At 61.9% G+C, this 230,686-nt stretch carries 207 protein-coding genes, 1 pseudogene and 1 riboswitch (1 of these 209 cut by a window edge); of the genes and pseudogenes, 91 read left to right on the top strand and 117 right to left on the bottom strand.

All coding sequences use genetic code 11. The annotated features are described in order from the left end of the window. Positions 1-1,197 carry the 5' portion of a formaldehyde dehydrogenase, glutathione-independent gene (fdhA, locus tag H6F58_RS01020; RefSeq protein WP_146276823.1) on the bottom strand. Its footprint begins 18 nt before the window's first position, so only the first 1,197 of its 1,215 coding nucleotides appear in the window; the start codon lies at positions 1,195-1,197; its stop codon lies off the left edge, out of view. A gap of 129 nt (positions 1,198-1,326) precedes the next feature. Next, positions 1,327-2,262: a LysR family transcriptional regulator gene (locus H6F58_RS01015; RefSeq protein ID WP_060702970.1), complete on the bottom strand. Its 936-nt coding sequence runs from the start codon at positions 2,260-2,262 to the stop codon at positions 1,327-1,329. 156 nt (positions 2,263-2,418) lie between these two features. Between H6F58_RS01015 and H6F58_RS01010 the strand changes: the two genes are divergently transcribed. From H6F58_RS01010 to H6F58_RS00995, 4 genes are all read left to right on the top strand, one after another. Beyond that, a complete protein-coding gene (locus tag H6F58_RS01010; RefSeq protein WP_060702971.1) occupies positions 2,419-3,723 on the top strand; it encodes an aromatic ring-hydroxylating dioxygenase subunit alpha in 1,305 nt (434 codons plus the stop codon). After that, positions 3,720-5,108, top strand: a complete 1,389-nt coding sequence (locus H6F58_RS01005; RefSeq protein ID WP_060702972.1) for an iron-sulfur cluster-binding domain-containing protein — start codon at positions 3,720-3,722, stop codon at positions 5,106-5,108. The genes H6F58_RS01010 and H6F58_RS01005 overlap by 4 nt, the downstream gene beginning before the upstream one ends. Positions 5,109-5,156: 48 nt before the next feature. Continuing rightward, the gene (locus H6F58_RS01000; RefSeq protein ID WP_195180875.1) at positions 5,157-7,676 is read left to right on the top strand and encodes an FAD-dependent oxidoreductase; all 2,520 of its coding nucleotides are present in this window, start codon (positions 5,157-5,159) and stop codon (positions 7,674-7,676) included. Between the two features lie 406 nt (positions 7,677-8,082). Beyond that, positions 8,083-8,343: a GlsB/YeaQ/YmgE family stress response membrane protein gene (locus H6F58_RS00995; RefSeq protein ID WP_060702974.1), complete on the top strand. Its 261-nt coding sequence runs from the start codon at positions 8,083-8,085 to the stop codon at positions 8,341-8,343. A gap of 87 nt (positions 8,344-8,430) precedes the next feature. Here the strand turns inward: H6F58_RS00995 and H6F58_RS00990 are convergent, their stop codons facing one another. Beyond that, positions 8,431-8,718, bottom strand: coding sequence for a hypothetical protein (locus H6F58_RS00990; protein WP_060702975.1), 288 nt, complete (start codon positions 8,716-8,718; stop codon positions 8,431-8,433). Positions 8,719-8,948: 230 nt separating this feature from the next. Next, on the bottom strand, positions 8,949-9,509 hold the full coding sequence (locus H6F58_RS00985; RefSeq protein ID WP_146276835.1) for a MarR family transcriptional regulator: 561 nt from the start codon (positions 9,507-9,509) through the stop codon (positions 8,949-8,951). A gap of 238 nt (positions 9,510-9,747) precedes the next feature. Here H6F58_RS00985 and H6F58_RS00980 point away from each other — a divergent pair, with 238 nt between their 5' ends. Together H6F58_RS00980 and H6F58_RS00975 are read left to right on the top strand one after the other, a co-directional pair. Beyond that, entirely contained in the window at positions 9,748-10,140 is a 393-nt protein-coding gene (locus H6F58_RS00980) for a hypothetical protein (protein WP_195180874.1), read from the top strand. A 167-nt stretch (positions 10,141-10,307) separates the two neighbouring features. Then, positions 10,308-10,748 (top strand): hypothetical protein, encoded by a 441-nt coding sequence (locus tag H6F58_RS00975; protein ID WP_244652217.1) that lies wholly within the window; start codon positions 10,308-10,310, stop codon positions 10,746-10,748. Between the two features lie 154 nt (positions 10,749-10,902). On the opposite strand, the gene H6F58_RS00970 is transcribed toward H6F58_RS00975, so the two are convergent. Beyond that, entirely contained in the window at positions 10,903-11,499 is a 597-nt protein-coding gene (locus H6F58_RS00970) for a hypothetical protein (protein WP_195180873.1), read from the bottom strand. A 1,290-nt stretch (positions 11,500-12,789) separates the two neighbouring features. Here H6F58_RS00970 and H6F58_RS00965 point away from each other — a divergent pair. Then, positions 12,790-13,512 carry a GNAT family N-acetyltransferase gene (locus H6F58_RS00965; protein ID WP_195180872.1) on the top strand — a complete coding sequence of 241 codons (723 nt, stop codon included), beginning with the start codon at positions 12,790-12,792 and terminating at the stop codon, positions 13,510-13,512. 204 nt (positions 13,513-13,716) lie between these two features. On the opposite strand, the gene H6F58_RS00960 is transcribed toward H6F58_RS00965, so the two are convergent. Both H6F58_RS00960 and H6F58_RS17890 read right to left on the bottom strand, forming a co-directional pair. Next, positions 13,717-14,289 carry a hypothetical protein gene (locus H6F58_RS00960; RefSeq protein ID WP_195180871.1) on the bottom strand — a complete coding sequence of 191 codons (573 nt, stop codon included), beginning with the start codon at positions 14,287-14,289 and terminating at the stop codon, positions 13,717-13,719. A gap of 193 nt (positions 14,290-14,482) precedes the next feature. Continuing rightward, complete coding sequence (locus tag H6F58_RS17890) at positions 14,483-15,007, bottom strand: hypothetical protein (RefSeq protein WP_206693375.1); 525 nt, start codon at positions 15,005-15,007, stop codon at positions 14,483-14,485. A 1,384-nt stretch (positions 15,008-16,391) separates the two neighbouring features. On the opposite strand from H6F58_RS17890, the gene H6F58_RS00950 reads away from it, so the two are divergent. Then, positions 16,392-16,763, top strand: coding sequence for a hypothetical protein (locus H6F58_RS00950; RefSeq protein WP_195180870.1), 372 nt, complete (start codon positions 16,392-16,394; stop codon positions 16,761-16,763). A 568-nt stretch (positions 16,764-17,331) separates the two neighbouring features. Here H6F58_RS00950 and H6F58_RS00945 read toward each other — a convergent pair. Then, on the bottom strand, positions 17,332-18,027 hold the full coding sequence (locus H6F58_RS00945; protein WP_060702982.1) for a fasciclin domain-containing protein: 696 nt from the start codon (positions 18,025-18,027) through the stop codon (positions 17,332-17,334). A gap of 449 nt (positions 18,028-18,476) precedes the next feature. Here H6F58_RS00945 and glyA point away from each other — a divergent pair, with 449 nt between their 5' ends. The 3 genes from glyA (at position 18,477) to H6F58_RS00930 (ending at position 22,065) form a co-directional block, all read left to right on the top strand. Beyond that, positions 18,477-19,793 carry a serine hydroxymethyltransferase gene (gene glyA, locus H6F58_RS00940; protein WP_280521004.1) on the top strand — a complete coding sequence of 439 codons (1,317 nt, stop codon included), beginning with the start codon at positions 18,477-18,479 and terminating at the stop codon, positions 19,791-19,793. 116 nt (positions 19,794-19,909) lie between these two features. Then, positions 19,910-21,106, top strand: coding sequence for an aminotransferase class I/II-fold pyridoxal phosphate-dependent enzyme (locus tag H6F58_RS00935; protein WP_146276852.1), 1,197 nt, complete (start codon positions 19,910-19,912; stop codon positions 21,104-21,106). Then, entirely contained in the window at positions 21,106-22,065 is a 960-nt protein-coding gene (locus H6F58_RS00930) for a D-glycerate dehydrogenase (protein ID WP_195180869.1), read from the top strand. Before H6F58_RS00935 ends, H6F58_RS00930 begins: the two co-directional genes overlap by 1 nt. Here H6F58_RS00930 and H6F58_RS00925 read toward each other — a convergent pair. After that, positions 22,062-22,208: a hypothetical protein gene (locus H6F58_RS00925; protein ID WP_195180868.1), complete on the bottom strand. Its 147-nt coding sequence runs from the start codon at positions 22,206-22,208 to the stop codon at positions 22,062-22,064. The two genes, H6F58_RS00930 and H6F58_RS00925, sit on opposite strands and share 4 nt — an antisense overlap. A gap of 13 nt (positions 22,209-22,221) precedes the next feature. Between H6F58_RS00925 and H6F58_RS00920 the strand changes: the two genes are divergently transcribed. Then, the gene (locus tag H6F58_RS00920; RefSeq protein ID WP_195180867.1) at positions 22,222-23,646 is read left to right on the top strand and encodes a deoxyribodipyrimidine photo-lyase; all 1,425 of its coding nucleotides are present in this window, start codon (positions 22,222-22,224) and stop codon (positions 23,644-23,646) included. Here H6F58_RS00920 and H6F58_RS00915 read toward each other — a convergent pair whose 3' ends face one another. The 4 genes from H6F58_RS00915 to H6F58_RS00900 form a co-directional block, all read right to left on the bottom strand. Next, the gene (locus tag H6F58_RS00915; RefSeq protein WP_195180866.1) at positions 23,647-23,820 is read right to left on the bottom strand and encodes a hypothetical protein; all 174 of its coding nucleotides are present in this window, start codon (positions 23,818-23,820) and stop codon (positions 23,647-23,649) included. A 75-nt stretch (positions 23,821-23,895) separates the two neighbouring features. After that, positions 23,896-24,783, bottom strand: a complete 888-nt coding sequence (locus H6F58_RS00910) for a tetrahydrofolate dehydrogenase/cyclohydrolase catalytic domain-containing protein (protein ID WP_146276857.1) — start codon at positions 24,781-24,783, stop codon at positions 23,896-23,898. Continuing rightward, positions 24,780-25,403 carry a cyclodeaminase/cyclohydrolase family protein gene (locus H6F58_RS00905; protein ID WP_195180865.1) on the bottom strand — a complete coding sequence of 208 codons (624 nt, stop codon included), beginning with the start codon at positions 25,401-25,403 and terminating at the stop codon, positions 24,780-24,782. The genes H6F58_RS00910 and H6F58_RS00905 overlap by 4 nt, the downstream gene beginning before the upstream one ends. Positions 25,404-25,675: 272 nt before the next feature. After that, positions 25,676-26,581 (bottom strand): LysR family transcriptional regulator, encoded by a 906-nt coding sequence (locus H6F58_RS00900; protein WP_195180864.1) that lies wholly within the window; start codon positions 26,579-26,581, stop codon positions 25,676-25,678. A 278-nt stretch (positions 26,582-26,859) separates the two neighbouring features. Between H6F58_RS00900 and H6F58_RS18055 the strand changes: the two genes are divergently transcribed. The 5 genes from H6F58_RS18055 to H6F58_RS00875 all read left to right on the top strand — a co-directional run bounded on the left by H6F58_RS18055 (position 26,860) and on the right by H6F58_RS00875 (position 33,742). Continuing rightward, positions 26,860-29,139 carry a PrpF domain-containing protein gene (locus H6F58_RS18055; RefSeq protein WP_280521003.1) on the top strand — a complete coding sequence of 760 codons (2,280 nt, stop codon included), beginning with the start codon at positions 26,860-26,862 and terminating at the stop codon, positions 29,137-29,139. Positions 29,140-29,151: 12 nt separating this feature from the next. Next, a complete protein-coding gene (locus H6F58_RS00890) occupies positions 29,152-31,326 on the top strand; it encodes a tripartite tricarboxylate transporter permease (RefSeq protein ID WP_146276863.1) in 2,175 nt (724 codons plus the stop codon). Between the two features lie 25 nt (positions 31,327-31,351). Then, a complete protein-coding gene (locus tag H6F58_RS00885; protein WP_060702991.1) occupies positions 31,352-31,729 on the top strand; it encodes a universal stress protein in 378 nt (125 codons plus the stop codon). Positions 31,730-31,895: 166 nt separating this feature from the next. After that, on the top strand, positions 31,896-32,327 hold the full coding sequence (locus H6F58_RS00880; RefSeq protein ID WP_146276865.1) for a MarR family transcriptional regulator: 432 nt from the start codon (positions 31,896-31,898) through the stop codon (positions 32,325-32,327). Beyond that, positions 32,327-33,742 carry an MFS transporter gene (locus tag H6F58_RS00875; RefSeq protein ID WP_146276867.1) on the top strand — a complete coding sequence of 472 codons (1,416 nt, stop codon included), beginning with the start codon at positions 32,327-32,329 and terminating at the stop codon, positions 33,740-33,742. Before H6F58_RS00880 ends, H6F58_RS00875 begins: the two co-directional genes overlap by 1 nt. Before the next feature lie 78 nt (positions 33,743-33,820). On the opposite strand, the gene H6F58_RS00870 is transcribed toward H6F58_RS00875, so the two are convergent. From H6F58_RS00870 to H6F58_RS00845, 6 genes are all read right to left on the bottom strand, one after another. Further along, positions 33,821-34,117 carry an antibiotic biosynthesis monooxygenase gene (locus H6F58_RS00870; protein WP_060702994.1) on the bottom strand — a complete coding sequence of 99 codons (297 nt, stop codon included), beginning with the start codon at positions 34,115-34,117 and terminating at the stop codon, positions 33,821-33,823. Between the two features lie 119 nt (positions 34,118-34,236). Next, a complete protein-coding gene (locus H6F58_RS00865) occupies positions 34,237-34,767 on the bottom strand; it encodes an ASCH domain-containing protein (RefSeq protein WP_146276869.1) in 531 nt (176 codons plus the stop codon). An 82-nt stretch (positions 34,768-34,849) separates the two neighbouring features. Continuing rightward, complete coding sequence (locus H6F58_RS00860; protein ID WP_060702996.1) at positions 34,850-35,170, bottom strand: hypothetical protein; 321 nt, start codon at positions 35,168-35,170, stop codon at positions 34,850-34,852. A 463-nt stretch (positions 35,171-35,633) separates the two neighbouring features. Further along, positions 35,634-37,427 carry a glyoxylate carboligase gene (gene gcl, locus H6F58_RS00855; protein ID WP_060702997.1) on the bottom strand — a complete coding sequence of 598 codons (1,794 nt, stop codon included), beginning with the start codon at positions 37,425-37,427 and terminating at the stop codon, positions 35,634-35,636. 289 nt (positions 37,428-37,716) lie between these two features. After that, complete coding sequence (locus H6F58_RS00850) at positions 37,717-38,616, bottom strand: 2-hydroxy-3-oxopropionate reductase (RefSeq protein ID WP_195180863.1); 900 nt, start codon at positions 38,614-38,616, stop codon at positions 37,717-37,719. Between the two features lie 33 nt (positions 38,617-38,649). Further along, positions 38,650-39,447 carry a TIM barrel protein gene (locus tag H6F58_RS00845; protein WP_195180862.1) on the bottom strand — a complete coding sequence of 266 codons (798 nt, stop codon included), beginning with the start codon at positions 39,445-39,447 and terminating at the stop codon, positions 38,650-38,652. A gap of 379 nt (positions 39,448-39,826) precedes the next feature. Here H6F58_RS00845 and H6F58_RS18270 point away from each other — a divergent pair, with 379 nt between their 5' ends. The 3 genes from H6F58_RS18270 to H6F58_RS00835 all read left to right on the top strand — a co-directional run bounded on the left by H6F58_RS18270 (position 39,827) and on the right by H6F58_RS00835 (position 42,388). Further along, positions 39,827-39,952 (top strand): hypothetical protein, encoded by a 126-nt coding sequence (locus tag H6F58_RS18270; RefSeq protein WP_257720415.1) that lies wholly within the window; start codon positions 39,827-39,829, stop codon positions 39,950-39,952. A 162-nt stretch (positions 39,953-40,114) separates the two neighbouring features. Further along, entirely contained in the window at positions 40,115-41,644 is a 1,530-nt protein-coding gene (locus tag H6F58_RS00840) for an NCS1 family nucleobase:cation symporter-1 (protein WP_195180861.1), read from the top strand. A 6-nt stretch (positions 41,645-41,650) separates the two neighbouring features. Beyond that, complete coding sequence (locus H6F58_RS00835) at positions 41,651-42,388, top strand: aspartate/glutamate racemase family protein (RefSeq protein WP_171918469.1); 738 nt, start codon at positions 41,651-41,653, stop codon at positions 42,386-42,388. Between the two features lie 479 nt (positions 42,389-42,867). Here H6F58_RS00835 and puuE read toward each other — a convergent pair whose 3' ends face one another. Then, positions 42,868-43,806 carry an allantoinase PuuE gene (gene puuE, locus H6F58_RS00830; protein WP_171918470.1) on the bottom strand — a complete coding sequence of 313 codons (939 nt, stop codon included), beginning with the start codon at positions 43,804-43,806 and terminating at the stop codon, positions 42,868-42,870. A 373-nt stretch (positions 43,807-44,179) separates the two neighbouring features. Here puuE and H6F58_RS00825 point away from each other — a divergent pair, with 373 nt between their 5' ends. Together H6F58_RS00825 and H6F58_RS00820 are read left to right on the top strand one after the other, a co-directional pair. After that, positions 44,180-45,127, top strand: coding sequence for an NAD(P)-dependent oxidoreductase (locus tag H6F58_RS00825; protein WP_348536350.1), 948 nt, complete (start codon positions 44,180-44,182; stop codon positions 45,125-45,127). A gap of 35 nt (positions 45,128-45,162) precedes the next feature. Beyond that, the gene (locus tag H6F58_RS00820) at positions 45,163-46,242 is read left to right on the top strand and encodes a tartrate dehydrogenase (protein WP_195180860.1); all 1,080 of its coding nucleotides are present in this window, start codon (positions 45,163-45,165) and stop codon (positions 46,240-46,242) included. A 131-nt stretch (positions 46,243-46,373) separates the two neighbouring features. Here H6F58_RS00820 and H6F58_RS00815 read toward each other — a convergent pair whose 3' ends face one another. Then, positions 46,374-47,093, bottom strand: coding sequence for a YoaK family protein (locus tag H6F58_RS00815; protein WP_060703003.1), 720 nt, complete (start codon positions 47,091-47,093; stop codon positions 46,374-46,376). A 181-nt stretch (positions 47,094-47,274) separates the two neighbouring features. Next, complete coding sequence (locus tag H6F58_RS00810; protein WP_195180859.1) at positions 47,275-47,961, bottom strand: SDR family oxidoreductase; 687 nt, start codon at positions 47,959-47,961, stop codon at positions 47,275-47,277. 185 nt (positions 47,962-48,146) lie between these two features. Between H6F58_RS00810 and H6F58_RS00805 the strand changes: the two genes are divergently transcribed. After that, the gene (locus H6F58_RS00805) at positions 48,147-48,356 is read left to right on the top strand and encodes a hypothetical protein (RefSeq protein ID WP_060703005.1); all 210 of its coding nucleotides are present in this window, start codon (positions 48,147-48,149) and stop codon (positions 48,354-48,356) included. On the opposite strand, the gene H6F58_RS00800 is transcribed toward H6F58_RS00805, so the two are convergent. Continuing rightward, positions 48,353-48,943 carry a GNAT family N-acetyltransferase gene (locus H6F58_RS00800; RefSeq protein ID WP_060703006.1) on the bottom strand — a complete coding sequence of 197 codons (591 nt, stop codon included), beginning with the start codon at positions 48,941-48,943 and terminating at the stop codon, positions 48,353-48,355. The two genes, H6F58_RS00805 and H6F58_RS00800, sit on opposite strands and share 4 nt — an antisense overlap. Before the next feature lie 299 nt (positions 48,944-49,242). On the opposite strand from H6F58_RS00800, the gene H6F58_RS00795 reads away from it, so the two are divergent. From H6F58_RS00795 to H6F58_RS00780, 4 genes are all read left to right on the top strand, one after another. After that, positions 49,243-50,229 carry an ABC transporter substrate-binding protein gene (locus H6F58_RS00795; protein WP_098945522.1) on the top strand — a complete coding sequence of 329 codons (987 nt, stop codon included), beginning with the start codon at positions 49,243-49,245 and terminating at the stop codon, positions 50,227-50,229. Positions 50,230-50,322: 93 nt separating this feature from the next. Continuing rightward, entirely contained in the window at positions 50,323-51,303 is a 981-nt protein-coding gene (locus H6F58_RS00790) for an iron chelate uptake ABC transporter family permease subunit (RefSeq protein ID WP_060703007.1), read from the top strand. Between the two features lie 4 nt (positions 51,304-51,307). Then, entirely contained in the window at positions 51,308-52,342 is a 1,035-nt protein-coding gene (locus tag H6F58_RS00785; protein ID WP_171918475.1) for an iron chelate uptake ABC transporter family permease subunit, read from the top strand. Beyond that, the gene (locus tag H6F58_RS00780) at positions 52,339-53,094 is read left to right on the top strand and encodes an ATP-binding cassette domain-containing protein (RefSeq protein WP_060703009.1); all 756 of its coding nucleotides are present in this window, start codon (positions 52,339-52,341) and stop codon (positions 53,092-53,094) included. Before H6F58_RS00785 ends, H6F58_RS00780 begins: the two co-directional genes overlap by 4 nt. Positions 53,095-53,341: 247 nt before the next feature. On the opposite strand, the gene H6F58_RS00775 is transcribed toward H6F58_RS00780, so the two are convergent. Further along, a complete protein-coding gene (locus H6F58_RS00775; RefSeq protein WP_171918476.1) occupies positions 53,342-53,812 on the bottom strand; it encodes a MarR family winged helix-turn-helix transcriptional regulator in 471 nt (156 codons plus the stop codon). 62 nt (positions 53,813-53,874) lie between these two features. Between H6F58_RS00775 and H6F58_RS00770 the strand changes: the two genes are divergently transcribed. Both H6F58_RS00770 and H6F58_RS00765 read left to right on the top strand, forming a co-directional pair. Then, positions 53,875-54,678 (top strand): alpha/beta hydrolase, encoded by an 804-nt coding sequence (locus tag H6F58_RS00770; protein WP_171918477.1) that lies wholly within the window; start codon positions 53,875-53,877, stop codon positions 54,676-54,678. A 7-nt stretch (positions 54,679-54,685) separates the two neighbouring features. Beyond that, entirely contained in the window at positions 54,686-55,645 is a 960-nt protein-coding gene (locus H6F58_RS00765; protein ID WP_171918478.1) for a COX15/CtaA family protein, read from the top strand. Between the two features lie 6 nt (positions 55,646-55,651). Here H6F58_RS00765 and H6F58_RS00760 read toward each other — a convergent pair whose 3' ends face one another. The 15 genes from H6F58_RS00760 to H6F58_RS00690 form a co-directional block, all read right to left on the bottom strand. Then, entirely contained in the window at positions 55,652-57,043 is a 1,392-nt protein-coding gene (locus tag H6F58_RS00760) for a copper amine oxidase (protein WP_171918479.1), read from the bottom strand. Between the two features lie 141 nt (positions 57,044-57,184). After that, on the bottom strand, positions 57,185-64,309 hold the full coding sequence (locus H6F58_RS00755; RefSeq protein ID WP_195180857.1) for an SdrD B-like domain-containing protein: 7,125 nt from the start codon (positions 64,307-64,309) through the stop codon (positions 57,185-57,187). A 1,152-nt stretch (positions 64,310-65,461) separates the two neighbouring features. Then, on the bottom strand, positions 65,462-66,886 hold the full coding sequence (locus H6F58_RS00750) for a PepSY-associated TM helix domain-containing protein (RefSeq protein WP_195180856.1): 1,425 nt from the start codon (positions 66,884-66,886) through the stop codon (positions 65,462-65,464). A gap of 34 nt (positions 66,887-66,920) precedes the next feature. Next, a complete protein-coding gene (locus tag H6F58_RS00745; RefSeq protein ID WP_146276899.1) occupies positions 66,921-68,123 on the bottom strand; it encodes a Dyp-type peroxidase in 1,203 nt (400 codons plus the stop codon). Continuing rightward, positions 68,123-68,650, bottom strand: a complete 528-nt coding sequence (locus H6F58_RS00740; protein WP_244652215.1) for a copper chaperone PCu(A)C — start codon at positions 68,648-68,650, stop codon at positions 68,123-68,125. Before H6F58_RS00740 ends, H6F58_RS00745 begins: the two co-directional genes overlap by 1 nt. Positions 68,651-69,018: 368 nt before the next feature. Beyond that, complete coding sequence (locus H6F58_RS00735; RefSeq protein WP_195180855.1) at positions 69,019-69,600, bottom strand: hypothetical protein; 582 nt, start codon at positions 69,598-69,600, stop codon at positions 69,019-69,021. Between the two features lie 115 nt (positions 69,601-69,715). Continuing rightward, positions 69,716-70,396, bottom strand: coding sequence for an SDR family oxidoreductase (locus tag H6F58_RS00730; RefSeq protein ID WP_171919647.1), 681 nt, complete (start codon positions 70,394-70,396; stop codon positions 69,716-69,718). Continuing rightward, the gene (locus H6F58_RS00725; RefSeq protein WP_171919648.1) at positions 70,389-71,624 is read right to left on the bottom strand and encodes an exo-alpha-sialidase; all 1,236 of its coding nucleotides are present in this window, start codon (positions 71,622-71,624) and stop codon (positions 70,389-70,391) included. Before H6F58_RS00725 ends, H6F58_RS00730 begins: the two co-directional genes overlap by 8 nt. A 28-nt stretch (positions 71,625-71,652) precedes the next feature. After that, complete coding sequence (locus H6F58_RS00720) at positions 71,653-72,423, bottom strand: aldolase/citrate lyase family protein (protein ID WP_060703022.1); 771 nt, start codon at positions 72,421-72,423, stop codon at positions 71,653-71,655. A 21-nt stretch (positions 72,424-72,444) separates the two neighbouring features. Beyond that, positions 72,445-73,401 (bottom strand): aldo/keto reductase, encoded by a 957-nt coding sequence (locus tag H6F58_RS00715; RefSeq protein ID WP_195180854.1) that lies wholly within the window; start codon positions 73,399-73,401, stop codon positions 72,445-72,447. A gap of 32 nt (positions 73,402-73,433) precedes the next feature. Continuing rightward, positions 73,434-74,258: an ATP-binding cassette domain-containing protein gene (locus tag H6F58_RS00710; protein WP_195180853.1), complete on the bottom strand. Its 825-nt coding sequence runs from the start codon at positions 74,256-74,258 to the stop codon at positions 73,434-73,436. Next, on the bottom strand, positions 74,255-75,094 hold the full coding sequence (locus tag H6F58_RS00705; RefSeq protein WP_060703025.1) for an ABC transporter ATP-binding protein: 840 nt from the start codon (positions 75,092-75,094) through the stop codon (positions 74,255-74,257). The genes H6F58_RS00710 and H6F58_RS00705 overlap by 4 nt, the downstream gene beginning before the upstream one ends. Beyond that, on the bottom strand, positions 75,094-76,020 hold the full coding sequence (locus tag H6F58_RS00700) for an ABC transporter permease (RefSeq protein WP_146276909.1): 927 nt from the start codon (positions 76,018-76,020) through the stop codon (positions 75,094-75,096). Before H6F58_RS00700 ends, H6F58_RS00705 begins: the two co-directional genes overlap by 1 nt. After that, positions 76,017-76,952, bottom strand: a complete 936-nt coding sequence (locus H6F58_RS00695; RefSeq protein WP_195180852.1) for an ABC transporter permease — start codon at positions 76,950-76,952, stop codon at positions 76,017-76,019. Before H6F58_RS00695 ends, H6F58_RS00700 begins: the two co-directional genes overlap by 4 nt. 3 nt (positions 76,953-76,955) lie before the next feature. Further along, positions 76,956-78,530: an ABC transporter substrate-binding protein gene (locus tag H6F58_RS00690; RefSeq protein WP_195180851.1), complete on the bottom strand. Its 1,575-nt coding sequence runs from the start codon at positions 78,528-78,530 to the stop codon at positions 76,956-76,958. Between the two features lie 216 nt (positions 78,531-78,746). On the opposite strand from H6F58_RS00690, the gene pdxA reads away from it, so the two are divergent. The 4 genes from pdxA to H6F58_RS00670 all read left to right on the top strand — a co-directional run bounded on the left by pdxA (position 78,747) and on the right by H6F58_RS00670 (position 84,872). Further along, entirely contained in the window at positions 78,747-80,978 is a 2,232-nt protein-coding gene (gene pdxA, locus H6F58_RS00685; RefSeq protein WP_244652214.1) for a 4-hydroxythreonine-4-phosphate dehydrogenase PdxA, read from the top strand. Between the two features lie 67 nt (positions 80,979-81,045). Further along, complete coding sequence (locus H6F58_RS00680; RefSeq protein ID WP_060703029.1) at positions 81,046-81,813, top strand: DeoR/GlpR family DNA-binding transcription regulator; 768 nt, start codon at positions 81,046-81,048, stop codon at positions 81,811-81,813. Positions 81,814-82,290: 477 nt separating this feature from the next. Beyond that, positions 82,291-83,403 (top strand): PrpF domain-containing protein, encoded by a 1,113-nt coding sequence (locus tag H6F58_RS00675; protein ID WP_195180850.1) that lies wholly within the window; start codon positions 82,291-82,293, stop codon positions 83,401-83,403. Positions 83,404-83,414: 11 nt separating this feature from the next. After that, positions 83,415-84,872, top strand: coding sequence for an SLC13 family permease (locus tag H6F58_RS00670; protein ID WP_195180849.1), 1,458 nt, complete (start codon positions 83,415-83,417; stop codon positions 84,870-84,872). 60 nt (positions 84,873-84,932) lie between these two features. Here the strand turns inward: H6F58_RS00670 and H6F58_RS00665 are convergent, their stop codons facing one another. From H6F58_RS00665 to H6F58_RS00640, 6 genes are all read right to left on the bottom strand, one after another. Then, complete coding sequence (locus tag H6F58_RS00665) at positions 84,933-85,193, bottom strand: GlsB/YeaQ/YmgE family stress response membrane protein (RefSeq protein WP_060703033.1); 261 nt, start codon at positions 85,191-85,193, stop codon at positions 84,933-84,935. A gap of 74 nt (positions 85,194-85,267) precedes the next feature. Further along, on the bottom strand, positions 85,268-85,852 hold the full coding sequence (locus tag H6F58_RS00660) for a hypothetical protein (RefSeq protein ID WP_195180848.1): 585 nt from the start codon (positions 85,850-85,852) through the stop codon (positions 85,268-85,270). A 1-nt stretch (position 85,853) separates the two neighbouring features. Further along, positions 85,854-86,405: a DUF6286 domain-containing protein gene (locus tag H6F58_RS00655; RefSeq protein ID WP_195180847.1), complete on the bottom strand. Its 552-nt coding sequence runs from the start codon at positions 86,403-86,405 to the stop codon at positions 85,854-85,856. Beyond that, positions 86,402-86,782 carry an Asp23/Gls24 family envelope stress response protein gene (locus H6F58_RS00650; RefSeq protein ID WP_146276923.1) on the bottom strand — a complete coding sequence of 127 codons (381 nt, stop codon included), beginning with the start codon at positions 86,780-86,782 and terminating at the stop codon, positions 86,402-86,404. Before H6F58_RS00650 ends, H6F58_RS00655 begins: the two co-directional genes overlap by 4 nt. Continuing rightward, positions 86,779-86,955 (bottom strand): hypothetical protein, encoded by a 177-nt coding sequence (locus H6F58_RS00645; RefSeq protein WP_098945523.1) that lies wholly within the window; start codon positions 86,953-86,955, stop codon positions 86,779-86,781. The genes H6F58_RS00650 and H6F58_RS00645 overlap by 4 nt, the downstream gene beginning before the upstream one ends. A 24-nt stretch (positions 86,956-86,979) precedes the next feature. Continuing rightward, positions 86,980-87,510: an Asp23/Gls24 family envelope stress response protein gene (locus H6F58_RS00640; RefSeq protein WP_236995216.1), complete on the bottom strand. Its 531-nt coding sequence runs from the start codon at positions 87,508-87,510 to the stop codon at positions 86,980-86,982. A 96-nt stretch (positions 87,511-87,606) separates the two neighbouring features. Here H6F58_RS00640 and H6F58_RS00635 point away from each other — a divergent pair, with 96 nt between their 5' ends. Together H6F58_RS00635 and H6F58_RS00630 are read left to right on the top strand one after the other, a co-directional pair. Beyond that, on the top strand, positions 87,607-88,149 hold the full coding sequence (locus H6F58_RS00635) for an RNA polymerase sigma factor (protein WP_146276925.1): 543 nt from the start codon (positions 87,607-87,609) through the stop codon (positions 88,147-88,149). Beyond that, positions 88,146-88,721, top strand: a complete 576-nt coding sequence (locus H6F58_RS00630; RefSeq protein WP_195180846.1) for a hypothetical protein — start codon at positions 88,146-88,148, stop codon at positions 88,719-88,721. The genes H6F58_RS00635 and H6F58_RS00630 overlap by 4 nt, the downstream gene beginning before the upstream one ends. 201 nt (positions 88,722-88,922) lie before the next feature. Here the strand turns inward: H6F58_RS00630 and H6F58_RS00625 are convergent, their stop codons facing one another. Then, entirely contained in the window at positions 88,923-89,687 is a 765-nt protein-coding gene (locus tag H6F58_RS00625) for a carbonic anhydrase (RefSeq protein ID WP_195180845.1), read from the bottom strand. Positions 89,688-89,925: 238 nt separating this feature from the next. Here H6F58_RS00625 and H6F58_RS00620 point away from each other — a divergent pair, with 238 nt between their 5' ends. The 11 genes from H6F58_RS00620 to H6F58_RS00570 all read left to right on the top strand — a co-directional run bounded on the left by H6F58_RS00620 (position 89,926) and on the right by H6F58_RS00570 (position 102,534). Further along, positions 89,926-90,561 (top strand): TetR/AcrR family transcriptional regulator, encoded by a 636-nt coding sequence (locus H6F58_RS00620; protein ID WP_171919536.1) that lies wholly within the window; start codon positions 89,926-89,928, stop codon positions 90,559-90,561. Between the two features lie 3 nt (positions 90,562-90,564). Next, positions 90,565-92,169 carry a carboxyl transferase domain-containing protein gene (locus tag H6F58_RS00615; RefSeq protein WP_195180844.1) on the top strand — a complete coding sequence of 535 codons (1,605 nt, stop codon included), beginning with the start codon at positions 90,565-90,567 and terminating at the stop codon, positions 92,167-92,169. Positions 92,170-92,180: 11 nt separating this feature from the next. Next, complete coding sequence (locus tag H6F58_RS00610) at positions 92,181-94,220, top strand: biotin carboxylase N-terminal domain-containing protein (protein ID WP_195180843.1); 2,040 nt, start codon at positions 92,181-92,183, stop codon at positions 94,218-94,220. After that, on the top strand, positions 94,217-94,723 hold the full coding sequence (locus H6F58_RS00605) for a MaoC family dehydratase (protein ID WP_146276937.1): 507 nt from the start codon (positions 94,217-94,219) through the stop codon (positions 94,721-94,723). Before H6F58_RS00610 ends, H6F58_RS00605 begins: the two co-directional genes overlap by 4 nt. Then, the gene (locus tag H6F58_RS00600; RefSeq protein WP_195180842.1) at positions 94,716-95,531 is read left to right on the top strand and encodes a CoA ester lyase; all 816 of its coding nucleotides are present in this window, start codon (positions 94,716-94,718) and stop codon (positions 95,529-95,531) included. Before H6F58_RS00605 ends, H6F58_RS00600 begins: the two co-directional genes overlap by 8 nt. A gap of 222 nt (positions 95,532-95,753) precedes the next feature. Continuing rightward, positions 95,754-96,239, top strand: a complete 486-nt coding sequence (locus tag H6F58_RS00595; RefSeq protein ID WP_195180841.1) for a GNAT family N-acetyltransferase — start codon at positions 95,754-95,756, stop codon at positions 96,237-96,239. Positions 96,240-96,293: 54 nt separating this feature from the next. Continuing rightward, the gene (locus H6F58_RS00590; RefSeq protein WP_195180840.1) at positions 96,294-97,127 is read left to right on the top strand and encodes an AraC family transcriptional regulator; all 834 of its coding nucleotides are present in this window, start codon (positions 96,294-96,296) and stop codon (positions 97,125-97,127) included. 129 nt (positions 97,128-97,256) lie between these two features. Further along, entirely contained in the window at positions 97,257-98,075 is an 819-nt protein-coding gene (locus tag H6F58_RS00585) for an ABC transporter ATP-binding protein (RefSeq protein ID WP_206693373.1), read from the top strand. A 44-nt stretch (positions 98,076-98,119) separates the two neighbouring features. Beyond that, positions 98,120-99,187 (top strand): iron-siderophore ABC transporter substrate-binding protein, encoded by a 1,068-nt coding sequence (locus tag H6F58_RS00580; RefSeq protein ID WP_195180838.1) that lies wholly within the window; start codon positions 98,120-98,122, stop codon positions 99,185-99,187. A 12-nt stretch (positions 99,188-99,199) separates the two neighbouring features. Then, positions 99,200-101,341 carry an iron ABC transporter permease gene (locus H6F58_RS00575; RefSeq protein WP_195180837.1) on the top strand — a complete coding sequence of 714 codons (2,142 nt, stop codon included), beginning with the start codon at positions 99,200-99,202 and terminating at the stop codon, positions 101,339-101,341. A gap of 50 nt (positions 101,342-101,391) precedes the next feature. After that, complete coding sequence (locus H6F58_RS00570; protein ID WP_195180836.1) at positions 101,392-102,534, top strand: peptidase C39 family protein; 1,143 nt, start codon at positions 101,392-101,394, stop codon at positions 102,532-102,534. Between the two features lie 118 nt (positions 102,535-102,652). Here H6F58_RS00570 and H6F58_RS00565 read toward each other — a convergent pair whose 3' ends face one another. Next, on the bottom strand, positions 102,653-103,846 hold the full coding sequence (locus H6F58_RS00565) for an ROK family protein (RefSeq protein ID WP_348536349.1): 1,194 nt from the start codon (positions 103,844-103,846) through the stop codon (positions 102,653-102,655). Between the two features lie 87 nt (positions 103,847-103,933). Here H6F58_RS00565 and H6F58_RS00560 point away from each other — a divergent pair, with 87 nt between their 5' ends. From H6F58_RS00560 to H6F58_RS00545, 4 genes are all read left to right on the top strand, one after another. After that, positions 103,934-105,208, top strand: coding sequence for an ABC transporter substrate-binding protein (locus H6F58_RS00560; protein WP_195180835.1), 1,275 nt, complete (start codon positions 103,934-103,936; stop codon positions 105,206-105,208). Positions 105,209-105,228: 20 nt separating this feature from the next. Then, positions 105,229-106,155 carry a sugar ABC transporter permease gene (locus H6F58_RS00555; RefSeq protein WP_195180834.1) on the top strand — a complete coding sequence of 309 codons (927 nt, stop codon included), beginning with the start codon at positions 105,229-105,231 and terminating at the stop codon, positions 106,153-106,155. Next, positions 106,152-107,027, top strand: coding sequence for a carbohydrate ABC transporter permease (locus H6F58_RS00550; RefSeq protein ID WP_060703053.1), 876 nt, complete (start codon positions 106,152-106,154; stop codon positions 107,025-107,027). The genes H6F58_RS00555 and H6F58_RS00550 overlap by 4 nt, the downstream gene beginning before the upstream one ends. 62 nt (positions 107,028-107,089) lie before the next feature. Beyond that, a complete protein-coding gene (locus H6F58_RS00545) occupies positions 107,090-108,751 on the top strand; it encodes a glycoside hydrolase family 13 protein (protein ID WP_195180833.1) in 1,662 nt (553 codons plus the stop codon). 73 nt (positions 108,752-108,824) lie between these two features. Here H6F58_RS00545 and H6F58_RS00540 read toward each other — a convergent pair whose 3' ends face one another. Together H6F58_RS00540 and H6F58_RS00535 are read right to left on the bottom strand one after the other, a co-directional pair. Next, positions 108,825-109,262 carry a DUF6069 family protein gene (locus H6F58_RS00540; protein WP_195180832.1) on the bottom strand — a complete coding sequence of 146 codons (438 nt, stop codon included), beginning with the start codon at positions 109,260-109,262 and terminating at the stop codon, positions 108,825-108,827. Between the two features lie 513 nt (positions 109,263-109,775). After that, positions 109,776-110,171, bottom strand: a complete 396-nt coding sequence (locus tag H6F58_RS00535; RefSeq protein ID WP_195180831.1) for a hypothetical protein — start codon at positions 110,169-110,171, stop codon at positions 109,776-109,778. On the opposite strand from H6F58_RS00535, the gene H6F58_RS00530 reads away from it, so the two are divergent. Beyond that, entirely contained in the window at positions 110,170-110,634 is a 465-nt protein-coding gene (locus tag H6F58_RS00530; RefSeq protein ID WP_195180830.1) for a hypothetical protein, read from the top strand. The genes H6F58_RS00535 and H6F58_RS00530 overlap by 2 nt on opposite strands. Positions 110,635-110,688: 54 nt before the next feature. On the opposite strand, the gene H6F58_RS00525 is transcribed toward H6F58_RS00530, so the two are convergent. From H6F58_RS00525 to H6F58_RS00485, 9 genes are all read right to left on the bottom strand, one after another. Next, positions 110,689-111,918, bottom strand: a complete 1,230-nt coding sequence (locus H6F58_RS00525; protein ID WP_195180829.1) for an acyl-CoA dehydrogenase family protein — start codon at positions 111,916-111,918, stop codon at positions 110,689-110,691. Positions 111,919-111,943: 25 nt separating this feature from the next. Beyond that, positions 111,944-113,170 carry an acyl-CoA dehydrogenase family protein gene (locus H6F58_RS00520; protein WP_206693372.1) on the bottom strand — a complete coding sequence of 409 codons (1,227 nt, stop codon included), beginning with the start codon at positions 113,168-113,170 and terminating at the stop codon, positions 111,944-111,946. A 235-nt stretch (positions 113,171-113,405) separates the two neighbouring features. After that, positions 113,406-114,842, bottom strand: coding sequence for an LLM class flavin-dependent oxidoreductase (locus tag H6F58_RS00515; RefSeq protein ID WP_195180828.1), 1,437 nt, complete (start codon positions 114,840-114,842; stop codon positions 113,406-113,408). Further along, positions 114,839-115,945, bottom strand: coding sequence for an ABC transporter permease (locus tag H6F58_RS00510; RefSeq protein WP_195180827.1), 1,107 nt, complete (start codon positions 115,943-115,945; stop codon positions 114,839-114,841). Before H6F58_RS00510 ends, H6F58_RS00515 begins: the two co-directional genes overlap by 4 nt. After that, positions 115,942-116,943: an ABC transporter permease gene (locus tag H6F58_RS00505; protein WP_060703064.1), complete on the bottom strand. Its 1,002-nt coding sequence runs from the start codon at positions 116,941-116,943 to the stop codon at positions 115,942-115,944. The genes H6F58_RS00510 and H6F58_RS00505 overlap by 4 nt, the downstream gene beginning before the upstream one ends. Continuing rightward, a complete protein-coding gene (locus H6F58_RS00500) occupies positions 116,940-118,478 on the bottom strand; it encodes a sugar ABC transporter ATP-binding protein (RefSeq protein ID WP_195180826.1) in 1,539 nt (512 codons plus the stop codon). The genes H6F58_RS00505 and H6F58_RS00500 overlap by 4 nt, the downstream gene beginning before the upstream one ends. Beyond that, on the bottom strand, positions 118,462-119,502 hold the full coding sequence (locus H6F58_RS00495; RefSeq protein ID WP_195180825.1) for a substrate-binding domain-containing protein: 1,041 nt from the start codon (positions 119,500-119,502) through the stop codon (positions 118,462-118,464). Before H6F58_RS00495 ends, H6F58_RS00500 begins: the two co-directional genes overlap by 17 nt. A 68-nt stretch (positions 119,503-119,570) precedes the next feature. Beyond that, positions 119,571-119,661, bottom strand: a riboswitch (SAM riboswitch). Between the two features lie 318 nt (positions 119,662-119,979). Beyond that, positions 119,980-121,341: a GntP family permease gene (locus H6F58_RS00490; protein ID WP_060703068.1), complete on the bottom strand. Its 1,362-nt coding sequence runs from the start codon at positions 121,339-121,341 to the stop codon at positions 119,980-119,982. A gap of 257 nt (positions 121,342-121,598) precedes the next feature. Then, positions 121,599-122,660: a sugar diacid recognition domain-containing protein gene (locus tag H6F58_RS00485; protein ID WP_195180824.1), complete on the bottom strand. Its 1,062-nt coding sequence runs from the start codon at positions 122,658-122,660 to the stop codon at positions 121,599-121,601. Positions 122,661-122,751: 91 nt separating this feature from the next. Between H6F58_RS00485 and H6F58_RS00480 the strand changes: the two genes are divergently transcribed. After that, the gene (locus H6F58_RS00480; protein WP_195180823.1) at positions 122,752-122,946 is read left to right on the top strand and encodes a hypothetical protein; all 195 of its coding nucleotides are present in this window, start codon (positions 122,752-122,754) and stop codon (positions 122,944-122,946) included. Here the strand turns inward: H6F58_RS00480 and H6F58_RS00475 are convergent. Both H6F58_RS00475 and H6F58_RS00470 read right to left on the bottom strand, forming a co-directional pair. Further along, positions 122,943-123,479, bottom strand: coding sequence for a hypothetical protein (locus H6F58_RS00475; protein ID WP_060703545.1), 537 nt, complete (start codon positions 123,477-123,479; stop codon positions 122,943-122,945). The genes H6F58_RS00480 and H6F58_RS00475 overlap by 4 nt on opposite strands. Before the next feature lie 68 nt (positions 123,480-123,547). After that, on the bottom strand, positions 123,548-124,744 hold the full coding sequence (locus H6F58_RS00470; RefSeq protein ID WP_060703071.1) for a glycerate kinase: 1,197 nt from the start codon (positions 124,742-124,744) through the stop codon (positions 123,548-123,550). A gap of 703 nt (positions 124,745-125,447) precedes the next feature. Between H6F58_RS00470 and H6F58_RS00465 the strand changes: the two genes are divergently transcribed. Then, positions 125,448-126,908 carry a SulP family inorganic anion transporter gene (locus H6F58_RS00465; RefSeq protein ID WP_146278228.1) on the top strand — a complete coding sequence of 487 codons (1,461 nt, stop codon included), beginning with the start codon at positions 125,448-125,450 and terminating at the stop codon, positions 126,906-126,908. Here the strand turns inward: H6F58_RS00465 and H6F58_RS00460 are convergent. Both H6F58_RS00460 and H6F58_RS00455 read right to left on the bottom strand, forming a co-directional pair. Then, the gene (locus H6F58_RS00460) at positions 126,900-127,364 is read right to left on the bottom strand and encodes a GNAT family N-acetyltransferase (protein WP_146276973.1); all 465 of its coding nucleotides are present in this window, start codon (positions 127,362-127,364) and stop codon (positions 126,900-126,902) included. The genes H6F58_RS00465 and H6F58_RS00460 overlap by 9 nt on opposite strands. A 20-nt stretch (positions 127,365-127,384) precedes the next feature. Next, positions 127,385-128,446, bottom strand: a complete 1,062-nt coding sequence (locus H6F58_RS00455) for a GGDEF domain-containing protein (RefSeq protein WP_146276975.1) — start codon at positions 128,444-128,446, stop codon at positions 127,385-127,387. Positions 128,447-128,528: 82 nt separating this feature from the next. Here H6F58_RS00455 and H6F58_RS00450 point away from each other — a divergent pair, with 82 nt between their 5' ends. Beyond that, positions 128,529-129,227 carry an EAL domain-containing protein gene (locus tag H6F58_RS00450; protein WP_146276977.1) on the top strand — a complete coding sequence of 233 codons (699 nt, stop codon included), beginning with the start codon at positions 128,529-128,531 and terminating at the stop codon, positions 129,225-129,227. On the opposite strand, the gene H6F58_RS00445 is transcribed toward H6F58_RS00450, so the two are convergent. The 3 genes from H6F58_RS00445 to H6F58_RS00435 all read right to left on the bottom strand — a co-directional run bounded on the left by H6F58_RS00445 (position 129,189) and on the right by H6F58_RS00435 (position 132,620). Beyond that, complete coding sequence (locus H6F58_RS00445; RefSeq protein WP_098945525.1) at positions 129,189-129,410, bottom strand: hypothetical protein; 222 nt, start codon at positions 129,408-129,410, stop codon at positions 129,189-129,191. The genes H6F58_RS00450 and H6F58_RS00445 overlap by 39 nt on opposite strands. After that, on the bottom strand, positions 129,410-130,846 hold the full coding sequence (locus H6F58_RS00440) for a glycosyltransferase (protein ID WP_309245066.1): 1,437 nt from the start codon (positions 130,844-130,846) through the stop codon (positions 129,410-129,412). Before H6F58_RS00440 ends, H6F58_RS00445 begins: the two co-directional genes overlap by 1 nt. Before the next feature lie 160 nt (positions 130,847-131,006). Beyond that, complete coding sequence (locus H6F58_RS00435; protein ID WP_146276979.1) at positions 131,007-132,620, bottom strand: AMP-binding protein; 1,614 nt, start codon at positions 132,618-132,620, stop codon at positions 131,007-131,009. 108 nt (positions 132,621-132,728) lie between these two features. Between H6F58_RS00435 and H6F58_RS00430 the strand changes: the two genes are divergently transcribed. Beyond that, entirely contained in the window at positions 132,729-133,229 is a 501-nt protein-coding gene (locus H6F58_RS00430; protein WP_060703076.1) for a hypothetical protein, read from the top strand. A 4-nt stretch (positions 133,230-133,233) separates the two neighbouring features. Here the strand turns inward: H6F58_RS00430 and H6F58_RS00425 are convergent, their stop codons facing one another. Beyond that, entirely contained in the window at positions 133,234-133,575 is a 342-nt protein-coding gene (locus tag H6F58_RS00425; RefSeq protein ID WP_075972530.1) for a DUF1801 domain-containing protein, read from the bottom strand. A gap of 172 nt (positions 133,576-133,747) precedes the next feature. Here H6F58_RS00425 and H6F58_RS00420 point away from each other — a divergent pair, with 172 nt between their 5' ends. From H6F58_RS00420 to H6F58_RS00410, 3 genes are all read left to right on the top strand, one after another. Next, positions 133,748-135,394, top strand: a complete 1,647-nt coding sequence (locus H6F58_RS00420; protein ID WP_060703077.1) for an HNH endonuclease signature motif containing protein — start codon at positions 133,748-133,750, stop codon at positions 135,392-135,394. A gap of 308 nt (positions 135,395-135,702) precedes the next feature. Then, positions 135,703-137,127, top strand: a complete 1,425-nt coding sequence (locus H6F58_RS00415) for an MFS transporter (RefSeq protein WP_195180822.1) — start codon at positions 135,703-135,705, stop codon at positions 137,125-137,127. Continuing rightward, on the top strand, positions 137,090-137,515 hold the full coding sequence (locus H6F58_RS00410) for a DUF1801 domain-containing protein (RefSeq protein WP_146276981.1): 426 nt from the start codon (positions 137,090-137,092) through the stop codon (positions 137,513-137,515). Before H6F58_RS00415 ends, H6F58_RS00410 begins: the two co-directional genes overlap by 38 nt. Before the next feature lie 21 nt (positions 137,516-137,536). On the opposite strand, the gene H6F58_RS00405 is transcribed toward H6F58_RS00410, so the two are convergent. Next, positions 137,537-138,646, bottom strand: coding sequence for a hypothetical protein (locus H6F58_RS00405; RefSeq protein WP_146276983.1), 1,110 nt, complete (start codon positions 138,644-138,646; stop codon positions 137,537-137,539). Positions 138,647-138,793: 147 nt separating this feature from the next. Between H6F58_RS00405 and H6F58_RS00400 the strand changes: the two genes are divergently transcribed. The 4 genes from H6F58_RS00400 (at position 138,794) to H6F58_RS00385 (ending at position 142,923) form a co-directional block, all read left to right on the top strand. Next, on the top strand, positions 138,794-139,570 hold the full coding sequence (locus tag H6F58_RS00400; RefSeq protein WP_195180821.1) for an electron transfer flavoprotein subunit beta/FixA family protein: 777 nt from the start codon (positions 138,794-138,796) through the stop codon (positions 139,568-139,570). 14 nt (positions 139,571-139,584) lie between these two features. Beyond that, the gene (locus H6F58_RS00395) at positions 139,585-140,568 is read left to right on the top strand and encodes an electron transfer flavoprotein subunit alpha/FixB family protein (protein ID WP_195181101.1); all 984 of its coding nucleotides are present in this window, start codon (positions 139,585-139,587) and stop codon (positions 140,566-140,568) included. Positions 140,569-140,570: 2 nt separating this feature from the next. Continuing rightward, positions 140,571-142,166, top strand: coding sequence for a cytochrome b/b6 domain-containing protein (locus H6F58_RS00390; RefSeq protein ID WP_195180820.1), 1,596 nt, complete (start codon positions 140,571-140,573; stop codon positions 142,164-142,166). Between the two features lie 103 nt (positions 142,167-142,269). Continuing rightward, on the top strand, positions 142,270-142,923 hold the full coding sequence (locus H6F58_RS00385; protein ID WP_195180819.1) for a class I SAM-dependent methyltransferase: 654 nt from the start codon (positions 142,270-142,272) through the stop codon (positions 142,921-142,923). Positions 142,924-142,987: 64 nt separating this feature from the next. Here H6F58_RS00385 and H6F58_RS00380 read toward each other — a convergent pair whose 3' ends face one another. Genes H6F58_RS00380 through H6F58_RS00360 form a run of 5 tightly spaced genes read right to left on the bottom strand, consistent with a single transcriptional unit; the run spans position 142,988 to position 149,425 of the window. Then, entirely contained in the window at positions 142,988-144,472 is a 1,485-nt protein-coding gene (locus H6F58_RS00380; RefSeq protein WP_195180818.1) for a rhamnulokinase family protein, read from the bottom strand. After that, positions 144,469-146,526 (bottom strand): bifunctional aldolase/short-chain dehydrogenase, encoded by a 2,058-nt coding sequence (locus H6F58_RS00375; RefSeq protein ID WP_195180817.1) that lies wholly within the window; start codon positions 146,524-146,526, stop codon positions 144,469-144,471. The genes H6F58_RS00380 and H6F58_RS00375 overlap by 4 nt, the downstream gene beginning before the upstream one ends. Positions 146,527-146,566: 40 nt before the next feature. After that, positions 146,567-147,874 carry an MFS transporter gene (locus H6F58_RS00370; protein ID WP_195180816.1) on the bottom strand — a complete coding sequence of 436 codons (1,308 nt, stop codon included), beginning with the start codon at positions 147,872-147,874 and terminating at the stop codon, positions 146,567-146,569. Next, complete coding sequence (rhaI, locus tag H6F58_RS00365; protein WP_146276997.1) at positions 147,875-149,047, bottom strand: L-rhamnose isomerase; 1,173 nt, start codon at positions 149,045-149,047, stop codon at positions 147,875-147,877. It lies immediately after the preceding gene. Positions 149,048-149,077: 30 nt separating this feature from the next. Beyond that, on the bottom strand, positions 149,078-149,425 hold the full coding sequence (locus H6F58_RS00360; RefSeq protein ID WP_195180815.1) for an L-rhamnose mutarotase: 348 nt from the start codon (positions 149,423-149,425) through the stop codon (positions 149,078-149,080). A gap of 246 nt (positions 149,426-149,671) precedes the next feature. Here H6F58_RS00360 and H6F58_RS00355 point away from each other — a divergent pair, with 246 nt between their 5' ends. From H6F58_RS00355 to H6F58_RS00340, 4 genes are all read left to right on the top strand, one after another. Further along, positions 149,672-150,694 (top strand): LacI family DNA-binding transcriptional regulator, encoded by a 1,023-nt coding sequence (locus H6F58_RS00355; protein WP_195180814.1) that lies wholly within the window; start codon positions 149,672-149,674, stop codon positions 150,692-150,694. A gap of 99 nt (positions 150,695-150,793) precedes the next feature. After that, positions 150,794-150,952, top strand: a complete 159-nt coding sequence (locus tag H6F58_RS00350) for a hypothetical protein (RefSeq protein WP_171918759.1) — start codon at positions 150,794-150,796, stop codon at positions 150,950-150,952. Between the two features lie 112 nt (positions 150,953-151,064). Beyond that, the gene (locus H6F58_RS00345) at positions 151,065-151,952 is read left to right on the top strand and encodes a LysR family transcriptional regulator (RefSeq protein WP_060703091.1); all 888 of its coding nucleotides are present in this window, start codon (positions 151,065-151,067) and stop codon (positions 151,950-151,952) included. Positions 151,953-152,116: 164 nt separating this feature from the next. After that, a complete protein-coding gene (locus H6F58_RS00340; RefSeq protein WP_195180813.1) occupies positions 152,117-153,481 on the top strand; it encodes an LCP family protein in 1,365 nt (454 codons plus the stop codon). A 10-nt stretch (positions 153,482-153,491) separates the two neighbouring features. Here H6F58_RS00340 and H6F58_RS18355 read toward each other — a convergent pair whose 3' ends face one another. Continuing rightward, entirely contained in the window at positions 153,492-155,258 is a 1,767-nt protein-coding gene (locus tag H6F58_RS18355) for a plasmid pRiA4b ORF-3 family protein (RefSeq protein ID WP_195180812.1), read from the bottom strand. A gap of 193 nt (positions 155,259-155,451) precedes the next feature. Then, positions 155,452-156,402, bottom strand: coding sequence for a LysR family transcriptional regulator (locus H6F58_RS00330; RefSeq protein WP_195180811.1), 951 nt, complete (start codon positions 156,400-156,402; stop codon positions 155,452-155,454). A 71-nt stretch (positions 156,403-156,473) separates the two neighbouring features. Here H6F58_RS00330 and H6F58_RS00325 point away from each other — a divergent pair, with 71 nt between their 5' ends. The 4 genes from H6F58_RS00325 (at position 156,474) to H6F58_RS17885 (ending at position 160,603) form a co-directional block, all read left to right on the top strand. Then, positions 156,474-157,331: a DMT family transporter gene (locus tag H6F58_RS00325; RefSeq protein ID WP_195180810.1), complete on the top strand. Its 858-nt coding sequence runs from the start codon at positions 156,474-156,476 to the stop codon at positions 157,329-157,331. A 183-nt stretch (positions 157,332-157,514) separates the two neighbouring features. Beyond that, the gene (locus tag H6F58_RS00320; RefSeq protein WP_195180809.1) at positions 157,515-158,213 is read left to right on the top strand and encodes a maleylpyruvate isomerase family mycothiol-dependent enzyme; all 699 of its coding nucleotides are present in this window, start codon (positions 157,515-157,517) and stop codon (positions 158,211-158,213) included. 91 nt (positions 158,214-158,304) lie between these two features. Then, positions 158,305-159,348 carry a GTP-binding protein gene (locus H6F58_RS00315; RefSeq protein ID WP_195180808.1) on the top strand — a complete coding sequence of 348 codons (1,044 nt, stop codon included), beginning with the start codon at positions 158,305-158,307 and terminating at the stop codon, positions 159,346-159,348. A 1,072-nt stretch (positions 159,349-160,420) separates the two neighbouring features. Further along, a complete protein-coding gene (locus H6F58_RS17885; RefSeq protein WP_206693371.1) occupies positions 160,421-160,603 on the top strand; it encodes a hypothetical protein in 183 nt (60 codons plus the stop codon). A gap of 22 nt (positions 160,604-160,625) precedes the next feature. Here H6F58_RS17885 and H6F58_RS18045 read toward each other — a convergent pair. Continuing rightward, positions 160,626-160,705, bottom strand: a pseudogene (locus H6F58_RS18045) (hypothetical protein); the annotation flags it as partial. A 133-nt stretch (positions 160,706-160,838) separates the two neighbouring features. Between H6F58_RS18045 and H6F58_RS00310 the strand changes: the two are divergent. The 4 genes from H6F58_RS00310 to H6F58_RS00295 all read left to right on the top strand — a co-directional run bounded on the left by H6F58_RS00310 (position 160,839) and on the right by H6F58_RS00295 (position 162,901). Further along, a complete protein-coding gene (locus tag H6F58_RS00310) occupies positions 160,839-161,090 on the top strand; it encodes a type II toxin-antitoxin system prevent-host-death family antitoxin (protein ID WP_195180807.1) in 252 nt (83 codons plus the stop codon). Further along, positions 161,091-161,345: a Txe/YoeB family addiction module toxin gene (locus H6F58_RS00305; protein ID WP_195180806.1), complete on the top strand. Its 255-nt coding sequence runs from the start codon at positions 161,091-161,093 to the stop codon at positions 161,343-161,345. A 250-nt stretch (positions 161,346-161,595) separates the two neighbouring features. Continuing rightward, positions 161,596-162,102 carry a DUF3375 family protein gene (locus H6F58_RS00300; protein WP_348536348.1) on the top strand — a complete coding sequence of 169 codons (507 nt, stop codon included), beginning with the start codon at positions 161,596-161,598 and terminating at the stop codon, positions 162,100-162,102. Next, a complete protein-coding gene (locus H6F58_RS00295; protein ID WP_348536364.1) occupies positions 161,996-162,901 on the top strand; it encodes a Wadjet anti-phage system protein JetD domain-containing protein in 906 nt (301 codons plus the stop codon). Before H6F58_RS00300 ends, H6F58_RS00295 begins: the two co-directional genes overlap by 107 nt. Positions 162,902-162,998: 97 nt before the next feature. Here the strand turns inward: H6F58_RS00295 and H6F58_RS00290 are convergent, their stop codons facing one another. From H6F58_RS00290 to aceB, 4 genes are all read right to left on the bottom strand, one after another. Beyond that, the gene (locus H6F58_RS00290) at positions 162,999-163,256 is read right to left on the bottom strand and encodes a hypothetical protein (RefSeq protein WP_195180804.1); all 258 of its coding nucleotides are present in this window, start codon (positions 163,254-163,256) and stop codon (positions 162,999-163,001) included. A gap of 177 nt (positions 163,257-163,433) precedes the next feature. After that, the gene (locus H6F58_RS00285) at positions 163,434-164,270 is read right to left on the bottom strand and encodes a bifunctional allantoicase/(S)-ureidoglycine aminohydrolase (protein WP_195180803.1); all 837 of its coding nucleotides are present in this window, start codon (positions 164,268-164,270) and stop codon (positions 163,434-163,436) included. Positions 164,271-164,280: 10 nt separating this feature from the next. After that, positions 164,281-165,534 (bottom strand): aldolase/citrate lyase family protein, encoded by a 1,254-nt coding sequence (locus tag H6F58_RS00280; RefSeq protein ID WP_195180802.1) that lies wholly within the window; start codon positions 165,532-165,534, stop codon positions 164,281-164,283. After that, positions 165,531-167,162 carry a malate synthase A gene (aceB, locus tag H6F58_RS00275; RefSeq protein ID WP_195180801.1) on the bottom strand — a complete coding sequence of 544 codons (1,632 nt, stop codon included), beginning with the start codon at positions 167,160-167,162 and terminating at the stop codon, positions 165,531-165,533. Before aceB ends, H6F58_RS00280 begins: the two co-directional genes overlap by 4 nt. 343 nt (positions 167,163-167,505) lie before the next feature. Here aceB and H6F58_RS00270 point away from each other — a divergent pair, with 343 nt between their 5' ends. Beyond that, positions 167,506-168,279, top strand: a complete 774-nt coding sequence (locus H6F58_RS00270; RefSeq protein ID WP_195180800.1) for an IclR family transcriptional regulator — start codon at positions 167,506-167,508, stop codon at positions 168,277-168,279. Positions 168,280-168,475: 196 nt separating this feature from the next. Here the strand turns inward: H6F58_RS00270 and H6F58_RS00265 are convergent, their stop codons facing one another. The 4 genes from H6F58_RS00265 to H6F58_RS00250 form a co-directional block, all read right to left on the bottom strand. Further along, positions 168,476-168,901 (bottom strand): hypothetical protein, encoded by a 426-nt coding sequence (locus tag H6F58_RS00265; protein WP_195180799.1) that lies wholly within the window; start codon positions 168,899-168,901, stop codon positions 168,476-168,478. Positions 168,902-168,926: 25 nt separating this feature from the next. Then, positions 168,927-169,427, bottom strand: coding sequence for a hypothetical protein (locus H6F58_RS00260; protein ID WP_195181126.1), 501 nt, complete (start codon positions 169,425-169,427; stop codon positions 168,927-168,929). 236 nt (positions 169,428-169,663) lie between these two features. Further along, positions 169,664-170,914, bottom strand: a complete 1,251-nt coding sequence (locus tag H6F58_RS00255; RefSeq protein WP_195180798.1) for an MFS transporter — start codon at positions 170,912-170,914, stop codon at positions 169,664-169,666. Positions 170,915-171,001: 87 nt separating this feature from the next. Continuing rightward, entirely contained in the window at positions 171,002-172,858 is a 1,857-nt protein-coding gene (locus tag H6F58_RS00250; protein WP_195180797.1) for an ABC transporter ATP-binding protein, read from the bottom strand. Between the two features lie 318 nt (positions 172,859-173,176). Here H6F58_RS00250 and H6F58_RS00245 point away from each other — a divergent pair, with 318 nt between their 5' ends. Beyond that, positions 173,177-174,688, top strand: a complete 1,512-nt coding sequence (locus tag H6F58_RS00245; RefSeq protein WP_195180796.1) for a cation:dicarboxylase symporter family transporter — start codon at positions 173,177-173,179, stop codon at positions 174,686-174,688. A gap of 146 nt (positions 174,689-174,834) precedes the next feature. On the opposite strand, the gene H6F58_RS00240 is transcribed toward H6F58_RS00245, so the two are convergent. Beyond that, complete coding sequence (locus H6F58_RS00240) at positions 174,835-175,611, bottom strand: SDR family NAD(P)-dependent oxidoreductase (protein ID WP_195180795.1); 777 nt, start codon at positions 175,609-175,611, stop codon at positions 174,835-174,837. 81 nt (positions 175,612-175,692) lie between these two features. On the opposite strand from H6F58_RS00240, the gene H6F58_RS00235 reads away from it, so the two are divergent. Continuing rightward, positions 175,693-176,292, top strand: a complete 600-nt coding sequence (locus H6F58_RS00235) for a TetR family transcriptional regulator (RefSeq protein ID WP_146277013.1) — start codon at positions 175,693-175,695, stop codon at positions 176,290-176,292. Here H6F58_RS00235 and H6F58_RS00230 read toward each other — a convergent pair. After that, positions 176,289-176,888 carry a TetR family transcriptional regulator gene (locus H6F58_RS00230; RefSeq protein ID WP_146277015.1) on the bottom strand — a complete coding sequence of 200 codons (600 nt, stop codon included), beginning with the start codon at positions 176,886-176,888 and terminating at the stop codon, positions 176,289-176,291. The two genes, H6F58_RS00235 and H6F58_RS00230, sit on opposite strands and share 4 nt — an antisense overlap. Before the next feature lie 194 nt (positions 176,889-177,082). Here H6F58_RS00230 and H6F58_RS00225 point away from each other — a divergent pair, with 194 nt between their 5' ends. Further along, positions 177,083-178,126, top strand: coding sequence for an aldo/keto reductase (locus H6F58_RS00225; RefSeq protein ID WP_146277017.1), 1,044 nt, complete (start codon positions 177,083-177,085; stop codon positions 178,124-178,126). Next, positions 178,123-178,917 (top strand): carbon-nitrogen hydrolase family protein, encoded by a 795-nt coding sequence (locus H6F58_RS00220; RefSeq protein ID WP_146277019.1) that lies wholly within the window; start codon positions 178,123-178,125, stop codon positions 178,915-178,917. Before H6F58_RS00225 ends, H6F58_RS00220 begins: the two co-directional genes overlap by 4 nt. Positions 178,918-178,941: 24 nt before the next feature. Here the strand turns inward: H6F58_RS00220 and H6F58_RS00215 are convergent, their stop codons facing one another. Beyond that, a complete protein-coding gene (locus H6F58_RS00215) occupies positions 178,942-179,814 on the bottom strand; it encodes a DMT family transporter (protein ID WP_244652213.1) in 873 nt (290 codons plus the stop codon). Positions 179,815-179,900: 86 nt separating this feature from the next. Here H6F58_RS00215 and H6F58_RS00210 point away from each other — a divergent pair, with 86 nt between their 5' ends. Both H6F58_RS00210 and H6F58_RS00205 read left to right on the top strand, forming a co-directional pair. Further along, positions 179,901-180,455, top strand: a complete 555-nt coding sequence (locus H6F58_RS00210; protein ID WP_146277023.1) for an XRE family transcriptional regulator — start codon at positions 179,901-179,903, stop codon at positions 180,453-180,455. Positions 180,456-180,888: 433 nt separating this feature from the next. After that, a complete protein-coding gene (locus H6F58_RS00205) occupies positions 180,889-181,917 on the top strand; it encodes a Gfo/Idh/MocA family oxidoreductase (protein ID WP_171918756.1) in 1,029 nt (342 codons plus the stop codon). Here the strand turns inward: H6F58_RS00205 and H6F58_RS00200 are convergent. After that, positions 181,914-182,720: an alpha/beta hydrolase gene (locus H6F58_RS00200; RefSeq protein ID WP_146277027.1), complete on the bottom strand. Its 807-nt coding sequence runs from the start codon at positions 182,718-182,720 to the stop codon at positions 181,914-181,916. The genes H6F58_RS00205 and H6F58_RS00200 overlap by 4 nt on opposite strands. Positions 182,721-182,770: 50 nt before the next feature. Between H6F58_RS00200 and H6F58_RS00195 the strand changes: the two genes are divergently transcribed. Continuing rightward, positions 182,771-184,537: a GNAT family N-acetyltransferase gene (locus tag H6F58_RS00195; protein WP_146277029.1), complete on the top strand. Its 1,767-nt coding sequence runs from the start codon at positions 182,771-182,773 to the stop codon at positions 184,535-184,537. Positions 184,538-184,562: 25 nt separating this feature from the next. On the opposite strand, the gene galK is transcribed toward H6F58_RS00195, so the two are convergent. The 11 genes from galK to H6F58_RS00140 form a co-directional block, all read right to left on the bottom strand. Next, positions 184,563-185,759, bottom strand: coding sequence for a galactokinase (gene galK / locus H6F58_RS00190; protein ID WP_146277031.1), 1,197 nt, complete (start codon positions 185,757-185,759; stop codon positions 184,563-184,565). Continuing rightward, positions 185,756-186,865: a galactose-1-phosphate uridylyltransferase gene (gene galT / locus H6F58_RS00185; protein WP_171918755.1), complete on the bottom strand. Its 1,110-nt coding sequence runs from the start codon at positions 186,863-186,865 to the stop codon at positions 185,756-185,758. The genes galK and galT overlap by 4 nt, the downstream gene beginning before the upstream one ends. A 54-nt stretch (positions 186,866-186,919) precedes the next feature. Then, positions 186,920-187,855, bottom strand: a complete 936-nt coding sequence (locus H6F58_RS00180; protein WP_171918754.1) for an aldose 1-epimerase family protein — start codon at positions 187,853-187,855, stop codon at positions 186,920-186,922. Between the two features lie 114 nt (positions 187,856-187,969). Continuing rightward, complete coding sequence (gene mmsB, locus H6F58_RS00175) at positions 187,970-189,151, bottom strand: multiple monosaccharide ABC transporter permease (protein WP_060703123.1); 1,182 nt, start codon at positions 189,149-189,151, stop codon at positions 187,970-187,972. Then, positions 189,148-190,686: a multiple monosaccharide ABC transporter ATP-binding protein gene (mmsA, locus tag H6F58_RS00170; RefSeq protein WP_146277037.1), complete on the bottom strand. Its 1,539-nt coding sequence runs from the start codon at positions 190,684-190,686 to the stop codon at positions 189,148-189,150. The genes mmsB and mmsA overlap by 4 nt, the downstream gene beginning before the upstream one ends. 90 nt (positions 190,687-190,776) lie before the next feature. Further along, positions 190,777-191,946, bottom strand: a complete 1,170-nt coding sequence (chvE, locus tag H6F58_RS00165; RefSeq protein ID WP_060703125.1) for a multiple monosaccharide ABC transporter substrate-binding protein — start codon at positions 191,944-191,946, stop codon at positions 190,777-190,779. 184 nt (positions 191,947-192,130) lie between these two features. Further along, entirely contained in the window at positions 192,131-193,642 is a 1,512-nt protein-coding gene (gene araA / locus H6F58_RS00160; protein ID WP_146277039.1) for an L-arabinose isomerase, read from the bottom strand. Positions 193,643-193,649: 7 nt separating this feature from the next. After that, complete coding sequence (locus tag H6F58_RS00155) at positions 193,650-194,366, bottom strand: L-ribulose-5-phosphate 4-epimerase (RefSeq protein WP_084793333.1); 717 nt, start codon at positions 194,364-194,366, stop codon at positions 193,650-193,652. A 33-nt stretch (positions 194,367-194,399) separates the two neighbouring features. Next, positions 194,400-196,013 (bottom strand): FGGY-family carbohydrate kinase, encoded by a 1,614-nt coding sequence (locus tag H6F58_RS00150; RefSeq protein WP_146277041.1) that lies wholly within the window; start codon positions 196,011-196,013, stop codon positions 194,400-194,402. A gap of 161 nt (positions 196,014-196,174) precedes the next feature. Continuing rightward, the gene (locus H6F58_RS00145; protein WP_075972533.1) at positions 196,175-197,236 is read right to left on the bottom strand and encodes a substrate-binding domain-containing protein; all 1,062 of its coding nucleotides are present in this window, start codon (positions 197,234-197,236) and stop codon (positions 196,175-196,177) included. A gap of 553 nt (positions 197,237-197,789) precedes the next feature. Beyond that, positions 197,790-199,286, bottom strand: coding sequence for a sugar porter family MFS transporter (locus H6F58_RS00140; protein ID WP_171920319.1), 1,497 nt, complete (start codon positions 199,284-199,286; stop codon positions 197,790-197,792). Positions 199,287-199,708: 422 nt separating this feature from the next. On the opposite strand from H6F58_RS00140, the gene H6F58_RS00135 reads away from it, so the two are divergent. Then, positions 199,709-200,593, top strand: a complete 885-nt coding sequence (locus H6F58_RS00135; RefSeq protein WP_348536347.1) for a sugar phosphate isomerase/epimerase family protein — start codon at positions 199,709-199,711, stop codon at positions 200,591-200,593. Positions 200,594-200,621: 28 nt separating this feature from the next. Further along, positions 200,622-201,623, top strand: a complete 1,002-nt coding sequence (locus H6F58_RS00130) for a Gfo/Idh/MocA family oxidoreductase (RefSeq protein WP_195180794.1) — start codon at positions 200,622-200,624, stop codon at positions 201,621-201,623. Between the two features lie 82 nt (positions 201,624-201,705). Here H6F58_RS00130 and H6F58_RS00125 read toward each other — a convergent pair whose 3' ends face one another. The 5 genes from H6F58_RS00125 to H6F58_RS00105 all read right to left on the bottom strand — a co-directional run bounded on the left by H6F58_RS00125 (position 201,706) and on the right by H6F58_RS00105 (position 207,177). Then, positions 201,706-202,590, bottom strand: coding sequence for an ATP-binding cassette domain-containing protein (locus H6F58_RS00125; protein WP_060703552.1), 885 nt, complete (start codon positions 202,588-202,590; stop codon positions 201,706-201,708). Positions 202,591-202,608: 18 nt separating this feature from the next. Beyond that, positions 202,609-203,673, bottom strand: coding sequence for an ABC transporter permease (locus H6F58_RS00120; RefSeq protein WP_195180793.1), 1,065 nt, complete (start codon positions 203,671-203,673; stop codon positions 202,609-202,611). 72 nt (positions 203,674-203,745) lie between these two features. After that, positions 203,746-204,741, bottom strand: a complete 996-nt coding sequence (locus H6F58_RS00115; RefSeq protein WP_060703134.1) for a substrate-binding domain-containing protein — start codon at positions 204,739-204,741, stop codon at positions 203,746-203,748. 199 nt (positions 204,742-204,940) lie between these two features. Continuing rightward, entirely contained in the window at positions 204,941-205,963 is a 1,023-nt protein-coding gene (locus tag H6F58_RS00110) for a LacI family DNA-binding transcriptional regulator (RefSeq protein WP_146277047.1), read from the bottom strand. Between the two features lie 5 nt (positions 205,964-205,968). Then, positions 205,969-207,177 carry a Gfo/Idh/MocA family oxidoreductase gene (locus H6F58_RS00105; protein ID WP_146277049.1) on the bottom strand — a complete coding sequence of 403 codons (1,209 nt, stop codon included), beginning with the start codon at positions 207,175-207,177 and terminating at the stop codon, positions 205,969-205,971. Positions 207,178-207,538: 361 nt separating this feature from the next. Here H6F58_RS00105 and H6F58_RS00100 point away from each other — a divergent pair, with 361 nt between their 5' ends. Both H6F58_RS00100 and iolB read left to right on the top strand, forming a co-directional pair. Then, complete coding sequence (locus tag H6F58_RS00100) at positions 207,539-208,279, top strand: GntR family transcriptional regulator (RefSeq protein WP_060703137.1); 741 nt, start codon at positions 207,539-207,541, stop codon at positions 208,277-208,279. Between the two features lie 32 nt (positions 208,280-208,311). Next, positions 208,312-209,214 carry a 5-deoxy-glucuronate isomerase gene (iolB, locus tag H6F58_RS00095; protein WP_146277051.1) on the top strand — a complete coding sequence of 301 codons (903 nt, stop codon included), beginning with the start codon at positions 208,312-208,314 and terminating at the stop codon, positions 209,212-209,214. Between the two features lie 68 nt (positions 209,215-209,282). Here the strand turns inward: iolB and H6F58_RS00090 are convergent, their stop codons facing one another. Together H6F58_RS00090 and H6F58_RS00085 are read right to left on the bottom strand one after the other, a co-directional pair. Beyond that, positions 209,283-210,074, bottom strand: a complete 792-nt coding sequence (locus H6F58_RS00090) for a TIM barrel protein (RefSeq protein WP_195180790.1) — start codon at positions 210,072-210,074, stop codon at positions 209,283-209,285. Next, the gene (locus tag H6F58_RS00085) at positions 210,071-211,162 is read right to left on the bottom strand and encodes a Gfo/Idh/MocA family oxidoreductase (protein WP_195180789.1); all 1,092 of its coding nucleotides are present in this window, start codon (positions 211,160-211,162) and stop codon (positions 210,071-210,073) included. Before H6F58_RS00085 ends, H6F58_RS00090 begins: the two co-directional genes overlap by 4 nt. Before the next feature lie 96 nt (positions 211,163-211,258). Between H6F58_RS00085 and H6F58_RS00080 the strand changes: the two genes are divergently transcribed. Next, the gene (locus H6F58_RS00080) at positions 211,259-212,260 is read left to right on the top strand and encodes a LacI family DNA-binding transcriptional regulator (protein ID WP_195180788.1); all 1,002 of its coding nucleotides are present in this window, start codon (positions 211,259-211,261) and stop codon (positions 212,258-212,260) included. Between the two features lie 60 nt (positions 212,261-212,320). Here H6F58_RS00080 and H6F58_RS00075 read toward each other — a convergent pair whose 3' ends face one another. The 10 genes from H6F58_RS00075 to iolC form a co-directional block, all read right to left on the bottom strand. Beyond that, positions 212,321-213,811, bottom strand: a complete 1,491-nt coding sequence (locus tag H6F58_RS00075) for a sugar porter family MFS transporter (protein WP_060703142.1) — start codon at positions 213,809-213,811, stop codon at positions 212,321-212,323. 401 nt (positions 213,812-214,212) lie between these two features. After that, positions 214,213-214,752 carry a sugar phosphate isomerase/epimerase family protein gene (locus H6F58_RS18040; RefSeq protein ID WP_348536346.1) on the bottom strand — a complete coding sequence of 180 codons (540 nt, stop codon included), beginning with the start codon at positions 214,750-214,752 and terminating at the stop codon, positions 214,213-214,215. Then, entirely contained in the window at positions 214,685-215,179 is a 495-nt protein-coding gene (locus tag H6F58_RS18035) for a sugar phosphate isomerase/epimerase (protein ID WP_244652211.1), read from the bottom strand. The genes H6F58_RS18040 and H6F58_RS18035 overlap by 68 nt, the downstream gene beginning before the upstream one ends. A gap of 65 nt (positions 215,180-215,244) precedes the next feature. Then, positions 215,245-216,129 carry a sugar phosphate isomerase/epimerase family protein gene (locus tag H6F58_RS00065; protein WP_195180787.1) on the bottom strand — a complete coding sequence of 295 codons (885 nt, stop codon included), beginning with the start codon at positions 216,127-216,129 and terminating at the stop codon, positions 215,245-215,247. 7 nt (positions 216,130-216,136) lie between these two features. Then, complete coding sequence (locus H6F58_RS00060) at positions 216,137-217,150, bottom strand: Gfo/Idh/MocA family oxidoreductase (RefSeq protein ID WP_195180786.1); 1,014 nt, start codon at positions 217,148-217,150, stop codon at positions 216,137-216,139. Between the two features lie 41 nt (positions 217,151-217,191). Then, the gene (locus tag H6F58_RS00055; RefSeq protein WP_060703146.1) at positions 217,192-218,112 is read right to left on the bottom strand and encodes a sugar phosphate isomerase/epimerase; all 921 of its coding nucleotides are present in this window, start codon (positions 218,110-218,112) and stop codon (positions 217,192-217,194) included. Positions 218,113-218,141: 29 nt separating this feature from the next. After that, positions 218,142-219,656, bottom strand: a complete 1,515-nt coding sequence (locus tag H6F58_RS00050; protein WP_195180785.1) for a CoA-acylating methylmalonate-semialdehyde dehydrogenase — start codon at positions 219,654-219,656, stop codon at positions 218,142-218,144. 43 nt (positions 219,657-219,699) lie between these two features. Continuing rightward, positions 219,700-221,631, bottom strand: coding sequence for a 3D-(3,5/4)-trihydroxycyclohexane-1,2-dione acylhydrolase (decyclizing) (iolD, locus tag H6F58_RS00045; protein WP_195181099.1), 1,932 nt, complete (start codon positions 221,629-221,631; stop codon positions 219,700-219,702). Positions 221,632-221,661: 30 nt separating this feature from the next. After that, positions 221,662-222,591 carry a hypothetical protein gene (locus H6F58_RS00040; RefSeq protein ID WP_060703149.1) on the bottom strand — a complete coding sequence of 310 codons (930 nt, stop codon included), beginning with the start codon at positions 222,589-222,591 and terminating at the stop codon, positions 221,662-221,664. A gap of 2 nt (positions 222,592-222,593) precedes the next feature. Continuing rightward, positions 222,594-223,586 carry a 5-dehydro-2-deoxygluconokinase gene (iolC, locus tag H6F58_RS00035; RefSeq protein WP_195180784.1) on the bottom strand — a complete coding sequence of 331 codons (993 nt, stop codon included), beginning with the start codon at positions 223,584-223,586 and terminating at the stop codon, positions 222,594-222,596. 341 nt (positions 223,587-223,927) lie between these two features. Between iolC and H6F58_RS00030 the strand changes: the two genes are divergently transcribed. From H6F58_RS00030 to H6F58_RS00020, 3 genes are all read left to right on the top strand, one after another. Further along, positions 223,928-224,935: a LacI family DNA-binding transcriptional regulator gene (locus tag H6F58_RS00030; protein ID WP_195180783.1), complete on the top strand. Its 1,008-nt coding sequence runs from the start codon at positions 223,928-223,930 to the stop codon at positions 224,933-224,935. Between the two features lie 117 nt (positions 224,936-225,052). Next, positions 225,053-226,225 (top strand): Gfo/Idh/MocA family oxidoreductase, encoded by a 1,173-nt coding sequence (locus tag H6F58_RS00025; RefSeq protein ID WP_195180782.1) that lies wholly within the window; start codon positions 225,053-225,055, stop codon positions 226,223-226,225. Further along, positions 226,222-227,235 carry a sugar phosphate isomerase/epimerase gene (locus tag H6F58_RS00020; RefSeq protein WP_195180781.1) on the top strand — a complete coding sequence of 338 codons (1,014 nt, stop codon included), beginning with the start codon at positions 226,222-226,224 and terminating at the stop codon, positions 227,233-227,235. Before H6F58_RS00025 ends, H6F58_RS00020 begins: the two co-directional genes overlap by 4 nt. A gap of 90 nt (positions 227,236-227,325) precedes the next feature. Here the strand turns inward: H6F58_RS00020 and H6F58_RS00015 are convergent, their stop codons facing one another. Together H6F58_RS00015 and H6F58_RS00010 are read right to left on the bottom strand one after the other, a co-directional pair. After that, entirely contained in the window at positions 227,326-227,931 is a 606-nt protein-coding gene (locus H6F58_RS00015; RefSeq protein WP_171918924.1) for a malonic semialdehyde reductase, read from the bottom strand. Between the two features lie 188 nt (positions 227,932-228,119). Continuing rightward, on the bottom strand, positions 228,120-229,331 hold the full coding sequence (locus tag H6F58_RS00010; RefSeq protein WP_206693370.1) for an MFS transporter: 1,212 nt from the start codon (positions 229,329-229,331) through the stop codon (positions 228,120-228,122). 268 nt (positions 229,332-229,599) lie between these two features. Here H6F58_RS00010 and H6F58_RS00005 point away from each other — a divergent pair. Further along, positions 229,600-230,686, top strand: a 1,087-nt coding sequence (locus tag H6F58_RS00005) for a glycosyl hydrolase (RefSeq protein ID WP_206693369.1), incomplete at its 3' end; no start/stop codon positions are given.

The following is a 230,686-nucleotide window of genomic DNA, read 5'->3' as shown; positions in this document are numbered from 1 at the left end:
GTGCGGGTCCAGCACGAACTTCTTTGCTACGCCGCTGTCGAACTCGGCGTAGCCCTTCGGAGCGTCCTTCAGCGAGATCGCCGTGGCGTTCACGTTCTTGGCGATCGAGACCTTGTCGTTCAAGATCGCATTCATCAGGCCGCGGTGATACTTCATTACAGGGCATTGGCCGGTCACGAAGGTGTGGGACTTGGCCCAGCCCAGGCCGAAGCGCATGGACAGCGAACCGACCTTGGCGGCCTCGTCGACTGCGCCCGGGTCTCCGGTGACGTACAGGCCCGGGATGCCCAGGGAGCCGCCGGCGCGGGTGATCTCCATGATGGAGTTCAGCACGGTGGCAGGCTGTTCGGTGGCTGCGCCGTGGCCGTGGCCGCGGGCTTCGAAGCCCACTGCGTCAATGGCGCAGTCGACCTCTGGAACGCCGAGGATCTGCTCGATCTGATCGGCAGGATCGCCCAGCGCAACGTTGACGGTTTCGCAGCCCATGGCGCGAGCCTGGGCCAAGCGGTCTTCGTTCAGGTCGCCGACGATGACTACTGCGGCGCCCAGCAGCTGCGCCGAGGTGGCGGCGGCGATGCCCACCGGACCGGCACCTGCCACGTAGACGGTGGAGCCGACGGTGACGCCGGCGCCCACTGCGCCATGGAAGCCGGTAGGGAAGATGTCCGAGAGCATGGTCAGGTCCAGGATCTTCTCCATGGCCTGGTCGCGGTCCGGGAACTTCAGCGCGTTCCAGTCCGCGTAGGGGACCAGCACGTACTCGGCCTGGCCGCCGACCCAGCCGCCCATGTCCACGTAGCCGTAGGCGGAGCCCGGGCGGTCCGGGTTCACGTTCAGGCAGATGCCGGTCTGCCCGGTCTTGCAGTTCCGGCAGCGTCCGCAGGAGATGTTGAAGGGCACCGAAACCACGTCGCCGACCTTGAGGAATTCGACGTCGCGGCCGACTTCCACAACCTCGCCGGTGATCTCGTGGCCGAGTACCAGGCCTTCCGGTGCGGTGGTGCGGCCGCGGACCATGTGCTGGTCAGAGCCGCAAATGTTGGTGGCGATGGTCTTGAGGATGACGCCGTGGTGGACTTGGCGCCCGATGTTGGCCGGGTGGACTCCCGGGCCATCCTTCAATTCGAATTCCGGGTACGGGGTGTCGATCAGCTCGACTTTGCCCGCTCCTGCATAACTTACTGCTAGGTTGCCCATGCCAGACCTTTCGCATGAAATATCAGTTGGATACTAATCGGATGTAGGAAAGTCTCCTCATGTGTGTGATCCATGTCAATAGCGTTGCGTAGCAATCAGCGTCGGATGCCGTGGTTCCTGCCCGGCAAATCAGTCCAGTTCTTCGGCTGACCGCTGGGAAATAATTTCCTTGGCCGTGTCCTGCAGAATTTTCAAGGATTCCTCGATCATCGGAGAACCCAGGGATCCCTTGCGGGTGACCGCGACAATGCGGCGCGAGGGCTTGGCCACACCGGTAATGCGACGGCGCACCACATTATCGACGCTGCCCAAGGTGGCCAGCCGCGGCAGCAAGCCGACCCCCAGCCCGGCCCCGATGAACGCAATCATGGTTTCCCACTCCACTGCCTCATGGGCAATGTGCGGGGTGACGCCCAGCGAGGTGAAGGCGGCGACAAAAAGCGCCCGGTACACCGAGTGCTCGGCTTCGGTAATCCACGGATCATCAGCCAGCTGCTCCAGGGACACCGACTTGTTCATTGCCAGCCGATGGTCGGCAGGCAGCACCACATCCAGCGGGTCATCAAGCAGGACCGTCTGCTCGAACCGGGCCTGCACTAGAGTGCCGGTCTGCGACTGGCTGGCCACGATCACCGCCAGGTCGATGCGCTCGGAGAGCAGCAGGTCCAGGCAGCGCTGGGGCTGGGCCTCGACCAGCCGCACTTCCATCTCCGGCCGGCTGGTGCGCAGCTTGGCTGCCAGCGGGGCGAGCAGCTCGGCAGCCGCGGTGGAAAATCCGCCAAGGCCAAAGCTCGCCTGCAGCTGCCCCGAGGCGGTGCGCGAGGAGGCCATCAGCAGCTCCCACTGCGTCACAATCGAGTCCAGGCCCGCCACAAAGTGCCGCCCGGCAGCGGTCAGCCGCACCCCCCGCCCGTCCTTGATCAGCAGCTGGATCCCCAGGCCGCGCTGCAGCTCGCGCAGCTGCGCCGAGACCGCCGAGGGCGAGTATCCGGTCAGTTCCGCAGTCCGTGCCACATTGCCGGTGGAAGAGAAGACCCGGAGGGTGCTCAAGCGTGGATCAATCATGCACTAATTGTGCATGATTTCATTCGAAATCTTGCGCTTTTCATGGACACTAATTATTCCTAGTCTCGATTCATGCGGTTGATCATTTCCGTGATCCAGCTCACCGCACCACCACACCCCAAGGGCGCTCAGGCGCTGTGTTTCTAGGAGTAACAGATGACCGCTTCGGTAAGTGCCGCGCGCAGCACGCGTGGCAAGCTCGCTTCGACTGTGGAGACTCAACAGCTCGCCGAAATTACCGAACTCTTCCAGAACCGGCGCAAGGGCTTTTCCCTTGAAGCCCCGTTCTACACCGACCCAGCGATCTTCAAGGTCGAGATGGAAGCCATCTTCGGCACCCACTGGCTCTTTGCCGCCAGCGTGGCCGAAGTGCCAGAGCCAGGCGACTACGTCACCCTGGACTACGGTCCGCATTCGCTGATCGTGCTGCGCACCGATGATGGCGGGGTCAACGTCCTGCACAACGTCTGCCGCCACCGCGGCGCCCGGGTCCTGACCGAGTCCGCCGGCAGCACCGGCAACCTGGTCTGCGGCTACCACTCCTGGACCTACTCGCCCGAAGGCGACCTGATCCACGCCTCCTCCCCTGGCGAAATCGACTTCGACAAGAACTGCTTCGCTCTCAAGCGCGCCCACGGCCGCATCCACGCGGGCCTGATCTTCGTCTCCATCGCCGCCGAGCCGCCAACCGACTTCGACGAGGTCTCCGCGATCTTCGAGCCCTACCTGGCACCGCACGACCTGGGCAGCGCCAAGGTCGCCTACCAGCAGGACATCATCGAAGAAGGCAACTGGAAGCTGGTGATGGAAAACAACCGCGAGTGCTACCACTGCGATGGGCACCCGGAACTGGCCTGCTCGCTGTTCCCGACCTGGGGCCTGACCGATGAACTGGTCCCGCCGCACCTGGAAGAGGTCTGGGAGCGCAACAAGGCTGCCAAGGAGGCGCTGGAAGAACGCTGCCGCCGCTACGGGCTGCCCTATGAGGTCGTCGAGGAGCTCGACACCCGCATCGCCGGCATCCGCATCTCCCGCGAATCCCTGGATGGCGAGGGCGAGTCCTTCTCCCCTGACGGCCGCCGCCTGTCCAAGAAGCTGCTGGGCGATCTGCGCGACTTCCGCCTGGGCCGCTGCTCCATGCACCTGCAGCCCAACTCCTGGTTCCACTTCCAGTCCGACCACGTGATCACCTTCGGCGCCTATCCGATCAACGAGCACCAGACCCTGGTGCGCACCACCTGGCTGGTGGCCGATGACGCCGTGGAAGGCGTCGACTACGACCTGGAGAAGCTGACCCACACCTGGAAGCAGACCAACATCCAGGACAAGGCCTTCGTGGAACTGTGCCAGACCGGCGCAGGCAGCCCCGCCTACCAGCAGGGCCCGTACATGAAGAGCGAATACCAGGTCGAGGCCTTCATCAACTGGTACACCCAGCGCGTGCTGGAGCACCTGGCATGAGCGAAGGCGCAACCATAGTGGGAACCTCCACCGCGCAGCGCATCCGCGGATTGGAAATGCCATGGAACCGGGTGCTCAGCACCCAGGACCAGGCAGCCAGCGCCGCCAAGGCGCTGGGCCCCTGGCACCCGCAGGAGTTCCTGGCCGAATGCGTGCAGAACATCGAGGAAGCCGGCGGGCTGATGACCTTCGTCTTCCGCCGCCTCGATGGCGCGCCGCTGGCCTTCCGCGCCGGCCAGTACCTGAACATCGCCTTCCCAGTTTATGGCGACGGCGAAGACACGGTGGACCGCAGCTACTCCATTTCCAGCGCGCCCACCGTTCCGTGGACCTTTAATGTCAGCATCAAGCGCGACCCCAAGGGCCTGGTCTCCTCGTGGGCGCACGAGAACCTGCGCCCGGGCATGGTGCTGGATATGCTCGGACCGGTCGGGGCCTTCCACCTGGGCGACTCGGACCGCCGGGCCCGCTACCTGTTCTTGTCCGCCGGTGCCGGGATCACCCCGATCATGTCCATGGTGCGCACCATCCACTCCCTGCCCGGCCAGGCCGATGTGATCGTGCTCTGCCACGGAACCGTGCCCGGGGACTTCGCCTTCTGGCAGGAGCTGGAATACATTTCCAAGGTCGACACCCGCATCAAGGTGTTCTACTCCCTGGGCGACCGCGACAAGCCCAAGAGCTGGAAGGGCTTCTCCGGCCGGCTCTCGGCGAAGATGATCAACGAGGTCGCCCCGGATGCCAACGGCCGCAAGGTATTCGCCTGCGGACCCGAAGGCTACCTGAACTCGGCCACGCAGCTGCTGCGCGAGGTCGGGGTGGATGACACCTCGGTCTTCATGGAGTTCTTCTCGGGCGACCGCAAGACCCTGCTGGAATACCAGAAGGAAATCGTGCTCGCCGAGTCCATCGCCGAGGAAGTGGCCGAGTCGGTGGAGGAGTTCTACGAGAGCCAGCCGCCGGAGCTGGGCATGTACGAGCCCGACTACGACGAAACCGGCACCATCGAGGCCAGCGGCCAGGAGCTGATCGCCGTTGCTGCCGACGCCCCGGTGCCGGCCGCCGAACCGGTCGATGAGCAGCTTCCGCCAGATACCTCGGGCTTCGAGACCGTGGGCGAAGGCACCATCACCATGAGCTTCGTGCGCTCGGGGATCAACGTCAAGATCAACCCCGAGGAAAAGATCCTGGGCCCGGCCCAGCGCGCCGGGGTGCGCATCGGCGCCAACTGCCAGGAGGGCATGTGCGGCTCGTGCAAGGTCGTCAAGCTTTCCGGCGAGGTGACCATGAACCACCAGGGCGGCATCCGTGCCCGGGAGATCTCCGCCGGCAAATTCCTCCCGTGCTGTTCCACCGCTACCTCGGATCTGGTCATCGACGCCTAGTCGCCAGTTCCGCCACACACTTAGCCAACCAGTTTTAAAGGAGTCACCATGTCCCCTGTTTCCCCTCGGGTCATCATCATCGGCGCCGGCATTGTCGGCGCCAACCTGGCCGACGAGCTGGCCCTGCTGGGCCACACCAACACCCTGGTCATCGAGCAGGGTCCGCTGAGCATTCCCGGCGGCTCCACCTCGCATGCTCCGGGGCTGGTGTACTCCTCCAACCCGTCCAAGTCCATGACGGAGTTCGCCCAGTACACCATCAAGAAGCTCAGCTCCCTGATCGGCCCCGACGGCACCAGCTCCTTCCTCCCGGTGGGCGGCCTGGAGATCGCGACCAATGAAGAGCGCCTGGCCGACCTGCACCGCCGCGCCGGCTGGAACCGCTCCTACGGGGTCGAGGCCGAGGTCATCGACGCCGACGAGTGCCTGAAGAAGTTCCCGATGCTGGCCGAAGGCAAGGTGCTGGGCGGCCTGTTCACCCCGGGCGACGGCCTGGCCCTGGCCGCCAAGGGTACCGCGCTGGTCATGGAACGCGCCAAGGCCGCGGGCGTGGAATTCCGCGATCGCACCATCGTCACCGACATCGAGGTCTCCGGCGGCAAGGTCACCGCGGTGATCTGCGGCGAGGACCGCTTCGAGGCCGACATCGTCGTCTCCTGCGCCGGCTTCTGGGGCCCGAAGATCGGGGAGATGGTTGGCACCTCGATCCCGCTGCTGCCGCTGGGCCACCAGTTCGTCTGGACCACCCCGGCTCCATCGCTGGCCGGCGTCAACGAGCTGCCCAACGGCGCCAGCCGCCCGATCCTGCGCTACCAGGACCGCGACCTCTACTACCGCGAATGGGGCGACCGGATCGGCATCGGCTCCTACGCCCACCGCCCGATGCCGGTGGACCTCGATACCCTCAAGTCCTACCGCCCGGAGGAGATCACCCACGAGCGCATGCCTTCCTCGCTGGACTTCACCCCCGAGGACTTCGCCGCCGAGTGGGAAGCCACCCAGGAACTGCTGCCGGATCTGCGCAACACCCAGATCCAGCGCGGCTTCAACGGCATCTTCTCCTTCACCCCGGACGGCGGCTCGCTGGTCGGCCAGTCCAAGGAAGTCGAGGGCTTCTACGCGGCCGAGGCCGTCTGGGTCACCCACGCTCCGGGCATCGCCAAGGCCGTGGCTGAATTGATCGCCACCGGCACCTCGAGCACCGATTTGAGCGACTGCGACCTGAACCGCTTCGAGGACATGCAGACCACCAAGGAGTATGTCAGCGAGACCTCGCAGCAGAACTTCGTGGAAATCTACGACGTCCGCCACCCGCTGGAGCCGCGCACCAAGCCGCGCGCCGTGCGCACCTCCCCGTTCTACTCCCGCCAGCAGGAACTCGGCGCCTTCTTCCTGGAAGGCACCGGCTGGGAGCGCCCGCACTGGTACGAGGCCAACGCCGCGCTGCTGGAGTCGCTGCCCGAGGAATGGGCCGCTCCGGAACGCGATGCCTGGTCCGACAAGTTCCACTCCCCGATCGCCGCGGTGGAAGCCTGGAAGACCCGCACCGCGGTGGCCATGTTCGACATGACCCCGCTCAAGCGCGTCGAGGTCACCGGCCCGGGTGCCGGTGAACTGCTGCAGGGGTTGACCACCGCCAACATGCTGCGCGCCCCGGGCATGGTCAGCTACACCCTGCTGCTCGATGCCGCCGGCGGCATCACCAGCGACATCACCGTGGCGCGCCTGTCCGACGAGGTCTACCAGGCCGGCATCAACTCGAATGTGGATGTCGCCTACCTGAACCGCGAGGCCAAGAAGTTCAACGCCGCCAACCCGGGCAAGTGGGCCGCCGTGCGCGATATCACCGCCGGCACCTCGTGCATCGGCCTTTGGGGCCCGCTGGCCCTGGACGTGATGAACAAGGTCACCGACGATGACATGAGCAATGAGGGCCTGAAGTACTTCCGCACCAAGCAGATCTCCATTGCCGGCATCCCGGTCACCGCGATGCGCCTGTCCTACGTGGGCGAGTTCGGCTGGGAGCTCTACGCTTCGGCGGATGTCAGCGCCAAGCTCTGGGACGTGCTCTTCGAGGCCGGCCAGGAGCAGGGCATCATTGCCGGTGGCCGCGAGGCCTTCAACTCCATGCGACTGGAGAAGGGCTTCCGCTCCTTCGGCACCGATATGACCAGCGAGCACGAGCCGGAACAGGCTGGCCTGGGCTTTGCGGTCAAGGCCGCCAAGACCGTGGACTTCGTCGGCAAGTCGGCCCTGGCCGAGCGCGCCGCGGCGGCCACCAAGCGCCTGCGCTGCCTGACCGTTGATGATGGCGTCTCGGTGGTCCTGGGCAAGGAGCCGGTGTACGTCAACGGCAAGCCTGCCGGCTACGTCACCAGCGCCGCCTACGGCTACACGGTCCGCAAGCCGATCGCCTACGCATGGCTTCCGCTGTCGGTGGAAACCGGCGACTCGGTTCAGATCGAGTACTTCGGCAAGCCGATTGCCGCCACCGTAGTTGATGACCCGCTGTACGATCCGCAGATGGATCGCCTGCGCGGACTGTCGCTGGCCACTTCCGCCAGCTAGGCGCTAGCAGTAGAAAAGGCCGGGCAGCTGTTCACCATGAACAGCTGCCCGGCCTTTGTACCGCCAGAATGCCTGATTGCTGGGCCGAAGCAATCAGGATCCTTCGCACTGCAAAACCCAACGGGCTTTATTCTGGGCATCGCAGCGGGCCGATGCGGACCGCTGCGGCGGGTTTTCTCGCAAACCGCTTTGCTGCGCCCACCCGCTCCGGCAAGATGCGTTGCACATCTCCTCTTGGATGTGCTAATTGCCATGGCGATTTTCCGGGCACCGCAATGGCCAGGTTCTCAGGTTGCACTCAGCTTGGCATCGATGCTTCCGCTGCCTCTAGTACCTTGCTGATCTGGAAGGCGGTGCCAGCTGGCACTACCGACGCACCGTGAAACTGAGCAAAGGAGAGATCTCCATGGGCATTCTAGGATGGATCGTTTTGGGGCTGATCGCCGGGGCCATTGCCAAGGCCATTAAACCCGGGCAGCAGGGCGGCGGATGGATCGCGACGCTGCTCTTGGGTATCGTCGGCGCGCTCGTTGGCGGATGGATCGGCTCCGCGGTCTTCGATGTGGGAATCAACCAGTTCTGGTCGCTCTCGACCTGGCTGCTGGCTATTGGCGGGTCACTCGTTGTCCTCGTCATCTGGGGCTTGTTGACCCGCAAGCGCGCTTAGCTATCAAGACATCGACCGCGGGCGCGCCCTTTGAAGGGCGCGCCCGCGGTCAATAGTGATCCAGAATTCTCTGGGCCATCTTACGGCTTAGTCACGTGGGTCCTGTTGCGCCTCGCGGTCTGCCCGATGCCCGCTTCCCCGGGTTCGATTCGAGCCGTCGGCCGCTGCCGTTTCCTCACGGCTATGCTCGTGGACTTTTTCGAGCAGGCTTTGGACTTCATTGGCCCGGCCCGCCCAGTACTCGGGTTCCAGGCCAAGGCCGTTGGACGCTTCCGCTGCCATATCCGTGAAGCCATTGCGGTGGTCTTCAAGCGCGTTGTTGAGATCTTCGAACTCGTCATGGCTGACACTAACTTCAATGCGCCTGCGTGGCATTCAAATCACCCTCTCTTATATGGTCGCCTATCTCCGCTGAGCTTCAACCTACGCATCCAGCGCAGCTGGGGCATCCGCCTCAAGGTTTTCTTCAGAATCGGCGAGGAAACCTTGGATAGAGGATCGAAGCCGCTGCCTTGAATGGCATCTCTGCCGGAATGCTCCCTCTACCCCGTTTGACGAAGGGATATCACTCCCACGGAGCTGAGCGCCGATTCCCGGCTGTCGCCCTAGGAAGATGCAAGGTTGCTCCCGGGTACATCGCGAAGCTCGTGATCGCGCTGCGCTGCATGGCCTAGATCAAGATCATTCCACTCCACGCTGGCAATGAGGGCATTCAAGAATTTTGCTGCTGCCTTTCGCTCTTCTACGTTGAGCCCATCCACGGCAGCCATCATCCGCTCATGCATCTGCTGCAAAGTTCCGCGCACTTCGGTGTCGCTGTACTGCGTCGGGATAATGCCTACCGATCTACGGTCGGCCGGATGCATGACACGTTGGGCATACCCGTCGCGGCACAGCCGATCGATCAGGGCTGAGACCGAGGCATTGGAAATACCGAGTTTTTCGGCGAAATCACGCTGACGAGGCACTTCGCCCTTCCGGTGCGCTCCGAGCAAGAAGCGCAAAGCTGTCATGTCGGTCTCGTTCATCCCCATGGATCCGCGGGTATTGGCGCGCATGTTCCGCTCTGCGTCGCGATAGCGGCGCATGAGGTTCAGCAAGTCAACGGCCTCCGGGGCCGACTGGCCGTCACCATACCAATATCCACTTGACTCATAGTGACTCATGAGAACTCCTTTCGTCGGATACGAGCACAATGCCCGATGAACTTGAGGGCCTTTCGCTCCACGCTGTTAAATTCCAGCTTGCCTTTTCTGAAAAAAATAATGTAGCCTATCTAATAGTTAGCCAGTCTACATATATTCTACTACGAAACACTGACCAGTGCCGGAGCACAAGATGAAAGAGCATTTAGCAGTTTCCGCAGATACAACTAGTACAGGCAACAAGGCGTGGGCGGCGAGAATGCGGGACACAGCATTCTTCGGGACCCAGCAGTGCGAACTCAAAAGCACAGTGCACTCGGCGTTCTGCACCATCCAGGGAACCCCGGAAAAGCTGGGAGTCAACCTTACGTGCACCGCAAAGAGCGAAGAACACGTCACCGCGCTCATGCAATACGTGAACGACACGCTACTGCCTCAGATGGAGCAGGCTCTAGGCATCCAGTTCGAAGTGCGAAACCTGCAGTTCGCGGTGGCCGGCCGAGAAAATCTCTTGCCGCAACCAGAACGCCTCCAGGATTCCGGCAACGCCGACGGCTGGTTGGACGATCCTTTCGCGACCCCGGCCCTAATGGCCACCGAGGGCCTTCGGCCAAAGGGAGGCGATAGGCACACAGATTTGAGCATGGCCTAGGGCACCACCGTGGCCACTATGGATCACTCGATGGTCCACGCAGACAGGAACGATCGATGAGGCGCAGGCGCATCGCACCGGGTCCTGGGATGAACCATATTCACTGAGGAATGCAAGAAGGGGAAGTATCTAAAATGCCAGGCCGAATTGCTAGAACCCAGACCGCCATGAGGGTCGCTGATTTTCTCGCCACCCGTGAGGGCAAGTCCCATTTGACTTCGTACGGCTGGTCACCAGGCATGCCCATCGTGATGGCCCGCTCCAGCGAATCGCTTAATGACGTGATGGCGATGGTCTCCATCCACGGACGAGCAGTGCTGGTCGCCATGCTCGATTCGCGCAGCGACGAGTTGCGCATGCTCCACATCACCACACCGCAATCGGCGCTGCGCGTCGTTGCCCCTTCCCCTGCCACGGTCACCATCGGAGAATTCTTCGACCGTCTCAGCTCGGTGACAATTGCCGAATTCCGCGTGAAGTACTGGCAAAACACTGCCGTAGCCCACGTTGTCCCTTCTTGCCACGCCATGCAGGCCTCGAGCTTCGCGGGCAAGCGATACCAGTTGCCAGACCCAAGGCAAGCTCTGGCATCCACTGGCGCTGAATAGCCCCCAGGTGAAAAGCCCCTGTTTTCAGACCCCTAGACGAGAGCTGCCGCTTGTGTATCACCGGACGTAATCTTCCTTGACGGCAAAGAAGAACGGGGACACTCCTCCATCCTGAACTGAGTCCCCGTTCTGCGTAACTATGCGGAATTTAGACCTAAGATTCCTGGCAGTACGCGCCGTATGCTTTGCTTGCCGCCTTGGGAGCTTCCTTGTCTAACTTCAAGTTGCAGTCGATAATCCCCAGATCAGAATCAGTCCAGGTGGAAAAGCTCAACTGATACAAATTGTCCTGATCATTCTGGCAATGAACACTGAAGTTATAAGTCAGAGGCGTTGCTGCGTAGTACCCCAGAAATCCAGGGGATTGATCAGAGTTCTTGAGCATTGCTTCAATCCCTTCGACATAGGGGAAAGGTTGCTCCTTGATTGCATCCGGCGAGACTTCATCGACAGCTTTCACCACTTCGTCCTGATTATCCCACTCGGGCTGCGGTGCCCATTGGATAGATGATGCAGCTTTCTTGTCGAGCAAAGTTTTACTCAGGTCCTGATCGTAGAACTTGTCAACTCGAATGAATTCCGGTTTGCCCTTGGATTCACCCTCGCTGACCACATACGGACGATCACATGAAGCGACAGGGGCTGAAGTAGGCTTCAAAGTCTCCCCGCTTTGAGCATTCCCTTGGTTCGTGCATGAAGTGACTAATGTTGCTAGGCCGAAAGCAAATGCTGTGATGGCATTTCGCGTCATCTAGCCCTCCTTGTTCTATCAGTACCGAGACTTAGCTAATCCGGCGGGCGATCCTGATGACTGCGACAGGTCGCATTCCACCGTGGCGGTTTCGCGGATGGTACGGGAATTACCGATTCCGCTGGCTTAAACAAAGGCTCCTGAGTTGCCAGAAGCGCAATAGTTCTTCTTCCACTTACCGGTGACTTGAGTATTGCCAGCGGCTACTACGACGTACTTCTTTCGTTTGATCATGGCAGAAATAGAGAGGGTACTTCCACTAGTTCTGGATCCCGAAGCGGCCAGATCTAGTCGGGTATTGGCCTCAAGTTCGATCTCAACCACGATTAAACTAGCAGAACCTCCTACAGAATAAGTCAGCCCATAATGATGGGCACGCCACCCATACCGAGAAAGCATGCGCTGTGACCTACATGGAGCTTATTTCACCCCCTAGTAAATTTTCCGCTTTTTCGAGAAACTCGCGCCTTGTTATCAATTTGTTGTAAATGATGAAGGGTACAATTCTTGAAAAGCAGAATTTATGCCAATTTTTCAGGAAGAATTTTCGTAATTTTCCTGCAGTTGGCGCAAAGCTCGTTGAATCGTAGAAGTGCTGACGCCTAAGATCTTGACGATTTAATGATAGGTTTTGCCCGCAGCTCGGCTTCCTACTGCTTTCGTTTCTGTGCGCGGGTGTTCACTCGCGCGAAGCCAAGAAGATGACCCACGCCTTGAAATGTATCTAAACTTGCAAATCACCGATGGAACTGCCCTATAGATTATGGACCCTCGTTTTAAATTTCTGCATAAAATATTGACCCTTGAGTTTTCAACTGAAATGGCGTGATGCAGTTTCATAGATTTCACTGTGCCAAAAACAGCCGTTTATGAGATGAAGAACAAAGCGCTTCGAAAAATGCCCCAAGTCGTGCTCATTCGACTAAGTTGGCAAGTCGCATGTTTGGCGATACACCGTATTGAATGACATCCGTATAAGGTCCGCCCCCCTCAACGGGCTTTTCCCGGCCGGGGTAAAAGGGAATCTAGAATCTTTGGGAATTCAAAGTGTCGAAAAGGAAGAAGTTATTGTCATGTAGGCCCCGTATTGGTGGACCGGCATACGGAGCTGTTGCTGAAGGCAAGGAATGCATTTACTGATTCCTGTTCCGGGACACCTGCGGATCACATCCGCAATGGGCACGGCACAGAAAATTAGTCCGCCCACTGTGGCAGGATTGGCGAGTGCATACTCACGAAGACTTACTCGCAGTTCACGATGACCAAGTGCGTGGAAGCATAGAAGGCCGCATGCCATCAACGTGGACAGCTGAATGGGACGGTCCGCTTCTGCGGGTGACGACCCCGGCTCAAGGAATCGCCTTTGCAAAGGACTTGGATGTTTTAAGCGTTCCAGAACTGGATTCACTCATTCATCGGTTGCGCGACTACTTCAGGAACCGCGGTCAAGCCGTCGAGTGGAAAACCTATGGGCACGACCGCCCTGACCTCCCCGCACGGTTGAGACTGGCAGGGTTTGAGCCAGAAGAAACTGAAACCGTTGTCATCGGCGACGCAGCAGAATTAGCCGCAGACACTGAGCCACCGCACGGGGTAACCATTCGAGAAACCACTGCCCGCAAAGATTTTGACCGGATCGCCCACATGGCGTCCGAGGTGTGGGGCAAGGATTGGTCGTGGCTGGCTGATGACTTGGCGAGCCGCTGCGCCACTTCTCCGGGCGACGTAGTTGTCCTCGTTGCCGAAGCCGATGGGAAGGTGGTTTCTGCCGCTTGGCTGGTGGGTATGCCCGGAACTGAATTCGGCGGCCTGTGGGGCGGATCCACCCGGGAACAATGGCGAGGCAGAGGCGTTTACCGGGCACTTGTTACCCGCCGTGCGCAGATTGCTCTCGGACGCGGAATGAAGTACCTGGTTGTAGACGCCTCAGCGGACAGCAGGCCTATCCTGCAACGCCTCGGGTTTCAGAAGGTCACCACCACCACGCCCTGGGTTTGGTCGCCAAGAGTGTAGGCAATCATTGGCATGCAGTTCCAGGAACAATTCCATTGATTGATAGCCTGACAGTGAACACCGTCCCGCATAGGGTTCCTTTTGTGGACGTGCAATCACGCGGCAGAGGTCATCCAACTTTTAGAACAGGCCCTTAGCACGGCATGGAATCTCGTCACCTAAACCCAGTATTTGGTACTCCAACCTCAGCATCAGGACCGGCGCTTATTCCTCGGGATCGGGGACGACTCGTGGGCCAGCAACCACTGCGATCGCGTTCGCGTAGTCTTCAAGAATGTCGATGCGAGTCAGGTTCCGGAACTTGACCTTTATCAAGATCTCACTCCACCGCCCGTTTGGGTCGATGCAATGGAACCACATGGACTTCTTCTTCCACTCGGCTATTGAGCCGATCCAGAGCATACCCGGTTTGCGTAGCTCTTCGTGGAAGGTCAAGATAGGCGTAAGGCTAGCTAGTTGGGCCAGGAATGCTTTGGGGCTACTGAGATCGAGATCCTTCGTCGCGGATTGCGGTGGCCATGCCCCTTGGGTGCGCATAAAGGGCAGAAATGTTTTCTTTAGCTTCACCCGGGAGATGTCTCTGGCACGGACGATAGTATTGCCATTGAGATAACCACCATCACGCAGAGAAGCCAGAAGCACCCAATCGTCTGAAATTTCTAGCACGAGGGCCTCTAATGGGTCATTCTCGTCTACACGACGGTGGATGATTACGGGGATTGCCTGCTCAAGTGACATCGTCAAGCGTGCAGCAATCTTGGAGGGCGTCTGATTCATGGATTCTTTTCATCATGCGATCACGCTCCTGTGAGGACATGATCAGGATCCGAATCGCCACCGTTTGTCGCTAACGACCGATTCAGATGATGCGGTCGTTCGAGTACCGATCAAATCCTCTCTCCTGAAAGTGTCCAGTCAAGGTTCCCCTTATGGACGTCGCGTAGGTCGTTATCCTGCGCCACCGGATCTATCAGGAATCAGAGTCTGTCGAAGAAGACTGTGATGCCGAGTGCTCCGGGACCTCGGGATACAACTCTGGCGGTAAGCCCACCGTGAATCCGTCGTCGCGGACGAACGTGCCGCTGATGTCGATCGCTCGAGAGGCGTTATTGCTGCCGTCTGTCAATTGGACGGCAACCCCACTTCCCATCTGTTCTCCGATTATCACGGAGACGTTCTGTGGGGTGATTCCCCGTTCGGCCAGAATTTTCCGCGTCTTGGCGACCATTGCGTCGTCCAGGACTCCGCCCGGAAAAGGCGCGGTCACTCGGCATACGCCGTCCCGATCGGCGGCGTATGCCGCGGACACCAGGTCCCTGCCGGCTTGCTCCAGAGATCCAACTGGTTTATGTCCATCGCAGGTATCGCCCGAATAATCTGGGAATACGGAACACCCCCTCAAGAGGCCTGCGCATATCACCACGCCGACGATGCCCAAGCCAGCTGGATGGTATTTATGCGGGAATCGCATGCTCCGCCCTTCACGTTCGGTCATGCAAACCATTATTGCCGCGGCGTTGCCAGTCGCTGGGCAATCGCTCCGTGTCGCTAGGCGCCGGTGACGACTAGTCGTGTGTGCTCCCGCTTCCTTCCACAAACATCTGTTCCTGGGCGTCATCGAATTGGTTCTTCCAACGGGGAAGGCTCGCAGCGTCTCGATTTGTACGACGGACAGATTGCAAGGCCAGCTTCTCAGAAGGCCCGTGGCTATCCTGCGATGCCTTGACGAAGGTCGAGCGTGAACCCAGGGAACTCAGGAAAATCGCCAACAAAATCAGCTACAAAACCCCAATGATTCATAAAATGAAACAGACTCAGGTGTTGCTTGCCAATCCAAAATCATCGGAGTGGGACGTTCCCTTGCCCAAGCGAAAGCTGACTCCACCAGTGAACGGCCGGTTCCACTTCGGCGGGAATTCGGGGTGACAAACAGGTCATGTATTCGTCACACAGAAAACGAACCTCGTAGCGCACGACCGTAGTCTTGAACTGCGACATATCCATTTAAGGAGTTTTGCTCACTCGCTACAGCCACGAACCAAGTGGGGTCGTGCAGCAAGGAGCAGAAGTGAACTTCGAATTCCTCAAAACTTGTTTCTAGCCCGGGTGCAAACTTATTTGTCAGTTCGTAGACGCGAGCCGCATCCGTCTCTGTAGCTGTTCTGACCGGAGGGTTGTTAGTTGTCATCTTCGCAGCCTGGTGCTTCGTTCTCGTAGATTCCTAGAATGTAATTCACGTATTTATGACCAGTTTCCTCAGCTAGTTCCGAGCGACGTTTAACGACCGCGACATCTGTCCCGTAGAGGGTTCCTTATACGGAACACCAAAAACAATCGTTCTCAGTTATTGGGTGCGCCTTCTATTTGGTGGCTCCTTTACAGGGGCCGCATATGGGCTTCGCATCGCAGGATCGAGCGCATATAAGCCGCCAGCCACCGGCAAAATCAGAAGTGCTGGAACCCATTGGGTGAAAGCCAAGAGGCTTAGAGCAAGTACGAGAACTACAATTGCGGAAATTCTGCTGAACTTTTTCATTTGCATTCACTCCAAGCACTTGGGCAGTTGGAAGTTTTCGGCCTTGTTCCAGAGTGCTAGGATTCTATCTTGAATGGATAAATGAGGTCGAGTCATTTTCTGACAATTCTAATGCGACCGTTTTCTGTCCGAGTAGATTGACAGAAAACCTCGTCAAGGAAACTTGCAACGAAACAGAAATTATCGGCCGTGCACCATTGAGATGATATTCACCGATCATTCGCGTATCCATTTCCTGGAACTTCAAAACGTCGGCTCTATGAAGCATCATTAGGTAGCGGCAACAATGCCGCTACAGAAATCGTATTTGGACTAGTTTCCATCAGTGAAGGGATGCCACATCATGGGTGCTTGGGGAGCGAGTCCTTGGGATAGCGACGGCGCAGCAGACTGGTTCACGGAATTCTTTGAAGGCATTGATGTTGACGCCCGCATTGCCGCGGCTTTGGAGTACGACGATGAGTACGATCAGATTCGCGCTGCCTGCTACATGCTCAACACGATTGGTCGTATCTATGTGTGGCCTGGTGATCTGGAGAAGCTCGAAGAACTCCTTGGACGCGGTATAGAGCTACTTGCCGCAATGCTTGAGTCGGACTCTGAGTTCCGTGAACTGTATGAAGAGGATGATGAGGTAATTGAAGCAGTCGAGAAGGAGCTTGCAGATCTAAAAGAGCGGTTGGCTGATAATACGAGCGAGGAAAACGACGACTAATATGAGCCACCGTTCAACGGCAGGAAAAGTCAGCAAACGCGCAAGGTCCCAATTGAGGTTCCTCATTTCCTCAAGGTGACAGGTAATGGCCAACGGTTGCGCGAGGCACAGGAACATTTCTCTCAAGTTCGCCGTTCGCAAGAGGCCGGAAAATATCCTCAACACTGAACCCCGTATCGCACTGATCCTTGGCTTTCTTTACAGCGTCATCAGCCGGTTCGATATTGCGTCGCCCCGGCTCTGACATTGGGCTTCGTTGCCTCCAGCCCCGCTCTTGCCAGTTAAATCAGGTGGTCCCTTTCAAGAGTGGCAAAAGCAGAAATAACGAGAACGACTCCTTAGTACCTATGGATGCGCCCGACCCACTCAACATCCGACCGGCAAGAACAGAACACGTAACCACCAGCGGACCAACTGATCCAGGACGTCATGTGAAAAATTTGGCTGCACCAAATGGACAGTTCAGGTGAGGCCCCTCCGGCCAGAGACAAGCAAAAAGCCAGGGAACGGGCGTCCCCCAAATCGTGCATCGCCCGTTCCCTGGCTTTTTCAGCTTGATGCTGTAGTGCTACTTCTTTGCCGGTGGCATCAGCACCGAATCAACGAGGTAGACCGTAGCGTTGGCAGTCTGCACTCCACCGCAAATGACCTTGGCATCGTTGACCATCAGGTCATCGCCGCTGCCGCTGATCTTGACCTTGTCGCCTTCAACGGTTTCCAGATCACCCTTCAGATCATCAGGGGTTATCTGGCCGGGGACCACGTGGTAGGTCAATACCTTGGTCAGCATGTCGGCATCCGACACGACAGCGTTAAGGTCCTTTTCTGGGATGGCCTTGAAGGCATCATCCACCGGAGCGAAGACGGTGAACTCATCGCCATTGAGCGTGTCCACCAGGTCGACGTCCTTGTTGAGCTTCCCCGACACGGCCTTCGTCAGGGTGGTCAGCAACGGGTTGTTGGATGCTGCGACGGCTACCGGATCCTGGGCCATGCCAGCAACGGAACCGTCACCTTCGGGCACTGCTTCTGCGTACGCTGCACATCCTGAGCCAACAAGGTTGGCAGCCGGATCCATGGCCGATTCGCTGGCCATTCCCGATTCCATGGAAGAATCCGAGCTGCTCGGCGCCATGCTCGATGCCGAGCTTTCGCTGCTTGGAGTGGACTCGGCGCTGTTGTCCATCGAGCAAGCGCTCAATCCGAACGCGGCAACCGCGGCAATCGAGAGCAGTCCTACTGTTTTGCGCTGCATGGTTTTCATGTCGAACTCCTTACCTGGCGACCCCCGTTGGGCCAGTTGGTTTTCCAAACCTCTTGGTTTGGGTTGTCATAGGGCATTCGGGGCCAGGGATATTCCGGATTGGATTATTTAAAAGTTTTTTTGCCCTCGTATCCGGACCTTGCGATGACAGGCAGCAGCACGCCATGTCTACCGGGGCCTGCGCTTGCCTTGCCGGGACCTCGAACAACCGCCCCTGACTACCAACGGGTCATGATTTCCATTTCAGCCTCGGCAAGCGCATTTCGCCATGAACCTTCCGACCCACATGTGCGCATCCCTCTCCGGCCCTTCCGCCGCTGCCCGCTTCCAGCTGTGGACTTGGCAGGAATGTTATTCCTGCCTATTGACTCATCAGGATTCGGCTCATAGCCTTGTCATAAACTCTTGATATATCAGTTGTCTGCAATTCGTACATTAGGGAGAAATCGTTGATCAGTATCCAGGATCTGTCCATCAGCTCATTGACCGAAGACCTCGCCACCCTTGACCCGGAGGTAGCGCAGCGCATCGACGCTGAACTGGCCCGCCAGCAGCGCGGCCTGGAAATGATCGCCTCGGAGAACCACACCGCCCAGGCCGTCATGCAGGCCCAGGGCTCGGTGCTGACCAACAAGTACGCCGAAGGCTACCCGGGCCGCCGCTACTACGGCGGCTGCGAAGAAGTCGACGTCATCGAGACCCTGGCCATCGAGCGCATCAAGGAACTGTTCGGCGCGAACTTCGCCAACGTCCAGCCGCACTCCGGCGCCCAGGCCAACGCCTCGGTCTACCACGCGCTGGTCCGCCCGGGCGACACCGTGCTGGGATTGAACCTGGCCCACGGCGGGCACCTGACCCACGGCATGAAGCTGAACTTCTCCGGCCGCTTGTTCAACATCGTGCCTTACGGCGTGAATGAAGAGACCAACGTGGTGGACATGGACGAGGTGGAGCGCCTTGCCATCGAGCACCAGCCGAAGATGATCGTGGCCGGCTGGTCGGCGTACCCGCGCCAGCTGGACTTCAAGCGCTTCCGCGAAATCGCTGACAAGGTCGGCGCCTACCTGTTTGTGGACATGGCGCACTTCGCCGGCCTGGTCGCTGCCGGCTTGCATCCGTCTCCTGTGCCTTACGCGCACGTGGTCACCTCGACCACCCACAAGACTTTGGCTGGTCCTCGTGGCGGCATCATCTTGTCGAACGATGCCGAGATCGCGAAGAAGCTGAACTCTGCGGTGTTCCCTGGCCAGCAGGGCGGCCCGCTGGAGCACGTGATTGCTGGCAAGGCGGTGGCGTTCAAGATCGCTGCGTCCGAGGAGTTCAAGGAGCGCCAGCAGCGCACCTTGGCCGGTGCCAAGATCCTTGCTGAGCGCCTGGCCCAGGAGGATGTGGCGGCCAAGGGCATCAGCGTGCTGACCGGTGGCACTGATGTGCACCTGGTTCTGGTTGACCTGCGCAATTCCGAGTTGGATGGCCAGCAGGCCGAGGATTTGCTGGCGCAGGTGGAGATCACGGTGAACCGCAACGCGGTGCCGTTTGATCCACGTCCGCCAATGGTGACCTCGGGGTTGCGCATCGGTACCCCGGCGCTGGCAACCCGCGGCTTCTCGGAGGCAGCTTTCGCCGAGGTTGCAGAGATCATCGCGCAGGCGCTGATCGCTGGTACTGAGGGCAATACCTCGGTCTTGCCGGAGCTGAAGGACCGGGTTCTGAAGCTGGCCGAAGCCCATCCGCTGTACCCGGACCTGGCCAAGGTTTCCGAGTAGCACCATCTTGTGAGGATGGGGGCCCGGACGGCGGAAATATCCGCCGTCCGCGTCGCCATCCATGGAATCCGCGCAGCAGCCCTGCGCCCACTCCCAACCAACGAAAGATCTACACTATGCAACAACTGGCACAACGCCTCGAGCGGCTAGGCACCGAAACGGCATTCAGCGTGGCGCAGGCCGCCGCGGCCTGGAAGGCCAAGGGCAACCGCGTCTACCCATTCCACTTGGGCGACATCAACATCCCCACCGCGCCGCACATTGTCGACGCCATGAGCCAGGCTATTTCCGAGGGCTACACCGGCTACTGCCCGGGCCCCGGCATCCCGCAGCTGCGCGAGGCCCTGGCCCATGACATCGGCTCCCGGCGCGGCATGGAATTCACCGCCGACAACGTGGTGGTCATGACCGGCGGCAAGCCGGTAATCACCAAGTTCCTGCAGGCAGTGATGGATCCGGGACAGGAAGTGCTGTACCCGAACCCTGGTTTCCCGATCTACGAGTCCCAGATCGAGTACCTCGGCGGCACCGCGGTTCCATATAACTACGTGCCCACCGAGTCGGGGTTCGCCATCGACCTGGAGCAGGTGCGCGCCTCGATCACCGAGAACACCACGGCGATCATCTACAACGACCTGCAGAACCCGATTTCCGCCGAATCAACGGCCGCCGAGCGCGAAGCCGTGGCCCAGCTGGCCATCGAGCACGACCTCTGGGTGCTCTCCGACGAGGCCTACTTCGAAACCCGCTACGAAGGGGCTTCGAACTCCATCGCCGCGCTTCCGGGAATGGCCGAGCGCACCGTCATCCTCTACACCTTCAGCAAGAAGTTCGCGATGACCGGCTCCCGCTTGGGCTGCGCCGTGGCGCCGCTTGAGATCGCCCAGGTCATGAGCAAGCTGAACACCAATGACGAATCCTGCACCACCCACTATGTGCAGTGGGCGGGCATCGCCGCGCTGACCGGGCCGCAGGAGCCGGTCCAGGAAATGCTGGACACCCTCAAGGAACGCCGCGACGTCGCCTGCGAGATCGTGAACTCGATCCCGGGATTCAGCGTCGCCGTTCCGCAGTCCACCTTCTACTTGTTCCCGGATGTCACCGAAGCCATGGAGCGCAAGGGATTCACCGACGTCGGCGACTTCGCCACCGCGGCCCTGGAGAACACCGGCGTTTCCTTCTGCACCCGCGAGCACTTCGGCCGCCGCCTGCCCGGCGAGGAGCGCCAGTACATCCGCCTGGCCTACTCGGGCATTGAAACCGAGGACATCCGCGAGGGCCTGGGCCGGCTGCGCGAATGGATCGCGGCGTAATGGCGAAGGTAGTTGTCACCGGGCGGATCCCGGAAGCCGCGCTGGAAAAGCTGCGCGCCGAGCACGAGGTTGACGCGTGGGACGGCGAGCAGTCGATCTCCCGCGAAGAACTGCTGGCCAAGGTGCCGGGGGCCGACGCGCTGGTCACCTTGCTGACCGAACGCGTTGACGCGGAACTGCTGGAAGCCGCTGGCCCGCAGCTGAAGGTGGTCTCCAATGTCGCCGTAGGCTACGACAACATCGTCGTGGCCGACTGCACCGCCCGGGGCGTGCGCGCCACCAACACCCCGGGAGTGCTGACCGAGGCCACCGCGGATATCGCCTTCGGCCTGATCCTCATGGCCACCCGGCGCCTGGGCGAAGGCGAACGCCTGATCCGCTCCGGAACCCCGTGGAAATGGGGCATGTTCTTCCTGCTCGGCTCAAGCCTGCAGGGCAAGACCCTGGGCGTGGTGGGCATGGGCGGCATCGGGCAGGCCACAGCCCGCCGGGCCAAGGCCTTCGGCATGGAGGTCGTCTACCAGTCGCGCAGCGAAATCGATCCGGCGATCGCTGCCGAGCTCGGTGCGCGGCGGGTCGAGCTCGACGAGCTGCTGGCGATCTCCGATGTCGTCTCGCTGCACTGCCCCTATGGCCCGAGCACCCATCATCTGATCGGGGCGGAGCAGCTTGCGGCAATGAAGCCGGAAGCCTACCTGGTCAACACCGCCCGCGGCCCGATCGTGGACGAGGCCGCACTGGCGCAAGCGCTGCGCGAAGGCGTTTTCGCCGGGGCCGGCCTGGATGTCTTCGAGAAGGAACCAGCGGTCCACCCGGAACTGCTGGAGCTGGAGAACGTGGCCCTGGTGCCGCACCTGGGCTCCTCGACCGTGGAAACGCGCACCGCGATGGCGGTGCTGGCCAGCGAGAACACGCTGGCGGTACTGCGTGGCGAGGACCCGGTCACCCCGGTGAACTAGGCGCCGTCCCCGCGGGACAACGCAATGGAACGCAACAGCTTGAGGACATCGGTGTCGATGTCCTCAAGCTGTTTAAGCAAGCGCTCCCGCGCAAGTTCCTGAGCAAGACCTGATTGCCATCCTTCTGCCTTGATGGCCATCATTTAGGCTGGCGTCATGACGGACAAGAGCAGCATTGATACGACACAGCCCTACCAGCTGGTGCTTTTCCGCGATGATCTGCGGACCGTGGACCACCCGGCCCTGCTGGCCGCCAGCGAAGCCGGACCTGTCGTTGCGCTGTATATCCTCGATGAGCAATCTCCCGGGATCAGGCCCCTGGGGGCCGCGGCACGCTGGTGGCTGCATCATGCACTCATCAGCCTGCGCGCATCGCTTCAGGAGCTCGGCATCCCGCTGGTCTTGCGCCGTGGAAACAGCGTGCACATCATCGAGGAAATCACGGGCCACGGTGCCTGCGCCGCAGTGCACTGGAACCGGCGCTATGGCCAGGCTGAACGCGCGGTGGACACCTTGATCAAGGACCACGTGCGCGCGGCGGGACTGCACGCGCAAAGCCACGCCGGCGCGCTGCTGCATGAGCCCTGGGAACTGCTCACCCAGTCGGGTACCGGCTACAAGGTGTTCACCCCGTTCCACAATGCGCTGCGCAGCACCGAGATCCGCCAGCCCCATCCCGCGCCCCAGCCGCAATCCCCTCCACACGTTGAACTGCCCGGCAGCGATACGCTGGCCAGCTGGGAACTGCTGCCCAGTTCGCCCGATTGGTCCACCGGGCTGGCGGATGCCTGGACTCCGGGAGAACCCGCCGCCCAGGAACGCCTGGCCGAGGTGCTCGGCAATATCGCGCAGCACTACGGCGAGCGCCATGACCGCCCGGATCTTGATGGAACTTCGGCGCTTTCCCCTGCGCTGCGCTGGGGCCACCTGAGTCCGCATCAAGTGTGGCAAGAGCTCAGCGCCCTCGCCAGCAGCACTGCGCCTGCGGCTGAAGGCGCCTTGGCCTTGCGCCGCCAGGTCGCGTGGCGGGATTTCTGCTGGCACCTGTACTACCACCACCCGCAGCTGCCCACCGAGAACTTGCGTTCCGAATTTGACGATTTCGATTGGGCCTGGCCCGATGATTCACCTCGCGCGGCCCATTACACGCGATGCTGGCAACGCGGACGCACGGGATTCGGCCTGGTGGATGCCGGAATGGCCCAGCTATGGCAAACGGGATGGATGCACAATCGCGTGCGCATGGTGACCGCGAGCCTGCTGGTCAAGAACCTCGGGCTGCACTGGAAAGTAGGCGAGGAATGGTTCTGGGATACGCTGGTCGACGCGGATCTGGCCTGCAATACGGCCAACTGGCAATGGGTCGCGGGCAGCGGAGCCGACGCCGCACCCTATTTCCGGGTCTTCAATCCGCAACTGCAAGCCAAGAAGTTCGATCCGTCGGGAACCTACGTAGCCCGCTATGCTCCGTTGGCGGTCGAGCCAGTGGTGGATCTGAAGGAATCACGGCAAGCGGCCCTCGAATCCTATAACCACATGAAGTCCCGGCATCGTCCGGACTCCCCGGGTACCGATAGCTGATCATCCGCCGCCTGCCTGGATCCAGACCATCGCCAGCGCCATGACAGCGGAAACCGCCGCATCATTGATCTCCAAATCAATGATGCGGCGGCCCTTTGGGCAGTAACCGATCAACAGATCCCATATCACCACGTCATCGGAAACGCCCAGTCTTTTCATCGCTGCGCCTGGCACCGGCCGTTCCAGCACACTTCGCGGCCCGGCGGGCTGGTTTGCCCGCCAGAACCGAACCCGAACGCTGGCGTACTGCTACCGGCGTGTGCTCATGGGTTCTCCTCTCCACATGATCGACTCGCAAACTTTTGCAGCGGCCTGCACGGCATGCCAGATGAGCAGCGCTGTGGTCACCGTGCCCACTCCCCCGGGTACCGGGCTGAGCGCGCGCACCTTGGGCTGGACCGAAGCCGCGTGCACGTCTCCGACCAGCTGTCCTTCTTCGTCCACGTTCGTGCCCACATCGATGACCACCGAGGAGTCGGCAACTTCTTCTGCGGTGAGCAGGTTGGCACGGCCAACGGCCATGACGGTGACGGCCGCGGCCTTGGTGAAATCGGCCAATTGCGCGGTCCGGGAATGGCAGATGCTCACCGTGGCATCGCGCTGCAGCAGCAGCTGGGCCAGGGGCTTGCCCACCACGGCAGAGCGCCCCACCACTGCCACATGCTGGCCCGCAAGCGGAACCCGGTAATGCTCCAGGATCTCGATGACCGAACGCGCGGTGGCCGGGGCGAAGGCTGGCTGGCCCACGCTGAGCCGGCCGAGGCTCAGCGGATTGGCTCCATCAATGTCCTTGGCAGGATCGATCAGCTGCACCAGAACCGCTGGATCCACGCCTTCGGGCAACGGGGTCTGGAGAATGATCCCATGCACGGACTCGTCCTCATTCAGGGCCGTGATGGCCGCCGCTAGCTGCTCCTGGCTGGCTTCAGGCATCTGGAGCACCTGGCATTCAACGCCCTGCTGGGCCGCGGCTCGCTCGATGGAGCGCACATACCACGCGGTGGCCTCGTTCTTCGTGGCCAGCAGGACCGCTACCTTGGCCGTGAAGCCGTCGCGGTTCAGATTTTCAACCACGTGGGCGGTTTTGGCGCGGATCTCGTCGGCCACCGGTTTTCCGCTCAAGCGCCGAGCCGTCATGCCGACACCGCCGAACGAACTGCGGCGCTGAGCTCTTCTGCGTGGTTGATCATTTCGCTTGCCCGGAGGGTGGCTTGGCTCAGCCGTTCGCGCTCGGTTTCATCCTTGATGGCGGCGATGTTCATTTCCAAGGTGGCCAACGCGGTGCCTAGCGCAGCGCGGGCAGACTCCGCCGCGGCAGCCACGTCGCTGCGGACCGAGCGGTTGCCAATCGGCAGCAGTTCCTGGGCCAGCGTGATGGCCGCGGACGCCAGGTCGACGGTTGAAACCAGCGGGGCCGCGGCTTCGATGGTGGAGTGGCCGATGGCATTGCGGCGTTCGGCTTTCTGCTCCTCGGTGTCCTTGGGCAAGGCGTAGGCGGCACTGAGCAAACCGAAAAGCCGCTCATCTTCCTGGGCCGCAAACAGCGCGTCGCGCATCAGCTGCTTGGCATCCTTGGCGATAACCTGGGCCTGTTCCTGGACCTCGGCGTACCGTGGGCCGGAGGTGAATTCGGCAACCATGGACACCAGCGCTGCAGCTTGCGCAGCGTGCAGCGCGGCCGCGGCACCTCCCCCGGGCGCTGGGGCTCTTGAAGCGAGGCGCTCAAGATAACTGCTGACAGTTTCGGTAGTGATCATGGGAATTTTCCTCGCTCAGAATTCGCGGCAAGACAGTCCAAGACCAAGGGAATTCGGCAGTTTTCGCAGCGCTTCAGGTTGCCAGCATGTGGGACGCGCGAATAATTCGCCGGTTCATTCCGCTTAGTATCCACTTGGTATATCAGTTTATATTGAAGCCTAGAACACCACTAGGGGCGGGTCAAGGTTTTTCTGCCATCCCGTCGCACCAGGTAATTTTCGGCGCGCTCCATGCAACGAGGAGACCCGGTCCCCGGGCCCAGCTGCTCGCGCTAGTCAATCCAGGTCTTGCCCATGTCGACCAGCAGCGTCTGGAACGCATTTTCTGCCGGGGCGCGGACTCGATCCCGGCGCTGGGCCAGAACGACGCTTCTGGCAGCGGCGCCCGGGCCCAGTGAAAGGATCTTGACCCCCGGGTGCGGATTCATGACCGCCGACTGCGGAGCCAGCGCGATGCCCAAGCCCACCGACACCATGGCCTGGGCCTCCTGGTAGTCGTTGGCCTGAAAGGAAATCTTCGGCGAGAATCCAGCGGCGTTGCAGGAGCGCTCCAAGAGCTCTGCCACAGGATGCATATTGGCCCTGACGATCCACTGCTCGCTCGCGGTGACAGCCATATCCACCTCTTCGAACTGCGCGAGCGGATGATCGGCGCCGACCACCAGCACCGTTGGCTCGGTGAAGAGCGTGGTGAGCTCGAAGTCGGCCCGGTCCAACGGCATCCATTCATATTCCCAGAGCAGGCCGAGCGAAATCTCTCCGCGCGAGAGCAGTCCCATTAGTTCCTGCAAGCGGGTACTGCGCACATCCAGCTTGATCGAGGGATAGAGCTTTCGGAATTTGCTGATCACCAGCGGCAGGAAGGAGCTGCCGAGGGTTGGAAACGTGCCCAGGCTCAGGCTGCCGCTTTTCAGGCCAGCCAGCTGGTCCAGATCGGCAATGGCCGCGTCCATCTGCCGCAAGATCGAGCGGGCATGGCCGGCGAGCACATGCCCGGCATCGGTGGGCACCATGCCCCGGGCGCGACGCTGCAGCAGCGGCTGGCCCACTTCTTCTTCCAGCTTGCGCAGCTGCTGCGAAACACCCGATGGGGTGTAGAAAAGCTCGTCGGCCGCGGCGGTCACCGATCCGCCCTCGACCACAGCGAGCAAGATTTGCAATCTTTTGATATCAAGCACAGCGACATCCTTCAGTGGAACTTAACTACACTTCAGAAAGCTTACACTTCATGGATTCTCTTGAATACGTTGAGCGGCCCGGGGGATCTTTTCGCTTATCCGCGTCGCCTGGACCAAGAATCCTGCCCGTAATTTCAATGATTTAAGCATTACTTCAATATAATGCATTTCTTGTAACTACTAATAAAGTAACTCTTCACGGATCATCGATAGCAGGTTACGTGTCGGCGATCACATCTATCGGCGGCTCGCGGTTCTCGATAGATTGGTTCAGCCCAATGAAACACACAGTTAAGGCGACTTGGATGCGCGGGGGTACCAGCAAATGCTGGGTCTTCGAGCGAAGCGAACTCGACGTCCCGGGATTCACCACCGATGAAGTCCTGCTGAGGCTTTTCGGTTCCCCCGACCCACGCCAAATTGATGGAGTCGGCGGCGGCAGCTCAACGACCAGCAAGGCAGTGATCCTGTCTCCCAGCGACGAACCCGGCATTGATGTCGAGTACACCTTTGCCCAGGTCGGCATCGACCAGGCGGTCGTCGACTGGGGAAGCAACTGCGGAAACTGCTCCGCGGTCATCGCGCCCTACGCACTCAAGCGCGGCTGGGTGGAGCCCGATCACGGCATCCTCACCGTGCGCATCCGCAATACCAACACCGGTCAGATCCTTATCGAGCGCATGAATCTGGACAGCTCCCAGGTCCCGGTGCTGATCCCCGGTGTTCCGTTCCCGGGCCAGGTGGTGGACATCGGATTCCTCGATCCCGCCGGTGCCACTACCGGCGCGCTGTTCCCCGACGGCCAGGAGCTGTCAACGCTGAGCGTTCACGACGAGGACACGGATGCCCGAAGCGAAATTTCCGCCACGCTGATCGACGCCGGCGCCCCGCTGGTCATCATCGATGCAGATGCCGCGGGACTTGGCGCGATCGGCTTTGGCGACTGGCTCACCGAGTCGATCACCGAAATGCCGCGGCTGGAGCGCATCCGCCGTGCCGGCGCCGTGGCCATGGGCCTGGCGAGAACCGAAGCCGAAGCGCAGCGCGCCATCCCCAAGCTGGCCATTGTGGCCGCCGCCGAGCCAGGCGGCAATGCGGATACCAAGGTCATGATGCTCTCTATGGGAGCACCGCATCCGGCGCTGGCCATCACCGGCAGCATCGGGCTGAGCATTGCCGCGCACCACCCCGGAACGCTGATCGCCCAAAAGCTGGCCAGCGCCCCGGACGGCGAGCTGCGCCTGCAGACCCCGGCGGGGCTGCTCACCACCTGGCAGCGCCAGATCGACGGGCAGCTGGCCGTGGGCACCACCCGCACCGCCCGCGAACTGGCCGACGCGACCCTCAGCTTTGATCCAATCGGCGATCGCTCCGGCGATCCCACCGTTACCGTGGCCCAGGTCGCGGGGGTGGATGAGCAGCAGCTGGAGCCGGACCCGGAACCGCATCGCCGGCGCACCGTTTTCGCCTCCGTGGCGGCTTTCGCGGTGCTCGGGCTCGGCGCCACCCTCGTGGGCGGCGGGCTGTTGAATCCTCCGGCCACCACGGCCGACGGCGATTACGCCGGGGAAACACTTCAAGTGGTGATCCCGCTCGCCGAAGGAGGCGGCACCGACACCTGGGCCCGCTTCGTCGGCCAGGAGCTGGTCCAGGATATCCCCGGGGAACCGGGATTCGCACCGGTGAACGAGGCCGGAGGCGAAGGCATCACCGGAAGCAACCGCTTCGCCTCCTCGGCGGCCGATGACGGCACGGAGCTGCTGGTGAGCACCGCGACCACCGTGGTCCCCTGGGTGCTGGACCGCCATGTGGTGAAGTACTCCTTCAAGGATCTCGAACCGGTGCTGGTCAACGGCACCGGCGGGGTGATCTATGCCCGCGCCGCCGCCGGGGTCAAGAGCCCCAAGGACCTGATCGGTCGCAAGAAGCCGCTGGTCTTCGGCGGCATCACGGCCACCGGCCTGGATCTGACCACGCTGGTCGCCTTCGACCTGCTGGAGGCCGACATCTCGGCAACCTTCGGCTTCGAGGGACGCGGGCCGGTGAACCTGGCCCTGCAGCGCGGCGAGGTGGACATCGACTACTCGACCACCTCCTCCTACCATTCGGCGGTCGAGCCCATCGCCAAGGAAGGCTCGGCCACCGTGCTGATGTCCTTCGGGCAGCTCGATGAGCACGGCAATGTCGTGCGGGATCCGAATTTCAAGGACACCCCCACCGTGGTGGAAGTCTACGAGCAGCTGTACGGCAAGGCTCCGAGCGGGCCGAAATTCGAAGCCTACAAGACGCTGCTGGGGTTGACCTACACCTACCAGAAGGGCTTGTGGGCGCCGAAGGATGCCCCGGAAGAAGCCGTGGACCTGCTGCGCAACTCCGCCCATGAGCTCTCGGGCGACAAGGAATTCAACAACAAGGCGGAGAAGGTGCTCGGCGGATATCCCATCGTGGCCGATGAAAACCTGTCCCAGCGCGTCAAGGACGCCTACACCGTGACCGATGAGACCAAGGGCTATGTCACCGCATTGCTCAAGGACTCCTACGGCATCGAACTAGACTAGGGAGGCAGAACAATGCTTGATTCCGCACTGGCCGCATTGGCCTCGCTGACCGATCCGGGCATGCTGCTCATGCTGCTGATCGGAGTGATCTCGGGCCTTGTCATGGGCCTGATCCCGGGACTGGGCGGCACCGCAGCCGTCGCGATCCTGTTGCCCGTGACCTTCGGCATGGAGCCGGCCTCCGCGCTGGCCCTGCTGATCGGCGCCCTGGCCGTGGTCCACACCTCGGACACCGTCTCGGCGGTGCTGCTCGGCGCGCCGGGATCGGCCTCCGCGTCGGTCACCATGCTCGACGGCTACGCGATGGCCCGCAAGGGCCAAGCCAAACGGGCCCTGTCCCTGGCCTTCCTCTCTTCGATGGCCGGCGGCATCATCGGCGCCATCGGCCTGACCCTGGCCATCCCGCTGGCCCGTCCGCTGGTGCTCTCCTTCGCCAGCCCGGAGCTGTTCATGCTCACGGTGCTCGGCGTGGCGCTGGCCGCGGTGCTCTCGCGCGGCAATGTGATCAAGGGGCTGACCGCTGGGTTGGCCGGCCTGCTGGTAGGCATGATCGGCACCGCGCCGACCACCGCCGAGGAGCGCTTCACCTTCGGTTCGCTCTTCCTCGGTGACGGGTTGTCCCTGGTGGCCGTGGCCCTGGGCATTTTCGGCCTGGCCGAAATCGCCTCGCGCGCCAGCCAGCGCCGCGGCGACAAGCAGTCGGTGGAAGTCACCGGCGGCTGGGGCTCGGGCATCCGCGAGTGGCTTGGCCACTGGTCGCAGGTCTTGCGCGGCGGGCTGATCGGCATCTGGGCCGGCGTGCTGCCCGGGGTGGGCGCCACCGCGGGCACCTGGCTGGCCTACGGCCAGGCCGTGGCCACCGCCAAGGACAAGCGCAAGTTCGGCAAGGGCGACCCGCGAGGGATCGTCGGCCCGGAAAGCGCCAACAACTCGGTGGAAGCTGGCGACCTGATCCCGACCTTCCTGTTCGGCATTCCAGGTGGCGTGCCCTCGGCCATGCTGCTGGGCATGCTGCTGACCTACGGCATCCAGCCCGGCCCGAGCATCATCAATGAGCACCTCGACCTGCTGTACATGATCATCTGGGCCTTCGCCATCGCTTCGGTGCTCGGTGCGCTGTTCTGCTTCCTGACCGTGCGCCCGCTTTCCTCGCTGACCAAGGTCCCCTTCTCCATCCTGGCTGCCGGCCTCGTGGTGATCATGCTGCTCGGTTCCTTCCAGGACGGCGGACAGCTCGGCGACCTGTGGGTCATGCTGCTGCTGGGCGTGTGCGGCTGGGTCTTGAAGTCCACCGGTTTCCCGCGGGCGCCCTTCTTGATCGGCTTCGTGCTGGCCATCCCGATGGAACGCTACTACTTCCTGACCGACAGCCTCTACGAAGGCTTCGAGTGGATGCTGCGCCCGGGAACCATGGTGTTCATCGCCATCCTGGTGCTGCCGATCCTGTGGAATGTGTTCAAGTGGGTGCGTGCCCGCCGCAAGCTGGGCGCGGATGACGACCCGAAGTCCGACAGCGCCCCGGATGCCGAGGCACCGCTGAAGAACTCGGTCTGGTCGCTGGGCGCGGCCGCCGTTCTGCTGGTGGTCTTCGCCGGTTCCCTGGTGCTCTCCTCCAGCTACTCCCCCGATGCCAAGCTGGTTCCGCAGCTGGTCGGCTGGGTCGGGGTCATCATGTCCCTGGCCTTGCTGGCCATCGAGATCCGCACCCGGAAGCTGGCCGTGGCTGCTTCGAATCGGATATCCGTTGATGCCACCGCATACCTGGCCGGCGAGGCGGTGATCCCCGCACAGGCGGCCGTGGCCCACGGCGGATCGGGTTCCCCTGGCCAGCAAGCAACGGCCACCGGCCGGTCCATGGCTCCAGCGGCTCCTTCCGGTGGACCGATCAAGGGGTTGACGGGTGCCGCAGGCACGAGCGGCGGCGCCGCATGGGGCCCGAAGTGGACCAGCGAGGCTGCCTTCGCGCTGCGGACCTTCGCTTGGATGGGCGGCTTCCTCGTCCTGACCGCCCTGCTGGGCTACCTCGCGGCGATCTCGATCTTCCTTCCGGCCTTCTTGCTGATCGTGGCTCGCGCCAAGCTCAAGACCACCATCATCTACACCGCAGTGTTCTTCGCATTGATGCTGGCCCTCCCGTCCCTGCTACCCATCGACCTTCCCCAGGGCCTGCTGGCCTCGTGGCTCTGATCCGATTACCACCTAGGAGAATTCCATGGCAATCCTCGCTTGTTTCAGCGATACCCCTGCTGGCAAGGCGGCCATCCGCCGGGCGCTGGCCGAAGCCCACAAGGCCCAGGACTCGTTGTTGATCGCGAATCTCGACCGGGAACCGATTTCCGAGAAGAGTCTTGGCATCGATATGAATGCCCTGCTGGATTTCGGGGTTCCGCTGCAGATTCTGCCGCAGGCGGGCACCGTGCATGATCCGGCCGACTTCGTGCTCCAGGCCGAGCAGGATCATCAGGTTTCCCTGATCGTGCTGGGGCTGCGCAAGCGCTCCAGGGTGGGAAAGCTATTGATGGGAAGCATCGCCCAGCGCATCCTGATCGAGGCGGACTGCCCGGTGCTGGCGGTGAAGGCCCAGAACTGAGACCGGCCCGCCAAGCACAAGAAATCCAGGTCCCATTCAAGGTTCCGCGCCTTTCCGGTTTCGCCCGGGAAGGCGCGGAACCTTTGCCGTGGCCCGCTGGTTCCTGGTGATCGAAGAGACAGGACTTCATCAAAAAACTTGTACAAGTTAATTGTATTCTGTAGCTATGCAATTTTCCCCGGAGCACCCAGACCTGCCGCAGCTTCTCTTTGACGCGCTCTCTCCCCTGCTTGGAATCGTGCACTCGGCGCGCACCCTCTCTCCGGGAAAAATCGGCATCCTCCGGGCCCTCGCGGCAGAAGAACATGTCAGCGCAACGCAGCTGAGCCAATCCATTGGGGTCAGCCAGCAGGCCATCTCGCTGTCCACCAAGGAACTGGAATCGCTCGGGTTCATCGAGCGGCGCAAGGATGAAGCCGATCGCCGCAAGCTGTGGTTCCACCTGACCGAGGCCGGCCATCGGAAATTGGAATCCGAAGTCGAAATGGGCCGCCAGGCTCTGAAGAATGCCATCGGAAATGAGCTAAGCGAAGCGGAGCTGAAGCTCATCCACGATGCGCTTCCGGCCCTGGCAAAAATCAGGAAGGCCGCCCACTGATGAACACCGCAACCACGCGCAATGCGCTGCTTCCCGCACTGGTCTTTGCCGCGTTGGCCACCGCCATCGTTTCCTCCTTGGGCATGCTGCTGGTCCCATCGATTGCTGCCCAATTCAATGTCGACGTGGCTACCGCCCAGTGGATGCTCACGGTGAATTTGCTCGCCGGTGCGGTCGCTACGCCGATTCTGGGACGGTTGAGCGACGGTCCGCACAAAAAGCGGCTGCTGCTGCTTTCCCTGGGCATCATGTTCATCGGATCGGTGCTGGCCGCCGCGGCGCAGAACTTCGAATTATTCTTGATCGGCCGGGCCCTGCAGGGCCTGTCCTACGGCATCGTTCCCATTACGATCTCCATCGCTCGCCGCTACGTAGAAAAGGGCAAGATCCAGCCAGCCATATCAACGCTCTCGGTCACGGTCGCCTCGGGAATCGGCATTGGCTACCCGCTGACCGGAATCATTGCCGGGCTTTTCGACTACAGTTTTGCGTTCTGGTTTGGCGCAGCCTTTGTGCTGGCAACCATCATCGTGGTCTGGAAAGTCGTCCCGGCCGGTCCCGATTCGCAAGCCGAATCCCGCCCCTTTGATTACCTGGGCACCCTGCTGCTGACCCTCGGGCTGGGCTCCTTGCTGCTGGCCATCTCGGAAGGCCCCAAATGGGGCTGGGGCTCGATGCCGATCCTGGCATTGCTCATCTTTGCCTCCATCATCCTGGCGGTGTGGGTCCTGGTCGAAAACAAGTTGGAACATCCGCTGATCAACCTCCGCACGCTCAAGCAGGGCGAAGTGCTCCTGGCCAATATCTCAGCCATTGCGCTCGGGGCAGCCCTGTACATCGGCATGTCCGTTTCATCCCTCGTTGCCCAGGCCGATGAATCCACCGGATACGGGCTGGCATTGCCCGTTTTCTGGGCCGGCTTTGTGATTTTCCCGCTCTCGGTAGGAAGCTTCGCGGCCAACAGGATCGTGCGCACCTTGGCCAAGAAGGTCGGCATTCAAATCATGTTGCCCATTGGCGCCATCATCATGTCCTTGGCTGGAACGCTGTTGTGGCTGCTGCATTCCGAGTTATGGGAGATCCTGATCAGCATGCTGGTCTTCGGCCTTGGCATGGGTGCCAGCTATGCAGCCATGCCGGCACTGATTGCGCGCAGCGTGGCCGTGAAGGAATTGGGCAGCTCGGTGAGCTTCAACCAGGTGCTGCGCACCGTCGGCTCCTCATTTGGCACCGCAATTTCCTCGGCCATCCTTGCCACCCATGCGGGTCTTAATGGCGAAGCCACCCCGAGCGGCATCAACATGACCTTCATGCTCGGAGCGGTACTGTGCATCGCGCTGGGGGCAGCGCTGCTGGTCAATTCCGCCATCCGCACATCGCGCACCACCTATTCGGCTCCGCTGCGCGTCGATTAGTGGAAACTGGCCCGAGCATGCGAAAGGGAGGGAAGAACCGGTGGATCTTCCCTCCCTTTCGCGTGGTCCCAGCCCGGCTTAGAGTTCTACGATCTCGAACTCCATCAAATCCGCGCCCTGCGCTACAGGCTTCTTGCCCTCGCTGCCGGCGTGGGCGGCGCCCGAACGCTGGTCTCGCCAGTTCTCGAAGTCCTCGCGTGTGGCCCACTGCGTATATACGAAATAGCGGTCCTCGCCGCTGACCGGGCGAAGCAGCTTGAACCCTTCAAAACCTGGCGAGGAGTCTACCGACTGCTTGCGTGCAGCGAAGCGCTTTTCCAGCTCTTCTCCGGCCTGCGCAGGAACCGACAGTGCATTGATGACGACAATCGACATGGACAACCTTTCGTGATTGCGCTTCACCGTGGTGGAAGCTTCTACGCCCAGCCTACGCCCGAATTTTCTGCTCCCGCACTTCATGGCGAAGTGCAACAAATGCCGTGCTCCGCTGACTGCTAGCCGGCGTACTCTTCGGGCCAGCAGATCTCGAATCTTTCCAGGATCAGTTCGCCGCCAGGTGCTTGGGTATCTTCCGGGGACCACTCGCGGCCAATGGATTTTTGCGTGCGGCGCCAGAATTTCTCGTGCTCACGCCTCCAGTAGGCCAGGCTCAAATCCCCTTCGCCCTCAGCAGCAGCGAACTGCTCATCAACTTCGAAGAAGCTGGCACGCTCCACGCTGATAATCCGCAAGATTGCCCGGGGCTCCCCCGCCCCGTTGCAGATGATGCAGTGGTCTTCCGGCTGCGGAACGCGCTCGCCATAATAGGCATAGTCGCTGGCCAGCGATGACGTGGCCCTCTTGGTTCCATGCAGAATCTCGTTCAACAGCTCATCGGCCAGCGCCGGGTGATCGCCGAAGGACTCGGCGACATGATGCGGGGCCTGGTCCTCGCTGATATCTCGGCTAGCCAGGTAATCAGCCCACATGGTTGCAGCCGCTTGGCCATTAACCGGTGGAAGTTCTTGAACGGTATTTTCGGTCATGCCTTGATCCTAGGGCGTTGACGCCGGGAACACGTATCCGGCAAATGCAGGTCGCTAAAACCGTGGTGAAGGAAAAATTCCGTCAACTGCCCGGGTCGAACTTGCCCATAGCCGGCTCGGACTTGCGAATCCCGCCAAGCATCGAGTGCACTTCGCGGGTTGGGGCACCGTGATCCGGATCAGGTTCAGCGGCCGTGGTGCTGGGTTGAGCGGCCGCTTCAACAACTGCCTTCTCGACCTTGGCCCCTCTAGTTTTGTGCAGGTGCAGATAGGTTTTGATGCCAAAACTGATCAGGACAGCCAGGAGAATGACTACACAGATCAAGGAAGTGGACAAGACTTCGCCCAAGGACAGATCACTGATTTCTTTGGTGACCAGCGAGGGGGCAGAGTTCGCGTCCATACCTGTTCCTGTCATCGAAAGTAACTGCAGCGCTATCCCCATAGGCTTCCACCCTAAGCCGTGATTGGCGGGCGATTCATGGTTCTCAGCTAATTGATATGGGTTCGTTACGCAAAGCCCATGTGCCAAGTGCTGGATATGGCAAAGCTCCTCCCGATTCACGGCGTTATTCGTGAATCGGAAAGAGCATTGAACAGCAGAAGGCTAGTTCGCCTTGCGGATCGGCGGACCGCGCAGGGTCTGGAATTCAGTGGCATATCCGCCATCGACGGCCATCAATTGCGTGCCGGGCGGCACGAGATCAATAAGTGCTGTCGCAGTTGCTGCCTCTGCTTGAAAGTACTAGGCATCAGGCAGCTTGATGCGAGATGACATGGTTATGGCGCGGGGCACACCCGAAATATGGTGAACCGGTGCCCCGCGCCAAAACAGTTGTGCGTGTCCAGGTAGTGACGACTAACCTTTAGGCACTCACGGTGACATTTGCGCCGAGCGGCACCAACGCGGTTGGTGCATCCTCGGCGGTCAATGCCAGATCTTCAAACTCGTTCACAGCATCCAAGGCTGCACCCATGGCGATGTTGGTGACCTTCTCCAGGATGACCTCGACAACCACTGGCACCTGGAACTCTTCGGCCAGGCGCTGTGCCTCGGCGAACCCGTCGGCCAGCTTGGCAGGATCCTCGACGCGCACCGCCTTGCAGCCCAGGCCTTCGGCGACCTTGACGTGGTCCACGCCGTAGCCGTTGGTTTCCGGGGAGTTGATGTTATCGAAGCCCAGCTGCACGTGGTAATCCATCTCGAAGCCGCGCTGCGACTGGCGGATCAGGCCCAGGTAGGAGTTGTTCACCACGACGTGCACATACGGCAGCTTGAACTGCGCGCCCACGGCCAGCTCTTCGATCATGAACTGGAAGTCGTAGTCTCCGGAGAGGGCGACAACCTTCTTCCCTGGCTTGCCGCGAACCACGCCCAGCGCAGCCGGACCGGTCCAGCCCAGCGGTCCGGCCTGTCCCGCGTTGATCCAGCGGCGAGGGCCGAAGACGTGCAGCATCTGCGCGCCGGCGATCTGCGACAGGCCGATGGTGGACACGTAGGTGGTGTCGCGGTCGAAGGCCGCGTTCATTTCCTGGTACACGCGCTGCGGCTTGATCGGGATGTTATCGAAGTTGGTCTTGCGGTGCTCGGTGCCCTTGCGTGCGGCGGCTGAATCGGCCCACGCGCTGTAGTCAGGCAGTGCACCTGCGGCCTTGCGCTCGCGCACCACCTCCAGGATGGCGTCGATCGCGGCGGCCGCATCCGAGGTAATCCCCAGATCCGGCGAGAAGACGCGGCCGATCTGCGTCGGCTCGATGTCCACGTGGATGAACTTGCGTCCCGCGCGGTACACGTCCAGGGCGCCGGTGTGGCGGTTGGCCCAGCGGTTGCCCAGTCCCAGCACCACGTCGGATTCCAGGAAGGTGGCGTTGCCGTACTTGGTGTGGGTCTGGATGCCGACCATGCCGGCCTGCAGTCGGTGGTCATCCGGGATGGCGCCCCAGCCCATCAGGGTCGGGGAAACCGGGATGTTCAGCTCTTCGGCCAGCTCAACGAGCTTGTCCGAGGCGTTGGCATTGATCACGCCGCCACCGGCGATGATCAGCGGCTTCTTGCCTGTCAGCAGCAGGTCGACGATCTTCTCCGCCTGGCCGCGGGTGGCCTTCGGCTTGTCCACTGGCAATGGCTCGTAGGCGTCGATGTCGAAGTCGATCTCTGCCATCTGCACGTTGATCGGCAAATCCAGCAGCACCGGGCCGGGACGCGAGGAGCGCATGATCTGGAAGGCCTTGGCGAAGGTGCCCGGCACAAGCCCTGGCTCCAGGATGGTCGAGGCGTACTTGGTGACCGGCTTGGCGATGGACTCGATGTCCACGGCCTGGAAGTCCTCCTTGTGCAGTACGCTGGTCGGCGCCTGCCCGGTGATGCACAGCATCGGGATGGAATCGGCGATCGCGGCATACAGGCCGGTGATCATGTCGGTGCCGGCCGGGCCCGAGGTGCCCAGGCACAAGCCGATCTTTCCGGTGGCCCGCGAGTAGCCGTCGGCAGCATGCGATGCGCCTTCGACGTGGCGGTGCAGGGTGTGGCGGATTCCGCCGTGATCCTTCATGGCCGAGTACAGCGGATTGATGGCTGCTCCTGGCAGGCCGAAGGCCTCGGTGGCGCCCTCTTTTTCCAGGATCTGTACGATGGCATCTACTGCGCGCATCTTTGGCATGGCAAACACGTCCTTTAGGAAGAACAATCAAGCTGTTCGTGGATAGCTGGGAAGAAAAGATAGAAACCTACGGCAGGCGGCGCGGCCCATGAGTCACCACAACGCCTGCTCCTTGAGCACCAGATCTCGGTAACGGACCGGAACGAAGTCCTCGCGCCCCACCTGCGGTGCCTGCTGCAGCGAACCGTGTACTGAAGCCGCAACGGGTCTCCGCGCTTATGGTGGAACGTGCCGTGATCTGAGGTGCAGGCGCTACCAGCGCCGCCCGCCGTAGGAAGATGTGTGGGCCCTAGGCAGGAACCGGGGCTTCGACCTTGCCGGAAAGGCGCTGTACGCCGCGGAAGAGGCCCGAGTGGTCAAGCGCTCCGTCGCCGGAGGCCACGGTGGAGGTGACCAGCTGGGCTACGAGTGCGCCCAGCGGCAGGACCACGCCGGCTTCGCGGGCGGCCGAGGTCACGATGCCCATGTCCTTGTTGTGCAAGGCCAGGCGGAAGCCCGGGGCGAATTCGCGGTCCAGGATCTTCTGGGCCTTCTGGTCCAGGACCTTGGAGCCGGCCAGGCCGCCGCCGAGGACCTTGATGGCTGCATCGGTATCAACGCCATAGGCTTCCAGGAAGACGACGGCTTCGCTCAGCGCCTGGATGTTGGCGGCAACGATCAGCTGGTTGGCGGCCTTCACGGTCTGGCCCGAGCCCGAGGGGCCCACCAGCACGATGGTCTTGCCCACGGCGTTGAGCACGCCCTGGGCGGCCTCGAAGTCTGCCGGCTCGCCGCCGACCATGATGGACAGCACGCCATCGATGGCTCCTGCCTCGCCGCCGGACACCGGGGCATCGAGCGGGCGCAGCCCGGCGGCGCGGGCCGCCTCGGCTAGCTGCACCGAAACATCCGGGCGGATCGAGGAGTTGTCGACCCACAGGGCCCCGGCCTTGGCGTTGGCGAAGACGCCTTCCTCGCCGGTGACCACGGCTTCGACATCCGGGGAGTCCGGAACCATGGTGATCACCACGTCGGCGTCCTTGACGGCTTCGGCGACCGAGCTGGCGCCCTGCCCGCCGGCGGCGACCAGGTCGTCGATGGCCTTCTGGCTGCGGTTGAAACCGGTGACGGTGAAGCCGGCGTTGACCAGGTTCTTCGCCATCGGCAGGCCCATGATGCCAAGGCCGATGAATGCAACGTTCTGCGACATGTCTTTCTCCAAAATCTTAGGTATGCGGGTGCTTTAGGCGTTGGCGGAGGCGGTCTTGAGCCACTCGAAGGCGGTGGCCTGATCCTGCTTGTATTCCAGGGCGACCTTGCCGGTGTAGCCCAGCTCGCGCGAGCGGTTGATCCAGTCGAATAGCGGCAGATCCCCGGTGCCCGGGGCTCCGCGGCCCGGTGCGTCGGCGATCTGGATGTGGCCGAAGTCCTTGGCGTGGGCCTCGATCACGGCGGCGACATCGTCGCCGTTGACGGCCATGTGGTAGAAATCGGCCAGCAGGGCGATATTGCTCTTGCCTTCCGCCTTGACGGCGTCGACGATCTTCAGCGCATCGGCGGCGGTCTTCAGCGGGTAGGCCTCGGTGCCGGAGACCGGCTCGATCAGCACGGTGCCGCCGATCTTGGCGACGCCTTCGGTGGCCACGAGCAGGTTCTTCAGGCCCAGCTCATCCTGTTCCTCGGGGGTGTAGTCCGCAAGGCGGTTGCCGTACAGGGCGTTGAAGGAGGTGCAACCGGTGGCTTCGCCGATGGCGGCCACGACGGCGACATTGTCCTTGAACTCGCCGCAGCGTCCCTTCCAGGACACCAGGCCGCGGTCGCCGGCGGGCATATTGCCTGCGAAGAAGTTCAGTCCGTCGAGCTGGACGCCTGCGTTCTTGATCGAGGCGATAAATTTGTCGACTTCCTGATCCGCTGGCACCGCTTCGGCAAATGGCCACCAGAATTCGACACTGTCGAACCCTGCCTGGCGTGCCGCTTCAGCGCGCTCCAGCAGTGGCAATTCAGTAAGAAGAATCGAGCAATTCAGAGTGTAGGACACCGGATTTCCCTCCAAGACCACGTTCTAAGTTTCCGCTTTATGGAAATTAGGTTTTGCTTTATGAAAACACTAAGGCTCCGAGCGGAGGGCTGTCAACCCTTGAGCGACATCCGGGCCAAGGCCTGCTGCCAACCCGCCTTCTGGGCGACCCTCCGGCATTGGGGGCAAGTAATCATTGCTTAATATGCGAAACGCAATTGTCGAAAATTCCACCGAATCCCAGTGGCCGGCCGCGTGGCATGGCCAACGAGTTTCTACCACATTTCCACTCCATGAAATCCGAATTCTCTATTGCGGTAGCCACCTCTTCGGCTTACAGTTGTATGTCAGGTGATGTGGCACACATCTCGGAGTGAATTTTTCTAGCTCAGGAGCAGCCATGAGTACACGACTCACAGGGGGTCCCGCGGGGCACCCCGACTGGCAACAGCCGTTTGCGGCCCAGCCGGTCGTTGGCACCCCGTCGGAGTTCTATCAGAACTTCGGCCAACCGATCTATCCGTAGCGCGCGGCGCGCTTTTTCCGCAGCGGACCCACGCGGCCCATCCACTACGAATAGACCAGCATGCATTGCGCATGCGCGCTGCAAGCGCACGGATATCCCCAAGCAGTCATGCTTGGCGGCTTCATCTGGCCTGCAGCAAGCTTCTGAGAAGAGGACCTCACCATGAGGCAAGATATTTCGGAGCACAGCTCCGCAGAATTAAATACGGCGCAGAGAACCAGCCAGGGAATCGATCATTCCAACCCGCACGAGCTCAGCCCCAGCCTGTACAACCAGGATTTGGCGCCAACCACCCGCAAGGGACGCTCGTGGAACGCCTACAGCATTTTCACCCTCTGGGCCAACGACGTGCACTCGCTGGGAAATTACGCTTTCGCCATCGGGCTTTTCGCCCTGGGCATGAGCGCCGGGCAAATCCTGGGCGCCCTGGCCATCGGCGCGCTTCTGCTCTTTGTTCTGCTGACCCTTTCGGGCTTCATGGGTGAAAAGACAGGCGTCCCTTTCCCGGTGATGAGCCGCATCGCCTTCGGAATCACCGGAGCCCAAATCCCGGCTCTGGTCCGTGGCGCGGTGGCCATCGCCTGGTTCGGCATCCAGACCTATCTGGCGTCCCAGGTCCTTTCGGTCATGGTGATCGCCGTGGCTCCCTCGGCAGCAGGCCTGGAGGATTCAAGCTTCCTGGGCCTGAACACCCTGGGATGGATCTGCTTCGTGGCCCTTTGGGCCATTCAGCTGGTCATCGTCAGCTACGGCATGGAGATGATCCGCAAATACGAAGCCTTCGCCGGCCCGGTGATCCTGGTGACCTTCTTGGCACTGGCCATCTGGATGCTCATCGAATCGGGCTTCAACATCTCATGGAGCACCGGTGAAACCAAGACCGGTGGCGCAATGTGGGCGGCAATGTTCGGCGCCGCCGCCCTTTGGGTCTCCATTTACGGAACCTTCGTCCTGAACTTCTGCGACTTCACCCGCGGGGCGCAGTCAAAGAAATCCATCGTCAAGGGCAACTTCTTCGGCATCCCGTTGAACATGCTCTTCTTCGGAGCCATCGTCGTGGTCCTCACCGGAACGCAGTTCTCCATCAACGGCAAGGTCATCACCTCGCCGTCGGATGTTGTCGGAGCGATTCCCAACACCTTGCTGCTGCTTCTCGCCTCCGCCGCGCTCCTGGTCCTGACCATCGCGGTGAACCTGATGGCGAACTTCGTAGCTCCCACCTACGCGCTGACCAACCTCTTCCCGAAGAAACTGAACTTCCGCAGCGCCGCGATGATTTCAGGCGTTATCGGACTGGTGATTTTGCCGTGGAATCTCTACAACTCCCCGGAAATCATCAACTACTTCCTCGGCGGCCTAGGCGCCTTGCTCGGCCCGCTCTTCGGCATCATCATGGCCGACTACTGGCTGATCCGCAAAGCGCGGATCAACGTCATGGACTTGTACCGCGCCCACCCCGAAGGCACCTACTACTTCACCCGTGGCGTGAACTATCGCGCTGTTGGCGCTTTGGTGATCAGCTCCGCCATCGCACTGGTGCTGGCCTTCGTTCCGGCGCTGCACGTTGTCGGATCCTTCGCCTGGTTCCTCGGTTCCGGCGCCGGCGCGCTCGCCTACCTTGCCCTGGCCAAGCGCCAGCATGACCTGACCGACATCGACGGCGAGCCAATCGCCGTGGCTCCGACCCACTAGGACCCCATGCGAATTCTCATCCTGAACGTCAACACCACCGCGTCAATGACCCAGGCCATCGGCGATTCGGCCCGGCAGGCCGCTTCCCCAGGCACCGAAATCATCGAGCTCACCCCGGACTTCGGTGCAGACTCCTGCGAAGGCAACTTCGAGAGCTACCTCGCCGCCATCGCCGTCATGGACAAGGTGGTCCGCTACACGGAGCCATACGACGCTGTCATCCAGGCCGGCTACGGCGAGCACGGACGTGAAGGGCTCCAGGAGCTGCTGGAGGTTCCGGTCGTGGATATCACCGAAGCCGCCGCTTCCACCGCACAGTTCCTGGGCCACAAGTACTCTGTGGTCACCACGCTGGACCGCACCGTGCCGCTGATCGAAGACCGGCTGAAGCTGGCTGGCCTGACCGATCGGCTGGCTTCAGTCCGGGCCAGCGGCCTGGGCGTACTGGAGCTGGAATCAGATCCCCAGCGCGCCGTGGCAGCCATCGTCGAACAGTCGCGAATCGCCGTGGAGCAGGACAAGGCCGAGGTCATCTGCCTGGGCTGCGGCGGCATGGCCGAACTGGAAGAACAGGTCCGGGAAGCCACCGGAGTGCCAATTGTCGACGGCGTCCGCGCCGCGGTGACCATCGCCGAATCACTGGTGCGCATGGGGCTGACTACCTCCAAGGTGCGCACCTACGCTCCGCCGCGTCCCAAGACCGTGACCGGCTGGCCACTGACCCAGGCGGTCAACGCGCTATAGCGCTGCCCCGCCAACAATGAAGGTCCGCTTCATCCACGCAGAATCAGGATGAAGCGGACCTTCCTTTGTCTCGATCTCCAGGCTCGGGCAATAGCCGGCGATGCAAACGGAGCGCAGGTTGTTAGAGCGGGCAGCCGCTCTTTCGGCCCTGTCGAAGCAGCCAGCGCCATGGCCGTTCTGCACATGTTGGGCACCGGCTGGCCCGACGCAGTGAAGCCAGCGGCCCCTGGAGAGTGCGCAGGGCCCGGCCAACCGACGGCAGCGCACGAGGAGGCGCACGATGAAGTGCTCGAAGGCGCATCGGTGTCGCCCCAGAGGGCATGTTCCATGCCATCTTTTCGCACGTGCGCCCCTCGGGCAGGATGCAAGGGCTGGATACACCTGCGGGCACCGCGCCCTCCGGATTCCTCCAGAGCGCACGGTGCCCGCAGACACCCGCTTCACATGCTTCTAAATCATTTGCGGAATCGCACCCCGGTTTAGCCGGCCGTGTTCTCCGGGTGGTGCTTCTCATGCCAGTGGCGGGCGATGTCCACGCGGCGGGTAACCCAAATATCCTCGTGCGACTTCACGTATTCGAGGAAGCGACGCAGTGCCGCGGCACGGCCCGGACGGCCAACCAACCGGCAGTGCAGACCAATTGACATCATCTTCGGCGCACCTTCTTGGCCTTCCCGGTAAAGGGTATCGAAGGTGTCCTTGAGGTAGGAGAAGAACTGGTCTCCAGAGTTGAAGCCCTGGGCGCTGGCAAAGCGCATGTCATTGGCTTCAAGGGTGTACGGGATCATCAGGAAGGGCTTGCCCTCGTCGGTGGCAACCCAGTACGGGAGGTCATCTGCATAGCTGTCGGCCGAGTAGAGGAACCCGCCTTCTTCCTGGACCAGGCGCAGTGTGTTGTCCGAGGGCTTGCCCTGGTACATGCCGTAAGGGCGTTCTCCGGCGACTTCGGTGTGCAGGCGCACGGCCTCGCGGATGTGGGCGCGCTCGACCTCTTCGGGGACATCCTTGTATTCCAGCCAGCGGTAGCCGTGGCTGGCAATTTCCCAGCCGGCCTCGTTCATCGCAGCGACGGCTTCGGGGTTGCGGCCCATGGCGGTGGTGACGCCGTAGACGGTGACCGGCAGGTCCATCTCCGTGAACATGCGGTGCAGGCGCCAGAAGCCAGCGCGTGATCCATACTCGTAGATGGACTCGATATTCAGGTTGCGCTGGCCCTGCCACGGTGCAGCGCCAACGATTTCCGAGAGCAGGCATTCCGAGGCGTCGTCGCCATCAAGGATGTTGCTTTCGCCGCCCTCTTCGTAATTCACCACAAACTGCACGGCGAGCTTCGCGCCTCCGGGCCACTGCGGATCCGGAGTATGGCGGCCGTAGCCGATCAAGTCACGCGGGCTGTCCAGGTCAATAAGATCCTTCATGAGGATTAGATTCCTTTCAAACGATGAAACTTTAATTCCGTCAGTCGGAATAGTGCTCTACATCATAGGATATGCCTTCGTCGCTCGGGAGTCTACATTTCGCCCGTCGCAGTGAGCTCTTTCTGCTTCTCTTGCGGCCTGGCTTTCGAGCCGTGAATTGAAGACCGCGATCCACGGCACTGGGGTACAGGGCGATTGCGACACCGCAGCCATCGCCACATTGAAAAAGGGCTTTGACGCTGAGCAGGCAATAGAAGTACTGAAAAGCCTCCCCGCGATACCATCACAACTAGTACCGCCATCGGCAACTACGCGTGAGACGAGTAGTAGCTATTGAGCCCGAGCCTGCACACTGCAAGATCAAGGAAATACTGTGAACAGCGAAAATCGGATTGTCATCACCACCGACTACCTCAGGCCGGGCGACGATGTGGACCAGCTCCTGAAGAGCCATGGCTACTGCCCTCACTACATGCCGCACAGTGGCCCGCGCAGTGAGGCCGAGCGCTCCGACCTGCTGGCGGGGGCTGTTGGAGCAATCATTGCCAGTGAACCCATCACCGAAAATATGATCGCTACCGCCGGGAATCTAAAGGTCATCGCTCGCAGTGGTGTCGGCTACGATTCGGTTGATCTTCAAGCAGCAACAAAGCACCAAGTGGCCGTATGCTCTACTCCCGGGGTGAACCACCATGCCGTGGCCGAATTGGCTTTGGGACTAATGCTCAGCATGGCTCGACAAATCCATCGAGTGATTCCGGAAGTAGCCGCGGGAAATTGGCCACGGGCCGCCGGAACGGAACTGCGCGGCAAGACTCTTGGAATCATTGGCTATGGCCCCAGCGGCCAAGCACTGGCAGCCCTGGGACTTGCTCTGGGCATGCAGGTTGTTGTGCATACTTCCCATCCGCAGCCGCCGGTGTCCGCAATCAGCTTCCAGGACCTCCAGGCAACCGCCCAAGCCGCCGACTACTTGTCGCTCCACTCGCGTCCCACCGGTGCAGGACCACTTGTTGATGCACTGCTGCTAAGCCAGATGAAACCCTCAGCCGTTTTGATTAACACGGCGCGCGGTTCCCTGGTAGATGAATCAGCACTGCTTGAGGCGGTGAACAACGGAGTCATCGCAGGAGCGGCCTTGGATGTAGTCAACGAGGAACCGCTTCCGGCTAGCCACCCGTTGCGCGGCCAAGAACGTATTCTGGTCTTCTCGCATCTGGCTGGGCAAACTCTCGAGGCCCGGCAACGCGCAGGGATGATGGCCGCTGAATCAGTCATCGCTGTGCTCGAGGGGCGCAAGCCCGTGCATCAGGTCAACTAGCCATCGCCGAAACCAACAACACAATGGAGCCAATTGTGAAAACTACTCATCGTATCGCCGTCATTCCCGGAGATGGCATCGGCAAGGAAGTGGTCCCCGAAGGATTGCGCAGCCTGGAAGCGGCTGCCCGCATTTTCAACCTGGACCTCGAGTTCACCCATTTCGATTTCGCCTCAGCCGATTACTACCTCAAGCACGGGACCATGATGCCCGGCGATTGGGAAGAGCAGCTAACCCATTTTGACGCCATCTACTTCGGCGCCGTCGGATGGCCGGACGTGGTTCCTGACCACATCTCCTTGTGGGACAGCCTGTTGCAGTTCCGCCGACGCTTTGACCAGTACGTGAATTTGCGCCCGGTCAAGTTGTTGCCCGGGGTGCCAAGTCCGCTAGCCAATCGAAAGCCGGGCGACGTTGATTTCTATGTTGTCCGCGAAAACACCGAAGGCGAATATTCGTCCGTGGGCGGCGTGATGTTCGAAGGGACCGACCGCGAAGTGGTGATGCAGGAAACTGTCATGACTCGCGTTGGCGTGGACCGCATTTTGAAGTACGCCTTCGAGCTGGCTTCACGCCGCGAAGCCAAGAGCCTTACCTCAGCTACCAAGTCCAACGGCATTTCCATCTCCATGCCATACTGGGACACCCGCGTGGCCACGATGGCCGAAAATTACCCCGGTGTATCGGTGGATAAATTCCATATCGATATCCTGACCGCGAACTTTGTCCTGCATCCGGACTGGTTTGATGTGGTGGTCGCTTCGAACCTCTTTGGCGATATCCTCTCGGATCTCGGTCCTGCGGTGACCGGAACCATTGGCGTTGCCCCCAGCGCCAACATCAATCCCGAAGGCCTCTTCCCGTCCCTCTTCGAGCCAGTCCACGGTTCGGCGCCAGATATTGCTGGCCGAGGTATTGCCAACCCGATTGGCCAGATCTGGTGTGGCGCAATGATGCTCGAGCATCTGGGCTACTCGCAGGCCGCAACCGCCATCCAGGATGCGTTCGAGTCGGTACTAGCCGAGGCCGACGCCCAGGTCCTCACCCCCGATTTGGGCGGACATGGAACAACCGGGATCCTTGGTACAGCCATCGCCGAGCGCATTACCAAGTGAATGCGCAGGCGTGTCCCAGTTAGCGCACAGACAGCGCGTTTAGAGTGGTAAGTACCTCATGAAGGTGCGAGTGATGACAAAAGTTTGGTCCCGATGCTTCGGCATCGGGACCAAACTTTTTTACTCTGTTCCTAGCTTGCTTCTACCAGCGACTCGGCTTCGGCATGTGCTGCCTGCTGGCGCGAGCGTTCACCCACCAGCGCCACGCCCATCGCGAGCACCCCGGTGAACAGGACGCCCAGCCCGATGTGCACCTGCAAGAAGGCGGCGCCAGCGGCCGCACCCAGCAAGATCAGCGCCACGGCCAGCAACCGGCGCTCCCAGTACTTGCCGCTGCCTCCGCCTAGTGGCGAATCCGCGGCAAGACCGGTCAGCGTGGAGGTGACCACGACCGTGGTCACGTCCTTGACTGCCAGATGGCGTGCGGTGCCCGCTTGGAGCCCCATGGCCGCTGCGATGAACCCGGTAATGGACAGGGCAGCTCCCTGGGCGGCGTGGTGCACACCTGCGAACAGGCCGATAGCGGTCAACGCCAGGCAGGCGCCGACTACCGCGATCAGAACCGTTGTTCTCCTGCTCCAGCCTGCGGATTCGCTTTTCAGAACTCGTCCGGCGATGGCCGCGCCCGCCACGAAGCCGACGAGCGCAATAGATGGCCCCAGAACTGGCAGGCCATCGGCGCCCATGAGCGCCATTCCGAGAATTACGACGTTGCCGGTCATGTTTCCGGTGAAGACCCTGTCCAGCCCCAGATAGCCGACGGCGTCAATGATTCCTGTCGAAAAGGTCAGAACGAGCATCAGGATCAGATGCATTTTCGCAGGGTCGCGGGGTTTGAGGGCGTTAGGCATGGTTGGTTTTTCTTTCGCTACGGTGGGATCAGTGCCTAGCGTAGGCCACCGCCCGCCAATCCCCCGCGCATGTTGCGAGAGCGCTTCACATCATCGCTTTCGTTACGACTGTCGCTCGCGTCCTGGATACAAAAAATCCCTGAATCCACGCGGATCCAGGGATTAATTGCACGCGGATTGTTTAGCTGATCGCTTCAGCAATCGGGGTCGAACCATCATAGAAGTTCACAGTCGATCGGACTGCAGCTTCAGTTTCCACCACGTGCACGATCACTTCAGCGACGTTTTCACGAGACACCTTGCCGGCCTCCGGAGCGGGAGCTTGGCCCTCGATGTTGCCAGTTTCATCAGCAATCACGATCGTCTTGCTGGCTGGTTCCAAGGTCAGTGCTCCAGGCCCAAGAATGGTGTAGTTCAGCTCGGTCTCGCGCAGGACAGCGTCGGCATCATGCTTGGCCTTGGCATAGGTGTAGAAGGAGTTTTCCGGGTCAAGACGATCGACATCCACCAAGGCCCGCGAATAGGAGACCATGACATAGCGCTCCACCCCTGCCTGCTTGGCTGCTTCCATGGAACGCACGGCAGCTTCGAAATCCACGGCGCGAGTGCGCTCTTCGTTTCCGCCGCCGGCACCTGCGGAAAAGACGATGGCGTGCGCTCCCTTGAAGGCTTCGGCCAACTGGCCTGCGTCGGCGTTCTCGATATCAAGAACCACCGGGTGGGCGCCGGTGGCAGAAATTTCAGGGGAATGTTCTGGATTGCGAATCAGCGAATCAACGGCGAAACCGCGTTCGACCAGTTTTGGTGCCGCAAGCAAAGCAATCTTGCCATGGCCACCAATGAGGACTACTCGACGTTCTTCAGACATGTACTGCTCCTTCTGATCATTGTTCACATCGCTACTCCCGGCATAACCGTTGCAGCTGGCGGGATATTCCGTGGACAGCAGCAGATGGGCTTAAGCTGGCAATCCGCTCCATGCCGGTTTCCTTCCGATTTCTGCGGGCGTAACCTCGGTTCATAGACCGACTCCCCGACGCAGGACATACGCTCATGAATCAGAAAACCCTGAACCTAGAACTGAGCAACGATCAATTTGCCGACCTTGCCAATGCCCTGGAAGACCACCGGGACTACTTCAAGAAACGGGCCGACGAAGCCATGCTCGGCTTCGGGCTGGACACCGGCTATTGGACTTCGCGTTCCCAAGAGGTGCAAGAACTACTGGATTTGGTTCTGCTCAATGCCCGCCAAGACCATTAAGGCCGGTCCGAGAACTCATCCTTGAGCAAGGCATAGGAATAACTATCCATCCACTGGCCGCTGCGATGCAGGCTATTGGCTTTTTCAAAGGCTTCCCTGCGCAGTCCCACGCGCTCCATGAGCCTGACCGATGGTTCGTTGGCGGCGAAACATCCAGCAACAACCCTGCGTAGCCCCAATTCCTCGAAACACAGCTCGATCACCTTGCTGACAGCCTCGGTGGCGTACCCGCGGCCGGCGAACTGCGGGTCAAAGCTCCACCCGAGCTCCGCTTCCACGGCCACGGTTTGCTCCGCAACTTCTCGCTGGCCCCACGCGTCCTTGATGTAGATCATGACCGTTCCGATTATTTGAGCCTGCCCATCCGGGGCGCTGATCTGAACTGCAATATCGCGATTAATTTTTCCCGACTCAAGGAACTGCGTGCGGTACGTTTCAAAATCCTGGGGACCAGAGGTGATCCATTCAGTTACTTCTGGCAATTTGCGATAGCTCCACGTCGTTTCCAGATCATTTTCGGTCAATCGGCGCAGGGAAAGCCTGCTAGTAGTAACCGGCCAGGTGATTTGATCCAAGGAAGCAGTCATAAACGCATCCTATCGAACCTTCGAAAAGTCCATGGCCGACTGAAGGCCACCACCCAAGCATTACTTGATAGTTAAATAAAGAAGTGTTTTGAGGGTTAATTTTCTCCACTATCGCCCAATTCACGGGCGAACTGGCGCGGGCATTGGATTCTTGGCGAATATTTTGACATGAAAGTACTACTCACGGTGACACAGTTAACACTTATGGAATTTCGCTTAATTCGATTAGATAAGGCTAAGCTAATAATTAGCTCATTCACTCACGCAACCAATGAAGGTTGCCATAAGAAAAGGACGTCATGGCCTCCATGAAGCTACGTGCCGCTGCTCTTCTGAGCGTTGCCGCCCTGTCCCTCTCCGCGTGCGGTGCCACCGCCGACACCGCCTCCGAGGCAAACGCCGCCGACACCAAAACAGTGACCTTTACTGACAACGAAGGCGAAAAGAGCGCGGCCATGCCGGCCAAGTCTGTTGTTGCCACCGACAACCGCACTTTCGAGACCTTGGATTCCTGGGGCATCAAGCTCACCGCCGGCGCGGTCTCGCTGATGCCAGACACCATTTCCTACACCAAGGACAAGGAAATCCTCGACCTGGGCAACCACAAGGAACCAAACCTTGAATCCGTTGTAACCGTTGAGCCGGACCTGATCATCAACGGCCAGCGCTATGCCCAGTACGCCGAGAAGTTCAAGGAGCTGGCTCCCGAAGCCACCATCGTTTCGCTGGATCCACGCGAAGGCGAACCTTTTGACACCGAGCTGGAACGCCAGACCACCACCCTGGGCGAGATCTTCTCGAAGCAGGATGAAGCCAAGAAGCTGGTGGACGATTTCGAAGCAGCGCAGAAGCGCGTCACAGATTCCTACAACCGCGAGGACACCGTCATGGGGCTGATCGCTTCGGGTGGCGAGCTCGGCTACTCAGCACCCAGCACCGGGCGCACTGTCGGTCCCATGTTTGATTTCCTGAACCTGACCCCGGCATTGGAACTTGAAGAGTCCTCCACCGATCATGAAGGCGACGATGTCTCGGTTGAAGCCATCGCCAAGTCCAACCCGGACTGGATCATTGTCATGGACCGCGATGCCGCAGTAGGCAGCGACGGCGAGGAATACAAGCCGGCCAAGGAACTGCTGGAAAATTCCGAAGCACTTCAGAATGTCACCGCAGCCAAGGAAGGCCACGTGGTGGTCATGCCTGCTGACACCTACACCAACGAGAGCATCCAGACCTACACCGAATTCCTCAACGAATTCGCTGACGCCCTGGAAGCTGCCAAGTAGCACCCGTGCATCTCCCACAGCTCTAGCGGCGGAGCCGGATTCCGGCTTCGCCGCCAGAGCTGCTTTCCCACCACACTTCCCCACGGCGGCAACATGACAACCACCACTGCGCTCGTGCGGACCAATTCCAAGGTCTTCACCGGCAAACTCGCATTAGGAATCCTCGGCGTCCTCCTGCTTCTGGCCCTCTCCCTGCTCACCGGCGTCTACGACATTTTTGGCAAGGACGATGGTGCGCAGATGTTCGCCATCACCCGCATCCCCCGCACCATCGCGCTGGTGCTCGCCGGAGCAGCCATGGCCATGAGCGGACTGGTCATGCAGTTGCTGACGCAGAACCGCTTCGTGGAACCCACCACCACAGGAACCACTGAATGGGCGGGCCTGGGCCTGCTGGCCATGCTGGTGCTCTTCCCCAGTGCGAGCCTGCTGGCAAAAATGGGCGTGGCCATCGCCTTCGCCTTTATCGGCACCATGGTCTTCTTCCTGTTCCTGCAGCGCGTTTCGCTCAAGGCCTCGCTCACCGTCCCGATTGTGGGCATCATGCTCGGATCCGTAGTCGGGGCCTTCTCCACCTTCTTCGCGCTGTCCACCGACAAGCTGCAATCGCTGGGCATCTGGATGGCCGGCTCCTTCACCTCGGTGATCCGCGGCCAATACGAAGTGCTGTGGATTGTTGCCCTGGTCGCCGTGGCTATTTACATCGTGGCTGACCGTTTCACCGTGGCCGGGCTGGGCGAAGAGATCGCCACCAATGTCGGCTTGAACTACCGCCGAGTGATGCTGCTTGGCACGGCGCTGATCGCCATTGCCACCGGCGTGGTCACCGTGGTGATTGGCAACCTGCCGTTTTTGGGACTGATTGTGCCGAATATCGTCTCGCTGATCCGCGGTGATGATCTGCGCAGCAACCTGCCGTGGGTGTGCCTGATGGGCATCGCGATCACCACCGTGTGCGACTTGATCGGGCGCACCATCATCATGCCTTTCGAAATCCCGGTCTCCCTGATCCTGGGGGTACTCGGCGCGATGGTCTTCATCTTCCTTCTGCTCAGGCAGCGCAAAGTTGGCTAATCTCATGACTGCTCCCGCCCTCGGAACACACCATCCCAGCCGGTGTTCAGGACCGCTGTCCAGCGCCAAGGTCCGCAAGCGCTACTGGATTACCCTAAGTGTCCTGATCGCGCTGGCCGTGCTGTTCGCTGCCGGGTTGCTGGCCTGGGATAACCCCATGCCGGTAGGCTCCACCGGCTTCTGGGTGATCGCGAAACTGCGCGCCAGCAACGTCTTGACCATGGTGGTCGTGGCCCTGTGCCAGTCCATCGCCACCGTCGCCTTCCAAACCGTGACCAACAACCGCATCATCACCCCATCCATCATGGGCTTCGAGGCCCTGTACCGGGTGGTGCAAACCGGAGCGGTCTTCGTCCTGGGCGCCGCTGGCATCACCTTCTTCACCGGGCTCAGCCAGTTCATCTTGCAGGTGGCCATCATGGTGGGCCTCTCGGTGGCGTTGTATGGCTGGCTGCTGTCGGGAAAGCTCGGCAATATCCAGATCATGCTGCTGGTGGGCATCATCATAGGCACCGGATTGGGTTCGATTTCCACCTTCATGCAAAGGCTGCTGACCCCGAGCGAGTTCGATGTGCTCACCGCCCGGCTCTTCGGCTCCATGGCCAATGCGGATATGGGCTACATGCCGGTGGCCATTCCGCTGGTGGTGATTGCCGGCGGCTATCTGGTGCTGGCTTCCAAGAAGATGAACGTCCTGGCCCTGGGCAAGGAAACCACGATCAACTTGGGGCTGAACCACCGCCGCGAGGTCATGAAGGTCCTGTTCTTCGTATCCGTCCTGATGGCTGTGACCACGGCTTTGGTCGGCCCGCTGACCTTCTTGGGCTTCCTCGTGGCAACCTTGGCCTACCAATTGGCCGACACCTACGACCACCGCTACATCTACCCGATGTCATTCCTCATCGGCTTTGTGGTTCTGGCCGGCGCGTACTTCATCATGAAAAACCTGTTCTATGCCCAGGGCGTGGTGGGCATCATCATCGAAGCCGTCGGCGGCATCACCTTCTTGATCTTCATCCTGCGAAAGGGACGGCTGTGATAACGCTCAAAGACGTCAGCAAAAAGTACAGTTCCAGCGTGGCTATCGGCCCGGTCACCCTGGAAATCCCCACCGGCGGGCTGACCGCGCTGGTCGGCCCGAACGGCGCCGGCAAGTCCACCATGCTCACCATGGTGGGACGGCTGATGGGCATCGATGAAGGGAGCATCGAGGTCTCGGGCTACGACGTCGCCACAACCAATTCGAAAGATCTGGCCAAGATCGTTTCGATCCTGCGCCAGGAAAACCACTTTGTCACCCGCCTGACGGTGCGCCAGCTGGTGGGCTTTGGACGATACCCCCACTCCAAGGGCCGGCTGAACCAGGCCGATGAGGAGATCATTTCGCGGTCCATCGATTTCCTGGATCTGGGCGAGCTGGAAGGCCGCTACCTTGACGAGCTCTCCGGCGGCCAGCGCCAGCGCGCGTATGTGGCCATGGTGCTGGCCCAGGACACCGATACCGTATTGCTCGATGAACCGCTGAATAATCTGGATATGAAGCATTCGGTGGTCATGATGCAGCATCTGCAGCGTGCTGCGGCGGAACTGAACCGCACCATCGTGATCGTGCTGCACGACATCAATTTCGCCGGCCATTATGCGGACTACATTTGCGCCATGAAGCACGGCAAGGTGGTGCAATTCGGCACCCCGGAGCAGATCATGCAAGACGAGATCCTCACCGAGGTCTTCGAGACCCCGGTGAGCGTGATCCCCGGTCCCAACGGCCCGCTGGCGGTGTATTACTGATCCCGGCAACTGCGGGACATCCCGCATGGCAGCAACCCCGATCTCCCGGCGTGAGGCAATCCTGCATCGATGGCCGGGCGATTTCCTGAATGCCCGTACGAGTGCTGTTGCTGGCATTCCATCACTGATCTCTATTGGCCGCTGAAAATCAGGTTCTCCATGGATTCCGCTTCGCCGGGCCAGAGCGGACCGCCACAGCATCTGCGAGCTGTCTTGTAACTATGCAGAGTTCTTGGCGATCTTTGACTCAGCCGTCCGCCTGCGGCGCCTCAGAGGCGAAGCCGCGATAAGCGTCGATCACCCTGTCCAGATAGGTCGAAATTGCCAGTCGCTCGGAGCTGGAAAACCCCGCAGAAGCCTCGTTGAGCGCCCCGACCAGAGGAGAGATTTCGGCGCGGACCCGGTTTTTGGCTTGGGCCGTTGGAATCAGCCTGAATCGGCGGCGGTCGCGCTCATCTCGTATCCGCTCGACATGCCCGGCAGCAACCAACCGGTCTATCACCTCTGTTGTCGAGGAACGGGTAATAGCCAATCGTTCCCCGAGCTCCCCGGGGCTCAGCGCGGTTGCCGAGAGCGCAATGTACTCGATAGCCAGGGCATCCGTGGAGTTCATCGTCATCCGTCGAGCCAGCTCCGCGCTGGCAGCACCGAATGCGTCCTGAAGTTCTCTCAAGGCAGCCGCGGACAAATTCCTGCCGGGCTTTGGTTCAGTGCTCACGTATGGATTCTATCCCACCATATGCTACGGTAACCGTACTATTTATTTTCAGGAAAGATGCCATGCCTTCACCAGCTCCCGATGCCCCCGATCAAGATCCCGCACCGGATGGAACAACCAAAAAGTCCCTTTGGCGCCGCAAGTGGATGATAACGCTCCTCTCCGTATCGGCGCTGCTCGTCGCAGCCCTGTCCGCTGCGATAATTTGGGCGTCGTCAAGCTATCCTGCCAACGCCGAGCGCCTGGAGAAGGTGCAATCCGACGCGCACCTCGCCTATGAAGACCTTGGCGACGCAATCAGAATCAAGCCCTCCGATGATCCCACCGGGCAAGGCCTGATCTTCTTTCCCGGAGCCAAGGTGGAACCACAGGCCTACGCATCACTGCTCGCGGAAGCAGCTGATCACGGAGTCACCGTCATCATCGTCAAACCGCCGCTGAACATTGCCCTGCTCCAGCTTGGAAATCTCGACAGCTTCATGGCCCTCGCACCAGAAGTCGATACCTGGGCTGTTGGCGGCCACAGCATGGGCGGAGTCAAAGCGTGCCAATTCGCGGACGATCCGCAGGTGTCTAGCCTGCTGCTCTTCGCCTCGTACTGTGCTTCCACTGAGGTATCGGATCATCCGGGCCTCGATGTGCTTGCCTTGTATGGCGACCGGGACGAAGTCATCAACCGGCAAGAAGTAGAGAACTTCGAACACCAATTTTCCGAGAATGCCAGCAGCGCCACGCTGAACGGCGTGACCCACGCACAGTTTGGCGACTACGGCCTCCAGCCAGGTGATGGCACGGCATTGGTTTCAATATCCGAAGCCCACCAGTTGATCTCCGGGCGTTTCCTCCCCTTCCTGCTAGACCGTTAGAAGATCCATGTCGAATCGGCCTCCCCTCGCCACCACCGTGAAGAATCCCGCATCCCTGGCGCGCAGGTTGCGCCTGCCCACGCGCCTCGATCGCAAGGTCACCGTGCTTGCCTGGTGCTCGTTCGTGGCCCAAGTACTGGTCATCGCAACCGGTGGCGCCGTGCGCCTGACCTCCTCCGGCCTCGGCTGCCCTACTTGGCCCTTGTGCACTCCGGAATCACTGGTGAATACTCCTGAAATGGGCATTCACGGGTTGATCGAATTCGGGAACAGGACCCTGACCGGACTGGTTGGAGGGCTCGCCTTAGCCCTCCTCTTATGCGTTTTCCAGCTCAGAGCGCAGCGCAAGGACCTGTACATCCTGGCCAGCTCGGTACTCGTGGGCGTCATGGCGCAAGCACTGGTCGGAGGAATCACGGTCCTCACCGGACTGAATCCGTTCATCGTCGGATTCCACTACCTCGCATCCCTCACCTTGGTCTGCCTCAGTGCGCTCTTCGTACACCGGCTGGGCGCCGGAGCAAGAACCCCCGCGGGCCTTGCATCTCCGCGATGGCTGAAAAATAGCCTGTGGGCCACCGCCAGCCTCACCGCTGTGACGGTCGTCCTCGGTGTGCTCACTACCGGAGCCGGGCCTCACTCAGGGGACGCGGCGGCAGGAAGGAATGGATTCAATGCGGTGATTCTCCAACACGTCCATGCCTGGCCGAGCTACCTGCTCATCGTGATGACGCTGCTCCTGGCCCTGGTCTTGCACTCGAAGAAGCATGAATCATGGAAGTGGGCGGCTCTCCTGGTGGCCATCCAGGCCATGCAAGCAGCCTTGGGCATCTTCCAGGCCAGAAATGGCTTGCCTGAACTGGCCGTGGGATTCCACATGGTTCTGGCATCTCTTCTGGCGGCCACAACAGCCATCATCTTCGTCCGCACCCAGGGGTACCTGATGTCCCAAAGCCAGCAGGCCTAGGGAGCATCAAGAGGCGTCCTGCTCCTCGGGCGGCATCTGCCCGTCCCAGTCCTGCGGCTTGCCGTTGAGATCCTGCCGGCTTTCGGGCACGTCCAGGCGTTGGGCCGTCAGGTCGCGCGGAATCAGGTTGAAGCCCTGCCAGTGCACTTCCATGGGAGACTGCTCCTCGTCCCGGGGCACGTGGTGGTAGCCCACGGCGACCCAGGAAACCATGTCATCGAGCTTCTCATCTTTCTGTTTCTGGACATAGTCCAGCACTCCGCGCCCGCAGGTGCCGCGGTTATAGGTGGCGTATATCTGGCATTCATCCGCATTGGTAAAGGCGACATCGTAGCCGATGCTGTCATCGCCATCATCCGAGTGCTCGTGGTTGCGCTGGTCGTCGATGAAGGTGAAGCTGTCGGTTTTGCCCATGCTGATTTCGTAGGACATCACATGCCCATCCTCGTTGAGCAGCTTTGGAGCCGAGACCTTCCACCAGCGCTTGTCGGTCCACTTGGCCGTGGCAGGGGTGGAAATCGTCGAGTACTCGCCTTCAACGATCGGTGAATGCTTCCCTTCCTTGCCGGTTGGCTTGGAGTCGTACTGCTCGATCTTCTGCCCGGTTTCCCCGCCCAGGGCCCAGTCGATTTTCCAGACCGCATTGTGCGAGTGGCTGGAGGCATGGTCGTGCTCGCCGCTGCCAACAGCGCTGCCGTGCTCCGCATCGCTGTAGTCCGCCGGGGAAAGGTCGCCGGTGGCGCCCAGCGAGGGGCGGATGGTGCCATCGGCGCCGAAGGTGATCTGGTTGATGTATTCGTACCAGCCGACCTTTGAAATAGTTGACAGCTGCCAGTCGTCCTTGCGCTTGGCCAGCAATTCGCCGACCTCCGCCGAGCGATAGGACAGTCCCGCATCGACCATGTCGCTGCAGAGCACCGGGCGCTCCTCGATGGTGCCGAATTTCGTGCCATCGCCGATGGTGGGAATCGGATGCTTCTTCAGCTCGCCTGCGCATTCGATCTCCGTCAGCGAATGCATATTCGGCCCGCCGAATCCGGCGGTGGTGATATCCGAAGTGGAACGCCCTCCGTCGTCATAGGGCACTTCCAGCTGGGCCAGCGACATCGAGCTGATCAGCTTGATCGGCTCGCTGGCCGGTGGGGCGAAGGCAATGTCGCTCAAGACCATGCCGAGCTTGGGATCAACGGAGAAGCACATCGACCAGGTGGCGCCACTGGTCATGTCCTTGGATAGCGCTTGGCTTCCTTCCCGGCAGCTCCCCTGTTCCTGGGGCGAAGCGGAATTCGAGGACTGGGTCGTGGCAGGCGGGGCGGCATTCTGGCAGCCGGCCAGAAGCGTGACGGCCACGGCAAGGCCCAGGCCGGTCAATGATTTCGAAAGTAAGTTGCTGAGCACAGTCATGAGTCTAGTAAAGAGCTGGCTTTCTCTTGCGTTCTTGGATTCACGTGCTTAACGCGCCAAGATGGGGAACCCACAAGCAGGCTCCCCATCTTGGTGTTATTTACAACAGATCACAATCATCTGTCGTTGTCTTGATTAGCTGCGCTGCGAGCGGCGGCGAGCCATTACTGTCAGGGCGACACCGCCGGCTGCTACCAGCAGGCCGAGCACCGAGTATCCGATAACTTCAGCACCGGTGTTAGCCAGGCCGTCATTGTCGTTGTCGCTGTCGTTGTCACCGTCGTTGTCGGTGCCGTTGTTGTCGTTCGAACCGACTACCTCGAACTCGCCGGAGTCAATGGTCTTGCCGTCTTCGTCATTGACGTCTACGGTGTATGGCCCCTCCTTGATGTCCTCAGGCAGCTGGATCTTGAACTCGAAGCCACAGCTTTCATCGATGGTGATCAGCTGGCCGGCAGCTGCATCGCCGATGGATACCTCGACCTGCTTGCCGTCCTCACCGGTGACGGTGATTTCTACAACCTGGCCTTCGGCGAATCCTTGGCCCTTCACGGTTACGGTTTCTCCGGCCTTGACCTTCGAAGGAGTTACCGTGATGGATTCCTCAGCGGCGCAAGTGTTGGCGTCCTTGTCGGTGACTCGCAGGTCGCGGGTCTGCTCGACACCCTTTGGATCAACGGTGGCGACCTTGTAATCGCCTTCTTCCGCATCCTCAGGGACGGTCATGTTGGTCGTGAACTTGCCTTCGTCGTCGGTCATGACTTCGATGGTCTCGATCACGTTGCCGTCCTTGTCGCGCAACTCGATGGTGATGTTGGTGTTCGGCTCGTAGCCTTCGCCATCGATGGTGATTTCCTCGCCCGGTGCTACCTCGTCAGGAGTGACGGTGAAGGTTGGGGTTTCGGCGTTCTCATCGATGATCAGACCGGCATCAACACTCTGGTTGCTGGCCGAGGCGGTCGAGAGCTGAACTGCAGCGCTGCGTCCGTCCTGGTTTGCATCCGAGTCCTTGGAGCGGTCATCCCCGGCGCCTGCGGTGGTGAAGGTGGCGTTGGTTGGGGCGTTGAACTGTACGGTGTATTCGCCGTAGTTCAGGTCGCCGAAGCCGTACTTGCCATCTTCGCCGGTGGTCGTGACCACTGCGTTGCCGTCGACATCGAGCACTGCGTTGCCTTCGGAATCGAGCAGGCTGACACCGACACCTGGTACTCCGGCCTCGCCCTCGGACTGGATTCCATCCTTGTTGGAGTCGTTCCAGACGAAGTCACCGATCGAAGCGCCATCGTTGCCGTTGCCATCCGAATCGACGACCTTCAGGACGGTGGTGTCCTTGTTGCCTTCGGCATCCTCGGCAGCGACCGTGTAGTCGCCGTCCTCGGCATCTTCAGGAACGGTTACCTCGGTGCTGAAGTGCCCGTTCTCGTCGGTGGTGACCATGACAGGCTCGCCCAGCGGGTTGCCGTCCTTGTCGGTCAGCGTGACGGTCACTTCGCTGTTCGGTGCGTAGCCCTCACCGGTGACCGTGGTGCTTTCACCCGGTGCAACGGTTTCCGGATTCACCGTAACGGTAGCTTCCTCCACTGCCGGTGCATCGGTGATGCCGGCATCCACGCCCTGGTTCACAGGAGCCTGGCTAGTCAAAGTGACAACCTCGGTGCGGCCGTTTTCCCCGGCGTCGGAGTCGATGCCGCGGTCCTCGCCCACGCCTGCCGGTGCGAAGGAGGCTCCCTCTGGTGCTTCGAATTCAACGATGTACTGCTGAATCTTCAGGCCAGCGAAGGTGTAGGTGCCGTTCTCGTTGGTGGTGGTGGTGACCGGGTCGCCCGATTCGCCTGCTACTGGGTTGCCTTCGGCATCCAGCAGGTTCACCGTGACACCGCCCAGGCCCGACTCGCCATCGTCCTGCAGGCCGTTGCCGTTGTCATCGCGCCATACGCGGTCACCCAGCTCGCCGTTGTCATCGCCGGAGTTGCCATCCGGGTCGGTGACGGTCAGCGGAGCGTCGTCCGAGTTGCCCTCCTCATCGGTGGCTTCTACGGTGTGATCGCCAGGAACTGCATCTTCTGGAACCGTGATTGCCTTGCTGAAGCTGCCGTTCTCGTCGGTAGTAGCCTCGGCCGACTGGCCAACAGGCATTCCCTCCGAGTCCTTGAGCTGGACATCGACCTTCGAGTTCGGGGCATAGCCTTCGCCGTTGACCGTGGTGTCCTCGCCCGGAGCCACTTCATCAGGGTTGACAGTGACCGTTGCTTCCTCGACTGCAGGAGCATCGACGATACCCGCGTCAATGGTCCGGTCAGCTGGAGCGGCGGCGGTCAAGGTCACGGTGCTGGTGCGGCCGTTCTCGCCGGCGTTGGAGTCCACTGCCGTATCGTCGCCAGCTTCTGCTGGCGAGAAGGAAGCGCCCTCAGGTGCCGCGAATTCAACGATGTACTCGCCCAGTGCCAAGCCGGTGAAGGCGTAGCTGCCGTTGTCATCGGTGGTGGTGGTGATCGGGTTGCCCTCGGCGTCGGTGTAGGCGTTGCCTTCAGCGTCCAGCAGGTTCACCACGGCACCGGCCAGGCCGGATTCGTTGGAGTCCTGGATGCCGTCGCTGTTGGCATCGCGCCATACGCGGTCGCCGAGCTCGCCGTCGCCACCTGGGTTCGGGTTAGGGTTCTCGCCGTCTGGTTCCGCGACCGTCAAGTCCACGGTGTCCTTGTTGCCTTCGGCGTCCTCTGCGCTCACGCTGTAATCGCCTGGTTCCACGTCCTCGCCGATTGGCAGCGGGGTGGTGAAGTGGCCATTCTCATCCGTGGTGACAGTGATCGGGTCGCCGATCGGGTTGCCCTCAGGGTCAACCAGCTGAACGGTCACGTCCGAGTTCGGCGCGTAGCCATCGCCGGTCACCTGGGTTTCCTCGCCTGGCTTCACCTCGGTCGGGTTCACCGTCACGGTGGCCTCGTCCACAGCTGGAGCGTCGACAATACCGGCATCAACCGTCATGTTCGCAGGAGCGGTGGAGGTCAGCGCCACCACTTCGGTGCGTCCATTCTCGGCTGCGTCGGAGTCAAGAGCATCGTCATCGCCGGCGTTGGCCTGGGTGAAGGATGCGCCTTCCGGAGCAACGAATTCCACGGTGTATTCGCCCAGTGCAAGCCCGGCGAAGGTGTAGTTTCCGTTGTCATCGGTGGTTGCGGTAACAGGGTTGCCATCAGCGTCGTTGACCGGGTTGCCTTCGGCATCCAGCAGGTTGACGGTGACTCCTGAAACGCCAGCTTCACCATCGTCCTGGACGCCGTCGGAGTCCAGATCGTTCCAGACCCGGTCGCCGAGCTCGCCGTTGCCACCTGGAAGGCTTCCATCGGTGACGGTCAGCGGGCTTTCTACCGGAGTATCGGTGGCGACGTCGGTAGCCACTACCTTGTAGTCGCCTGGTGCGGCGTCCTCAGGAACTGGAATTTCAGTAGCTGGAACGTTGCCCTCGGCGTCGGCTGGGACGGTGATCGGGTCACCGACCGGGTTGCCCTCTGGGTCGGTCAGCTGCACGGTGACATCGCCCTCAGGGGTGAAGCCGCTACCGGTCAGGCTGGTGGACTCCCCTGGTGCAACCGAGGTTGGGTCCAGGGTGACCGAAGGATCAACAACAGCGTCATCGTCAACCAGGCCGGCATCCACCTGATCGGTGGTCGGTGCTTCCTCGGTCAGCGTGTAGACGTTGGTGACACCCTCAGGATTCGGATCCGAGTCAACAGCACCGTCGTCGTTGGTTCCCTGAGGCGAGAAGGCCTTGCCCTCAGGAGCAACGAACTGCACGGTGTAGCCGCCAAGCGCCAGCTCGCCGAACGAGTAGTTGCCGTTCTCGTCGGTGGTGGTGGTGACAGGGTTGCCATCAGCATCGTTGACCGGGTTGCCATCGGCATCCAGCAGGTTCACGACAACACCTGGAACACCAGGCTCGCCCTCATCCTGCAGGCCATCGCTGTTGGTGTCCTCGAAGACGAAGTCACCGAGCGAACCTGGGCCTGGCTGCGCGCCGCCGTCCGTGACGGTCAGGTTGCTGACAACCGGGGTATCGGTGGTTACGTCGGTAGCCACGACGGTGTAGTCGCCTGGCTGGGCGTCAGCTGGAACCGGTACTTCGGTGGCTGGAACATTGCCCTCAGGGTCGGCCGGAACGGTGATCGGGTCACCGACCGGGTTGCCCTCTGGGTCGGTCAGCTGCAGGGTGACGTCGCCCTCAGGGGTGAAGCCGTCACCGGTGGCGTTGGTGGATTCGCCAGGAGCGACCGAGGTCGGATCCAGCGACAGTACCGGGTTGATCTCGCCATCAGCGTCGACCAGACCGGCGTCAACCGTGTCATTGGCCGGTGCTGCCGAGGTCAGGGCCACCGCCGGGGTGCGACCATCGCTGCCGGCGTCCGAGTCGATCGAGTCGTCATCGCCCTGGTTTGCAGGCGAGAATGCCTTGCCTTCAGGAGCAACGAACTGGACACTGTACTGGCCCTCCGGCAGTTCGCCGAAGGAGTAGTTGCCGTTCTCGTCGGTGGTGGTGGTGCGAGGGTTGCCGTCGGCGTCGTTGACTGGGTTGCCATCGGCATCCAGCAGGTTTACGACGGTGCCTGGTACGCCGGCTTCGCCTTCGTCCTGCAGTCCGTCGCCGTTGTCATCCGAGAACACGGTGTCGCCGATGGTGCCGTTGCCTGGCTGCACGCCGCCGTCGGTGACGGTCAGCGGGCTCTCTACCGGGGTATCGTTGGTGACATCGGTTGCCACGACGGTGTAGTCGCCTGGTGTGGAACCTTCAGGCACTGGAATTGCGGTGGCTGGAACGTTGCCCTCTGGGTCAGCTGGCACGGTGATCGGGTCACCGACCGGGTTGCCATCTGGGTCGGTCAGCTGCAGGGTGACATCGCCTTCAGGGGTGAATCCGGTACCGGTCAGGTTGGTGGATTCGCCTGGAGCAACCGAGGTTGGGTCCAAGGTGATGGCCGGGTCGATGGCCGCGTCGTCGTCAACCAGACCAGCATCCACTGCGTCGGTGGTTGGAGTCTCGGCGGTGACCGAAATAACCGGGGTAACACCCTCGGCGTTTGGATCCGAGTCGAGAGCGTCGTCGCCGCCCTGGTCTGCAGGCGAGAATGCCTTGCCTTCAGGAGCAACGAACTGCACGGTGTAGTCGCCCTCCGGCAGTTCGCCGAAGGAGTAGATGCCGTTCTCGTCGGTGGTGGTGGTGCGCGGGTTGCCGTCGGCGTCGTTGACCGGGTTGCCATCGGCATCCAGCAGGTTCACGACGGTGCCTGGAACGCCGGCTTCGCCCTCGTCCTGCACGCCGTCCATGTCGGCATCGTCGAAGACCAGGTCTCCGATGGAGCCGTTGCCTGGCTGTACGCCGCCGTCGGTGACGGTCAGCGGGCTCTCTACCGGGGTATCGGTGGTGACGTCGGTAGCCACAACCTTGTAGTCGCCCGGCGCGGAACCTTCAGGCACTGGAATGGCGGTCGAAGGAACGTTGCCCTCAGGGTCGGCTGGCACGGTGATCGGGTCGCCCACTGGGTTGCCCGAAGGATCGGTCAGCTGCAGGGTGACATCGCCATCCGGGGTGAATCCGGTACCGGTGAGGTTGGTGGATTCGCCTGGAGCAACCGAGGTTGGGTCCAAGGTGATCGCCGGGTTGATGACTGCAGCGTCGTCACATGCGCCGATGCGAACACCGGCGGTGCCGAGGTTCAGGCGTCCTGCGTCAGCAGCCTGCAGGAGGCCGATGCTCAGTGCGGAGACCTCAAGGCTGTCGGTGAGGGTGCCGTCTGGTCCTTCGCAGGTCGTGGTGACCTGGCGGTTCAGTTGCACCGAAACGATCTGTGCCATCAGGGTGAAGACTGGCTCCAGAACCTGACGCACTGGCAAAGTCATGGCATTGGTCTTGATGTCGGTGATCAGCAGGTCGTAGATGGCGTGTCCGCCGTCGCCGACCAGGAAGTCGCGGATCGGAACCACTGCGGTGTTGATCAGCGGGATCAGCGTAGTGTTGATCAGCGGCTCGATTACGGCACAGCCTGCACCGGTGCAGTCTACCGGTGCCACGTTCTCGGCGCCGAGGTTGACGCTCCAGTTTGCAACGGTCTCGCCAACAATCGGCGCAGTCTGGGTCAATTCGAAGTTCAGCGTAATGCTGGAAATCGCGCCTTCGATGGCGTTGGTGGCAACCTTGATGACCTCTTCGATGAGGTCGTGGATCGTCTCAGCGATGATCGGGTAGATCTCGTTGCTGATCAGCTCGGTATTCGGGTTCTGGTTGTTGATGCCGTCAGGCAGGTCGACGCCCTCTGGACGCTCACCCGAGTAGGCCTTGTCCAGGTCGACGTAGAGCTTGCCCGTCGAAAGATCGATGCTGAGCACTTCGTTCTTGGAGGTGATCGGCTGCGCCAAAAGCTCCTGGAAGACTTCTTCCTGGATGTTCGACTCGGCAGAGACGTCAATTGTGGCACCGACAGGCAGTGCCGACGTGATGGTATTGAGCAAGTCAGTGAGCTGGCTCATCCCATTGACGGTGTCTTCCAGAGTCTGGTCGACCGTTGCCAGCTGGTCGTAGATTCCGCTGGCAATCTGGCTGACGATTGGCGATTCAAGTTCAAGATTTGCTTCGGCTACGCGATACTGGCCGTCGCCACCCACGCCATCAGGATCCTGGAATGCGCCATCTACGGCTTCGACGTGTGCGCCGCCAACGCCGGCGGTCAATTCCGCCTTGCTGACGATGTCGTCGGTCAGTCCGTCAGTTCCGGTTGCACGGAACAAAGAAAGTAGGTCTAGTTTTGCGGTACCAAATCCACCAGCCTCACCATCGAGGCTGACGGAACCATCGGCACCGGCGATACCAGAAATCGCCTCGCCATTCTTGGCGTCGGTGGCAGTCGACTGCGACAGCAGAGCGCCAAGCTCTCCGTAGTCGATGATCTGGTCGATCGGCAGGTTCAAGCCGCCCAGATCGAGCATCTGTCCGCCGAGGAGGGATGCGTTCAGTGCACCATCATCGGTTGCTGGTCCCCCAGGGAACAGAGCCCGGCTCTGTCCGCCACCGGCAAGTTCCTGACCAATCAGGCTCAAGTCGATATTGCTGGCTGCTGCCTCAGTGGTTTCATCTGGCTGGGTGTCTACGTCGGCCATCGCAGGGAGGCCGAAAGTCGTGACAGCAACCGAGGAGACCATTCCCAGTGCTACTGGCCGTCTCCACCATCCGGCAGTTACTGCAGGTGCTGTCTTGCGTTCTGAGCGTCGCATACGGACACCCTCCTTGCTTTGAAGTGCTTGTGATTTTTGTCCCAAGGTTTCCCCAAGGTTTATCCAAGCCTGTTTGCAGGGGAAAGCACAAGAGATTGACGTAAGTTTCTTAAAATTAATCTGATCGATGATTGTCGTTTGACTACTCAAAAAAGGCATGCGAAAGCGATTAATGCTTCTGACTAAAGATTTGTCCGCCAGATGGTGAAAGGATGGATGGTCGAATCATCCAGCTACAAAGTGCGTGGCGACTTGTCTTGGCAGCGTTTTTGCCCGTCGCCAAATGCTCCCATCCGAGGGTTCTCAGTGATGGGAGTGCTGGGTTTTTCGGTGGAACGCCTATCCCGCACGCGGTTTCGGCTGAACTTTCGTCCAAATCCTCGGCGTAAGAGAAGATAGCGCGGATTGATCCATAATTGAGGCCGGTCTAATCGGCAAGGAAAGTGCCGAATCCTCTTTTAGTAGCAACGCCAAGCAGCTGGTTTCACCTGGAATGGCGCCGTGAGGTCTGCAGTTAGCTCCACAGACCGTTCATATGCTCCTTGCGGAAATCAAAGAGAGCAGTGATTGTATTCATTTCTCGTCCTCCGTTGCTTGCAATGACTAACATCTGGGCAGTTTCGGTTGATTCATGTGTACCGTAAAACTAGCAAGCAATTTCCTGAGAGTTACCCATGTGCGTGAATATTACGTGCTAATTCATCAAAAGTTCGTTAAATCGACAGGTCAACACAAGAATCTAGCAGCGTCAATACTACTTTTGGAGGATGGCACGGTTTATCGATTCATCGTATATTCAGCTTTTTATCAGGTTGCTGACAGTGATTTATCAAGGTGCAATACCGGAGATTTTGCACGGTGCACGTGGGGTTAAAACCGCATATCCCCTTTTTCTGGATCTGCCCATCGGGCCAACTCGCATCGAATCCTGCGCCAGCTTCGCCACCGAGCAGCCGGCAGTCCGTGGCCCGGGATAAAACTGCTCGCGCCGGCTCGCATTTTTTCAGGCCTGCACGATGGAACGCAGAGCCTTGCCTATTTGGACAGGGCAAAGGCAGGGCCATCGACCGCGTCGTCTGGACGCGGAGGATGGCCCTGCCTTGGACACACTAAGCTTTCCGAGCCAATTGCTCAGCAGCAGCCCGTTCCGTTTCAGGCACGCCGTGCGTGAAATTTCCCAACCATCAGATCCACGGCCAGGAACGCCGCCAGGCTGATGCCAAGCAACGGTAGGAGAATTCCTACTGCCGCGGCTGCCAGCAGTAACAGTGCTGATCCCCACCACGGTGCGCGCGACAAGGCACCGCGCCTCGGTGGCTTGCCCATCAACTGTGCAGAATTTCGCGTAGGGCGGCGTTTCCACCACATCGCGTATCCAAGGATCACCATGGCGGCGATCGCCGAGGCGAGTAGGAACAGCAGCACTTGATTCGGAAGTCCGAACATGGTGCCCATATGGATATCGATGCCCCAGCGTGAAAGTTTCGCAACCAGGCCGAACTCCTTGAAATCAACGCGATCGACAACTTCCAGGTTCTGGCCATTAATCGATACCGCGTCGACTTCGGTCGGGAAGGAACGCTGGATTTCCTGCACTACCCAGGCTTTGCCTTCCGCTGCGGGAGGCTTGATTTCCACCAGTTGAGTATTAATGTTGATTTCCTTGCCTATCGACAGCATTGTGTCGAAAGCTGCCGGGTTCACCATCTTCCCGGATTGTGCTGAGTCCACCCCGTGATGATGGGCATGCTCGTCGCCGGAGGAATCGGCGAAATCGGATAATTCGGTGTTCACCGACGGGGTTCCCCAGTTCAATGCCGAGCGGAGTTCGCCCACATTCGCCCCGCCAAAGGTTGACCAGGTGATGCCCGTGGCAGAGAGGAAGAATGCACCGATGAGAATCCACAGTCCCAGCGAACCGTGCCAGCTAGCCAGCTTTCGATACCCCTTGGCGCTGATGCTAGGGCGCAGCAGATCCTTCTTGCGTTTCGTTTTCCTGATCCGCTGGACCCACAAGCCGATTCCGGCCAGGGCGATAATCCCCAGCCAGGATGCCGCCATCTCGCTGTAAAGCCGTCCTGGTTCGCCGAGGTGCAGATTCCGGTGCAGCTGGTCGACCCAGGTCCGCAGCGGGAGGGAGCCGCTGGTTCCGTAGGTTGTCAGGTCTCCGCGGATTTCTGCGGTGGCAGGATCCACGAAAACAGCTCTCATTTCGCTGGAGCCCAACCCGGGTTCGGAGTACATCACCCGGGTGGTGTCGCCCGGGTTCGGGGCCGGGCGAACAGCAGCAGGCGTATCCTGGTCCCCGAGGTAGGCATTGGCTGCCTCGATCTGTTGTGCCAGTGGCAAATAGGCATCTGCAACGGGGGCGTGCAGTTCCCGGGCGTAGACCGCTTGCTCGACTTGGGGCATCACGGAGTACAGCGCACCGCTGAGCGCCGCAACCAGGATGAAGGGGCCAACGAAAATTCCTGCGTAGAAATGCAGGCGCAGCAACAGCTGCCCAAACCAGCCCTTGCCCGCTGGGCGGGGCCGCTGGGGTGAAGATGATTCTGGTGAAGTCTCCAGAAGAGTCATGATGGTTCCTTGAAAAAGTGAAAAGTCGGGGATCTCAGGCGGTGAAGTACGTATCGCCGATGAAGCCGTGCTCCTGGCAGCCCGGAGGGATCAGGAAAACGGCAGACCCGATGGGAGTTGTCCATTGGTTCAGTGCGTCTAGCTGATCCAGCCGCTGCTGCAATGGCACGTACTGCTTGGCAACGCTCTTTTGATAGGACACGAAGATGAGCCCGGAATCAGAGATGTTCTCGCCGGTGGGCGGTTCGTCGTAGTTGTAGGCCCTGCGATAAATCCGTTCTTCCGGATTCTCCGAGCGGGCGCGCCGAATATGGGCCTGGTCTCCAATCACGGCGAAGCCATTAACCGTTAGCCGGCGGAAGTCCGGTTCATCATGTTCAAGGGCACCGGTCAAGGGCGCGCCGTTGTCCAGAGTGCGGCCTACGCTGAATTCCCGCGCGGGCCGATCCAGTTCATCCCAGGTTTCCAGATTCATGCGGATCCTGCGCAGCACCATGGTGGTGCTTGAATCCTTGTTCCAGACAAGCTGGTTGAACTCCTGGGTGCCAGGTGCCAGGTTGGAAGTCCCATCGATCTGGCCGAAGAGATTGCGCATTGTCGTTGAGCTGGCTTCTGACCCGCGGGCTCTGCGGAAACCTGCCTGCGTCCACTTCACCGTGGCGAAGCTGCGCGCGTCCTTGAGCAGCATGCGTTGTGCATGGGACACAGTGAGCCGGTCATCCGCAGCGATGTGCAGCAATAAATCGCCGTCGCACCAGCGCTGTTCCAGCCGGTCGATGCCAAATTCCGGCAACGGCTTGACTTCCGAGGTGGACGCACCTGCCAGCTTGGCTATTCTGCTCCCGAACCCGAAGGTCACGGTGAGCCGTGCCGGCAGGTGCGCCAGCTCAGGTTCGGTATCGGCCAGCGCTTCACGGCCCTGCGTCAGCCTGGCAGCGTCATCGGTGAGTATGCGGAGCAGCCGCTGAACGCTGTCCCGGTCCACCTCGTCGCGCAGCGTCAAGGCAATATACGCTGCGTAGGCTTGGGGCGCTGTGGCGATTCCGGCCTGATGCGATCCATAAAAGGGAATGGTCTCCTGCCCGTGCAAAGGCTCGGACGCACCGGGAGGAGAAGCCGAATCTGCCAGTGATTCAATACCCAGCGCGGCGACTGCTCCAAGGCCTGACGCGGCACCTGCAATCAGCAGTCCCCGGCGGCTTGGCCGCGTAGCGGTCCCGGAGCGTTCCGCTCCCATCAGTGCCCATGTCCGCTCTGCGACGACGATTCATCGTAGCTTTCCTTGGCCCCGGCGAAATCCTTGACCGGCGCTGTGAAATCGAAGCTGCTCTCATCGGAGAATTCCAAGGTGAGAGCCACTTCATCACCGGCCTTGAGCGGTTTCTTCGGATCCATGATCATCAGGTGGTTCGCGCCGGGTGCAAGCTCCAGCTTCCCGTGGGCTTCAATGGTGAAACCTCCGGTTTTCTCGCGCATGACCATGGCCCCGGACTCATTGGCCACGGTCTCATGCAATCCGGTATCACCCGATACCGCGCTGGAGACCTGCGTAATGGTCACCGCGCGATCCCCGGTGTTTTCGATGGTGCCGAAGGCCGAGGACATATCGTCTTGTGTTGCCTTGAGCCAGAGGTCTTTTACCTCAATGGTGGTTCCTGCCGGGGAAGGCGATGCAGCGCCGGGTTCAGGAGCGGCGCAGCCGGCAAGGAGGATCAAGGAACTCGCGCCAAGCGCGGTGGCACGAAGGCCAAATGATTTTTTCAAGGGTCATCCTGTGAATTTTGCGCGAAGCGCTGAGATGGCTTCGCGAGAGCGCGAGGCGGGCCGCGTGCCCGTCTGGCATGACTGGAATCCGGCAGCGTGAAATGGCGCCGCCAGCGTGCTAACACCCCGTAATGCGGGGATGGGAATGCGCAGAAAATTGCGGCGAGAACATGCGGCAGTGTGCCCGATGCGGGGACATGAAGCGAAAGGCTGGCCTCATTTGATCTCCTGGGTCAGCGCTCATTGGCGCTCGCCAGTCAGCCATGGGCATCACAAATCCCGGCAGGGAAAGTTCCGTGCGCGGCGAATAAGACCGCCATCAGGTCCTGCGCAGGGGTCAAAACTGCGGTAGCGAAGCCTAGCTTCGATTAATGGGCGGTGTTCTGCGCTGTTGTCACCAGCGGAGGTCCGCGCCGGATAACGCTTGTCGAGTACACCGCCAAGGTGCAGGCCCGCGGCTCTTCCCATCCCGGAGGAGCAGTTAGGGGTGCGGGCGGCTGGTGCGAATAGGCCAGGAGAACCCAGAACCGGGTCCAGTGGCAAAGGGCCATGAGGCCGGCGAGACTGGACATGAGCTGGTCCCCGCGATGCACGAAGAGCACCGTGGCAATACCGGCAATAACGTGGGCGATAATCATGGAAGCATCACCGTGTCCAGGCATCGGCAATGCCGAGTCCCGCGGGATCTCGAGGATCATGCTCATGCCATGCGCGCCGAAATTCCCGGGGCTCGGCTGCGCCATCGACGCATGGCCCGACCCCATGGAGAACATCAGGTGGAACAGCATCTGGCTGATGGCCACCATGATGGCCAGCCGAAGCAGCGTGAAATGGCGTCCGCTGAGCCCTGTGCAGACCAGCGATGACAACGACAGCGGCAGGGCGATATTCAGAACGCCCGGCACTGCCCCTCCGGCCAGCACGTGGGATAGCAGCGATACGAAAGTCACGCAGAACGCGACCGCCATGCCTCTGAGCACACGTGTTGAACGGGAGGTTTTTTCCACAGGCAACAGTATGTCAGATACGGGATTCACTCTCCGGCAGGCCCGGCCGGACGCGGGCTCAGCCTTTGAGCGACGCGCCGCCGCAGATGGTCATCACCTGGCCGGTGATGGAGTTGCCATGCTCCCCGCCCAGGAACAGCACCAGGGCGGCCACATCGGCGGGATCCACGAGCGCGCCCAGGGGCGGCGTGACCGGCGGGACGCCCGCCCTGCGCGGATCAACCATCATCGGGGTATCAGTGGGCCCCGGCGCCACGACATTGCAGGTGATGCCACGGGGCGCCAGCTCCATGGCCCAGCTGCGCGACAGCCCGGCGAGCGCTGACTTGGTAGCGGCATATTGGCTCTTGCCAGCGACACCGCTCATGGTCCGGCTGCCAATCAAGATGATCCGGGAGCCATCCTCCATCTTCGGTGCCAGGGTATTGAGCAGCACCATTGGCGCCTGCACATGAACCGCGTGCATCCCCGCCAGATCCTCCGCCTTGAGCTCGCCCAATGCCCCGGTCGCCATATAGCCCGCGGCATGGACAAAAAGATCGGGCGCCGCCAGCTGCTCCGCGGCTTCCTGGACCTGGCCCAGGTCTCCCAGGTCGGTGCTCCGCCAGGAGAAGCGCTCATCGGCGATGGCCGGTGCCCTGCGGCTCAGGCCCGTGACTTCATAGCCGGCTTCCAGCAGGGCGCGGGCGATCGCTTCGCCAATGCCGGAGCTGACCCCGGTGACCAGAGCGCTAGGCATGATCGCTTGCCTCCGGCGCGCTGACCCACGAAGGGTCGATGCGCACGTACTTGATGGCCTGGCGGAAATAGGTGTAGGCCAGGTGCAGGGCCCCATCCTGGCCTTCGTGGATGGAAGGATAGGAGAATTCCCGGTTCAGCCCCTCGCGGGAATTATTGGAAAGGCAGTACCCGTCCCCCACTTCGAGGTTCCTTCGTGCTGGCCAGCTTCTGCCCTGATCCGATGAGATCGCCACGGTCAGCGGCGCGCGGGGCGTGCCCCAGAAGGCCTTTTGCACCCCGGGTTCCCCGGTGGCCACCGGTTCGAACACCACCGGGCCATCGACGCTGGAATCCAATCCCTCATCGTCGATCTCGTCGTAGAGCGACAGCCGGCGTTCGGTCTGCTCAGTGGCCTGGGAGTGGTTGTAGATCAAGGCCAAGCGGCCATCATTCATGGAGACGAACTGGATGGATGAATTGTTATTCGGCAATTCGGTGGCTTCCGGCACGCTCCACGTCAGCCCGCCGTCCTCGGAACGCGAGGCATAGATCCAGTCGGCCCAGCGGCTGCGATACAGCGCGAGCAGGCTGCCGTCGGCCAGCGCCGCGACATTCATGTGCACGCAGCCGGTGGAACCCTCGATAATCTGCTCGGTCCATGTGGCTCCGCCATCGGTGGAGACCATCAGTGCGGAGTCGTCGAAGTCCCCCACCCATTTTTGCCCTGGCACGGTAGCGCAGCGGAAGACCGGAACATATAGCCGTTCGCCGACCTGCACCGGTGGCTGGCGCACGAAGACCCCGCCGTGGTCGCTGGCGGCAAAGAGGGTTTCGGGGTCGGACCAGGTGCTTCCGTGGTCGCTGGAGATGCGGCGGCGCACCTCGGAAGTATCCTGGTTTCCCGCGTGCTGGGCCGTGTACAGCAGCCAGAGATCCTCACCGTGGCGGTACAGGATCGGGTTCTGCTCGGAACGGGTCGAGTCGCTGGACAGCTGCTGTGCCGGCGACCATTTTTCCGCCCATTGCCCCTCGGGCAGGCGCTGCAGGGTGGAGAAGTAGATGCTGATATCCGCCACCCCTTCCTGTGTTCCGCCGAACCAGACGCAGCCCAGATCCCCGTTGCCCAGGGTCATCAGGTTGGCTGCGTGGGATTGCACGGTGGGTGCCGGCAGGTAGGCGTAGGCCAGCGGCCCATCCTCGTGGATCTGCCCGTCGGGGTTGATGGTGGAAAAATCGGTCAACGACATTGTCTGATTCCTTGCTGTCTATTCGGTGCTAGGAGCGGGCCTGCTGCAGGTGGGCCGCGGCCGTTGCTTCCAGGTGGGTCAGGTCCGAGGCCACCGTGGCGAAGGTATATCCTTCGCCGAGGCGCTGCTGGGCCAGCTCTCCGTTGGCGTTGTGGATGCCGGCGGCAATGCCAGCCTGCTGTGCTGCCGCGCTGACCCGCTTGAGCGCGGCCTCGAATTCCTCCTTGATCGCCGGATCCCCTGGGAACGCGGCGCCGATGGCCAGGGCCAGGTCGCTGGGCCCGACGTACAGCCCGTCCAGGCCCTGGACGGCGGCAATTTCTTCGACGTTCTCCAACCCGCCCGGAGTCTCGATCATGGCGAAGACCATGGTGGTGGCATCCGATTCCGCTGGTACCGGGCCAACGCGCAGGGCCGAGCGCATGGGTCCGTAGGAGCGGATGCCATGCGGCGGGTACTTGGCGTATTTGACCGCGTCGGCGGCGTCTTGCGCGTTGTCGACCAGCGGCACGATGACTGCCACGGCGCCAGCGTCCAGGGCCTTGCCAATGGCGGTGGCGTTATTGGCTTCCACGCGGACAACACCGGCGGCCTGGCCGGAGGCGTCGATGGCCATCAGCCCGGTGAGCATTCCGTTGTAGCCGATCAGGCCGTGCTGCGCGTCGAGGGCAACGTAGTCGTAGCCCAGGCGTGCGATGCGTTCGGTGGATACCGGCGAATCGAGCACCACCCAGTACCCGACGGCTGGTTCGCGGTCACGGATCTTGCGGGCGAATTCGGTGGCAACTGCTGAGGTCATGGCGTTGGTGTCTCTTTCTTGTTAACGGTTGTAGGCAGGCATCGGGCCGTGCAGCGAGGCGGTGGCCGCTGCAGCTGCCTCAGCCAGGTTCTGCTCCAATGGCCCCTTGGCGATGGCGGCAATGTTGGATTCGAGCTGGCTTGCCTTGGACCCGCCAAGCAGCAGCGAGTCGACGCCCTGGTGGTAGGCCAGCCAGCGCAGGGACAGCTCGATCAGGCTGATGCCGGCGTCCTTGGCCAGTGCGGTGAGCGCTTCAATGCCCTTGAAGAGGTCTTCATCCCAGTAGCGCTCGGTGTACATGCTGGCCAGGCGGGAGCTGCCGAAGCGCCCTTCCTGCGGCTGTTGCGCGAAGCTATGGCGCCCGGTGAGCAGTCCGCCGCCGAGCGGGTTGTACACCATGGTCTGCACCCCGCTGGCCTGGGCGAAGGGCAGGTACTCGGTTTCGATGCGCCGCGCCACCAGGTTGTACAGCTGCTGGGCCACCACAGGTGGCGGCGCGCCGACCGACTCGGCCACATGCCTTGCCTGCGCAATCTGCCAGGCGGCGAAGTTGGAAACGCCCAGGGACAGGATCTTGCCTTCCTGGTGCAGCTTCGCGACTTCGCCCAAGGTCGCTTCCAGCGAGGTGGCGTAGTCGGGCTGGTGCAGGTAGAACAGGTCCAGGCGGTCGGTGTTCAGCCGCCGCAGCGAGGCCTCCACGCTTCGGCGCAATGCCGCTGGGGACAAGGGCGAATCCTCGCCGGCGTCCGCATGGGGCATTCCCGCCTTGGACGCCAGGAATACCGAGTCGCGCTTGCCTTCCAGCAAGGTGGCCAGCAGCTCTTCGGTGGCCCCGCCGACATAGGCGTTGGCTGTATCTATATGGGTGATTCCCGCGTCCAATGCCGTATTGAGCATCTGCTCGCTGGCTTGGGCATCGGCGGTGTCGCCGAAGGTCATGGTTCCCAGGACCAATGCTGCCGGGGTGTTCTTGGGCATTGTCTTTGCTTCCTTGTTCGTCTCTTGCGGTTCTAGCTGGCCAGCCCGGCCAGGATGTGGCGCGGCTTCACGCCTTCCATCTGGCTCGGGTCCAGGGCCGCGCGGCGCAGCTTGCGGGTGTACGGCTGGGCCGGCGAGGTGAGCACCTGCTCGGTGCTGCCCAGTTCGACCAGCTTTCCCTTCTGCATCACCATGACCTGATCGCTGATTTCCTGCACCACGCCCAGGTTGTGTGAAATGAACACATAGGAGATCCCGGTGTCTTCCTGGATCTCGGCGAGCAGCTTGAGCACCTGTGCCTGCACCGAGACATCCAGCGCGCTGGTCGCCTCGTCACAGACCAGGAGCTCCGGCTTGGAAGCCAGTGCCCGGGCGATGCCGATGCGCTGGCGCTGGCCGCCGGAGAATTCATTGGCCCGCTTATCCAGTGCTCCCTCGGGCAGGCCCACGCGATCGAGCAGCCTCAAAGCCTCCTTGCGGTGTTCGGCAGGCGTCCCGCTTTTCTGGATTTTCAGCGGCTCGGTGATGATCTGCTCGGCGCTGTGGCTGGGGTCCAGCGAGCCGTAGGGGTCTTGGAAGACCATCTGGAATTTGCGGCGCAAGGGGCGCAGCTGCTTTTCATTCAGGGCCACCAGGTCGGTTCCATCCAGCAGGATTTGCCCCTTGGCCGGCTTGAGCAGGCGCATGATGGATTTGGCGATGGTCGACTTTCCGCATCCTGATTCACCGACCACGGCCAAGGTCGTGCCGCGTTCCAGGTCAAAGGAAACGTCGTCCACCGCGCGGAAGATTCCGTTGTGCGTGTGGTACTCGACGCTCAGGTTCTTCACCGAGAGGAACGGTGCTTGCTGGTTCATGATGCTCCCTTTGGTGCCATTGGCGTTTCGTCCCAGGTTCCCAAGCGCGGAACCGCGGCGAGCAGCTTGCGGGTGTAGTCCTGTTCTGGTGCGTCGACAATCTGGGCGGCGGGGCCGGACTCGACGAACTTCCCCGAGCTCATCACATGGATTGTGTCGGAAACCAGGCGCGCAACGCCAATATCGTGCGTAATCATCAGTATCGAGATCCCGCTGCGCTGCTGCAGTTCCAGCAGCAGGTCGAGGATCCCGGCCTGCACCGTGACGTCCAGGGCGCTGGTGGGCTCATCGGCGACCAGCAGTTCTGGTTCGCTGGCCAGCGCAATGGCAATGAGGACGCGCTGCAGCATGCCGCCGGAGAGCTGATGCGGGAATTTCTTGAGTTGTTCCTCAACCAGTGGGATGCGCACCTGCTCGAGCAGCTGCACGGCCTTGCTGTGCAGCTCCTGCTTGCCGGTAATGCGTCCGGCCACCTTGATCGCCTCGCGCAGTTGCGAGCCGATCGTGGCTACGGGATTCAGCGCGGTCATCGGGTCCTGCGGGATCAATGCCAGGCCCCGTCCGCGGAACTTGGCGATGGCCTTGGGGTTGGCCAGCACATCCTCGCCCTTGATCCGCACCTGGCCGGACAAGGCAGCAAGCCCGCGGGGCAACAGCTGGAGCAGCCCCATGGCGGTCGTGGATTTGCCGGAACCCGATTCGCCAATGATGGTGACGGTTTCCCCGTGGCCGATGCGGAAGTTGACGTTTTTGACCGCCTTGAACACGCCGTTGTCGGTCATCAGTTCCACGCTGAAGTCGCTGACTTCCAGGACTGCGGTATTTTGCTCGCTCATCACTTGCCTTCCTTCTTAGAGGTGCGGCGCAGGTTTCCATCGCGCAGGGCATCGCCGAGCAGATTGACCCCGACCACCAGAACGACGATGAACAGGCCTGGCAGCGTCACCATCCACCACGAGGTGGTGATGTAGTCCTGGCCGTCGGAGATCAGCCGGCCCCAGGTGGAGAAGGGGCGCTGCGGTCCGGCGCCGAGGAAGGACAATGCGCTTTCCAGGAGCACCGCTTGGGCCAGCAACAGCAAGATCACCAGGCTGGCCTGCTTGAAGACATTGGGGATCACGTGCTTGGCGAGAATCTGCACTTTGGGAAGGCCCAGGGTCTTGGCCGCATCCACGTAGGGCTTTTCGCGTTCCACGAGCACCAGGGATCGGGTCAGGCGCGCAACCTCGGGCCACTGGGCGATGGCGATGACACCGGTGATCACCGGGATGGATGGCCCGAAGAGGGCAACGACCAGCAGCAGCATCATCAGCAGCGGCAGGGACAGCTGGGCTTCGAGCACGCGGGAGATGATCACGTCGGCCCATTTGCCGTAGAACCCGGCAATGGATCCGAGGATCACTCCGACAGCCCCTGAAACGACGACCGCCAGCACGCCGATCATCAGCGAGGTCTGGCCTCCGAAGAGCACCCGGGAGAGCAGGTCGCGGCCCAGCTGGTCGGTGCCGAAGAGGTGCCCGTCGATCAACGGGGCCAATCGCCGGGCGCCGAGGTCCTGCATATTCGGGTCTGCGATCGGCAGCAGGTTGGCCAATGCGATCGGCAGGACCACCAGCAGGGTCAGGATGGTGCCCAGCCACAGCTTGATGCGGGTTGACCGGGCACGCCGGGCGGCCGCCGATTTCTTCAGCAGCTGCTTGGTCACTGCCGAGCCGCGGACCGGATCCGGAGCTTGCGCGAGGTTGCGGGTTGTGGTGCTCATGCCGAAGCTGCCTTTCCGAGGCGGACCCGTGGGTCCAGCAGTGGGTAGGCCAGATCGATCAGCAGCTGGACCGCGACGGCCAGCAAGGCGGTGATCAGCACGGTGGCCTGGATCAGGGGGTAATCGCGGGTTTCCAAGGCCCGGACGATCAGCGAGCCTACGCCGGGCCAGCCGAAGACAACTTCCACGACCACCACGCCGTTGAGCATCGCCGCGAAGCGGGTGCCCAGGGCGGTGAAGACGGGAATTCCCGCATTGCCCAGCGCATAGCGCCAGGTCAGCACCCGTTCGCTGACGCCGCGGGATCGGGCGATGCTCAGATAGGGGGCGTTGAAATTGGTGACCATCTCGCGCTTGACCATGCGTGAGACCAGGGCGATCTGCAAAATCGCAACCGTGATGGTGGGCAATACCAGGCCGCCCCAGGTGGTAAATCCCGAAGCCGGGAACAACGGGATGATCACAGAGAATCCAGTCAGCAGCATGATGCCGGTCCAGAAGTCGGGCATTGACTGCCCGGCGATGGTCGCAACGTTCACGCCCAGTTCGGCGTCGGTGTCGGAACGGCGGGCCATCCACATTCCCAGCGGAATGGCGACCAGTGCGGCCAGCAGGATGGAGCTGGTAGCCAGGGTCAGCGTGTAGGGCAGCCGGTCCATCACCACCTGCACGGCGGGGGCCTGGAAGGAATAGGACTGCCCCAGGTGGCCGGTGAACAGCTGTCCGATGAATATCACGTATTGCTGGAGCAGCGGCTTGTCCAGGCCAAATTGCTCGCGCACGGCGGCCAGCTGCTCATTGGTGGCCAGTGGCCCGGCAAACGAGGCAGCCGGGTCGCCCGGTGCCATGCGGATGAGCAGGAAGACGACGGATACGGTAAGGAATACCGTGAGCAGTCCCTGTCCGATGCGCTTGGGAAGATAGGTCAGCATGGCTTAGCTCTCCAATCCCACACGGGCCAGCGGGTAGGCGTTGGCGGCGGATAGTTCCAGGTTTTGCACGCGGTTGCGGCGGGCAAGAATTGATTTGGGGGTAAAGGCCCAGGCACAGGGCCACGTGTCCCAGACTGCTTGCTGGGCGACCTTGAGGTAGGCGGTGCGCTTGGCTTCATCGACTTCAGAGGCCGCGCGGGCGATTTTGCGTTCGACATCGCTGTTGACGTAGCCCTGGTAGGTGTCGCGGGTCTTTTCCTTTTCCGCTGTGCCGGCGTACATGCCCTGCAGCATCGTGATGGCCAGGCCGGTAGGACTGGAGAAGCCATTGCCCAGCAGGTCCCAGTCCCCTTCCTTGCCTTGGCGCCACTGCAGGATATTTCCTCCGGGTTCAAACTGCTGGAGCTCGGTTTTCACTCCGATGTCCCCGAACATCTGCACCAGGGCCTCCATGATGGCGGTATCCGAGGGGAATTCTCCGGTCTCCCAGATGATCTTGAGCTTCAGGTTCTCCACGCCGAGGTCCGACAGCAGGGATTTCGCCTTGCCCGGGTCGTAAACGTAGTCCCCGGTCTTGGCAAAGCCGAACAGGCTGGTCGGGGTCACGCCCTGCGCCTGTTCCACGGTGTCGATCAGGACATCGTGCACCAGGGCCTTGCCGTCGATGGCGAAGGACAGCGCTTCGCGGACTTTGGGATTGGCGAGCGGATGGGACTTCGGCTTGCGGAAGTTGTAGAAGATCTGGTTCAAGCGCAGCGAGGAGGCCGTGTCGATGGTGACGCCGGGCAGGCCCTGGAGCTGTTCCATGGAATTGGGCGAGATGGAATCGATGACATCTACTTCGCCGCTGCGCAAGGCGATCACGCGGGAGGATTCTTCGGGCAGGAAGCGGACGTTGACCTGGCGGATTGGCGCAGGTTCGCCCCAGTACTTCTCATTGCGCACCAGCGTGTAGGTCCCGGCGCCGCGGTCATAGGACTGGACAACATAGGGCCCGGTGCCCACACCGGTCTGCAGCTCTTCTGCCTTGTTATCCTCGGCAGGGGAAATCAGGATCAGCGCCATCAGCGCATCCAGGATCGGGATGGGCCCCTTGGAGTCCAAATGGAATGTCCGCTCATCGACTTCGGTGACCGAGGGGAATTCGGGGAAGAAGCTGGCAACGAAGGAGCCTTGCACCTTGGCGTACATTTCCAGCGCGGTGGCCACATCCTTCGGCTTGACCGGGCGCCCGTCCGAATAGGTGATTCCCTGGCGCAGCTTGACGGTCCAGCGTGTTGGCGATGCCATCACCATTGACTCGGCGAGCACCGGAATCGGTGCGATGTCCGGGCCGATCGCGGTCAGGCCCTCGCGGACCGCTCGCTGCACGGTGACGGCTGCATCGAACTGGTTCAGCTTGTTATCCAGCGATACCAAGGAACGGTTCAGGGCCAGGGTCAGCGTGTCTTTGCCCGGCAGCCCGGTGGGTCCTGCGCACGCGGTAGCGCTCATCCCCACTGCCGCAAAGAGCCCGGCGGCTCCGGCCAGCTGCAGCAGCTGGCGCCGCGACATCCCGGGCGAGAATCGTGCGGTCATCTTCGACCTCCCAATCGACTTTCTGGAGCGCTTTGCCCCATTGCTTGCAGGGCCATCCACTCGCTGTGATGTGTATCTCAAGGACACTTTGTCACGATTGCGCGAAATGCGCAATAGGCATAGCGCATTTCGCGCAACTGTGTCATGATGGCTCCAGAAGCACACGCTCGACCGGAGCCATCCGGAACCCGATTCAAGGAGGTGACAAGCATCCACATGGCCAAGAACCCAATGGAAGTCCTGATTCTCGCCGATGATTTTTCCGGCGCCTGCGAAGTATCCTTGCCTTGGAGCGACCAGGGATTTGCGACCCGGATTTCCCTTGACCTCGCCGCGGGATCTTCGAACAAGTCCCGCCCCGTCACCGTCCTGGACACCAATAGCCGCTACCTGGACCCCGCCAAGGCCTATCGGCGCATCCAGGATCTTTGCCGCCGGCCCTCGCAAGACGCGCTGGTCTTCAAGAAGATCGATTCGCTGTGGCGCGGCAACCTCAACGCAGAGCTCTCGGCCCTGGCCGATAGCGGCTACCGGCTCATCATTGCCGGAGCACTGCCCCACCTGGAGCGGACCGTTGACAACGGGCGCCCGCTGGTTGCCGGCCAGCCGCTGGCTTCCACGGATGCCTGGCAGGTAGAAGCAGGACAAGCCCCCGAATCCATCACCGACCTGCTCGGTGACCTCGAATCCGCAACGCTGGCCCGGCCCAGCACCGATGGATCGTTCCAAGAACACCTGGCCGCCGCGCTCGGTCCGGCACCCATCGCCATCGTCGACTGCTCAACCGAGGCGGACCTGCACTCCGTCGCCGAATCCTGGCTTGGACTGCGCGCCGCGCACCCGGAGCGGTTCGCCCGCAGCATCCTGGTTGGCACCGGAGCCCTGAACGCGGCCCTGGCCAGCGCCCTGGCGGCGCGTCACGGCACAGCCGGCCAGGCCGCGCACCAGGATCCTGCCGCGCCCGATGCTCCGGCTCGCCACCTTCTGGGTGTCGTCGGCTCGGCCTCAGGCCCCTCCGGGCAGCAGCTTGAACTCGCCCAGAACCACGGCATCCCCTGTGCCGAAACAACCGGCGAGCTGCCGGCGCCCAAGCCAGGGGAACCGGTGATTCTGCGCGCAGCGCGCAACGGGACGGAACCCTCGGCAGTGCTCCACCAGCTGCGCAACCAGGCAGCCGCCTTTCTTGCAGCGCACCCGGACTCGGATCTTTTCCTGACCGGCGGTGAAACAGCACGCGCCGTCCTCGACGACCTCGGTGCCACCTCGCTGGCCCCGCGCCAGCAGCTGGAACCCGGAGTGGTCATCTGCCAAGCCCCCGACGGGCGCCTGGTTGGCACCAAGCCCGGTTCCTTCGGCAGCCCCGGCATCCTCTCCAAAGCCTTTTCCACCCTGCGCGATCTGCGCACCACTCTTCCCCAGGAGCCAGTATCCATGAGCACCACTTCCCCAGATTCCCGTCCATTCATCGCCGTCACCATGGGTGACGGATCAGGAGTCGGCCCAGAGGTTACCGTCGGCGCCCTGCTGGATGCCAACGCCTACAACATCAGCCGGCCCATCGTCATTGGCGACTGCCACCGGCTGTCCCTGGGCGCGAAGGCCCTGGGCCTCAAGGCCGACATCGTGGAAATCTCCGACGTCGCAGAAGCCCAGTTTGTTCCCGGCCGCATCAACGTCATCGACCCCCACCTGCTGTCTGCGGACCTTGAATGGGGCAAGATTTCCGGCGAAGCTGGCAACGCGGCCTACCATTACATCCGCATCGCCTGCGAACTGGCGATGCGCGGCGAGGTCCAGGGCATCTGCACCGCACCGCTGAACAAGGCCGCACTGCACGAAGCCGGCCACATCTACCCCGGGCACACCGAATTGCTCGCCCACTTCATGGGTGTCGATGAAGTATCGATGATGCTTTCAACCCCCAAGGTCAAGGTCATCCACGTGACCACCCATATCGGATTGATCGATGCCATCAAGAAAATCGAACCCGGGCTGGTTAAGCGCACGGTCCGCCGCGGCCACGAGGCATTGGTCCGCGCAGGCAATCCCACCCCGAAGATCGGAGTCTGCGCCATCAACCCGCACGCCGGCGAGAACGGCCTGTTCGGCTACGGCGAAGAGGAAGAAAAGATCGTCCCTGCGCTCGAAAAGCTGCAGGCCGATGGGATCAACGCCATCGGCCCCCTGCCCGCCGATACCGCGTTCTTCCTGGCGGGCCGGGGCGACTACGACCTGATCGTCGCCATGTACCACGACCAGGGCCACGGCCCGGTGAAGGTTCTGGGCATCGAAGCTGGCGTGAACATCACCGTCGGCCTGCCGGTTATCCGCACCTCGGTGGACCACGGCACCGCGTTTGATATTGCCGGCACCGGCGTTGTCGAGGTGGGCAGCATGATCGAGGCCCTGGCGCAGTCGGTGAATTTGGCGACGGCCCCGGCCGAGTAAGCGAACCGGGCCAATGCCGATACACTCGGCGTATTAGACCCACCGAATCAACTGGGGAAGGAGTCCCATGTCGACCAGTGCCAAGGTGCGCCAAGGGCAGATCCTGGAACTGGCCAATACCAGCGGGTTGGCCAGCGTAGAGGAACTCTCCGAACGATTCGGCGTCACCGCTTCAACGATCCGCCGCGATCTTTCCCGGCTCACCGGAGAAGGAAAGATTGCGCGCACCTACGGCGGGGCGATGCCCTTGACCGCACCGGTGATCGAGTCCACGTTCCGGCAGCGGAACATGGAGAACGCGGTGGCGAAGAGCGCCATCGGGCGCAAGGCGCGCTCGCTGGTGTCCGAGGGGCAAACCATCCTGCTGGATTCCGGTTCCACAGTTGCCTCCTTGGCCCATGAGCTGCGTGATGCCAATGAACTCACCGTGGCGACAACCTCGCTGGTGGTGGTCGAGGAACTGGCCGAGGCAGAGTCGGTACATGTTGAGTGCCTCGGTGGCACCTTGCGCCACCGCAGCGCCGCCTTTGTGGGCCCGCTGGCAGAATACTGCCTGGAGCGGATGAGTTTTGATTCCGTTTTCCTCGGCGCTGATGCCGTCACGCCCGATGCCATCTGCGAGGCCGACCTCGTGCAGACCCGGCTCAAGGAAAAGATGGCCTCGCGGGCGCAGCGCGTGTTTGTGCTGGCCGACAGCTCCAAGCTCAACCAGCATCCTTTCCATGCCTGGGCCAGATTGCCCGAAGGCTGGACGCTGATCACCGACGCACAGGCCAGCGAGAACCAGCTTGCGCCATTCAAGGACGCGAACGTGGAGATTATTCTCGCGGGCTGACCATCTGGCAGTCCACGAAGCCTTTCCCCGAAAACAATCAATTTTTGCTATGCCGTTGCATCCCGCCGAGCGCGATGCAACGGCATTTTTAGTTCAGTCACGTCGAGGCAACGAGCGGCGCGCCACCGATATTCTCCTCGGTCGCACCATCCTGCGTGCCACCGCAAAAAACTTCTTTCGCGAGCAACAGCCGATAACCATAAGCAGTACTTCAATGAACTGAATACTCTGTTCATTCTCTAAAATCTCTAGCCTGAATGGCTGATTTTTCGTTTTACCTACACCGTTCATCATCAAATTGCAGTCTGCATAAGCTTGTAATCTAGGCAAATTAAGCGTTGCTACAAGCCCTTATATTTTATGTACGTAGACTTCAAATGTGATGCAGATTATGGTTTTTCCATAGTCGGATAACGATGAATTCGGACCGAGTGACCGGGAGCGAAACGCGCGGCACCACGAGATGTAGGAATGACGATGAACATACAAGCCGAATGGATGCGCGGAGGAACCAGCAAGTGCTGGGTCTTCGAATCCGAGCATCTGGAAGAAACGGCCACCAGCCTCGATGAACTGCTCCCGAAAGTATTCGGCAGCCCCGATTCACGACAAATCGACGGCGTTGGCGGAGCCACCTCAACCACCAGCAAGGCGGTCATTCTGCACCGTTCCAGCGACGCCGAAATCGACGTGGAGTTCACCTTCGCCCAGGTCGGCATCGAAGAAGCCACGGTGGACTGGGGAAGCAACTGCGGCAACTGCTCCGCGGTTGTCGGGCTCTACGCCATCGAGCAAGGATGGATCACCCCATCCGGGGACATCACCCGAGTCACCACCCGCAACACCAATACCGGGCAGATCATCATCCAGCGCGTCGATACGCCAGGAGGGGCACTGCCGATCGTTCCCCAGGCGCAGATGCCCGGTGTGGCAACAGCTGGCTACAAGGTCGGGCTCGGATTCCGCGACCCTGCCGGCAAGACCACCGGCAGCCTCTTGCCCACCTCGAACCCAACAGACATCCTGTTTGCCGCGGGCCGCGCGTGGACCGCATCCCTGGTGGATGCCGGAGCACCCGTAGTCATACTTCGCGCCGAGGAACTTGGTCTCGACACCGCAAACTATGATTCATGGATGGCCGCCGTCGACTCGCAACTGATCGCCTTGGACCAGGTGCGCCGCGAAGCAGCGGTGCGCATGGGCCTGGCCGCGACCCCTGCGCAGGCTGCCCGCGCCATCCCGAAACTTGCCATCGCCGCGGCACCGCAGGATGAAGACAGCGATGCCAGCGTCATGATGCTCTCCATGGGCAAGCCCCACCCTGCATTGGCCATCACCGGAAGCATCGCGCTGACCCTCGGCGCACAGACCCCGGGCACCATACTGGGCGAGATCACCGGCGGGGCACCGCGCGCCACGCTGCGCCTGCGCACCCCCGCCGGCGTCATCGAAACCTGGAGCGAAGAACGCGAGGGGTCCATGTACGTCGGAGTGGACCGCACCGCCCGCTCCATCGCCAGCTCCACCATCCACCTCCCCGAGTCCCTCGGCAGCGTTGCCGAAACCGACCTAGCAAGCGCAAGCCGCTGAGGAGCCAGACCATGACTAATACAGGGTTCAAGGCTGCACCCCCAGCCGAACAAGAAGCCATCGCTGTCGACACCGTCGATCCGCGGCGCCAAAACCGGCGCAGCAAGCGCAACCTGCTGATCGTTGCCGCGGTGGCCTTCATCGCGGTGCTCATCGCCATGGTGGCTTCTCCAGCGCTCTCCAGCGCGGAGCCTTCCGGCACCGGCGCCTCGCTGACCACCGAACAGGTCATCCCGCTCGTTGTCCTGGTGCTGATGTTCATCATCGCCACCAAATGGCCGGTCAACATCGGCGTGATGGGCCTGGTGGCATCCTTCGGCATCGGCTACTTCATGCTGGGCATGGATGACAAGGAAATCCTCGCGGACTTCCCGGCCAGCATCGTGCTGACCATCATCGGCGTCACCTACTTCTTCTCCATGGCACAGCACAACGGCACCATCGATATCATCGTGCGCAACTGCGTCCGCGCAGTTCGCGGCAAAACCATGCTGCTTCCCTGGGTTTTCTTCCTGGTCGCCGCGGCATTGACCTCGCTGGGCACCTTCTCCCCTGCCGCCGTCGCCTTGCTGGCACCGGCTGCCATCGGATTTGCCTACGAATCGCGCATTCACCCTTTGCTGATGGGCGCCTTCATCATCAACGGTTCCCATGCTGGAGGATTCTCGCCGCTGTCCGTCTCGGGTGTCCTGGTTCATGACATCGCCATGGAAAATGGCTTCCCGGTTTCGGCCAACGCCTTGTTTGCCGCCAGTTTCGCCATCAACCTGATCCTGTCGATCCTGACTGTGATCGTCTTCGCCGTGATGGGCAAGCTGCGCACCAGCGCCGGCGAGGGCTACACGGAAGTCGAGGAGATCCGCTCCACCCGTCCGCGGGGACAGCAGATCTACACGCTGGTGCTGATTGGCGTGATGCTCTTCTGCGCCCTGGTCTTGCGCCTGCCCATCGGCTTTGTCGCCTTGAGCGCCGGCTTGCTGCTGGCCCTGTTGAACGTCAAGGACCAGCAGAAGTTTGTTGCCGGCATTTCCTGGTCCACCGTCTTGCTGGTGGCCGGAATGATCACCTATGTCTCGCTGCTGACCCACATCGGCGTGATCGACACCCTGGCCCACATGGCCCTGGCCCTGGGCGCTCCGATCTTGATCGCCTTGGTGCTGTGCTACGTGATCGGCATCGGATCCGCTTTCGCCTCATCCACCGCCCTGCTCGCCGCATTCATCCCGCTGGCCGGGCCGCTGCTGGCCGTCAGCTCGCTGAGCGTCTCCGGCACCGTGGCAGCAATTGCCATCTCCGCAACCGTGGTTGATGTTTCCCCCTTCTCCACCGCTGGCGCACTGGTGGTGGCTAACGTGAGGGAAAGCGATCGGACCCGAACCTACAAGCAGCTGATGATGTACGCAGGTGCCGTGGTTCTGATTGCACCGGCACTGTCCTGGTTGCTGCTGGTGCCAACCGGCATCATGTAATTGCCCCGGCTACGCCAATGGGAGGGAACCGTGATGGTTCCCTCCCATTGGCTTGCGCACTCAGCGGCGCTTGCCGGTAACCAGCCCCCACACGATCAACACGATCAGGGAACCTCCGATGGCCAGCAGCCACGTCGACAATGACCAGAACTGGCTAATGCCGACACCGAAAATAGCCGAACCGATCCAGCCGCCAAGCAGCGCACCGGCGACGCCCAGCAAGAGCGTTGCCAGCCAGCCCCCGCCCTGCGTTCCTGGCTTGATCGCCTTGGCGATCGCACCGGCAATGAGGCCAAGGATGACCCAACCAATAATTCCCATGTGTTTCTACTCCCCCAAGTGTTGTGGCACGATCAGCGTGCCGCTGGTGATGATTTCTTGATGCCCGGGCCGACTCAGATGAGCACCACCTTCTGGGAATCCTGCTTTACCGGCTTCTGGAAGCTGAATGAAACGTGCTTGCTGGCGAAGGGCGCTCCCAGCACCATTTCGAGATCCGGTATCACCCGGTCATTGACCAGCTTGATACCGCGATTCGCCGGAGCATCGGCGCGCAAGGTGAACCGCGCATAGAGCACAGGTTCGGTTGCGCTGCCACCGATCTGGACATTCGCATCCACGATTTCTGGTTGCGTCTGCGCGGCGGTCTCCGCGGCCTTGGCTATGACCGAAGTTTCGATCTCGCTCACCCCCTCGGTGCGTGATTCATATCTGAATTTGTGTGCCGCTGGGCGGCGCGGAATGGCGGTGATCAACACCGCTAGCGACAGCACCATGCCCGCAATCCCTATCGCCAATCCCAATGGCACCAGGTACTGCTGATCGATCGGCAGGCTGTTGCCAATCTCGGCTTGGCCGAAATCATTTCCTGCAGGCAGCCCCCACCAGACGGAGGCCAGGCCCCATCCTCCGCCAGCCAGCAGCACCAGGCCGAGGATCACGAGAATGATTCGCTGCCGCACCACATGCGTTGTGAACATTTCAGTTCCCTCCTCGCCGTTGCACCGAGACCTTGACTTTGGGAGCGCGTTGCAATGGCAAGCCATCGATCACTGCCTGCACCCGCGCCTGCGCGTTGTCCTGCACGCGCTGGACCGAGTGGGCCGGAGTCTGCACTCTCACGTGCACCAGGGCCGGGCTGGTTTTCACCCTTGCCCTGGTGACTGAATCGGTTCGTTCAACCTCATGCCCCACCAAGGTCGATATTCCCCGGCATGAGATTGCCTGTTCCGATCGAGCTGAAGGATCGTCGCTGGTGAGCAGGATGCTCTGCCGGCGCCCCGGAATCAGCGCACTGAGCATCAGCACCAGGCCGAGCACCGCAAGGACCGCCATGGCGATCACTGCCAGGTTGTCGTTGAAGCGCAGGCCGAGCAGCGCATCAATGCCCTGCTCGGCAATGCCGGGCCAACGTCCGTCGGCCAAACGCAGGATGCAGGACAGCGCCAGGATCATGCTTGCGGCCAGCAGGATGGCAAAGCTGATCGCCAGCGTCAAGGTGCGGGCACTGCGAACGTGCCAGAACCTGTTCATCGCAGCCTCCTGTTTCTGGTTCCTTCATCCGGTGCCGACATCCAGCTCACCCGGATATCGGTTTGCACCTGTTCAACGCCAAGGTATGCGCGCAGATCCGCAGCGACCATGTTTCGCACGTCTTCGCAGGCTTGCTGGACATCGCTCGGATAGCTCAGGCCGAGATCCAGGTCGATGACAACCATGTTCCCGAGCACCTCGGCTTTGGCCTTGGGCCGGCTGTCAAAATCCCGGTACTTGCCCAGCCCCAGGATCCCTCCCGCGGCCGAGCCGACCACCGGGACCTTATAGGCCGCCTGGGCAGCGATTTTTGAATAGACGCCCGTGTTCACCGTGGTGCTTCCACGGTGCGAGGACAGCTCTGCCATCTGCTTCACCGCCGACGTTTGCTGAACACTTGGCCGAGATCAACCCTGTCCTGCAATAGCCAGCCCACTCCCGCGCCGATGATGGTGAAGAATGCCACCACCACAAACTGGGTGAATGAACCGAAGGCGATCAGCAGCCCGGCCAGGCAGCCGATGGCCAGCCCCCACTTGACGTGTAACATGTTCTGCTCCTTAGCTGCGGACAGTTATTTCAGGCCGTCACGGGTTTCAGTGTCATCGTCATCGTCCTCTGGCAGGTGCACGTCGGTGACTTCCACGTTCACCTCGATGACTTCCAGCCCGGTGGCGCGCTCGACCTGGGCGATGATGTTCGAGCGGATCTCGCTGGAGACCTCGACGATGGAGAATCCGTAGGAAACGACGATCGAGACGTCGATGGCGGTCTGCTGCTCGCCCTTTTCAACGCTCACGCCGCCAGCGGCGTTGGCCTGGGCACCGGGGATGCGCTCTGCCAGCGAGTTGAAGGTCCGGCGGGCGGCGTTGCCCATTGCGTAGACGCCGGATACCTCGCGGGTGGCGATGCTGGCGATCTTCTGGACCACGCGGTCTTCGATGGTTGTCTTGCCCAGATCGGTGTGCAGCGGGCCGCGCAGCTTCTCGCTGGCTTGCGCTTCATTGGCTGACGCCGCCTTGGCCTGGCGCTCCAGCTCTTCGCCGGTTGGCTTGATGATCGGCCCTTGGGAATCTCGTTGCACCATGATGGTCTCCTCAGTCATTGAAGGGATAATTTTTGCCTTACACTCGTACAGACGAGAGCTGTACAGAAATCCTCACACATTTTGAATGTGATCTAGGTCACTCAAGGAGGGTGCTTGGAACCGACCCGGCTGGCTGTGCTTGTTGGCCGCTCCATGGAAGGCGACCCCGAAGCATTTGGCGAGCTCGTCACCGTGATGACCCCTGGCCTGCGTCAATATTGCAAGACTTTTTTCAGCAGCTGGCACGATGCCGAAGACGCCACCCAGGACGCCTGGATCCGCGCGTGGCAGTCGCTGGGCTCGCTGCGCGAACGTGCCGCATTCAAGACCTGGCTCTACCGGATGGCGCGAAATATTTGCCTCGATCGCATCCGCCAGCGTGCCAATGACCAGCAAACCGTGGATGATGAAGTGCTAGAGCAAACCCCGGTGCCCGACCGGGAACTGCCCGAGAACGTGGCCGTGCAACGTGGTGAAGTGGCCGATGCCTGGCAGATCATCAATGGGTTGCCCTCGGCGCTTCGCCAGACGTTCGTGCTGGTCGCGCTCCAAGGCATGAGCTACAAGGAAGCGGCCCTGGTCACGAACGTTTCAGAATCAACGGTGCGAGGGCGACTCGCACGAGCACGCAATGCAATCAGCGAGGCGGTGTCATGACAACCCTCCCCTGCGGACGTACCTCCGAAGACGTCCTGCTGAATCTGGACGAACCCGCCGACCTGCACGAATTGCAGTGCCGCTGGTGCCATGCCGAACGCCAGCGGCTCAAGGACCAGAACGGGTTCATCACCCGCTTGCTGCAGACCTCGACCCCCGAGCACGAGCCGGAAGCCTTCTCGAAGGGGATCCTCGGGAAAATTGCCAGCCTTGGGCCCCGCCAGCGCATCTGGGATGTGCAGGATCCCGCTACTGGCCTGCCCCAGCGCCTGTCATCCCTCGAGCTGATCAAGGCCATCCGCAAGGCGTTCGCCGACTCGACAACCACGCAGTTGAACTACACCGAAATCAAAGCCACCGACGCGAAGGTCCCGCATCTTCGCTGGAAAATCCAGTGCCATGTGAGCATGGCCGATGACAGCACCGTGAACGCCATCGAGCAGCAGGTCCTTGGCTTCGTTTGCGATGCCATCAGGCCGCTGATCAGCTGGGAGGAAGTAGTCGTCGACCTGGTCATCGAGGACCTTCACGGCCAGGCCATCGAGTCTGTCACGCTGCGAGAGAAGAACTAGCAGAGCATCTTTTCACGCAGCATGACGCTGGCCGGGCCGCTTCCTGAATGCATTGCCAGCGCGAAGCCCCTGCTCAGCTGGGGCATAGGATGCTTGCGTAACGTAGTAGCTACCTCATTGAAGGTGCGAGTGATGATCGTAGAAATCCCCGCCGGCATAGCCGGCGGGGATTTCTCTTTGGCAGCGGCTTTCCGGTTGAACCTAGCTCTCCAGCCAGCTCACTTCACCGGTTTCCAGGTCGTAAACGGCCGGCACCACACGGGTGCGCTGCTCTTCGACCGCCTTGCGGATGATTGCCGAGCGCTCCACCAGCTGCTTGGCGACGGCGAGCGCATTGGCCTCCACCACCTGGCTCACCGCCTCGCTGCCGGATCCTGAAACTTTCCGGCTCCGGGCCACGGGCGCGATTTGATCCGCAAAATCCTCCATTTCTCCGGGCAGCTGCGGGTCCCGGGGGTTGGCTTCCATGGCCTTGAGCGTGCCGGTCACCGCACCGCACGCACTGTGGCCGAGGATGACCAGCAGCGGGACCGAGTAGGGGGAGGAAACAGCAAATTCCATGCTGCCCACCAAGGTGTCATCCAAGACCGCTCCCGCGGTCCTGGTGACAAAGAGGTCTCCGATGCCCTGGTCAAAGAGCATCTCCGGTGCCACTCTCGAATCCACGCAGCCATGGACTAGCGCAAAGGGGCTTTGGTGCCCGGCTTGCTCGCCACGTCGTTGCGAATCCTGGTTCGGATGCTGCACCTGGCCGGAGGTGAAGCGCTGGTTTCCTTCGGCCAGCGCCTTGAGCACGCCATCGGGCGTCTTCGGTGTTGTCGCACGGCCGACGGTGGTGGCTTGCGGGGACTTTTCGCTTGCGCAGGCGCTCAGTCCAGCGAGAGCCAGCAGTCCGGTCGCACCCGCAAGGAGTTTTCGACGGCTGGTTATGGTCGCGTTGACGACACTGTCAATGGGTTGTGGCATAGTGCTTTCCGCTCGTAATTCGTGGGCACCTGAATGTCATTAACTCAGATTTCGCAGTAAATATCATCATGAAGTGTAATCTTCTGCATTTGATTCATAAACAAATTTCCGAATATTTCGCCCCGCGCCCCGAGCCGCCGGCTTTATGACGAAACACGGAAAGTGATTGACATCACCCCGCTTGTCGGATTGGATGGACACTGTCAATCGATTGATTGGGAGCACAAGGCGGTGTCCTTTGGAACTCGGTACAGTCCAGCAAGCAGCGGTGTCCTGCTTTGCCCAACGCGGGTTTGCCGCCACCGGCATCCGTGAATTGGGTACGGCAGTCGGATTGAATTCGGCCACGCTCTACCACTACGTCGGAGGCAAAGAAGAGCTGCTCGTTGGCATCATCAAGAATTGCCTCAATTCGATGATCGACGGCGCCAGCCAGACTGCGGCCGCCGGCGCCGACCCCACCCGGAAGCTGGCCTTGCTGGTGGCCTTCCATGTCGGATTCACCGCCACCAATCCCAAGACCTCTCGCGTGGCGGAACACGAGATGCGAGCGCTGTCCACCGAGAACGCGGCCCAAATGCAGGCACTGCGCGATAGCTATGAACAGCTCTTCGCCCGGGTTCTCCAGGACGGCACCGCCCAGGGCGCTTTCAGCACCGGGGATCTGGGCATCGCCAGGCTGGCCATGATGGAAATGGGCACCGGGGTTTCCCACTGGTTCCGCCGCGACGGCCGGCTGTCCTTGCCCGAGGTGCAACTGAACTTCGTGGCGCTGGCCATGCGGATGCTCGCCGTCTCCAACGAGTCCCCGCTCTCCCGCACCGAGCTCCCCATCCCCCTGGTGATCGCCAGCGAACCCGAACCGAAGGACTGAAAAGTGAAGACGCTTTCTTCCCGCACGGATCCCGCAGAATTCGAGAGCAATGCCCAGGCCAACGCGCCCCTGCTGGCCGAACTGCACCAGCGCCTGGAGCGCGCAGCCCTTGGCGGATCGGAAAAATCCCGGCGCAGGCATGTCGAACGCGGCAAGCTGCTGCCCCGCGAACGCGTGGACCAGCTGCTTGATCAGGGATCCCCGTTCCTGGAGATTGCCCCGCTGGCTGCCGAGGACATGTACGGCGGGGCCAGCCCCGGCGCCGGAATGATCGCCGGCATCGGGCTGGTGCACGGCCGGCACGTGCTGGTCATCGCCAACGACGCCACCGTCAAGGGCGGCACCTACTTCCCGATGACGGTCAAGAAGCACCTGCGCGCCCAGGAAATCGCGCTGGAGAACCACCTGCCCTGCATCTACCTGGTCGATTCGGGCGGGGCCTTCTTGCCGATGCAGGATGAGGTCTTCCCGGACCGCGAGCACTTCGGGCGCATCTTCTACAACCAGGCGCAGCTCTCCGCGAAGAAAATCCCGCAGCTGGCCGCGGTGCTCGGCTCCTGCACCGCCGGCGGCGCCTACGTCCCGGCGATGAGCGACGAGAGCGTGATCGTGCGCAACCAGGGCACCATATTCCTCGGCGGCCCGCCGCTGGTGAAGGCAGCCATCGGCGAGATCGTCACCGCCGAGGAGCTGGGCGGCGGGGACCTGCACGCCAAGACCTCCGGGGTGGTGGACCACCTGGCCGAAAACGACGAGCACGCACTGATGATCATCCGCGATATCGTCTCCACCCTGCCGGCCAACCCGGCTCCGGCGTGGAACATCGAGAGCCAGGTGGCCGAGCCGCTCTACCCGGGCGGCGAGCTGGCCGGGGTCGTCCCGGTGGATGTCAACGCCCCCTACGACGTGCATGAGGTCATCGCCCGGCTGGTGGACGGCAGCAAGTTCCACGAGTTCAAGGCCGACTACGGCACCACCCTGGTCACCGGCTTTGCGCAGATCCACGGCCACCAGGTGGGGATCATCGCCAATAACGGGGTGCTCTTCTCCGAGTCCGCCATGAAGGGCGCGCACTTCATCGAGCTGTGCGACCAGCGCGGCATCCCGCTGGTCTTCCTGCAGAACCTGGCCGGCTTCATGGTGGGCCGCGACTACGAGGCCGGCGGCATCGCCAAGCACGGCGCCAAGATGGTCACCGCGGTGGCCACCGCCCGGGTCCCCAAGCTGACCGTGATCATCGGCGGCTCCTTCGGCGCCGGCAACTACTCCATGTGCGGGCGCGCCTATTCCCCGCGCTTCTTGTGGATGTGGCCCAACGCGCGCATCTCGGTGATGGGCGGCAACCAGGCATCCTCGGTGCTGGCCACCGTGAAGCGCGACGGGCTGGAAGCTTCCGGCGGCAGCTTCAGCGCCGAAGAAGAGGAAGCGTTCAAGGCCCCGATCCGCGAGCAGTACGAAACCCAGGGCAACCCGTACTATTCCACCGCGCGCTTGTGGGATGACGGGGTCATCGATCCGGCGGACACCCGAAGGGTGCTGGGCCTTGCCCTGGATGTCTGCGCCCGCACCGCAGTGCCGGAAACCAGCTTCGGCCTGTTCCGGATGTAGCCGAGGAGATCATGATGAACACAAACCTTTTTGATACGGTCCTGGTCGCCAATCGCGGAGAAATCGCGGTGCGCATTATCCGCACCCTGCGCGCCCTGGGCATTCGCTCGGTGGCCGTCTATTCCGACGCCGATGCCGGTGCACTGCATGTTGCCCACGCCGATACCGCCATCCGCCTTGGCGGAGCACCAGCCAATGAGAGCTACCTGGATATCAACGCGGTCATCAATGCGTGCAAGGCCAGCGGCGCCCAGGCGGTCCACCCGGGCTACGGCTTCCTGTCCGAAAACGTGGACTTCGCCCGCGCGCTGGAGGCTTCGGGGATTGCCTTCATCGGCCCTCCGGTGAACTCCATCAACCTCATGGGCGACAAGATCCGCTCCAAGAACCATGTGCTCTCCCACCAGGTTCCGGTGGTTCCCGGCATCGCGGAACCTGCGTTGAGCGATGAGCAGCTCATCCAGGCCGCCTCCGAGGTCGGCTTCCCGCTGCTGATCAAGCCATCGGCCGGTGGCGGCGGCAAGGGCATGTTCGCCGTCGAATCCGCAGCCCAGCTTCCCGAGGCGCTGGCCAGTGCCCGGCGCACCGCACGCAATGCCTTTGGCGACGACACCTTGTTCCTTGAACGGCTGGTGCGCAATCCACGGCACATCGAAGTGCAGATCCTGGCTGACGCCCACGGCAATACGGTGCACCTCGGCGAGCGCGAGTGCTCGCTGCAGCGCCGCCACCAAAAGGTCATCGAGGAAGCCCCCGCCCCGCTGTTCGAGAACCTGGAGCATGGGGCGCAGATCCGCGAACGCATCGGAGCTGCCGCGATCGCGGCGGCGCAATCGGTGGGATATGTGGGGGCTGGCACCGTGGAGTTCCTGGCCAGCGACCAGAACCCCGACGAGTTCTTCTTCATGGAAATGAATACCCGCCTGCAGGTGGAGCACCCGGTCACCGAAGAAGTGGTGCGGGTCAATGGGCAGAAGCTTGATCTGGTGGATTGGCAGGTGCGCATCGCCGCCGGGCAGCCGCTGGACTTCACCCAGGACCAGGTCGGCCTCGTTGGACACGCCATCGAGGCGCGCCTGTACGCCGAAGACCCTGCCGCCGGCTTCCTGCCCTCGACGGGCACGGTGCTGCAGGTGCGCGAGCCGGCCGGAGTGCGCGTGGACAGCTCGCTGCGCGACGGGCTGGAAATCAGCGCCCACTACGATCCGATGCTCGCCAAGGTGATCGCTTGGGGCACGCATCGCGCCGAAGCTGTGGCCCGCCTGGACCGCGCGCTGGCCGAGACCGTCGTGCTGGGCGTGCTGACCAACAGCGAATACCTGCGCTTGCTCCTGGCCGACGAGGATGTCATTGCCGGCGCACTGGATACGAACCTGATTGAACGCAAGATGGAGCAGTTCAGCTTCCGCGAATCCGGCCCGCTCGAGCTGGCGCTGGCCGCGCATCTGGACTACCTGAGACGGCCTGCCAGCACCAGCCCCTGGGGCCTGCGCGATGGCTGGCGGGCTCAACACCACCACCCGATCACCCGGCACTTCGACACCGGGCACACCCAGGCCGCAACCTCCCTGCTCGTCACTCCCGAGGGCAACAAGGTCAGCGTCGGCGGCCAGGAGCACTTCATCCGGGAGCTCGGCTCGGGCCTTGAGATCAACGGGGTGCGCTGCGGAATCCAGCACGCCTGGGACGCCGACGGCACACTGTGGCTGAGCGATCGCGGCTGGAGTGCGTCGCTGCGCGCGCTGCCTCGCGAAGAGGTGCTGGAGCGCCAGCTGGAGGGCCTCGCCAAGGAATCTGGCAGCTATCGCCCCGAGGTGCTCTCCCCGATGCCCGGCACCGTCATCTCGGTCCAGGCCGCCGACGGCCAGCAGGTAGCCGCCGGCCAGCTGCTGGCCATCGTGGAAGCGATGAAAATGGAGCATCAGCTGCTGGCCCCGGCCGATGGAATCGTGCGCCTGCCGGCGTTGAAGGCCGGTGACCTCGTCAAGGCCAAGCAGGTCATCGCCACCGTGGAACCACTGCACACCGAGGACAAGGAGCGTTTGGCATGAGCGGGCAAAGGATCGAACAGCGCGGGCTGTATTTCGACGAGCTGGTCCTGGGCGCCACCTACGCCCACAAGCCGGGGCGCACCTTGAGCGAAGCGGATAACATCGCCTTCACCACGATGACCATGAACAACCAGGGGCTGCACCTGGATGCCGCCTGGGCCGCCACCCAGCCCTTTGGCAGGCCCCTGGTGAATTCGCTGCTGACGCTGAGCACCATGATCGGCCAGTCGGTGGCGCAGTTGACCGAGGGCACCATCATCGGCCAGCTGGGGATCAATGATGTGCGCTTCCCGCATCCGATGTTCCACGGCGACACCCTGTACACCGAAACCGAGATCACCGAGCTGCGCCCCTCGAAATCCAGGCCCGGCCAAGGCCTGGCCTCGATGACCCACACCGGGCGCAACCAGCACGGCGAGGTAGTCGCTACCGCCACGCGCACCTGCCTGATGTGGACCAAACAGGCCCATGAAGATTCCAAGAAGGCGGCGGACGATGAGTGAATTCCTGATGGGCCCGGCCATCCTGTTCTGCCCCGCCGACCGGCCCGAACGCTATGCCAAGGCGGCGGGCCGCGCCGATGCGGTGATCATCGACCTCGAAGATGCCGTTGCCCAGGAGAACAAGGGGGCCGCCCGGCTTGCTCTGCGCGAAAGCTGCCTGGATCCTGCCCGCACCATCGTGCGCGTGAACCCCGTGGATACCGGGCACTTCGCAAAGGACCTCGAAGCGCTGCAGCACACCAGCTACACCACCGTGATGCTGCCCAAGGTCCAGTCCGGTGCACAACCGGCCCGGCTTGCGGACTATGACGTCGTGGCACTGTGCGAAACGGCCGCTGGCATTGCCCATGCGGCGCAGATTGCGGCGGCGGAGAATGTGGTGGCCTTGATGTGGGGTGCCGAGGATCTGGTCGCCTCGCTGGGCGGGACCTCCTCGCGCCATGACGATGGCAGCTACCGCCAGGTGGCCAGCTTCGCCCGTTCCCAGGTGCTGATCCACGCGGCCGCGCAGGGCAAGGCAGCCATCGACTCGGTGTATCTGGATATCCCGGACCGTGAAGGACTATTCCTGGAATCCCAGGATGCCAAGGCCTCGGGATTCGCGGCCAAAGCATCGATCCACCCGAGCCAGATGCAGATCATCCGCCAGGCCTACGCGCCGACCGCCGCCGAGGTGCAATTGGCCAAGCGAATCCTTGCCGAGGCAGAACTGCACCCGGGGGCCTTTTCCCTGGACGGGAAAATGGTGGATGAACCACTGCTCATCCAAGCCCGTGCAACCTTGGATCGCGCAGGCAACTTGGCCTAGGGCATTGCGGCGTGGCAGCAGGCCGGCAACGCTGAAGAATTCCGGAATCCCACCTGGTACGCGCCACGGCGTCCTCGGCTAAACTGGCCGTGCGCGCCTCGTGAACGAAAGCTCGAGCAAGATCGTGGTGGCCGCCCACGGTTCAGAGGCCGGGTCCAACCAACCGGTCCCCCTGGCCAATTGCATCATTGTCGTTTCCCCACCCTTGAAAGCGAGCACGTATTGGCCCTGCCATCGCTGGAAGTACGCCTATTTCGCACTGCCGACGCAGAGTTTTTTGCCACCTTGGCTTCGGATGAACGCGTAGTTCGCTTTATCGGTTTTGGGCAGCCCTGGAATCAGCAGGACATCGACTCGTGCGTCGAGGCCGCCTTGCAGAACCAGGATCTCAATCAAGTCGGCACATCGCGTTGGTTTGTGGCCACCATGGCCAAGCAACCGGTCGGCCTGATCTTTTCCACTCGGCAGGAAAGCAGTATCGAAATTGGGTACTGGGTATCACCGGCGCACTGGGGACACGGCATTGGCGGGCAAATGCTCAATCGCGCCATGGCCATGGTTCCTGGACTCTTCGGCGCCACAACCTTGAGTGCCGGAGTCGCCCCGGGCAATACGGTGTCCGCAACCCTACTGGCCAACCGCGGATTTGTTCTGAAAGACGGCACTGATGAACTGGACCAGTACCTATTGGACTTGCGCTCGCAGTGAGCAGCAACCCCGTGGGTTGCCCCTCCAGGCTGGTTCGCTTTCTATACTGCTAGCATGACCTACCCTCCTGCCTCCGCTTTCGGACTCGGCGCGTGGCCTCGCGAGCCAGGCACAGCCTTGGCGCAAGCATCCGCCTTGCCCAGCGGTGCCACTTCATCTTTTGTGATTCTGAGTGAGACTCACGCCATAGACGTTTCCACGGAGTGGGAACCTCATTTCCACGATGCCCATGAGCTGCTGTGGGCACGCGAGGGAACACTGACCGCCCAGATCGAGGGACAGATTTTTACCGTTTCCGAAGGGTATGGCCTTTGGATTCCGGCCAGGAAGCTCCACGGCGGGCGGCTGACAGCGCGCATCAAGCTCTTTAGCGCCTTCTTCGCACCCGAACGATCTTCCGCTTCGTTCAGGAACCCAACGGTCATCACGATGGAGCCTTTGCTGGAGTCCCTATTGGTGCATTTGTCCCAGAAGAATCTGGATGAAGCGGCGAGAGCCAGGGCAGAATCGGTCGTTTTTGACGTGCTCAAACCCTCAGAGAATGAATTTGCACTGCGCCTGCCCGATGATCCACGAATCAGCGCCATGGCCGACCAGTTGCTCGCAGACCCCGCAGATCAGCGTTCCCTTGATCAGTGGGCTGTAGACAGCGGGGTTAGCGCCCGCACCATTACACGCGCCTTCCGGGAATCCACGGGGCTGTCTTTCGCTCAGTGGCGCCAAGCGGTGAAAATCCATCGCGCCTTGGAATTGCTGGCTAGCGGCGAGAGTGTTCAGGACGTCTCGGATCTTTTGGGCTACGCTCAGCCGAGCACTTTTATCGATGCTTTTCGGCGCATTATGGGATGCACGCCTGGCGTATTCACTAGTGGCAACGCGGATATTTGACCGAAAAACCTGACTGCATGTCGAGAATCATCGATTGCCGACATTGTTGAGTTAACTTAGACTTACCTAAGTGAAAATCCATACTCGCCACGGACGTATTTTGTCCTTTGAACACGCATGCCAGCTGTCATGAGCGCGACCACAGGCAGCATGCACGCAGAGAATGTTGTGCTGCGCTACGGCAAGCAGACTGTTGTCGAGAACGCGTCAATCAGGTTATCCCCGGGTGAAATCACCGCGCTCATCGGCCCCAATGGCAGCGGCAAGTCCACCTTGCTACGCTCCATGGCAAGATTGCACGAGCACTCCGCGGGGACAATCACGCTTACCGGCCCCCAAGGCCAGCCCCGCGAAATCAGTACCCTGAGCGGTCGTGACTTCGCCCGGGAAGTCACACTCTTTGCCCAGTCCCATGCCACGCCGGAGGGATTATCCGTGGCAGATATTGTTGCTTTTGGCCGGCATCCGCACCGGCGGGGTTTCGCTGGGCTGTCAATTGCAGACCGCGCCGCTATCGCCGAAGCCATGGACCTCACCGGCACCACCAGCATGTCTCGCAAAGCCGCGGGTGAGCTCTCCGGTGGTGAACTACAACGCGTCTGGCTAGCCGTGTGCCTCGCCCAGCAAGCCAACATGGTGCTCCTGGACGAGCCAATCAACCATCTGGACTTGAGATATCAAGTCGAGACCCTGGATCTGGTCCATGATCTCGCCCGGGATAGCGCGCTGGCCATTGGCATCGTGCTACATGACCTCAACCAGGCGGCGGCCCTCGCCGACATCCTGGTACTGATGAAACACGGCCGTGTTTATGCCACTGGAACCCCTCGCGAAGTTCTCACCGCGGAAAACCTCACGGAGGTCTATGAGATCGCCGTCCAGGTGCATACAGATGCAGCTAGCGGAATGCTTCGTGTTGAACCGGTCAGCCGCCATCGTCGCGGCTGATCCTCGCTTCCACCTTTCACCCCACTAAACACCAAGGAAAACTCATGCCTGCACTCGCGCGTAGCGCCGTCACCAGCCTGGCGGGACTCGCCCTGCTCCTCTCCGCAACCGCCTGTGGCGTCACCGATACCTCAAGCTCGGCGGCCGCTCCAAGCACCACGGTCGCTTCGGCCAGCTGCGCCGAGGACAAAACAAAGACCAGCACGGATCCGGTGTCAATGACCGATGATCTAGGGCGAACCCTGGAACTTGAAAAACCAGCCGAACGTGTGGTTGTCCTTGAATGGCAGGAAATCGAAGATGCACTGACTTTATGCGTGAACCCTGTGGGTGTCGCTTCCCCGGAAGGCTACAACACCTATGTCACTGCTGAAAAACTGCCCGAAGGCGTTGAATCGGTCGGTGAGCGTGGCGAGCCAGACCTGGATTCCATCTACGCGCTCAACCCGGATTTGATCATTGTGGACGCATTCAGCGAGGACGACCCCGTGCTCTCCCAGCTCGACAAGGGAGATGTCCCCGTCCTGGCGCTGAAGGGCAACGATTCTTCAGATCCCATTGGCAACATGAAGAACGTCTTCTCCCAGGTCGCGAAGGCCACCGGCCGCACCGAACGCGCCGAGGCCGTCTTGGAAGAATTCGATGCCCATCTAGCCCAGAAGAAGCAGGAAGTAGCAGATGTGCAACCTCAAACAACTGACTTCCTGTTCTTTGACGGTTGGGTTGAAGGATCGAATCTCACTATCCGGCCATATACCGATGGGGCGCTGTTCACTGAACTGGGCAAAGAGCTGGGACTGACTCCGGCTTGGAACGACGATGTTAATAAGTCCTTCGGTTCAGGTGGCGTCAACAAGGAGTACGGACTGGCTCAGACCGACGTAGAAGGCCTGGCCGGTGTCGGCGAAGCCAATCTTTTCTACTCCGCTGATGCCGGTACCGGCTGGAGCACCGAACTTGAATCCAGCAAGATCTGGAAGAACCTGACCGCAGTCAAGGAAGGGCGAACCTTCCAGTTCCCGAACATCTGGGGTGCCGGTGGACCAAAGTCCACGAGCCAAGCTGTAGATGCTTTTGCCAACGCACTCACTTCCGCCTCGGAAGCCAAGTAGTCCGCCGCTGCAATGAACACCGCTGAAAAAACCGCAGAGCCACCAGTTCACCCCGGGAACCCCGCTGCCCCGGCTCGCGAGATGCAACCATTGGCTGTTCCGGCCAACGGCACTCACCTCGCGGCCGGAGCAGGAGTGCTGGCAACTTTGCTTGCAGCAGTGCTCATGGTCGGTGCGTGGCATCTGACTCAGGGCACTTCCGGGATAGGACTCTCTGAATTATTGCGGGCCTTGATCGGAGACGGCACCAGCGTAGGAGGAGTCCAGGCCTCTGAGATTTTCACTGGTTCCCGCCTGCCACGTCTTTGCGCAGGGGCCGCAGTAGGACTTGCCCTGGGCGTTGCCGGTTCATTGCTGCAATCAGTCACCCGTAATCCCTTGGCCTCGCCGGATACCCTAGCGGTCACTTCCGGCGCCTATTTCGCGCTGTGCATTGTGGCAGCCCTCGGACTTAGCCTGTCCACCCTGGTATCCAGTGCAGTGGCTTTTGCCGGTGGCCTATTAGCTGCCGGAACTGTACTGGCACTTGCTGGCCGGAGCACTGGGGGCGCCACCACGCGGCTAATCCTGGCTGGTTCAGCGATTGCGATGGCGCTAGAAGCTGGCAGCGGAATGATCCTGTTGCTCTTCAAGGAAAACACCACAGGATTGTACGCCTGGGGTTCGGGCTCGCTAGCTCAGTTGAATCTGGACGCGTTTTTGCGCAGCCTTCCGGTGATGCTGGTGGCCTTGGCCATGTGCCTCCTGCTCTCACGCAGGCTAGACGTCCTCTCCCTCGGGGATGACAATGCGATGGTTCTAGGAGTTCCAGTTCGCTCCACTCGCATCTTGGCTCTGCTATGCGCGGTGCTCCTCACCGGTGTTTCAGTTTCACTTGCCGGGCCCATTGCATTTGTGGGGCTCGGCGCTCCGGTCCTGGCCCGTTTGCTTTCACGCAGGCTCGTGGTGCTGCGCCGCCAGCTCTTTCTGCTCCCGGCCACCGGCTTGATCGGCGCCCTGCTGATTCTGCTGGCCGATGTGGTGCTCCGGACACTGCTCGGCGCGCAGGGGGCGGCATCCATTCCAACCGGTGTTCCCACTGCGGTGTTGGGCGGAGTGCTGATCGTCATTCTCGCTCTCAGGCTTCCTGAAGCGTCCCATGCCCGCAACCGACTGCAGGTGGCCAGCGCATTGCGCAGCCGCTGGCGCTTCGCATTCGCCCTTGCACTGGGTCTCGCCCTGCTCATCGTAGTGGCGGTGCTTGGACTGCTATCGGGAAGCATCATGCTGCGTCTGGGAGATTTGGCACTCTGGCTCCAAGATGCCGCCCCGGCACTGATCGAAAGGGCCTTCTCCGAACGGGCGCCACGAACCACGGCGGCGTTGTGCGCTGGAGCCGCCCTGGGACTAGCGGGATGCCTGGTGCAGGGTACGGTACGCAATCCACTGGCAGAACCCGGGATTCTGGGCATCACCGCAGGAGCGGGCCTGGGCGCAGCCATTGTCGTCACCGTTTTTGGCGGTTCCCGATCCTTGTTGGTGATTTTTGCGGTGGTTGCTGGCTTGGCGACCTTCGCCCTCGTCGCGTCACTAGCGTGGCGGCGAGGTTTCTCCCCTGAAAGGTTTGTGCTGATCGGCATCGGCACGGGGTACGCGCTCTCGGCGCTCACCACCTATTTGCTGTTGAGCATCAATTCATGGGAAACGCCGAGGATCTACACCTGGCTCTCCGGTTCGAGCTACGGCAGGGAATTCGCCGATGTCATCCCGGTGGCCATAATGCTCCTGCTTGCGCTTCCGATAGTCCTGCTCATGAGCCGAACCCTCGATCTGCTCGCCGTTGACGAGGATCTGCCCACGACGCTGGGGGTCGCCACTGCGCGGACCCGGCTCGTCGCCCTGGCCCTTGCAGCTGTGCTGGCTGCACTCAGCGTCGTGGCCATCGGCGTTGTCGGTTTCGTCGGACTGGTTGCTCCGCACCTGGCCCGTTCATTGGTCGGCTCACGGCACCACCGGCTGATTCCGGTATCGATCCTCTTCGGAGCATTCCTTGTCGCCCTGGCCGACGCACTGGGACGTACCATCATTGCTCCGGCCCAAATTCCAGCGGGCCTGGTCGTGTCCCTCCTTGGAACCCCCTATTTCATCTGGTTGCTCTACCGCTCGCGCGGTTAAGTTTCGCCCGAAAATCGGCTCCACGTTCAGCATCGCCTAGGAAAGAATCCATGTCCCAGCACACCGCGCCCGATGTCATTGTCCAAGACTTCGCCACCTCGTGTCATGAAGACCGTCTGAAGCATCTAGGCCCTCTGGATGATGCCTGGAAACGTGGCCTTTCTGCGTCTTCCGCGCGGGTATTAACCGTTCAAGCAGCCGACGGTACCGTCAATGGCGGTGCGTTGCTTACTGCCCGTTCGGCCGGTGCCTACGTGAAAATTTCCAGCGTGCTTGCGCGTACGGCAGCGCACCGGGAACAGGTTATACGGGGAGTCCTCGATTATGCTCGGCAGCAAGGCCTGGCCTGCATCAAATGGGAGATGTGGACAGAATATCCCGAACTATTTGCCTTGGCTGAGGACCTCGGATTCCAGCGTCTGCCCGCTCCCCGGCGCACCGGGCAGACTGCCTGCCCCGCACCGCTGGCCGGTTACGTCCATTGGCTCAATCCAGTCCAATACATCCAGAGCCCGCATTACCAGCAAAGCGAGAACTTCACGTGCGCAGCGGTCGCGGCGCTCGTTGCGCACCAAGAAACTTCCAAGATCGACTCCCTTGAAAAGCTGCGTATTGCGGAGCTGGCGCTGTGGCGCCAGGCGACCAACTTCATGGCCTGCGAGCCGATTGAATTGGGCTTGGCCTTGACCCAGCGCTGGCCACAGAGCTTGGTCTCAGTGTGGCTGGATACCGACCAGCCGGTCATGGTGGACTATTATTCTCAGACGGAACGTGATTGGCGCGGAATCCTCCAGCGGCAATCACGGCTACGCGCCGAAACCGCGGGGCTAGCCATGCACGCCAAACGCCTGGAAATGTCTCAGATCAGTGATGCGGTAGCCAACGGCGCCCAGGTGCTGCTGCTGGTATCGCTGGAAAAGATGCTTGGTTTCGACGTTCCGCATTGGATACTCTGCCACGGGATAGCAGTCACTGCACAAAGCCCTGTACTGATTGTGGAAGATTCGTGGGTGAATCATGGCAGCTCCGAAAGCTGGGTCGATGCGACTTCTCTGCCCATCACGCTGCAGGAATTGGATGCCATGTCTGTGCTTGAAGATGGCAGATATCGGGCCGCTCTTGTCCTGGCCCAGTGCGCAGACAGAAACCGGGATCCGGAGTCCGGAGTGGGAATACGATCATCCACGGCTTAGGCTGCAACGGCATCGCCTCGGTATTCCAAAGGTGCCACGCAAAAGGCCTTGCTGATTTGCCTGGCGCACCGGCAGCGATGAACACGGCAGTCTGCTCCCTTCCGCATTTGCTGGTGCCCTAGAAAGGCGCCGCGGTGCGCACCAGCTGCACGCCGAGGTCGATTGCTCCTCGCATCGCCACTTCGGCGCCCAAGGTGGACGTGGTCAGCTGGACACAGGTCAGGGCCGGCTCCTGGGCGAGCTCGCGCTGGGCGATAGCAACCACCGGCTGAAGGATTTCTGCCATCGCGCCGGAGAGCACCACGCGCTCCAACCCGGCAAAACCGGAAATGACGGCACTGATCCGAGCCAGCCGTGCCCCCAGGGATTCCAGGATTTCCTGGGCCAGCTGGTCGTCTTGCGCAGCGGCATGGAAGACGTCTTCCGCGCGCAAGGAATCCGCGTCCAGCAGGGCCAAGCTGCTGCTGGCACCTTTGGACAAGGCCGCCTTGGCTTGTTCGCGAGCCAGATAGCCCAATCCGTGGGCATCCCCCACGCCGGCAACATGCGCAAGGAATCGCATTTCCCCTGCCAGCCCTTTGGCCCCGCGCAGCAGGTGGTTGTCAACCACCACACCGGCACCGATGCGCTCGCCAACCATCAATGAGGCAAAGGAACCATCGGTGCCGTCTGCCAGTTCGGCGATGGCGGCCAGATTCGCGTCGTTTTCAATCCTCAACAGGTGCGTGTATTTGCCGAGCGCGGCTTTCCACTTCGGGTTCATGCTGGCCCAGAAGCCATTGTCATCATCCGGAGAGGCACCGTTCGAGTCAACCGGCGCGGGAACACCGATCACCACGGCCGCGAGCTTGTCCACCTTGACTTCGGCCAGCACGCCGGCCAGCAGCTTTTCGGTAATTTCGACGCGATGGCGCCCCGAGGCCAGCGGGTCGAGAATTGCCTCGGCACGGGTTTGCGCAGTGCCCCGCAGATCGCTGAGCGTCAGGCTGATGCGGTGCTGGCCCGCGTCGATCCCTGCAATGAAGCGATGTGTCCGGTTCAGTTCATAGCGCAGTGCCGGTCGCCCCTTGGAATAGGCTCCGGCAGCCCGGGTGTCCTTGGCCTCGGTGAGCCAGCCGGATTCAACCAGCTCTTTTGCCTGGTTGAGAACTGTTGCACGGGTCAAACCGGTCAGTGAAATGAGTTCACTGGCGGTCACGGCCTCGCGGTCCCATGCGGCGTCCAGAACGCGCTGGGTGTTTAGGCGGCGCAACGCGCTGGCGCTTTCTGCGGACTGGGTTCCCAGCGCATCAAGATTTTTCACTGAACTCACGTTCAAAGTATAGACGGCACTTTATTTAGATGCTAAATTTACTTCGAAAATAAAGTGCTCTACCTCACTTCACCACTGGAGATGCCGATGAACTTTGGATCAAGTGCCTTGTCTCGACCCCTGAAACGGCGGTCGTTCATTGCATCGATGATGGCGGCCGGAACACTGGCAATGACCGGTTGCAGCAGCAGCGAGACCCGAGTGACCCTTCGCTTCAACCAGTCCAAGCCGGAAGTGGTTCCCTACTTCAGGGATCTGCTGGCGCAGTTCAACGCGTCCCAGAAAACGGTGAACGCAACCCACGAAGTCACCGCCGGGCTCTCGGCAGCGTTTGCCCGCAACGATCCGCCGGATTTAGGCTGCCTCAACTACAACTTTGAAATGGCGCGGTTCCAGGAACGCGGGGCGCTTTCGGATCTCTCTGATCTGCCACAGCAGAAGATGAATGCACCGTTCATCAAGCAATTGCTGGATCTCTACCCGGACTACCCTGGGCGGACATCTGTGTTGCCCTATTCGATGATGGGCGCCGCAGTGCTCTACAACAAGGACATTTTCGAGAAGCACGATCTTGCCATCCCGACTCGATATTCCGAGCTGCTGGAGCTTTGCGGGGAACTGGAGGACCTGGGCATCACGCCCATCTACTCCACCTTCAAGGACGCGTGGACGGTGTCACAGGGATTAGCTGACTACACCTTGGGCGGGGCCATCGACATCAACCAGCATTTTGCCGAGCTGCGCGAACTCGGTTCCGACTTCACCCCCGGCTCCGCCGCAGCTTTTTCACAAGCCTTCGCCGAACCGCTGCTCAAGATGCAAGAACTGGCCAAGTTCTCCAATCCGGATGCCGCCAATCGCGGCTACGGCGATGGCAACCTTGCCTTCGCAAATGGCCAGGCCGCCATGTACCTGCAAGGCCCATGGGCACTGCCCGAAATCGCCAAGACCAATCCCGATGCCAATATCGGCACCTTCCCCTTGCCAATGACCGAAGACCCCGACGACCTGAAAATCAGGGTCAACCTCGACTTGGCGCTATGGATCCCCGAACAATCCGACCACCAGGCCGAAGCGCGTGAACTTCTCGCCTTCCTTTGCCAACCCGGAATCCAAAATGCCTACAACGAATCAGCCCTCGGTTTTGGTGTTCGTTCCGACTCGCCGCCGACTAAAGACCCGCGCCTGAAGCAGATGCAGCCGTATATCGATGCCGGGCGCCTCTACCAGGGCGTCTCGACCGCGATTCCGCGCACCCTCCCCTTCGAAAACTACATGCAGGGACTGGTCGCCGGCGGCAGCGTGGAACAAACCCTAGCGACCCTCGACGCGGACTGGGCCCGGCTGGCCCAACGCAGCTAGCCAGCCCAGGAGGAATCTCAATGACACTCACCGCCCCAGCCAAGCCCAGCAGCGGCAAAAAGCACGCTGCCCCTGCCCAACCCGTGAAACGGCAACGAATCGATGCTACCTATTTCGGGTTCCTTGTCCCTGCCCTGATCTGTTTTACGATCGCCATTGCCGTTCCCGCGATCATGGGCATTTTCTTCAGCTTCACCGACTCGGTGGGGTTCGGGGACTACAACATCATCGGCCTGGCCAATTACGCCGCGCTGTTTACCGATCCCGCCATTATCGGCGCCTACAGCTTCACCATCGGTTTCGCTTTGGTGACCGTGGTGCTGACCAATGCGCTGGCATTCCTCCTGGCGGTCGGGCTTACAGCGCAGATCCGGGCACGCGTCGCTTTGCGAACCATCTTTGTGATGCCCATGGTTATTTCAGGAATTGTCATCGCCTATGTTTTCAACTTCTTGTTCTCCAACACCTTGCCCACAGTGGGCGAGCATCTGGGCATAGAGGTCCTCAACTCGTCGTTGCTCTCGAACCCGGATCTCGCCTGGCTGTCGATCGTCATCGTCACCGCCTGGCAGGCCATCCCCTCGGCCATGCTGATCTACATTGCAGGCCTCATGGCGATCCCCTACGACTTATACGAAGCCTCATCCCTGGACGGCGCCAGCGCTATCGGACAGCTCATGCATGTCACGCTGCCGCTGATGGTTGGCTATATCGGGATCAACGTCATTATCGGCTTCAAGAATTTCCTGGGTGCCTACGACATTATTGTCGGCCTGACCAATGGCGGCCCGGGAGTGAAAACCCGGTCCATTGCCATGACCATTTTCACCGGATTCGAGCGCGGTGACTACGCCTACCAGATGGCCAATGCCACGGTCTTCTTCATCATTTCGCTGATTATCGCGCTCTTGCAGTTGCGCCTGACCAACAAGGGACAAGCAAAATGAGCCTCAGTTTGCAACAACGACTCAACAAGCGCTCCCGCTCGCGTGTCGGACGGGAACGCACCAATTGGTGGGCTACCGGAATATTGGGGATCTGCGCGCTGGCGGTTCTGGCACCCCTCTTCGTCACCGTCTCGATGGCTTTCAAATCTGCCAAGCAGGCCGTGGACGGCAAGGCCTTCTCGCTGCCAAAGCCCTTCTCGATTGAAGGATTCACGGCGGCATGGGACCTGGTCAACTTTCCGCGCGCCTTCACCATCTCGCTGGTGATTACCCTCGTAGCAGTCCTTGGCGCGGTACTCGTCGCTTCCATGGCTTCCTATGCGATCCACCGCAACTGGAGCAAGCGCTTCTACCGCTTCAGCTTCTACTACCTCCTGGGAGCGATGTTCCTCCCGTTCCCGGTCTTGGCGCTATCCCAGGTCAAGCTCACCGGGCTCTTCGGGCTGGATAATCCGGCAGGTGTTGCCATCCTGCACGTCATGTTCGGGCTGTCATTCAACGTCCTGCTCTTCACGTCCTTCCTGCGGGGCCTGCCCGGAGAACTGGAGGAAAGCGCGCGGATCGACGGAGCCAGCAACTGGACAACCTATTGGCGGATCATCTTCCCGCTCTTGGCTCCAATGAGTGCCACGGTGGCAATCTTCGCTTTCCTCTCGTCGTGGAACGACTTCATGATGCCATCGCTGATTATCGCCGAGCAGGCGGACCAGACCCTGCCCGTGGTGCAGCAGCTGTTCCAAACCCAGTTCTCGAATAACTACCACGTGTCCTTTGCCTCCTACCTGATGGCCATGGCCCCCAGCGTAGTTGCCTACCTGTTCACCCAGCGCTGGGTGATGTCAGGACTGACCCAAGGCGCCGTTAAATCCTGAAACCGCACTATCCGATTCAGCCGGCCACTTCTAGGCTGGAAACACCACCGAAAGGAAGCACCGTGACCCTGCAAGACACCACCCACAGCACCGGCCTATCCAAGGACGCCACCTGGTGGCGCCAAGCTGCCGTGTACCAGATCTACCCTCGCAGCTTCGCCGATTCCAATGCCGATGGCCTCGGCGACCTGGCGGGCATCAGCTCGCGGGTCGGCTACCTGAAGGATCTGGGCATCGATGCAGTCTGGCTGTCCCCTTTCTACCCTTCCGCGCTGGCAGACGGCGGATACGACGTGGATGACTACCGCAATGTGGACCCGCGGCTGGGCACCTTGGAAGACTTCGACCAGATGACGGATCGGCTTCATGAAGCGGGCATCAAGGTCATCGTGGATATCGTTCCCAACCACTCGTCGAATCTCCACGAATGGTTCCAGGCCGCTCTGGCCGCTCCCAAGGGCTCGGCCGAGCGCGACCGCTATATCTTCCGCGACGGATCGGGAGCCAATGGCGAATTGCCTCCGGCCGATTGGGAATCCCTCTTCGGGGGACCTGCCTGGGAACCAGTCGGCGATGGCCAGTGGTACCTGCACCTCTTTGCCAAGGAACAGCCGGATTTCAACTGGTCCAACAACGAGGTGCGCGAAGACTTCCTCAAGACCCTGCGCTTCTGGTCCGACCGTGGCGTCGACGGCTTCCGCGTTGATGTGGCCCACGCCCTGACCAAAGACATCCCGCTGGCCAATTTGCCGACCAAGGCCGAACTCGACGCCCACCCCTGGGATGGCACCCACCCCATCTGGGACCGCGATGAAGTCCATGATGTCTATGTGCAATGGCGCCAGGTCTTTGACGAGTACGACCCTCCCCGCATTGCGGTGGCCGAGGCCTGGACCGAATCCGATCGCCGTCCTGCCTACGCGCGTTCCACCGGACTAGGCCAAGCCTTCAATTTTGACCTGCTGCAGGCAGACTTCGACGCGGCGGCCTTCAAGAAGATCATTTCCTTCAATCTCGAGCAGGCGGGCATCGCCGGCTCCTCGACCACCTGGGTCTACTCCAATCATGACGTCGTGCGCCATGCCACCCGCTATGGCCTGCCGCTGGCCGGGGATCCGGACTACGCCAAGAAATGGCTGCTTCATGGTGCCGATCAATCGGTACTGGACGTCGAACTGGGCCTTCGTCGCGCGCGTGCCGCAACGCTGCTGGAACTGGCTTTGCCAGGTTGCGCCTACTTGTACCAGGGCGAAGAGCTGGGCCTGCCTGAGGTCAGCGAGATCTCCGACGAGCAGCGCCAGGACCCCGCCTTCTTCAAGAACAAGGGCGTTGAAGTGGGACGCGACGGATGCCGCGTGCCGATCCCATGGGAAACCGGCGGAGTTTCTTTCGGCTTCGGCGACGCCGCGCCGCACCTGCCACAGCCGCAGGCTTTCGGCCCGCTGAGTGTCGCGGCCCAGGACGGAAAGGAAGGAAGCACGCTGGAGCTCTACCGCGAGGCACTGCGCCTGCGCCGGGAACTGCAAAGCGAAGAGTCCCTCGAATGGCTCGACTCGAATGAGGGAGTGCTCGCTTTCAGCCGCCCGAGCGGCTGGATCAGCATCACCAACTTCAGCGCCGAGCCGCAAGCGCTTCCCGAGGGCGCATTGCTGCTTTCCAGCGCGCCGCTGGATGCCGATGGCCTTTTGCCTTCGGCGACGACCGCATGGCTGCGCCGCGGCTAGGCAATAGCTGGTGAAAACACTTTGGCACCGCAGATGCATATCTGCGGTGCCAAAGTACTCAGCTCAAGAGCCCCTAGACGAGGACGACGTCCTTGGATGGAACGTGCAGCTTCTTGTTGCCGTAATGCACGGCGAAGAACCAGGCAGCGCCGGTGACCACGTGGATCACGCTCAAGGTCAGGCCGGTAGCCACATCGGCTGCATTCATGATCGGGGAAATCACCGAAAGAAGGGCAACAACCAGCCCGATCCACTGCGCGACCTTGACGAAGCCCTTGCTGGCTCGTCCGATCAGGAAGACCACAAAGCCCAGCACCACCAATGGAAGCCAGGTGAGCTGCAGGATGTGGTCAAAGCCGACAATCTTCTCAGGGTTGGAGCCAACCTTCATCGAGGCGCCCGAAGCGATGCCGATGAAAAAGATGATGACGTTGAGGTAGCCGGCGCCCAGTGCGGCGATGACGACCTGAATGAAGTTGAACGGGCTATTTGGTTGTCCCTGAGCAGTCATAGTGTTCCTCAAAATTGTTGAAAGTCCTCATCAATTCTAATTTCGAACACCTGTGACGCGCCCCTCATTCGCGCGTGAGATCGACGACACTTAGCCTCGCTATCTATTAAAGATCGACTGGACAATCAGGCGCTCAGAGAGAACTCCCAGTTCCGCTAGGCGAAATCGGAGTACACTGGATTTGGAGTCCACTTCCACTTTTGCACCTCCTTGGAGGTTTCCTCCTTCCGGCATTAAGCTCTTGTGCTGCCCTTGGAATCCCAGGACGGCGTTCAGATTAACGCAGCAGTGTTGAACCGGAAAGCATACTTCTGGGCGGCTGGCACCGTTGTCGTTTTCTCCCTCACAGTTCGGGTCGCAAATCCTTGTCCGCGCATCTCCGACGCCTCCGCACCGCTGGCAGCGTGGCACCTTCCATCCGTATCGGTTCTTCCTGGCTACCAGCGCAGTCACCTGCGCCGGCACCTTGGGGGCAGCTTACCGTCGCCGTGACATGGCATCCACAGTAATTCACTAAGCCTGCGACCCTCGCAGCAATAATGGCCACGACGCAACGGAGGACCAGTCATGGACAAGCCGATCAGTTGCCCAAGGTGTTATCGAAACACCTTGGTCGAAACCGAAACCCGTCGATACATCGATGATCAAAGCCAGCTGAAGAGATGGGACAACGAAGGCGGCCACGACGCTGGCCTGAGGCAAGATATCCAAATGACCATGCGCGAGGTGGTCTGGACTTGCACGTCCTGCGGTTGGAACAAGATAGCCTACAGCTCCCAAGAACCAATTCTTGGGCCCGAACGACGCATTGAAAAATTCACCCAAGCCAAACAGCGACTGATTTCCACGCCCACACAACGTGGGCAGGACACCGGCCAGCACTCGTGAACCATGAAAGGCATCAATCATGAACTCCTCGGCAAACACCCCCAACTCGGAACGAGAAACGCTGAAACTTGGGACCGTACTGCTGGACGGCCTTCCAGGCAGCTTGCTTACCGATCAGGCACCAGAAAAATACCTGGTTGCTGTGGTCTTTAACCGACGTGCTGAGCCAGAGGAAGCCGATTTCCTCACCGGTACCGCGGTCAAAGAACGGCTGCGCTCCGCAGGGTATCCCGATGTTGAACTGAATGTGGTCAACCGGAGACTTGAAATTTCCAATACATCGCTCGAAGAACTCCGCGATGGCCTATCCGTGGCCATCGCCCGTGAACTAGCTGGCGTTGAACAGAAATTTGAACGTGAACGCGTCGCTCGAAACGCGCAATTCCGAAAAGAAGTCGATGCAGAGAGCAAACGTTCTGAAGCAGTTCAACTGCTGGCCCAATCCATTACTTTTGATCCTGCCAGAATCGAAGCGCTGCACTAAGCACCGTGGGCCCAGCATCGGCAAAGGATGCTGGGCCTGCACGCTCAGTGGCGGCTACTTCGACGCTCCGATGGCCCACACGCGCGGCAGCTCGGTGCCGTTGACCGCCAGGTCCCCGATCAGCCGGGCCTTGAACACCCACGGGTTGTGGTTGCCCGCGGTGCGCGCATTGCGCCAGTGCCGGTCCAGGTTCTTCGACACGCTGGTGGCCGACGCCGCCAATGCATCAAAGGCGTGGGTGATGGCGTTGAGCACCAGCGGAGTGAGCACCACCTGCGCCTGCGCGCTGGCCAGTTCGGCAGCATCATTGGCCGCTTCATCTTCTTCCACCGTGATCTGCCCAGCCTGCGAGGCCAGCGCGGTTTCATAGGCGCGCTGGAGGGCCTGCGATACGCGCTCAACGGTTCCGGCCGCGGCAAAAGCCGCCGCCGACACCTCGCCGATCACCTGCAGCAGCTGCGGATCCTCGGCCGCCACATTGGCGGCCGCATGACTGAAGGTGCGCTTGCGGGCTTTCAATTCCGCCGCGAAACCGCGCTCCGCGGCCTTGGCCGAACCAGCCAGCACCGCCAGCAGCACCTGCTGGTAGAAGGCGGTCTGGTACTTGAAACGGGTGTCGAAGTCGATCAGGTCTTCTTCGGCCACCAGCGCATCGGTGAATGTCGAGGTCCCGGTGCCGGTGGTGCGCTGCCCGAAGCCATCCCAGTCATCGGCCAGCTCCACGCCGGGCTGGTGGCGGCTGACCGCGGCGATGACCCGCTTGCCGGTATCGGTGCGCTGCGCATAGGTGTCCAGCCAGTCAGCGAAGATCGAGCCGGTGGAATAGTACTTGGTGCCGTTGATCCGGAACCCGCCGTCGCCATCGGGAGTGACCTTGGTGATCACCTCGCCCACCTTCACCGCCCCGACCTCGGTCCACGAGTTGCCGACCAGCTCTCCGTCCGCGAAGCGCGCCAGCCACTTGTCCCGGCCGGGCCCCGGGGCGGCAATCAGCCGGTCTTCGACGAAGGCGAAGTGGGCGCGCAGCGCCTGGGCGATATTGGAATCGGCGGCGGCCAGGTCGACAAGGAGCTCAAAGAGCTCCGGCAGCGTGGCTCCAGCGCCGCCGTGGGATTCCGGGACGCGCACCGCGCCAAAACCGGCGGCGGCCAGGTCGGCGACCTGCTGGTAGGGCAGTTCCCCACTGCGGTCCCGTTCGGCGGCGCCGGCCGCGATCTGCTCGAAAAGCGGGGCAAAACGGGCCTTGAGCCGGCCCAGGCGGTTTCCGGTGGCAAGTACAGTCATCTCAGGTTCCTCTGTGTAGAAGTTCTTAGGTGTAGAGCGATAGCGGCTGGGATTCTCCGCGCAGGAAGTACGCGCCGACCTCGATCTTCTTGTAGTCCACCGGGTCGTGCAGCGAGTGGGTGCGCACATTGCGCCAGAACAAATCCAGCCCGACCGAATTCGCCGTGGACGATGATCCGGTGACCTCGAAGATCCGGTTGGCCACCTCGACGCCGACCTCGGTGGAGACCACCTTCGCTTCGGCGATGTCCACGGCCAGCGCCGCGCGTTCGGAGACAGTGACCTGCGCGCCCTTGGAGAGCAGGACATCAAATTTGCGCCCGAGCTTTTCGGCGAGCGCCGCCACCGCGGCGGTGCGGGCCTTGAGCTCGCCCACGGTGCGCTGGAAGATCGGATCCTGCGAGTAGGTCTGCGCCTGCGAAAACAGCCAGGCGTTTTTGCGTCCCAGCAGGATCTGCTTGCCGCGAGCCAGCGCGCCTTCGGCAATGCCCAGGTAGAAGTTGGCAAAAGCCAGCTGGATGCCCGGGGTGAGCAGGGTCGATATTGGTTCTTCGGTCACCTCGCCGAGCAGGTCCTGGGCTTCGATGCGCACGTTGTGGTACTTCAGCGAGTTCGAGGCGCTGAGCCGCTGGCCCAGGTAGTCCCAGTCATCCACGATTTCCAGGCCTTCGCGGTCGCGCGGGATGACAAAGGCCAGCACCTGGCCGGCTCGTTCGCCCTCGGTGACCTCGGCGTTGATGACAATGACTTCGCCTACCCCGGAGCCGGTGGAGAAGCGCTTGGCGCCATTGAGCCGGAACCCATCGCCCTCCGGCACGAGGCTCAGGGTTGGATCCACCGGGTTGACCGAGTCGCCCCAGAGCCATCCGCCCTCGACGGTGCGCCGCCACCACTGGCCTTGAGTTTCCGGGGCGCCATAGAAGGCGATGCCCGACTGGTTCACATAGTGGTAGGCCAGCAGCTGCGAAATGGAGCCGTCGGCGGCAGCCAGGATGCGGACCACCTCAAAGGCGGTTTCCCAGTGCGCCCCTGCTCCCCCGAACTCGGCGGGAACCAGCAGGTTCAGCAAGCCTGCTTCGCGCAGCAACTGCACTTCGGCAAAGGGCTGGGCATTCTTCCGGTCCCGCTCCAGCGCGTCAGCGGCCAGCTGGCCGGCGGCCTGCTGGGCGATCTCGCGCCAGCGGGCCAGCTCTGCCTCGTCGGCAGTGCCGGTGTAGGGCACGCGCGGCACCTGGGTGCTCAGTACACTCATCTTCGTTCTCCTTGTGGGTTATGGATTCGGAAGGACGCAGAAAAGCTCTGCGGATCCATCGAACTTGGCTAGTACTTCGGGCAGGTCTCTGGGCCGCCGGGGTGGCGTGTGCTACCAGTGAAACATCGCCGGGCGACGCTTGGCAGGCAGGGTGTCATCTGCCTCAATATCGTCATGAATCGACATCTTCAGCGCCCTGTGCACTGGCGGTAGCACCGTCATATTTCCCGATATGTCATTTGGCGCCCAGGACCGCGTCCGGTGTTTGGCTCGCCTTGGAGTCCTGTGCAGAGGCCTTGCCCGCGTAGGCGCCGCGATAGGCAGCGGCGGGGTGGTGGCCGGCCACGCGGGTGCTGCCCGGACCCGCCAGATATTCGCGCAGCGTGCTGCCCTCGTAGCCGGCCCACGTCCGTCCGCGCTTGCGCAGCTCGGGTACCACCAGGTCGGTGAACTGCTCGAAGGAGCCGGGGGTGATGGCGTAGGCCAGGTTGATCCCGTCCAATCCGGACTCGTCCACCCAGCGCTCGATTTCGTCGGCCACGGTTTGGGCCGAGCCCACCAGCACCGGCCCGATGCCGCCTACGCCCAGGTAGTCGGCAATGGCATTGGGGGTCCACTTCTGCTGCGGATTGGCGGTGGTGAAAATCGAGACCGCCGAACGGGCCGCATTGGTTTCCAGGTACTGCAGCTCCTCATCCGGCGCGTACTGGCTCAGGTCCAGCCCGGACCAGCCGCCGTAGAACGCCATGGCGCCCTCGCGCGAGGCATAGGACTGGTATTCGCGGTAGAGCTTCTCGGCTTGGGCATCCGAGTCGGCCACCACAGTAGTCATCAGCGCATAGATCTTGGCCGCATCCCGGGGCCTGCCGACCAGTTCGAACTCGTCGCGGATCGCTTCGGTCTGGCGGCGGGTGACCGCGGTATTGATCGAGTTCAGGAAGATGCCTTCGGCATGCTGGGCGCCAAAGCGCCGGCCGCGGGAGGAAGCACCGGCCTGGAAAATCGCCGGGGTGCGCTGGATGGATGGCTCGGAGAGGTGGATGCCGGGCACGTTGAAGTATTCGCCGTGGTGGTTGATCGGGTGCACCTTGGATGGATCGGTGTACACGCCGCGTTCGCGGTCCTTGATGACCGCGCCTTCCTCCCAGGATCCTTCCCAGAGCTTGTAGACCACGTCCATGAACTCATCGGCGATGTCATAGCGCGCGTCATGATCCAGCTGGCGGGTCATCCCCAGATTGCGGGCCGCCGATTCCAGGTAGCTGGTCACCACATTCCAGCCGATGCGCCCGCGGGTGAGGTGGTCCAGCGAGGAGAACTTCCGGGCCAGCGCATAGGGCTGCTCGTAGGTCAGCGCGCTGGTCACCGCAAAGCCGAGGTTCTTGGTGGCCGCGGCCATGGCGGAAACCTGCATGAAGGGATCGTTGAGCGGAACCTGGTCGGCATCCAGCAGGGCGGGACCGCTGGAGTTCTGGTACACGTCGTAGATGCCCAGCACGTCGGCCAGGAACAGCGCGTCGAAACCGCCGCGCTCCAGGGTCTTGGCCAGATCCACCCAGTATTCGAGGGTGTTGTATCCGTCGGCCCGGTTCTGCGGGTGGCGCCACAGCCCGGGGCTTTGGTGGCTGACGCAGGTCATGTCAAAGGCGTTGAGGTGGATGCGCTTGCTCATTGTCTGGTGCTTCCCTTCACTGTGGTGGATTGTGCCTGGCGCTGGGCCGTGCGCAGCAGCGCGAAGATGCCGGTGGCTGGTTGGCCCTTGGACCGTCCGAGCACCACTGCGGCGAGCAGGATCGCCAGCAGAACCAGTCCGCGGGCCAGGTCCTGCCAGAAGAAGGACAGCCCGATCAGGTTCAGCCCGTTATCCAGCAGCCCGAAGATCACCACGCCGATCAGCGTTCCGCCGACCGATACCCGCCCATAGCGGCTGATGGTTGCCCCGATGAAAACCGCACCGATGGCATCCATCAAATAGGCCTGCCCGCTGCCCGGAACATAGCCGTTGGAACGCGCGGCCAGCACCACCCCGGCGAATCCGGCGATCACCGCGCACAACAGATAGGCGCTAATGATCAGCGCATTGATCCTCAGGCCCGAGATCTTCGCCGCGCTGGGCTGTTCGCCGGCCATGGTCAGCTTGCGCCCGTAGCGGGTGATTCCCAGCAGCAAGGCCACCGCCACGGCAATGGATGCCGCGTTGATCACCGCGGCATCGACATCCAGGAAGTAGCCCCGCCCGATCACCGCAAACCCGTCCGGCACCAGCGGCGCCGAGAGGTAGATCGGCGCGCCGCCGCTGGTGAGCAGCTGCTGCACGCTGGTGCCGACAAACCACACGCTCAGCGTGGCCAGGAAGGCAGGGATCCGCAGGACCACGATCAGCAGCGCGTTGACCAGCCCGACCGCCAGGGCGAAGAGCAGCCCTCCGGCCACGGCCACCCAGGCACGATAGCCGTCGTGGATCAGCCAGGCACTGGCCAGGGCGCCCAAGTCCAGGGCCACGCCGATGGACAGGTCAATGCCGCCGGCCCGCACCACCAGGGTCAGCCCGATGGCGACCAGCGCCAGCAGTGCCACCTGCCCAAGGATTCCCACGAGGTTTCCCGCGCTGAAGAACACCGGGCTGAGCACCGAGAACACGATCAGGATCAAAGCCAAAGTTCCAGGTGCCATCAGCCGCGATGCCTGGAAGGCGCCGCGCTTCTTGGCGCTTGAGGCGGTTGGAGATCCAGGAGCTGGCGCCGGTGGCGCGGCCAGTGTTTGTGCGGGATTCATCGGTTCTTCCTTCCGCGCAGGGTCACGCTGGCCAGAACCAGCAGGATCAGCAGGCCCTTGGCCGCGCCTACCCACTGGCTTGCGACACCCAGCAGGGTCAGTCCGTTGTCCAGGGCGGCGACAAACACCGCGGCCAGCACGGTGCCAACGACGCTGACCAGCCGCCGTCGGGAGAAGATCATCGACATGTAGGCCACCAGAATGATGTCCAGCAGGATCTGCGTTCCAATGCCCGGGACGGCGGCCGAAAGCCTGGCGACCAGCAGCGTGCCGGCCAGGCCAGCCAGCGCCGAGCTGAGCACGTAGCTGGCCAGCCGGTAGCGGCGCGGGTCCAATCCGGCCACCTGGGCGGCCGTCGGATTCTGGCCCGCGGCGTAGGAGTTCACGCCCCAGCTGGTCTTGCCATAAACCCACCAGCCTAGTGCCCCGATGATGATCATGAGCCAAGCGGCCAGCGGGATCCCGAGGAAGACGCTGGCCCGGGCAGCCTCGAAAAAGCTGCCGGACACGGCGATCTTCAGGTTCTGGCTGAAGACCAGCTCCAGCGAAGCGGCCACGCCCATGGTGGCCAGGGTGGCCAGCAGCGGGCGCAATCCCAAGGTGACCGACAGGCCGTTGACGATGCCGATCGCGGTGGCCACCAGCACCCCGTAGAGCACCGACACCGGGCCGGGGGCTCCGGCGGCCGCGGCCAGCGCGGTCACGGTGCCGGAGAGTCCTGCCACCGCACCGGTGGACAGGTCGATGCCGCCGTTGAGCACGTCGTCGCCGCCAGCGATAATCACGATCGCGAGCCCCACCCCGGCGATGCCGAAGACCGAGGCCTGGGTGAGAATTGTCGCGATATTCGAGGCCGCCAGGAAAAACGGGGAGCCGAAAGCGAAAAGCAGCAGCACCGCTCCAATGCCGGCGTAGCCGATCCAGGCGGCCAGCCCGGGCTTCCTTCCTTGCGCGCTGCGCGCCGGCGCCTCGTTGGCGGGAGCAATGGCGGCGCTCATGCGTTCACCTCTTCTCGTGGTGTTCCGGTTCCTTGGCCGCTGGAGGCCAACTGCAAGATTCGTTCTGTGGTCACTTCGGCGGAGGGCAGCTCGGCGATGATCCGGCCGCGGTAAAGCACCAGCACCCGGTCGGCCAGGCCAACCACTTCTTCCAGGTCCACGCTGACCATCAGCGCGGCGGCTCCGTCCTGCACCAGCTGGGAAATCTGCGCGTAGATCTGCGCGCGGCTTCCCACATCCACGCCCGAGGTGGGCTGGTCCAAGACCAGCACATCGGACCCCTTGGCCAGCCAGCGGGCCAAGACGGTCTTCTGCTGGTTGCCGCCGGAGAGGCCCGAAGCCACGGCTTCGGGATCAGCCGGGCGGATATCCAGGCGCTGCACCAGCTCCTCCGCGGCATCCCGCTCCTTGCGCGCATTGAGCAGCCCAAGCCGGCGGCCGAGCTTCCGCAGGCTGGCGGCGGCAACATTCTCGCGCACGGTGTTGCGCAGGAAGATGCCATCGCGGTGCCGGTTCGATGGGACGTAGGCGCCGGCCCGGGCGACAAAGTCCGCGGCCGAAACCACCGGGCGGCCGTGCAGCAAGGCGGTGCCCGCATGCGGATGATTGCCGGTGACCGCGTCGGCGAGCACCTCGATGCCTGATCCCACCAATCCGGTGACGGCCACGATTTCCCCGGGAGCCACCGTGAGATCGATGCCCTCCAGCTTGCCAGCCACCGACAGGCCCGAGAGCTGGAGGGCCGGCTCGCCCTGGCGGGCGGGGGCCTCGCGCTGCTGGTGCGAGAATTCGTTGACCTGGCTGCCCAGCATCAAGCCGATGACATCTGAAATGCTGTCGCCGTGCGCAAAGCTGGCATCCCCGGCATTCCTGCCGTTGCGCAGCACCGTGATCCGGTCGGTGACCTGCTGCAGTTCCTGGAGATAGTGGGAGATGAAAATAATCCCCACCCCGCGATCACGCAGGTGCCCGATGGTGCCGAAGAGCTGCTCGACCTCGTCATTGGCCAAGGGCGCGGTCGGCTCATCAAGAATCAGCACCTTGGGTTCGGCCAGCACGGCGCGGGCAATCTGGATCAGCTGCTGCTGGGCAACGCTCAGCTCGTCGACAAAGGCCGCGGTGTCCAGCTCCTGGCCGGTGGTCCGCAGGATATCCGCCCGGGCCGCCTCTTGCACGGTGCGCTCGTGGCGCCATAAACCGCGGTTTCTGGATGTGCCAAGATACAGCTGTTCGGCGACGGTCAGGCGCCCGGCCAGGTGGCGGTCCTGGTGGATCACCTCAATGCCCAGCGCTTCGGCATCGGCCGGGCGCCGTATCTGCACCGCCTGTCCAGCAAGCTCGATCTGCCCCGAATCCAGGGTGTACAACCCGGTGAGGATCTTGATCAGGGTTGATTTTCCGGCACCGTTTTCACCTACCAGGCCGAGCACTTCCCCGGCCCGCAGCTGCAGGTGGACATCGTCCAGCACGGTGACGGCGCCAAAGGATTTGCCGATCCCGGCCATGCTCAGCAGCAGGCTAGATTCCGTTGTCATTGCGCACCTGATTCACGTTGTCCTTGTCCACAAAAATCGGCTCGGCGTAGCTGGTGCTTGGTACCTGGTCGGCTTGCCCGTTGAGGAACAGCGCAATATTCGTGGCCGAGGTGGCAGCAATCTGCTTGGTGGGCTGGGCGACGGTGAACTGGTAGGAGCTCTGCGGATTCGCGATCAAGTCCAGTGCCCCGGGTTCCGCGTCGACTCCATAGAGCTTGATGTCATTATCGGTGGGATCGATAGCCTGCGCGGCGCCGATCAGCGGCATATCCCAGCAGGACCAGATCGCATCCACTTCGCCTTCGGGCAGCCTGCGCAGCTGATCCTGGATCTGGTTCTTGGCATCTTCGATGGTGCCTTCGTACTTGTCCTGCAGTTCCGGGGTGATCTTCTCGATATTCGGGTAGTCTTCGAGCACCAGGTTCAGGCTGTTGTAGCGGATCCGGCAGGGCGTCACGCCCGGGAAGCCGTTGAAGACCAGGATCTTGCCCTTGCCGTGCAGGTCCTCGGCCATGGTGCGAGCCAGGGTGGTGCCGACGTTCCAGTTATCACTGGTGACGTTGTTCTTCGAGTACTCGCTCTGGAAGTCGATGGTGAACAGCGGAATTCCTGCAGCATCCACCTTGGCCAGGGCCGGGGTGAGCGTCTGGGCATCGCCCAGGATCACCACGATGGCATCGGGCGACTGGGTAATGAGATTTTCCACGTCCGAAACGTGCTTCTCGTCCTTGGCTTCGGCCTGGGTGGCAATGACCTCTCCGCCGAGCTCCTTGATGCGTTCTTGGATTTGCTGATACACCACGCGCGAGTAGTCGTGCAGGATGTCCTTGGCCGCGATGCCCACTTTTTTGCCCTCGATCGAAGGAACATCGTCGAGCTTCTGTTCGGTTTGCGGGTTGCTGCTTGGCGCCACGGCCGGCGCGGCTTCGGGGCGTGGTTCCTTCAGCGAGCAACCGGAGAGCAGCGTGGTTGCTGCGAGTGCGGCAGCCACAAATTTCAGGGTGTTCGGGCGAGTGCGAGTCATGCCGTCCCTCTCTTGGACATATCGAACCGAGGGATCCCGAACAGAAGTTCACGCTTCTTGCCCCGGGAGCTCCATCGAACCTGGCGTTAGCACTATCTGCAGGAGGCAGGCTTGCTGCGGCGTCGTGGAGCCAGGTCTCTCAGCCGCTCTGGATGGGGTGTTATCCGAGTCAAGCATTGATCCCGGGAGCTTGCCATCAACGCGTCACTGGAGGGAACACTGCGTCAGATCTCTTCACAAATCCCGGGCTGGCAAGGCTGGGAGGCGGCGGGCAGGCGCTAAATCAGCGTCATATTTCCGCATATTACGGCGTCTAATTCACATTGTTCTTGGCGTGAGCACCCCTGACCCGCACCAGCCCATCATGGCTTTGGCGTAGCAGGCTGGCCGTTTCTGAGCTCCCTTAAAAACAGTGCACCGCGCCATCAAGGAAGGGTTCGATGATGGCGCGGTGCCCGGGGTGTATTCAGCAGTGCGCTAGAGCAGGACCGCCCCCAGGATCCAGACCGTTGCAAAGGCCGCGGTGCCCTGGATTGCCGTAGCCACGCTGAGGGTCTTGTATGCAGTGATCACCGGAATCCGGCTGAGCTGCGAGACCACCCAGAAGTACGAGTCATTCGCGTGCGAGACAACCATCGCACCGGCACCCACCGCCAGGACGCTGAGCACCATTCCCAATTCGGAATCCAGCCCCAGCGAACCGAGCATCGGCGCGACCAGCGCGGAGGTGGTCACCATCGATACCGTGGACGATCCCTGCGCCGACTTCAGGGCGGCGGCAATCAGGAACGGCACCGCCAGGCCCAGGCCGAGTCCGCTCAGCGAGTCGGAGAGAATCGTGGTCAGCTCCGAGGCGGCCAGCACCGCGCCCAATGCGGCGCCAGCCCCGGTAATCAGCAAGATCGGGGCAGCGGTGCGCACCGATTCGTGCATCTGCTCATTAAAATCGCCCAGCTTGTTCTCGCCGCGCAACAGCAAAGTGGCCGAGAGCAGGCCGAAAATCAGGGCGATCACCGGCGTGCCGAGGAACGAGAGGACTTCAACCAGCGTTCCCCCGCCCAGCGGCTGGGATGGCAGCTTGGCGATAGATGAGGCACAGATCAAAACCAGCGGCACCAGGATCGGCAGGAAGGCCAAGGCCGGATGCGGCAGCTTGCCGAAGCTTGCGCGCAGCTGCTCGTAGTCCAGGTCTGCCAGATCATTCTCGTCTTCCGACGGCAAGGCGGTCCATTGGGACTTGTTGAAGCGGCTGGCATAAAACAGGCCGGCCAACGCGGAGATGGCTGCCACCGGAAGGCCAACGGCAATGATCAGCCCGAGGTTATCGGCAATGCCGATGCTCTCGGCCGCCGCCAGCGGGCCGGGGGTTGGCGGAACCATGGTGTGCGTGGCGTACAGGCCGGTCATCAGCGCCACCGAAGTAGCCAGCCCCGATACGCCGGTGCGAAGGGTGATGGCTTTGCGCAGCGAGTTCAGCACCACGTAGCCCGAATCGCAGAAGACCGGAATCGAGACAATGTAGCCAATGATTGTCAGGGTCAGATTGGGGAACCTGGTTCCCAGGACCTTGATCAGCGCGTCGGCCATGGAGATTGCGGCGCCCGATCGTTCCAGGATGATGCCGATCATCGTGCCGAAGAGGATGACCAGGCCGATATTGCCCATGGTGGTGCCGAAGGCGGTGGTGACGGTGCCCGCCACTTCGGCCAGGGGAATCCTGTAGGCGAAGGCGGCAAGGATAGCTGCGCCAATCAACGCGAGGAAGGGGCTGATTTTCCAGCGTGCGGTCACCAGCACAATGGCGACCACGAGGATCAAGAGAACAATGAGTTCGTACACGGCAGGTTGGCTCCTTTGCCACTATGTGTGGATCGCTGTCCAGCAAAGCGGCTCAAGCTCTGGGGGTTGGATCAGCCAGGCCCGGATTTCTTCGGTTTCGCCGACCCTGAACAGCAGGTGATGTGCCAATAGTAGGAAACCGGCGCCGGATTGCCTATGGGCATGCGACCGGGTTTCCCGGCATGGTCCTGCAAGAATATGTGCACGCCCCTCGGCAGACGGAATTTATCGAGGCTCGCCTGGTGCTGCTGGTGCCGCTAGAAAATCTGCATCTCGTCAAGTGCAATGCGCGCGTACACGGCATGCTGCAGCCGCAGCGATTCATTGGCTTGGCGAATATCGGCGCCGGTGACCTGGCCGATCCTTTCCAGCCGCTGCACCAGGGTATTGCGGTGAATGTGCAAGGCTTCGGCGGCCTGCGACATGGCGGATGCCGCGGCGACCACCAGCAGGGTTTTTGCCTGTTCTTGATTCAGCGCCCGGGCCGGTGCCGCAAGATAGGCCAGGCTCCGCGCCGGAGTCCGTGCAACGGCCACGGCGATGTCCTGATTCCAGATCTCCCGGTGTGCCCGTTGCGGAAGCAGCGCAGGACGCGCCACCAGGGTGCGCATCATTTCGGCCTGCGCCAACAGCGCTCCGGCATCGAAAGCATCCGCTCCGCCAAGAAAACGATCGCTCGGTTTCGCGGGCTGACCTGCTGCATCATCGGTGCTTGCCCGCAGCCGCCAGTGCGCGCCGAACAGGCTGACCCATGAGGTGCGCATGCCTTCCGCGGCAGCTTGCTCCAGCAGGGGGTCGCGGCCATCGCGCGGCAGCCACAGCTCAAGCTGCACCGGTCCGCGCAGCCCGTGCGCTTCCAGGTTCCGGTCGACGACTTCTGCGGCAACCCGCCCGGCCAGCAACGCCGAAATAAGGTCCCTGGCCTCGGCCGCCCGGCGAGCGCTGCGCGAGTGCTCGCGCTCCTGGGCAAACAGCAGCTGGACGGTGAGCGCAATCAGATCCGCCAGGGGCTCGACCTCGTGGGGCGCGCCGGTTACTCCGACGACACCGCACAACCGCTCGTTCAGCGCCAAAGGGAGGTTCACTCCCGGCTGGGTTCCCGCCGTTTCATCGGCCTGGGTGACCCTGATGGCCTCATTGCGCCGGATGGCTTCGACGCTTCCTTCGTGCAGCGTGCCCACGCGCGAAGCATCGCTGGAGGCGATGATGATTCCATGGGCGTTCATGATGTTCACATGGCGATTAATCGTTGGCGCAATGGTGTCGACAACCTTTTGCGCCAAGGCGCCGGACAGTCGAGGTTGCTCCTTTTCGCTCATGGAATCATCCTAGCTTCCCCGGGCCTCCTTCACCTTGCCGCCCGGTGATGCTAGGCTCACCCCAGTCAAGCATCGCGATGAAAGGCCCACCATGAGTTCGGCGATCAGCTACTTCACCGGAGGCTTCCTCGTCAGCCTGCTGGTAGTGCTCAACATGACATGGAACCAGCGCTTGCCCGGGCTGCTGGGCCCGGCGCTGATTGTGCTGAGCCTGGCCGGGTTGGCCGCATGCCGGCTCTACACCGCGCGGAACCAGCCCCGCCAGCAAGCTCCACAAGAAGCCTAGGAAGCCTCGCGCTCCTGCAGCACTGCCGTGGCGGTGCTGGTGCTGTCAGGCGCAAAAGCATAGAGCTTGCCCTCGGCGAGGTGGACCCAGAATCGTCCGCAGAGCTGCGTGGTCTTCTCTTCGGCGCCTTGCGGCCACCATTGCGCTTCAAGGGTCCTGGTCGAGGAGATCTCCTTGGCCTCAAAATCCTTGGTGCGCGGATCCGAGGCGTAGGCCTTTTTCAGTTCCGCCCCGGATGGGTGCCCAGCAGATTTAATCGGCAGGCATTTTTCGCCGGGCAAGTCCCCGGTGTAGTCCATGGCAAAAATTCGTTCCATCCCGGTATTGCGCTGCACGAGCTTCACATCGGTGCCGCCGGCGGGGACCCAATCGGGCAGCAGCCCGTTCGAAACGCCCTCTTCCGAGGTCTTGGCAGATTTTTCGGTGGACTCGTCGTATTTATCCACCATCAGGTCTGAAACGGAACATCCGCTGAGCAGCAGGGCCAGGGGCGCAGCCAGCAAGGCGCTGGCGGCATACTTTTTCTTCATCATGATTCCATCGTAGAAACCGGCCGCCGCTAGGCACATCGTCTTCCTGGCGGAAAAACGGATGCGCCGTTTCATCCCCTCGGTGGAGCCAGCGGCAGGTAGGTCCTGGCCACGCTGAACGCCGTGCGCTCAACCAATGCGAGGGTATCGGCGGACAGTTGGGCCAGGCTCGCCGGGCCGGGCGCGATGGAATAGGCCGCCAGGATCCCGGCCCGCTCCAGCTGTTCGTCGCCCAGGTCCACGGACCCGGCCACCACGATCACCTCGGCATGCTCCCCGGCCGCTTCCAGCACACCGCACACCACCTTGCCGTTCAGCGACTGGCTATCGAGCCGCCCCTCGCCGGTGATGACCAGGTCCGCGGCACCCAGGATCCGGTGGGCATCGAGCACCTCGGCTACCAGTTGCCATCCGGGGACCAGGTCCACCGGGAAGTACGAGGCCAGGCACACCGCCAGGCCTCCGGCCGCTCCCATGCCCGGCTGCTCGCGCAGCTTCCGGCCGGTATCAGCTTCAAGAACATCGGCCAGCCGTTCAAGTCCGCGATCCAGCAGCTGCACGTCCTGCTCGCTAGCCCCCTTCTGCGGGCCGAAGATCGCTGCCGCGCCCTGGGCGCCGAGCAGCGGGTTGGTGACATCGCAGGCGATTTGCCATTGCACCGTGGCGGCTCGCGGATCCAGTTCGGACATGTCGATCTTTGCCAGCTTGGCCAGTGCGCCGCCGCCTGCTGGCAGCTGCTGCCCGTGCTCGTCAAGGAACTTGGCACCCAGTGCGCCCAGCAGGCCGGTGCCGCCGTCGGTGGTGGCGGACCCGCCCAGGCACAGGATGATCTGCTGCACCCCGAGGTCCAAGGCGCGCGACACCAGCGGGCCCAGGCCCCAGGTCGTGGCCTGAAGCGGCCTGCGCGGCACGTCGCTGACCTGCGGCAGACCGGCTGCTTCGGCGGCTTCCACGACGGCGATCTTCTTGTCCGCGGACAGCCCGAGCCGGGAGGCGACCGGGCGGCCCAGGGCGTCGGTGGTGTCCACCGTGATCGCTTCGGTGCCCCAGGCATCGATCAGCGCCTCCAGTGTTCCTTCGCCGCCGTCGGCAAAGGGAACTGCGGTGATCTCGACCTGGCGCTGGCGGCTTGCGGCCCCCTTGGAGAATCCTTGTGCGAGCGCGGTGGCCACTTCGCTGGCCCGGGCGCTTCCCTTGAAGGAGTCGGGAACAATGGCCACCTGCAGCACGCCATTGGCTGCGGGGGCTGGTTTCTGCTGAGAAGTCATGTTCCCAGCTTAGGCAGCTTCCCTGCCTTGAACTATGGGCCCATGACTGTATTTGCCGCACCCGCACCGGGCTGCCTATGTGCACTGCGCCCACTGTTCGGCAACGATTTTCGGCAGTGGTCTTCGGCAACGCGAAGCTGGGCCAAAGGGACGGCACAGAAAGCGCAGCTACTGTTGAAAACACCTCCTTGAAGGTGCGAGTGATGATCGTGAGAATTCCCGCTGGATATTGCCCAGCGGGAATTCTTCTTTAACCGGGCCCCGCACGCAGGTGCAAGCGGATCCATGGGCAGCATGCAGTGCACGCTTATTCCATCCACAGGCGCCGCCCCTAGGCTGGCAAGTACCTCATTGAAGGTGCGAGTGATGACGAGAAATTGGTCCTGCCGGTCTTGCGGCAGGGCCAATTTTTTTGCGCTCTGGCACCGTCGGCGCCACGACCGGCGAACACCAGCAGGCAATGCGCAGATCATGCTTATTGGACGCACAGCCAGCGGCCCTAGAGTAGAAAGCACCTCATGAAGGTGCGAGTGATGATCGAGAAGCCCCAGCCCCCGGAGTAATCCGGGCCGGCTGGGGCTTCGAATTTAACCGCCGCCAGCGCCCGGTGCGATACCGTAGATAGGTCCCCGCTCCAACTTGTCCCGGGGCACTTTTTTTGAATGGAGTCCCGGTGAGCACCGCGATCGCAGAACTGACCCCGATGCAGCGCCAATCGGTGTGGCGCACCCTCAAATCCCCCCGGCTGCTCAAGACCGAGCTGCTCGCCGGGCTGGTGGTGTCCCTGGCGCTGATTCCCGAGGTCATCGCGTTCACCGTGATCGCCGGCGTGGATCCGCGCGTGGGCATCTTCGCCTCCTTCACCATGTCCGTGGTCATCGCGATCACCGGCGGGCGCCCGGCCATGATTTCCGCGGCGGCCGGCGCGGTGGCCCTGGTGGTGGCCCCGCTGGTGCGCGCCTACGGGGTGGAGTACCTCTTTGCCACGGTGGTTTTGGCTGGCGCCATCCAGGTGGCCCTGGCGCTGCTGGGCGTGGCCAAACTGCTGCGCTTCATCCCCCGCCAGGTGATGATCGGCTTCGTCAATGGCCTGGCCATCTCGATCTTCTGGGCGCAGATGCCCGAACTGCGCGATGTTCCCTGGCAGGTGTACCCGCTGGTGGTCCTCGGGGTAGCCATTGTCTGCTACTTCCCGAAGATCACCAAGGCGGTGCCGGCGCCGCTGATCGCCATCGTGGTGCTCACCGCGATCACGATCTTCGCGAAGATCGTTGTCCCGACCGTGGGCGACAAGGGCGAGCTGCCCGATTCGCTGCCCATCTTCCACCTGCCCGGGGTGCCGCTGGATCTGGCGACCCTGAAGATCATCGCGCCCTATGCGATTGCGGTGGCCTTTGTGGGCCTGCTCGAATCCCTGCTCACCGCCAAGCTGGTTGACGACATCACCGATACCTCTTCGAGCAAAACCCGCGAGTCCTGGGCGCAGGGCACCGCGAATATCGTCACCGGGTTCTTCGGCGGCATCTGCGGCTGCGCGATGATCGGACAGACCATGGTCGGGGTGAAGGTCTCCGGCGGGCGCACCCGCATCTCCACCGCCTTTGCCGGCATTTTCATGCTGCTGCTCGCGCTGCTGCTCGGGGATGTGGTGGCGCAGATTCCGATGGCCGCGCTGGTCGCGGTGATGATCGTGGTCTCGGCCACCACCTTCGACTGGCACTCCATCCGCCCGAGCACCCTGAAGATGATGCCCAAGAGCGAAACCTTCGTCATGGCCATCACCGTGGTGCTCACCGTGGCCACCCACAACCTCGCCATTGGCGTGGGCGTGGGCATCCTCTCGGCGATGGTGCTCTTCGCCAACCGGGTGGCCCACCTGGTCACGGTCACCCGCACGGTGTCCGGCGGGCAGGCGCTCTACGCGGTCAACGGCGAGCTGTTCTTCGCCTCGTCCAACGACCTGTACACCCAGTTCCGCTATGCCGAGGACCCCGAGCGCATCGTCATCGACATGTCCCAGTCGCACCTCTGGGATGCCTCGACCATCGCGGCCGTGGATTCGATCCGCGCCAAATACCAGAACTACGGCAAGAGCGTGGAAATCCGCGGGCTGAATGAAGCCAGCCAGAAGATGCAGGAGCGCCTGGGCGGGAAGCTAGGCTAGCTGCAGCCGGTAGTACACGCTGTTCTCATCGAGCTGGTAGCCGCCAAAAGGCGGGCACGGGGTGAAGCCGGCGGCCTGGTACATGGCTCGCGCGGCGGTGAAGTACTCATGGGTTCCGGTTTCCAGGCAGAGCTGGGTGAAACCGCGCTGCGCGGCGGTGCCGATCAGCTCGTCCAGCAGCCGCCGGCCCAGTCCGCGGCCACGGAATTCCGGGGACACGCGCATGCTTTTGAGCTCCGCCACCGAATCTCCCAGGTCCTTGAATCCGCCCATGCCGATGATGGACTCGCCCACGCGCATCTGGAACAGCGAAACGCACGGATCAGCCAAGCCCGTTGCATCCATGGCGTGCCGGCTCTCCTCGGGAGCGGTGGGCGCCATGTCCGCCAGGTGCTCTTGCACCATGCGCTGCATCGATTCGGCGAGCGGATCGGCTTCGATCATCTTGATATCCATGGCTCAAGCCTGCCACGGTTTTATTTCGCGCCGATGTCGCCCGGATTTCGGTCCTCGCGCGAGGCCCGATCGCGCTTTGCAGCATACATGTCGCGGTCCGCGCGCAGGATCATCGTGCTCAGGTTGTCGTCCGTGCGCGCCTGCGCAACACCGAAGCTCCATGCCTGCGACGACGAGCCCTGCACGCGATCCATCAGCAGCTGAGCCTGGGTGCGCGTGGTGCGAGGAAACAGGACCACGAATTCATCGCCGCCCAAGCGCGCGACCACATCGTTGCTGCGGGTGCTCGCCTTCAGGTGCCTCACCAGGTCCTTCAGGGCCCGGTCGCCGGCCTCGTGGCCGCCTTCATCATTGATCGCCTTGAACTTGTCCATATCCAGCAGGGCCGCCGCCATCGGCCGCCGGGAGCGCTGGGAGGAAGCGAGCATGAGCTCACCGCGCAGCTGCAGCCCTCGGCGATTGGCCGCGCCGGTAAGCTCGTCGACCTCGGACTGGTAGTGGAAGCGGGCTTTCACATAGCTGCCGATCACCGAGGCGCCGATGGTCAGCAGCACCAGGCTGAGCATATTGAGCCATCCGCTGTGCAGCGCCATGCCGGACTGCGGCCCGTAGAGGTAGGCCAGGTACAGGGTGCATGCCAGGACCGGGTAGATGGTCCAGCGCACCAGCCTGGGATCGAAAAGCCAGGCCAGATACAGGGTGATCAGCGGGAATTCCTGGAGCCGGAAGGCGATCTGCTCGAAATCCGAGGAGAGCCCGACGAAGTAGGCGAAGGCGACAAGCTCGGTCAGCGCCCCGAGGTAGCCGATCCACAGCGGGAAGCGGTCCAGCTTGATGTAGATCAGCAGGAGCACCAGGATCGCGCCGGCAAAGCGGACATAGCCCAGGTACTGCCTGGCCACCGACTCGAAGTCGTAGGTCAAATTGATCAGGTAGAAGAGTATGAAGAAGCCGGCGATGAACCCGGTCACCGCTACTTCCGGCCGCTTGATTGCGCGGGCCCTGGGCGGCAGCAGCCGGTACCACCAGCTATAGCCGGCCTGGGCCCGCCGGTCCTTTTTTCCCAGAAACCGCGTATCCATATCCAGTCCATTGTAAGATTTCCACTAGCGAGCCGCGCAACACAGCCACGGCAAAGTCCTTCAATTTCGGCCTGATCGGCGGATGATGAAATTTGTATTCCAGCCACTTGTAGACTTGCAGCGCCATGCCCTCGCGGGCTTCGAAGCGCTGGCCAGGTTCCGCGATGGCCGCACTCCCCAGTCGCATTTTAATGAAGCCCGCCTTGCAGGCAGTCTAGTTGATCTGGAACTGCGTGCCCTGAACCAGATCCTTGCCGCCAGCCACGCCATCCCCGATGGCCTGCTGCTGACCATGAATGCGTCGGGGCCGGCCATCGACGCTTTCGCCAAGCAGCGCCCGGAGCTGGACCCCCGGCTGGCCTGGGGTTTGGAACTGCATGAGCTCTCGGCACCGGAACTGTGCGGCAGGGCCCGGATCAGCGCCGATGAGCTCGGCTGCCTCTTGCTGGTTGACGATGCCGGAATCGGCTATGCCACCCGCGAGCGCATCACCATGCTCAAGCCCCACATCGTGAAGCTGGACCGGTCGCTGTTCATCCACTACCAGTCATCGGCCGCGGCGCACGAGCATGTGGACCTGCTGCTGGCCGCCGCTCGCGGGATCAATGCGCAGACCCTGGTCGAAGGCGTGGAAACCGCGCAGCATCTGGCCCTGGCCCGGGACCTGGGCTTCGACTACGCCCAGGGCTTCTACTTCAGCCCCGGCCTGGCACCGCAGCAGCTGCCTGAAGCGATGGCCGGGCTACGCAGACGCCTCGGGATCGATATTCCGGGTTTCTGAACGCCGCTCACGTCCCCGCCCGCTCTTGAAGCGGATCACCGGCAGCAGCTTCACCAGACCGAGCACCAGGTAGAGCACGGTGTTGATCGCGACGAATGAGGCCAGCACCGCGAACCAGTCGCTGAGCAGCACGCTTTCGGGCAGGATGATCCCGCGCGGCACGTGCACCAGAAGTTCCACCATCAGCCCACTGCCTTCCGTGCGGCACCTGCGTGCTCGACATGCTTCCAATCCGCGCTGCGGGCGAAGGCGATATCCGCCACGCCCTTGAGGAAGGCCAGGTCCAGGAACGCGTCGTAGACGAGCTCCGGGATGACCAGCGCAGCGACGATCCGCGCGCGCCATCCGCCATGCCAGACGGTGACGATGCGTTCCACCGCGAAGAGCGCCCCGAGCAGCATCCAGAACGGGAACCACACCCAGGTGTCCATCGAGACCAGCATAATGAGCATCAGCGCGAAGTAGCTGAACAGGGCGATCACCCCGTAGCCGATGCCGATCTGCTGCGCCCAGTAGCGCGAGGTCTGCGCCCGCACCCCGTAGGCGCCCAGGTTCTCCAGCGCGCCGCGCTGCCAGCGCAGGCGCTGGGCCCAGAGCATCTTCCAGCTGGGCATCAGCTCGGTGACCACCGTGCAGCTGGTCGGCGAGGTGGTCAGCGCGCCGAGGGTCTTCAGCGCAATGGTCAGCTCATTGTCCTCGGTCAGCGCGGCGGTGTCGTAGACCTCGCCCGGATTGCCCGGCAGCATGGTGCCGCGGGCAGCGGCGACTTCGCGCAGGGCCGCGGCGCGGAAGACCGAGGCGGTGCCGGTGAGCACAAAGACCCGGCCGTTGCGGCGCTCGATCTCGCGCTGGTAGCGTGTGTATTCGTTGCGCTGGAACTGGCCGAGCAGCCCATGGCCCTCTTCGCCGTGGAAGAGCCCGCCCACCGCCATCAGCGCGCGATCCCAGGTGAACCGGTCCTTCGCGGTTTCCAGGAAGCCGGCGCCGATCTGCGAATCCGCATCCATCACCATCACGCAGTCGTTGTCGCCCATCGCCGGCAGAATCGCCTGCAGCGCCTGGTTCAGCGCCCCGCCCTTCTTGTGCTTGTTCTCCACCGATTCGAAGACCTCGACGCCATGCTCGCGGGCCACCTCAACGGTGGCGTCGGTGCAGTTGTCGGCTACCACGATGATCCGCGATGGCTTGAAGCTCTGCTCCTCGAGGGCCTTGAGCGTAAACGGCAGCGAAGCTTCCTCGTTGTGCGCCGGAATCAGCACGGTCACGGTGACTTCGCCGGCGTGGATACCGCGGGTGCGGGCCATGACGGCTTTCGGCGCCAGCGGGCGGCTCGATTTCTGGATCGGCGTACGGCGGTAGCGCCAGGTGACGAAGCGTTCGCCCAGCACCACGAGCAGCACCAGCATGACCGCGGCCGATACGGCGAACACCAGGATGGACAGGTCGGGCAGCTCGGTACTGTAGAAGGTTGTCCAGAGTGCGCCGATCCGCAGCTCCACCGGGTTCCACATCGCCACCGGCTTGCCGCTGAGGCTGATGGACCACAGCAGCAGCGCGGCCGCGGCCACGACAATCAGGACAACGGCGATGCCCACCCATCGGCTGAAATGCTTTTGCACGCGCGCTCCGTTCACGTTGCGGGATCAACGGGGAATTAGGCCAAGAAAGTTATTTAGCCAAGCTAGCATCTTGCCCGCGCTCAGGGAAGCATGTCGAGATGCAAATCACCCCCGGGCAAAAGCACCGCTTTCCCTCGGCACCGGATGAACGGGGCGCGGCCTAGAGCTGCAGCAATTTCGCGGCGTCCTCGCGCAGCTGGTTCTTGCGGATCTTCCCGGTGACCGTGACAGGGAAATCCTCAAGGATCTGCACGTAGGCGGGGATCTTGAAATGCGCGAGCTGGCCGCTGCAGTACTCGCGCACCGCTTCGACGCCCAGCGGCTCGCGCCCCGCCTTCATGCGCACGCAGGCGCAGACCGCCTCCCCGTACTTCCCATCGGGCACGCCCACCACCTGGACATCCTCGATATCCGGGTGCTGATAGAGGAATTCCTCGATTTCGGCCGGGTAGATGTTTTCGCCGCCGCGGATGATCATGTCCTTGATCCGGCCCACGATGGTGCAGTAGCCGTCCTCGCGCATCACCGCCAGATCGCCGGTATGCATCCAGCCTTCGGGATCGATGGCGGCCCGGGTTTTTTCCTCGTCCTGCCAGTAGCCGAGCATCACCGAGTAGCCACGGGTGCAGTATTCGCCGGTTTCCCCGCGCTGCAGCGTAGCGCCGGTGGCCGGATCGACCACCTTGATTTCCACGTGCGGGTGCACCCGGCCGATGGTGGCGGTGCGGCACTCCATATCGTCGTCGCTGCGGGTCTGGCAGGAGACCGGGGAGGTTTCGGTCATCCCGTAGGCGATGGAGACCGCGCTCATCCCCATGTCCTCGACGCAGTGGCGCATCACTTGAACCGGGCAGATGGAACCGGCCATGATGCCGGTGCGCAGCGTGGAGAGGTCGAACTCCTTGAAATTGGGCAGGTTCTGCATGGCGATGAACATGGTGGGCACCCCGTACAAGCCCGTGCATCGCTCCTCGGCCACCACCCTCAGGGTGGTTTCGGCGTCGAATCCCGGGGCGGGGATGACCATGGTGGCACCGCGCGAGGTGCAGCCAAGGTTGCCCATGACCATGCCGAAGCAGTGGTAGAACGGCACCGGGATGCACAGCCGGTCCTGCTCGCCCAGGTCGATCATCCCGGTGACCTGGTGGCCGTTGTTCAGGATATTGCGGTGGCTGAGCACCGCGCCCTTGGGATACCCGGTAGTCCCCGAGGTGTACTGGATGTTGATCGGGTCTTCTGCCCTGGTTGCCGCCAGCCGGGCGGCCAGTTCGGCGTCGTCGATCGATGATCCCTCGTCCAGCAGCTGCTGCCAATCATCGGTGCCCAGGAACACCACGCGCTCCAGCCCCGGCGTCTCGGCGCGCGTTTGCTCCACCATGGCCCGATAGTTGCTGGTCTTGAATTCGGAGGCCGCCACCAGCATCCGCAGTCCGCTGTGGTTGGCCGCGTAGGCATATTCATGGGTGCGGTAGGCCGGGTTCACATTGACCAGGATGACGCCGATCTTGGCCGTCGCATACTGGGTGAAGACCCACTCGGCGCAGTTCGGCGCCCAGATCCCCACCCGGTCCCCCGGGTTCAGTCCGGCGGCGATCATGCCCTTGGCCAGCCGGTTGATCTCCCCATCCAGCTGACGCCAGGTCCAGCGGCGTTGCGTGCTGGCTTCCACCAAGGCCTCGGCGTCGCCCCGTCGGGCCACCGTCCGCTCGAAGTTGGCTCCAATGGTCTCATCGAGCAGCTTCGGTTCGCTCTCGCCCTTGGCATAAGCCTTCATCGACTACCCTTTCGATCCACTTCGAACAGTGCCCTGCGTCACATTCAAACAATAGTCCGGGGTTTCCCGCCTGCCAAGCATGCCCCGCATCCGCGCTACACTCCACTTATGAAAAAGGTACTGGCCATCGTAGGGTTCCTTATGATCTCGGGATACGCAGTCGCTGGTTTGTTGCTCATGAACAACTGGGCTGTGGTCGCGGCCAGCCACCGACCCCTAGATGAGGCAGTCTCAGCCATGGACGTGGCAAAGCAGGATTACAGCCCTCTTGGCGGAGTCGCCTTTGCGGCGTTGGGGTTGCTCCTTGCCAGTGCGTGGGCCTGGACCGCACTGTCCAAAAGATTCTCAACTGACCCCTGGATAGCCAGCGCGCTTTTCAGCCTCATCCTGGTGCTGGGAGCACCCGCGTACTTTTTCGCGTCCTTCGCAAATATGAACTCCGTGGGCGACACCTTTGCAGATTGGGACGCCGAGGCGGCCGCTGCCCTAGAGCTTCCGCTCTACCTGCTAAGCATCGGAGCAATGGTCTTGCTTTTTATGCTGCTCGCAATGCCGCTGTTTCGGGCAATCATCCGCGGCTGTTCTCGATCGCGCCGCGCTTCCAGCTAGGCGATCAGCCAGCAGCCTTCTGCACCAGGGCGCGAATTTTCTGTTCGGTCGCTTCATCCAGCGCGGTGATCGTCCACGCGACCGGATGCATCAGCGCGCCTTCTTCAAAGGCCGGATTCACTACTTCGCCAAACCCGAATGCGAGGTATGCCTTGTCGGGCTTGATGTAGCAGACGTCCTTGCCGTCCTTGACGTAGAACGCGAGGCCCCAGCGAACCACGGGCTCCAGTGACGGCGCGCTTTCACAAATCATCTCGTGCAGGCGAAGGGCGATCTCCCGGTATGGGGCCGGTGTGGATGCCAACTTGTTGCGCACTGCTTCGTCGCCCTTTTTGCCAAAAATCATGCTTTTCTCTCCCTCGGATCGCCCGTCCGCCGTCGCGGATTTCGGCTGTATTGAATGTGGCCCAATTGTGACCGCAACTTCTTTGCCTAACAATTCAATAACCTACCCGATGAAGCCCCTCAAACCTGTGGATAACCAGCCAAACTGTCCGGAATCCGCGGGAAAATGAGGCATGACAAATCTTTATTTTGCCCCCGGCGATGACGACGAGCATCGCCTGCCATTAGATCCGCCGGGCACCCGCGGCGAATCCCAATCCAACTCGTTCTTCGCAGACCACATCGAGCACCAGATGTTCTACGGGCCGATGAAGAAACTTGCTGACGAGCTGTTCAGCGCCGGCCCGCTCACGGACCCCGGCGAAGGCCTGGTTCGGCTGCAGAAGATCCAGAAGATGTACAGCATGCTTGATGCTGCGTCCTCGGTCATCATGGCTGACAGTGTTGAGCTGGTCGCCCAAGTTGTTGCCGAGGATGCGGTCGCCAAGCCCTATCTTGAATCAGAGCAGGAACGTCGTGAGCGGCTCAGCGCCAACTACTACGCAGTGGACCGTGCGAGCGACCAGATCATCACGTCCAACTTCATTGCCGAAGCGGCGATTGCCCTGCGCGTGACAAGCGAAAAGGCTCGCGCCCGGATGTTCACGGCCAAGGGCCTGCGCCACGTTTGCCCGCGGACCCTGTTGGCCCTGGCCGCCGGACAGATTACGCCGTCGGCGGCACGCTCCATCGTGAAGAATTCGCAGGACCTCTCCACAGAGCAGATTGAATTGATGGAGCACCAGCTTTTGCCTGTTGCCGCTACCGCCAGCGATGACACGATCAGCCAGCGTGCCCGCCGTTTCCACGACCGGTCGAGTCCCGAAGCGGCCTCCGCCCGGCATGAAAAGGCGGCCGATGCGAGAAAGGTGACCAGCTGGGACATGGACGACGGGATGGGTGCCATCAAGCTCGTCGCGCCCATCGTCAACGTGCGTTCCATCCTGAACACCCTGGACTACGAGGCATCCCAGCACAAGGATCCGGAGGACGCCCGCACCAAGGCCCAGCTGATGGCCGACATATTCTGCGATGCCCTGATCAATGGCTGGCCAACCACCAACGGCACCCCGCTCAAGCCCCGTGTGGTCGTGACGATCCCTGCTCTGCAGATGGTGGCCAACCCGAAGTACGCCATGGCGGACCTGGAGGGCTATGGGCCAATCCCTATGGGCACTGCCATGCAGGTGGCCAAGGATGCCCCATCAATCATCCCGATGCTCACCGATCCATTTAGCGGCGCCGTGATGGATGTCGGGCGCAAGCGCTACAAGCCAACGCGGGTGCTCAAGGAATTCCTGCGGGCCCGGGATCAGCATTGCTGCTACCCCGGATGCCGGCGCACCGCGGATAACTCCGAGGTTGATCACGTTGAAGCGTGGGAAACCGGCGGCCACACCAACCGCGAGAACACCGAGCTGTTGTGCAAGCAGCATCAGATGTTCAAGCACGCGCTGGGCTGGCGAGTGACCAATCGCCCGGACGGATCCAAGTGCTGGCGCACTCCCCACGGACTGAATTCACTGGTCATTCCGGGCAGCGTGGAGAACGTCGAACGCTTTGAACACGTGCACAACCGGTGTCCTGAGCGCAGGGTGGCTTCACCTGCCGACCTTCGACGAGTTCTGGGCATTCCCGATCTTGGCGATGGCGATCTCAGCATTCGGGTTGAGCGGCCGGCCATCATCGACGGGAATACCGAAGCCGCTGGCTCTGGGCTCGATCATCCTGGCCAGGGCGCGGCCCCTGATGAGCGACCAGCTGGTATGCAAGGATCCTGAGTGACGGAATTTATCCGTCACGTCGCACGAACCAGATCTCCCATAAGCTCCGACCCCAGAACCGCCAGCCCTTCAAGACAGCGGCTTTAATTGGCTCGCCTTCAGTACCCTGGTGTGCCTTACTCCTTTGCACTGCGCCTGGCGGCTGACCCGGTGCTGGCTTCAGCACCGAGCCATGCGGCGGGCAGCGGGTTGCTTGCTGACGGATTAAATCCCTCAGTTCGAGGCCATCGGGCACCTGCCGGCCCGCCTGTTCGCAGAGTATTCTGTTCCTACAACCACCGGCACCATTTAAAGCAGGTCGCCCCATGAGTGAAGAGCACACCGAAAACACTGCGCCGTCCACGCCCGAAGACCGCGTGGCACCTGCTGATGGGCAACGCAGCTTTGTGCATGTTCTCATCAATACCGCCGTCGCGAACTTCACCACCAGCTTCCTGTGGTTCGCACTGACCTTCTGGGTGTATCTGGAAACCCAGAACGTGATGGCCACCGGCATCATCGGCGGTGCTTTCATGCTGCTGATCTCGGTGTTCTCCATGATTTTCGGAACCATCGTGGACAACCACCGCAAAAAGTCGGTGTTCCTGTTTTCCGCGATGATCACCGCGGTCGCCTTCAGCTTGGCCGGGCTGATCTATCTGTGGCTGCCCACCAAGGACATCCTGAATGTGGGCGGCTGGCAGTTCTGGCTCTTCTGCCTGGTGATCCTCTTTGGCTCGATCGTTGAACAGATGCGCGGCATCGCCCTGTCCACCACGGTCACCCTGCTGATTCCGCAAGAGCGCCACGCCAATGCCAATGGCCTGGTGGGCACGGTCCAGGGCATCGCCTTCATCATTACCAGCGTTTTCAGCGGCTTGGCCATCGGCTGGCTGGGCATGGGCTGGACCCTGGCGATTTCGATCGTGATGGTGGTGCTGACCATGCTGCATTTGCTGCAGATCAAGATTCCGGAGGAAGAACCGGTGCGCGAGGAAGGGCGGACGAAAACCAGCGATCTGCGCCTGGGCTTCAGCACCGTGATGGCTATACCGGGATTGTTCGCGCTGATCATCTTCTCGATGTTCAACAACTTCATCGGCGGAACCTACATGGCGCTGATGGATCCCTACGGGCTGACCATCATGTCCGTGCAAGCCTGGGGGCTGACCTTCGGATTGGCATCCACCGGCTTTATCGTGGGCGGCTTGCTGATCGCCAAATTCGGGCTGGGCAAAAACCCGATCCGCACGATGCTGTGGCTGGTGGCGGCCATGGGCCTGCTCGGCGCGATCTTCACCATCCGCGAATGGACATGGCTGTATATCGCTGGCATCTGGCTGTACATGACGCTGATTCCGGCGGTTGAGGCCTCCGAGCAAACCGTCATCCAGAAGGTGGTGCCCTTCCGCCGCCAGGGCAGGGTCTTTGGCTTTGCGCAAATGATGGAGGCCGCGGCGGCGCCGATCACCGCGTTCTTGATTGCCCCGATCGCCCAGTACTGGATCATCCCCTTCATGCGCAGCGAGCAGGGCGATGAGCAGTTTGGCTGGCTGCTGGGGTCGGGACAGGCCCGCGGCATCGCGCTGATCTTCCTGGTGGGCGGGCTGATCATGATCCTGGTGGCACTGCTGGCCATGAGCAGCAAGCAATACCGCAAGCTCTCCACGATTTTCCAAGCAGAAGAACCCGCAACACCTCAGGAGCCAGCACTTGGCAGCAACCCAGAAGACCCTACCCACCAACGTTGATCCGCACGAGTTCATCGCGGCCGCCACGCCAGAAAAGCGCCGGGTGGATGGCGAAGCGCTGGAAAAGATTTTCAGCGAAGTCACCGGAGAGAAGCCGGTGATGTGGGGGCCGAGCATCGTAGGTTACGGTACCTACACCTACGTTTCACCAAGCAATCCCAAAAATACCGGCATCTGGCCCAAGACAGGCTTCTCGCCGCGCAAGGCCCAGCTCTCGATCTATGGGTTGAAGGATCTTCCCGAGGGGGCAGCACTGCTGCCCCAGCTGGGCAAGTACACCGAGGGGGCCGGTTGCGTGTACGTGAAAAAACTGGAGGACATCAACGTCCAGGTCCTGAAAAAGCTGATCGCCATTGCCGCTGCGCGCCCGGATCAAGGAGCAAGCTAGGCGGATCCGGGCGCGGTGGCGCTATTCGGCTTCTTCGAAGAAGGTCTCGACCTCGGTGATGCCCGCAGAGATGACCGGCACCAGGCGTTCGTCGATGCTGTAGGTTTCCCCGTCCTTGGCGAGCAGGCCGTAGTGGACCAGAGATTCCATGGCGGCCTGGGCCTCGGGCAGCACGGCGTCGTAGTTCTTCGGCCCGACATTGCGGCGCAGCCCTTCAAGGTCGCCATCGCGTCCGGTAGAGGCGGTGACCAGCAGGTTGCGCAGCACCAGGTAGTGGGCCTCGTCGCGCAGGGTGACGTCGAAGGTCGGATTCAGGTGGGCTTGGACGCAGCCGACGGCCATTTCAAAGAGGATCTGGGCGCTGGCGGCCTGATCGCCATCCACCATGAGGTCGTAGGATTCTTCGTCCAGGTTCATGGTCGGGCCATCGAAGTCCACCACGGACAGCCGGGCGGCGCCCCAGATGTAGGTGAAGACCAGCGGTGCCGGGCCTTCGGTGTCGAAGGACTGCGGATCCAGGCCCAGCGCGAGCAGCACCCGGGTGCGGGCCTGGATGCCGGCTTCGCTGTCATCGGACATGTCCACGCCGTCGCCCAGGGCCAGGGCGAAGGCCTTGACCTTGGTGAACAGCTCGGTGCCGCGCAGCAGTTCGCAGATTTCCGCGTCGCCCTCGGCAAAGCCGTCGAGGGTGTCCTCGAGCATTTCGCGCAGCGCCTCGAAGTTCTCCGGCGCCCCCTCCCAGAGCTTGTTCTCCTCCAGGAAGCTGAGGTAGTCCAGCCACGAGCTGAAGATCGGTTCCGGAGCCATGGTCTCGGGAATGCTCATCAGGTGCTCGGCCAGGGCTTCGCCGAAGAGGTCGATGTCGATATCGCGCAGGTTGGAGCTGCTGGCCTTTTGCGCGTATTCGGTGCCGACTGCCCCGATCACAAACAGCTGCATACTCGCCGCTGCGGCGGCATCTTCCGGGGAGAAGGCCGGGACCGTGGTCGCGACCCAGGCGGCGTAGTCCTCGCGCAGCGAATCAACATGCTGCTCTACCTGGATGCGGTACACGCTGCGTCCGCGCTGGGCGGATTTTGCTGGATTTCCCGCGCCGGAGTTCTTCTTGCTTTGACGCTTTTTGCTGGCCATGGGCGATCCTTTGGGTTCTCGATGGTGCGCTGTGCTTCAAGCCTACGGTGTCCGGGGAGAATCCATTGACCTATCGGTGCGAATCGGACAAGATGAGCAACAGAGGAACTTGGAAGTCCTAGCACCTGCGGTACGAGGGAGAACCGAATGAAGATCGCCGTTCTAATCAAGGAGGTCCCGGATACCGGGGCGGACCGTGCGCTGGATCAACAAACCGGCCTGGCTGATCGGGCCGCCTCGGAAGCGGTGCTTGATGAAATCGGCGAGCGCACGCTGGAAGTTGCGCTGAAGGTGCTGGATGCAGATCCGGAAACCCAGATCACGGTGCTGAGCATGGGACCGGATTCCATCCAGCCCACCCTCCGGAAGGCCTTGGCCATGGGGGCTGCCGACGCCGTGCAGATCACCGACGAACAGCTGCTCGGCGCCGATCTGGTGCTCACCGCTCAGGTGCTGGCAGCGGCCCTGCGCCGCCACGAGTACGATCTGGTCCTCGCCGGGAACATGTCCACCGATGGCTCGGCGGGAATGCTGCCGGTGATGCTGGCCGAACTGCTGTCCCTGCCCGCCGCCACCTCGCTGTCCGAGATCTCCATCGCCGACGGGGTGCTCTCCGGCACCCGGGAGCTGGAGTCAGCCACCGCCAAGGTCAGCACCCCGCTGCCGGCGATCGCCTCGATCACCGAGGCCCTGCCCGATGCCCGCTTCCCGAACTTCAAGGGCATCATGGCCGCCAAGAAGAAGCCGATCGAGGTCCTATCCCTGGCCGATCTGGGAGTTGAAGCGCTGCCGGCAGATACCGCCCGGTCGATCATGCTCTCGGTGAGCCAGCGGCCGCCCCGCGAGGCCGGCACCATCATGAATGACGACGGACAGGCCGGTGCGGCGCTGGTCGAATTCCTTGCGAAGAACAATCTGGTGTGAACGGAAAGATGACCATGACGAGTTTTGCCCCGGATTCCATCCTGGTATTCCTGGAGACCACTGCCGCTGGCGAGCTGGCGAAAAATAGTGCCGAGCTGCTTGGCGCGGCCGGCGGCGTTGGCACCCCGGTGGCGGTCATTGCCGCGGCCGGAGAGAATCTCGAAGCCCTTGCCGCCCAGGCCGCCGAGGCCGGTGCCGCGGCGGTACTGACCGCGAACGTCGAGTCCGCGGTGCCCACTTCCCCGCTGGCCGATGTTTTGCAGCAGGCCTACGAAGTGGTGCAGCCGCAGGCGGTGCTCCTGGGCCATAGCCTGGCCTCGCGCGAGGTGGCGGCCCGTTTCGCGGTGCGCAATAAATTGGCCTTGAGCGTGGATGCGCTCGGAGTCCAGCGTGATGACCAGGGTGTTATCGCCAGCCACTCAATCTATGGCGGGGCCTACTCGACGAGCAGCGCCCCGACCTTCGGCGCCCCGGTGATCACTGTGCGCGTGGGCAGCATCGAGGCCCGTGCCCAAGCCCAGGATCTGGCGCTCACCGCCTTGCAGGTGCCCGGGAGCAATAGCCCTGAGATCCAGGTGCAGGAGGTCAGCAAGGCCGAGGCCGATTCGGCCCGACCCGAATTGCGCACGGCCACCCGGGTGGTTTCCGGCGGACGCGGCCTGGGCAGTGCCGAGCAGTTTGAGCTGGTGTACCAGCTGGCCGACGCCCTGGGAGCCGGCGTGGGGGCATCGCGCGCCGCGGTGGATGCCGGGTTCATCGAGCATGGAGCGCAGGTTGGCCAGACCGGCGTTGCGGTTTCCCCGCAGCTCTACGTGGCACTGGGCATTTCCGGAGCCATCCAGCATAAGGCCGGAATGCAGACCGCCAAGACCATTGTCGCCATCAACAAGGATGGCGATGCGCCCATCTTTGAAATCGCCGACTTTGGCATTGTTGGCGACGTCTTCAAAGTGGTTCCCCAGGTGATTTCAGCGCTGGAAGCACGCAAGGCGCAGTAGCCATGAGCCCAGCATCCAAGAGCCTGAGACAGGGGCTGCCCCGGATTCCCGGCGGCGATCCGTGGCCACCGCTACAAGTTCAGGGCACAGCTGCCCCGGAGGTCGCGGAAGTTATTGCCGAGCCGGCACCGGCTGCGGCGGCACCAGCTGCAGCAGCACCCAAGCAAGCGCTGCGCCAGGGACTGCCGCGAGTTGCTGGAGCAGATCCTTGGCCGCCGTCCGGCACACCGGCGAGTACAGCAACAAGCGCGCCCAAGGCCCAGCCTTCACCGCCAGCAACGATGCAAAAACCAACGCCAGATCCAACCCCGGCGGCGGTACCTGAACCCGCCGCAGAACCTGCCCGACTCGAAGTTTCCAGTGCGGTTGCGGCCAGCCCGGATTCCCCCGTGATTCGGCGGGGCCTGCCCCGGGTGGCCGATGGCCAGCCCTGGCCGCCAAGCAGCTTCATCGCAGCGCCGCTAACCACGCCTGCCCCTCCAACCACGGCTGTCCCTCCGGATGCCGAGGAGGCTCCAGCCGCGGCACGGGTTGTTGCAGAGCCTGCGGCCATGACGCAACAGGAGGCAGCGCCGCCTGTTAAGCCTGCGGCAGTTCAGCCTCCTGCCACGGCGCCGACCCAGGCACCCGCGCCCGCGCCAACCACGCCAACGTCGACCAAGCCAGCCAAGGCAGAGCCGAAACGCCATGGCCCGCTGACCAGCAAACAGTGGGTGCTCGCAGGTGTTCTCGGTGCATTCTGTGCCTTGGGCATGGCTACCGCGGTGGTTCTGGTAGCTCGCGGCATCACCAGTATCGAATCGGTCGCGGCCTTTATCCAGCGCTACCCCGGCGAATACCATTTGCCCGAGTCGGCGCCCGTGGGAGTGCCCGCATGGCTCGCGTGGAACCACTTCTTCAACTTTTTCCTGATGGTCCTGATCATCCGTTCCGGGTTGCTGGTGCGGCACCAGAAAAAGCCGCCGGCCTACTGGTCCTCCAAGCGCAGCCCCAAAATCAGCATCAATCTCTGGCTGCACCTGAGCCTGGATCTGCTGTGGATTATCAACGGCCTGGTGTTCATCGCAGTGCTCTTCGCCTCGGGACATTGGATGAGGATTGTCCCGACCTCCTGGGAGGTGTTCCCGAACGCGCTTTCGGCGGCCCTGCAGTATCTGACGCTGGATTGGCCCACGGAAAACGGCTGGGTGAACTACAACTCGCTGCAGCAACTGGCCTACTTCATCACCGTATTTCTTGCTGCACCGCTGGCAGCGGTCACCGGATTCCGCTTAAGCGCTTTCTGGCCCAAAAACCCGGCGCTGGGCAAGAGATACCCCATCGAGGCAGCACGCGCCTTGCACTTCCCCACCATGCTCTACTTCGTCGTATTCATCCTTGTCCATGTGATTCTGGTGTTCTCCACCGGGGCCTTGCGCAACTTGAACCACATGTACGCCGCTCAGGGTTCTGCAGATCCGACGCAGTACGCGGGCAACTGGGCAGGATTGCTCTACTTTGCCCTTTCGCTGCTGGTCATCACCGGTGCATGGATTGCTTGCAAGCCGGTGGTTCTTGCCTCCATTGCGCGCTTCTTCGGAAAGGTCAGTTCACGATAGCCGAACCAAAACTTGCTTCTGGCGCAAATTCCCTCGCGCGAGGAGCTAGAAGACGGATAAGGTCGCTTCAGTACACTTGCCACGCAACCAGAGGAGCAAAACCATGGGCCACCACCACCACAGCGCCGAAGAATTAGACGGCGTTGCTTTCTGGGAAAACCACTACGGGCAATCCGAGCGCATATGGTCCGGCAAGGTCAACCAGGTCATTGAAAATCTCGTGTCGCCACTGACGCCGGGAACCTCATTGGACATTGGCTGCGGAGAAGGCGGCGATGTCCTGTGGCTCGCTACGCACGGGTGGCAGGCCACGGGGCTGGACATCTCGCCCACCGCCATCAGCCGCGCCCGCGAAGAAGCCAGGAAACACGGGATTGCCGAACCTGCCGCACAGTTTGTCGCTTCCGACCTCGGCCAATGGGACACCGGCAAGGTTTTTGATCTGGTCACCCTGAGCTTCTTCCAGGCACCTTTCGAGTTCCCCCGCGCAGATTTCCTGCGCAAGGCCGCCAGCTTCGTGGCCCCTGGCGGCCACCTGCTTGCGCTGTCGCACGCTGCGCGCCCTTCATGGGCTCCGCCGGTGGATCACGAACTTCCTGCATTCCCGACTCCGGCCGAAGAACTCGAAGCGCTATCGCTGGATCTGGACCAGTGGAACATCGTGCAGGCCGAGATCGTAGAGCGCAGCATCATCGCTCCGACCGGCGAACCGGCGGTTATGGAAGATTCCGTGGTGTTCGTCCAGCGCAAGGCCTGAAAAGAAGTGATCCCCCAGCCTGCGCAGCTGGAGGATCACTGGTGGCATAGATTCCCACACGGATCTATGCCTGCTTGAGCGCGCTAACTGGTTGATAGTCACGCAAAACTACAGACTTGCGAACCATCGCACGCAAATCTTCGACCTTCTCGCCACCCTGCGGCATCGCTCGCAGCTGCACCAGCACATTTCCCAACGCGGTGCATTCCACAGGCCCGGCAATGACCGGCACCCGAGCGAGGTCAGCGGTGCGCTGGCAGAGCAGTTCACCCTGCGACCCGCCGCCGACAATATGGATCTCCTCCAGCTCGAATCCGCCCAGCCGGGCCGCTTCATGGGCTTGGGCGGCAAAGCTGGCGGCCAACGATTCGAGAACCACGCGGATCAGCTCGGCAGGAGTTTCAGGCGCTGATCCGCCAGCAAGGGCGATCGCGTCGCTGATGCGTGCCGGCATCTGCCCCGGGGCAAGAAACTGCTCATTTTGCGGATCGATCAGCACCTGCGGCACAGGCAGCGTCGCGGCCTGGCTGAGCAGGTCGGCCAAGTGAATTTCCGGCTGGCCGGCCAGCTCGGCTTGCTGGTTCCAGTAGCTCACCGATTCGCTGAGCAAGAAGGTTCCGGTGACGTTCTTGAGGAACCGCACCGATCCATCCAGGCCCAGTTCATTGGTGAATCCGGCTGCCTGGGCTTGGGCCGTGAGCACCGGATCGGCCAGTTCTACTCCGACTAGTCCCCAGGTCCCGCAGGAGATGTACGCTGACTTTTCGCCCGTTAGCGGGGTCGCCGCGACGGCACTGGCGGTGTCGTGCGAAGCAACGGCCACCACCTGCACAGAGCCTGCGGCGCCGAATTCCCGGGCCAGCTCGGGGCGCAAGGCACCGACCTCCTCTCCCGGATGCACCATCTGGGCAACCTTGCCGGCAACCCCAAGCGCCTGCGCCAGTGGCTCATCCCAGGAACCGGTGCGCTGGTTAAGCAGCCCCGTAGTGGAAGCATTGGTCCACTCGCAGCGAGCCTGGCCGGTCAGCAGCCAGTTGACGTAGTCGGGCACGAGAAGCAGCTGGTCTGCCGATTCCAACCGGCTATCCTGCTGCTCGGCCTGCAGCTGGTACACGGTGTTGAACGGCAGGAATTGCAGCCCATTGCGTTCGAAAAGCTCGACCCGGCTGAACTTGTGTTCCAGGTCGGGAACGGCGAGCTCATTGCGCGGATCCCGGTAGTGGCGCACTTGCCCCAGGCGCTGCCCATCCTTGAGCAGCGCATAGTCCACAGCCCAGGAGTCGACCCCGATGCTGGAAATGTCCGGGCGCAGTTCAAAGGCCTTCTTGAGCCCCTGGCGGATCTGCGACCACAACTCATCGATATCCCAGGCCAAGGCCTGCGCCGGGGCATCGGCCTGCAGCCGGGCCAGCGGCACCGGCCCGTTGGCGAATCGGCGGACGAGGGTCAGCTGGACCTTCCCGTCCACCAGCTCGCCAATCATGACCCGGCCGCTGGTGGCGCCCAGGTCAATGGCTGCGACCGGGGTTCCCGTTTCTTTCTGGCTCATCGCAGGAACGCTGCAGCAACCCCAGAATCCACTGGAATGTGCAACCCTGTGGTGCGGGTTAATTCGGGTCCGGTCAGTACATATACCGCATCGGCAATATTTTCCGGGATGACCTCGCGCTTGAGGATCGTGCGGTTTGCGTAGAACTGGCCCAGGTCCTCTTCGGCTACGCCATAGGTCGCGGCGCGCTGGGCGCCCCATCCCGAGGAGAAGATCCCCGAACCGCGAACGACGCCATCTGGATTGATGCCATTCACCCGGACACCATGCTCGCCCAGTTCAACGGCCAGCAATCGCACCTGGTGCGCCTGGTCCGCCTTGGTCGCGGAGTACGCGATATTGTTCGGGCCGGCAAAAACTGAATTCTTGGACGAGATGTAGATGATGTCCCCGCCGAGCTTCTGCTCAATCAGCACCTTGGCGGCGGCCTTGGAGACGAGGAACGAGCCCTTGGCCATCACGTCATGCTGCAAATCCCAGTCAGCTTCCGTAGTCTCCAGCAGCGACTTCGACAGTGACAGGCCGGCGTTGTTGACCACCAGATCCAGTCCGCCAAAGGCCAAAACGGCTTCATCGATAGCCGCCTGCACGGCGCCGGCATCGGCCACATTGGCGGCCACGCCGACGGCAACATCCGCATCGCCCAATTCAGCGGCCGCAGCTTGCGCCTTGGCCAAGTCGAGATCGGCGATCACCACGCAGGCTCCTTCGGCAGCAAGCCGCTTGGCCACGGCCTTGCCGATCCCCGAAGCGGCCCCGGTCACCAGTGCGATGCGCCCGGCATGGGACTTGGGCTGGGGCATGCGCTGCAGCTTGGCCTCTTCCAGCGCCCAGTATTCAATGCGGAATTTTTCCGCATCCGAAATCGGGGTGTAGCTCGACAGCGCTTCGGCGCCGCGCATGACGTTAATGGCGTTGAGGTAGAACTCGCCGGCTACCCGCGCGGTTTGCTTGTTGGCACCGTAGGAGAACATGCCCACGCCGGGAACCAGAACGATCAATGGGTCCGCGCCACGCATGGCCGGGGAGTTCTCGTCCTTGTGGGTCTCGTAGTAGCGCCGGTAGTCCTCGCGGTACTCCACGTGCAATTCGTTGAGCCGCTCCAGCTGCTCTTCGATGCTGGCCGAAGCCGGCAGATCCAGGACCAATGGCTTGATTTTGGTCCGCAGGAAATGATCTGGGCAGCTGGTGCCCAGTTCCGCGAGCTGCGCCAGCTTCTGGCGGGAAAGGAAGTCCAGGACTCGCTGATCATCGCAATAGTGGCCGACCATTGGCTTGTCGGCGCTGGCCAGGGAGCGGATGGTCGGGGCCAGTGCCGCGGCGCGGGTTCGGCGCTCGGAGTCAGGCATGGCCTCGAAGCCTGGAACGACTGCTCCAAATGGCTCAGGCGCCCCATGTTCCTGGATGTATGCGGCAGCGGTGTCGATGATCCACAGCGAATTGGCTTCGGACTCGTCGCTGGTATCGCCCCAGGCCGTGATTCCGTGGCCGCCCAGAATGCAGCCGATAGCTTGTGGATTCTCTTCCTTGATCCGCGCGATATCCAACCCGAGCTGGAAGCCTGGACGCCGCCAATCCACCCAAGCCACCTTGCCGCCGAAAATCTTGGCCGTAAGTTCCCGGCCATCCTTGGCGGTGGCAATGGCGATGCCGGAGTCAGGATGCAGGTGGTCGACGTGGTTGGCATTGACCAGTCCGTGCATGGCGGTGTCGATGGAGGGGGCTGCGCCGCCCTTGCCGTGCAGGCAGTAGTCGAATGCTGCCACCATTTCGTCTTCGCGGTCCACGCCGGGGTACACCTCAACCAGCGAACGCATCCGGTCCAAGCGCAGCGTGGACAGGCCCTTTTCGGTCAGCGTTCCCAGATCGCCACCGGATCCCTTGACCCACAGCAATTCGACGCTCTCCCCGGTGACCGGGTCGATGGCGCTGCCCTTGGCCGAGGTGTTGCCGCCGGCGTAATTGGTGTTCTTCTTGTCTTGGCCCAAACGGTTGGAGCGCTCGATGAGCTGAGCTGCCGTGCTGGTGCCCGTTGATGCGATGCTTTGTGTCATGATTCTCTCGGTAGTTCTTCTCGGGGATCCACGCAGGCGCTTACGCGTCGACCTTGTGGGGTGCGACCAGCTTGCCGTAGCGTGCTACTTCAATTTCTTCCAGGGACTTGCCGCGGGTTTCGGGAGCCCAGATGGTTCCGATCAGCAGGGCTGCGGCCAGCAGGCCCAGGATCAGCAGGCCGAGCTTTTCCAGGCCCATGCTGGTGAGCAGCACCGGGAAGACCAGCGAGAGCAGGCCGACCATAACGCGGGCGAGCATGAACAACATGCCCTGGGCGCTGGCGCGGTACGTGGTGGCGAACAGCTCCGCGGTCCACAGCCCATAGAAGGCCTGCGCGCCGATGCCGGCTGAAATGCCCCAGGCCACCGCGTAGAACAATAGCGAGAACGCTCCGGGCGGAACGAAGATCAGCACCGCCCAGGCCACGATGCCCAGCAGGGCCCCGGCGAAGTAGAGCCAGCGGCGCGAAACCCGGTCGCCATATTTCATGAAGCCGAAGTAGGTGGCCGCGGCGGTCAGCATCCAGACCAGGACCTGGAGCAGGTTCTGCTGGGTGGCCGATTCAACGCCGGCCGCTTCATAGACGCGCGGCTGGAAGATTCCGGCCTGGCCTGCCACGGTATTCCACAGTCCGTAGACACCGATCAGGAACAGCAGTGCCGACCAGTTCTTGCGTTCGGCCAGCAATCCGCGGATGCCGGAGAAGTAGGACAATTTGGTTCCATTGGCCAGCTCGGCGGCCCGCTGCTCTTTCCAGCGGGTGGATTCCGGCAGCCCTCGACGGACCCACCAGGTGACCGCGGCGACGATGAACAGGTGGAAGAAGATCAGCCGCGATCCGCTCACGCCCATCGGCTCGACCATGATGGCCAGGGCAAAGCCCACGGCCGGGCCAAAGGACCAGGCCAGCTGAGCGGTGCCCACATGGGCTGCGCGTGATTCCTCGGGCGCCTCTTCGGCGATGTAGGTCCAGGAAGCCGGGACGCCAGCGCCCACGGCGATGCCCATGAGCACCACTCCCACCACCAGCAGCGTGGTGTTGAAGGTGAAGGTGATCAGCAAGGCACCGATCATGAAGACCATCAGGTCATAGGTGTAGATGAATTTGCGGCCCAAGCGGTCGCACAATGGGCCGCCGATCATGGCGCCCAGCGCCGCGCCAAAGGCGTTGGCGGACACCGCGGCGATCACCCCGACCAGCGCGTCATCGAATCCGAATGCCGACTGCCACAGGCTCAGGCTGGTGGCCAGGGCGATAATGGCGCCGGCCTCGATGTAGTTGCTCATCGCCACCGCGATGGTGGCTTTCCATCCGGAGATGCCGCGCTTCGTTGCTGCGATACGCATTTATGCTCCCCATCCTGCTTGGACTCCGCCGACGCGTTCGGCTTCAATGCGGTTTTGGTAGTCCGATGAGCGGAAGGCCGCCATCGGGTCTGCTGGCAGGCCGCGTTCGGCTCGCCAGGCTTCAAGTTCCGAACGGACATCGGTGTAGAAGGCGTTCATGAAGATCTCGTTGGCGGCCAGCACGTCCCCGGAAATCTGCGCCTCGGTCAGTGCGACACGGTCGATCAGCAGGGCGCGGGCGGTCATTTCCTGGACGTTGAGCACGCTGCGGATCTGTCCCTGGATCTTGTTCTCGACATTGTGGCACTGGTCGAGCATGAAGGAAATGGTGCTCTGCTCCTCCAGCCCGCCACCGCGAATCACCTCGGCCATAATGCGGAAGAGCTGGTATGGATCCGCGGATCCGACGATGAGGTCATCGTCGGCGTAGAAGCGCGAGTTGAAGTCGAAGGAGCCCAGCTTGCCCAGGCGCAGCAGCTGCATCACGATGAATTCGATGTTGGTGCCCGGTGCGTGGTGCCCGGTGTCGAGGCAGACCATCGCGCGCTCCCCCAAGGCGGCGACCTGGGCGTAGGAGGTGCCCCAGTCGGGAACATCGGTGTGGTAGAAAGCCGGCTCGAAGAACTTGTACTCCAGCACCAGGCGCTGCTCGCCGGTGAGCCGGGCGTAGATTTCTGCCAGCGAATCCGCGAGGCGATCCTGGCGCCCGCGCATATCGGCCTGCCCGGGGTAGTTGGAGCCTTCCGCCAGCCAGATCTTCAGGTCCTGGCTGCCCGTTGCATCCATGACGTCAATGCATTCGAGGTGGTGGTCGATGGCTTTGCGGCGGATCTTTGGATCCTCGTGGGTCAGCGCACCGAACTTGTAGTCATCATCCTGGAAGGTATTGGAGTTGATGGTTCCCAGGCGCACGCCCAGATTTTCGGCATGGGTGCGCAGCGCGGTGAAGTCCTCGACCTTGTCCCATGGAATGTGCAGGGCCACCGAGGGCGCGAGGCCGGTGAGCCGGTGCACTTCGGCGGCATCGGCAATCTTTTCAAAGGGGTCTCGTGGCGTGCCCGCGGTGGAGTAGACCTTGAAGCGGGTGCCGGAGTTGCCGTAGGCCCACGAAGGGACCTCGATGGCCAGCCGGTTGAGGGTTTGCAGGTTCTCGGGGCTCAGCGTTGCGCCCATAGACCTCTCCATTTCTGTCAATGCGGTGAACTAGTTCTTGGTTGCTGGAAGGCTTGCCAGCTGGTCTTCGAGGTTGAATACTTCAGTGAGCCGTTGGGCCTGCTGGTCTGCGCGCCCGTCGAGGCTGACGAAGAATTGCGACATTTGCGCTTCCCATGCCGCGGTGCGCGGATCGGCGTCGAGGGCCGCTTGGGCCGCGTGATCATCGTCGGTTTCGTAGTAGCCGATAAGCAGCCCGTCACCACGCAGGAAGAGCGAGTAGTTCCGGCGCCCGGCCTCCTCGATGGCCTGGAGCATCTGCGGCCAGACTTCCCGGTGGCGTTCGATGTATTGATCCATCAGCTCGGGAAGAACTTGTAGCTGGAAGCAAACTCGCACGGGTTTTCCTTATCTGCGCCAAACGTCGATGTTAGTGGTGCCGGCGATTCCCTAATTCAAGAAATGAATCGTTTCAATCGCCCGACATATTGAGTGTAAGACACTTCACTCTGGAAGATCAAGCGGGATTTGCCGTCACCGTCGAAAAGTTTTGAAACCTTTCAATTGGTCCCTGCATTAAGCCGGCTGCCGCAGCCCGGGATATACTCGCAAGAGCAGCACCTTCGATCAGAACAGGAATTCTCTGTGGCCGTCAGCGTTAAGGAAGTCGCCGCCGAAGCCGGAGTTTCCGTGGGCACCGTTTCCAATGTGCTCAATCGCCCCGAGGTGGTCTCGGAACGCACCGTGGCCAAGGTGACCGCAGCCATTGAAAGGCTCGATTTTGTCCGCAACGATGCCGCCCGGCAATTGCGCGCAGGACACAGCCGGAACTTTGGGCTCGTGGTCCTCGACGGGCGCAACCCCTTCTTCATGGATGTCACCCAGGGCGCGCAGCACCGGGCCCTGGAAAACGGCTACACGGTGCTGATGGGTTCCAGCGACAACTCGCTCACCACCGAGCAGCAGCTGCTGGATCTCTTTGACGAGCAGCGCGTGGCCGGGGTGCTCATCTCCCCCATGCACAGCGACCTGAGCCGCCTCTGGAAAATTCGCGAGGCTGGCACCCCGGTGGTCCTGGTTGACCGAGGCAGCGGAGACCGCAGTTTCTCCTCCGTATCGGTCAACGACGTTGAAGGCGGCCGCATCGCGGTGCAGCATCTGGTTGATCTTGGCCGCAAGAAGATCGCGTTTGTCGGCGGACCGCAAAGCATCGTGCAGGTCCAGCACCGTCTCGAAGGAGCCCAGTCGGTCATCGCCGGCACCGCCGGAACCGTCCTCCAGCATATGCCAACCAGGCAATTGACAGTGCTGGAAGGGCGGGCCGCCGGCGAGCGCATCCTGGCCATGGATCCAGCTGAACGTCCCGATGGCGTTTTTGCCGCCAATGACCTGCTGGCCCTGGGCATCCTGCAAGCGCTCGTGATGTCCGGTTCGCTCCGTGTCCCCCAAGACATCGCACTGGTGGGCTACGACAACATCGACTTCGCCGAATCAGCGGTTGTCCCCATCACCACAGTGCGCCAGCCGGCCGAGGAAATCGGGCGCACCGCCGTTGACGTGCTGTTGCGCGAGTCGGAGGCAGGCGCAGACGCAGTGCGCGAACAGTTCGTTTTCACTCCGAAGCTTGTCATCCGCGAATCGACTGCGGGTGCAGGCACCGCGGGCTGATGGCTTGCTGATTGCTTCCTCAAAGCGGGCCCGGTGAAGATGCATCCACCGCGCATCTGATGCTAGGTTGGCCGTCCAGCCAACGAAAGGAACGGAAGCATGACTGCAAATAATCCGGAAGTATTCCTGGACAAGGACGAAGCCGAAGTGCCGGACGCCATCTCCGACCCTGCGCGCAATGATGAGGTCGGCCAGGACTGGACCGACGAGGGCGGGGCAACTCCCGATGGCGCTGCCATCGACGGCACCGACGACTGAATACCCGCGAGCCCCATTGCCGCGACGCACGCCAGCCGGTGGCCACAGGCGGCCATGCTAGCGTTTTCCGGTAGTACTGCTGCTGCCGCATCTTCCAGGGGACCTTCACGCTATGGCCAATCAACCAGACCTCAGTGCTGTCTCCCTGCCTCAGATCGCAGCTGTGATCACCGTGGTCGACTACGGATCGTTCACCGCGGCCGCAGACATCCTCGGCATCTCGCAGCCCTCGCTCTCCCGCCGGATCCAGTCCCTCGAACAGGGCCTGGGCCTGCCAATTTTCCGGGCCGCGGGGCGCACCATGCAGTTGACCGAGGCCGGCCGCGCCATCGTGCCGGCGGCGCGCCGGATCCTCGACGAGCTGGCCTCGATCAACGCCCTGGGTGCTTCGACCAGGGAACTGAAAACCGGTTCCCTGCGCATCGCAGGCCTGCCGTCGCTCATTGGCAGTGTACTGCCGGAGTATGCAGGCAAATTCCATCAGAAGCATCCCGGCGTGCATTTGGAAATCCTCAGCGTCCAGGACCACGATGAACTGGTGGAGGCGATTCGCCTGGGCAGCGCCGACGCGGCCTTCGGTGTCAGCCACGCAGTCCCCGCAGACCTGGAAACCCAACTGGTCTGCCACCAGGAATTCTCGGCAGTGCTCCCCGCAGGCCTGGACGGCGCCAACGAGCTCAACGCGCAGCTGCTAAGTAATTTGACCTTGGTCAGCCTGCCCCAGCCCACCTCCATCCGCAAGGTGACCGATGAGGTTTACCGTTCGCTTGGCTGCACCCCGCCGCGGGTCATCACCACGGTGCAGCGCGATGCCCTGGTGCCGCTGAGCATTGCCAGCGGCGGGATCACCATGATCCCCCGCACCATGGCCAGCACGGCGGAAGTCTATGGCGGAAAGCAGTTGCCGCTGCCAGCTGGAACCGGCCGGGCCATCGGCGTGATCTACCGGCGCGACCCGTTCCAGAATCCTGCGCTGGCAGAGTTCTTGCACTTCTTGTGAGCCATTGCACCGGCACGGGGGTATCCGCGCAGTGATGGGCCTGCGCGACCTGCCATAGCTTCGATGCATGGATCCGATCGCCAAATCTATTGGTGCAGTGCAAGGCTCTCGTGATCGTCTGGAGGTTGACCCATGACCAGATGAAGAACGCAGGAGGCCCCTAGATGACCGAGCTTCGAATCCGACCTCACCGCCGGCGCATCACGCTTCTGCTCGTCTTTGCACTGGTCATTGCCCTGGTTGTCGCCGCAAGCGGGCTCTGGTTCAAGCTGCAGGGCAACATCTCCACAGCATCCATGCGCAGCTCCGAATCCGCCGCTCCCGACTCCAGCCACGGGCTCAATCTCCTGCTGCTTGGCTCTGACACCCGCGACCTTGAAGCCTCCGGATTCGGCAAGGGCAGCGGTGCCCGCAGCGACTCCATGGTGCTGGTCCACGTGGCCGCAGGCAACAGGCGCATCGACGCGGTGCAGATTCCGCGTGACACCCTGGTTGACATGCCAGCCTGCGATGACACCGGGCATGGGTCCTTTTCCGGCGGCGTGGCAATGATCAACTCGGCGCTGAATTACGGTCCAGCCTGCTCGGTGGCCGCCGTTGAGGCGCTGACCGGGGTGCAGCTGAACCACTTCATCGAGATCAATTTCGAAGGCTTCATCTCCATTGTCGATGCCCTGGGCGGAGTCGATGTCTGCCTGCCGCAGCCCATGAAGGACCCCAAGGCCAAGCTCGACCTGCCAGCTGGCGACCAGAAGGTTAATGGCACCGATGCCCTGGCTCTGGCCCGGACCCGCCACGCGGTGGGCGATGGCAGCGACATCGCCCGGCTGGGCCACCAGCAAATGGTCATGTCTGCGATCGTCCAGCAGGCGACCAGCCGTGAAACGCTGGCCCGACCGGATCGGTTGTACTCGTTCCTGGACGCTGCGACCTCGTCCCTGACGGTTGACCCCGGCTTGAGCTCGCTCTCGGATCTCACGGCCCTGGCAGCCCGGGCCCAAGCGGTCCCTTCCGATGACATCACCTTCATGACCATGCCCTGGTCGCCGGCACCGCAGAACCGCAATCGCGTAGTCCCCTCCGCAGACGCAGAATCACTTTTTGCCAGCCTCCGGGAAGACTCGCCGGTCGCCCTCGCAGGCACAAAGTCCGGCAAGAAATCCGATGCTGATGCCGCGTCGGAAATTAATGACCGTGCGGCAGCCGTGCACATCACCAATGCTGCCCGGGTCGCGAATCTCGCCGGCGACTACGCCAAGAAGGCCAGCGAACAAGGGTACACGGTGTCCGGTGTCGGCAATGCCGCCAGCGTGCAGGGCGCTACCACCTTGCTGGCAGCCGACACCGATCAGGCGCAGCAAACCGCCATGGCCCTGGCCAAAGACTTGAACCTGGATCTCAAGCCGGTGACCGCGGCTATTGACGGTGTCCAGTTGCACCTGGGCCAGGACTACCAGAGCGTAGAGAAGCCGGAAAAGTCACCGGTGAAAACCACCAATCGCAAGGCCAGCCAAAGCCTGTGCGGCTAACCGTCCGAGTCTAGAACTCCGCGTCCAAGTTCTCGTTGATTTCCTCGATGCTGAACACTGCCGGATCGAAATCCTCGCCTGGGTATAGTGACGAGTCTTCAGGGACAACGTCCTGCATCATGGTCAGCGGCTGCTCATCCTTCAGCTCTTCGACCATCTCGTTCCAGTTCAGCGCTCCACCACTGTCTTCCAGCGGCCCCATACGGCGTCCACCGATGCACCGCGGCAGCTGGCCGTCATCGGCCTTGAGGACGTCCTCGACCTCGATGCCGATCCGCCAGTCATCGCCGAAGTCATACGCGTAGGCCAGGCGGTCCTTGGGCTGTTTGAACAGCTTGGAGAGGAGTACCGTCGACTCGTCGATATCGCTCTTCATATGCGGGTTCTGTGGACCATAACTGACCTTGTAGTTCTTCCCGTAGAACTGGTGCAGGTGCGTATCGGACCAGTCGAAGCTGATCTGGATGATGTCGTGCAGGTCGGCCAGATTCAGGTCAGCGGGCACCATCACGCGGCGCCAGATGGGCGGCTTGGCTTCGCGCAGGGTGAGCTTGAGCTGCAGCACTTTGCCCTTATACGGTTCGGTGCGCTTCAGGCGCTTGGGCTCTTCCTGGAGCTCTTCGGATTCCGCAAAAAAGTCTGCCACGTCCGGTTCCAAGGGTGCATCGCCTCCTGGTTCTTCGCTGTCGAGGTCGGTCAATGCCAGGCGGACAATGCCCGGAATGCCGTAGGTGCTTCCTTCGTTCACCAAGCCGAGGGAGCGCAACAGCTCCATGCGCTGATGCGCACCGGCCCAAGCAGCTTCCGGGAACAACTCGTCGCGGGCTGCAGCAACCGAATGCGCTTCGCCGTCAACCGCCTCCAGCAACCAGAGATTCGCGAGGCCCCACGACTCAAGTCCCGCCTGATCGCTGCGCTCTGGCTGCGCCAGAAGCAGGTCAAGGACGGTTTTGAGATAGGCGTAATTGCTCTCGAAGGAGGTTGCAGTGTCCGCTGCGATGAAGTCACGCGCGTTGTTGCCGTATTCCGGGACAGCAGCGGTTTTGGTGTCCAGCGCTCCAGCCCTTTCGAGGGCAGAAAGCAGCACCGCGGCAACGTTGTTCCGGCCCGGAGCATCTAGATCCTTCGGGAACAGCCCGCGTACAGTGTGAGCGGCTTGGGGAATGAATTCCGGGCCGGGACCAGCCGCCCAGTAGACATGGCCGGTGGTGGTGGCCCAGGCAAGGAGCACGCGGCCCATTTTGGAGACCTGCATTTGAGCGATTTCAGCCACCGCGGCCTCCGCGGTTTCCGGAACATCCAACGGCTTCTTTGCGCTTGGCTCGTTGAACGGGTCATCGGAATTGATCGATTCCAGCAGCCATTCAAGACCCGCTGGGTCACCATCCCATAGTCCGTTTTCGCGCAAGAAGTCCAGGTAGACGGTCCACGCGGTAAACACGAGATCGCGCAGTTCCCCGGAGTCATCATCCGGGTCCTCGGCTTCTTCAAATTCGATGGTCGCGGTCAGCACGGTGAAGAGCTGCGGCGGATCAAAATCGGTGACGCTGCGCAGTTCTAATGCCTCGGCATAGAAGCCCAGCGTTTCGCCCACTGCAGCCAACACCATGGGAGCCAGCTCGCTATCCCCATGCTGGGCTTCGAGCCACCGGGTGAACTGCACGGCGAGGGCGTCCAAACCGCGCTTCACTTTCGCCCGCTCTATTGAGATGACATCCCCTTGCAGGCGTGCCGGGTGCCCTTGCTTGGGCTTCTGCTTCTTCTTTTTCTTGGCCACCGAGCTGCTCCCCTGATCGCTTTTCTCTTACCTCTAGGCTACGTGCCAACTGGCTCATGAGAGGGGGAACGAACCGCGTTGCCTCAACAGCGAACAGCAAAGAGCCATCTGCCTGCATCACTGCTTCCGCATGACTCGGGAGACAAAGTTTCTCCCCTCCCAGCGACCCGTTGGAGCCTCCGGCCGATGGCACCTAGGACTTGAAGGAGCGCTGCATCTCCCCTTCGGCACTCAGGCGGGTTTGCTCGGCAACTTTGATGACTCGGTCAATGACGGTTCGCGTGCTGACCCTGGTCCGGGCTTCGGGCCGGGTCAGAATATCAATCTGGCGGCCAAGCGAGAGGTCCGCCAGTGGGCGGAGCACTACCTGTTCCCGGAAGTTCGGCATCAACCCGGTATATCGAGGCAGCAACCCGACTATTCGGGTCTCGGCAATAATCGCGGCGACCAGGTTGAACTCGTTCACGCGATGCGCGATCTGGATTGGGTTGCCGGCACTGGCGAACATCGCTTGCACGAGCAGCGGTTCCAGGGCGAACCCCTCATGCGCCGCGACCCAGGTTTCACCTGCGAGGTCAGCCAGGCACACGGTATCCTGCTGCGCCAAGGGATGCTCGCGGTGCAGTGCCACATCGATTGGCTCTTGCAGGACGGGCGTAACATGCACCCTGTTGCCCGGCCAGGATTCTGAGGCCAGCGGACGGTGCGCAATGACCACATCATGGTCGGAGACCAGGCTGGCGAACTCGCTGATTGAAACGTCTTCATCCCGGCAGCGGACCATGGGCCCCTCTGGATCGTTCAAGCCGCTGGCGATCAGCGCCGGAAACCAGGCAAGACCGGCACTGTGGAAGGCGGTAACGGAAACGGTCTGCCGGGATCCCTTCAGATACTCCGAGACGGAATTCTCGGCACGGGCAAGGGCCTCCAGCACTTCACCACCGGCATCCGCAAGCCGTTCTCCGGCCGGAGTGAGCACCAATACGCGGCCCCGTTGCTCGGTCAGCGGGATGGGCACGCTTCGTTGCAACGCAGCCAGCTGCTGCGATACGGCAGATGGGGACAAATGCAAGGCTTGGGACACCGCGGTAACAGAACCCCTGTCCCTTAGTTCGCGCAGGGTTCGAAGGTGATGCACTTCCATGAAGCTCAGCTTACTGGATGTTGAAGATAATGGCCGTTGTTCTTAACAGTTGAGCTTTCTACAGTAAAAATATGCCTAGTGTTCCACCCACAGCCCGCCGCGTCCTTCCCGATGTCCTGCTGCTGCTCATTGCAATAATGTGGGGCGGCAGCTACTTGGCAGCCCAGGACCTTGCGGCCGCCTCATCGGCCGCAGCCGTCATGTGCATCAGGTTCCTTCCCTCAGCGGCGATCCTGCTTTGCATCAATTTCGCCCGGCCCGCTGTTCGGCTCCGGGATTCGACACTGCCCGGCATCCTTCTGGGCATCTTGCGTACCGCGACCATTGCGCTGGAAACCATTGGCGTCACGCTCACCAGTGCCACCAATGCCGGACTCATCATCGCCGTTTCCATTCTCTTCACCCCGATCCTCGAATCCCTGCACGCCAAGAGGCGGCTTTCAGCATCTTTGATCGCCAGTGTCCTGCTTGCCCTGCTCGGGATTACGCTGCTCGTGGGCGGCAACGGATTTTCCGGGATCAATCCGGGAGATGGATTGATGCTCGCCGCTGCGGCCACTCGGGCCCTGCTCGGTGTTGCCGAGGCACGGTTCACCGTTGGCCGGAGAACCGATGTACTGGGGCTGACCACAGTTGAGATCGCTTTCGGAGCGGTAATTTTCACCGTATGGGGCAGCAATTCGTTGATGGAACATTTGCCGGGGTTCAGCATCGCGAACTGGTTGACCATTGTTTACCTCTGCTTGGGCTGCACCATCTTCGCCTTCCTGGGCCAGCTGTGGGCCACAAAGCACACGTCGGCTTCACGCGCCGGCATGCTTCTTGGCACAGAACCAGGATGGGCGCTCTTCGCCGGAGTACTTTTGGCTGGCGACAGGATCGGCACGCTGGGTTACCTAGGTGCACTGGTGCTTCTTGTTGCCACTTGATGGGGCGCACGGGCCGAACAGAGATGGCGGGAAGGAGCCCCAGCCATCAACAAGAACCTCGCTCAGGCAACAGCACAAGCTGGCGGAAACTGAGCTGGCGCGCAGAAGTTATCAATCCAGACCGCGCTGGTACCCATGACGAAATCTTTATTGCGCTAAGGCCCGCGTTGGTAGGGTGGCAACATGATCAATACTGCGCAATTGCACTCGGATCTCTCCCGCCTGGCTCGTGAAACTGCGGTGATGTCCGCTACGGTGCAGGCCTTGTCCGCCGAAGAATTAGCTGCCGGATCCTTGTGCGAGGGCTGGAGCCGCGCCCACGTCATCGCGCACCTGGCTTCCAATGGCCGCACCCTGGTGAAGCTTGTCGACTGGGCCATCAGTGGCGAGCCGCAAAAACTCTACGCCTCGCAGGAAGCTCGCAACGCCGAAATCGACCAGTTGGCCGCGCTGCCCCGCGAGGAACTGCTCGCTGCTTTCGACGAATCGGCCAACTACTTCGCGCAGCAGTGCGAGCGCCTGGCTGGTGAGCTGGCGGTGGAAGAAGTCGACCTGCACGGCAAGATCATCCCGGCCGCTGACATCGTGGCCTTGCGAATCACTGAAGTGGCCATCCACCATCACGACCTCGATACCGCCTGGACCATCGAGGAAGCCGATCCTGCTTCGCAAAAAGATGCCGTCCTGGCTGCGGTGCGCACCATGCGCGCCAAAAACGCTCCGGACATGACCCTTGTCAGCGAAGAAGGAGACACATGGGTCATCGGTGATGGCTCGTTGACGGTCCGAGCCAACCGCGCCGGCTTGGTTGAATGGCTGGCCCGGGGCAATACCCACAACATCGAGGCCGACGGCCCGATTCCCGGCCTTCCAACCTGGTAACCGCCTCGCCCAATGGCGCCCACCCGTGTTTTTGCCTGGCTAACCGGGAGAATGGGCATGGCCCGCTCGTCCAGCTGAAAAGGAACCGGTCTTGATCCCCGTTATTGTGCTCACCGGATATCTCGGAGCGGGCAAAACCAGTCTGCTCAATGGCTTGTTGACCCGTCCGGGAACCCGAGTTGGCGTGATCATAAACGATATCGGCAAGATCAATGTTGATACCGGCCTGATCACCGGGCAGATTGATGCCGCCGAATCCATTGCCGGCGGCTGCGTGTGCTGCCTTCCGGACAGTGGCGGGCTGGACGAGCTGCTGGAAAAGCTGGCCCAGCCAAAGCTCCGCTTGGACGCAATCATCGTTGAAGCCAGTGGCGCCGCCGATCCGATCAATGTGGATCGGCTCCTGCGCTACGGCAATGCGCCCGGGGTGCGCCCTGGAGGCATCATCGATGTCATCGACGCGGTGCAGCACAAACATACGGTGGACACCGCGGCCATGGCGCCTGCCCGCTTCACCGCGGCCAGCCTCGTGGTGGTCAACAAGCTGGATATGCTCCCGGAAAAGGCGAGGGACGCGGCCTTCGCGCGGATCAGAGACAGGGTCCGCGAGGCGAACCCGCAGGTGGCCATCGTTCCCGCTTCGCACGCTGCCATAGATCCTCAGCTGGTCTTTGATATCGCCATGAATGAAGATCCGTCGGATGAGCTTCCGCTGGCCGCTGCTTCACGGGCCGAACATGACCACAGCCATGCGCCGCATGCCCACGCAGTCACCGTGCCCTGCCCCGGGCCGGCAGATCCGGGAGCCCTGCTGGATCTTCTCGAGAACCCGCCGGCAGACGCTTACCGGCTCAAGGGCCACGTGAAATTGCGGACCGGCCGCGGCACGCAACGCTTTCTGGTCAACATGGTCGGATGGCAACCACATCTTCAGTTGGCCACACCAGGCTCTGACCCTGCCGATGACGCATTGGTAGCGGTTGGAGTGGAGTTGGATGAGCAACGGGTTGGCGACTTTTTACGTGCTGCGCTGCAGCCTTCAACTGCTGAACCGTCCTCGCAAGATCTCATCCGTCTTGAGCGTCGGTTGATCCTCAGTGCGCGGGTTGCCGACGAAGAATCTGTAAATAGCTGAAGCACTGTTTGTAATTAATGCTCAAGCCTGCGATTTCAAAAATCCCGTATTTACAGGGATCTAGACAGGTTGGTAGAAATTGTAGATCGACCCGAACGTAAGTGTTGACGAAGAAACGAAACTCTCTTCACAGCACTCATGACTGAAATCTTTGAGGTAATTCCGTTGGCCCCTGTCCCAATTTCTATTGGCACCGGGGTCGATTTTTGTCTCCATAAAGGGGTCATTCCGTGGCCCTTGACCAAGGTTCGAACTGGGCCTCTTGCGCATCCCAGTGTGACCAGCTGAGATGCAGAGGATTGGTTGCCCGGTGAGCCAGATTCAAGTGATCAGCGCGTTCAATAGATCAGCGCACTTCCATTGGGCTCAGTCTGCGCTGCAGAAGAACCGTTATAAAGGTACTGGAGGAAAGGGACTAAATTTCTTTGGTAGCAACGTTTTTCAACAGCCTCACAACGACAAGCCCCGTCAATAACAAGATTCCTGACCAGATCATCACTCCGACTTGAAACGCGCTAGGTTCACTGAATAATGCGGTCGTCGTCATGATTGCGACTATCGCACCAACGACCATAGCTGCAAAAGCAGTGTAAAAAGTTATCTTCATTGGTTCCCCTCCAAATGGACTAGAAGCTGGCTAAAAAGTAATCATTCTGTCGTTTAGCATTTTCGTCAACGCGACAATGGTCCGGGTCCTCCGCGTCGAAACCCTCGGCCACGGCGCGGATCGCCTTGTGCTGATATGGGCAGTCGGCCAGGCCGGCGGGATTGGCGGCCTTGGCCAGCGGCTTGCGCTGGGTGCGCCGGTCGACAGGCAGTTGCAGCTTGTCCCGGGTGTGGAATCCCAGGACCTCGCGCTCCGGGTAGCGGTTGTCCTCCCACGGCCAGTGGCGGTATCCATTGGAGTAGTAGATGACCGGCCGTTGCCTTTAGGCGCGTTCAAGGCAATCCGCGTAGAGCTTTGCCTGGTGCTTGCCCATCTGCGGATCGTTGCTGCTGCGTTTGACCTCCAGGATTGCAATAGAGTTCCACCGACATCCGTTGCAATGCAGTTGATACCAGCCTCTATTTGTTGGATCAGGTCCGACATTTCAGCGGCCTCTTCAACGGGCGCTACGGTGGTGGCATCCTTCTGCGTTGGCGGCAAAAAGACGCCAAAAGCCTTGTTGGCCTCCGTGAAACTTTCGACACCGCCCGGGTGTTGGGCGAACCACTGCCGTCCAGCTTCGTCGTCAAGGCCCTTGAGGAGCAGTAAGTAGGTGATCTGCTCACTGGCCTCCAACGGGTTCGAGATGCCTCCGGCCCAAAAAGCATTCCAAACGCTGTCTACTTGCGACGTCAATTCCACAGTAATCATGCTTTCCATCTATGTGGCGGTTGCCGATCCTTGTGGCGCGGTTCTACGTGGCTTTCTGCCCGGCCGGGCACTTCCCAGCACCGCGGAAAAGTCGTACCATTAAGTGGTACGAATAGTAGTTGGAGGTACCAAGATGTCCATCAGCGCAAGCGAAGCACGCAAGACGCTTTTTCCATTGATTGAACAAATCAACGATGATCGCCAAGCTGTCGAAATCGTGTCACGCAAGGGAAATGCCGTTCTCATGGCAGCAGATGAATACGCCGCCTGGCAGGAGACCGCGTACCTCTTCCGCTCGCCGGCCAATGCCCGGCGGCTCTTGGATGCCTACGAACGTGCACGGTCGGGAGTAACCGAGACCCACGAGCTCGACTGGGACGAATAAGTGCGGCTTGTCTGGGATCGTGCAGGATGGGACGACTATGTCCATTGGCAAACTGCCGACCGGCGCATTCTCAAGAGAGTCAACACCTTGATCGAAGCTTGCCTTCGGGATCCCTTCCAAGGCATTGGAAAGCCCGAACAGTTGAAATACGGGGCATCCGGCTCATGGTCCCGTCGAATTACCGATGAACACCGACTGGTCTACATCGTGATCGAAGAGGACTTGATTATCCTTCAAGCCCGATACCACTATTGAATGGCGTCCGGCCCATGTTGGCGTACCCCTTCGAGAAGCGGCGGAACCTAACTGATCAGCGATACTGTCTCACTCTTCGCGCCAAAGGATTATTTGGGCGCCATGGCTGGTCATACGACACCTGCACACCGCTAACGTCGGTCAACGCCGATAGGCTTATAGACATGTCCGCAGTCCACGCCGCCCTCACCGCTCAGCGGCTCCTTGGCGAGAGCCCGCGTGGGCCCTGCTGCGCACCGACAACGCCCCGGTGGCCTTCGGGATTCTCGGCGCCAGGTTTTCCCGCCAGCGCCGTCAGGTTCCCGCGCCGGAGCTCATGGAGGCTGTTGATGCCGACCTCGACCTGCTGCGCGACCGCGGCTTCGATCTGCCGCAATCCGCGCAGAACTACGTGCGCAGCTGGCTGGCCGGCGGGTATCTGGTGCGCCGTCCCGGCGAGGCCCGCGAGGAACTCTATGAACTGAGCGATGGCGCCCTGACGGCGCTGCGATTCATCGAAGACCTGGCCACACCTCGCACCTCGGTGACTGAATCCCGGCTGACCACCATCGTGCAGCGCGTGCGCGCATTGAATGTGGACACCGACCCGGATATTTCCCAGCGGGTGGCGGCCTTGACGGCCGAACGCGACGCCATCGACGCCCGCGGCTCTGGCACGCTTCCTGAATCGTGGCAAGGAGTGGGAACTGCACCGTTCCCGGGCGTTGCAACTGCGCACGCTGGCGCCGCAGGAATCCGAGGCCCGGGACGGCTTTGACCACGCCCTGGTCCGGGTCATCGGCAAAGTATCCGTGCTGCCTCGGGAAGACTTCGAGCGGATCTTCGATGTCCTGGCCTGGCTGGCCGAACACCCCGACTCGGGCCTCTACCCGCGCCAGCTGCCGGTAGAAGGCATCGACTCCAAATGGCTCGAACGCCATGCGGACATCGTGCGTACCCTGCATGTGGCCACTGGTGGCGCCCCGGGCCTGGGACTGCTGGCCCCGGCCAAGCTCTACCGTGCCAGATTCCTGGACCCGCGTCTGGCTCCCGCGGGAATAGGCGACCTCATGGCAACCCAGGACACTCTGGGCAAGCTCGATCCGGCAGCCCGGACCGTGCTCATCGTGGAAAACCTGCATTCACTGCTTTCACTGCCCGAGCTGCCCGGGGTGGTCGCGCTGCATGGGGGCGGGTATGACGTGCGCTGGTGCGTTCCGGTCCCCTGGGTGGCCCGTGCCGCCATACTGTACTGGGGTGATCTCGACCTGGATGGCCTGGCCATTTTGGCATCCCTGCGTAGCGTGCGACCCGACGCCCAATCGGTGATGATGGATCCTGCCACGCTCCAGCGCTTCGCTCAGCTGGCGGTGCCCCATGCCAAGGGGCTAACCCGTGCGGTGCCCGCTGGATTGATTCCCGCAGAGACCGAGTCCTGCGAACTATTGCGTGCTCAAGTCGGCCTGCGTCTCGAGCAGGAACGCATCCCGTGGGACCACGCACTGGCCGAACTCCGCACCAAACTAGGGCATCGTGACAACCAGCCAGGGTCCACGGACCAAGGAACCAGCCGATGACTGCTTAGCCGCCGTCGGAAGGAAACTAGACCCGGTGAAGGTAGAGTACGCGCTTCGCACCGCACTGGCCCCGGCAATGGACCCGCTTACAAGACATTCACAAGCGCGCGTCGAGCGGCGACTGCTGCTCAATGGCAGGTTGAAGAGCAAGTTGCTTGGAAAACGGCGCACCAGTGCCCAGCCGGCTCTGCGCAGCGCGGCAGAAATCATGGTCGCAGCGGAAGAACGGTGCTTTGCAACGATTGCGGATAGTGCCGATACGCCATCCGGCGTCCTTGTCCAGCAGCGAAAGCTCGGACCGTGTTAAGATTCCGATCTGCCTGGAGCGCCTGTCCTGGGCGAGGTCGGTTTTCACGGAATCAAGGTCCTCTGAATGCAAAACCGGGGCCAGCACCTGCGCAAAACCCGTTGCACCGGCCCGCCATGTCCAGGTAGAGACGAAACATCACTCGGACAGTGAATCGGATACGGCGTGCCGGCGATGCGGCGGGTTGCGCGGGTACTGGCCCCGGAAGATTATGGACGCGCCAGCTTACAACGCGATCTGGCGGTTCTGGTCCTTATAGAGCAGGTAGCGGAAGTTGTCCGGGCCGCCGGCGTAGCAAGCCTGGGGGCAGAAGGCACGCAGGGACATGTAGTCTCCGGCCTCGACCTCGACCCAGTCGCCGTTCAGGCGGTACACGCCCTTGCCCTCCAGCACGTACAGGCCGTGCTCCATGACGTGGGTTTCGGCGAATGGGATGGATGCGCCCGGCTCGAAGGTCACGATGTTCACGCCGAAGTCGAAGGCCACATCGTTCGGGTCGAGCATGCGGGTGGTGCGCCATTTGCCATCGGTGCCTGGCATGGCACCAGGCTCGACGTCCCGCTCGTTGCCCACCACGGCGCCCGGGGCATCCACGCCGGCCAGTGGCTCGTAGCGCTTGCGCAGCCAGTGGAAGCTGGTGAGCTCGGTCCCGTCATTGCGTGCCGACCAGGTGGCCCCTGCTGGCAGGTAGGCGAAGCCACCGTCTTCGAGCACATGCTCGGTGCCTTCGATGACCACGGTCAGCTGGCCGGTGAGCACGAAGATGAAGCCCTGGACTTCTGCCTGCGGCTCCGGCTTGGCGGATCCGCCGCCTGGGGCAACTTCCACGATGGACTGGGCGAAGGTGGTGGCACCGCCGGCGACCGGGCGGTTCAAAACCCAGGCGCGGGTATTGGTCCACTCGGGGAAGACGCTGGTGACGATGTCGCGCAGCACGCCCTTGGGGATGACCGTGTAGGCCTCGGTGACGATGGCGCGGTCGGTGAGCAGATCGCTCTGTGGCGGGTGCCCGCCGAAGTTCGCGAAATAGGATGAGGAGTTCTGGATTGCTGGAACAGTCATGACAGGATCCTTAGGCGTGGGAGCGATTCAGCGCGATCGCTTCGAGTTCGGACAGGGTGATCTGGGCTAGTTCGGCGACTTCCTCGGCGCTCACCGCACCGCAGGTGACCCCGCGATGGATGTAGCGGGCGAGGGCCCGTGCGGTGGCGGGCTCATCCATGATCGTGGAGCTGATCTGGTGGACATAGTTGCGCAGGCGGGTGCCGGCCGCCTGAAGGCCTTCGCGGAAGAATGCGAAGGTGGCCAGGTAGCGGGTTGGCAGCTGGTTTTCGTGCAGGTCCCAGCCCTGGTAGATGCCGCGGGCCAGGTGGCGGGAGACCAATCGGGCGTGCAGGGCCCAGGCTTCGGCCATATTTTCCGGGTCGCCGGCAGGGATGATATTGGTCGAGCCATCGGACAGCTCGACGCCGGTGCCGGCCACGGCCACCTGCATGACATCCTTGGCGTAGTCAGCCACCGGGTGTTCCATGGACTGATAGCCGGCGGCCACGCCCAGCGAGGCCGAGTAGTCGTAGGTGCCGTAGTGCAGGGAAGATACCCGGCCTTGGCCTGCGTGGATCAGCTGGGCCACGGGGTGGGTGCCGTCGGCGGCGATGATCACCTGCGGGGTTTCGACCTGGACTTCGAAGCGGATCTTGCCCGCTTCAAGGCCGTGGGCCTGCTCCAGCTGCTCGGCGAGCAGCACCATGGCCTTGACCTGGTCCACGGTGGTGACCTTGGGCAGGGTCAGGCGCAAGCCAGCAGGCAGTTCCCCATGGGAAAGCAGCTGCGAAATGAACAGCCCCAGGGTGCGGACGCCGCGGGCCCGGGTCGGGGCCTCGAAGCATTTGAAGCGGATGCCGATGAAGGAGGGAGCCTTGTTCGCGGCTACGGCCGCAGCGAGCGAGTCGGCCGCGGCCAGCACGGCTGAGTCCTCCTCGGCATCGCTGCGATTGCCGAAGCCGTCTTCAAAGTCGATGCGCAAGTCTTCGATGGGTTCGCTGGCCAGCTTGTCGGCCACCAGCTCGGCCAGGCGCTGCGGCTCGGCCAAGTTCAGCTTGGCCGCCAGGGCGGACAGGCCCATGAGGCCGCCGGCAGCCGCAATGGCATTCCGGCCCCAGGCCACGGGCAGGTCGGGGGTGTACTTGTCGCCCGGAACATACACGGTATGGATGGGCTGGCGTGCCCCGGAATCGCCCGGGTAGGACTGTTCCAGCAGCTGGTCTGTGCCGGCCAGCAGCGTTTCTACGCTGTCCAGCGTGGACTCATCGAAGGGGTTGATCATGACTTGCTCACGTACTCCTTTTCCAACAGTTCATATGCGCCAGTGGTGAGGAAGTCTGCGAAGTCCTCATCCTTGCCGCTGGTCAGGGTGGCGATCAGCTGTGCAGCTGGCTCGTAGTAGGCCTTGAAGTGTTCGTCATTGCCGACCTCGCCGCGCAGGCGTTCCACCTCTTCGCCCAGAATGGTGGACACCAATTCTGCGGTGATGGTGTTGCCCGTGTCGGCAGCCACCACCTCATTGCGGATCTGCTGCCAGATCTGCGAACGGGAGATCTCGGCGGTGGCAGCATCTTCCATCAGGTTGTGGATGGCCACAGCGCCGTTGCCCGAAAGCCAAACAGCGGTGTAGGCCACGGCCACGTAGAGGTTGGCACGCACGCCGGCTTCGGTGACATCGCCCGGGGCACTGGAGACGTCGAGCAGCTGGGCTGCGGTGACCTCGACTTCTGGACGCTGGCGGTCGATCTGGTTTGGCTTATCGCCGAGCTTGGCGTCGAAGACTTCCTTGCAGATGCCCACCAGATCCGGGTGGGCTACCCATGAGCCGTCGAATCCGTCGTTGGCTTCGCGGGTCTTGTCATCGCGGACCTTCCCGAAGGCAGCCGCGGTGACTTCTGGTTCGCGGCGGTTCGGGATGACTGCGGCCATGCCGCCCATGGCGAAGGCTCCGCGCTTGTGGCAGGTCTTCACCAGCAGTTCGGTGTAGGCACGCATCATCGGTGCGGTCATCGAGACTGCGGAGCGGTCCGGCATGATGAATCCCTCGCCGGCTTCGCGGAAGGTCTTGATGATGGAGAACAGGTAGTCCCAGCGGCCGGCGTTCAGGCCCGAGGCGTGTTCGCGCAGCTCGTAGAGGAATTCTTCCATCTGGAATGCAGCTGGAATCGTTTCGATGAGCATGGTGGCGCGCACGGTGCCATGCGCAATGCCCAGCTCTGCCTGGGCGAAGGTGAAGATCTCGTTCCACAGGCGGGCTTCGAGGTAGTGCTCCATCTTCGGCAGGTAGTAGAACGGTCCCTGCCCGGACTCGGCGAGCAGCTTGGCATTGTGGAAGAAGTGCAAACCGAAGTCCACCAAGGCGCCGACGGCAGGCTTGCCGTCCACGAGCACGTTGTTTTCCGTCATGTGCCAGCCGCGTGGGCGAACCACGACCACTGCGCGTGGCGCGTCGGTGCGCAGCTCATAGGACTTGCCGGTCTTGGCGTCGGTGTAGGCCAGGGTGCCGCGGGCGGCAGCCGACAGGTTGGAGATCGCGTCGATGACGTTGAACCAGCTCGGAGTGGAAGCGTCTTCCAGATCGGCCAGCCAGACCTTGGCACCGGAGTTCAGGGCGTTGATGGCCATCTTGGCTGGGGAGGCCGGCCCGGTGATTTCTACCCGGCGGTCGCGCAGCGCTTCTGGAGCTTCAGCGACTTTCCAGTCGCCGGTGCGCACCGATTCGGTCTGCGGGTCGAAGTCGATGGCCTTGGCATCGGAGAATTCTTTGCGGCGCACCGATCGGGCGGCCAGCAGCTCGTCGCGCGTTCCGGCGAACTTTTGGTGCAGCTTCTGGATGAAAGCTAGGGCGTCATCGGAGAGGATCTGCTGGGCATCAGCGACATCAGGGATGCTGGTAATTGAAATACTCATGAGTTGTTCCTTAACCTCTTGTGCTCTTTTGCACTGCTCTGTTCCATGTATGGATGCTTTGACATGCACCCAATTGTCTTGCTGCAACCTGCTCTGCCGTGACGGCATCGGCTGCCAGTTCATGATCTCGGCGATCCAAAAGATTTCCGTATAGTGGATACTATTATCCTCAAAATGAAAATGCAAGGGGTGCTTGGAACCTTTTGCACGGATTTTTGTCGGTAAATTATCGGATCGTGGAAGAAATGCCGGTTTTTAGGCTATTGTTGAGACGAGGATTTCGCATCGTAGAACTTACGCGTGAGCTACTTCCAAAATGAGTGCCTTAACTAAGGAGCAAAAGATGACGCAGACTTCCAGCAAGTCCACCACTGGCGGAGTGCAATCCGTTGAACGCGCATTTGAGCTTCTCGAAGTCATCGCCCGCGCCGGCGGCGAGGCGGCGCTGAGTGAACTGGCCGCCGACACTCCCCTGCCGTTGCCGACGATCCACCGCCTGCTGCGCACCTTGGTAGGAGTCGGCTACGTCCGCCAGCTGCCCAACCGCCGCTATTCCCTGGGTCCGCGCTTGATTCGCCTGGGTGAAGTCGCCAACCGGCAGCTCGGCGCATTGGCTTCACCGGTACTCAAGGATCTAGTCGCCAAGCTTGGCGAATCAGCCAACATCGCCGTACTTGATGGCGATATGGTCACCTACATCGCCCAGGTGCAGTCTGCGCACTCGATGCGCATGATCACCGAAGTCGGACGCCGCGCCATGCTGCACAACTCCGGGGTCGGCAAGGCCGTGCTCTCGGTGCTTGACGATGAGCGCGTGCAGCGCCTGGTTTCCCAGGCCGGCATGCCTCCGAAGACCGCCAACACCATCACCACGCTGGGCAAGCTGTTCACCGATGTCGAGGCCACCCGCGAACGCGGCTACTCCGTCGACGAGGAAGAGCAGGAATTGGGTGTGCGGTGCATCGCCGTCCCGGTTCCCGGGGCCCCGACCCCGATGGCCATTTCGGTCTCCGGGCCGGTCACCCGCGTAGATGAGGCTTTCATCAAGTCCGCGGTGCCGGTGCTGCAAGAAGCAGCCATGGAACTCGGCGTGCAACTAGTTGCTGCTGCCGACTGATCATTATTCGGCGCTTTCAGCGTGCAAACGCCCGCCTCAGCGATCCGAGAACTCGGTTCGCTGAGGCGGGCGTTGAAATTTTCCAATCTATGAGGACTTCTTCGACGCCACTTTAAAGTAGTTCACCAGCACTTAATCGCCAATGGACATTGCCGAGGGCGCTGCTGGCTCCCGAGGAACTACAACTAAGCGTTGCTCAGGAATCAGCCTTAGGGGCCTTCACTGCCAACTTGTTGATTAGTGGCGACAGGACCAGATATCCCAGGGTTGCGGTGACGGATGCCACCAGCGCCGCCTGGTATTCAGTCATTACCAGCCTGTAGCAGCCGAGCAGGACGACGAACGACAGAAGCGTCTGTAACGCCTGGGTTGCGACCTTGCTTGCACTGTTAAATATTTTGAGGACGATTCGATCGGATATTTCGCCTAGAACCAGGGTAACCAAGACAAAACCTATGGTTAGTAGTGGCGACCAGAGAAGTATGCCGTGTTTAGGCGCGCCCAGTTGAGGGAACCACAGCGGTGTGAAAAACCCAAGCAGTACTGGCAGTCCAGCTGCAATGGTTACGAGCGATAGGTAAAACCCGAATCCGAACTTTTCTGATGTCTTTAGTGTGCTCATTAGTACCTAAGGTTGTTGGGCCTGCTCATACCCCTGCAAAGAAGACCACCCAAGTTGCGGTAGCCTCTGCCACGTCATAAGGGAGACCGAGTGCCACCAGACCGGTGATGATGGGTCCTTCTTGCCAGTTTTGGAGATCATCGAGGAAGTTGGCAATTTTATTCGCGTAGGGGCGCATAGCCTTGGGCAGCTTATCGGCGCCGTATCGAAGTGCGATAAGTGCAGTTTTTTTGGCGATCGAAGTGATGACGTTTGCTGGCTTGGCGACACTTATAGACCCTGATCTTTGTGCTGCCATGGAGTTTGCGACTCGTGCCGAGGAAACGTCGGAGGCACCGGAAGCGCGTTTTGCAATTTCTTTCCAGTCGCTTGCTGTCAATGACCATGAAGTGCTTGTAACGTTCTGGATAGCTCCCGCTGCATTGGCGGATGGAGCCGAGGGGGAAGCATTGGCCACTACTGGAGTCAATACCAAAGCTGCAGAGACTGATGCAGCTACAGAGAGGCGAAGAACTTTTGATTTCATAAATTCATCCTAGATTAGTGTAAATGTTGTCAGGAAATACTCTATTATTTATCTCTATCCACTGTAAATAATACTTTTGTAGGATGCCGGCCAAGGTGTTCTCGAAGATTCAAGGTCGGATCGCCTGCCGTTATGGGAACGTCTCAGGAAGAACATACTCGGCGAACCGCTCGCGATCGTGGACAGGATCCGAAAATTCGCGGTTTCCTTGGGCACCATCCATGTCCTCGATGATCTTAAGGTGCGAATTCAACTCCATCGGTAGCCACCACTGTCATCAGCACCAGGGGAATCAGCACGATGCCCGCAATGGCGGCCAGTGTCGAAAAGGAACTCAGCGCCATCAAAGGGCCGGCTGCAAAAGCAGCTGTCGCGCCGCAGAGGTTGGAGAGCGCATCGACACCGCCCTGCACCGAGGCGCGGTCGTGCTTGCTGATCACCGTGGCGAACAAGGCGGATCCGGCAACGTTGATAAAGGACCAGCCCACACCAAGCAGAATCAGGCTGGCCATGATCCATCCCATGTTTTGCGGGTGCAACCCTCCGGCCAGAAGCGAGCCGGCAAAAATCGCCAGTCCTACGGCAATGGAGAAGCGATAGCCCCAGCGATCTGCCACGTAGCCGACCAAAGGCGCCAGCGCATACATGCCAAGAATATGCAGCGAGATGGTCACCCCGACCAGCGAAACCGAGCCGCCATGATGGGTGACGTGAATCGGCGTCATCGTCATGATGGCCACCATCACCACCTGCGCGCTGAGGATCGCCACCACGGCATAGCGTGCGCGCTGGTTGTTGCGCAGCTCGGCGGCAAAGCGCTTGAGGCCGCCTCGATGGCGAACAGGCAGCGCCGCGCCTGCCAATTGGTCAGTCTCGCGGTTGAGCAATAGGGGGTCCGGGCGCAGGAGGAGGAATACCAACAGGCCAGCAACCAGCATGGCGACACCTGCAATGAGAAACGCCCCGGCGTAGACGTGCAGTCCGGTCGCGTCGCTGATCCGTTGCGCAGGAATGCCTAGATTTGGGCCCAAGACTGTGCCGATGGTTCCCACCCATACGATCAGGGCCAGGCTGCGGCCCTTGTGGTCATCAGCAGCCAGATCCGTCGCGGCAAAGCGTGCCTGCAAGCTGATGGCCGACCCCGAACCAATCAACAGCAAACCACCAAAGAGCGGAATCACCAGCTGGTACTGGGCCGCGGGAACCAGCAGCAAGGCGCCGAGGGCCGCCAGCCACCAACCGCTAGCCAGGGCAATGCGACGGCCGAATCGCGCTGCCAGGTTGCCTAGAGGCAGTCCCAGCAGAGCCGCGCCAAGGGTGCTGGCTGTGCGGGCAAGGCCCGCCCATGCTTCGCTGGAGGTGACCTCTTCAGCTAGCAGGATACCGATGGACGGGGCGACGCCCACTCCGATGGTCCCAAAGATCTGGGAGACGGCAAGGATCCACAATGTTCTTTTCTGAACCGTTCTGCGAGCCAGCTCGATCATTTCTCTCGCCCTTCCTTACACCTCTAGGCAACCAACGTTTTTGCTGCCGTCGCCAGAGTACGCGAGCGCAGTGGGCCAACGACTGCGCTACTGGGCGAACTGGGTTTCATATAGTTGGGTGTAGCGTCCCCCGAGGTCAAGCAGTTCGGCGTGCGTTCCACGTTCAACGATTCGACCGGCCTCCACCACGAGGATCTGGTCAGCTGAGCGGATGGTGGAGAGCCGGTGGGCAATGATCAGCGCAGTGCGGTTCTCCAAGGCCTCGGCCAAGGCCGCCTGCACCGCTGCTTCATTGGCCGAATCCAGTGCTGCCGTGGCCTCATCCAGGATGACCACCTGGGGAGCTGCCAAGAGCAATCGCGCGATGGTCATGCGCTGGCGTTCTCCACCAGAGAGCCGGTAGCCGCGCTCCCCCACCACCGTTTCCAGCCCATCTGGCAAAGACTGGATGACCGGCTTGAGGCGGGCACGCTCCAATGCTTCCCAGATTTGTTCGTCCGTCGCCTCGGGCCGCGCCAAAGTCAGGTTGGAACGGATGGTTTCATGGAAGAGGTGCCCGTCCTGGGTCACCATGGAGACCGAGGTGCGCAGGGAATCCAGCTTGAGCTGGCGGATATCCTCGCCCGCCAGCTGAACGCTTCCCGAGTCCACGTCATAAAGCCGGGCCAGCAGCGAAGCCACGGTGGACTTGCCCGCACCGGATGAGCCAACCAGCGCGAAGGTCTGGCCAGCCGGGATTTCGAAGTTGATATCGTGCAGGACTTCTTCGCCACCACGGGTATCCAGAATGGCTACTTCTTCCAGCGAGGCCAGCGAGACCTTGTCCGCGCTCGGGTAGGAGAAATTCACGTGATCAAATTTCACCGGAATGGGCGCTCCGGCCTCCAGGCGACGCGCGTCGGGAGCATCGGTAATGAGCGGCTCCAGATCCAGGACCTCGAAGACCCGGTCGAAGCTGACCAGGGCGCTGGTGATTTCCACGCGGGCATTAGCTAGTGCAGTCAGCGGGGTGTAGAGCCTGGTGAGCAGCATGCCAAGGGTGACCACGTCACCGGCAGCCAGTTCGCCGCGAACCGCATACATTCCGCCCAAGCCATAGACCAGCGCGAGGGCCAGCGCGGCAACCAGGGTCAGTGCGGTGACGAAGTAGAACTGGCGCATGGTCATCTTCACGCCAATATCCCGGACCCTGCCAGCATGCATGGCGAATTGCCTTGACTCATCCTTGGGGCTGCCGAAGAGCTTGATCAGGGTAGCGCCCGGTGCCGAGAAACGCTCGGTCATCTGATTGCCCATGCTCGCGTTCAATTCCGCGGATTCACGGCGCATCAATGCCACAGACTTGCCGAAATGGCGGGCAGGCAAAAGGAAAATCGGCAAAAGCACCAGCGCAATGAGCGTCACCTGCCATGAGGTGGTGAACATGACGGCGGCAGTGAGGATCAAGGCCACGGTATTGGAGACCAATCCAGAAAGCGTTCCTGCGAAAGCCGATTGGGCGCCAATGACATCGTTGTTCAGCCGGCTGACCAGGGCGCCGGTTCTGGTGCGCGCAAAGAAGGCAACAGGCATTTTCTGGACATGGTCGAAGACCGCAGTGCGCAAGTCGTAGATGATCCCTTCGCCAAGCCGCGAGGAGAACCAGCGAACGATCACGGAAGTAATGGCGTCCAACACTGCAATCACTGCCATGATGATCGCCAGGTTGGCGATGGTGCGCACTCCGGACTGCGCCACGATCTCGTCAACCACCCGTCCGGCCAGAACCGGGGTCACGACAGCAAGCACGGCGGCGACCACCGAGAAGAGCACGAAGATCAGGAGCCGGGTTTTATATTCCGCCGCAAATTTCAGGACCCGCTTGGGCGTAGTTGCGGCGTAGGCCTTCCCTTTGTCACCAGATAGTTTCCATAGCGAATGCCAAGCGGCACTTTCCATGCTCATGAATTTTTGCTCGCAATCCTGCTCGGGGATTCGGTGGGTTCCACCTTGCCTAGTTTCCCAGCAACCCTTCTGCAACTTCTAGGTAGGGTCAGCTTATTTTTATGCGGCAGGCAGGGAAGGGCTCAGCAGCCATCCCACAGATCATTTCATGCAGCCCTGGCCACTTTCCGCCTCTTTTGCTTCCACGATCCAGTAGCGATTCATTCCGAATTATGGAATTACAATTTTTCATTGCGGAATCTTGTGATCTGACTTACAGTTGACAGCATCCACCACTCAGGCACATACCTCGGAGTGAGACTTCCCTCAGGAGCAGCCATGAAAATGAAATCGCCCGACGACTTGACCTTCCAAGAACCGTCAGCTAAAAAACCCTTCTACACGTCGTTGTTTTTCCAACTCGGCATTGCTATTGCAGCTGGCGTATTGATTGGGCATTTCCTTCCAAAAGTAGGATCAGAACTTCGCCCATTGGGTGACGGGTTCATCATGTTGATCAAGATGATCATCGCCCCACTAATCTTCCTCGTTATCGTTACCGGCATCGCCGCCGTAGGCGACGTGAAAGCCGTAGGCCGAGTGGGCGTCAAAGCCCTGCTGTACTTCACCTGCGCAACCGTCTTTGCATTGATCTTCGGCCTGATCGTCGCCAACCTCGCTCAGCCCGGGGCTGGACTGAACATCGATCCTTCCACTTTGGATACGACTGCCCTAGAAGAAAAATCCGGGGAACCCAAGGGCGCAGCGGACTTCATTTTGGGGATCATTCCGGTGAGCGTCATAGGCGCCTTCGCCGAGAACAACCTGCTGCAGGTCCTGTTCTTCTCGGTCTTCTTCGGTGCAGCCATTGTCGTGGTCGGCCAAGAACGCTGTGCGCCATTGCTGGCAGTATTCGAAAACGTCCTGGAACTGATCTTCAAGGTGATGAGCTGGGTTATGCGCGTCGCTCCCTTGGGCGCGTTCGGCGCCATGGGTTTCATTATTGGCCAGTACGGCATCGAAACCCTGGGCACCTACGCAAAGCTGATCCTTGCCTGCTACACCGCAGCACTCTTGTTCATCGGCATCTTGTTCCTGGTGGCATGGATTTTCGCCCGAGTCCCGTTGTGGCAATTCATCAAATACACCCGCGAAGAATTCCTTCTCGCGCTGGGCACCGCGTCAACTGAATCCGTGATGCCCCGCATCATGACCAAGCTGACCAATGCAGGTTGCTCGCGCGCCACAACCGGGCTGGTTGTACCTACCGGATATTCCTTCAACCTTGATGGCGCAGCAATCTACCTGTCGATTTCCCTGCTCTTCTTGGCCCAGGCTTTTGGACATGACCTGAGCTTCGGCCAGCAGCTGGCAGCACTCGGTGTCCTCCTGCTGACTTCCAAGGGCATGGCGGGCGTTCCCGGCTCGTCCTTCCTGGCGCTGTCGGCCACCGCAGCTGCCTTGGGCATCTTCCCGGTCGCAGGCGTGGCATTGCTGCTGGGAGCGGACCGCATCATGGATTCCATGCGCGTTGCCGTAAACCTGCTCGGCAACTGCGTGGCAACTTTTGTGGTTGCCAAATGGGAAGGGCAGTTCGACCGCGAAACAATGAAGCGTGCCTTCGCAGGCGAGATTACCAATGAAGACACCGCCCGCATGCTGGGACGCGATGAGGAATGGGAGGCGATGGAAGCCGAACGCCTGGCTAGCGGCAACGCTCCATCGCCGAAGTTCGGCGGAGGCCCGACCCCGGATGCCTTGCCGCGAATCGACATGCAACCGGCAACCGAAGCGGACTCGGCAATTCCGAACGAAGATTCATCACAGGTCACAACCCAGTCGAAGACATGATCCTCAACCGGTTGTGACAAGGCTTCATAAATGAAGAGTGGCTGGTCGGCCAGCGGTGAAAGGTTATCCCTTTCCCCTGGCCGGCCAGCCTTTTAACGCAATCTCGATCTGGCTGTTTTCAGTGGCCGCACCTGCCGCGAGTGCGCCTAGATTGCACTCCACCCGCCATCGGAAGCCACCACCACGCCATTGATGTTGGTGCTGTCCTCGCTGAGCAGGAAGGTTATGGACGCGGCCAGCTGGCTAGCGGTAGCCAGCCCCGGAATGATGCTCATGAGCGGGCCAATGGCTTCTTGGGCGAATACCGAATCCATCGGCGCCTCGATATTCGTCTGCACGGCTCCCGGGGCAACAGCGTTGAACCGTATCCCCTTCTTGGCATACATGACTGCCGAGTTCTTCGTCATTCCAATCACCGCGTGCTTGGACGCCGTGTAGGCGACTCCCGCAGCCGAGCCGCGCAGTCCAGCCTCGGAGGCAACGTTGACTACAGCTCCATGGCCCGCGTCTAGCATCAGCGGCAGGACACTGCGAGTTAGCTTCAAGATGGAATTGACGTTCACGTTGAAGACCCGCTCCCAGGTCGCATCCTCAACTTCATGGATGGGCTCGAACTTGTCCATGATGCCCGCGACGTTTGCCAAGCCGTCGATTCTTCCTTCGCCGGCGGCAACAACGCGGTCAGCGACTTCTTGCTCGGTGATATCGCCGGCCACAACAACCATGTCCAACTCGGGATTCTCAGCCACCAGGTCTTCAAGCCTGCCAGCGCTGATGTCACCTGCGATAACCTTGCCGCCTTCCTTGGCCACGCGCAGTGCCGTGGCCTTGCCAATTCCAGATCCAGCTCCGGTCACGACGATCGTTTTGCCGGTGAACCGGCCTGCTGCGATCCGCTCCTGCCAAGTGTTTTCCGCACTCATTCCACTCCCCATCTACTGCGCAAACTGTCACGATCAGCTTATGACTCACAGTGTCATAATTCAATGGCCCATACTTGAGATATGCCGGACAGCAACAGTTCCACTTCCCCACGCCTCTCCGGGCGGCCGCAATCCATCGACCCGGATGGGGTGGCCCGGATTGCCTTGGAGCTGTTTGACCAACATGGCTATGCCCAGGTTTCAATGGCCCAGATTGCGGAAGCCTCTGGAATTGGGCGCAAGAGCCTGTACCGGTACTTCTCATCCAAAGCTGATCTCGTGTGGGGCGGTGCGCTTGAGGCAATTTCGGTTTCCGAAGCCGCTCTGAACACAGGGCGGCAAACCGGGCTGGACCTGATCGAGTCCCTGCACAAGGCCACGCTGGCCGCCCTGCAGTCCTTGCCTGACTTGGAAGTTGCGCGGGGACGATTGCGCTTGATCGCGGAGCAGCCTGAATTGCTCTCGCAAGCGTCACTGCGCATGTCTCCGGATCGGGAACGAACCACGCGGTTCTTCATGGAACATGGCGTGAACGAAGAGCAAGCCGAATACCTGACCATAGCTTTCGGCGCAGTTCTTTTCACTGCATGCGTCCGCTGGGCACAGTCCACCCAGCCGGATCCAGCTCCTTTTCTGGCCAACGCCGTACAGGTCCTCCAGATGCCACGGGGGCTTGACTAGGAAGTGCCTGCAGTCCAGCGGTCATCAATCATGGCCGCAAAGTCGAAAACCTCATCGAGGATTTCGCGCAGGGTCTCATCCTGCGATTCGATCCATCTGACCAGGGCATGGTCATAGAGGGTCAGCGCCAGCAACGCGGAGGTGTCAGCCAGTCGGGGATTGGCGCAAAAGGGGTGCAGCGCGTGCGCCAGCGCAGCCTGTTGCTCCCTGCGCGAATCCTGCCAGCTGGCCCGCAGGGCAGGGGTGCTCCACACCAATCGAACTCGCGAGCGCATAGTGCCGGGGTCCTGGTCGGCGGCCACAACGGTTGGCTCGAAGCTTCGGCGCAAAAGCTCGAGCAAACTCTCACTGGGATTTGATGCCATGGATTCGAGCATCTGGGAGAAATGCATATTCATCGACCGCAATGCAGTCACCACGGCGTCTTCTTTTGAAGAGAAATACCTGAAGAATGTCGCACGGGAAATGCCAACAGCCTGGGCCGCCTGCTGGGCCGTGACGTTCTCCAACCCGCGCTCGGCAAAAACGGCATACACCTGCTGCGCCAGCTCGGTTTTCATCTTCTCGCGCACCCGATCGCGCACTACGCTGCCCATGGCAAGGATTTTACTCTGAGATCACCATCCATTAATGAGACTCCGTCTCTTTGCACTGATCAAGCCATGAAACCAGTAGGTGTGTCGCATGGTTGCCGATTCACGATACTCAATAATTGCCCGATATTGATGTCCACCTCCCACCACTTCGGTAGGCTCAAGAGCGGGCAGTAAATCCGATACGAAGGACGGACATGGGACAGCAAGGAAGCGTAAACAGCATCGAACTTGGCCAAGGGCTAAAGGTCACCGAACAGGGGTTTGGATGCATGTCTTTGAGCAGCGCCTATGGAGCTGCCGATGATGCAGAATCCCTGCGCACCGTGAACCATGTGATCGATTCCGGAGTCACCTTCCTGGATACCGCGAACATCTACGGCGCCGGACACAACGAAAGCCTGCTCGCCGAAGTACTCAAGACCCGCCGCAACGAAGTCACCCTGGCAACCAAAGCCGGGATAGTCCGCCCCAAGAATCCGGGTGACCCGCGCGCCAACGGCTCCCCCGCCTTCATCAAGGAATGCCTCGACGAAAGCCTGAAGCGCCTGGGCGTGGAACATATCGACCTCTACTACTACCACCGAGTCGATAGCAGGGTGCCAATTGAAGATACCGTCGGCGCCTACAAGGAACTGGTCGACGCCGGCAAAATAAGCCATATCGGATTGTCCGAAGTGACCGCCGATGAATTGCGCCGCGCGCACAAGGTGCACCCGATCACCGCCATTCAAATGGAGTACTCCATTTTCAGCCGCGACATCGAACGCTGGTTGCTGCCCGCCGCCAGCGAGCTCGGCGTGGGCCTGGTCAGCTACGCATCCCTGGGCCGCGGCTACTTCACCGGCGAAGTCGATTCACTGGATCAGCTGGATGCGACCGACGTCCGCCGGAACTTCCCGCGGTTCGAAGACGCCCGAATGAAGAATAATCGCCCGCTGCGCGCAATCATCGAGGAAACTGCGCGGCGTGAAGGAATTACCACCGCCCAGCTCTCGCTGGCTTGGGTTTATGAGCAGGCCCGCGCCCAGAACGTCGAGGTCTCGCCGATCCCGGGAACCCGCTACTCCGCCCACTTCGATGACAATCTGCGGTCCTTGGATGTCCGGCTTTCAGCAGACTCAATGGCCGCGCTGAACGCTTTGGCTGATCAAGTCGACGGCGAGCGCCAGGCTGACATCATGTCGGTGTCCAAGGGTCGCGAAGAAGAACAGATGGCCCAAGGAGGCATCGCCTCATGAAAATTGCTCTCGCCCAGGTACTGAGCACCTCGGATCCGCAACGCAATCTGGTGATCGTGCGGGATCACGCGAAGCAGGCCAAGGAGGCCGGAGCTTCCCTGGTGGTCTTCCCGGAAGCGATGCAAATTGCGTTTGGCAATGATCTGGCCAGGAACGCCCAGCCACTGGATGGGCCATGGGCGACGCTGATCCGCCAGCAAGCACGGGAAATCGGGATCACCATCATCGCCGGAATGTTTACCCCCGGAGTAGAGGGACGGGTCCGCAATACCCTATTGATTGCCGGCGCCGAGGCAGATACCCACTACGACAAGATTCACCTGTACGACGCTTTCGGCTATGCCGAATCCGACGCAGTGACCCCCGGAAGCACTCCAGTCCGCTTTGAGCACGAGGGACAGATCCTGGGCGTTGCCACCTGCTATGACCTGCGATTCCCGAAGCTGTTCATCCGCCACGCCAATTCCGGGGCAACCGTGAACGTCGTCTGCGCGTCCTGGGGCCAAGGCGAAGGCAAGGCGGAACAGTGGACAACACTCGCCAAGGCCCGCGCTTTGGATTCGACCACCTTCGTCGTAGCGGTCGACCAGGCCGATCCGGCGAGCGTCGGGCAAAAGCTGTCGGGCACCGCGCCGCTGGGCGTGGGGCATTCGGTGGTTATTAGTCCTCTGGGGCAGGTCATTGCGCAAGCTGGCGCCGAACCCGAATTGCTCGTGGTCGACCTGGATCTGGCGTTGGTCGAGGAAGCGCGCAGGCAACTGCCAGTGCTGGCCAATACGGTCGATCTTTAGCGAGCATTTATTGCCGCCGGCCCGTCAGCCCGCTTCCGATACCTGCGGCACATTCTCTTGGACCGGGACCGGCGTGCGGCGCCGCGGCCGAAGCTCGCTCACAAGGGAACCGGCAATGATGAAGACCGCACCAAGGATGGCCACTGGCGGCAACCTGTCCCCGGCGAATCTGCCAATAACCGCCGCCCACACCGGCTCGCCTGCGTAGATGATCGTGGCTCTTGCCGGGGATATCGAGCGCTGGGCCCAGTTCATGGCCAGCTGGATGACACAGCTGGCTACGCCCAGGGCCACGGCAGCGGAAATCCATACCCACGAGAACTCTGGAGGCTGCTCTCCGGCTATTGGCATGGCCAGGAATCCCAGCAAGCCGGCAACCAGCAGCTGCACCACAGTCACCCGCCCCAGATTCACTTTCCCGGCAAACCAGCCGATCAAGATGATCTCGGCAGCTATCGGCAGCGTGCTGATAATTGTCGCAACTTCTCCTGCCCCGAAGGCGAACCCCACATTGCCTGGATTGGCCAGCAGGATCAGCCCGACGAAGGCCAGCAGCACCCCGAACCAGGTGGCCAGCCGGGGCCGTTTCCTGAACACCACCCACTGCAGCAATGGGACCAGTGGCACGTAGAGAGCCGTGATGAAGGCCGAAGTGCTGCTATTCAGGCTCTGCAGGCCAACGGTCTGCAATCCATATCCCAGGAAGATCATCACGCCAATTGCGGTGCCAGCTGCAACTTCCTTGATCGTGAGGCCTGAAAGCACGCGAGAGAAGAGCAGTGCGCTGATAAGCGCCGCCGTGATGAACCGGAATCCGACGAAAAACCACGGGCCGCTGTATTGCACGGCAATGTGGATGACCAGGAACGTTGCACCCCATACGCAGGTTGCGAGCATGAGTACAGCTTCTTGGCGGGTGAAGAGCCGCCACCGCGGCCTAGTGTGCAACATAATTCACCATTATGTAGTGAATAATAGTGCACATGCAAACTGACGAGACTTCTGACGTTCTCACGCACGTGAGCAAAAATGTGCGTCGCCTGCGGCTCGCCGCCGGGTTGAGCCAAGCTGCGCTGGCGGACAGATCGGGGGCGAGCCGGCGAACCGTCATCAAGCTGGAAGCCGGCGAAGCGAATATCAGCCTCACCGGCTTGGACCGCCTCGCCGAAGCGCTCTCGGTGACATTTGTGGACCTCGTGGCTGAGCCGTCAGCGGCACGCACCAATATCAACGCGGTCACCTGGCGAGGGCACGGCGCCCACAGCGTGGCGACCTTGATGGCTTCCGTCCCCGCTGCCCAGGAAGCCCAGCTCTGGGATTGGTCCCTTGAGCCCGGGGAGCGCTACCGCGCGGAGCCGGACCCGGCCGGCTGGTCGGAAATGATCCTTGTCTTCGAAGGCTCGCTGGTCATTGAGGCGGACGATGAGACCACCCACCTGCAGGCGGGTGAGCACTATGCATTTCCCACGTCCCAGGGCTATTCCTATTTCAATCCCGGTGAGCGCATTTCCCGTTTTGCGCGCGTAGTCGCCAGCTGAGAAATTCCCACGTCATCGCCAAAGGCATTATCCGCCCGCAAAGGCGCTCTTTACATGTTGGCCACCGACTGTTTGCAGCCCAGGCAGGCATGTTTTCCCTATCCGAGCCAGTGGAGTACACGAACTATATCTCCCTTGGCGATCGTGATGCCAGGCAGAGGCTGCCATGCTGTCAAGAGACGCATTGCCGTTGCCCATAACCACAATGTTCAGCTCCAGGGTCGGGGATTCTGGAAACGCAGGGGCAAGTGCAAGGGGAAGTTGGCGAGCGTGAAGACAGCGCAGGCCCCACTGCGCTCAGCCGCGTGGCAGCGCCTGCCGGACAAGGGCCCAGTCAGCGCCATGCACCGCGAAACGAGATTTCCCTTCCGCTGAAACCAGCAGGTCGCTAGGGTGAATACCAGTTGCCCAAAACCCTGCCAATGGAGAACCCGTGTCCCTAGCACTGCCCCAGCCAGCTCTGCCGCATCCCTCATTGGCACCCGCGGTGAATTGGGGGATTCTTGGTCCCGGGTGGATCGCCTCGCAATTTGCCAGCTCGCTGACCACACTTACCCGGAGCCGCATTGCCGCGGTTGGTTCGCGCCGCCAGGAGCGCTCGGCACAGTTTGCCCAGAGGCATGGCGACAGCAAGACGCGCGCCTACGATTCCTATGACCAGGTGCTCAACGACCCATCGGTAGATGTTGTCTACATTGCCGTCCCCCATAGCGGCCACGCTGAACTAGCAATCAAGGCCATCAACGCCGGAAAACATCTTCTGGTGGAGAAGCCGATGACATTGAACGCCGGGCAAACCCAGCAGGTGATCACCGCGGCCAGGGCTGCAGGCGTCTTTGCCATGGAAGCCATGTGGTCGCGCCTTTTGCCCGTCGGCAACGTGATCGCGCAGGTCATCGAGTCCGGGCTGCTCGGCCAGGTTCTTTCCATTAACGCCGACTTCGGAGCGAAGTTTGAGGTTGATCCCGCTTCACGGATCTATGACCCTGCCCTGGGCGGTGGCGCCTTGCTGGATCTTGGCATCTACCCGATCGCTTTCAGTGCCATGGTTTCCCCGGTTCGGCAGCTGCTTCATGCTTCTGGGCGAATGACCGAGACGGGTGTCGACGCATCGTTCACGGCAGTGCTTGCCAACGAGGACGGGTCTACGACTAGCGTGTTCAGCAGCATTGAAACTGATTCACCGCAGAGTGCCTGGATTGCCGGAACCCGCGCGACCCTGGAAGTGCAGCGCCCCATATTTGCCGGGTCGCGGCTGGTGCTGCGCAACTCCGATGGCAGCATCGCCGACAGCCAGGAATTCAGCGAGCACTCTGCTGCTACTGGCCTTGGCTGGGAAGCCGCCCATGTTGCCCGGTGCATCGGTGAAGGCCTGCTCGAATCCCCTGTCATGCCGCTTGATGAATCGCTGGCCATCGCGCAGACCATGGACCGCATCGCGGCCGAGCTTCGCAGAGGCTAGTGGATCGGCTCCGCTGGATGCGGGGCGCCGTGCTTGGCCACATCATCCATCAAGATCTGCGGCCAGGCATTCACTTCGCCGCGCGTGCTCGCTACTTGCAGCCTCGCCTGGGGCAGCGCATACAACAGGGCTTGTGCGGTAGCCACCGGATGGGAGGGGTCCTCAGTCCACGCAAGAATATGCGTGGGAACGGTGACGCGTGCCAGGTCCGCAAGCTGGGGCAAGTCGCTGGCGGCAGCACCTCGGAAAATGGCCGGCAGCAGCTCGGGAGCATTATCCGGTACCGTCACGGGATTCCCGATGGTGGCTGGCGGAACCGGCTGATTGAGATCTGCCTGGATGAAGGCATCCCAGCCCTCGGTTTCCAGTACCCGGGCGTGGTTCGCATAGGCTAGCGACTTCGCCTTGCGAGACTCCCACGCCGTGGGCGGAAGCAGAAGCGTCAATCCGCAGAAGCGCTCGGGATCCTTGATCGCTGCGTATAGCAGGGTGGCGCAACCCATCGATGGGCCCGCCCCGTAGACTTTTTCGCCAGGGAAGTACTCGTGCAGCAGATCCAGCAGGTCATCGGCGAGGTGCTTCCACTCGTAGTCCTCAGCCATTGCCCGCCCAGTAGATTCACCGTGCCCGCGAGCATCGTAGCGAAGCAGCCGAGTGCCGCTGAGCCCTCGGCCTAGATCCAAATTCAACAAGCGGTCGCGTGCCCGGCTTGAGGTCAAGCCATGTAGCTGGACTACCGGATGCCCGCCTTCATCACTGAGTTCTACTGCAAGATCAGCGCCTTGAACACTAAATGTCGCCATAATCCAAGTTCGCTTCCGTCATAGTCAATCTTGGGTAATAGGATAACGCCATGAGACTGACGAACGTCGCACAGTTACGGTTGCCCTTTGGAAAGTTGCACGGATACGACGTCGCTGTCCAGCGCACCGGAGTTGAGCTGCCGATTTCCTTTGACCAGCGGCGTCATGTCTCGCTTGGCCAGCGCCCGGGATCATGGATGGCCATCAGCTTCCGATTGCCTGCCAAGGTGGCGCTGGATGAGCTAGCCGCCGCGTGGCTGGAAGTCGTCAACCGCCATGGAACCTTGTGCTCTGCCTTCAGCCAGGATGAGCAGGGCGAGCTGCGTCTCGAAGAGATCAACGTGTCGCCCGGGGCGTGGACACAGCACCCGGTAGCCAGCGGGCAGTCGATGAACGATGCGCTTCGGGACGTTTTTGACCAGGCTTGCTCGCCGTTTAATGCTCCGTCCCATCGGTTGTGCCTGCTGGAGACCGCGTTGGAGTCGACGGTCGTCATCGCCTCGGACCATTCGCATGTGGACATGTGGTCGATGCTGGTCATCGTGCGCGACCTGCTGCGGGCATTAGGGCTCTCCGATGATGATGTGGTGCCGCAGCCACTGGCCGCAGCAAGCTTCACCGAGCACACCCGGGCCTTGGCCGAGCGCGAACGCGCCCCTCGCGAGGTCCACCAGCGGTGGGCAGAGGTGCTGGATGCCAGTGGTTCGGTCATGCCCCGCTTCCCGCTGCCGCTAGGCGAACCAGTGCCCCACGCAGAACGGGTAGAGGTCCGCGATGTTTTGGACGTGGATGACAGCGCCGCCTTTGCAGCCCAGGCCAAAGAGGATTCTGTCTCCACGCTGACCGCTGTCATCTCTGCGATGACCTCGGTGACCTTGGACCTCGCCCAGGCCCCGCTGCGGGCAGTCTTCCCCGTGCACAGCCGCTACGATCACCAATGGGATAACTCCGTGGGCTGGTTCATCACCAACGCCGTCATCGAATCTGCAGATCCATCCCCGCTCGCCTGCGCAGCCGCAGTCAAGGAAGCGGTACGGCTTGGCTCATGGCCATTGGAGGAAATACTCGAACCATGGGGCGGGATGCCCGAGGCGCCGGGCATGTTCGCCATTTCCTGGTTGGACCTGCGCAGGCTTCCGGTTCGAGTTGATTCCATCGGCCTAGAAGCCCAGTACATTGGCGCCAGCATCCGCACCGACGGGGTGATGCTGTGGTTCATCCTCGATGACGCCGGACTGCACCTGCGGTGCCGCTACCCGGATACTCCCGAAGGCCGTGAGCACGTGGGCGGATGGCTGGATGCGCTGATCCTCAAGCTTCGTTCCCAGGCCCGGGCATCGGTGGGCGGATTGCTCCGCCTCGGCGAGCGCAGATACCGTGTGCAGCGTGCCGAGCGCTCCGATGTACCAGCCATTGTCGCATTGCTTTCCGATGACGAATTGGGGGCCGCCCGCGAAGGCGAGGAACTGGTGGCCTACGAACGAGCCTTCGACAAGATCAGCCGCGACTGGTCAAACTATCTTGCGGTGGTGCGCGATGAACAAGACACCGTCATCGGAACGATGCAGCTATCGATCATCCCTGGGCTGTCCCGCAAGGGCACCACGCGCTTACAGATCGAAGGCGTGCGCGTAGCTGCCAGCGAAAGATCCCGCGGCGTCGGCCGGGCGATGCTCGAATGGGCTCACGCGCATGGCCGGGCCCGCGGGGCGCGGCTTGCACAACTGACTACCGATTCATCGAGGCTCAGGGCGCATGCGTTCTATGCGCGCCTGGGCTACGAGCAGAGCCATGTGGGACTCAAGCTGCAGCTCTGAGGTTCTGGCCGAGGACGCAGCCGGCCTACGCTCGGCCAGCGCCCTCGTCGGCAACGACGGTGAAGATATTCGGCTGCACATAACCTGCCTGTTCAAAGGCGGCCAGCACCGCTTGGCTGACCGGCTCCACCTGTTCTCGGCGAATCAGTGCAATAGCGCTTCCGCCAAAACCACCGCCGGTCATCCGGGCGCCGATCGCCCCGGCTTCCATCGCCGCTTCCACCGCGGCATCAAGTTCTTCGCTGGAGATCTCGTAGTCATCACGCATGGAAACGTGGGACTGGTACAGGAGCTCGCCGACCGCCTTAAGGTCTCCCTCGCCCAAGACCTTGACTGTCTCCAGCACTCGCTGGTTCTCGGTGACAATGTGCTTTGCGCGTCGCTTGATCACCGGATCTCCGATGGCTTCAAGCGCCTCAACGCTGTCCACATCCCGAAGCGCATCCACTCCCAAGACTTCGCAGGCCTGCTCGCAGCTGCGCCGGCGGGCCGCATACCCGCCATCAACATGCGAATGCTCCACCCGCGTATCTATCACCAACACCACAGCATCATTCTGCGCCAACGGCAATTGCACGGCCTGTGCTTCCATGGAACGGCAATCCAGGAACAACGCATGATCAGCATGGGACATCAGCGATGCGCTCTGATCCATGATCCCCGTCGGAGCACCCACAAACTCATTCTCAGCCCGCTGAGTCAACTGCGCCATCTGGGTGAGCGACAACCCCAGCTCATAGAGGTCGTTGAGGGCAACAATCGTTCCCACTTCCAGCGCGTGGGAAGAGGACAGGCCCGAACCCACCGGAACATCAGAATCCACCAGCAGCTCAAAACCGGCCAGCTCGACACCCTCCAGCTGGTTCAACGCCCACACCACCGCCGCAGGATAAGCAGCCCAGCCAGGCACGGCCTTGGGCACCAGCTCGTCGATGGCAATGGAGGTGACGGGAATGGATTCTCCGCCGCCATAGGTCGAGGCGAAGTCCAGCGACGTGTTCTCCGGCTCCAGCTGGGACTTGCGGCGAATGGCCACCAGGGCATTCTTGTCAATGGCAAAGGGCAGGACGTAGCCCATGTTGTAGTCGGTGTGCTCGCCGATCAGGTTCACGCGTCCCGGCGCACGCCAGATGCCCTCCGGGTGATGGCCAAAGGTCTTGGTGAACTTGTCGCGCAGTGCGCTGACGCGCGCTGCGTGGTCTTTGCTGTCGCTAATGCTCACAGGGTCACCTCGCGCAGTCGTGCTGCCGTTGCCTCGGCTGGAATGTCATTGATGAAGGCGCCCATGGCCGCTTCGGATCCAGCCAAGAATTTCAACTTGTCTTCGGCTCGCCGCGGGCTGGTCAGCTGAAGGTGCAACCGGGAAGCAGCGCGTTCCCTGGCGGCCAGCGGCGCCTGGTGCCAGGCTGCGATATATGGGGTTGGCGTGTCATAGAGCGCGTCAAAACGGCGCAGCAGATCCCGATACATGATCGCCAATTCGTCTTTTTCCTCTTCGGTCAAGGCCGCAAAATCCGGCACATGCCGGTGCGGGACGAGGTGGGCTTCCAACGGCCAGCGTGCTGCATAGGGAACAAAAACGGAGAAGTGCTCGCCCTGTACGACCATGCGCGTGCCTTCGGCCTGCTCGAATTCGAGGATGTCGCCCATCAGCGTTCGGCCGGTGGATTCGAGATGCTTGACCGCTTGATCAGCCATCTTGCGGGCCGTGGGGGTCAGGTACGGATAGGCGTAGATCTGCCCGTGGGGGTGATGCAGGGTCACGCCAATATCCTGCCCGCGGTTCTCAAATGGGAAGACCTGGGCGATGCCTTCCATGGCGGAAAGCTCTTCGGTGCGCTGGGCCCACGCTTGCACGACGGTGCGGGCGCGCTCGTCATTCAGCGAGGCAAAGGATCCGGCATGGTCGGGGGTGAACACCACGACTTCGCAGCGGCCATAGGCTGGCAGCGGAACCTGTTCCGCGGCATGTTCCGGAATCTTCCCCAGGGCCGGGCCGAGGGATGGGAAGCGGTTCTCGAATACCACCACATCAAAGTCTTCGGCCGGGATTTCGCTGAGCCGCCCGTCAACGCTCGGGCACAGCGGGCACTGGTCCTTGGGCGGAAGGTAGGTGCGCGACTGGCGGTGGGCCGCCACGGCCACCCAGTCGCCGCTCAGCCGGTCGTAGCGCAGTTCACCTGGCTCGCCGCGCGGGTCCAAGGCCCGGGTGTCATGCACCTCTTCGGGCACGCTGCCCGAGCCATCGGCGAAGAAGATTGCCCGGCGGCCATCGGCAAGGTGGTGGACCCGGTGGGTTGCTTCATGTGCTGCGTTGCCCTGCGGCATGGCAATGTCTCCAGATAGTTCGTCAGTTCGGTGGTGTGGAACAGGCCGGCGAGCTCAGCTCGCCTGCGCCGGGCCAATCAGCCAGCTGGCTTGGTGGGTGGCGGCCGGTTCCAGCCGGATCACGCCTTCACCGGAGTTGAAGGCCCCCGGCGGGCAGGTCATGGGCTCGACGGCCAGGCCGGTGCGATTCAGGGCCGGATCATCGCCGTCGGCAGTGTGCACCTGCACCCAGCCGCAGGTGCCATCCCAGATGATCTGCGAGCCCACGCCGTGCTCATCGGTGAGAACCGCCCGGGCCAGCTTCTCTCCGTCGAATTCCAGGGAAGTGTAGGCATGGTCGATGAAGGTGGTGCCCAGCGTCCGCGGGGTGCGGAAATCCAGTTCGGTGCCGGCCACCGCGACAACCTCCGTGGGCAGCAGGCGCTGGCCCTCGGTGAGCTGGACCTCGTGCGCCGGCAGGCTCAGCGTCCAGGCATCGGCCTTTCCGCCAGGGGCCACCAGGTAGGCGTGCGATCCCCAGCCGAAAGGCGCCGCTTCGGCCCCGAGGTTGCTGGCGGTGGCGGTGGTGCGCAGCCCTTGCGGCTCCAGCTGGTAGCTGATCACCAGCTGCACTTCGAAGTGGTAGCCCTCGCTCGGGGTGATGATGGTGCGGAATTCCGCGAAATCATCGCCGTGCTGGGCCAGGGTGAAATCGGTGTCGACCACCAGCCCGTGCAGGGCGTGCCCCCGGGCCGGTTCGGTGATCGGCAGCTGGCGCTGCACCCCTTCCCAGGTGTAGCGTCCATCGCGCACGCGGTTGGGCCAGGGAGCGAGGATCGCCCCGGAGAAGACCGGGCGGGGCTGCTGCGGATCAAAGGCCCGGACCAGCGGCCGGCCCTGGTGCTCCAGGCTGACCAGGGTGGCGCCAACGCTGGCTAATTCTGCGCTGAAGCCATGGCCGGCCAGGGCCACCACCTGGCCATTGGCGCTGGTCAGCTGGGGTTCGCTCATGCTGGGCATGGTTCCTCTTTCTGTGCTGGTCCGGATTTGGAGCTCATGGCATACGCTGGGCCCTCCCGCACACCGGTGCGGAAGGGCCCAGCCATGCACTGCGCGGGGCTCGGCCTAGTTGCCTGCGCCTGCGCGTCGCTTGTTGTAGATGTCGAAGGCCACTGCCAGCAGCAGCACGATGCCCTTGACGATCTGTTGGGTGGAAGCGCCCACGCCCATCAGCTGCATGCCGTTGGAGAGCACCGCCATGACCAGGCCACCGACGATGGCTCCGGTCACCCGGCCAACGCCACCGGTGGTCGAGGCGCCGCCGATGAAGCAGGCCGCGATGGCATCCAGCTCGAACATGTTGCCGGCACCGGGCTGGGCGCCGTTGGAACGCGAGGAGAAGACCACGCCGGCGATACCCGAAAGCAGGCCCATGTTGATGAAGATCCACAGGTTGATCTTCTTGACGTTCACGCCCGAGAGCTTGGCTGCCGACAGGTTGCCGCCGATGGCGTAGACGTGGCGGCCGAAGACCGTGCGGGTGGTCAGCACGTGGTAGCCCAGGATCAGAACGGCCAGGATGATCAGCACGATCGGCATGCCGCGGCTGGTGGCGATCTGCCAGAAGAACCAGAGGATGATGATGGCCGAGAGGACGTTCTTGCCCAGGAACATGGCCAGGGATTCGACGCTCTGCCCGTACTTCACGCGGCCCTGGCGGGTGCGCCACTGCGAGTAGATCAGTCCGGCCACGGCGATTGCGCCGATGACCAGGGTGAAGGTGTCAAAACCGTAGCCGCCGAGCAGGCCGTTGAGGAATCCGCCGGCAATCTGGCCGTATTCGCCAGGGAATGGGGAGAGTGAAACGTTGTTCAGCACTTCGTAGGTCAGGCCGCGGAAGAGCAGCATGCCCGCCAGGGTCACGATGAAGGCCGGGATGCCCACATACGCCACCCAGAAGCCCTGCCACAGGCCGCACAGCGCGCCGACGGCGATGCCGGCAAGCATGCCGGCCCACCAGGGCATGTCGTGCTTGATGATCAGCACCGCGGAGACGGCGCCGGTCAAGGCGACCAGCGAGCCGACGGACAGATCGATGTGGCCGGCGACGATCACGATGATCATTCCCAGGGCCAGCACCAGCACGTAGGAGTACTGCAGGACGATGTTGGTGATATTGGTCGGGCTGAGCAGCAGCCCATTGGTCAGGATGGCAAACAGCACCACGATGAGCACAAAGGCAATGTAAATGCCCGAGGTGCGCAGGTTCTTGGTGAAGATATCCTTCAGCTCGCTTGTGATGGTCATCGGGTGCTTTCCTTCTCGATGGTCATGAGTTCCATGAGGCGTTCCTGGTTGGCTTCGTGCCGTGGCAGTTCACCGGTCAGCCGGCCGTAGGCCAGCGTGTAGATGCGGTCGCAGATGCCCAGCAGCTCGGGCAGCTCGGAGGAGATCACCAGCACTGCCTTGCCGGCCGCGGCCAGCTCGTTGATGATGGTGTAGATCTCGTATTTGGCGCCGACGTCGATGCCGCGGGTGGGCTCGTCGAGGATCAGCAGCTCGGGTGCGGTGTGCAGCCATTTGCCCAGCACCACCTTCTGCTGGTTGCCGCCCGAGAGGTTGCCGACCTTGGCCATGACGTTGGGGGTCTTGATGCGCATGGACTTGCGGTAGTGCTCGGCGATCTGGATTTCGCGGTTGGAGTTGACGAACCCGTTGGAGGAGATCTTCCCCAAGCCGGCCGCGGTGGTGTTCACCCGGATATCCTCGATGAGGTTCAGCCCGAACTTCTTGCGGTCCTCGGAGACGTAGGCGATGCCGGCCTTGATGGCTTTGCCCACGGTGGAGGTATCCACTTCCTTGCCGTCCATCAGCACGCTGCCGGTGATATTCCGGCCGTAGCTGTGGCCGAAGACGCTCATCGCCAGCTCGGTGCGCCCGGCGCCCATGAGGCCTGCGATGCCGACAATTTCTCCGGCGCGCACGTTCAGCGAGGCGTGATCCACCACGGTGCGCTCCTGCTGCACCGGGTGCTGCACCGACCAGTCGCGCACCTCGAAGACCACATCGCCGATCTTCGGCTCGCGTTCGGGGTAGCGCGAGGACAGCTCGCGGCCGACCATGCCGCGGATGATGCGGTTCTGGTTGGAGGCCGGGTCGGCCATGTCCAGCGCTTCGATGGACTGGCCATCGCGGATGATGGTGGTGGTATTGGCGATGTCCTCGATTTCGCCGAGCTTGTGCGAAATGATGATCGAGGTGATGCCCTGCTCGCGCAATCCGCGCAGCAGGTTCAGCAGGTGCTCGGAGTCATCGTCGTTCAGTGCCGCGGTGGGTTCGTCCAGGATCAGCAGCTTCACGTTCTTGCTCAGCGCCTTGGCGATTTCCACCAGCTGCTGCTTGCCGACGCCCAGCTGGCCTACCGGGGTGACCGGAAGTTCATCCAGGCCGACACGGGAGAGCAGTTCGGCGGCACGGTGGTTGGTTTCGTTCCAGTCGATGAAGCCGCTGCGGGCGGTCTCATTGCCAAGGAAGATGTTCTCCGCCACCGACAGGTAGGGCACCAAGGCCAGTTCCTGGTGGATGATCACGATGCCCTGGGCTTCGGAATCCTTGATATTCGAGGCTTTGAGTTCCTCGCCTTCGAAAATGATCTGGCCCTCGTAGCTGCCGTGCGGGTAGACCCCGGAGAGCACCTTCATGAGGGTGGATTTGCCGGCGCCGTTTTCGCCGCAGATGGCGTGGATTTCGCCCTTGCGAACCGAAAGGTTGACGCCGTCCAGCGCCTTGACCCCGGGGAAAGTCTTGGTGATCTCCTGCATTTGCAGGATGGTGGTGTCCATAGTGCAGACGTCCTTGGTGTGTGCTGAGAGCGACCTGCCCGGGGCCGGCCGCAACATCGTGATGCTGCGGCCGGCGCTGGGTGCGGGAAGCTACTTGCTGCGGCCGGCCTTTACTTCTTCTGCCGTGTAGTACTCGGAGTCAACGAGCAAGGACTTGATGTTGTCCTTGACCACGATGTCCGAATCCAGCAGGAAGGATGGGACGACCTTCTTGCCGTTGTCGTAGGTCTCGGTGTCGTTGGCTTCCGGCTCGCCGCCGCCGGCGTAGGCCTTGACGGCTTCAACGGCCTGGGTGGCCAGCTTGCGGGTGTCCTTGAAGATGGTGGAGTACTGGACCCCGTCATCAATCAGCTTCACCGAGGCGATTTCGGCGTCCTGCCCGGTGACAACCGGCAGGCCTGCCTTCATAGACTTGCCGTAGCCGGCGTTGGACAGGGCGGTGATCACGCCGCGGGAGATGCCGTCAAATGGCGAGAGGATGCCATCGATCTTGGTCTTGCCACCGGCATAGTGGGCGGTGATCAGGTCTTCCATGCGCGACTGGGCTTCTTCCTGGCTCCAGCGCAGGGTGGCTGCCTGCTCGATGTCGGTCTGGCCGGACTTCACCACGAGGGTCTTGTCATCCAGGAATGGCTTGAGCGTGTCCATGGCGCCCTTCCAGAAGAAGTGCGCGTTGTTGTCATCGATGGAACCGGCGAAGAGCTCGATGTTCAGCGGGCCCTTCTTGTCGGTCTTCTTGCCATCGGCATCCAGCAAGCCAAGGCCGGTCAGCAGCGAGGTGGCCTGCTGCACGCCGACGTTGTAGTTGTCGAAGGTGACATAGAAGTCGACGTTCTCGGTACCGTTGATCAGGCGGTCGTAGGAGATGATCGGGATTCCTGCATCCGCTGCGGCCTGCAGCTGGGTCGACAGCGCGGTGCCGTCAATCGAGGCCACCACCAGGATGTCGTCGCCCTTGGTGATCATCTGGTCGATCTGCTGCTGCTGGGTTGGGATGTCGTCATTGGCGAACTGCAGGTCGACGCTGTAGCCAACTTCTTCCAGCTGCTTCTTGACGGCAGCGCCATCAGCGATCCAGCGTTCCGAGGTTTCGGTAGGCATTGCCACGCCAACCTGGATGTCCTCCGGTGCCTTTGATTCGCCGTCGCCGGCGCCTGCACCGCCACCTGCGCCGCTGCCGCCACAGGCTGCCATTGCGGTAACCAGCGCGAGGGAACCAACAGTCGCCGCAGCCTTGCGGGTCCAGTTATTCCATGCCATCTTTTCCTCCTTGAAAATGTGCCCCACTCTGCGAGTGAGACGGGGCTCACACCATGTTAGCGCTAACAACATCGGTTGCGCCACCCCTAATTGAAGATAAATTAAGATTCCTTACTCATTGCGCTGGCGGAGCCCCGTCAGCGGGCTCCGCCAGCGCAAAAAACCGCGGGAAAACGGCCGAGAGCTAAAAACCCTGAGCCAAACGGTAGTAGCTCTGGTTCACGCGGATCTGCTGGGCAAAGTTCCGGCGAGTGGTTTCCTCATCGATGACCAGCAGTTCGGTCCCGGCGATTTCGGCGAAGATCTCAAAGGCTTCGATGCCCGCGGCGGTGGACATCACCGTGTGGTGCGCTCCGCCGGCAGCAAGCCAGGATTCGGCCGACACGTTGAAGTTCGGGCGCGGGCTCCACACTGCGCGGGCCACCGGCAGGTTCGGCAGATCGGCCGGCGGGACGACCACGTCAACCACGTTGGCGGTCAGGCGGAAACGCTCGCGCATATCGGCCATGGACACCACGACGGCACCGTCGGTGGCGTCGGCGTTGAAGACCATGCGCACTGGATCTTCGCGGCCGCCAATGCCCAGCGGGTGGATTTCCACGCGTGGCTTGGCGGTGGTCAGCGAAGGGCAGACCTCGAGCATATGCGCGCCGAGGATCAGCTCCTTGCCCTCGGTCAGGTCGTAGGTGTAGTCCTCCATCAAGGAGGCGCCGCCTGGCAGCCCTTGGCCCATGACCTTGGCCGCGCGCACCAGCACCGCGGTCTTCCAGTCGCCTTCCGCTCCAAAGCCGTAGCCCTTGCCCATCAGGCGCTGCACGGCCAGACCTGGCAGCTGGCGCAGCCCGCCAAGATCCTCGAAATTGGTGGTGAAGGCCATGGCATTGGCCTCGCGCAGGAAGGTTTCCAGCGCGATTTCCTGGCGGGCCGCGTAGCGCAGCGACTCGTGGCGGGCGCCGGAAGCGCGCAGTTCTTCCACGACGTCGTAGTCGCGCTCGTACTCGGCCACCAGGGCGTCGATATCGGTCTCGGCTACGGCTTCCACCGCCTCGACCAGGTCATTGACCGCCCAGGTGTTCACCGAGACGCCGAAGCGGATCTCGGCCTCGGTCTTGTCCCCCTCGGTCACGGCAACATTGCGCATGTTGTCGCCGAAGCGGACCAGGTTCAGGTTCTGCACGGCGTTGAAGCCGGCGGCCCCGCGGATCCAGGTGCCCACGCGGCGGGCTACCGCCGGGTTGGATACGTGGCCCACCACGGTGGTGCGCGATGCCCCCAATCGGGTGGCCAGGTAGGCGTATTCGCGGTCGCCGTGCGCGGCCTGGTTCAGGTTCATGAAATCGAAGTCGATGGAATCCCACGGCAGTTCAACGTTGGCCTGGGTGTGCAGGTGCAGCAGCGGCTTTTGCAGGGCCTTCAGTCCGTTGATCCACATCTTGGCCGGGCTGAACGTGTGCATCCAGGTGATGACGCCCAGGACGTTGTCATCCGAATTCGCTTCGAGCATCGCGCGGCGGATGGAGTCGGAGTCCTTGAGCACCGGCTTCCACACGATCCGTGCCGGGACCTCGGCGGAGGCATCCAATGCCTGCGCCACCTCGGTGGATTGCTGGGCCACCTGGCGCAGGGTCTGCTCGCCGTAGAGGTCCTGGCTTCCGGTGAAGAACCAGATTTCCTTGTCGTTATATGCCTTGGCCATGATGTCCTTACTGTCCGTAAACGTTCTGGTAGCGCTCGTAGAGCGAGTCGATCTTTGCGGGGTCGATTGGCTGCGGGTCCCCGAGCTGCTGGGCGATATGCACGGTGCGGGCCACTTCCTCGCACATCACCGCCGCCTTGACGGCGGCACGCGCATCCTTGCCGATGGTGAAGGGGCCGTGGCTGGCCATGAGCACCGCGGGGCTGCGCGAGCCGCGCAGCGTGGAGACAATTCCGCGGCCGATGGAGTCATCGCCGATGATCGCAAAGGGGCCCACGGGGATGGGGCCGCCAAACTCGTCGGCCATCATGGTCAGCACGCAGGGAATTTCTTCGCCGCGGGCCGCCCATGCGGTGGCATAGGTGGAGTGGGTGTGGACCACGCCGCCAACTTCTGGCATGTGCTCGTAGGTGTAGGCGTGGGCCGCGGTATCCGAGGAGGGCGCGTGCCCGCCGTCCAGCAGCTGCCCATCGAGGGTGCACACCACCATGGATTCTGCGGTCAGGTCATCATAGGAGACCCCGGAAGGCTTGATCACGAAGAGGTCGGCGCTGCCGTCGGCCACCTCGGGGTGGCGCACCCGCTGGGAGACGTTGCCGGCGGTCCAGACCACCAGTTCATAGCGCGGAAGTTCCGCATGCAGGTCGGCGACAACTTGGCGCACCCGCTGGATCTCTTCGCGCATCGTCTGCGGGTAGCTGTCCAGGGTTCGTTGTTGATTCATCGGTTTCTCTTTTCGTCCAATGCTGCGTGGTGCCTAGATGGCGGTAATTGCGGTGCGCTGGATGGCCAGGCCGGCTTCGTAGGTTTTCAGGTAGGCCTCGAATCCTGCACGGTCTTCCTCCACTGGCTCGGCCAGGCTCAGTTCGGCACCGGCGAAGACCTCGGAGTCCAGGAATTCGGGCAGTGCGGCCTGCAGGCCTTCGAGCACCCGCTGGCGGTAGGCCGCCAAGACTGCGATGCCCCACGCTCCCCCGTGCCCGGCGCTGTCGCCGACGAGAATCGGGGTGTTGATCGCCGCGGCCAGCAGCCGCTGGGCGACCCCTGCGGTGCGGAAGATGCCGCCATGGGCAAACATCTGCTTGACCTCAACGCCTTCGGCGGCCAGCACCCGGAGCCCGAGGCTCAGGGTGGCGAACATGGCATAGACCTGCACTCGCATGAGATTGGGCAGATCCAGGCTGGAGCCGGGAGTGCGCAGGATCGCTGGGCGTCCTTCAGCCAAATTCGCCACCGGTTCCCCGGAGAGGTTGTTGTAGGCCAGCAATCCGCCGCCGTCGGCCGCGCCTTCCAAGGCCGAGCGCAACAGGGTCTCGAAGACCGCGTTGCCATCGGCCTTGCTTCCCAGCGCCTGGGCGAACTGCCCGAAGACCTGGGCCCAGGCGGCAAATTCGCTGGCCCCGTTATTGCAGTGGACCATGGCCACCGGATGGCCATCCGGTGTGGTGACAACATCGATTTCGTGGTGCACTTCGGCCAGCGGCGCGTCAAGGACCACCATGGCAAAAATGGACGTGCCAGCGGAAATGTTTCCGGTGCGCTGGGCCACCGAATTGGTGGCAACCATGCCGGTTCCGGCATCCCCTTCCGGGGGGCATAGCGGGCTGCCGGCTTGCAGTTGGCCGGTGGGATCAAGCAGCAATGCGCCTGCTTCGGTGAGCGTGCCGGCGTCGGCTCCGGCAGGCAGCGCAGCGGGCAGCAACGAGGCCAGTTCGGCGGTGGCGCCGTGTTGCGCTGCCAGCGCATCGAAGGCCGAGAGCATCGAAGCGTCGTAGCTGCCAGTCGCCGGGTCAACGGGGAACATTCCGGCCGCGTCGCCGACGCCGAGCACAAATTTGCCACAGAGCAACTCGTGGACAAACCCGGCCAGGGTGTTCAGCCGGGCCACTGCAGGCACATGCTCTTCGCCATTGAGCAAAGCTTGGAAGTAATGCGCCACGGACCAGCGCTGCGGGATATTGAAGTGCAGCTCTTCGCTGAGCAACGCCGCCGCTTCTGCGGTGGAGGTGTTGCGCCAGGTCCGGAACGGAACGAGCAGTTCGCCGTCGGCGTCGAAGGCCAGGTAGCCGTGCATCATCGCGGAAATCCCGATGGCGCCAAGCCGTGTTGGGCGCACCCCATGGCGTTCCTGGGCGTCTGCAAGCACCAGGGCCATGCAGTCCTGCAGACCGGCGATGATGGCTTCGCGGGAGTAGGTCCAGTTCTTGTCCTGGTATTGGTTTTCCCAGGCGTGGCTGCCGCTGGCAAGCTGCTGGTGATCAGGTCCGATCAGGCTGGCTTTGATATTCGTTGAACCGAATTCGATGCCCAGCACGGCCTGGCCGTTGCTGATGACCTCGCGGGCGGCTGTCCCGTTGAGCTGTGTTGCCATGAATTCTCCGTTCGCACAGCTCGGTGAGCAGCGCCTCTGCCATCGTTGCCTGCTCCACTCGCGAAAAATGCGCGGGCAGAACAAAACCTCGATGCAATGTTAGCGCTAACAATTTGTGATGCGCAACACCGGATCCCAGATTCGGGAAATGAAGAGCTGGCCTAGCGGGGCTTTGGCGGTGCGGTGCTCGCCCGGATTACCAGCGTTGGGGCAATCACCTTCGGGGCCTTGTCCGCCATGGCGCCTTCCAGCAATTCCGTCAGCGCCGCATGACCCACATCGCGGAACGGCTGGCGCACGGTAGTCAGGGACGGGATGAGGAAGTTCGAGATTTGCAGGTCGTCAAACCCGACCACCGAAACATCATTGGGCACTTCGAGCCCGGCTTCCCAGAAGGCTCGCAGTACGCCGGTGGCCAGGTAGTCATTGGCGGCGAATACTGCGGTGACTTCGCCAGCTCGCACCGAATCGACCAATCGCTTGCCCGCCTCGTAGCCACTGGGCGCCAGCCAGGATTCGGCGGGCACCTCGATGACCGGAGCTTTGGCTTCCAGCATTTTTTCTTGCCAGCCAATCTGGCGTTCGGTCGCATCGAACCAGCCGCTCGGACCGGAAATATGGGCGATCTTTCGGTGACCCAAGGCCAGAAGATGGCCGGTGGCCATTCGCGCGCCTTCGCGCTGGTCGATGTACACGTAATGCGCCGGATCCGCGGCGGGCACCTGGGTGCGCGCGGCCACGACCACCACCGGAATTGTCAGCGCAGCATCATCCAGCGCGTCGATCACCTTTTCGAAAGGCGCAACCATCACCACGCCATCAACACCCTGGTCCACCAGATGGCTGAGCGCTTCGCTCGCGCTGTGCGCGTCATAGCGGTCCAGCGCGGTGACAGTCACGAAGTATCCCTGCGCGCGGGCAGCGGCCTCGATGGCCAGCACGGTGGATTGGGGCCCGAAAAATTCGCTGCCAACGGTGAGAATGCCAATGGTGCTGGAATGCGATGTGGCCAGTGCACGCGCGGCTCGATTGCGGCGATAGCCGAGCTGGCGAATGGCTTCCATCACCTGATCGCGGGTTCCCTCCCGGACATTTGGATGGTCGTTGAGCACGCGGGAGACCGTCTGATGGGACACCCCTGCCATGGCCGCCACATCCGCCATCGACGGGGGTCGGTTTCCTGGGCGCCCTTCACCGGGCTGAGCAATGTTCACAACGGTCATTATTGCAAAGATCGCTGACCGCACACGCAAGAACCCGCATCTCCGCCCTCGTACCACCGGAAGGTCGCAAAGATCTGGATCCTGGCGACCCTTTAACGATTATCCGTGTCTCGCTTCAGCATGCCGCGATTAGAAACTACGCAAAATCCACTGTCCCAGTATCGCAAGATCCTCATGAATCGCACGTAAGAGTAATTATTAACTTAAATGACTGATTTTATAGGTTGTATTGAAATAATCAGGTTGACATGATCATATACACGCAAGAACAGTCAATAAAAAGCGATAAATTTACTTCAAAATTTCTATCGTACGCCAAGAGCTTGATACGGGATCGCAGCTGATCCAACACTCCGCGAACATTTTAAGAAAGTCATAGCTGGATGTCTGGGGGTTCATCCAGAAACGTTCACGGTATGGGGCACCTCGGAAGCAGCTTTCTCGAGTTGGGACAAAGCGATCAAACTTATTGGTTCGCCGAATCGGCGTCCTTGCCTTAGTCACTTGCATCCGCGGCATTCCGTGCCCGATAAGCATCAGGGGTGGTGTGCTTCTAACGCTGGGCGATTGTCGCAGACTTGGCCTGGAAAATTGCTCCGTTAGAAACAGCTTCTTCGATTACTTCCAGCGTCCGCCCTCGAGTTTCTGGAACCTGGGTAGCCACGAAGTACAGGGCCACCGCTCCAACGCCGGCAAAGATAAAGAAAGAGCCAGTGATTCCAACGCCTGAGACCAACGAAGGGAAGAAGAGCGTCAGTACACCGTTGGTTCCCCATCCAAAGAACACCGAGATACCGATACCCAAGCCGCGCATGTGCAAGGGGAAAATTTCAGCTAACCAAACCCAGACAGCAACACTCAAGAATGTCTGCATCGAGGCCACAAAAGCCACTACCAAAATCAGGATGACAATAGGGCGCAGCGCGCTTCCTACCGGCAACAGCAGGCTGGCGAAGGCCACGAACAAATGGCAAGTGGTGGTCAATGACAGCCCGATCATAAATGTTGTTCGGCGATCAAGCCGGTCCATATTGCGCAAAGCAATCACGCCGCCAATCACAGCAACTACGCCAAAAGCGATGTTGGCCAAGACCGCCTGCTGCGTTGTCATTCCAGCCTCTTCAAGTACTCGCGTTCCGTAGTACATGATTGAGTTAATCCCGGTGAGCTGCTGCATGGTCGCCACGCCGATGCCAACGCCAACAATGCGCAATAACCACTTGTTAGCCAACACCGCTTTGATGCCTACGGGCGTGTTCTTCCGTTGTTCTCTATCGGTGACAGCCTGGATTTGGCGTGCCTCGGCGAGCGCCCGTCCAGGTGACCGGACGGTCTTCAGCACATCAAGGGCCTTGTCGTAGTCGCCCTTCTCCACGAGCCAGCGAGGAGATTCGGGCATGCGCAACATCCCGAAGAACAGAGCCAGGGCTGGCAACGCACAAATGGAGAACATGATGCGCCAGACACCGTCCATGCTTTCACCAAGCCAGGTGTCTAGTACCGCGTTTATCACGAAGGCGGCTAGTTGGCCTGAAACAATGGCTAACTCGTTGCGGCCGGTGATGGAGCCACGTATCTCGTACGGCGCCATCTCAGCCAGGTAAACGGGAGCCACGGTGGATGCACCACCCACGGCCAGCCCGAGCATGATTCTTCCAGCGATCAGAACGCTGAACCCTGTTGGAGAGAACGTCCCCGCTTCGGGGCTCGCGGGAGAGAACACTACCAACAGGGTTCCGACAAAGAACAGCACGGCCAGCGAAATGATGGTTTTGCGTCTGCCCCATGAATCAGCGATTTGTCCCGCAACGAGCGCACCAACCGCTGCCGCAAAAACCAAAGAACTGATCACGACGCCAACTTGCAAGAGATTCAGCCCCAGCTCCATTGCCATCGGGCCTTCAGCACCATTTGCAACACCGGTGTCGTATCCAAAGAGCAGGCCGCCAAAGCAGGCGATAGTAGAGATCAAGCCAAGTCGTTTAGAGTGCGGTCCAGTGGTCAGGGGCGGCAGGATCGAGTCGGCAGCAAGATTCCGCGCGTTGGGCATAGATACTCCTCTGGTCTACCGGTAAAAAAGCTCTTTGGCCCGGAGCCGTGACTAATTCCCCTGCGCACCGCTCGCTTTCACTCGGTGCAGCACGGTCGGGACAGAGTGGCCATTTGTGCCTGAACCCCAAATTCCACGTTATTCGTCATGGACTTGATGTTCTCTCGGCGGCCGGTTACACCGCCTTGCCCACCTAATAGTTTCATCCAATGCGCGCTCATCCAAGCTCGCTGCCCCGTCTCCTTGGAGTCCTGTTCAACAGCGCTTTCTGTGATTCCAAAAAATTGCGCCCATCCCAGCAAAAATTGGACATCAACGCCTATCTTTCCAGTGGGATATGGACCTATGATTTCTAATAGTCTTTGTACTGACAACTGTACATATGAACTTGATTTCAGCCCTACCAAAGCCAAGGAGGACCCGTGGCAAAACTCTCCATGAATGTCACAACAAGTTTTTACGGAAACGTGGCAACCGACATTGCTGCTGCCCGGTCGGCAGGATTCGGCGGCATTGAACTGCAAAGCCCGAAACTCTATCGCTATCTTGACGCCGGCTACTCGGTGCACACACTTCCAGAAATGCTCACCGGGCTTGAAGTCACAGGCATCGGCGCGGTCCTCGACCTCGAACGCCAGGGCACAGCTCGCGATCAGATGCTCCGCGAAGTCCAGCGGATGGCCGAAATCGCCACAGTGGTCGGCGCGCCGATCCTGCAAATGTGCACTGGGCCGGTGGACTGGAACGTGGTCAAGGATTTCAAGGCCGGACGCCTTGCCGATTCCGATGGCCACTACCGCGGAACCCTTGGTCTTCCAGAGTCGGAGGCACTTGCCGTTGCGGCAGACAACGTCGGTGCTGCAGCCGATATCGCCGCTGATCACGGGTTGGAGATCTACCTGGAGCCCCTGGCATGGTCCAACATCAACCGTTGCCGCCAGGCCCTGGAAATCATTGAACGCTGCGGCCGCGAGAACGTCGGAATCGCCTTGGATACTTGGCATTTTTGGACTGTCGGCGACACCTTGGAGGAGGTCGCCGCGCTGCCCAAGGAAATCATCAAGGCCGCGCATATTTCCGACGGCCTGGATCTGGACCGCGAACGTGATGTTCCCACCCAAGACGTGCACCGCAATGTCGTGATCGGCGGTGGCGCCATTCCATTGCAGCAGTGGGTGGATGCCATCAAGTCCACCGGCTACGACGGCTGGTGGGTGTCCGAGATGTTCTCCGACCGCGCCAATGAACACGACTTCCACAAGGTTGCCAGCACCATGCGCAACCTTCTGGACATCATGATTTCCTAGCTGCCAACTACTTCGTACGGATCCCAAAATGCAAAAATTTGCCTTGATCGGCGCTGGCTTCATTGGCTCAGTGCACGCACACAACCTGGCTTCGCACCCAGACGTTGACTTCAAACTGGTCTACGATATCGACCTCCAGCGCGCCACCACGCTGGCCGCACAACATGGCGCCAAAGCCGCAGCATCACTAGATCAGATCTTCGAGAACAAAGACCTTGATGCGGTTTTCATCGCCTCATCCACCGATTCCCACGCGCAGAACCTCCGTCATGCCGCCGACGCAGGCCTGGCAGCATTGGTTGAAAAGCCAATCGACCTGGACCTGGAAACCGCCAAATCAACGGTAGCCTACGTGGAACGCGCTGGAATCAAGGCCATGGTGAACTTCAATCGGCGCTTTGATCGCGCCCACGCAGAGCTGAAAGAGCTCGTGCACACCGGAAGAATCGGAGATGTCGCGCTGCTCCAGCTCACCTCGCGCGGGCCAGCGCTGCCGCCGGTGGACTACCTGAAAAGCTCTGGCGGCCAATTCCGCGACCAGGCCGTCCATTTTTATGATTTGGCCCGCTGGATCACCGGACAGGATCCGGTGAAGATCCATGCCTACGGCTCGGCCTTGGCGGCTCCCGAGATCGCAGAGTTCGGGGACGTGGATACCTCGATCAGCTCGCTGCTCTTTCCTGATGGGGCGCTGGCGCAAATCGATTGCGTGCGCCACACCAATTACGGCTACGACGAGCGCATCGAGGCACTGGGGTCGGAGGGCATGGCCGAATCCGAGCGTCAGCGTTCGGGCCATGTCACCCTGCTCCAAGGACAGCAAGCGCAGTCCCACGGCCTGCACGGAAACTGGTTCGACAGGGTCCAGCCAACGTACGCTGCGAGCCTGGGCGCCTTTGTCCAGGCCCTGGAGGACGATCGCGAAGTGCCCATTACTCTTCGCGAAGGCCTCAAGTCCCAGGCCATCGCCCAGGCTGCGGTTCGCTCCGCAGCTTCGGGACGCAGCGAAACGATCGACTACTCGCTGTAGGCACCGCAACAGCCAAATGGCCCGGCCCCTTTCGCCATGGTGAAAGGGGCCGGGCCATTTGGGCATTGATTGCATCAGGCTGCTAGTTGGGGGCTGCGCCTGCCTCGGCTTCAGCCAGTTCCTCGGCGTGCCCGCCAAGTTGTTCGAGCTCGTGAGCCAGCTCGGCCAATTCGGCGCCACCGGCCATCTGGGCGGTCAGCTCTTCGACGGTGATTTCCGACTTGGAGTAGTACCCGATGGAGCGTCCGCGCTTGAGCAGCAGGAACGAGTCGCCCACCGGATATGCGTGGTGGGGGTTGTGCGTAATGAAGATGACGCCCAGCCCGCGGTCGCGCGCCTGCAGGATGTAGCGGAGCACCACGCCCGACTGCTTGACGCCCAAGGCGGCCGTTGGCTCATCGAGGATCAGGACCTTGGCACCGAAATACACTGCACGGGCGATGGCAACACACTGGCGTTCACCACCTGAGAGCTGGCCGATCGGCTGTTCCACGTCGCGCAGGTCGATCCCCATGTCGGAGAGCTCCTGCTTGGTGATGTCCTTCATCTTCTGCACATCAAGCTTCTTGAATGGACCCGCACCGGTGGTGAGCTCCGAGCCAAGGAAGAAGTTGCGCCAGATCGGCATCAGCGGAACTACGGCCAGATCCTGGTACACCGCGGCGATGCCGGCATCCAGTGCGATGCGCGGGCTCTTGAGCTTGATGGCAGAGCCATGCAGGTTGAACTCGCCCTCGTCATGCTGGTGCAGTCCGGCGATGATCTTGATCAGCGTGGACTTTCCGGCACCGTTGTCGCCGAGCACGCAGGTCACCTTGCCCGGGTCAACCACCATGTCCACACCGCGCAGGGCGATGATGCTGCCATAGTGCTTGCCGACGCCCTTGAGGGTCAGCAGGTTGTCGCTGGTTTTGGGCTCGAGCTTTTCGAGCAGCTCTTCGGCCTTCTTGTTCTGTCGATTTTTCATGATCATGTCCTTGGCTTCCTACTTGCTGGATTCCGCGCGCTTTTTCACCACGATGTTCACGACCGTGGCCAGCAGCAGCATCAGGCCCAGGAAGAACTTGAACCAGTCCGGGTTCCAATCGGCGTAGACGATGCCCTTATTGGCCATGCCGAAGATGAAGGCGCCGATGGCACCACCGATGGCTGAACCGTAGCCACCGGTGAGCAGGCAGCCGCCGATCACCGCGGCAATGATGTAGAGGAATTCGTTGCCGATGCCTTCACCTGACTGCACTGCGTCGAAGGCGAACAGGTTGTGCATGCCCAAGACCCAGCCGCAGAAGCCGACGGCCATGAACAGGCCAATCTTGGTGCGGACTACCGGTACACCGACGGCACGAGCGGCCTTTTCATCGCCGCCGATGGCGAAGATCCAGTTGCCGACTTTGGTGCGGAGCAAGATCCACGAGGCCACGATGACCAGGGCGATCCAGATGAAGACAGTCACCTTCACATCGATTCCGGCAATATTCACCGACGAAGCGAAGATTGCCTTGGCACTCTGGAAACCGTCCATGTCCGCAATGGAAGGCGAGGAGACCGAGCCGCCGATGGCTCGGGTCAGGCCCAGGTTCAGGCCGGTAAGCATCAGGAAGCTGGCCAGAGTCACGATGAAGGATGGCAGCTTGGTCTTGATCAGGATGATTCCGTTGATGAATCCGATCAGCAACGATACGACCAGCGCCAAGACGACACCGACCCAGACATTCATGCCGAAATACCAGGAAATCAGCGAGGCGCTCAGGGCCGAGGAGATCACCGCGACACCGGTGGACAGGTCGAATTCGCCACCGATCATCAGCAATGACACGCCCACTGCCATGATTCCGATGGTTGACGCGCCATACAGGACGGTGGCCAGGGAAGCCGGGGACAAGAAGACCGGGGCGACGATGGCAAAGAAGACGAACAGTGCCACGGCGCCTACCAGGGCGCCGATCTCCGGGCGGCCCAGGAGAATGGATAGCGTGCTTTTCTTGCCGACTCGCTCGTCTTGCTCAGCGGCGCTTTTCTTATGCGAGGGTGAGGCTGTTAGTGATGACATGAGTTTTCCTCCGTGTCCAAGATGCGTGCCTGCAGGTTGCAGCAACCTGCAGGACACGCGCTGGGGACGTGGCTAGCGGACGCCTTCTTCGGCGAAACTGGTGATTTTCTCTGCCACGGCCTTATCGACGATGGCAGGGCCGGTCAACGTTGCCTGTCCGCCGCCAATCGTGAATCCGCCACGGTAGTTCTGCCACAGGGCATCAACCGCCATGTAGCCCTGCAACCATGGTTGCTGGTCCACGGTGAACAGCACGTTGCCCTTGGTGATTTCCTGGACAAGCTGCGCGTTCATGTCGAAGGATGCTACTTCAACCTTCGAGTTGGCCGTCGCTTTGGCTTTGAGCAGGGTCATGGTGAATGGAGCGCCCAAGCCGATGATGGCATCAGCCTGCTTGTCCGATTGGAGCTTGGCAGTGGCAGTGGATTCAACCTGCGTCATATCTGTGCCTTGGACGTAGAGCACCTCGGTGCCCGGGATAACCTTCTTCACGCCGGCGCATCGGGCTTCAAGGCCAACGTGTCCTTGTTCCTGGATCACGCAGATAGGCTTCTTGAGACCGGCTTCCTTGAGCTTTTCACCGGCCGCTTCGCCGGCGAGCTGCTCATTGGATCCGAAGTGGGCGAAGACGCCAAGGTCCTTGAACCGGTCTTCGCCAGCGTTCAGGCTGACGATGGGAATCCCGGCGTCGGTGGCCTTTTTCAGCGCGCCCTTCATGGCATCCGGCTTGGCCAGGGTTACTGCAATGCCGTCGACGCCCTGGTCAATCGCCTGCTCGATGAGCTGGGACTGGCGTCCGCCATCGGGGTCGCTGAGGTACTGAAGTTCAACATTGTCCTTGGCAGCTGCCTCTTCGGCTCCCTTGCGGATGATGTCCCAGAAAGTATCTCCGGGTGCGGCGTGGGTAATGACTGCAACTTTGATGCGTTCGGTGGTTGCTACGGAGCCACCGCCACCGTTGGCCTCAGGTTCTGGTGCCCGACCTCCACCGGACGAGCAGGCCGCCAAGCCCAGAGCCGGGACGATGGCCAGTGTTATTGCGAGTTTGCGCCAAGTTGGCTTTCCCATTATTTTTCCCCTTCAGGAATCCGCCGGCACACCCCGATACTCCCCAGGAGCGAGCCGAATGATCTAGTTATCGTGACCTGAATCACAAGATGTCTAAAGTGTGCGTCACGGAAAGCAATCCGTCAAGACTTTGTAAAGACATAAGGATGTGAAGACGAGGCGTCGGATTCTCATAAAAGGTGGAAGCTCCACCGAACCCTCAGAGGGATCGCGGGGGCACTTCGGATGATGCGCGCACGATGAGCCGTGGCAAAATCTTTATTTGACGTGCGAATTTTCCTTCTGGATTACGCATTAAATGAAGCAGGAGCCGTGCGCTTCCGCGGCCCAGATCCTGGGAATCAGAGTCGACACTGGTCAACGAGATCCTTCCCAAAGATGACAAGGAAATATTGTCGTAACCCGTCACCGCAGCACTGATCCCTGCCTCGTCCAGGGCCTGCATCGCGCCGAAGGCGCACAGGTCATTGAAGCAGGCCAGCGCTTGGGGCCGCTTCCCGGAAGCCAGCAGCTGAGCCACGGCCTCATATCCAGCTTGAAGGCTTGGGCCAGCTTCCACCACCTGCACCTGCTCGCGCAGGCCGTGCCGCTGCATGGCCCGGTGGTAGGCGGCTTCACGCAGTGCGGCCACTGGACCAGAACCTCCTGATACATGGGTAATTTGCCCATTGCCGCCACTGACCAGGTGGTCGATCACCAGGCCAAACCCCTGCTCGTCATCAATGGACGCTACTGCGGTATTCGCTTGCGGCTCACGCCCGCTGCCAACGAATACCGCGGGGGTCTCACCCAGCGCAGATTCAAAGCTGGCCGCGTCATCAGCCGAGCCCACGACCAGGATCCCGCTGACCCGCAGATCACGCAGGGCCTGCAGCTCCGCCGTGCCAATGCCCTGTCCATCATGGATGGCCGCGGCACTGAATAGCACATCAAACCCTGCCGCTTGCAGCTGCTCGCGCACCACTTCGGCAACTTCGAGCACCCACGGATTGTGCAGTTCGCCCAAGACCACGCCAATCGCGTGGCGGTTCTCCGCCACCAAGGATCGGGCCGCCAAGTTGGGCTGGTAGCCGAGCTCGCGGATTGAATCCTCGACCCGCGAACGCCGCAGCGAACTGACCTTGCTTGGATCCGAGAGCACCAAGGACACGAGGGACTTGGAGACCCCCGCGTGCTTGGCAACATCGCGGATAGTGGGGCGGCGATTTGGCATCGGCAACATGGCAGTCAGTATTGCATCTTCTGGCCCTGGGCTGGCTTGCCTGCTTGCTGCCAGTCCCCGGTGGCCGCGGATTTTTCGGCGGCTTCAACGAGGGCGGCAGCTGCCACCGCGTCAGCGATGGTGGAGTTGGTTTTCTCGCCCCCGCAAACGGCCAGCAGGAATTTTTTGGCTTCGATGATTTTAAGGTCGTCGAAACCCATGGCGTTGCCCGGCCCGGGCTGGAAGCGTGAGTACTCCCCATGCCCTGGTGAGCCAATCACCGTGGTGAACCCCTGTTCTTCGTTGTTCCGGCCAAGGACTACTTCGAGTTCGTTCAGGCGCTCGTAGTCCCACTTGACCGAGCCTTCGGTGCCGTAGATTTCCAAGCGGTAGCCGCATTGCGGGCCGATGGCTACGCGCGAAGCCTCGATGGTTCCGATGGCGCGCTGGGCGAGGCCCTCCGGGCTGAACCGAACCAGTGCAGCAGCATAGTCCTCGTTCTCCACCTCGCCCATTTCACCGCCTTCAATCAAATCAAAATGCGTTCCCTGGCCCATGGACAGCTTGGGCCTGGCGGGAATCATGACATTGGTTGCAGCGCTGATGCTCTGGATGGAACCCACCACGTGGCTGCACAGGTCTACGGCATGGCTGAACAGATCGGCGAGCACGCCGCTGCCCGCAAGTTCCCGATTGAAGCGCCAGGATAGCGCCGCCCGCGGATCAGCAGCATAGCCAGCAAGGAAACTGGCACGCACGTTGGTGATTTCTCCCAGCCGGCCATCGCCAACCAGCTGCCGAGCTCGTTCTATGGCTGGCGCATGGCGGTAGTTGAATCCAACGGAGGTCTCGACCCCGTTGCGGGCCACGGCCTGCTCGATGGACTGCGTTTCTGCCAGGCTGCGGCCGGCAGGCTTTTCGATCCAGAAGTGCTTTCCGGCTTCAGCCGCGGCAATCGCCATCTCGGCGTGCAGGAAGTTGGGCGCGCAGATGGAGACGACATCAACCTCAGGATCCGCAAGGACTTCGTGGTAGTCCAGGGTCCCGCGCTCAAAGCCCAGGGTGGAAATGGCGTAGTCCACCCGGGACTGCTCGGTATCCGCGGCGACAACCAGTCGCGGCTTGATTCCCAGCTCCGGATAAACGTAGGGCACGGAACTATACGCGCGGGCATGCAGCTTGCCCATCCAACCCACTGAAATCAGGCCAACTCCAACGGTGCGCTGTTGATTCAAGATGCTCTCCCTGTCTGCGGCGATGCGGGCCGCGTGCCCCTCTTGGCTCTCCGGATCCCCAAATGTTGGACCGTTCCAAAAAACCCTATGCGCCTCCCGGACCTGCAGGCAATGAATTTTGAGTGATTTTTTGTCAAGACAATTGGACAAGGTGACGTTTCCGTCCAAACTCCCTAGTAAAACAGGGATTATCAACCGCATTGGAACGGCTTTACGCGGGTCAGCCAGCAACACCCACAGCGGCCAACCGCTCTAGATCACGCTGATTTCGGCCCAGGGGATGCCCAAAGCGTCAACTTTCCGATATACTTTGTCCTGTCAAAGCGACATTTGACTACGAAGTCGCCGGCAAGGAGCAATTGTGAGCACACCACTGAGCATCAAGATCGACAGATCTTCACCGATCCCCCTCTACCACCAGGTAGTGCAGGGCATCGAAGGCGCCATCCGCGACGGTTCTCTCGCTTCGGGCACCCGGCTGGAAAACGAAATCGAGCTGGCCCAGCGACTGCGGCTATCCCGCCCCACCATCCGCAAGGCCATGGATGATCTCGTCCAGTCAGGGCTCTTGGTGCGCAAGCGCGGAGTGGGTACGCAGGTCGTGTCCAGCCAAATCCGCCGGCACCTCGAGCTCTCCAGCCTGAACGACGACCTTGAGCGTGCCGGTAAGAAGCCCTCCACTACGCTGCTCAGCTTCGAGCACATTCCAGCTCCGTCAGAAATCCAGGAACTTCTCTCGCTGCCCAAGGGCGTTTCGGTCTACCACTTCACCCGTCTGCGTTCTGCCGGCGGCAGCCCGCTGGCGCTCATGGAGAACTGGGTGCGCGACGATATTGTCGAGCTCGATGAAAAGTCCTTGCGCACCCATGGCCTCTATGAGCTCTTGCGCGACGCGGGCGTCAATTTCCGGCTCGCCCAGCAGCGCATCGGTGCAACCATCGCCGATGACGACCAGGCGCACGCCCTTGATACCAGCGCCGGTTCGGCCCTGGTCACCATGCAGCGCACCGCTGTCGATGACACCGGTCGCAATGTTGAGACGGGGTCTCACGTCTACCGCGCTGACGCATACAGCTTTGAAATGACCTTGGTGCAACGCTAGGCACCTGGCACCGCCATCGAAAGGACTGACCGATGACCGATTGGATCTACCCTGCTGGTTCCGCCGCTGACGGAGACTGGAGCGTCTCGCTTGGCGCCCATGATTCCCCCACCGCTGTCGACGGCTGGGCCCATACCGGGCTCAAGGTGGCCGAACTGGCTCCCGGACAAACGATCCAGTTGGATGCCGCCAGCGAGGAACGGATCGTCATTCCGCTGGGCGGAGAGTCATTCACCGTCAGCGTCGGCGGCGACGATTACCTGCTCACCGGCCGCGATTCGGTCTTTTCCGGTCCTGCAGATGTCCTCTACTCGGGCATCAATACGGCACTGAGCATCCGCGCTGAGCAGGGGGGCCGCGTGGCCATCGCACTGGCGCCGGCAAAGCAGTCCTACCCCACCCGCCTGATCAAGGCCGAAGAGACGCCGGTGGAGCTGCGCGGAGCCGGCAACTGCTCCCGCCAGGTCCACAATTTCGGCACCCCGGCCGCGCTGGAGGCGGACCGATTCATCGTCTGTGAAGTGATCACCCCGGCCGGCAACTGGTCTTCCTACCCTCCGCACAAGCATGATGAGGAGAAAGAAGGCGAGACCAGCCTCGAGGAAATCTACTACTTCGAAACCCAGCTGGCCCGGGATATGCCGGCCCCCGAGGCCACCGATCCCATTGGCTACGCCCGCGTCTACGCCTCGGATGAGCGTCCCATCGACGTCAACGCCGAAGTTCGCACCGGCGATGTCGTCCTGGTTCCCTACGGCTGGCATGGTCCGGCCATGGCGGCGCCAGGCTATGACCTCTACTACCTGAATGTGATGGCTGGCCCTGGGCGAGTGCGCGATTGGCTGATCAGCGATGACCCGCACCACGGCTGGATCCGCCAGACCTGGGATGCGCAGAGCATGGATCCGCGCTTGCCCTTTGGGCCGTTGGCCTAGTCCACGATGGCACAAAGCGAAGCGGTGGCAACAGGAATTCCTGTTGCCACCGCTTCGCTTTACCGGTTTCAGCCCGCTAGCTGGGCCAGTGGTTCGAAGGCGTCGGCAAAGGCCGCGATGGCGCCCTCAGAATCCGCGCTGGCATAGGCTTCCATGCCAACAGGACCCGAGTAGCCGAGCTGGGCCAGCGCCTGGGCTACCGCGCGATAGTTGATCTCGCCGGTTCCCGGCTCGCAGCGGCCCGGAACGTCGGCCACCTGGATTTCTCCGATATGCGGCAGTGCCGAACGCACCAGCTCGATCAGGTTCCCCTCGCCGATTTGGGCATGGTAGAGGTCAAGCATCATTTTCACATTGGGGTGGTCCACGGCTTTGACCAGGGCCAGCGTGTCCTTGGCGCGGCCCAGCGGGATGCCCGGGTGGTCAAGAATCGTATTCAGGTTCTCCAGCATGAAGGTGACCTCGTGCTCTTCGCCGAGGCGCCCCAGTTCTTCCAAGGTCCTTGCGGCACTCAGCCACATGTCTCCGGTGGCCCTGAAGCGCGGGGTGGCGGCCTGCCCGTCAATGAGCTGGGCCGGGTGCACTACCAGGCGGCTGATGCCCAGCTGCTTGGCGGCGGGAATCAGTTCCCTGGCCGTGCGCACTACTTCATGCGCGCTGTCTGCATCGCACAGGCTGCCTTCGCTGTAGCCGGTCATGGAGCCGAAGCGCGCGCCCGTGGCCGCGAGTGCCGAAAGGTCCTTGTCCCGGATGTCCCATAGCTCGATTTCGAATCCGGCCTGGTGCAGCTTCTTGACTCGATCGATCAGCGGAAGATCCAGGAAGACCATCTCCGCGCAGACCGCTAGTTGCCCGCTCATGCGTTGACCGCGAGTCGAGTTGCCGACTGAAGCTTGACCGGCAGGCCAGTTTCAGAGGATTCCAGGGCGGCCAGTGCCACGCGCAAGGCTGCCCGCGCATCGGCACCGGTCGGCACAGCCAGCGCCGCGTCGGCGGTGCCTTCGCGCACGCCGCGGATCTTGCGGGTGAAGATCGAAAGCTGATCGCGGTAGGCCTGGGCGAACAGTTCGATGTTCAGGCGTTCGGTCGGAGCGTGCGCCCCCTGCGCGTCGAAGCTGGAGGCTGCCAGCTGCACCGGGTTGCCGGCCTGGACCATGCCGGAAGATCCAAAGAATTCTCCGCGCACGTCGTAGCCGTAGCTGGCCGAGAAGTTCGCCTCGGCCACCGCGATGGCCCCGTTGGAGTAGCGCAGGGTGACCACCGCGGTATCCAGGAGTCCGGTTTTCTTGTGCTCGGGAGCCACCAAGGCATCGGACATGGTGTAGACCTCGGTTACCTCGGCCTCGGAGTTCAGCCAGTTCAGGGTGTCGAAGTCATGAATCAGGGTTTCGGTGAAGATGACGTGGGAGCGAACCTTGTCGCCGTTGGGCAGTCCGCCTTCGACCTGCGGGTCGCGGGTCAGCGAGCGCATGAGCTGCGGTGTTCCAATAGCACCGGAAGCGATTTGCTCGGACACCAACGCGAAGTCCTTGGCGAAGCGGCGGTTGAAGCCGATCTGCAGCAGTACCCCTGCATCTTCAACAGCCTGCAGCGCCTGGTCGAGGTCTGCCAGCGCGTGGGCCGCTGGCTTCTCGCAGAAGATGTGCTTCCCTGCGGCGGCAGCCTGGGCGATCAGGCCCGCGTGGAAGGCCGAAGGGGCGCCAATGACCACGGCGTCCACGGTGTCGTCCGCGAAGACATCGGCAATGTCTTCGGTGTAGCTGGTGCATCCAAGTTCAGCGGCCAGCTCTGCAGCACGCCCTGGTGCCGGATCAGCAACCACATGAAGTACTGCATCGGGCAGGTATTGGGCGACGGTGCGTGCATGGAATGCGCCGATCCACCCGGTGCCGATGACAGCAATGCGCAATGGCTGCGTGGTGGTTTCCGGCAATGCCTGGTAAGCCATGGAGTCTCTCCTAGAACGTTCTAGATTTGGTGTTCAGAAAAATCATGGCACACTGGATAGCATGTGTCTATAACGTTCTAGAAGAAAGTTCGGCAAATGCCCCAGCATTCTGCGCAGCGCCCCGCAAAACGCCCCACGCTCGCCGATGTTGCCCGCGCCTCCGGGGTTTCCGTTGCGCTGGCGTCCATCGTGCTGCGAGAGGCCGAAGGGGCGAGCGAAGAGTCCAGGGCGCGGGTCAAGCAAGCCGCCGCGGAATTGGGCTACCGCCCTGATTCGCGCGCCCGCTCATTGCGCAGCAGCCGCAGCAGAACCCTGGGCCTGGCTTTGGCGCTCGGCGAACCGCTGCACGCCGAGCTGGCAGATGCCCTCTATGCGCAAGCGGATAGCCAGGGCTTCGAAATCATCCTGGGAGCCACCGGCAAGCACCGCGATGAGCTCCGCGTGCTCAATACCCTCATTGATGCGGGAGTTGAAGCAGTTATCGGCGTCTTCCCCGAGTTGCCGGCCAGCCAACTGGCCCAGGCAGCCAAGCAGATTCCGGTCATCAGCTTGCTGCGCCAGTCCGAGGCAGTGCCCTCGATCATCACTGACGAGGCCGCGGGCATTGAACAGCTTGTCAGCCACCTGGCCCGGCTTGGGCACGAACGAATGCTGCACCTGGATGGCGGTACAGCCGTCTCGGCGCAACAACGCCGCGAAGCCTTCCTGGCCTCGGTTGAACGCACCAAGGTTTCGGGCCAGGTTCTGCATGCAGGTGCCGATGAGGCCGCGGCTTTCAAGGCCCTCCAGCACTACTTCGAGACAACGCCTCCAGGCGAGCGCGCCACGGCGATTCTGGCCTTTAACGACCGCGCGGCCCTGGGCGCCCGGCAGGCGATCGACCTTGCTGGCATAAGCGTTCCCGGGCAGATCAGCTTGACCGGCTACGACGACAGCGAGTTTGCACGGCTGGCGCATGCGGATTTGACCAGTGTCCGCCAGGACGTCGCGGCGTTGGCGAAGGCCGCCATGCAGGCAGCCCTGGATTCGCCTGGCCAGTCGAGCACGCACGCACCGAAACTCGTGGTGCGCGGCAGCACCGGCGGGCACACCGCTTAACGGGACCCGGCCCCACCATGGGGTGAGGCCGGGTCTCTTGGCTGATGCCGGGATTTTGAATCAGGCGCCGGCCGAAGCCTTGACCTGGTAGATGGCTCCAGTGGAAACATCCTCTTCAAGTGCTTCGAGGGAGCGTCCGCGGGTTTCGGGAACCTGGGTTGCGACAAAGATCAGGGCCAGTACGCCGATTCCAGCGAAGATGAAGAAGCATCCGGTAATGCCGACCCCGGAAACCAGGGAAGGGAAGAACAGCGCTAGCACGCCATTGGTTCCCCAGCCGAAGAACACCGAGATGCCGATGCCCAGGCCACGCATATGCAGCGGGAAGATTTCTGCCAGCCAGACCCACACGGCAACGTTGAGGAAGGTCTGCATGGACATCACGAAGGCGACCACGAGAATCATGATGACAATCGGGCGGACCGGGTTGCCCACAGGCAACAGCATGCCGGCGAAGGCCACCAGCATGTGGCAGATGGTGGTCAGCGACAAGCCGATCAAGAAGGTCTTGCGGCGATCCATGCGGTCCATATTGCGCAGCGCGATAATCCCGCCGATCACGGCAACTACGCCGAAGGCGATGTTGGCCAAGACCGCTTGCTGCTCGGACATCCCCGACTCTTCGAGCACTCTGGTTCCGTAGTACATGATCGAGTTGATACCGGTGAGCTGCTGGGTCATCGAAACACCGATGCCGATGGCGATAATGCGCAACAGCCATTTGTTGGTCAAAATGGCCTTGATGCCTACCGGCTTGTTGTTCCGCTTTTCCTCTTCGGCCACGATTTCAATCTCATGGACTTCAGCCAGCGCGCGTTCGGCCGAACGCACGGTTTTGAGTATGCGCAGGGCTTCCGCGTAGCGGCGCTTTTCCACGAGCCAGCGAGGGGATTCGGGCATGCGCAGCATGCCGAAGAACAGGGCCAAGGCCGGCAGGGCGCAAATGGCGAACATGATGCGCCAGACACCATCCACGCTGCCGCCCAATACGGTGCCGATGATGGCATTCATGACAAACGCTGCCAGCTGGCCGGAAACGATGGCCAGCTCATTGCGCCCGGTGATGGATCCGCGGATTTCGTAGGGTGCCAATTCGGCAAGGTACACCGGCACCACGGTCGACGCCCCGCCGACAGCCAGCCCGAGCATGATGCGTCCGGCAACAAGAACAGAGAAGCCCAACGGCGAGAAGGTTCCTGGCTCTGGGCCCGCTGGGGAGAAGACGACGAGCAGGGTTCCCGCAAAGAACAGGACGGCAAGCATGATGATGGTTTTGCGCCGGCCCCAGGCATCGGAGATTTGCCCGCCGATCAGCGCGCCAATGGCAGCGGCGAAGACCAGGGAGCTGATCACCACGCCGACCTGCAGGAGATTCAGGCCAAGTTCGGCCGCCATCGGCCCCTCTGCTCCGTTGGCCACTCCGGTGTCGTAGCCGAAGAGCAGCCCGCCGAAGCAGGCGATGATGGAAATCAAACCGAGACGCTTGGAATGCGGTCCCGCAGTCAGTGGCGGGAGGCTCGGTTTGGCAGAGAGATTCTGCGAACTGGACATGGGAACTCCTTTGGTTTGCCCGGGTGAAAGCTTTGCTGGCCGTCGGCCATCCATCGGATCTTCTGCGATCCGGCGTCCTTCACACGGTGCGGCGGGGTGCTGCTTCGCATCATCCTGGCCCTGCCACATAAACTGAAAGTGATTGGCTTCACAGCCCTTATGTAAGGACAATACGTCATCAGTGTTTCTAGATCAAGAGTTGTGGGCTAATTTGTCCTGACAAATACCGCTTCGATGCCCAGGCCGAGACTCGGCACTACCCTGCACGTGGCCCCGCCGATGCTTCCGCCACCCAAGTCACCGCCGTAATGCAGCGAAATGGACGGGGCGAATTCCAGAAGCAGGCCGAGGCCGGAACCGCTGACTGGTTCCGGCCTCGAGCACCTCCTGCCACGGCTGTCTTATACCTGGGCGGGCTTCCAATCCGGCTCGCCCTGCAGGGCCACCCGGCGCAGCAGCCCGGCCGCACGGCGAACTCCTTCTTCCGAGTTGACCAGCACATCCTCGTGCTCGATATTGAGCGTGCCGTCATAGCCGGCTGCGCGCAGCTCATAGACGAAATCAGCCCAGAAGGCTTCGCCTGCCGGATGCCCCAAGCCCAGGGTCACATAGTTCCAGGCCCGCTGCTGCCACTGCGTCATTCCGGTGCCATCGGGCAAGCCATTCGCGGAGACTACCGGTGCGTTCAATCGCACGTCCTTGGCATGCACGTGCATGATGGTGCCAGCCAAGGCACGGATCACGCTTGGGATATCCGCGCCCATCGCCATCAGGTGCGAGGGATCCAGATTGATGCCAACCCATTCGCTGCCTACCGCATCGATCAGCCGCTTGGCGGTCGCCGCGTTGTACACCAGCTGCGTAAAGCATGGTTCAATCGCCAGCTTGACGCCGTGCTCCTGGGCGAAGCCAGCAAGCTCCCGCCAATAGGGAAGGGCCACCTGCTCCCACTGGTGCTCCAGGATCGACAAGTTTTCCGGCGGCCACGAGCTGGTCACCCAGTTCGGGGTGCTGTCCCCCCGCAGCTCCGGGCAATCCGGACATGCACACGACGGTGGGGACATCCATGAGCCGGGCCAGGCGGATCGTCTTGCGCAGCACCAAGTCCTGTTCCGGCCCGGATACCGGATGCAATTGGTTTCCGTTGGCATTCAGCGCGCTGATGCGCAGCCCGGCCTGGGCAATCTTGCCCAGGTAGGCCAGGCGCTCCGCTTCGCTGTCCAGCAGGGCGTCAAGGTCCAGGTGCGGGGCCTCGGACCAATTGCCCGTAGGCAATTCGATGGAACCCAGACCCAGGTCGGCGGCAATGCCCAGGACCTCGTCGAAGCTTCGCGATGACAGCGAATCGGTGATCAGACCGATTTCCATGGTTGATTCCTTCCTTAAAAAGATCGATGCCCGGCCCTTTGCGGGCCGGGCATCTGTGCTTGCGCCTAGACGCGTGCGGCCTGGGCTGCAGCCACGCGGCTGCGCATCTGCTCCAGCTGGAACTTCGAAACCTCGATGGCGTTCTCGTTCTCCGCGAAGACGCTCGAGACCATTACGCTCTCCTCGCGGTCGGCAAAGCCATTGGCCACCAAGCCGGAGAAGAACTCATCCCAATTCACATCGCCGTCGCCAACCTTCAGGTGCTGGTGCACGCGCACCGGATTGCCCGGCGGGTTGGTGATGTAGCGCAGCCCATGCGAGGCATGGTGGTTCATGGTGTCGGCCACGTGGACCACGCGAAGCCGCTCCCCTACCGTCTGCATGATCTCCAACGGCTGATCCTTCATGTGGAAGGAATGCGAGGCGACATACACGAAGGACAGGTTTGGCGAGTTCACTCCGCGGATCACCCGCCAGGCGGCCAGGCCCTCTTCCACAAAGTCATCCGGGTGCGGGTCGATGGCCACGTTAATGCCCTCGCGCTCGATGATCGGAACCAGTTCTTCCATGGACCGGTAGAACGCGGCCTCGGACTCCTCGGCACGCTCGGGACGTCCCGAGAACTCCGTATTCATCTGGTTCACCCCCAGATCCACGGCAATCTGGATGGCGCGCTTCCAATAGCGCACCGCCGCCTGGCGCAGGTTCTCGTCGGGCGAGGACCAGCGCAGCACCGGCAGCACCGAGGCAATGCCCACTCCGGCTCCCTTGCACTCGGCGGCCAGCTTTGCCACCAGGTCATCATCGGCCTTCGGGTGGGTGAAGAACGGGATGATGTCCGCATGCGGAGTCAGCTGGATATGGTCGTAGCCCAGTTCTGCGGCCAGCTTCGGGAACTCCAGCACCGAGTGCGTGGAATGGAATGGGGTGGGATCCAATGCGTATTTCATGATGCCCTTAGCTGTAGAGATCCGGCTTGCTGTTCAGCTGCACGTCCACCTTGGCGCCGGTGCGCTGGGCTTCGACGCCGGCCTCGCAGCACGCTGCGGTGGCGTAGCCGTCCCAGGCGCTCGGACCGCCCAGCTCGCCGCGCAATGCAGCATCCACCCACGACTGGATTTCGGTGTCATAGGCGGCGCCAAAGCGTTCTTCGAAGCCCGGGGTGACCTTGCCGCCCCACTGGCCTGCGGTGCGCACGTAGGGTCCCGCGTCATTGCCGATGGACACGATGCCATCCTCGAAGGAGGCCTGGGTGGCCACTTCGTAGCCGAACTTCGCGTTGACGTAGATCTCCACGTCAGCCAGCACGCCCGAGCTGGTTTCCACCAGCACATGCTGCGGGTCATGCTGCCCATTGGGCGCATTGCGGGTGGCCTTGCCCAGGCGCACCTGCACGCTGGTGATCTCCTCGCCGGTGAAGTAGCGGATGGCATCGAATTCGTGCACCACCGAGTCGTTGATCAGCATCTCGTTGGTGAACCCCTCGGGGGTGCTCGGGTTGCGGTGCTGGTGGTGGAGCACCAGCAATTCGCCCAGGCCCTGGTTCTCGATCAGCTGGCGCAGCTGCTGGTACTCGGCATCAAAGCGGCGCATGAAGCCCACCTGGATGCGCTTGCGGCCCAGCTTCGCCTCGGCCTCGACGATTTCCCAGGATGAGGCGGCATCCGGGGTCAGCGGCTTCTCGCACAACACCGGAATATCTGCCTCGAGCACCTTGAGCAGTGCATCATGATGCAGGAAGCCCGGGGTGGCCAGCAGGACCGCATTCACCTCCCCGCTGGAAAGCGCGGCGTCCAGATCGGTGTAGCCCTTGGCACCGGGAATGCCGTCAATCGCGGCGTTGACCCGGTCAAGGTCGATGTCGACCACGGCAGCCACTTCGGCTCCGGAGATGCGGTGGTGGATCCGCTGAATGTGGTCGGCGCCCATGCGTCCGGCTCCAACGACGGCGACGCGCAGGATATCTGGCACGATATGTCCTTTCAAGAGTTCTTGGCTAGGTTCAGTCTGGCTTAAACGTGGCTGCGGGAGATGCAGCTGTGCAGATAATTACGGGTGCGGGTGGCAATCGGCAGCGGCACCGAGAAGTCCGCGACCGGGTACATGTCCTGCTCCACGATGCCGAAGATCGGGCGGCCCAGCTTCTCGACTTCCTGCAGGACCTCGTTGAGGTCCGGCAGTCCCGCAGGCGGTTCGCACATGACCCCGGCGAGGTTGGCCGCGGCCCAGGTCATGTCCTGCTCGCGCACCGTGGCCAGGATGTCCGGGTTGATCTGCTTCAGGTGCAGGTAGCCGATGCGCTCAGGGAAGCGGCGGATCAGATCCACGCTGGAAGCCCCGCCGTATTCGGCGTGGCCGGTGTCCAGGCACAGGGTGGTGTACTGCGGGTCGGTGACTTCGAGGAACTTCTCGATGTCGCTCTGGCCGCAGACATGGGAGTCGGCGTGGGAGTGGAACTGCTGCTTGAGGCCGAATTCCTCCTGCAGGATCTTGCCCAGCCGGTCATGGCCCTTGGCCAGCGAGTCCCAGCCGGCAGCATCCAGGGTGCCCGGTTCCAGCGCCTGGCCGGTGACATCATCGCGCCACATCGCCGGGATCACCACAATATGCTCGCCGCCCATGGCGGCGGTCAACTCGGCCACCTTGCGTGCTGGCTCCCAGGCTTCCTCCCACGCATTGGCGCTGCCATCGATCCCGCGGTGGAAGGCGGTGAAGACGGTGCCGGCGCAGACGTTCAGGTCGCGGGCGGCCAACTCATCAGCGAGCTGGGATGGGTCGGTCGGCAGGTACCCGTAGGGGCCCAGCTCGATGGTTTTGTACCCGGCTTCGGCCACCTCGTCGAGGAAGCGCTGCCACGGGGTCTGCTTGGGGTCGTCGGCAAACCATACGCCCCAGGAGTCAGGAGCAGTTCCGATGGTGATGTTCTGTGCCATGATGCGTACCGTTTCTCTGGCTCAAAAGGCTAGTTGGAAGGGAAGTTGAAGGTCGCAGCCGTGCCCTTGGCTGGTTCTGGCCAGCGCTGGGTGATGGCCTTGCCACGGGTGTAGAAGCGCACGCCATCCGGGCCGTAGATGTGGTGCTCGCCGAACAGCGAGTCCTTCCATCCGCCGAAGGAATGCCACGCCACCGGAACCGGCAGCGGCACGTTGACCCCGACCATTCCCACCTGGATGCGGCGGGTGTAGGTGCGGGCGTGGGCGCCGGAGGAGGTGAAGATGGCGGTGCCGTTGCCGTAGGGGTTGGCGTTGACCACTTCGATGGCCTCTTCCAGGGAATCCACGCGCAAGACCACCAGCACCGGGCCGAAGATCTCCTCGGTGTAGGCGCTCATTTCGCGGCTGACCTTGTCCAGGATGGTCGGGCCGACGAAGAAGCCGTTCTCGTGGTCCTTGACCACCAGGTCGCGGCCGTCGATTACCAGGGCGGCGCCGGCCTGTTCGGCCTCGCCGACGATCTTCTGCAGGCGGGACTTGGAGGCCGGGGTGATGACCGGACCCATGTCAGCCTTCTCATCCAGGCCATTGGAGACGTTGACCTTGCGGGCGTGGTCCGCAAGCTTGTCCACCAGCGCGTCGGCGGCATCGCCCACGGCGACGGCCACGGAGATGGCCATGCAGCGCTGGCCGGCGGAGCCGAAAGCGGCGGCGTTGATGTGGTCGGCGGCCAGATCCATGTCGGCATCGGGCATGACCACGGCGTGGTTCTTCGCCCCGCCCAGCGCCTGGACGCGCTTGCCGTGCTTGGAGGCGGTTTCGTGCACGTACTTGGCGATCGGGGTGGAGCCGACGAAGGAGATGCCGTCGACATCCGGGTGGGTCAGCAGGCCGTCGACGGTCTCCTTGCCGCCGTGCAATACCTGGAAGACGCCGTCGGGCAGGCCGGCCTGCTTGAACAGCTCGGCGATCAGCAGCGAGGCGGAAGGGTCGCGCTCGGAAGGCTTGAGGATGAAGGCGTTGCCGGTGGCGATGGCTACCGGGGCCATCCACAGCGGCACCATGACCGGGAAGTTGAATGGGGTGATGCCGGCGACCACGCCCAGCGGCTGGCGGAAGGAGAAGACGTCGATGCCGGTGGACACCTGATCGGAGTACTCGCCCTTCAGCGACTGCGAAATGCCGCAGGCGTACTCCACCACTTCGATGCCCCGGCTGATTTCGCCGGCGGCGTCGGAGAGCACCTTGCCGTGCTCGCTGGTCACGATGCGGGCCAGCTCGTCGGTGTGCTCGGTGAGCAGCTGCTGGAAGCGGAAGAGGATCTTGCTGCGCTTGGCGATCGATACTTCGCCCCAGGTTTCGGAGGCGGCCTTGGCCACGGCCACGGCCTGCGCCAGGTCCTCATCGCTGGCCAGGCGCAGCTGGCCGGTGATTTCGCCGGTGGCGGGGTTGTAGACCGGCTGGGTGCCGGTGCCGGTGCCCGCGGAAGGGGCGCCGTTGATGAAGTGCAAGATTTCTGCGACGTCGGTGGCGGTGGTAGTCATTGCCGTATTTCCTTTGCTGTTCAAAAGTGTTCTGTTGCCGGCCCTAGCCCAAGAGGGGCTTCTGGCGCGCTTTGTTCTTGGTGTAGTTCTGGTAGGCCGCCGTGGTGCTCTCAAGCTCGGCGACTTCGCTGACCGGGACATCCCACCAGGATTCGCTGGAGGGAGCATCGGCGTAGAGGTCGGATTCGATGTGGATCAGGACCGGGCCGGAGCCTTCCTCGGCGGCCTTGGCCGTGGCGATGGCTGCCGACAGGTCCTCGATGGCCTGCGGGCCCGGGGCAATCCGGATGACCTTCACGCCCAGGGATTCGGCGTTGGTGGCCAGGTCGATCGGCAGGGTGGAACCGTCATCGAAGCTGTGGCTTTCGGCATCCAGGGTGCGGTATTTGGTGCCGAAGCGCTGGGAGCCCAGGGACTCGGAGAGCGCGCCGATGGAGGCGTAGCCGTGGTTCTGGATCAGCACGGTGATCAGCTTCAGGCCTTCGGCCACCGCGGTGACCAGCTCGGTGTGCATCATCAGGTAGGAGCCGTCGCCCACCATGACCACCACATCGCGGTTCTCCTGGTCCCCGCGTTCAGCCTCGTCGATGACTGCGCGCTTGATGCCCAGTCCGCCGGCGATCTCATAGCCCATGCAGGAGAATCCGTATTCCACGTGGTAGCCGTAGGGGTCCGAAACCCGCCACATCTTGTGCAGGTCCCCGGGCAGTGAACCGGCGGCGCAAACCACCACGTCGCGGGGATCCATGGCCTGGTTCACCGCGCCGATAATGGCGTTCTGGCTGACCAGGGGGCTCAGCCGCTCGGCAAAAGCCTCGTCCACGGTGGCATCCCAGCGCTGCTTTTCGCTGGCGGCCTGCACTTCGAGGGCGCCGTCGACCCGGTAGCCGGTCAGTGCTTCGCGCAGCGCGATCAGCGCCTTGCGGGCATCGGCCACCACCGGAAGCACGGTGCCGTGCTTGTAGGCGTCCAGTGCCGCGACGTTGATGTTCACGAACTTCACGTCCGGGTTCTGGAAGGCGGTGCGGCTTGCGGTGGTGAAGTCCTCGTAGCGGGTGCCGATGCCGATGACCAGATCCGCCTGCTCGGCCAGCGCGTTGGCGGCGGTGGTTCCGGTGGATCCGATGGCGCCCAGCGAGTACTTGGAGTCCCAGGGCAGCACGCCCACGCCGGCCTGGGTATTGCCCACCGGGATGCCGGTGGCTTCGCAGAGTTCAGCCAGTTCCCCGGTGGCGAAGGCGTAGAGCACCCCGCCGCCGGCGACGATCAGCGGGCGCTTGGCGGCCCGGATCATCTTGGCTGCTTCGGCGATGTCCTGCGCCTCTGGCTCGGGACGGCGGATCTTCCACTCGCGCTCGGCAAAGAATTCTTCCGGGAAGTCGAAGGCCTCGGCCTGCACGTCCTGGGGCAGGGAGATGGTCACCGCACCGGTTTCCGCCGGGTCGGTGAGCACCCGCAGCCCGTGGTGCAGGGCGCTGGCCAGCTGCTCCGGGCGGGTGACGCGGTCGAAGTACTTGGACAGCGGGCGGAAGGCGTCGTTGACGGTGATGTCATAGCCGTGCGGCATTTCCAGCTGCTGCAGCACCGGGTCCGCGGCGCGGGTGGCGAAGGTGTCCGAAGGCAGCAGCAGCACCGGAAGGCGGTTTGCGGTGGCCAGGGCGGCACCGGTGAGCAGGTTGGAGGAGCCCGGGCCGATGGAGGTGGACACCGCGTAGGTGGCCCGGCGGCGGGTATGCCGCGCATAGGCGACGGCCTGGTGCGACTGGGCCTGCTCGTTGCGGCCCTGGTAGTACGGCATCAGGCTCGGGTCCTTGGCCTGCCACTGCTTCAGCGCCTGGCCCACGCCGGCGACATTGCCGTGGCCGAAGATGCCGAACATGCCCGGGATCAGCCGTTCGCGGTACTGGGTTCCACCGATGGAATCCACCGTGTACTGGCGGCCCAGGAATTCCACAACCGCCTGGGCGACGGTCATTGTGCGTGTAGTCATCGAGCTTTGTCCTTCTCAGCTGCGTACTGGTGCGGTGGTGTTCAGAAGCGATGCGGCGGTGGCCACGGCGGCGGCCACGTCCCCGTCCTCGGGGTAGAGCAGCGTCCGCCCGACGGTCAGCCCCTGGACCGAAGGCAAGGCCAGTGCGGCTTGCCAGGAGGCGAAGACCTCATCGGGGTCTCCGGCAGGATCCCCGCCGAGCAGCACCGTGGGCAGGGTGGTGGCGGCCATGACCCGCTCCATGTCCTGGACCACCGGAATCTTCAGCCAGGTGTAGGCGCTGGACTCCCCCAGGCCGGAGGCGATGCCCATGGACTTGATCACGGCGTCCGGGCGCAGGTCGTTGACGACCTTGCCCTCGACCCGCTTGGAGATGAAGGGCTCGACCATGGCGACCAGCTGGTGCCGGGCCAGATCGGAGACCGCGTCGGCGGTGGCTTCCAGGGTCTTGACGGTGTCCGGGTCCTCGTAGCTGATCCGGGTGAGCATCTTGCCGCCGTCCGCGCCCAGGGCGGCCAGGGCGGCTGCGGTGTGCCCGGTGAAGCGGTCGTCGATCTCGTTGACCAGGCCGGTCAGCCCGCCGCGGTTCATCGAGCCGAAGACCAGCTTGCCTTCCAGCGCACCGAGCAGCAGCAGGTCATCGAGGATATCGGGCGAGGCGAGCACGCCGTCACAGGCCGGATTCTGCAAGGCGATCTGCAGGCGGTCCAGCAATTCGCGGCGGTCGGCCATGGCGGTGGCCCGCTTGCCGACCGACAGCGCGCCGCGGGCCGGGTGGTCGGCGGCGATGATGAAGTTCTGGCGTCCCAGCACCGGGCCGGCATGCTTCCGGCGGGCGGCCGCGGCGCGTAGCACCGATGCCGGATCTTCCAGCCGTTGGCGGGTGATGGATTCGTAGCGGCGGGGATCTTCGCGATCCACGCTCAGCTCGGTTGCCTGTTTCATGGCTAGACCAGGTCTTTCTGGGAGGCGGGGACGGTGCGGCCGCGCTCGGCCAGCAGGGCGTTGACTTCTTGCGGGGTCGGCATTGCGTCGGAGCATGCGACCTTGGAGGCGACGATGGCTCCGGCGGCGTTGGCGTAGTCCAGAACCTGTTCCAGTGGCCATCCGGAGAGCAATCCGTGGCAGAAGGCCCCGCCGAAGGAGTCTCCGGCGCCCAGCCCGTTGGCGGTCTGCACCGGAACCGGGGCGGAGACCACGCGTTCGGTGCGGGTTTTGGCCATGACGCCTTCGGGGCCGAGCTTGACCACGGCGATCTGCACTCCTGCCTCCAGCAGGCGGTCCGCCTGCTCATCAGGGGTTCCTTCGCCGACCGCGACGGTGCATTCGGTGTCGTTGCCGATGGCGACGGTGGCCGAGGCCAGCGCCTGGGTGACCTGCTCGCGGGCCTGTTCCACCGAGTCCCAGAACATCGGGCGGTAATCCAGATCCAGGATGGTGAACTGCCCTTCGGCCAGCGAGCTGGCCGGGCGGGCCTCGTAGGCTGCCAGCTGGGCGCTGCGCGAGGGCTCGCGGCTCAGGCCGGTGACGGTGCTCCAGAAGATTTTCGATTTTTTCACTGCGTCGAGATCGATCTCGCTGGTAGTGATGTTCCAGTCCGGGGCCATCGGGAATCGGCCGTAGAAGTACAGCGGGAAGTCATCTGGCGGCAGGATGGCGCAGAAGGTGACCGGCGTCTGCAAGCTGGCGTCGCGGGTGACCTGCGAGCGGTCCACGTTGTAGCGGTCCAGTTCGCGTTCCAGGAAGGTGCCGAAGTCGTCGTCGCCGACCTTGGTGATCACTGCCGCTTCGCGTCCATGCTGGGCTGCCGCCACCGCGACGTTGGTCGCAGAGCCGCCGAGGTACTTGCCGAAGGAGGTCACGTCGGCCAGGGATACGCCGATGTCGTTCGGGTAGACATCAACGCTGATGCGTCCGAGGGTGAGTACGTCGTAAGTCACGCAGATCGACGTCCTTTCGAGTCAGGAGTTCAGGGATCGGCCAGCTGCCGACAATGTGAACGGTGCCACAGGAAATACTTTGCACCATGAATCCAGCGCTGTCAAAGGTTTGTACTGACATATTTACAACATGAGTAACATAGTTGGGGTAAAACCCCGGAATTCCGGGGTTTTCACTCCGCTTCGGACACCAAAAAATAAAAAAAATTTCCGAATACTATGTCCTGACTTTATGACTTGGTCGAGGTCGACGATGGAGCCGAAACCACCCAGGCCGGCGGCGCGCCCCGGCAAAACGCTAGGCTCTTAACGAGAGCAGCAGGCAGAACCCAGGAGGAGCCGTGGCAACAGAAAGCCGTCGAGCCACGATCTACGACGTCGCCCAGGCCGCCGGCGTTTCCAAATCACTGGTGTCACTGGTGCTGCGCGATTCCCCCAGCGTCTCGGCGCCGCGCCGCGCCGCGGTCCTGGCGGCCATCAAGGAACTGGACTACCGCCCCAGCCAGGCAGCCACCACACTGGCCGGAGGCACCAGCCAGACAGTTGGCGTGGTCATCGACGACTACACCAACGCCTGGTTTGTAGAACTATTGCGGGGTCTCCAAGAAGGACTGGCCAGCGCCGGATTGCGCATTGCCGTTTCCGACCGCACGCTGAACGCCCACGTGGAGTCGGATCCGCTGGACGGATTTCTGAGCACCCGGGTCGAGGCCCTGGTGCTGGCCACCGAGCCGACGCCGTCCATGCGCTTTTCTTCCCAGATCCCGGTGATCGTGGTCGGCAACCGCGCCACGCAGGTTCCCGGGGCGGACATTGCCTCCAGCGATGACCGGCTCGGCACCCGGCAGGCCATCGAGCACCTGGTCTCCCTGGGCCACCGGAACATCGGCCACATCGGCGGTGGCGGCGGATCCTCGATGCTGCGCCTGGCCGGATACCAGGAGGCGATGAAGGCCGCAGGACTGGACGAGCACGTCGTTTCGGTCAGCGAGCTGACCACCGAAGACACCGGCTATCGGTGCGCCCAGCGGCTATTGGACGAGGATCCCGGGACAACGGCCATCCTGGCTGCCAATGACTCGATGGCCATGGGCGCCATGGCCGCGGCGCAAGCCGCGGGCCTTTCGGTGCCTGGGGACCTGTCAATCATCGGCTACGACAATTCGCCGCTCTCCGGTACCCATTTGCTGCACCTGACCACCGTCGACAGCCGCAACCACGACCTCGGATTGCACGTGGCCCAGCAGGTCCTCTCCCGGCTCGCCGACCCCGGGCGCGAAGCCCAGCGGGTGCTGCTCGAGCCCTTGCTGATCGAGCGCGGCACCTGCACGGCACCTCGCCGACCCTGATTCCCCCAGTCCCAAAAGCTTCTTCTGCAGACCCCTTGACCTTGATCCGACATCACCTCTACACTCTTTTGGAGCGCTCCAAAATATTCCAGAACACTCACTTCCAAGGAGAACACCGTGGCACAAAGCATCGGCATCGCCGTCATTGGCGCCGGCATGGCAGGACTGTCCCACATCGCCGGCTACCGAATCGCGCCCACGCTGTATGAACCAACCCTGCCCCCGCTGCGCTATGTTGCCGTCGCCGATGTGAACACCGAGCTTGCGGCAAAGGCCGCCAAGCGATACGGATACGAAAAGGCCCTCGGCTCATGGCAGGAAGTCGCCGCAGACCCCGACATCGACGTGGTCTCCGTTGTCATCGCCAACCGCTTCCACCGTGAAGCGGTGGAAGGTCTGCTGGCCGCCGGCAAGCACGTCCTCTGCGAAAAACCGCTGGCCGATACCTTGGAAGAAGCAGAGGCGATGGCGGCAGCGGCACGCAACGCCCAATCCACCGCCCGGGTAGGCTTCACCTTCCGCCGCACTCCTGGCATCGCCGCGATTCGCGACCTGATCAACGACGGCACCCTGGGCAAGGTCCTGCATTTTTCGGGCCGCTACTGGACGGACTACGGGCACAGCCCACAGGCACCGATGAGTTGGCGCTTCAAGGGCGAACCGGGCTCCGGGGCGCTAGCCGATGTCGGCAGCCACCTCGCCTACGTCGCCGAATTCCTGGCGGGCGAGATCACCTCGGTCAGCGGCGGACAGCTCAGAACCAGCATCGCCGAACGCTATCTGCCAGCTGGAGCTGTCACCGGCCACAACCTGGCGGAACTCAGCGATAAATCAGAGCCCGTGGAGAATGATGACTACGCGGCTTTCAGTGTCCAGTTTGCCGATGCCGCCGGCAGCCTGGAAGTCTCCCGCGTCGCTGCAGGCCATCCAAACACGCTGGCCTTCGAGGTGTTCTGCGAAAGGGGCGCGGCCCGCTTCAGCCAGCTGCGCCCGGCCGAAATCGAAATCATGCTCGGCGAGGGGCCCGAGGCAACCAATGGCTACCGCACGGTGAACCTGGGTCCAGAACATGCCTACATCGGCGGCGGATTGCCGATGGACGCCCCAGGCGTCGGCTTCGGCCAGAACGACGCGTTCAGCTATCAGGCCCGCGCCTTCCTCGACGAAGTCAGCGGGGTGGAATCGGCGCTTCCAGCCAACGCAACCTTCGATGAAGGCGTGCACAACATGAAAATCCTGCAGGCAGTAGTACAGTCCTCGAACAATGACGGAAAGATGGTCTCCCTATGAAACTCGGCGTCTACAACGCGATCCTCCACGACCGCCCGCTGCCCGAAGCCCTGAAGGTCATTGCTGATCTCGGGCTCACCGGCATTGAGCTGAATACAGGAGGCTTCCTTCCGGCGGTCCACGTGCCGAATATCGAGAAGATCCTCGAATCCGATGCGGCGCGCGACGCCTTCCTTGCGCAGTTCGAGGGTACCGGCGTTGCCATCGCCGGGCTGAACTGCAACGGCAATCCCTTGCATCCGAACCGGCAGATCGGGGACAAGCACGCCGAAGACATCCGCCGTTCGATCCGGCTCGCCGCGCGGCTGGGGCAGACCCGCGTGGTCACCATGTCCGGCCTGCCCGGCGGCGAGCCGGGCGCCACCCGCCCGAACTGGGTGGTCAACGCCTGGAACTCCGCCGCATTGGACCAGCTGGACTACCAGTTCGACGTGGCCGCCGAATTCTGGCGCGAGATCGACGAGCTGGCTCGCGAGCACGGGGTCAAGATCGCCCTGGAGCTGCATCCGCAGAACATTGCTTTCAACCCGGCCAGTTTCCGCGAACTGATTGAACGCGCGGGCACCAGCAACATCGGCGTGGAGCTTGATGCCTCCCACCTGTTCTGGCAGCAGATGGACCCGGTGGCCGTGGTGCGCGACCTGGGCAAATGGGTGTTTCACGCCGCCGCCAAGGATGTGCGCATCAACCCGAACGCAGCAGTCCAGGGGGTGCTGGATAACAGCTTCCGCCGGTTGCGCGAGGATGAGCCGCGCACCAACCTCGGCGGGGATGAGTGGGCCAATGAGTGGCCGAAGAACTCTGCCTGGGACTTCGTAGCCTTGGGCAAGGGGCACGACACCGCATTCTGGACCGAGTTCCTGCGCGCCCTGCACGAGGTGGATCCGCAGATGCTCGTGAACATCGAGCATGAGGATACCGAATTGGGTGCGGTTGAAGGATTGGAAGTAGCGGCCCAGGTGCTGCTTGATGCCGACGCGGCCCTGGCCTCCTCGCTGGCCACGAACTAGCCAGCTGGACCAGCAATAAGGCAAGCCCGGAATTCACAGTCGTGAATTCCGGGCTTGCCTTTTGTGTTGTTCGAGTTCAGCAAGTTGCCTTTAGACGGTGCGAACCACGGCTTCATAGTCGAAGCGCGCCTTGGGTGCACCGAGCTCGCTTTCGGCAGGCTGCCCGATGTTGACCACCAGGAAGCTCTTCTGCTCGCCTTCAGGGAAGAACGAGGCATCGATGGCCGAGAAGTCAGCACCGGTCATCGGGCCAACGGCGAAGCCGAGGCTGCGTGCTGCCAGCATGAAGTAGCCAGCCTGCAGGTGTGCGTTGTTGTTGCCGGTGGCCGCGGTGAACTCTGCGTCGGCGTCGTACATGGCCTTGGGCGCGTTGTAGCCTGGCAGGAAGTTGTCCCACTGCTCGTGCCATGCGGTGTCGTAGCTGAGGATGGCCACGAGTGGAGCCGCGGCGGTCTTGGCCTGGTTGCCACGGGCCATTGCCTCAACCAAGGTGGCGCGGGCTTCATCCGAACGCACGTAGGTCACGCGCAGTGGCTGGGAGTTGAAAGCGGTCGGACCGAATTTTGCCAGCTCGTAGATTCGCTGGGCCTGCTCATCGGTCACCTCGCCGGTGAAGGCGTTGGCGGTGCGGGCTTCGCCAAAAATGGCGTTGAGCGCTGCGGTATCGACCTGGTTTTCCTGGGTTGCAACAGTCATTGATTGCCTTTCGGATCAGCCCGGGGCCTGCGTGCTGGCCATATTCGGACACTAATTTGTTCTACTCGTGTCCAACCGCTTGGTTCTGAACATCATTCCAAGAATTGATGTGCTTTACGCCACAAGCAGCCCCTGATGCCCTTGGCGCAGCGGGAATCCGGGCCCGGATGGATTACTCCACGTCCAGTTCAGAGCGTGCCTGGGCTTCCTTCCGCCGATGGCTTGGACCACTGCCGGTGCAGCAGCAAGCAACCGGCAGCACACAGCGCAATGGTGATGCCAAAGCAGGTCACGGCCATCGACTCGCCCATGAGCTGCCCAACCCAGCCAAGCCCCAAGGCGCCCAGTGCCGTCAGCGCATAGCCCAGCACCCAGAAGGCGGAACTGGCGCTGCCCCGATGCCGCAGTTCAATGCGGCGCAATACTATGCCAAGGCCCACCGGGAACAGCGCTCCATGGCTCAGCCCAGCGACCAGCAGTCCAATGAGATAGACAGCCACCGCCGCTGCACCGTGCAGCCGCGGGGCCAAGGCGATCAATGCGGTACCCGCCATGAGCCCGGCGAAGCCCAGATGGGCTTTTTCGCCCACCAGCTTCCCGCCAGCCTTCTGCCCCACGGTGGTGGCAACAAAAATCAGCGAGCCAATCAGCCCCAGCAGCCGCAGGTCGGTAATGCCGAAGGCGCGGACCACGAGGATGGATGTCATGGCCGTGCAACCACCCATTACGGCGAATCCCAGGGTCATCAGGCCGCCCACGCAGTAGTCGCGGAGCGCGAAGCGGGGTATCAAAGGCAGGCTGAGCTTGAGCCCGAGCCCGCGGTGGGCGACAGTATCCGGGATCATGGCCAGCAGCGCCATGCACAGCCCGGAGAGCACTGCGTGGACACTAAACGCGATCATCGGCACGGAGGGGACAAAATAGGTCAGGAAGGCCGCCAGCGCTGGCCCGCTGCCCAGCCCGGACATATTCGCCACGCTGGAAATGCCGGCACCGCGCGCGGAACTGGAGACCAGATCGGTGAGGTAGGCCGTTGCCGTACCGGTCACCAGCCCGGCGCAAATCCCGGAGAGCGTGCGGGCAATGAACAGCATCGGGGCATCCTCGGCCACGGCGTAGAGCATTCCGCTGGCAGCCGAGGCCAGCAGGCCAAGGATCATCACGGGCTTGCGTCCGATGGCATCAGACAGGGATCCGAAGACGCAAAGGACCGCGAGTACCACGATGGCGTAGATGGCAAAAAGCTGCGTTGAAGCGGCTGTGCTCAGCCCATACTCATCTTGCAGGGTGGGATAGAGCGCGGTGGGCATGGTCGTGCCGCACATGGCGATCGCATACGTCGCCAAAACGATGCCCAGACTCGCGCCTTGAGCTTGCTTTGGCTTGGCCCGCAACTTCACGCCAGGACCTCGCTCTCATGTTGAATAACACTCCGAGCCTAGATAAGTCCTAATGTCCTGTCAATCTTTTCTATCGAAACGCCTCGGACGCCTCGCCTTCCGCAGCGATAGCCGCGGCTCATGGGCACACCCGCCAACCGGGCCACGATCAAGAAGGCCAAGGCCGGGGAAGGTTCGGAAGAATTATCTTTACTTAATTAAGTTAATCTGATTAGGCTAGGGCGACCACCTATTGGCTCGATAGAGCCGGAAAGAACTGGTACCCACCTTGCACCCCCACAAACTGCGGCAACTCGCCGCCTCGCTGCTCGCCGGAGCAGTTATCGCCACTGCCTCGATTCCCGTTCACGCGGCGGTGATCGCTCCCCAAGAACGCCACGGCGCTCCCGAACGACTCCCGCTAGCCGATCCCGACGCCACCTCCAGAACAGCCTCCCTCTTCGCCTACCTGAACTCCCAGCAGGGCCAGGGAATCCTCTTCGGGCACCAGCAAGACACCGAATTCGGAGTCACCTTCTCCGATGCCCAGGCCGACGGGACCCTGTCCGACGTCCAAGCCGCTACGGGCGATTACCCGGCGGTCTTCGGCTGGGACTTCGGCCACCAGGGCTACGGCTCGGCGCCCGGAGACCCGACACCGCAAGAGAACATCGAGCACACCGTCAAGCTGGTGCAGGCCGCCGACAAGCTCGGCGCCATCCAGACCTTCTCCGCCCACATGGACAACTTTGTCACCGGTGGCCCCTTCGATGACACCGATGGCGACGTGGTTCCGCGCATCATGCCCGGTGGAGACCACAACAAGCAGTTCACCGACTACCTCGACCGGGTGGCCGGCATCGCCAAGGCCGCTGTGGATGAACAGGGCCGTGCCATCCCCATGGTCTTCCGCCCCTTCCACGAGAACGCCGGCTCCTGGTTCTGGTGGGGTGCCTCCCATGCTTCAGCCAGCGAATACATTGAACTCTTCCGCTACACCGTGGAATACCTGCGCGATCAGAAAGACGTGCACAATTTCCTCTATGCCTACTCCCCCGGCGGCGGATTCAGCGGCAAGCCGGAAACCTTCATGAAGACCTATCCGGGAGACGACTTCGTGGACGTGCTGGGCTATGACAACTACGACAGCTCGGGCGGTTCCCAGCAGTGGCTCGACGGCCTCGTGGCCGACTTGGGCATGCTCTCCACGCTGGCCACCGAGCACCGAAAGGTAGCGGCCCTGACCGAGTACGGAGTGAGCGGGGCACTGAAAGCCAACGGAGAAAATCCCTCCATCAACTGGTACACCAAGGTCTTCAACGCGATCAAGGCCGACCCGCAGGCACGTCGCATGGCCTGGGCCTTGACCTGGACCA

Origin of the sequence: Glutamicibacter sp. FBE19 (assembly GCF_015524875.1) — a bacterium.
GTDB classification, from domain to species: domain Bacteria; phylum Actinomycetota; class Actinomycetes; order Actinomycetales; family Micrococcaceae; genus Glutamicibacter; species Glutamicibacter halophytocola.
The sequence above is the reverse complement of the archived record's forward strand: the minus strand, read 5'-3'. Positions and strand labels throughout refer to the sequence as shown.

Coding starts and splice junctions, on each gene's coding strand:
- H6F58_RS00420 (WP_060703077.1), top strand. CDS start 133,748: ATGACAAATCTTTATTTTGCCCCCGGCGATGACGACGAGCATCGCCTG.
- H6F58_RS00755 (WP_195180857.1), bottom strand. CDS start 64,309: ATGCGACGCTCAGAACGCAAGACAGCACCTGCAGTAACTGCCGGATGG.
- H6F58_RS00395 (WP_195181101.1), top strand. CDS start 139,585: ATGACGAGTTTTGCCCCGGATTCCATCCTGGTATTCCTGGAGACCACT.
- H6F58_RS00485 (WP_195180824.1), bottom strand. CDS start 122,660: ATGAGCGAAAAGGAGCAACCTCGACTGTCCGGCGCCTTGGCGCAAAAG.
- H6F58_RS00015 (WP_171918924.1), bottom strand. CDS start 227,931: ATGACTGTTGCAACCCAGGAAAACCAGGTCGATACCGCAGCGCTCAAC.
- H6F58_RS00460 (WP_146276973.1), bottom strand. CDS start 127,364: ATGGATATCAAGATGATCGAAGCCGATCCGCTCGCCGAATCGATGCAG.
- H6F58_RS00325 (WP_195180810.1), top strand. CDS start 156,474: ATGCCTAGTGTTCCACCCACAGCCCGCCGCGTCCTTCCCGATGTCCTG.
- H6F58_RS00670 (WP_195180849.1), top strand. CDS start 83,415: ATGACTAATACAGGGTTCAAGGCTGCACCCCCAGCCGAACAAGAAGCC.
- H6F58_RS00630 (WP_195180846.1), top strand. CDS start 88,146: ATGACAACCCTCCCCTGCGGACGTACCTCCGAAGACGTCCTGCTGAAT.
- H6F58_RS00995 (WP_060702974.1), top strand. CDS start 8,083: ATGGGCATTCTAGGATGGATCGTTTTGGGGCTGATCGCCGGGGCCATT.
- H6F58_RS00935 (WP_146276852.1), top strand. CDS start 19,910: ATGCAACAACTGGCACAACGCCTCGAGCGGCTAGGCACCGAAACGGCA.
- H6F58_RS00155 (WP_084793333.1), bottom strand. CDS start 194,366: ATGAATCAACAACGAACCCTGGACAGCTACCCGCAGACGATGCGCGAA.
- H6F58_RS00270 (WP_195180800.1), top strand. CDS start 167,506: ATGACGCAGACTTCCAGCAAGTCCACCACTGGCGGAGTGCAATCCGTT.
- H6F58_RS00725 (WP_171919648.1), bottom strand. CDS start 71,624: ATGTCGTTGACCGATTTTTCCACCATCAACCCCGACGGGCAGATCCAC.
- H6F58_RS00700 (WP_146276909.1), bottom strand. CDS start 76,020: ATGAGCACCACAACCCGCAACCTCGCGCAAGCTCCGGATCCGGTCCGC.
- H6F58_RS00905 (WP_195180865.1), bottom strand. CDS start 25,403: ATGATCACTACCGAAACTGTCAGCAGTTATCTTGAGCGCCTCGCTTCA.
- H6F58_RS00435 (WP_146276979.1), bottom strand. CDS start 132,620: ATGAAGGCTTATGCCAAGGGCGAGAGCGAACCGAAGCTGCTCGATGAG.
- H6F58_RS00535 (WP_195180831.1), bottom strand. CDS start 110,171: ATGATTGATGCCTTTCATGGTTCACGAGTGCTGGCCGGTGTCCTGCCC.
- H6F58_RS00540 (WP_195180832.1), bottom strand. CDS start 109,262: ATGACTGCTCAGGGACAACCAAATAGCCCGTTCAACTTCATTCAGGTC.
- H6F58_RS17890 (WP_206693375.1), bottom strand. CDS start 15,007: ATGACCGAACGTGAAGGGCGGAGCATGCGATTCCCGCATAAATACCAT.
- H6F58_RS00575 (WP_195180837.1), top strand. CDS start 99,200: ATGAACACCGCTGAAAAAACCGCAGAGCCACCAGTTCACCCCGGGAAC.
- H6F58_RS00665 (WP_060703033.1), bottom strand. CDS start 85,193: ATGGGAATTATTGGTTGGGTCATCCTTGGCCTCATTGCCGGTGCGATC.
- H6F58_RS00260 (WP_195181126.1), bottom strand. CDS start 169,427: ATGAAATCAAAAGTTCTTCGCCTCTCTGTAGCTGCATCAGTCTCTGCA.
- H6F58_RS00085 (WP_195180789.1), bottom strand. CDS start 211,162: ATGGCTTACCAGGCATTGCCGGAAACCACCACGCAGCCATTGCGCATT.
- H6F58_RS18055 (WP_280521003.1), top strand. CDS start 26,860: ATGAAACACACAGTTAAGGCGACTTGGATGCGCGGGGGTACCAGCAAA.
- H6F58_RS00515 (WP_195180828.1), bottom strand. CDS start 114,842: ATGAGCAAGCGCATCCACCTCAACGCCTTTGACATGACCTGCGTCAGC.
- H6F58_RS00795 (WP_098945522.1), top strand. CDS start 49,243: ATGGCCTCCATGAAGCTACGTGCCGCTGCTCTTCTGAGCGTTGCCGCC.
- H6F58_RS01000 (WP_195180875.1), top strand. CDS start 5,157: ATGTCCCCTGTTTCCCCTCGGGTCATCATCATCGGCGCCGGCATTGTC.
- H6F58_RS00550 (WP_060703053.1), top strand. CDS start 106,152: ATGAGCCTCAGTTTGCAACAACGACTCAACAAGCGCTCCCGCTCGCGT.
- H6F58_RS00865 (WP_146276869.1), bottom strand. CDS start 34,767: ATGACCGAAAATACCGTTCAAGAACTTCCACCGGTTAATGGCCAAGCG.
- H6F58_RS00500 (WP_195180826.1), bottom strand. CDS start 118,478: ATGACAACGGAATCTAGCCTGCTGCTGAGCATGGCCGGGATCGGCAAA.
- H6F58_RS00610 (WP_195180843.1), top strand. CDS start 92,181: ATGATGAACACAAACCTTTTTGATACGGTCCTGGTCGCCAATCGCGGA.
- H6F58_RS00405 (WP_146276983.1), bottom strand. CDS start 138,646: ATGGCCAGCAAAAAGCGTCAAAGCAAGAAGAACTCCGGCGCGGGAAAT.
- H6F58_RS00370 (WP_195180816.1), bottom strand. CDS start 147,874: ATGCGTATCGCAGCAACGAAGCGCGGCATCTCCGGATGGAAAGCCACC.
- H6F58_RS00715 (WP_195180854.1), bottom strand. CDS start 73,401: ATGCCCAAGAACACCCCGGCAGCATTGGTCCTGGGAACCATGACCTTC.
- H6F58_RS00790 (WP_060703007.1), top strand. CDS start 50,323: ATGACAACCACCACTGCGCTCGTGCGGACCAATTCCAAGGTCTTCACC.
- mmsB (WP_060703123.1), bottom strand. CDS start 189,151: ATGACCATCACAAGCGAGCTGAAGGATATCTTCACCAAGAACCTGCGC.
- H6F58_RS00125 (WP_060703552.1), bottom strand. CDS start 202,590: ATGAAAAATCGACAGAACAAGAAGGCCGAAGAGCTGCTCGAAAAGCTC.
- H6F58_RS00075 (WP_060703142.1), bottom strand. CDS start 213,811: ATGTCCAGTTCGCAGAATCTCTCTGCCAAACCGAGCCTCCCGCCACTG.
- H6F58_RS00600 (WP_195180842.1), top strand. CDS start 94,716: ATGAGTGAATTCCTGATGGGCCCGGCCATCCTGTTCTGCCCCGCCGAC.
- H6F58_RS00230 (WP_146277015.1), bottom strand. CDS start 176,888: ATGGGCAGCGTAGTGCGCGATCGGGTGCGCGAGAAGATGAAAACCGAG.
- H6F58_RS00880 (WP_146276865.1), top strand. CDS start 31,896: ATGCAATTTTCCCCGGAGCACCCAGACCTGCCGCAGCTTCTCTTTGAC.
- H6F58_RS01005 (WP_060702972.1), top strand. CDS start 3,720: ATGAGCGAAGGCGCAACCATAGTGGGAACCTCCACCGCGCAGCGCATC.
- H6F58_RS00605 (WP_146276937.1), top strand. CDS start 94,217: ATGAGCGGGCAAAGGATCGAACAGCGCGGGCTGTATTTCGACGAGCTG.
- H6F58_RS01015 (WP_060702970.1), bottom strand. CDS start 2,262: ATGATTGATCCACGCTTGAGCACCCTCCGGGTCTTCTCTTCCACCGGC.
- H6F58_RS00310 (WP_195180807.1), top strand. CDS start 160,839: ATGTCCATCAGCGCAAGCGAAGCACGCAAGACGCTTTTTCCATTGATT.
- H6F58_RS00805 (WP_060703005.1), top strand. CDS start 48,147: ATGAATCAGAAAACCCTGAACCTAGAACTGAGCAACGATCAATTTGCC.
- H6F58_RS00280 (WP_195180802.1), bottom strand. CDS start 165,534: ATGATCAACCCCTTCGATGAGTCCACGCTGGACAGCGTAGAAACGCTG.
- H6F58_RS00840 (WP_195180861.1), top strand. CDS start 40,115: ATGAGGCAAGATATTTCGGAGCACAGCTCCGCAGAATTAAATACGGCG.
- H6F58_RS00090 (WP_195180790.1), bottom strand. CDS start 210,074: ATGAGCGGGCAACTAGCGGTCTGCGCGGAGATGGTCTTCCTGGATCTT.
- iolD (WP_195181099.1), bottom strand. CDS start 221,631: ATGACCGTCGCCCAGGCGGTTGTGGAATTCCTGGGCCGCCAGTACACG.
- H6F58_RS00425 (WP_075972530.1), bottom strand. CDS start 133,575: ATGATTTTTGGCAAAAAGGGCGACGAAGCAGTGCGCAACAAGTTGGCA.
- H6F58_RS00945 (WP_060702982.1), bottom strand. CDS start 18,027: ATGAAAACCATGCAGCGCAAAACAGTAGGACTGCTCTCGATTGCCGCG.
- H6F58_RS00560 (WP_195180835.1), top strand. CDS start 103,934: ATGAACTTTGGATCAAGTGCCTTGTCTCGACCCCTGAAACGGCGGTCG.
- H6F58_RS00580 (WP_195180838.1), top strand. CDS start 98,120: ATGCCTGCACTCGCGCGTAGCGCCGTCACCAGCCTGGCGGGACTCGCC.
- H6F58_RS00985 (WP_146276835.1), bottom strand. CDS start 9,509: ATGAGTCACTATGAGTCAAGTGGATATTGGTATGGTGACGGCCAGTCG.
- H6F58_RS00510 (WP_195180827.1), bottom strand. CDS start 115,945: ATGAATCCCGCACAAACACTGGCCGCGCCACCGGCGCCAGCTCCTGGA.
- H6F58_RS00920 (WP_195180867.1), top strand. CDS start 22,222: ATGACGGACAAGAGCAGCATTGATACGACACAGCCCTACCAGCTGGTG.
- rhaI (WP_146276997.1), bottom strand. CDS start 149,047: ATGGGCGCAACGCTGAGCCCCGAGAACCTGCAAACCCTCAACCGGCTG.
- H6F58_RS00225 (WP_146277017.1), top strand. CDS start 177,083: ATGGGACAGCAAGGAAGCGTAAACAGCATCGAACTTGGCCAAGGGCTA.
- galT (WP_171918755.1), bottom strand. CDS start 186,865: ATGCCGCAGGGCAACGCAGCACATGAAGCAACCCACCGGGTCCACCAC.
- araA (WP_146277039.1), bottom strand. CDS start 193,642: ATGGCCAAGGCATATAACGACAAGGAAATCTGGTTCTTCACCGGAAGC.
- H6F58_RS00465 (WP_146278228.1), top strand. CDS start 125,448: ATGCAGCGCCAATCGGTGTGGCGCACCCTCAAATCCCCCCGGCTGCTC.
- gcl (WP_060702997.1), bottom strand. CDS start 37,427: ATGCCAAAGATGCGCGCAGTAGATGCCATCGTACAGATCCTGGAAAAA.
- H6F58_RS00220 (WP_146277019.1), top strand. CDS start 178,123: ATGAAAATTGCTCTCGCCCAGGTACTGAGCACCTCGGATCCGCAACGC.
- H6F58_RS00860 (WP_060702996.1), bottom strand. CDS start 35,170: ATGGACGCGAACTCTGCCCCCTCGCTGGTCACCAAAGAAATCAGTGAT.
- H6F58_RS00555 (WP_195180834.1), top strand. CDS start 105,229: ATGACACTCACCGCCCCAGCCAAGCCCAGCAGCGGCAAAAAGCACGCT.
- H6F58_RS00250 (WP_195180797.1), bottom strand. CDS start 172,858: ATGAGCATGGAAAGTGCCGCTTGGCATTCGCTATGGAAACTATCTGGT.
- H6F58_RS00720 (WP_060703022.1), bottom strand. CDS start 72,423: ATGACCTCAGCAGTTGCCACCGAATTCGCCCGCAAGATCCGTGACCGC.
- H6F58_RS00130 (WP_195180794.1), top strand. CDS start 200,622: ATGCAAAAATTTGCCTTGATCGGCGCTGGCTTCATTGGCTCAGTGCAC.
- H6F58_RS00320 (WP_195180809.1), top strand. CDS start 157,515: ATGATCAATACTGCGCAATTGCACTCGGATCTCTCCCGCCTGGCTCGT.
- H6F58_RS00710 (WP_195180853.1), bottom strand. CDS start 74,258: ATGAACCAGCAAGCACCGTTCCTCTCGGTGAAGAACCTGAGCGTCGAG.
- H6F58_RS00990 (WP_060702975.1), bottom strand. CDS start 8,718: ATGCCACGCAGGCGCATTGAAGTTAGTGTCAGCCATGACGAGTTCGAA.
- H6F58_RS00115 (WP_060703134.1), bottom strand. CDS start 204,741: ATGGGAAAGCCAACTTGGCGCAAACTCGCAATAACACTGGCCATCGTC.
- H6F58_RS00350 (WP_171918759.1), top strand. CDS start 150,794: ATGACTGCAAATAATCCGGAAGTATTCCTGGACAAGGACGAAGCCGAA.
- H6F58_RS00655 (WP_195180847.1), bottom strand. CDS start 86,405: ATGAACAGGTTCTGGCACGTTCGCAGTGCCCGCACCTTGACGCTGGCG.
- H6F58_RS00875 (WP_146276867.1), top strand. CDS start 32,327: ATGAACACCGCAACCACGCGCAATGCGCTGCTTCCCGCACTGGTCTTT.
- H6F58_RS00810 (WP_195180859.1), bottom strand. CDS start 47,961: ATGTCTGAAGAACGTCGAGTAGTCCTCATTGGTGGCCATGGCAAGATT.
- H6F58_RS00980 (WP_195180874.1), top strand. CDS start 9,748: ATGCGGGACACAGCATTCTTCGGGACCCAGCAGTGCGAACTCAAAAGC.
- H6F58_RS00960 (WP_195180871.1), bottom strand. CDS start 14,289: ATGAATCAGACGCCCTCCAAGATTGCTGCACGCTTGACGATGTCACTT.
- H6F58_RS00640 (WP_236995216.1), bottom strand. CDS start 87,510: ATGACTGAGGAGACCATCATGGTGCAACGAGATTCCCAAGGGCCGATC.
- H6F58_RS00050 (WP_195180785.1), bottom strand. CDS start 219,656: ATGACTACCACCGCCACCGACGTCGCAGAAATCTTGCACTTCATCAAC.
- H6F58_RS00705 (WP_060703025.1), bottom strand. CDS start 75,094: ATGAGCGAGCAAAATACCGCAGTCCTGGAAGTCAGCGACTTCAGCGTG.
- H6F58_RS00450 (WP_146276977.1), top strand. CDS start 128,529: ATGATGAAATTTGTATTCCAGCCACTTGTAGACTTGCAGCGCCATGCC.
- H6F58_RS00200 (WP_146277027.1), bottom strand. CDS start 182,720: ATGGCGACATTTAGTGTTCAAGGCGCTGATCTTGCAGTAGAACTCAGT.
- H6F58_RS00690 (WP_195180851.1), bottom strand. CDS start 78,530: ATGACCGCACGATTCTCGCCCGGGATGTCGCGGCGCCAGCTGCTGCAG.
- H6F58_RS00495 (WP_195180825.1), bottom strand. CDS start 119,502: ATGACTCGCACTCGCCCGAACACCCTGAAATTTGTGGCTGCCGCACTC.
- mmsA (WP_146277037.1), bottom strand. CDS start 190,686: ATGGACACCACCATCCTGCAAATGCAGGAGATCACCAAGACTTTCCCC.
- H6F58_RS00180 (WP_171918754.1), bottom strand. CDS start 187,855: ATGAGCGAACCCCAGCTGACCAGCGCCAATGGCCAGGTGGTGGCCCTG.
- H6F58_RS00930 (WP_195180869.1), top strand. CDS start 21,106: ATGGCGAAGGTAGTTGTCACCGGGCGGATCCCGGAAGCCGCGCTGGAA.
- iolB (WP_146277051.1), top strand. CDS start 208,312: ATGACCGATTGGATCTACCCTGCTGGTTCCGCCGCTGACGGAGACTGG.
- H6F58_RS00525 (WP_195180829.1), bottom strand. CDS start 111,918: ATGACTGTACTTGCCACCGGAAACCGCCTGGGCCGGCTCAAGGCCCGT.
- H6F58_RS00245 (WP_195180796.1), top strand. CDS start 173,177: ATGAAAATGAAATCGCCCGACGACTTGACCTTCCAAGAACCGTCAGCT.
- H6F58_RS00150 (WP_146277041.1), bottom strand. CDS start 196,013: ATGGCAACACAGCTCAACGGGACAGCCGCCCGCGAGGTCATCAGCAAC.
- H6F58_RS00120 (WP_195180793.1), bottom strand. CDS start 203,673: ATGTCATCACTAACAGCCTCACCCTCGCATAAGAAAAGCGCCGCTGAG.
- H6F58_RS18270 (WP_257720415.1), top strand. CDS start 39,827: ATGAGTACACGACTCACAGGGGGTCCCGCGGGGCACCCCGACTGGCAA.
- H6F58_RS00285 (WP_195180803.1), bottom strand. CDS start 164,270: ATGACTGTTCCAGCAATCCAGAACTCCTCATCCTATTTCGCGAACTTC.
- aceB (WP_195180801.1), bottom strand. CDS start 167,162: ATGAGTATTTCAATTACCAGCATCCCTGATGTCGCTGATGCCCAGCAG.
- H6F58_RS00020 (WP_195180781.1), top strand. CDS start 226,222: ATGAAACTCGGCGTCTACAACGCGATCCTCCACGACCGCCCGCTGCCC.
- H6F58_RS00965 (WP_195180872.1), top strand. CDS start 12,790: ATGCCATCAACGTGGACAGCTGAATGGGACGGTCCGCTTCTGCGGGTG.
- H6F58_RS00590 (WP_195180840.1), top strand. CDS start 96,294: ATGACCTACCCTCCTGCCTCCGCTTTCGGACTCGGCGCGTGGCCTCGC.
- H6F58_RS00215 (WP_244652213.1), bottom strand. CDS start 179,814: ATGCTCGCAACCTGCGTATGGGGTGCAACGTTCCTGGTCATCCACATT.
- H6F58_RS00520 (WP_206693372.1), bottom strand. CDS start 113,170: ATGAGTGTACTGAGCACCCAGGTGCCGCGCGTGCCCTACACCGGCACT.
- H6F58_RS00195 (WP_146277029.1), top strand. CDS start 182,771: ATGAGACTGACGAACGTCGCACAGTTACGGTTGCCCTTTGGAAAGTTG.
- H6F58_RS00750 (WP_195180856.1), bottom strand. CDS start 66,886: ATGACTCTTCTGGAGACTTCACCAGAATCATCTTCACCCCAGCGGCCC.
- H6F58_RS00660 (WP_195180848.1), bottom strand. CDS start 85,852: ATGTTCACAACGCATGTGGTGCGGCAGCGAATCATTCTCGTGATCCTC.
- H6F58_RS18035 (WP_244652211.1), bottom strand. CDS start 215,179: ATGGAAATCGGTCTGATCACCGATTCGCTGTCATCGCGAAGCTTCGAC.
- H6F58_RS00950 (WP_195180870.1), top strand. CDS start 16,392: ATGGGTGCTTGGGGAGCGAGTCCTTGGGATAGCGACGGCGCAGCAGAC.
- H6F58_RS00785 (WP_171918475.1), top strand. CDS start 51,308: ATGACTGCTCCCGCCCTCGGAACACACCATCCCAGCCGGTGTTCAGGA.
- H6F58_RS00770 (WP_171918477.1), top strand. CDS start 53,875: ATGCCTTCACCAGCTCCCGATGCCCCCGATCAAGATCCCGCACCGGAT.
- H6F58_RS00375 (WP_195180817.1), bottom strand. CDS start 146,526: ATGACACAAAGCATCGCATCAACGGGCACCAGCACGGCAGCTCAGCTC.
- H6F58_RS00255 (WP_195180798.1), bottom strand. CDS start 170,914: ATGATCGAGCTGGCTCGCAGAACGGTTCAGAAAAGAACATTGTGGATC.
- H6F58_RS00530 (WP_195180830.1), top strand. CDS start 110,170: ATGAACTCCTCGGCAAACACCCCCAACTCGGAACGAGAAACGCTGAAA.
- H6F58_RS00340 (WP_195180813.1), top strand. CDS start 152,117: ATGACCGAGCTTCGAATCCGACCTCACCGCCGGCGCATCACGCTTCTG.
- H6F58_RS00240 (WP_195180795.1), bottom strand. CDS start 175,611: ATGAGTGCGGAAAACACTTGGCAGGAGCGGATCGCAGCAGGCCGGTTC.
- H6F58_RS00625 (WP_195180845.1), bottom strand. CDS start 89,687: ATGCCACAACCCATTGACAGTGTCGTCAACGCGACCATAACCAGCCGT.
- H6F58_RS00380 (WP_195180818.1), bottom strand. CDS start 144,472: ATGAGCCAGAAAGAAACGGGAACCCCGGTCGCAGCCATTGACCTGGGC.
- H6F58_RS00235 (WP_146277013.1), top strand. CDS start 175,693: ATGCCGGACAGCAACAGTTCCACTTCCCCACGCCTCTCCGGGCGGCCG.
- H6F58_RS00145 (WP_075972533.1), bottom strand. CDS start 197,236: ATGACCGTTGTGAACATTGCTCAGCCCGGTGAAGGGCGCCCAGGAAAC.
- H6F58_RS00055 (WP_060703146.1), bottom strand. CDS start 218,112: ATGGCACAGAACATCACCATCGGAACTGCTCCTGACTCCTGGGGCGTA.
- H6F58_RS00080 (WP_195180788.1), top strand. CDS start 211,259: ATGCCCCAGCATTCTGCGCAGCGCCCCGCAAAACGCCCCACGCTCGCC.
- H6F58_RS00330 (WP_195180811.1), bottom strand. CDS start 156,402: ATGGAAGTGCATCACCTTCGAACCCTGCGCGAACTAAGGGACAGGGGT.
- H6F58_RS00210 (WP_146277023.1), top strand. CDS start 179,901: ATGCAAACTGACGAGACTTCTGACGTTCTCACGCACGTGAGCAAAAAT.
- H6F58_RS00910 (WP_146276857.1), bottom strand. CDS start 24,783: ATGACGGCTCGGCGCTTGAGCGGAAAACCGGTGGCCGACGAGATCCGC.
- pdxA (WP_244652214.1), top strand. CDS start 78,747: ATGGCCAAGAACCCAATGGAAGTCCTGATTCTCGCCGATGATTTTTCC.
- H6F58_RS00585 (WP_206693373.1), top strand. CDS start 97,257: ATGAGCGCGACCACAGGCAGCATGCACGCAGAGAATGTTGTGCTGCGC.
- H6F58_RS00680 (WP_060703029.1), top strand. CDS start 81,046: ATGTCGACCAGTGCCAAGGTGCGCCAAGGGCAGATCCTGGAACTGGCC.
- H6F58_RS00400 (WP_195180821.1), top strand. CDS start 138,794: ATGAAGATCGCCGTTCTAATCAAGGAGGTCCCGGATACCGGGGCGGAC.
- H6F58_RS00140 (WP_171920319.1), bottom strand. CDS start 199,286: ATGCCCAACGCGCGGAATCTTGCTGCCGACTCGATCCTGCCGCCCCTG.
- H6F58_RS00850 (WP_195180863.1), bottom strand. CDS start 38,616: ATGTCGCAGAACGTTGCATTCATCGGCCTTGGCATCATGGGCCTGCCG.
- H6F58_RS00890 (WP_146276863.1), top strand. CDS start 29,152: ATGCTTGATTCCGCACTGGCCGCATTGGCCTCGCTGACCGATCCGGGC.
- H6F58_RS00800 (WP_060703006.1), bottom strand. CDS start 48,943: ATGACTGCTTCCTTGGATCAAATCACCTGGCCGGTTACTACTAGCAGG.
- H6F58_RS00835 (WP_171918469.1), top strand. CDS start 41,651: ATGCGAATTCTCATCCTGAACGTCAACACCACCGCGTCAATGACCCAG.
- H6F58_RS00765 (WP_171918478.1), top strand. CDS start 54,686: ATGTCGAATCGGCCTCCCCTCGCCACCACCGTGAAGAATCCCGCATCC.
- H6F58_RS00505 (WP_060703064.1), bottom strand. CDS start 116,943: ATGAGCGCCGCCATTGCTCCCGCCAACGAGGCGCCGGCGCGCAGCGCG.
- H6F58_RS00745 (WP_146276899.1), bottom strand. CDS start 68,123: ATGGGAGCGGAACGCTCCGGGACCGCTACGCGGCCAAGCCGCCGGGGA.
- H6F58_RS00345 (WP_060703091.1), top strand. CDS start 151,065: ATGGCCAATCAACCAGACCTCAGTGCTGTCTCCCTGCCTCAGATCGCA.
- H6F58_RS00040 (WP_060703149.1), bottom strand. CDS start 222,591: ATGAAACAGGCAACCGAGCTGAGCGTGGATCGCGAAGATCCCCGCCGC.
- H6F58_RS00970 (WP_195180873.1), bottom strand. CDS start 11,499: ATGACGCGAAATGCCATCACAGCATTTGCTTTCGGCCTAGCAACATTA.
- H6F58_RS00430 (WP_060703076.1), top strand. CDS start 132,729: ATGAAAAAGGTACTGGCCATCGTAGGGTTCCTTATGATCTCGGGATAC.
- H6F58_RS00475 (WP_060703545.1), bottom strand. CDS start 123,479: ATGATGAAGAAAAAGTATGCCGCCAGCGCCTTGCTGGCTGCGCCCCTG.
- H6F58_RS00455 (WP_146276975.1), bottom strand. CDS start 128,446: ATGGATACGCGGTTTCTGGGAAAAAAGGACCGGCGGGCCCAGGCCGGC.
- H6F58_RS00885 (WP_060702991.1), top strand. CDS start 31,352: ATGGCAATCCTCGCTTGTTTCAGCGATACCCCTGCTGGCAAGGCGGCC.
- H6F58_RS00570 (WP_195180836.1), top strand. CDS start 101,392: ATGTCCCAGCACACCGCGCCCGATGTCATTGTCCAAGACTTCGCCACC.
- H6F58_RS00445 (WP_098945525.1), bottom strand. CDS start 129,410: ATGGTGGAACTTCTGGTGCACGTGCCGCGCGGGATCATCCTGCCCGAA.
- H6F58_RS00645 (WP_098945523.1), bottom strand. CDS start 86,955: ATGTTACACGTCAAGTGGGGGCTGGCCATCGGCTGCCTGGCCGGGCTG.
- H6F58_RS00815 (WP_060703003.1), bottom strand. CDS start 47,093: ATGCCTAACGCCCTCAAACCCCGCGACCCTGCGAAAATGCATCTGATC.
- H6F58_RS00470 (WP_060703071.1), bottom strand. CDS start 124,744: ATGACTTCTCAGCAGAAACCAGCCCCCGCAGCCAATGGCGTGCTGCAG.
- puuE (WP_171918470.1), bottom strand. CDS start 43,806: ATGAAGGATCTTATTGACCTGGACAGCCCGCGTGACTTGATCGGCTAC.
- H6F58_RS00385 (WP_195180819.1), top strand. CDS start 142,270: ATGGGCCACCACCACCACAGCGCCGAAGAATTAGACGGCGTTGCTTTC.
- H6F58_RS00415 (WP_195180822.1), top strand. CDS start 135,703: ATGAGTGAAGAGCACACCGAAAACACTGCGCCGTCCACGCCCGAAGAC.
- H6F58_RS00975 (WP_244652217.1), top strand. CDS start 10,308: ATGAGGGTCGCTGATTTTCTCGCCACCCGTGAGGGCAAGTCCCATTTG.
- H6F58_RS00675 (WP_195180850.1), top strand. CDS start 82,291: ATGAACATACAAGCCGAATGGATGCGCGGAGGAACCAGCAAGTGCTGG.
- H6F58_RS00870 (WP_060702994.1), bottom strand. CDS start 34,117: ATGTCGATTGTCGTCATCAATGCACTGTCGGTTCCTGCGCAGGCCGGA.
- H6F58_RS00065 (WP_195180787.1), bottom strand. CDS start 216,129: ATGAAATACGCATTGGATCCCACCCCATTCCATTCCACGCACTCGGTG.
- H6F58_RS00730 (WP_171919647.1), bottom strand. CDS start 70,396: ATGCCTAGCGCTCTGGTCACCGGGGTCAGCTCCGGCATTGGCGAAGCG.
- H6F58_RS00480 (WP_195180823.1), top strand. CDS start 122,752: ATGAGTTCGGCGATCAGCTACTTCACCGGAGGCTTCCTCGTCAGCCTG.
- H6F58_RS00695 (WP_195180852.1), bottom strand. CDS start 76,952: ATGCTGACCTATCTTCCCAAGCGCATCGGACAGGGACTGCTCACGGTA.
- H6F58_RS01010 (WP_060702971.1), top strand. CDS start 2,419: ATGACCGCTTCGGTAAGTGCCGCGCGCAGCACGCGTGGCAAGCTCGCT.
- chvE (WP_060703125.1), bottom strand. CDS start 191,946: ATGGCATGGAATAACTGGACCCGCAAGGCTGCGGCGACTGTTGGTTCC.
- H6F58_RS00925 (WP_195180868.1), bottom strand. CDS start 22,208: ATGATGGCCATCAAGGCAGAAGGATGGCAATCAGGTCTTGCTCAGGAA.
- H6F58_RS00265 (WP_195180799.1), bottom strand. CDS start 168,901: ATGAGCACACTAAAGACATCAGAAAAGTTCGGATTCGGGTTTTACCTA.
- H6F58_RS00390 (WP_195180820.1), top strand. CDS start 140,571: ATGAGCCCAGCATCCAAGAGCCTGAGACAGGGGCTGCCCCGGATTCCC.
- H6F58_RS00110 (WP_146277047.1), bottom strand. CDS start 205,963: ATGTTGCCGATGCCAAATCGCCGCCCCACTATCCGCGATGTTGCCAAG.